General features: G+C 53.1%; 203 protein-coding genes, 3 tRNA genes, 1 other RNA gene and 1 pseudogene (1 of these 208 only partly in view). 48 read left to right on the plus strand and 160 right to left on the minus strand.

Features of this window, described 5'->3' with window-relative positions; all coding sequences use genetic code 11:
* Nucleotides 1-297 precede the first annotated feature (297 nt).
* From BN3277_RS19505 to BN3277_RS19520, 4 genes are all read right to left on the minus strand, one after another.
* The gene (locus tag BN3277_RS19505) at nt 298-1,896 is read right to left on the minus strand and encodes a response regulator (protein ID WP_059045596.1); all 1,599 of its coding nucleotides are present in this window, start codon (nt 1,894-1,896) and stop codon (nt 298-300) included.
* Nucleotides 1,841-3,664, minus strand: coding sequence for a cache domain-containing sensor histidine kinase (locus tag BN3277_RS19510; RefSeq protein WP_059045597.1), 1,824 nt, complete (start codon nt 3,662-3,664; stop codon nt 1,841-1,843). Before BN3277_RS19510 ends, BN3277_RS19505 begins: the two co-directional genes overlap by 56 nt.
* A gap of 31 nt (nt 3,665-3,695) precedes the next feature.
* Complete coding sequence (locus BN3277_RS19515) at nt 3,696-5,264, minus strand: extracellular solute-binding protein (RefSeq protein ID WP_082691530.1); 1,569 nt, start codon at nt 5,262-5,264, stop codon at nt 3,696-3,698.
* A 398-nt stretch (nt 5,265-5,662) separates the two neighbouring features.
* Nucleotides 5,663-6,154: a DinB family protein gene (locus BN3277_RS19520; protein ID WP_059045599.1), complete on the minus strand. Its 492-nt coding sequence runs from the start codon at nt 6,152-6,154 to the stop codon at nt 5,663-5,665.
* 217 nt (nt 6,155-6,371) lie between these two features.
* Between BN3277_RS19520 and BN3277_RS19525 the strand changes: the two genes are divergently transcribed.
* On the plus strand, nt 6,372-8,666 hold the full coding sequence (locus tag BN3277_RS19525) for an Ig-like domain-containing protein (RefSeq protein ID WP_089153379.1): 2,295 nt from the start codon (nt 6,372-6,374) through the stop codon (nt 8,664-8,666).
* A 20-nt stretch (nt 8,667-8,686) separates the two neighbouring features.
* Here the strand turns inward: BN3277_RS19525 and BN3277_RS19530 are convergent, their stop codons facing one another.
* From BN3277_RS19530 to BN3277_RS19620, 20 genes are all read right to left on the minus strand, one after another.
* Nucleotides 8,687-9,670, minus strand: a complete 984-nt coding sequence (locus tag BN3277_RS19530; protein ID WP_059045601.1) for a dihydrodipicolinate synthase family protein — start codon at nt 9,668-9,670, stop codon at nt 8,687-8,689.
* A complete protein-coding gene (locus BN3277_RS19535; protein WP_059045603.1) occupies nt 9,667-10,968 on the minus strand; it encodes a hypothetical protein in 1,302 nt (433 codons plus the stop codon). Before BN3277_RS19535 ends, BN3277_RS19530 begins: the two co-directional genes overlap by 4 nt.
* Nucleotides 10,969-11,063: 95 nt before the next feature.
* Nucleotides 11,064-12,383: a helix-turn-helix domain-containing protein gene (locus tag BN3277_RS19540; protein ID WP_059045605.1), complete on the minus strand. Its 1,320-nt coding sequence runs from the start codon at nt 12,381-12,383 to the stop codon at nt 11,064-11,066.
* Nucleotides 12,349-13,212 carry a sugar phosphate isomerase/epimerase family protein gene (locus BN3277_RS19545; RefSeq protein WP_059045607.1) on the minus strand — a complete coding sequence of 288 codons (864 nt, stop codon included), beginning with the start codon at nt 13,210-13,212 and terminating at the stop codon, nt 12,349-12,351. Before BN3277_RS19545 ends, BN3277_RS19540 begins: the two co-directional genes overlap by 35 nt.
* The gene (locus BN3277_RS19550; protein ID WP_059045609.1) at nt 13,196-14,194 is read right to left on the minus strand and encodes a Gfo/Idh/MocA family protein; all 999 of its coding nucleotides are present in this window, start codon (nt 14,192-14,194) and stop codon (nt 13,196-13,198) included. Before BN3277_RS19550 ends, BN3277_RS19545 begins: the two co-directional genes overlap by 17 nt.
* 21 nt (nt 14,195-14,215) lie before the next feature.
* Entirely contained in the window at nt 14,216-15,031 is an 816-nt protein-coding gene (locus BN3277_RS19555) for a carbohydrate ABC transporter permease (RefSeq protein WP_059045610.1), read from the minus strand.
* On the minus strand, nt 15,028-15,999 hold the full coding sequence (locus tag BN3277_RS19560; RefSeq protein ID WP_059045612.1) for a carbohydrate ABC transporter permease: 972 nt from the start codon (nt 15,997-15,999) through the stop codon (nt 15,028-15,030). Before BN3277_RS19560 ends, BN3277_RS19555 begins: the two co-directional genes overlap by 4 nt.
* Before the next feature lie 41 nt (nt 16,000-16,040).
* Entirely contained in the window at nt 16,041-17,393 is a 1,353-nt protein-coding gene (locus BN3277_RS19565) for an ABC transporter substrate-binding protein (RefSeq protein WP_059045613.1), read from the minus strand.
* A 139-nt stretch (nt 17,394-17,532) separates the two neighbouring features.
* Complete coding sequence (locus BN3277_RS19570; protein WP_059045615.1) at nt 17,533-19,599, minus strand: alginate lyase family protein; 2,067 nt, start codon at nt 19,597-19,599, stop codon at nt 17,533-17,535.
* 78 nt (nt 19,600-19,677) lie between these two features.
* Complete coding sequence (locus BN3277_RS19575) at nt 19,678-20,754, minus strand: dihydrodipicolinate synthase family protein (protein WP_059045616.1); 1,077 nt, start codon at nt 20,752-20,754, stop codon at nt 19,678-19,680.
* Nucleotides 20,754-21,770 (minus strand): NAD-dependent epimerase/dehydratase family protein, encoded by a 1,017-nt coding sequence (locus BN3277_RS19580; protein ID WP_059045618.1) that lies wholly within the window; start codon nt 21,768-21,770, stop codon nt 20,754-20,756. The genes BN3277_RS19575 and BN3277_RS19580 overlap by 1 nt, the downstream gene beginning before the upstream one ends.
* 207 nt (nt 21,771-21,977) lie before the next feature.
* Nucleotides 21,978-22,304 (minus strand): hypothetical protein, encoded by a 327-nt coding sequence (locus BN3277_RS25600; RefSeq protein ID WP_148501089.1) that lies wholly within the window; start codon nt 22,302-22,304, stop codon nt 21,978-21,980.
* 83 nt (nt 22,305-22,387) lie between these two features.
* On the minus strand, nt 22,388-22,816 hold the full coding sequence (locus tag BN3277_RS19585) for a GNAT family N-acetyltransferase (protein ID WP_059045621.1): 429 nt from the start codon (nt 22,814-22,816) through the stop codon (nt 22,388-22,390).
* A gap of 194 nt (nt 22,817-23,010) precedes the next feature.
* Nucleotides 23,011-26,784, minus strand: coding sequence for a cobaltochelatase subunit CobN (locus BN3277_RS19590; RefSeq protein WP_059045623.1), 3,774 nt, complete (start codon nt 26,782-26,784; stop codon nt 23,011-23,013).
* 12 nt (nt 26,785-26,796) lie between these two features.
* On the minus strand, nt 26,797-27,795 hold the full coding sequence (locus tag BN3277_RS19595; protein WP_187380108.1) for a vWA domain-containing protein: 999 nt from the start codon (nt 27,793-27,795) through the stop codon (nt 26,797-26,799).
* Nucleotides 27,707-28,426: an AAA family ATPase gene (locus BN3277_RS19600; RefSeq protein ID WP_059045626.1), complete on the minus strand. Its 720-nt coding sequence runs from the start codon at nt 28,424-28,426 to the stop codon at nt 27,707-27,709. Before BN3277_RS19600 ends, BN3277_RS19595 begins: the two co-directional genes overlap by 89 nt.
* Entirely contained in the window at nt 28,416-29,354 is a 939-nt protein-coding gene (locus tag BN3277_RS19605; protein ID WP_059045628.1) for a magnesium chelatase ATPase subunit I, read from the minus strand. Before BN3277_RS19605 ends, BN3277_RS19600 begins: the two co-directional genes overlap by 11 nt.
* Entirely contained in the window at nt 29,351-30,181 is an 831-nt protein-coding gene (locus tag BN3277_RS19610) for an ABC transporter ATP-binding protein (protein WP_059045630.1), read from the minus strand. Before BN3277_RS19610 ends, BN3277_RS19605 begins: the two co-directional genes overlap by 4 nt.
* The gene (locus tag BN3277_RS19615) at nt 30,178-31,134 is read right to left on the minus strand and encodes a FecCD family ABC transporter permease (RefSeq protein WP_232436473.1); all 957 of its coding nucleotides are present in this window, start codon (nt 31,132-31,134) and stop codon (nt 30,178-30,180) included. The genes BN3277_RS19610 and BN3277_RS19615 overlap by 4 nt, the downstream gene beginning before the upstream one ends.
* A 34-nt stretch (nt 31,135-31,168) precedes the next feature.
* Nucleotides 31,169-32,173, minus strand: coding sequence for an ABC transporter substrate-binding protein (locus BN3277_RS19620; protein ID WP_232436515.1), 1,005 nt, complete (start codon nt 32,171-32,173; stop codon nt 31,169-31,171).
* Nucleotides 32,174-32,435: 262 nt separating this feature from the next.
* Here BN3277_RS19620 and BN3277_RS19625 point away from each other — a divergent pair, with 262 nt between their 5' ends.
* The 3 genes from BN3277_RS19625 to BN3277_RS19635 are packed head-to-tail and all read left to right on the plus strand — an operon-like array spanning nt 32,436 to nt 35,445.
* A complete protein-coding gene (locus tag BN3277_RS19625; RefSeq protein WP_059045636.1) occupies nt 32,436-33,368 on the plus strand; it encodes a permease in 933 nt (310 codons plus the stop codon).
* 12 nt (nt 33,369-33,380) lie between these two features.
* Nucleotides 33,381-34,373 (plus strand): TIGR03943 family putative permease subunit, encoded by a 993-nt coding sequence (locus BN3277_RS19630; protein WP_059045638.1) that lies wholly within the window; start codon nt 33,381-33,383, stop codon nt 34,371-34,373.
* Between the two features lie 37 nt (nt 34,374-34,410).
* Entirely contained in the window at nt 34,411-35,445 is a 1,035-nt protein-coding gene (locus tag BN3277_RS19635; RefSeq protein WP_059045640.1) for a CobW family GTP-binding protein, read from the plus strand.
* Here the strand turns inward: BN3277_RS19635 and BN3277_RS19640 are convergent.
* The 27 genes and pseudogenes from BN3277_RS19640 to BN3277_RS19755 all read right to left on the minus strand — a co-directional run bounded on the left by BN3277_RS19640 (nt 35,408) and on the right by BN3277_RS19755 (nt 63,198).
* Complete coding sequence (locus BN3277_RS19640; RefSeq protein WP_059045642.1) at nt 35,408-36,202, minus strand: aminoglycoside phosphotransferase family protein; 795 nt, start codon at nt 36,200-36,202, stop codon at nt 35,408-35,410. The two genes, BN3277_RS19635 and BN3277_RS19640, sit on opposite strands and share 38 nt — an antisense overlap.
* A 240-nt stretch (nt 36,203-36,442) precedes the next feature.
* Nucleotides 36,443-36,985, minus strand: coding sequence for a histidine phosphatase family protein (locus BN3277_RS19645; RefSeq protein WP_059045644.1), 543 nt, complete (start codon nt 36,983-36,985; stop codon nt 36,443-36,445).
* A 56-nt stretch (nt 36,986-37,041) separates the two neighbouring features.
* Nucleotides 37,042-37,797, minus strand: a complete 756-nt coding sequence (locus BN3277_RS19650) for a gluzincin family metallopeptidase (RefSeq protein WP_148501091.1) — start codon at nt 37,795-37,797, stop codon at nt 37,042-37,044.
* Nucleotides 37,798-37,905: 108 nt separating this feature from the next.
* On the minus strand, nt 37,906-38,412 hold the full coding sequence (locus tag BN3277_RS19655) for a GNAT family N-acetyltransferase (RefSeq protein ID WP_059045648.1): 507 nt from the start codon (nt 38,410-38,412) through the stop codon (nt 37,906-37,908).
* A 180-nt stretch (nt 38,413-38,592) separates the two neighbouring features.
* Nucleotides 38,593-39,138: a GNAT family N-acetyltransferase gene (locus BN3277_RS19660; protein ID WP_059045649.1), complete on the minus strand. Its 546-nt coding sequence runs from the start codon at nt 39,136-39,138 to the stop codon at nt 38,593-38,595.
* Between the two features lie 14 nt (nt 39,139-39,152).
* Complete coding sequence (locus BN3277_RS19665) at nt 39,153-39,473, minus strand: hypothetical protein (protein WP_059045651.1); 321 nt, start codon at nt 39,471-39,473, stop codon at nt 39,153-39,155.
* A gap of 157 nt (nt 39,474-39,630) precedes the next feature.
* On the minus strand, nt 39,631-39,894 hold the full coding sequence (locus tag BN3277_RS19670) for a helix-turn-helix domain-containing protein (protein WP_059045653.1): 264 nt from the start codon (nt 39,892-39,894) through the stop codon (nt 39,631-39,633).
* 15 nt (nt 39,895-39,909) lie between these two features.
* On the minus strand, nt 39,910-40,920 hold the full coding sequence (locus tag BN3277_RS19675; protein ID WP_059045654.1) for a GPP34 family phosphoprotein: 1,011 nt from the start codon (nt 40,918-40,920) through the stop codon (nt 39,910-39,912).
* 200 nt (nt 40,921-41,120) lie between these two features.
* Nucleotides 41,121-43,484 carry an RNA polymerase recycling motor HelD gene (gene helD, locus BN3277_RS19680; protein ID WP_059045657.1) on the minus strand — a complete coding sequence of 788 codons (2,364 nt, stop codon included), beginning with the start codon at nt 43,482-43,484 and terminating at the stop codon, nt 41,121-41,123.
* A 234-nt stretch (nt 43,485-43,718) separates the two neighbouring features.
* Nucleotides 43,719-44,210, minus strand: coding sequence for a nitroreductase family protein (locus tag BN3277_RS19685; RefSeq protein WP_059045659.1), 492 nt, complete (start codon nt 44,208-44,210; stop codon nt 43,719-43,721).
* Nucleotides 44,191-44,535, minus strand: a complete 345-nt coding sequence (locus tag BN3277_RS19690; RefSeq protein WP_082691533.1) for a hypothetical protein — start codon at nt 44,533-44,535, stop codon at nt 44,191-44,193. Before BN3277_RS19690 ends, BN3277_RS19685 begins: the two co-directional genes overlap by 20 nt.
* 167 nt (nt 44,536-44,702) lie before the next feature.
* Nucleotides 44,703-44,873 (minus strand): hypothetical protein, encoded by a 171-nt coding sequence (locus BN3277_RS25605; protein WP_157688739.1) that lies wholly within the window; start codon nt 44,871-44,873, stop codon nt 44,703-44,705.
* Nucleotides 44,874-44,967: 94 nt separating this feature from the next.
* A pseudogene (locus BN3277_RS26140) lies at nt 44,968-45,036 on the minus strand (hypothetical protein); the annotation flags it as partial.
* A complete protein-coding gene (locus BN3277_RS19695; protein WP_059045661.1) occupies nt 45,036-46,070 on the minus strand; it encodes a glycoside hydrolase family 88/105 protein in 1,035 nt (344 codons plus the stop codon). The pseudogene BN3277_RS26140 and the gene BN3277_RS19695, both read right to left, overlap by 1 nt.
* Before the next feature lie 25 nt (nt 46,071-46,095).
* A complete protein-coding gene (locus BN3277_RS19700) occupies nt 46,096-47,736 on the minus strand; it encodes a type 2 periplasmic-binding domain-containing protein (protein WP_059045663.1) in 1,641 nt (546 codons plus the stop codon).
* A 28-nt stretch (nt 47,737-47,764) separates the two neighbouring features.
* Nucleotides 47,765-48,664: a carbohydrate ABC transporter permease gene (locus tag BN3277_RS19705; RefSeq protein ID WP_059045664.1), complete on the minus strand. Its 900-nt coding sequence runs from the start codon at nt 48,662-48,664 to the stop codon at nt 47,765-47,767.
* Nucleotides 48,665-48,679: 15 nt separating this feature from the next.
* Entirely contained in the window at nt 48,680-49,642 is a 963-nt protein-coding gene (locus tag BN3277_RS19710; RefSeq protein WP_059045666.1) for an ABC transporter permease, read from the minus strand.
* A 251-nt stretch (nt 49,643-49,893) separates the two neighbouring features.
* A complete protein-coding gene (locus tag BN3277_RS19715; RefSeq protein ID WP_059047345.1) occupies nt 49,894-52,167 on the minus strand; it encodes a helix-turn-helix domain-containing protein in 2,274 nt (757 codons plus the stop codon).
* Between the two features lie 196 nt (nt 52,168-52,363).
* Nucleotides 52,364-53,977 carry a response regulator gene (locus tag BN3277_RS19720; protein WP_059045669.1) on the minus strand — a complete coding sequence of 538 codons (1,614 nt, stop codon included), beginning with the start codon at nt 53,975-53,977 and terminating at the stop codon, nt 52,364-52,366.
* On the minus strand, nt 53,952-55,871 hold the full coding sequence (locus BN3277_RS19725) for a cache domain-containing sensor histidine kinase (RefSeq protein WP_059045670.1): 1,920 nt from the start codon (nt 55,869-55,871) through the stop codon (nt 53,952-53,954). The genes BN3277_RS19720 and BN3277_RS19725 overlap by 26 nt, the downstream gene beginning before the upstream one ends.
* 69 nt (nt 55,872-55,940) lie before the next feature.
* Nucleotides 55,941-57,629 (minus strand): type 2 periplasmic-binding domain-containing protein, encoded by a 1,689-nt coding sequence (locus BN3277_RS19730; protein ID WP_059045672.1) that lies wholly within the window; start codon nt 57,627-57,629, stop codon nt 55,941-55,943.
* A gap of 113 nt (nt 57,630-57,742) precedes the next feature.
* Nucleotides 57,743-58,633, minus strand: coding sequence for a carbohydrate ABC transporter permease (locus BN3277_RS19735; protein ID WP_059045674.1), 891 nt, complete (start codon nt 58,631-58,633; stop codon nt 57,743-57,745).
* An 18-nt stretch (nt 58,634-58,651) separates the two neighbouring features.
* Nucleotides 58,652-59,620 (minus strand): ABC transporter permease, encoded by a 969-nt coding sequence (locus BN3277_RS19740; RefSeq protein WP_059045678.1) that lies wholly within the window; start codon nt 59,618-59,620, stop codon nt 58,652-58,654.
* 170 nt (nt 59,621-59,790) lie between these two features.
* Nucleotides 59,791-59,967: a hypothetical protein gene (locus BN3277_RS25610; RefSeq protein ID WP_157688741.1), complete on the minus strand. Its 177-nt coding sequence runs from the start codon at nt 59,965-59,967 to the stop codon at nt 59,791-59,793.
* Nucleotides 59,968-60,008: 41 nt separating this feature from the next.
* Nucleotides 60,009-60,779: an alpha/beta hydrolase gene (locus tag BN3277_RS19745; RefSeq protein ID WP_232436474.1), complete on the minus strand. Its 771-nt coding sequence runs from the start codon at nt 60,777-60,779 to the stop codon at nt 60,009-60,011.
* 170 nt (nt 60,780-60,949) lie between these two features.
* Entirely contained in the window at nt 60,950-62,215 is a 1,266-nt protein-coding gene (locus tag BN3277_RS19750) for an alkaline phosphatase (RefSeq protein WP_082691534.1), read from the minus strand.
* 89 nt (nt 62,216-62,304) lie between these two features.
* Nucleotides 62,305-63,198, minus strand: coding sequence for an RCC1 domain-containing protein (locus tag BN3277_RS19755; protein ID WP_059045681.1), 894 nt, complete (start codon nt 63,196-63,198; stop codon nt 62,305-62,307).
* Between the two features lie 172 nt (nt 63,199-63,370).
* On the opposite strand from BN3277_RS19755, the gene BN3277_RS19760 reads away from it, so the two are divergent.
* The 3 genes from BN3277_RS19760 to BN3277_RS19770 are packed head-to-tail and all read left to right on the plus strand — an operon-like array spanning nt 63,371 to nt 66,368.
* A complete protein-coding gene (locus BN3277_RS19760) occupies nt 63,371-64,168 on the plus strand; it encodes an SDR family NAD(P)-dependent oxidoreductase (RefSeq protein ID WP_059045683.1) in 798 nt (265 codons plus the stop codon).
* Complete coding sequence (locus BN3277_RS19765; RefSeq protein WP_059045685.1) at nt 64,165-64,941, plus strand: SDR family NAD(P)-dependent oxidoreductase; 777 nt, start codon at nt 64,165-64,167, stop codon at nt 64,939-64,941. Before BN3277_RS19760 ends, BN3277_RS19765 begins: the two co-directional genes overlap by 4 nt.
* 38 nt (nt 64,942-64,979) lie before the next feature.
* The gene (locus BN3277_RS19770; RefSeq protein WP_059045687.1) at nt 64,980-66,368 is read left to right on the plus strand and encodes a mandelate racemase/muconate lactonizing enzyme family protein; all 1,389 of its coding nucleotides are present in this window, start codon (nt 64,980-64,982) and stop codon (nt 66,366-66,368) included.
* Nucleotides 66,369-66,443: 75 nt separating this feature from the next.
* Here the strand turns inward: BN3277_RS19770 and BN3277_RS19775 are convergent, their stop codons facing one another.
* From BN3277_RS19775 to BN3277_RS19790, 4 genes are all read right to left on the minus strand, one after another.
* Nucleotides 66,444-67,427 (minus strand): mannonate dehydratase, encoded by a 984-nt coding sequence (locus BN3277_RS19775; protein ID WP_059045690.1) that lies wholly within the window; start codon nt 67,425-67,427, stop codon nt 66,444-66,446.
* A gap of 25 nt (nt 67,428-67,452) precedes the next feature.
* Nucleotides 67,453-68,799 (minus strand): ABC transporter substrate-binding protein, encoded by a 1,347-nt coding sequence (locus BN3277_RS19780; protein ID WP_059045692.1) that lies wholly within the window; start codon nt 68,797-68,799, stop codon nt 67,453-67,455.
* Nucleotides 68,800-68,860: 61 nt separating this feature from the next.
* Nucleotides 68,861-69,688: a carbohydrate ABC transporter permease gene (locus tag BN3277_RS19785; RefSeq protein ID WP_059045695.1), complete on the minus strand. Its 828-nt coding sequence runs from the start codon at nt 69,686-69,688 to the stop codon at nt 68,861-68,863.
* A complete protein-coding gene (locus BN3277_RS19790) occupies nt 69,685-70,641 on the minus strand; it encodes a carbohydrate ABC transporter permease (protein ID WP_059045697.1) in 957 nt (318 codons plus the stop codon). The genes BN3277_RS19785 and BN3277_RS19790 overlap by 4 nt, the downstream gene beginning before the upstream one ends.
* A gap of 285 nt (nt 70,642-70,926) precedes the next feature.
* Between BN3277_RS19790 and BN3277_RS19800 the strand changes: the two genes are divergently transcribed.
* Complete coding sequence (locus tag BN3277_RS19800) at nt 70,927-71,832, plus strand: RraA family protein (RefSeq protein WP_059045702.1); 906 nt, start codon at nt 70,927-70,929, stop codon at nt 71,830-71,832.
* A gap of 46 nt (nt 71,833-71,878) precedes the next feature.
* Here the strand turns inward: BN3277_RS19800 and BN3277_RS19805 are convergent, their stop codons facing one another.
* From BN3277_RS19805 to BN3277_RS19885, 17 genes are all read right to left on the minus strand, one after another.
* Nucleotides 71,879-73,048, minus strand: coding sequence for a helix-turn-helix domain-containing protein (locus tag BN3277_RS19805; RefSeq protein ID WP_059045704.1), 1,170 nt, complete (start codon nt 73,046-73,048; stop codon nt 71,879-71,881).
* Nucleotides 73,049-73,091: 43 nt separating this feature from the next.
* Nucleotides 73,092-73,739: a GntR family transcriptional regulator gene (locus BN3277_RS19810; RefSeq protein ID WP_059045706.1), complete on the minus strand. Its 648-nt coding sequence runs from the start codon at nt 73,737-73,739 to the stop codon at nt 73,092-73,094.
* A gap of 403 nt (nt 73,740-74,142) precedes the next feature.
* Entirely contained in the window at nt 74,143-74,868 is a 726-nt protein-coding gene (locus BN3277_RS19815; protein ID WP_059045707.1) for an ABC transporter permease, read from the minus strand.
* The gene (locus BN3277_RS19820; RefSeq protein ID WP_059045709.1) at nt 74,865-75,710 is read right to left on the minus strand and encodes an ABC transporter ATP-binding protein; all 846 of its coding nucleotides are present in this window, start codon (nt 75,708-75,710) and stop codon (nt 74,865-74,867) included. Before BN3277_RS19820 ends, BN3277_RS19815 begins: the two co-directional genes overlap by 4 nt.
* A gap of 138 nt (nt 75,711-75,848) precedes the next feature.
* Nucleotides 75,849-76,784 carry a LytTR family transcriptional regulator DNA-binding domain-containing protein gene (locus BN3277_RS19825; RefSeq protein ID WP_059045711.1) on the minus strand — a complete coding sequence of 312 codons (936 nt, stop codon included), beginning with the start codon at nt 76,782-76,784 and terminating at the stop codon, nt 75,849-75,851.
* Between the two features lie 134 nt (nt 76,785-76,918).
* Nucleotides 76,919-78,331 (minus strand): group II intron reverse transcriptase/maturase, encoded by a 1,413-nt coding sequence (ltrA, locus tag BN3277_RS19830; protein ID WP_059041086.1) that lies wholly within the window; start codon nt 78,329-78,331, stop codon nt 76,919-76,921.
* Nucleotides 78,332-78,781: 450 nt separating this feature from the next.
* Nucleotides 78,782-79,864 (minus strand): Gfo/Idh/MocA family protein, encoded by a 1,083-nt coding sequence (locus BN3277_RS19835; protein WP_059045712.1) that lies wholly within the window; start codon nt 79,862-79,864, stop codon nt 78,782-78,784.
* A gap of 17 nt (nt 79,865-79,881) precedes the next feature.
* The gene (locus BN3277_RS19840) at nt 79,882-80,865 is read right to left on the minus strand and encodes a Gfo/Idh/MocA family protein (RefSeq protein WP_059045714.1); all 984 of its coding nucleotides are present in this window, start codon (nt 80,863-80,865) and stop codon (nt 79,882-79,884) included.
* A 36-nt stretch (nt 80,866-80,901) separates the two neighbouring features.
* Complete coding sequence (locus BN3277_RS19845; RefSeq protein WP_232436475.1) at nt 80,902-82,608, minus strand: extracellular solute-binding protein; 1,707 nt, start codon at nt 82,606-82,608, stop codon at nt 80,902-80,904.
* A 66-nt stretch (nt 82,609-82,674) separates the two neighbouring features.
* Nucleotides 82,675-83,595, minus strand: a complete 921-nt coding sequence (locus BN3277_RS19850; protein WP_059045716.1) for a carbohydrate ABC transporter permease — start codon at nt 83,593-83,595, stop codon at nt 82,675-82,677.
* 31 nt (nt 83,596-83,626) lie between these two features.
* A complete protein-coding gene (locus tag BN3277_RS19855; protein WP_059045718.1) occupies nt 83,627-84,535 on the minus strand; it encodes an ABC transporter permease in 909 nt (302 codons plus the stop codon).
* Nucleotides 84,536-84,898: 363 nt separating this feature from the next.
* Entirely contained in the window at nt 84,899-86,644 is a 1,746-nt protein-coding gene (locus BN3277_RS19860) for a class I mannose-6-phosphate isomerase (protein WP_232436476.1), read from the minus strand.
* 20 nt (nt 86,645-86,664) lie between these two features.
* Nucleotides 86,665-89,127 carry a glycoside hydrolase family 38 N-terminal domain-containing protein gene (locus BN3277_RS19865; RefSeq protein WP_059045720.1) on the minus strand — a complete coding sequence of 821 codons (2,463 nt, stop codon included), beginning with the start codon at nt 89,125-89,127 and terminating at the stop codon, nt 86,665-86,667.
* Nucleotides 89,128-89,150: 23 nt separating this feature from the next.
* Nucleotides 89,151-89,969, minus strand: a complete 819-nt coding sequence (locus BN3277_RS19870) for a carbohydrate ABC transporter permease (protein ID WP_059045721.1) — start codon at nt 89,967-89,969, stop codon at nt 89,151-89,153.
* 27 nt (nt 89,970-89,996) lie between these two features.
* Complete coding sequence (locus BN3277_RS19875) at nt 89,997-90,869, minus strand: carbohydrate ABC transporter permease (RefSeq protein WP_059045722.1); 873 nt, start codon at nt 90,867-90,869, stop codon at nt 89,997-89,999.
* 25 nt (nt 90,870-90,894) lie between these two features.
* Nucleotides 90,895-92,187, minus strand: coding sequence for an ABC transporter substrate-binding protein (locus BN3277_RS19880; RefSeq protein WP_059045723.1), 1,293 nt, complete (start codon nt 92,185-92,187; stop codon nt 90,895-90,897).
* A gap of 92 nt (nt 92,188-92,279) precedes the next feature.
* Entirely contained in the window at nt 92,280-93,251 is a 972-nt protein-coding gene (locus tag BN3277_RS19885; protein WP_059045724.1) for an ROK family protein, read from the minus strand.
* Between the two features lie 381 nt (nt 93,252-93,632).
* On the opposite strand from BN3277_RS19885, the gene BN3277_RS19890 reads away from it, so the two are divergent.
* Complete coding sequence (locus BN3277_RS19890) at nt 93,633-94,808, plus strand: ROK family transcriptional regulator (protein WP_059045726.1); 1,176 nt, start codon at nt 93,633-93,635, stop codon at nt 94,806-94,808.
* A gap of 109 nt (nt 94,809-94,917) precedes the next feature.
* On the opposite strand, the gene BN3277_RS19895 is transcribed toward BN3277_RS19890, so the two are convergent.
* The 5 genes from BN3277_RS19895 to BN3277_RS19915 form a co-directional block, all read right to left on the minus strand.
* Complete coding sequence (locus tag BN3277_RS19895; RefSeq protein WP_059045728.1) at nt 94,918-95,907, minus strand: SDR family NAD(P)-dependent oxidoreductase; 990 nt, start codon at nt 95,905-95,907, stop codon at nt 94,918-94,920.
* 162 nt (nt 95,908-96,069) lie between these two features.
* Nucleotides 96,070-97,149 (minus strand): GerAB/ArcD/ProY family transporter, encoded by a 1,080-nt coding sequence (locus BN3277_RS19900; RefSeq protein WP_059045729.1) that lies wholly within the window; start codon nt 97,147-97,149, stop codon nt 96,070-96,072.
* A gap of 31 nt (nt 97,150-97,180) precedes the next feature.
* Nucleotides 97,181-98,326, minus strand: a complete 1,146-nt coding sequence (locus tag BN3277_RS19905) for a Ger(x)C family spore germination protein (RefSeq protein ID WP_059045731.1) — start codon at nt 98,324-98,326, stop codon at nt 97,181-97,183.
* 10 nt (nt 98,327-98,336) lie between these two features.
* Entirely contained in the window at nt 98,337-99,779 is a 1,443-nt protein-coding gene (locus BN3277_RS19910) for a spore germination protein (RefSeq protein WP_059045733.1), read from the minus strand.
* A 255-nt stretch (nt 99,780-100,034) separates the two neighbouring features.
* A complete protein-coding gene (locus BN3277_RS19915) occupies nt 100,035-102,635 on the minus strand; it encodes an adenosylcobalamin-dependent ribonucleoside-diphosphate reductase (protein ID WP_059045734.1) in 2,601 nt (866 codons plus the stop codon).
* 650 nt (nt 102,636-103,285) lie between these two features.
* Between BN3277_RS19915 and BN3277_RS19920 the strand changes: the two genes are divergently transcribed.
* The 3 genes from BN3277_RS19920 (at nt 103,286) to BN3277_RS19930 (ending at nt 106,728) form a co-directional block, all read left to right on the plus strand.
* Nucleotides 103,286-105,064 carry a DEAD/DEAH box helicase gene (locus BN3277_RS19920; RefSeq protein ID WP_059045736.1) on the plus strand — a complete coding sequence of 593 codons (1,779 nt, stop codon included), beginning with the start codon at nt 103,286-103,288 and terminating at the stop codon, nt 105,062-105,064.
* Nucleotides 105,065-105,073: 9 nt separating this feature from the next.
* Nucleotides 105,074-106,039: a YqhG family protein gene (locus BN3277_RS19925; RefSeq protein WP_059045738.1), complete on the plus strand. Its 966-nt coding sequence runs from the start codon at nt 105,074-105,076 to the stop codon at nt 106,037-106,039.
* A gap of 419 nt (nt 106,040-106,458) precedes the next feature.
* Complete coding sequence (locus BN3277_RS19930; RefSeq protein ID WP_148501095.1) at nt 106,459-106,728, plus strand: hypothetical protein; 270 nt, start codon at nt 106,459-106,461, stop codon at nt 106,726-106,728.
* Nucleotides 106,729-106,757: 29 nt separating this feature from the next.
* On the opposite strand, the gene BN3277_RS19935 is transcribed toward BN3277_RS19930, so the two are convergent.
* Nucleotides 106,758-107,732: a DMT family transporter gene (locus BN3277_RS19935; protein ID WP_059045740.1), complete on the minus strand. Its 975-nt coding sequence runs from the start codon at nt 107,730-107,732 to the stop codon at nt 106,758-106,760.
* Between the two features lie 127 nt (nt 107,733-107,859).
* Between BN3277_RS19935 and BN3277_RS19940 the strand changes: the two genes are divergently transcribed.
* Complete coding sequence (locus tag BN3277_RS19940) at nt 107,860-109,359, plus strand: aminotransferase-like domain-containing protein (RefSeq protein ID WP_059045742.1); 1,500 nt, start codon at nt 107,860-107,862, stop codon at nt 109,357-109,359.
* 72 nt (nt 109,360-109,431) lie between these two features.
* Here the strand turns inward: BN3277_RS19940 and BN3277_RS19945 are convergent, their stop codons facing one another.
* Nucleotides 109,432-109,659 carry a YqzE family protein gene (locus BN3277_RS19945; RefSeq protein ID WP_059045744.1) on the minus strand — a complete coding sequence of 76 codons (228 nt, stop codon included), beginning with the start codon at nt 109,657-109,659 and terminating at the stop codon, nt 109,432-109,434.
* Nucleotides 109,660-109,827: 168 nt separating this feature from the next.
* On the opposite strand from BN3277_RS19945, the gene BN3277_RS19950 reads away from it, so the two are divergent.
* Entirely contained in the window at nt 109,828-110,529 is a 702-nt protein-coding gene (locus tag BN3277_RS19950) for an N-acetylmuramoyl-L-alanine amidase family protein (protein WP_059045746.1), read from the plus strand.
* Here the strand turns inward: BN3277_RS19950 and BN3277_RS19955 are convergent.
* The 6 genes from BN3277_RS19955 to BN3277_RS19980 all read right to left on the minus strand — a co-directional run bounded on the left by BN3277_RS19955 (nt 110,516) and on the right by BN3277_RS19980 (nt 114,756).
* Nucleotides 110,516-111,433 carry a divergent polysaccharide deacetylase family protein gene (locus BN3277_RS19955; protein ID WP_059045748.1) on the minus strand — a complete coding sequence of 306 codons (918 nt, stop codon included), beginning with the start codon at nt 111,431-111,433 and terminating at the stop codon, nt 110,516-110,518. The genes BN3277_RS19950 and BN3277_RS19955 overlap by 14 nt on opposite strands.
* A 37-nt stretch (nt 111,434-111,470) precedes the next feature.
* Nucleotides 111,471-111,995 (minus strand): putative ABC transporter permease, encoded by a 525-nt coding sequence (locus BN3277_RS19960; protein WP_059045750.1) that lies wholly within the window; start codon nt 111,993-111,995, stop codon nt 111,471-111,473.
* A 428-nt stretch (nt 111,996-112,423) separates the two neighbouring features.
* Nucleotides 112,424-113,401 carry an aldo/keto reductase gene (locus tag BN3277_RS19965; RefSeq protein WP_059045753.1) on the minus strand — a complete coding sequence of 326 codons (978 nt, stop codon included), beginning with the start codon at nt 113,399-113,401 and terminating at the stop codon, nt 112,424-112,426.
* 188 nt (nt 113,402-113,589) lie between these two features.
* The gene (locus BN3277_RS19970) at nt 113,590-113,820 is read right to left on the minus strand and encodes a substrate-binding domain-containing protein (protein ID WP_059045755.1); all 231 of its coding nucleotides are present in this window, start codon (nt 113,818-113,820) and stop codon (nt 113,590-113,592) included.
* Nucleotides 113,821-113,854: 34 nt separating this feature from the next.
* Nucleotides 113,855-114,046, minus strand: a complete 192-nt coding sequence (locus BN3277_RS19975; RefSeq protein ID WP_148501099.1) for a hypothetical protein — start codon at nt 114,044-114,046, stop codon at nt 113,855-113,857.
* 203 nt (nt 114,047-114,249) lie between these two features.
* A complete protein-coding gene (locus tag BN3277_RS19980) occupies nt 114,250-114,756 on the minus strand; it encodes a phosphotransferase family protein (protein ID WP_059045758.1) in 507 nt (168 codons plus the stop codon).
* A gap of 146 nt (nt 114,757-114,902) precedes the next feature.
* On the opposite strand from BN3277_RS19980, the gene BN3277_RS19985 reads away from it, so the two are divergent.
* Entirely contained in the window at nt 114,903-115,805 is a 903-nt protein-coding gene (locus BN3277_RS19985) for a D-isomer specific 2-hydroxyacid dehydrogenase family protein (protein WP_082691538.1), read from the plus strand.
* A gap of 211 nt (nt 115,806-116,016) precedes the next feature.
* Nucleotides 116,017-118,206: a discoidin domain-containing protein gene (locus BN3277_RS19990; RefSeq protein ID WP_059045759.1), complete on the plus strand. Its 2,190-nt coding sequence runs from the start codon at nt 116,017-116,019 to the stop codon at nt 118,204-118,206.
* Between the two features lie 82 nt (nt 118,207-118,288).
* Here BN3277_RS19990 and BN3277_RS19995 read toward each other — a convergent pair.
* The 9 genes from BN3277_RS19995 to BN3277_RS20035 form a co-directional block, all read right to left on the minus strand.
* Nucleotides 118,289-118,373: transfer RNA gene (locus BN3277_RS19995), tRNA-Leu, on the minus strand.
* Between the two features lie 182 nt (nt 118,374-118,555).
* Nucleotides 118,556-120,325, minus strand: a complete 1,770-nt coding sequence (locus BN3277_RS20000) for a glycoside hydrolase family 2 protein (protein ID WP_059045761.1) — start codon at nt 120,323-120,325, stop codon at nt 118,556-118,558.
* A 14-nt stretch (nt 120,326-120,339) separates the two neighbouring features.
* Nucleotides 120,340-122,355, minus strand: coding sequence for an alpha-L-arabinofuranosidase C-terminal domain-containing protein (locus BN3277_RS20005; protein ID WP_089153380.1), 2,016 nt, complete (start codon nt 122,353-122,355; stop codon nt 120,340-120,342).
* Nucleotides 122,356-122,376: 21 nt separating this feature from the next.
* Nucleotides 122,377-123,273: a carbohydrate ABC transporter permease gene (locus tag BN3277_RS20010; protein ID WP_059045765.1), complete on the minus strand. Its 897-nt coding sequence runs from the start codon at nt 123,271-123,273 to the stop codon at nt 122,377-122,379.
* A gap of 15 nt (nt 123,274-123,288) precedes the next feature.
* The gene (locus tag BN3277_RS20015; RefSeq protein ID WP_059045766.1) at nt 123,289-124,248 is read right to left on the minus strand and encodes an ABC transporter permease; all 960 of its coding nucleotides are present in this window, start codon (nt 124,246-124,248) and stop codon (nt 123,289-123,291) included.
* Between the two features lie 32 nt (nt 124,249-124,280).
* Nucleotides 124,281-125,849 carry an extracellular solute-binding protein gene (locus BN3277_RS20020; protein ID WP_059045768.1) on the minus strand — a complete coding sequence of 523 codons (1,569 nt, stop codon included), beginning with the start codon at nt 125,847-125,849 and terminating at the stop codon, nt 124,281-124,283.
* Between the two features lie 124 nt (nt 125,850-125,973).
* A complete protein-coding gene (locus BN3277_RS20025) occupies nt 125,974-127,566 on the minus strand; it encodes a response regulator transcription factor (RefSeq protein ID WP_059045770.1) in 1,593 nt (530 codons plus the stop codon).
* A 3-nt stretch (nt 127,567-127,569) separates the two neighbouring features.
* Nucleotides 127,570-129,351: a sensor histidine kinase gene (locus BN3277_RS20030; protein ID WP_059045771.1), complete on the minus strand. Its 1,782-nt coding sequence runs from the start codon at nt 129,349-129,351 to the stop codon at nt 127,570-127,572.
* A 63-nt stretch (nt 129,352-129,414) separates the two neighbouring features.
* Entirely contained in the window at nt 129,415-130,296 is an 882-nt protein-coding gene (locus tag BN3277_RS20035) for an AraC family transcriptional regulator (protein ID WP_316244815.1), read from the minus strand.
* Between the two features lie 123 nt (nt 130,297-130,419).
* Here BN3277_RS20035 and BN3277_RS20040 point away from each other — a divergent pair, with 123 nt between their 5' ends.
* Nucleotides 130,420-131,958, plus strand: coding sequence for a sulfatase family protein (locus BN3277_RS20040; protein ID WP_059045774.1), 1,539 nt, complete (start codon nt 130,420-130,422; stop codon nt 131,956-131,958).
* 111 nt (nt 131,959-132,069) lie between these two features.
* On the opposite strand, the gene BN3277_RS20045 is transcribed toward BN3277_RS20040, so the two are convergent.
* Nucleotides 132,070-132,603, minus strand: a complete 534-nt coding sequence (locus BN3277_RS20045) for a chromate transporter (RefSeq protein WP_059045776.1) — start codon at nt 132,601-132,603, stop codon at nt 132,070-132,072.
* Between the two features lie 15 nt (nt 132,604-132,618).
* Entirely contained in the window at nt 132,619-133,254 is a 636-nt protein-coding gene (locus tag BN3277_RS20050; protein WP_059045778.1) for a chromate transporter, read from the minus strand.
* A gap of 278 nt (nt 133,255-133,532) precedes the next feature.
* On the opposite strand from BN3277_RS20050, the gene BN3277_RS20055 reads away from it, so the two are divergent.
* Entirely contained in the window at nt 133,533-134,723 is a 1,191-nt protein-coding gene (locus BN3277_RS20055) for an ROK family protein (RefSeq protein ID WP_059045780.1), read from the plus strand.
* A gap of 196 nt (nt 134,724-134,919) precedes the next feature.
* Nucleotides 134,920-136,170: an anaerobic sulfatase maturase gene (locus tag BN3277_RS20060; RefSeq protein ID WP_059045782.1), complete on the plus strand. Its 1,251-nt coding sequence runs from the start codon at nt 134,920-134,922 to the stop codon at nt 136,168-136,170.
* 27 nt (nt 136,171-136,197) lie between these two features.
* Here BN3277_RS20060 and BN3277_RS20065 read toward each other — a convergent pair whose 3' ends face one another.
* Nucleotides 136,198-137,058, minus strand: coding sequence for a helix-turn-helix domain-containing protein (locus tag BN3277_RS20065; RefSeq protein ID WP_059045784.1), 861 nt, complete (start codon nt 137,056-137,058; stop codon nt 136,198-136,200).
* 159 nt (nt 137,059-137,217) lie between these two features.
* Between BN3277_RS20065 and melA the strand changes: the two genes are divergently transcribed.
* Nucleotides 137,218-138,516 carry an alpha-glucosidase/alpha-galactosidase gene (gene melA, locus BN3277_RS20070; protein WP_059045786.1) on the plus strand — a complete coding sequence of 433 codons (1,299 nt, stop codon included), beginning with the start codon at nt 137,218-137,220 and terminating at the stop codon, nt 138,514-138,516.
* Nucleotides 138,517-138,530: 14 nt separating this feature from the next.
* Here the strand turns inward: melA and BN3277_RS20075 are convergent, their stop codons facing one another.
* The 6 genes from BN3277_RS20075 to BN3277_RS20100 form a co-directional block, all read right to left on the minus strand.
* The gene (locus BN3277_RS20075; protein ID WP_059045787.1) at nt 138,531-139,355 is read right to left on the minus strand and encodes a carbohydrate ABC transporter permease; all 825 of its coding nucleotides are present in this window, start codon (nt 139,353-139,355) and stop codon (nt 138,531-138,533) included.
* Entirely contained in the window at nt 139,348-140,244 is an 897-nt protein-coding gene (locus BN3277_RS20080; protein ID WP_059045789.1) for a carbohydrate ABC transporter permease, read from the minus strand. The genes BN3277_RS20075 and BN3277_RS20080 overlap by 8 nt, the downstream gene beginning before the upstream one ends.
* Nucleotides 140,245-140,343: 99 nt before the next feature.
* On the minus strand, nt 140,344-141,696 hold the full coding sequence (locus BN3277_RS20085; protein WP_059045791.1) for an ABC transporter substrate-binding protein: 1,353 nt from the start codon (nt 141,694-141,696) through the stop codon (nt 140,344-140,346).
* 191 nt (nt 141,697-141,887) lie between these two features.
* Nucleotides 141,888-143,675, minus strand: coding sequence for a sensor histidine kinase (locus tag BN3277_RS20090; RefSeq protein ID WP_059045794.1), 1,788 nt, complete (start codon nt 143,673-143,675; stop codon nt 141,888-141,890).
* A gap of 3 nt (nt 143,676-143,678) precedes the next feature.
* Nucleotides 143,679-145,238, minus strand: coding sequence for a response regulator transcription factor (locus BN3277_RS20095; RefSeq protein ID WP_059045795.1), 1,560 nt, complete (start codon nt 145,236-145,238; stop codon nt 143,679-143,681).
* Nucleotides 145,239-145,326: 88 nt separating this feature from the next.
* Entirely contained in the window at nt 145,327-146,229 is a 903-nt protein-coding gene (locus tag BN3277_RS20100; protein ID WP_059045797.1) for a GNAT family N-acetyltransferase, read from the minus strand.
* 156 nt (nt 146,230-146,385) lie between these two features.
* Between BN3277_RS20100 and BN3277_RS20105 the strand changes: the two genes are divergently transcribed.
* A complete protein-coding gene (locus tag BN3277_RS20105; RefSeq protein WP_082691611.1) occupies nt 146,386-146,847 on the plus strand; it encodes an amidohydrolase family protein in 462 nt (153 codons plus the stop codon).
* 1 nt (nt 146,848) lies between these two features.
* On the opposite strand, the gene BN3277_RS20110 is transcribed toward BN3277_RS20105, so the two are convergent.
* Nucleotides 146,849-147,046 carry a hypothetical protein gene (locus BN3277_RS20110; protein ID WP_059045803.1) on the minus strand — a complete coding sequence of 66 codons (198 nt, stop codon included), beginning with the start codon at nt 147,044-147,046 and terminating at the stop codon, nt 146,849-146,851.
* Between the two features lie 128 nt (nt 147,047-147,174).
* Between BN3277_RS20110 and BN3277_RS20115 the strand changes: the two genes are divergently transcribed.
* Nucleotides 147,175-147,957: a lipase family protein gene (locus BN3277_RS20115; RefSeq protein ID WP_059045804.1), complete on the plus strand. Its 783-nt coding sequence runs from the start codon at nt 147,175-147,177 to the stop codon at nt 147,955-147,957.
* A gap of 17 nt (nt 147,958-147,974) precedes the next feature.
* On the opposite strand, the gene BN3277_RS20120 is transcribed toward BN3277_RS20115, so the two are convergent.
* The 6 genes from BN3277_RS20120 to BN3277_RS20145 form a co-directional block, all read right to left on the minus strand.
* Nucleotides 147,975-149,339 (minus strand): MATE family efflux transporter, encoded by a 1,365-nt coding sequence (locus tag BN3277_RS20120; protein WP_059045805.1) that lies wholly within the window; start codon nt 149,337-149,339, stop codon nt 147,975-147,977.
* 180 nt (nt 149,340-149,519) lie between these two features.
* The gene (locus BN3277_RS20125) at nt 149,520-151,574 is read right to left on the minus strand and encodes a serine hydrolase domain-containing protein (protein ID WP_059045806.1); all 2,055 of its coding nucleotides are present in this window, start codon (nt 151,572-151,574) and stop codon (nt 149,520-149,522) included.
* Nucleotides 151,575-151,673: 99 nt separating this feature from the next.
* Nucleotides 151,674-152,951: an ATP-binding protein gene (locus tag BN3277_RS20130; RefSeq protein ID WP_059045808.1), complete on the minus strand. Its 1,278-nt coding sequence runs from the start codon at nt 152,949-152,951 to the stop codon at nt 151,674-151,676.
* The gene (locus BN3277_RS20135) at nt 152,938-153,693 is read right to left on the minus strand and encodes a LytR/AlgR family response regulator transcription factor (protein WP_059045809.1); all 756 of its coding nucleotides are present in this window, start codon (nt 153,691-153,693) and stop codon (nt 152,938-152,940) included. Before BN3277_RS20135 ends, BN3277_RS20130 begins: the two co-directional genes overlap by 14 nt.
* A 229-nt stretch (nt 153,694-153,922) precedes the next feature.
* Nucleotides 153,923-154,007, minus strand: a tRNA-Leu gene (locus BN3277_RS20140).
* A 92-nt stretch (nt 154,008-154,099) separates the two neighbouring features.
* Nucleotides 154,100-155,719, minus strand: coding sequence for a glycoside hydrolase family 5 protein (locus tag BN3277_RS20145; RefSeq protein WP_059045811.1), 1,620 nt, complete (start codon nt 155,717-155,719; stop codon nt 154,100-154,102).
* 202 nt (nt 155,720-155,921) lie between these two features.
* On the opposite strand from BN3277_RS20145, the gene BN3277_RS20150 reads away from it, so the two are divergent.
* A complete protein-coding gene (locus tag BN3277_RS20150) occupies nt 155,922-156,704 on the plus strand; it encodes a glycosyltransferase (RefSeq protein WP_059045812.1) in 783 nt (260 codons plus the stop codon).
* Here the strand turns inward: BN3277_RS20150 and BN3277_RS20155 are convergent.
* From BN3277_RS20155 to BN3277_RS20180, 6 genes are all read right to left on the minus strand, one after another.
* On the minus strand, nt 156,701-158,029 hold the full coding sequence (locus tag BN3277_RS20155) for a glycoside hydrolase family 28 protein (protein WP_059045814.1): 1,329 nt from the start codon (nt 158,027-158,029) through the stop codon (nt 156,701-156,703). The genes BN3277_RS20150 and BN3277_RS20155 overlap by 4 nt on opposite strands.
* A complete protein-coding gene (locus BN3277_RS20160; protein ID WP_059045817.1) occupies nt 158,016-159,143 on the minus strand; it encodes a glycoside hydrolase family 88/105 protein in 1,128 nt (375 codons plus the stop codon). Before BN3277_RS20160 ends, BN3277_RS20155 begins: the two co-directional genes overlap by 14 nt.
* Nucleotides 159,144-159,200: 57 nt before the next feature.
* Nucleotides 159,201-160,076 carry a carbohydrate ABC transporter permease gene (locus BN3277_RS20165; RefSeq protein WP_059045819.1) on the minus strand — a complete coding sequence of 292 codons (876 nt, stop codon included), beginning with the start codon at nt 160,074-160,076 and terminating at the stop codon, nt 159,201-159,203.
* Nucleotides 160,076-161,047: an ABC transporter permease gene (locus tag BN3277_RS20170; RefSeq protein ID WP_059045821.1), complete on the minus strand. Its 972-nt coding sequence runs from the start codon at nt 161,045-161,047 to the stop codon at nt 160,076-160,078. Before BN3277_RS20170 ends, BN3277_RS20165 begins: the two co-directional genes overlap by 1 nt.
* 27 nt (nt 161,048-161,074) lie before the next feature.
* Nucleotides 161,075-162,628: an extracellular solute-binding protein gene (locus tag BN3277_RS20175; protein ID WP_059045823.1), complete on the minus strand. Its 1,554-nt coding sequence runs from the start codon at nt 162,626-162,628 to the stop codon at nt 161,075-161,077.
* 118 nt (nt 162,629-162,746) lie between these two features.
* Nucleotides 162,747-164,258 carry an extracellular solute-binding protein gene (locus BN3277_RS20180; RefSeq protein WP_059045825.1) on the minus strand — a complete coding sequence of 504 codons (1,512 nt, stop codon included), beginning with the start codon at nt 164,256-164,258 and terminating at the stop codon, nt 162,747-162,749.
* A 134-nt stretch (nt 164,259-164,392) separates the two neighbouring features.
* On the opposite strand from BN3277_RS20180, the gene BN3277_RS20185 reads away from it, so the two are divergent.
* Both BN3277_RS20185 and BN3277_RS20195 read left to right on the plus strand, forming a co-directional pair.
* Nucleotides 164,393-166,735, plus strand: coding sequence for an AraC family transcriptional regulator (locus BN3277_RS20185; protein WP_059045826.1), 2,343 nt, complete (start codon nt 164,393-164,395; stop codon nt 166,733-166,735).
* Nucleotides 166,736-166,834: 99 nt separating this feature from the next.
* Nucleotides 166,835-168,307: a helix-turn-helix transcriptional regulator gene (locus tag BN3277_RS20195; RefSeq protein WP_198342964.1), complete on the plus strand. Its 1,473-nt coding sequence runs from the start codon at nt 166,835-166,837 to the stop codon at nt 168,305-168,307.
* Nucleotides 168,308-168,594: 287 nt separating this feature from the next.
* Here BN3277_RS20195 and BN3277_RS20200 read toward each other — a convergent pair whose 3' ends face one another.
* From BN3277_RS20200 to BN3277_RS20210, 3 genes are all read right to left on the minus strand, one after another.
* Nucleotides 168,595-169,566, minus strand: coding sequence for a LacI family DNA-binding transcriptional regulator (locus BN3277_RS20200; protein WP_059045828.1), 972 nt, complete (start codon nt 169,564-169,566; stop codon nt 168,595-168,597).
* A 65-nt stretch (nt 169,567-169,631) separates the two neighbouring features.
* Nucleotides 169,632-170,984, minus strand: coding sequence for an alpha/beta hydrolase (locus tag BN3277_RS20205; protein ID WP_059045830.1), 1,353 nt, complete (start codon nt 170,982-170,984; stop codon nt 169,632-169,634).
* A 177-nt stretch (nt 170,985-171,161) separates the two neighbouring features.
* Nucleotides 171,162-171,246, minus strand: a tRNA-Leu gene (locus BN3277_RS20210).
* A gap of 162 nt (nt 171,247-171,408) precedes the next feature.
* Here BN3277_RS20210 and BN3277_RS20215 point away from each other — a divergent pair.
* Entirely contained in the window at nt 171,409-171,840 is a 432-nt protein-coding gene (locus tag BN3277_RS20215; protein WP_059045833.1) for a YhjD family protein, read from the plus strand.
* A 21-nt stretch (nt 171,841-171,861) separates the two neighbouring features.
* On the opposite strand, the gene BN3277_RS20220 is transcribed toward BN3277_RS20215, so the two are convergent.
* The 4 genes from BN3277_RS20220 to BN3277_RS20235 all read right to left on the minus strand — a co-directional run bounded on the left by BN3277_RS20220 (nt 171,862) and on the right by BN3277_RS20235 (nt 173,683).
* Nucleotides 171,862-172,206, minus strand: coding sequence for a carboxymuconolactone decarboxylase family protein (locus tag BN3277_RS20220; protein ID WP_059045835.1), 345 nt, complete (start codon nt 172,204-172,206; stop codon nt 171,862-171,864).
* Between the two features lie 66 nt (nt 172,207-172,272).
* The gene (locus BN3277_RS20225) at nt 172,273-172,488 is read right to left on the minus strand and encodes a hypothetical protein (protein ID WP_059045837.1); all 216 of its coding nucleotides are present in this window, start codon (nt 172,486-172,488) and stop codon (nt 172,273-172,275) included.
* Between the two features lie 187 nt (nt 172,489-172,675).
* The gene (locus BN3277_RS20230) at nt 172,676-173,008 is read right to left on the minus strand and encodes a hypothetical protein (RefSeq protein ID WP_009222820.1); all 333 of its coding nucleotides are present in this window, start codon (nt 173,006-173,008) and stop codon (nt 172,676-172,678) included.
* A 102-nt stretch (nt 173,009-173,110) separates the two neighbouring features.
* Nucleotides 173,111-173,683 (minus strand): xanthine phosphoribosyltransferase, encoded by a 573-nt coding sequence (locus BN3277_RS20235; protein WP_059045840.1) that lies wholly within the window; start codon nt 173,681-173,683, stop codon nt 173,111-173,113.
* 308 nt (nt 173,684-173,991) lie between these two features.
* Here BN3277_RS20235 and BN3277_RS20240 point away from each other — a divergent pair, with 308 nt between their 5' ends.
* Nucleotides 173,992-175,038, plus strand: coding sequence for a YkvI family membrane protein (locus BN3277_RS20240; protein ID WP_059045842.1), 1,047 nt, complete (start codon nt 173,992-173,994; stop codon nt 175,036-175,038).
* 47 nt (nt 175,039-175,085) lie between these two features.
* Here BN3277_RS20240 and BN3277_RS20245 read toward each other — a convergent pair whose 3' ends face one another.
* From BN3277_RS20245 to BN3277_RS20255, 3 genes are read right to left on the minus strand one after another with little or no spacing between them, the layout of a single operon-like run.
* Complete coding sequence (locus BN3277_RS20245) at nt 175,086-177,077, minus strand: ATP-binding protein (RefSeq protein WP_059045845.1); 1,992 nt, start codon at nt 177,075-177,077, stop codon at nt 175,086-175,088.
* A complete protein-coding gene (locus BN3277_RS20250; RefSeq protein WP_059045847.1) occupies nt 177,074-178,444 on the minus strand; it encodes a metallophosphoesterase family protein in 1,371 nt (456 codons plus the stop codon). The genes BN3277_RS20245 and BN3277_RS20250 overlap by 4 nt, the downstream gene beginning before the upstream one ends.
* Before the next feature lie 19 nt (nt 178,445-178,463).
* Nucleotides 178,464-179,585, minus strand: a complete 1,122-nt coding sequence (locus BN3277_RS20255) for a glycosyltransferase family 4 protein (protein WP_059045850.1) — start codon at nt 179,583-179,585, stop codon at nt 178,464-178,466.
* 194 nt (nt 179,586-179,779) lie between these two features.
* On the opposite strand from BN3277_RS20255, the gene BN3277_RS20260 reads away from it, so the two are divergent.
* The 4 genes from BN3277_RS20260 (at nt 179,780) to BN3277_RS20270 (ending at nt 183,845) form a co-directional block, all read left to right on the plus strand.
* Nucleotides 179,780-181,486 (plus strand): RsmF rRNA methyltransferase first C-terminal domain-containing protein, encoded by a 1,707-nt coding sequence (locus tag BN3277_RS20260; RefSeq protein WP_082691540.1) that lies wholly within the window; start codon nt 179,780-179,782, stop codon nt 181,484-181,486.
* A gap of 118 nt (nt 181,487-181,604) precedes the next feature.
* A complete protein-coding gene (locus tag BN3277_RS25840; RefSeq protein WP_193415011.1) occupies nt 181,605-181,700 on the plus strand; it encodes a sporulation protein YjcZ in 96 nt (31 codons plus the stop codon).
* 143 nt (nt 181,701-181,843) lie between these two features.
* Nucleotides 181,844-182,428, plus strand: coding sequence for a DUF2087 domain-containing protein (locus BN3277_RS20265; RefSeq protein ID WP_059045852.1), 585 nt, complete (start codon nt 181,844-181,846; stop codon nt 182,426-182,428).
* Nucleotides 182,429-182,564: 136 nt separating this feature from the next.
* On the plus strand, nt 182,565-183,845 hold the full coding sequence (locus BN3277_RS20270) for an MFS transporter (protein ID WP_059045854.1): 1,281 nt from the start codon (nt 182,565-182,567) through the stop codon (nt 183,843-183,845).
* 65 nt (nt 183,846-183,910) lie between these two features.
* Here the strand turns inward: BN3277_RS20270 and BN3277_RS20275 are convergent, their stop codons facing one another.
* The 6 genes from BN3277_RS20275 to BN3277_RS20300 form a co-directional block, all read right to left on the minus strand.
* Nucleotides 183,911-184,723: a Cof-type HAD-IIB family hydrolase gene (locus tag BN3277_RS20275; protein WP_059045856.1), complete on the minus strand. Its 813-nt coding sequence runs from the start codon at nt 184,721-184,723 to the stop codon at nt 183,911-183,913.
* Between the two features lie 612 nt (nt 184,724-185,335).
* A complete protein-coding gene (locus BN3277_RS20280; protein ID WP_059045858.1) occupies nt 185,336-186,115 on the minus strand; it encodes a pseudouridine synthase in 780 nt (259 codons plus the stop codon).
* A gap of 1 nt (nt 186,116) precedes the next feature.
* Nucleotides 186,117-187,667, minus strand: a complete 1,551-nt coding sequence (locus BN3277_RS20285) for an RsmB/NOP family class I SAM-dependent RNA methyltransferase (protein WP_059045860.1) — start codon at nt 187,665-187,667, stop codon at nt 186,117-186,119.
* A 105-nt stretch (nt 187,668-187,772) separates the two neighbouring features.
* Nucleotides 187,773-188,258 (minus strand): DUF309 domain-containing protein, encoded by a 486-nt coding sequence (locus BN3277_RS20290; RefSeq protein ID WP_059045862.1) that lies wholly within the window; start codon nt 188,256-188,258, stop codon nt 187,773-187,775.
* The gene (locus BN3277_RS20295) at nt 188,248-189,063 is read right to left on the minus strand and encodes a GTP diphosphokinase (protein WP_059045863.1); all 816 of its coding nucleotides are present in this window, start codon (nt 189,061-189,063) and stop codon (nt 188,248-188,250) included. Before BN3277_RS20295 ends, BN3277_RS20290 begins: the two co-directional genes overlap by 11 nt.
* A gap of 50 nt (nt 189,064-189,113) precedes the next feature.
* Nucleotides 189,114-190,208: a quinone-dependent dihydroorotate dehydrogenase gene (locus tag BN3277_RS20300; RefSeq protein ID WP_059045865.1), complete on the minus strand. Its 1,095-nt coding sequence runs from the start codon at nt 190,206-190,208 to the stop codon at nt 189,114-189,116.
* A 203-nt stretch (nt 190,209-190,411) separates the two neighbouring features.
* On the opposite strand from BN3277_RS20300, the gene BN3277_RS26265 reads away from it, so the two are divergent.
* Nucleotides 190,412-190,543 (plus strand): hypothetical protein, encoded by a 132-nt coding sequence (locus tag BN3277_RS26265; protein WP_262362897.1) that lies wholly within the window; start codon nt 190,412-190,414, stop codon nt 190,541-190,543.
* A gap of 1 nt (nt 190,544) precedes the next feature.
* Here the strand turns inward: BN3277_RS26265 and BN3277_RS26270 are convergent, their stop codons facing one another.
* Nucleotides 190,545-191,525, minus strand: a complete 981-nt coding sequence (locus BN3277_RS26270; RefSeq protein ID WP_269147773.1) for a L,D-transpeptidase — start codon at nt 191,523-191,525, stop codon at nt 190,545-190,547.
* 33 nt (nt 191,526-191,558) lie between these two features.
* The gene (locus tag BN3277_RS26150; protein ID WP_232436478.1) at nt 191,559-191,858 is read right to left on the minus strand and encodes a tetratricopeptide repeat protein; all 300 of its coding nucleotides are present in this window, start codon (nt 191,856-191,858) and stop codon (nt 191,559-191,561) included.
* 358 nt (nt 191,859-192,216) lie between these two features.
* Here BN3277_RS26150 and BN3277_RS20310 point away from each other — a divergent pair, with 358 nt between their 5' ends.
* Nucleotides 192,217-193,119: a transposase gene (locus BN3277_RS20310; RefSeq protein ID WP_082691541.1), complete on the plus strand. Its 903-nt coding sequence runs from the start codon at nt 192,217-192,219 to the stop codon at nt 193,117-193,119.
* A gap of 361 nt (nt 193,120-193,480) precedes the next feature.
* Here BN3277_RS20310 and BN3277_RS20315 read toward each other — a convergent pair whose 3' ends face one another.
* The 3 genes from BN3277_RS20315 to BN3277_RS20325 form a co-directional block, all read right to left on the minus strand.
* A complete protein-coding gene (locus BN3277_RS20315; protein ID WP_059045870.1) occupies nt 193,481-194,221 on the minus strand; it encodes a Bax inhibitor-1/YccA family protein in 741 nt (246 codons plus the stop codon).
* A gap of 149 nt (nt 194,222-194,370) precedes the next feature.
* Nucleotides 194,371-194,613: a ferredoxin gene (locus BN3277_RS20320; protein WP_059045872.1), complete on the minus strand. Its 243-nt coding sequence runs from the start codon at nt 194,611-194,613 to the stop codon at nt 194,371-194,373.
* A 122-nt stretch (nt 194,614-194,735) separates the two neighbouring features.
* Nucleotides 194,736-196,049, minus strand: a complete 1,314-nt coding sequence (locus BN3277_RS20325; protein WP_059047360.1) for a DNA polymerase IV — start codon at nt 196,047-196,049, stop codon at nt 194,736-194,738.
* A 197-nt stretch (nt 196,050-196,246) separates the two neighbouring features.
* Here BN3277_RS20325 and cimA point away from each other — a divergent pair, with 197 nt between their 5' ends.
* Nucleotides 196,247-197,866 (plus strand): citramalate synthase, encoded by a 1,620-nt coding sequence (gene cimA / locus BN3277_RS20330; protein ID WP_059045874.1) that lies wholly within the window; start codon nt 196,247-196,249, stop codon nt 197,864-197,866.
* Nucleotides 197,867-197,944: 78 nt separating this feature from the next.
* On the opposite strand, the gene BN3277_RS20335 is transcribed toward cimA, so the two are convergent.
* The gene (locus tag BN3277_RS20335; RefSeq protein ID WP_059045876.1) at nt 197,945-198,523 is read right to left on the minus strand and encodes a TlpA family protein disulfide reductase; all 579 of its coding nucleotides are present in this window, start codon (nt 198,521-198,523) and stop codon (nt 197,945-197,947) included.
* A gap of 136 nt (nt 198,524-198,659) precedes the next feature.
* On the opposite strand from BN3277_RS20335, the gene BN3277_RS20340 reads away from it, so the two are divergent.
* Nucleotides 198,660-199,115, plus strand: a complete 456-nt coding sequence (locus BN3277_RS20340) for a M67 family metallopeptidase (protein WP_059045878.1) — start codon at nt 198,660-198,662, stop codon at nt 199,113-199,115.
* 23 nt (nt 199,116-199,138) lie between these two features.
* Here the strand turns inward: BN3277_RS20340 and BN3277_RS20345 are convergent, their stop codons facing one another.
* The 3 genes from BN3277_RS20345 to BN3277_RS20355 are packed head-to-tail and all read right to left on the minus strand — an operon-like array spanning nt 199,139 to nt 202,420.
* Nucleotides 199,139-199,876 (minus strand): exonuclease domain-containing protein, encoded by a 738-nt coding sequence (locus BN3277_RS20345; protein WP_059045880.1) that lies wholly within the window; start codon nt 199,874-199,876, stop codon nt 199,139-199,141.
* The gene (locus BN3277_RS20350; protein ID WP_059045881.1) at nt 199,873-200,964 is read right to left on the minus strand and encodes a DUF294 nucleotidyltransferase-like domain-containing protein; all 1,092 of its coding nucleotides are present in this window, start codon (nt 200,962-200,964) and stop codon (nt 199,873-199,875) included. The genes BN3277_RS20345 and BN3277_RS20350 overlap by 4 nt, the downstream gene beginning before the upstream one ends.
* A gap of 55 nt (nt 200,965-201,019) precedes the next feature.
* Entirely contained in the window at nt 201,020-202,420 is a 1,401-nt protein-coding gene (locus tag BN3277_RS20355; RefSeq protein WP_059045882.1) for an ammonium transporter, read from the minus strand.
* Between the two features lie 250 nt (nt 202,421-202,670).
* On the opposite strand from BN3277_RS20355, the gene BN3277_RS20360 reads away from it, so the two are divergent.
* Together BN3277_RS20360 and BN3277_RS20365 are read left to right on the plus strand one after the other, a co-directional pair.
* Nucleotides 202,671-203,138 carry a MerR family transcriptional regulator gene (locus tag BN3277_RS20360; RefSeq protein WP_232436479.1) on the plus strand — a complete coding sequence of 156 codons (468 nt, stop codon included), beginning with the start codon at nt 202,671-202,673 and terminating at the stop codon, nt 203,136-203,138.
* A gap of 63 nt (nt 203,139-203,201) precedes the next feature.
* A complete protein-coding gene (locus tag BN3277_RS20365; protein WP_059045884.1) occupies nt 203,202-203,882 on the plus strand; it encodes a zinc metallopeptidase in 681 nt (226 codons plus the stop codon).
* 96 nt (nt 203,883-203,978) lie between these two features.
* On the opposite strand, the gene BN3277_RS20370 is transcribed toward BN3277_RS20365, so the two are convergent.
* Nucleotides 203,979-204,890, minus strand: coding sequence for a glutamate biosynthesis transcriptional regulator GltC (locus BN3277_RS20370; protein ID WP_059045886.1), 912 nt, complete (start codon nt 204,888-204,890; stop codon nt 203,979-203,981).
* A gap of 95 nt (nt 204,891-204,985) precedes the next feature.
* On the minus strand, nt 204,986-205,600 hold the full coding sequence (locus BN3277_RS20375) for a rhomboid family intramembrane serine protease (RefSeq protein WP_059045888.1): 615 nt from the start codon (nt 205,598-205,600) through the stop codon (nt 204,986-204,988).
* A gap of 105 nt (nt 205,601-205,705) precedes the next feature.
* On the opposite strand from BN3277_RS20375, the gene tpx reads away from it, so the two are divergent.
* Nucleotides 205,706-206,227 (plus strand): thiol peroxidase, encoded by a 522-nt coding sequence (gene tpx / locus BN3277_RS20380; RefSeq protein ID WP_059045890.1) that lies wholly within the window; start codon nt 205,706-205,708, stop codon nt 206,225-206,227.
* 82 nt (nt 206,228-206,309) lie between these two features.
* Here tpx and BN3277_RS20385 read toward each other — a convergent pair whose 3' ends face one another.
* From BN3277_RS20385 to BN3277_RS20390, 3 genes are all read right to left on the minus strand, one after another.
* Nucleotides 206,310-206,708: a DUF1499 domain-containing protein gene (locus BN3277_RS20385; RefSeq protein ID WP_059045891.1), complete on the minus strand. Its 399-nt coding sequence runs from the start codon at nt 206,706-206,708 to the stop codon at nt 206,310-206,312.
* A gap of 175 nt (nt 206,709-206,883) precedes the next feature.
* A non-coding RNA gene (gene ssrS, locus BN3277_RS25195) (6S RNA) lies at nt 206,884-207,073 on the minus strand.
* Nucleotides 207,074-207,147: 74 nt separating this feature from the next.
* A complete protein-coding gene (locus BN3277_RS20390) occupies nt 207,148-207,954 on the minus strand; it encodes a YesL family protein (RefSeq protein WP_059045893.1) in 807 nt (268 codons plus the stop codon).
* A 187-nt stretch (nt 207,955-208,141) separates the two neighbouring features.
* Between BN3277_RS20390 and BN3277_RS25200 the strand changes: the two genes are divergently transcribed.
* Complete coding sequence (locus BN3277_RS25200) at nt 208,142-208,243, plus strand: sporulation protein YjcZ (RefSeq protein ID WP_082691542.1); 102 nt, start codon at nt 208,142-208,144, stop codon at nt 208,241-208,243.
* A 62-nt stretch (nt 208,244-208,305) separates the two neighbouring features.
* Here the strand turns inward: BN3277_RS25200 and BN3277_RS20395 are convergent, their stop codons facing one another.
* Nucleotides 208,306-209,883 carry a degradosome RNA helicase CshA gene (locus BN3277_RS20395; protein WP_059045895.1) on the minus strand — a complete coding sequence of 526 codons (1,578 nt, stop codon included), beginning with the start codon at nt 209,881-209,883 and terminating at the stop codon, nt 208,306-208,308.
* 277 nt (nt 209,884-210,160) lie between these two features.
* Between BN3277_RS20395 and BN3277_RS20400 the strand changes: the two genes are divergently transcribed.
* The 4 genes from BN3277_RS20400 to BN3277_RS20415 all read left to right on the plus strand — a co-directional run bounded on the left by BN3277_RS20400 (nt 210,161) and on the right by BN3277_RS20415 (nt 214,202).
* Nucleotides 210,161-210,988: a YitT family protein gene (locus tag BN3277_RS20400; protein WP_059045897.1), complete on the plus strand. Its 828-nt coding sequence runs from the start codon at nt 210,161-210,163 to the stop codon at nt 210,986-210,988.
* 183 nt (nt 210,989-211,171) lie between these two features.
* Nucleotides 211,172-211,366, plus strand: coding sequence for a hypothetical protein (locus BN3277_RS20405; RefSeq protein ID WP_059047364.1), 195 nt, complete (start codon nt 211,172-211,174; stop codon nt 211,364-211,366).
* Nucleotides 211,367-211,544: 178 nt separating this feature from the next.
* Complete coding sequence (locus BN3277_RS20410) at nt 211,545-212,732, plus strand: putative glycoside hydrolase (protein ID WP_059045899.1); 1,188 nt, start codon at nt 211,545-211,547, stop codon at nt 212,730-212,732.
* A 96-nt stretch (nt 212,733-212,828) separates the two neighbouring features.
* Nucleotides 212,829-214,202 carry an MATE family efflux transporter gene (locus tag BN3277_RS20415; protein ID WP_059045901.1) on the plus strand — a complete coding sequence of 458 codons (1,374 nt, stop codon included), beginning with the start codon at nt 212,829-212,831 and terminating at the stop codon, nt 214,200-214,202.
* 45 nt (nt 214,203-214,247) lie between these two features.
* Here BN3277_RS20415 and BN3277_RS20420 read toward each other — a convergent pair whose 3' ends face one another.
* The 9 genes from BN3277_RS20420 to BN3277_RS20460 form a co-directional block, all read right to left on the minus strand.
* On the minus strand, nt 214,248-214,463 hold the full coding sequence (locus BN3277_RS20420) for a DUF3906 family protein (RefSeq protein WP_059045902.1): 216 nt from the start codon (nt 214,461-214,463) through the stop codon (nt 214,248-214,250).
* A gap of 138 nt (nt 214,464-214,601) precedes the next feature.
* Nucleotides 214,602-215,621 carry an ABC transporter substrate-binding protein gene (locus BN3277_RS20425; RefSeq protein WP_059045904.1) on the minus strand — a complete coding sequence of 340 codons (1,020 nt, stop codon included), beginning with the start codon at nt 215,619-215,621 and terminating at the stop codon, nt 214,602-214,604.
* Between the two features lie 37 nt (nt 215,622-215,658).
* Nucleotides 215,659-217,008, minus strand: a complete 1,350-nt coding sequence (locus BN3277_RS20430; protein ID WP_059045906.1) for an LLM class flavin-dependent oxidoreductase — start codon at nt 217,006-217,008, stop codon at nt 215,659-215,661.
* Nucleotides 217,009-217,100: 92 nt separating this feature from the next.
* Nucleotides 217,101-217,865: an ABC transporter permease gene (locus BN3277_RS20435; RefSeq protein WP_232436518.1), complete on the minus strand. Its 765-nt coding sequence runs from the start codon at nt 217,863-217,865 to the stop codon at nt 217,101-217,103.
* A gap of 81 nt (nt 217,866-217,946) precedes the next feature.
* Nucleotides 217,947-218,756: an ABC transporter ATP-binding protein gene (locus tag BN3277_RS20440; protein ID WP_082691543.1), complete on the minus strand. Its 810-nt coding sequence runs from the start codon at nt 218,754-218,756 to the stop codon at nt 217,947-217,949.
* 360 nt (nt 218,757-219,116) lie between these two features.
* Complete coding sequence (locus tag BN3277_RS20445) at nt 219,117-220,520, minus strand: transposase (RefSeq protein ID WP_059041470.1); 1,404 nt, start codon at nt 220,518-220,520, stop codon at nt 219,117-219,119.
* Nucleotides 220,521-220,916: 396 nt separating this feature from the next.
* Nucleotides 220,917-221,888, minus strand: a complete 972-nt coding sequence (pfkA, locus tag BN3277_RS20450) for a 6-phosphofructokinase (protein WP_059045910.1) — start codon at nt 221,886-221,888, stop codon at nt 220,917-220,919.
* A gap of 48 nt (nt 221,889-221,936) precedes the next feature.
* Nucleotides 221,937-223,016, minus strand: coding sequence for a tetraprenyl-beta-curcumene synthase family protein (locus tag BN3277_RS20455; protein ID WP_059045911.1), 1,080 nt, complete (start codon nt 223,014-223,016; stop codon nt 221,937-221,939).
* Between the two features lie 91 nt (nt 223,017-223,107).
* Nucleotides 223,108-223,425, minus strand: a complete 318-nt coding sequence (locus BN3277_RS20460; RefSeq protein WP_059045913.1) for a hypothetical protein — start codon at nt 223,423-223,425, stop codon at nt 223,108-223,110.
* Between the two features lie 160 nt (nt 223,426-223,585).
* Here BN3277_RS20460 and BN3277_RS20465 point away from each other — a divergent pair, with 160 nt between their 5' ends.
* A complete protein-coding gene (locus tag BN3277_RS20465) occupies nt 223,586-224,779 on the plus strand; it encodes an MFS transporter (RefSeq protein ID WP_059045915.1) in 1,194 nt (397 codons plus the stop codon).
* A gap of 134 nt (nt 224,780-224,913) precedes the next feature.
* Nucleotides 224,914-225,561 carry a nitroreductase family protein gene (locus tag BN3277_RS20470; RefSeq protein ID WP_059045917.1) on the plus strand — a complete coding sequence of 216 codons (648 nt, stop codon included), beginning with the start codon at nt 224,914-224,916 and terminating at the stop codon, nt 225,559-225,561.
* A gap of 66 nt (nt 225,562-225,627) precedes the next feature.
* Here BN3277_RS20470 and BN3277_RS20475 read toward each other — a convergent pair whose 3' ends face one another.
* From BN3277_RS20475 to BN3277_RS20490, 4 genes are all read right to left on the minus strand, one after another.
* Nucleotides 225,628-226,515 (minus strand): prenyltransferase/squalene oxidase repeat-containing protein, encoded by an 888-nt coding sequence (locus tag BN3277_RS20475; protein WP_059045919.1) that lies wholly within the window; start codon nt 226,513-226,515, stop codon nt 225,628-225,630.
* A 21-nt stretch (nt 226,516-226,536) separates the two neighbouring features.
* Complete coding sequence (locus BN3277_RS20480) at nt 226,537-226,959, minus strand: VOC family protein (protein WP_059045921.1); 423 nt, start codon at nt 226,957-226,959, stop codon at nt 226,537-226,539.
* 73 nt (nt 226,960-227,032) lie between these two features.
* Nucleotides 227,033-227,980: a helix-turn-helix transcriptional regulator gene (locus tag BN3277_RS20485; RefSeq protein WP_059045923.1), complete on the minus strand. Its 948-nt coding sequence runs from the start codon at nt 227,978-227,980 to the stop codon at nt 227,033-227,035.
* Between the two features lie 204 nt (nt 227,981-228,184).
* Nucleotides 228,185-228,382 carry a cold shock domain-containing protein gene (locus BN3277_RS20490; RefSeq protein ID WP_009222768.1) on the minus strand — a complete coding sequence of 66 codons (198 nt, stop codon included), beginning with the start codon at nt 228,380-228,382 and terminating at the stop codon, nt 228,185-228,187.
* Between the two features lie 236 nt (nt 228,383-228,618).
* Between BN3277_RS20490 and BN3277_RS20495 the strand changes: the two genes are divergently transcribed.
* The 3 genes from BN3277_RS20495 to pepF form a co-directional block, all read left to right on the plus strand.
* Complete coding sequence (locus BN3277_RS20495; RefSeq protein WP_059045925.1) at nt 228,619-228,852, plus strand: hypothetical protein; 234 nt, start codon at nt 228,619-228,621, stop codon at nt 228,850-228,852.
* A gap of 42 nt (nt 228,853-228,894) precedes the next feature.
* On the plus strand, nt 228,895-229,068 hold the full coding sequence (locus BN3277_RS25615; RefSeq protein WP_157688743.1) for a hypothetical protein: 174 nt from the start codon (nt 228,895-228,897) through the stop codon (nt 229,066-229,068).
* A 258-nt stretch (nt 229,069-229,326) separates the two neighbouring features.
* Nucleotides 229,327-230,686, plus strand: the 5' portion of a protein-coding gene (gene pepF, locus BN3277_RS20505) for an oligoendopeptidase F (protein WP_059045926.1). 431 nt of this gene lie beyond the right edge of the window; 1,360 of the gene's 1,791 nt are visible here — the first part of the coding sequence; its start codon is at nt 229,327-229,329; its stop codon lies beyond the right edge, outside the window.

A 230,686-nucleotide genomic window follows, 5' to 3' on the forward strand; every position in this document is an offset into this window, starting at 1 on the left:
GCCATATAGCGTTGCTCACAAGCGTTAGACTAAGTTACTCTACTTTCGATGACTCCACACACCAGCATCTCGCACCAGCTCTCAGGGGCAGCTTCAGGACACACGTCGAGCATTTCGCGCAATCTCCCAGGGCCTGCATTAGGCACCCACGTCGAGCATCCCGCACCAACTCCCAGGGGCAGCATCAGGCATCCGCACCCATCAACCTGCCCCCCACCCAAGGTAGGCAACCAACCCTAAGACTAGGCCGAGCCTATTGCCGAGCCTATTGCCAAACCTAGGCCAACCTAAGCTCCCCTACCCCTTACACTCCCCGGGATTCACTCCCCAGTACTTGCGGAAGACCTTGGTGAAGTAACTGACATCCCGGTAACCTACCGAACGGGCGGCGTCATAAACCTTGCTTCCTTCCTGAAGCAAGGTTTTGGCTCGCGCCATCTTGCGTTCAAGCACATAATCCGAGAAGGCCACCCCCATCTCCTGCTTAAATAACCGGCTCAGGTAGGAGGAGTTGATATACATGCGATCCGCCACCGTATGCAGCGTCAACTCATGATCCATCTCCTCGTTCAGCAAACGGAGGACCTCCTTGACCACTTGGTGGCTGTTCGCTTTCCTCTGTTCCCTCACGTAGGCGACGATCCGTTGCACGATTCTCGTCAGAAGCGCCTGGGTTTGCGTTTGAGTGCTGAGCAAACTCACGTTCTGGATATACTTCGCCTCGTCGCCAAGCACCTGCTTGATCGTCCATCCCCGCTTGTGAATCATTCGGGTAAACAAGCCGTGCACAAAAAGAACCGCTTCATGGAAGTCATCTGAGGACTCCACGTCCAAAACCAGCCCGCCCCATATCCCCTGCAAAGCCGCCATCGCTATGGCCTCATCCGCGGTCTCCATTCCGATCTCCAGCTCGTTCTCCAGGTTCGGTGGAATCGTAAAGGGCCGGGCGCTCTCCCCGCCCGTTTCCCGGTACGGGATGACGAGGTCATGCCCGTACACGACACGCTCCTGCAGGGCACGGCAAGCCTGCCGATATAACGAATCCAGGCGCTCCAACGGGCCTGCCCCCGCGCTAAGGCCGGCGCTGGCGGTCCGATGAAGCATTTCTTTGATTCGGGAAAGCAATTGCGACAAGTCCGCATTCATGCGCAGTAACGCCTCGCTCGCTTCCGCCTCAGGGCTGCTGATCACATAGACCATCATCAGATTCATATCCGAGTTGGCAGCAATCCACCAAGTTGGAGGGGTTAGCAGTTCCTTTGCCAATAACTGCAGCGTAAACTTCTGAATCTCCGCGTTTTCTCCATCATCCGGGAAAGGATCCAATTCCACCGCCGCCACCGCGATCCGGTCCTCCTGCCGCAGCGGAACATGCAATTCTTTGCTTTTGGCCAGGATCTCCTCCCGTCCCATCTTCCCACCAGCCCACTGAAGGAGAAACAGGTTCTGCAAATGCGGCAAATTGGACAACCACTGCTTCTCTAGGGCTGCCTGCCGCCGCCATTGCTCCAGATCCAGCTGCAGCTGGCGGCGTGCTTCCAACACAGCTTCCAAAATCTCCGCCTCACCCGCCGGCTTGAGCAAATACCGCGAAACCCCGTGTTTCAGCGCCGTCTGAGCAAATTCGAAATTGTCGTGCCCGCTTAAAATAATGATTTTCAGCAATCGGTTGAGGAATCCACGCTCTTGAAGCTCCCGCAATAACTCCAACCCGTCCATGCCCGGCATTTGCACGTCGATCAGCATGAGGTCCGGCTTTTTCCGCTCCATGAGCTTTAGGGCTTCCAAACCGTTCACTGCGGTGCCAATCATGTCGATGCCGTGCGACTCCCACATGATGTTATAGGCGAGTGCCTGGCGCAGCCGAGGCTCGTCCTCCACGATCATCAGATTCATCCCGTTCCTCCTCCTTTAATGGAATCGATAACGTCACCGCCGTTCCCTCTCCCGGAGTGCTTTGCACAGTCAGCTGTGCTTCCGATCCGTAATACAACTTCATCCGGCTTAATACATTCCGCAGGCCAAATAAATCCTTCACTTGTTCTTCATCCTGCGAATAGGCCACGATCTTGCGGAGATCCATCCGGTCAAGCTCCTGTTGAATGTAGTGCAGCCGTTCTTCCTCCATCCCCGGTCCATTATCCTCCACGCGGATCAACACCGTTTGTTCCGGTTCAATCCAACTGGAAATGACCAGACGACCGTCCGCTTCTTTTCCCTCCATACCATGGATGATCGCATTCTCAACGATCGGCTGAAGCAGCAGCTTAAGCAATGGAATCCGCTTGCTCTGCTCCGAGATTTGATATTCCACACGAAAATTATCCATAAAGCGAAGCTGCTGAATCCGTAAATAATAGTTCAAGTGAATGATGCTTTCTTCGATCGTAAACTCCTGCCGGCCCTTGTTTAGACTTAACCTGAAAAAGCTGGAGAGGTTCATCACCATCTCGCTGATTTCCTCTGCATCGTAATTTTTGGCCATCCAATAGATCGAATCCAACGTGTTATATAAAAAATGCGGGTTAATCTGGGATTGCAAAAATCGCAGCTCCGTCGTCTTCAACCGCAGTTGCTGCTCATAATGGTCCTCGATCAAATGCTTCTGCACCAAGGCCATGCGATTAAAGGATTGAATCAAGAAACCAAACTCATCTTTTCGTTTCGTGCTGACATGAGTGCTGAGTTCCCCTTTGCTTAACCGTCTCATCCCTTTGGCCAATTTCAGGACAGGGGAGGCAATCCCGCTGTACACCACCCAGGAAACGATAAGTGCCAGGAGTAAGCTCAATCCGATAATCGAAAAAGTAAACAGCCGCAATTGATCCGTCTCCAGGTACAGCTCGCTTTTGGGTTGGATTAACGTCAGCTGCCAAGTCGAATAAGAGGAATCGATCGTGACGGTCATATCCTGGTCCGGGAGATGCAGGGCCGAAGGCTTCCCGACCTCCAGCAGCACTTCCCCCCGTTCATTCGACAAAGCAATCCGGCTGTTTTCGGAGGGCAGCAGCGTTTTGATAATGTTCAATAATTTATTCTTGCTAAACGACACAACCAGTAAATTGGCTTGCCGATCGCTGTTATACAGATCCATCGCCCGCAACAGCGAGATGCTGTCGGAGTTCGTCAATTGTCCAAAGGTCACCCCGTCCGTAACCGCATAGTCGGCCTTCACGTAAGAGATGCCTGTCCCGTTATGGCGGGCGGTCTCCACGAACCATTCCTTCTGCGCATCCCCCGCCAGTTGCTTGCCCCCGTAATGGGTAGAGATCAACATGCCCGAGGCGGTATGGTAGACAGAAATTTGCGAGATATACCGGTTCACCGAGACCGAATTCGACAGCTGTTCCAAAATATAAGAGAAAGCCAGGATCGATTGCGGCGAGAAATCGCTGCCGTTCTCATTCAGCAGCGCATTCATGGAAGGATCGCCGGCGATCAGCGTCGAAATCTCCTCGACGTTCTGAAAGACTAAATCCAAATGATTCATCGCTGAAGACAACGCCGTTTCGGTTCGCTGCACCGCCTGATCATAGAGGATATCCCGCGACCTCTCCACCGCAAACAAGCTGATCAAAACCAACGGGAGCAAAATAAGAATAAAATATCCGGTCAGCCGGAATTGAATATGGTGCGAAAACCGGTTGATGATCCATCGAATCACCGTTCTCCCCCTTCCAAGCACGCAGCTTACCTTATCTTCTGCTCTCGTACCAGCGATTCACTTCCTTCGTAATTTCACTCCCTCCTTCCGCTTTCCAACGCTCGGCATACCGGTCGAACGCTTCCAGCGGTTCAATGCCTAAAATGATTTTGACAAAGACATCCTCCAATCGATTAAGATTATCGTTGTATTTCCCCATCGCCGGTGTCGGAATCCCGTAAAACGCGTTGGGCATAATATGGCGCTGGATGATTTGGATATTGTTATACAAGTTAAAATCTCCCAAAGAATCGAGCCGTTGCTTAAATAATGTCTCATCGGGAACGTCCACCAAGGACTGATAAATCCCCCGGTACAAGCTCTCATCATGCAGGGCAAAATCCGTAACGATTCGATCTCCATCCCGCCGCCAAATTTCATTCTCAAAGCCTAGCTTCAGCGTCTTATAATCGCTGGCGATAAAATCCAGCAGCTGAATCACCTCTGCGGCATGGGGGGAATCGGCGGGGATAACGTTGTAGCCTCGAATGAGGTCGATGCTGTATACGCCCTTGTCTCCATGGGGCCCTATCGGATATTCCAAGGGAATCCAGCGGGCACTTGGATCCCGCTTCATGTTGGCGGCAATCGGGCCGCGCGTATCGTACCACGTGGCCGAGAAGAGCCCCACTTTCCCGTATTCGATTTTCTCGAACAAATTCGTCTGAAGGTTTAGCGGAAACTCCCGTTCCAGCAAACCTTCCTGGTACAGCCCGGCCAAGAAGCCCAGCGCCTCCCTGGTTTCCGGCAGGATATTGCCATAGACTAATCCTCCATCCCGTTCAAACCAGGTGTCCAGCTGCGTCCCGAAGGCTCCAAAGAACGGGGAGGACCGCCCAAGGTCCGCCGTAAACGTCAACCCCACGGTATCTGGCAGGCCGTTGCCGTCCGGATCGTCCCGAGTGAAGGCTCGTATGACTTCGTAGTATTCATCCAGCGTTTCCGGTGGGTCCAGGCCCAGCCGGTCCAGCCAATCTTTTCTCGCATATATCAATTCGATACCCGTCACTTCGTTTAAGCTGGGCACGGCATAAATTTTACCGCCGTATTTCACTCTATCCCAAACTTCAGGGGGGATCTTCGCTTTCAGGTGGGGACCGTATCGGTCGATCAGATCATCTAAGGGGAGCAGCGCCCCTTGCTTGACGTAATTGTCGAACCAGACGGGTTCGTAAGCGTGCAGCAGGTCGGGGAGATTTCCCGAGGACATAATCACATCCAGCTTCTCGTCGTAAACCTCGGTGGGAGGGGTGTTGACCTGAATGTCCAGCCCGGTCTGCTCTTCAATGTAGTTCAAATAGCGGTTGTCATTCTCGTCCATCCCTTCGGGAAAGGTCATGCCTAGATTAGAGATGACGATACTGACTTGAGGACGAGTCCGTTCGCCGGCAGGTAGCGGCTGATCGGCATAGCCGGGCAGGCTGCAGCCCGTCCCCCCCGAAGCCATCCCCAGCAGCAGTACCGAAAAAGGAAGCAGCCTCATGTTCCTGCGGAACAGAACATCCCGGATTCTCGTTAATTTCGGAAGGCATCTGGATGTATCCGCCTTGGTTCTCGTCATGCGTCCCTACCACTCCCTCCAAATCTAACGGGTTGTATTAGCCGACCTGCAGAGCGGGTCTTGCTTAACCCAAATTATACCTAGCTTGATCCAGGGAGTTTGTCGAACGCTGATGGCTATGATTTTGAAAAAATTTACTGTCGCCAGAAGGTCCTGTCCATTTCGGGGAACTCGCCGGAGGGGATTACATGGTGTTCAAAATCAAGCACACCGCTCAGGCCATGCAGCAAGCATGGGCCGAGCTGGTGCCGTTGCTTCATGCCAGGGGATAGCAAATGGAGGACAAACCGATCCTGGAACGATATAGCGGTGAAATGATCGCGAACGAAGTTTGCGAAATTTGCGTGCCGATTCAAGGATTCAATTAAGACAGACCCACCTCAACCCGGTCGTGAAATTTAGGGATGGTCGGGTTGAGGAAATAACCCCCTGCCGATCAAATTGGCCGTCACCGGCTTCTTCCCGATTTCCCGCGCCCATACGGAGAATTGACCGATATGATGGATCTCGTGGGCGATCACATGCCGCATCACTTCGCCGTAAGTGTGGGCTTCCCGTTCCCCATCGTCCGTGATGTCGATCATGATACGGTCTTCCAAAAGATCTGACCACTCATACACAAACGGGGCCACTTCCGCATGACAACGGTCAGAGAAATCCCGAATCTGACGTAAGCTGGCGAACTCTGCAAATGAAGGAATATCAACGGCTTTCCCTTGAATGCCGCCGCAGATCCAGCCATACTCGACAGCCACGATGTGATGAAGCGTTGGAAGGATGGAGCCTAGTCCGCCAACGCGTTTTTTCATCAGTTCCTCCTCGCTCACCAACTCGCACCAGTCGAACCAATCCCGCCGTACCTGCCAGTTATACTCGAATAATTTTAACATCCCTTCTCCTCCTTCAACTCACGAGGGGATCACCTCTAGCTTCTCATCCTTAGAATTAGACAGCCCCTGCCATTTTTCCTTTCTAGAACCCTACTCGAAGGGGAACGGTACAAGCCCTCTTTTTCGGATGATTTACGGAAGTATTCACTTATTTGTAAAGCGTTTACAATGGTAAAAAATGTATCACCATTTCAAAGAAGGAAGTGAGGAGATCCTGATGTTTGAGTTGTTTGCAAAGCGAAAAGTCGGATTCGTTAAGCTGTTCGCTGCCCTTTGCATCGCTTCTCTACTTCCGCTTTACCCGCTCGGCACCCTCCCAACGGTCTCAGCTGCTTCCCTCGTAACGATCGATACCCCCGCCCACGGAGATGAAGTGGAGGTAGGAACGCTAACCGTGTCAGGTCAATACACCGAGGCGTACAACATCGTCCTGATCGTCAATGGCACGGAACAATTACCGACCCAGACGGTCAGCGAGCATGGCGAAGCCTCCGGCGTTTGGGTTGCCGAGGTGGATACCAGCCGGTATGACGGCGAAATCACGCTGCTGGCCAGAGGAACGCAAAGTACAACTCGCTATGGAGTGTCTAGTCCGCCGATTCGCATTCACGTGGATAATCCCCAAGTAACGAAACCCGTTGTTTCCATTCGCAGTCCACACGATGGAGCAGAGCTCAAAGGAAAATCGACCCCCATCCAAATTTCCGTCGACTCCAGAAATCGCATCCTGTCCGTCGAGGTCCGAATCAACGGCGGGGCCTGGCAGAAGGCCGCGAAGTCCGGAAAGCTCTATAAATATAACTGGAATACCAAAGGCCTCGGCAACAAGACCTCCAGTCTGGAAGCTAGGGCAACCGATGAGTACGGCAATATCGGCCGCAGCATGACCGTATACGCCTCAACAGGAACAGGAACCCACGAACCTATCACGCTTGAAAGACAGGATCGGGCCATGTGGATTTGGGAGAAAGCCGCCTATAATCTGTTTCTAAACCCCGGCTCCCGAGCCGCGCTCCAAGCTTTTGCCGACGACACGGCTACCTTTGATTCCGACCCGATCACGACCTTCTATATCGGCGTGTTCCCTTATGGCGGAGTGGATATCCTTGAAGAGGCCCCCGACAAAGTGCGCGATTTTGTGAGCTGGGCGCATGACAACGGCTACCAGGTTCACGCCTGCATCGCTGGCGGCACGACGCCGCCCTACATGGGAGCGTTAGCACCTTATCATGAGTATGCCGTTCGGGAAATCGAAAAGGTTATCAACTACAATATCGCTGCTGCGCCAAATGAGCGATTTGATGGCGTCAACGTAGATATTGAACCGTACATCCTGCCAGAGTTTAATGCGGAGAAACCTTCCGTTCAACTGCAATACCTCGATGTGCTGCAAAAAATGATCGATCGCCGGAACACCGCCGGCATTGACCTGCCCTTCGGCCCGGCCATTCCCCGCTGGTTCGACAGCAGCGACGGCGCCAAGGAGATTACGTGGAACGGGCAAACCAAATGGTTATCCGAGCATGTTCAAGATCTCAGCGATTATATCTCGATTATGGATTATCGCGACGTGGCGGACGGCGGCGTCGGCATCATCGCCCAAGCGCAAGGCGAACTGAGCTACGCTAATGCCATCGGCAAGCCAAATTCGGTGGTGGTTGGCGTGGAGACGCTGGATATCGCGAGCAGCGGCGATCCGGAAACGATCACGTTCCGCGAAGAAGGGCGCATGTATATGGAGGCCGAACTGGATAAGGTGTATGCCTCGTTCCAGGGGGATCCGGCGTTCGCCGGCATCGCCATGCATCATTACGACTCGATCCGCTGGTTGCCTTCAACCTGGGGGCCGGACGGCCACCTTTGGCGTGTGGATCCGGCGGATACGGAACCGCCTTCTGCCCTGCCCGGTCCTCCGCTGGCCAGCACAGCCGGCTTTCAGTCGGTGGAATTAAGCTACGGGCGGGCGACGGACAATTCCGACATCGAGCACTATTTGATCTATCGCGGCACGGAACCGGAATTTCCGCCGGATGAGGCCCATGTGGCTGGGAGCTCCCGAAATTTGACGTATACGGACACCGGCTTGCTCCCGAACACAACCTACTACTATAAAGTTGCGGCCATGGACATCAGCGGCAATATCGGGCCAGCCACCTCGTCGGCGGCCTCCGCCACGACGGCGACCTCTTCCACCTATGTGCGGCCGCTGATCGTCAGCGAGATGAATGTAACCTTTAACGGCACGCGTGCCGAAGTCCGTTTGGAAATCATCGATCTGGAAACCGGCCAAGGCGTTCCAGCCGCCGTATACGGTCGATTCACGCAAAGCGGGGGCCGGTACATCGAAATGGTAACCAACGCGGACGGTATTGCCAGCGGTTCGTCCGAGGCGCTGTCCTTCCCGTCCGGCGAAGTCGGGTTCCTGCCGCAACGGATCGTGGCTCCCGGTTACTACTGGGCTTCCGCCTATGATATAAGACGGCATATTACCGCCGTTTGGCCGCAGCGCTAGTCTCGCAGAAGCGGTCTCATCTAATACAACCGATACCGTTCAATGGCCCGGCGAAGAGATGCCGTCTCTTGCCGGGTCATGTTGTATCCGGCGAGATCATTCGCCGCCTCTTCGGGGATCACGCCGGACAACACGAGGCACCCAAGCATACGCAAAATATACTTATCCATTGGGCGGATAAACGTGCTTTCCGCATAGCCATCCACCCGGGCGGATAACACCATAAACTTATCGAAATCTCCGGTCGCATACGCCTGCATTAGATCATGTTGAATGTTCGGGAACGCGGCGCCGAGTCCCACCAAAGCGCTGCGAGCCCCGCGCATCAGCGAGTATCCGAACATCCGGTCTTCCCCGGTAATCAGCATCCGCTCCGGAAAACGTTCGACCAACAAGGTCGAGACGTCCTGCAGCGTCATGGCGCTATCGAGCGTCGCCATTTTGATCCCCGCCGTTAGGTCAAGGGATAACAAGACGTTCAGCACCTCTGCGGTGTAGGCTATCCCGCCGGCCTCCTCGTACAAATAAAACAGGATAAGCGGGACCCCTAACTTCGATAACTCACAATGAAAGTCTACAATGGCTTGATCCTGTTCAACTGCCGGGAGCTCCCGGAATATCGCAGGCGGAAAGACCAGCAGCGCATCCGCTCCCCCCTGGACCGCATCGGCTGCCATGGCCAGGCTATCCTGCTTCCATCGACGGATCTTGGCTGCCCCCAGCAACCGAGGGTCCGGGAGCGCTCCTACGCCGGCCACCAGCAGCTGCGATTCTCCAAGCGCTACTCTCCATTGCTCCAGCACCGTCATTCGTTCCGAACGGTCCATATGCAAGCCTCGTCCCGTGTGCGCCCAAACGGCCACCCCGGCAATCGATTGCGCCGCAAGATATTTGGCATAAGCCTCTTGCGCTTGCCTGTGAATTTGCCCCTCCCGCGTTCGCGGCACCGGCACGGCCGGTACAAGCCCCCATTCCAAGGCTTGTCTCACCCTGTGGGTCTTCATTCGCTCGAGTCCCCCCTCCTAAAAAAATCGCGTCCCCGTCCTTGGTACCAGGTAGTAACCTCGCGAAAAGAAGCGAGGCCGTCCTTCACCCCAATTTCCCCCGTCTCCTTTAAATGCAGCATCCAGGGAACCAATCCGTGCTCCGGATGAAAATACAGCTCGTGCAAAGCCCGCTCCGTTTTGCTACCTCGGGTCATGCCATACGCGCTGGAGGGCAGTTGGAACAAAGTATGCATCTGCAAGCTTTCGACGCCGCGGAGTGCGTATTCCAGCGCCATTTTTCCGGAATGGACATCCCCTGTCCCCGAGATGCCGGGAACGGGCGCGGACAGCTCGCCCTCCAGCTCCAATCTGCGTAATCGGGAGAGCAGGCGCAGATTCCGCCGGCTCAAATCGGGCCCGCCGTAGGCAGCTCCGCTTTTTCCGCAATCCAGGTGGTCACGGTCATATAGCCGATTGGCGTAAACTAGGTAATCCGGCCTTACCTCCCCGTCCTCGATCAACGTTCGGATCGTCCGCAGCTGGAAGGCATCCTCGAACACCGTATTCATCAGCTTGATGCCCAGCCGAATTTCGCCCGGCGGCAAAGCGGATCGAATCAGCTTTGGCACCTCCCGGTACCACCGCAGGATTGCCTCCTGCTGCAGGGCCCGGTCCGATCCGGCCAGGGTCGGGCTAAAATCCTTTTCCATTTGAAGCGGACCCGTTTCTCCGGCCTGCCGCCAAACCTCGGCCAAGCTCTGCGTCGTATAGCGATACTCCTCCCAGGCGAAATCGTCGTCCCCCGCCGGCAAATGGTATTTGCAGGAGGGCACGACCACGGTTCCCCCTTCCCGTCCAAGCCGCAGCGAGGCCGCAACAAATCGCAAGTATTCGGCAAAAGTCCCATGCCAGCCCCGTCCATGCCAGGTCACATTCCAGCCGGTGTCGCCCGTTTCTTTGCCCACGATCGGCTCCACCTTCATCCGCGTATCCTTGACGGCCCAGGCTTCCATCGAACGTTGGCCTTGTCCGTTCTCCGCGATCACCGTCTTAAGCACAACAAACCCCAGGCCCGCCTGCGCATCGGTACGGACTTGGGATTCGTTCAGCGACAGCTGGCCGGCCGCTTTCCCAAACGGGTTCTTGATCGGGGCCGGTCCATATTTCGAGGCGACGTCGATGCCGTATTCCTCCATCAAATAAGCCTCCACCCGCTCCGGCAGGCCGGTATGCCGAAACCGTTCGTAGTCGCGGCGGATTCGGGCCCCATCCGCCCAGCGGATACCAGGCACGGCAGGCAATATCAGGCGGTTCATCTGCTTCATCCCCTTTTGAAATCATGCTATATCCAGAATTGTATGCCGGCCAAGCTCCCGTTTTGTCCGCCGAAACACCTATTTTTTCCCGGTCATCAAAAATCGCCGAGTTGCAGCGCATAAATCTGCCTGGGACGCCCGCGACCTACCGGCTGCTCCTCCCCAACAATCGTGGCTAGCTCATATTTCTCCAACGCAGCCATAATGCGCCGGGCGCTACGCAGCGTAATCCCGAACCCTTCGGCAAGCTGCGCTGCGGTTAAGGTCGAGCTGTCCAGCCTTCGGCAGAGGGAAATCAAGCGGTTTAACGTCCCCACGCTTAACCCGGCTTTCTTGGCCATCGCGATCAGCTCGGGATCTTCGCTGCGCGCCGAATATTTTAGCGTTAACTCCGAGCCCATCGGCCCATACACCTGACCGTCCTGCATCATGAGAAAGCAGTTGCCGCCTCCGCCCGTTTTCGCTTTCAAGAGCGCTTCCCGGGCTTTCCCTTCCGCCTCGTTGGCCGTTCGGCCCAGGCCGATCCCAATGCTCGCCTTCCATTGCAGCCGCTCCATCACTTCCAGCAGCAGCGGGGCTTGCTCGAACTTCCGGGTGACCTGTTCGAGGATTCCCCGCGTTGTTATGAAGGACACCTCATTGGAATCCGTCCAATTGATCAAGGACTGCGTTTCCTCACCGAAATCGATCAGGATTTGCTGGAGGATGATTTTTTTGCGCTGAATTTCGTATTCGGAAGCCGCCTCCTTCACAACCCGATCGAAATGGTCGATGCTCAGAATGCCGATGGCCATTTGTGTGCTCGATAATCGCAGGCTCTTCCCTTCTAGAAGCGCCCGGTTTAAGACGTCCCGGATCGCGGATTGTGTGGGGACCACGCGAAAGGCGGGAACGCCAAGCTCAACAAGCTGCTGGAAGACCGAAGTGACGCAGGTGACAGTGGCCGCAACCAACCCCCGGCTCCAGAGATCGTAATGAAAAGCGACCAAATCCTCATGATGGGTGCCAGCGGTGTAGGGTTTCACGTAAATTTGCCGCCCAACCAGGCCCAGTTCCTCCAGCTGCTCTTCCAGCTCATGCCGCAGGAGCACATCCACGCTGATTCGGATTTCTTCGTTCAGCTCGAGCAGCCGACTCCGGTAGAAATCAAACAGCACCTTATACAACGCGGTCCCGGAGTATTGTACATGCACCATCGGCACACCGGGTTCGCTGTCCAACGCAAGCTGATAGGGGATCGGCCCCGTAAACAGCAAAATATCGGCCTGCTCTCGAACGCGGGCCACCACCTCTAACGTATCCTGCTCATGATCGTAGGGACTTGGGATCATCGTGAGCTCCCGAAACACGCTGCCGACTTCCACAACCTTATCCACCAGGTCACTTGGACCGATTACCGCCACATTCAGGTTCAAGGTCGATCGCACCTCCACCGAATAATTCCTTCTTCACTTCGAGGCATGACAATCGCGTTAACTCCAAGGCCAGGTCGCCAAAATATTCAAACGAGATAAATCCGTCATACCCTAGCTCCGCCAGCTTTTGCAGAATCGCGCGATGGTCGCTGTCTCCCTGCAACACGGGAACGGGAACACTTTGAGCCCAGTCCTGGTGGTTCCATTTGTAGTTTTTGACATGAACATGCGTGATCCGGGGATAAAATTGATCGAATACAGGTAACGGATCGAGGCGATCCACGAAAAAATTAAACCCGTCGAAAATCAACTCCAACTCCGGTCCGCCGTGATTCAGGAGCATGGCGATACTCTCCACGGTGTCGGCCAACGTGTTGTTGTGCATTTCGACGGCCAGTTTAACCCCCTGCTTCGCGCAGGCTTCCGATGCAGCCGACAAACCGTACAACACGCGGTTCCACAACGCCGGGTCCGCCTCGCGGGACGGCAGATGTCCGGCAAAGACACGAACTCTTGGGCAGTTCAGCTCCGCCGCCCAGCGAGCCGCCTCTTCGATGTCCTGGAGATCTTGTTCCCAGGCTTCAGCGCTTTTGGAAAAGGTGGCGTAGGTGCTGATTACCGGAACGTGGAGCCGGCGACCCGCTAAGTTTCGCCTGAGTTCGGAGGGCGAGCCAGCTGCCTCAAGATGACCGTCCCACAGCTCAACCCCGTCAAGTTGTAAACGGGTAGCTGCCTCCAGCACCTGTTCAAGGAGGATCCCTTTGAGTCCGGTCGAGCAAATGCTGAATTTCGGCGTGGACTCCCTGGCAGGCTTATTCGAATTCGACAATCTGCTCCACCCCCATGGCGTGGGAACGGTAAACCGCCTCCAGCACGGTGATAACGGACTTGGCATATTCTCCGGAGCACTCCGGCTCCGTATGATGTTCAATCGCCTCCAGCAAGTCATGAAGCTGTGCGGCGAAGGGGGATCGTACCTCTAGGGTGATGACTTCCTCCATCGGCTCATATTGCCCGTCGCGGCTGATCCATACCCCCTTCGGTGAGACCAGCCTGGCCATTCCTTCGGTAAAAATCAGCTCCGTCTCGTCTTTCGCCACCCCCGCATAGCCGGATTGAACGATCACCGCACCGATGCCGTCCTCCGTTTCCGCCAGAACCACGCCGCTGCCTTCCACGTTGCCAACAGGCGCTTCATAACTCAGCACCGCCTTCACCTTCGCCACCCGGCGGCCGGTTAGCCATTGGATTTTGTCGATCGAATGAGCGCCTAAATTCATCAGGATGCCACCGCCGGCCTTCTCCTTCTCCAGGAACCAGCGCGGCCGGTTCTCCTCGAAGTAGTCCTTGTGCCGGGTGTCGTGAATCGCCACCAGCTTGCCGAGCCTGCCGCTTGCAATCAGAGCTTTCGCTTGCCGGTTCGCCGGCAAATAATGCTGCGTGTGCCCAACCAGCAACGTCACGCCGGCTTCCTTCACCGCGTTCAGAATGGCATCGCAGGACGCCGAGCTCAAACCCATCGGCTTCTCCAGCAGCAAGTGGCAGCCGTTCGCCGCGCAGAAGACGGCGCACTCCTCGTGCAGATGGTGCGGCAGCGCAAGGATCGCGATGTCCGGCTTTTCCTGAACAATCATCTCCCGATAGTTGTCGTACCAACTCAAGCCGTATTCCATCGCCACCGCCCGGCCCTTCGCCTCATTCGGATCCGCCACCGCCACCGCAGTCAACCGCTCCGGCCCCAGTTGCCGGATTGCGTCGAGATGATTGTGCGAAATGCCGCCGGCTCCGATCAATGCAACGCGATAACTCATCAAACTCCTCCTTTATCGCCTCTACTTAATGCCGGCAGAATTGCTGCCTTGCACAAAATACTTCTCTGCAAACAAGAACACGAACAGGATCGGGATCAGGCTCATCAACGCGGCGGCGACCATATATTGTTCATTCCCCGACCACTGGCCGGCCATCGACAAAATGCCGATCGGCAGCGTAAAGTTCTCCTTCGAAGTCAAGAAGATCGCCGGGGACAAGATCTCGTTCCACTTCGTCATAAACGTAAATACCGCCAGTGTCGCGAAGGTCGGCTTGCACATCGGCATGAAGATCCGCCAATAGATCTGCATCGGATTGCAGCCGTCCAGCCGGGCTGACTCCTCATAATCGCGGGGGATACCCAGGAACGCCTGCCGCATTAGAAAGATGCCAAACGGCTGAGCCAACCATTCGATGATCCAGAGGGGCGTCAGCGTGTCGAGCAAATGCAGCGACTTAAAGATCACAAATTGCGGAATGATCAAGACAACCGGCGGAATCATCATCGTGCCGAGGACAACGAGGAACAGGGTGTTTTTGAAAGGAAACTTAAGCCGAGCAAACGCGAACGCCACCATCGAGCAGGATATCAACGCACCAATCACCGACAACACCGTGATGATGACGCTGTTCATCGTATACTGGCCAAACGAGCCCAGCTTCCACACTTCGGCGTAATTGCTCCATTGTACGGGCGAAGGCAACCATTCCGGCGGAAACTGAGTGTACTGGGCATAGCTTTTTAAGGAGTTAAACACCGTGGTTAGAAAAGGCAAAAACATAATTAGCGAGCTGCCAATGATAACGGAATAACCGGCGATTTTTTTCTTCTTCATTCGTAATGCACCCACTTTTTCTGCAGCGTCATTTGGACAACCGTCAGCAAAAATAGAATCACGAACAGCACCCAGGCGATGGCGGAAGCATATCCCATGCGCAGGAACGAAAAGCCCTCCTGATACAAGTAAATCATCAGCACCAGGCTCGCTTTGTTGGGCCCGCCTGCGGACGAGGCATCCATCGCCCCGCCGGTCATGACGTAGATTTGCTCAAACGCCTGGAACGTCGAGATCGTACTCATGATCAGCACGAGGAACGTGGTGCTCGAAATCAGCGGCACCGTAATGCGGCCAAACTTCTGGAGCGTCCCCGCACCGTCGATTTCGGCCGCTTCATATACCTCGGAGGGGACGTTTTGCAGTCCGGCCAAATAGATCACCATAATATACCCGATGCCCTTCCACACCGCGATCAACACGAGCAGCGGGATCACGAGATGTTCATCCTGGAGCCATTTTTGCGGGCTCAGGCCGATCGCCTGCAGCAGCGAATTAGCGAAGCCAAACCGCGGGTTAAACACCGCATCCGAGACGTACATAATGACCGTCCAGGAGGAGATCACCGGCAAGAAATGCGCGAGCCGGAACAGCTTCAACGCCCGCAGCTTCTGGTTTAACGCCACCGCCAGCACAAGGGCAAAGAAGGTCTGTAACGGTACGAATAAGACCGTAAAATACACGGTGTTCCCCAGCGCTTTCCAGAAGACCGGCTCGTTCAGCAGCTTGGTATAGTTGTCCAGCCCGGTCCACTGAGGCGGGTTCAGGATATCATACTTGGAGAAGCTGAAATACAAGGAGGCCAGCAGCGACCCCAGCACAAACACGAGAAAATGAACGATATAGGGGGTCACCATCAGGAGCCCCCATTTGCCGTCGTTGTGCAAGCGACTTCGTTTTTTGCGGAGGGGAGGAGACCCGATCTGAGTCAGGTCTCCCGGTCGAAGCTCCGCTGTTTTTTCCGCCATGTTCATCACGCTTTCTTATCGAATTGTACAACCCGGTCCGATTACTTATAAAATTCGTCCAGCACCTGCTGTACATCCTGATCCGCCTGGGTTAAAGCCTCGTCGACGCTAATCTCGCCTTCAAACGCCCGGTTGATGCTGTCTCCGAACTTGCCAACCCATTCGCTCCAGACCGCGTTCACGTCCAGCGTTCCGGCGGATTCAAAGCTGTCGAGAAACGCCTGCTTGTGATCCGGCTTCCCGCTTAAGAATTGCTCGGAGTTCGCCACCGATTTTTTGACCGGCACCGCTTCTCCCAGTGCGGCCCATTCCTTTTGCGCTTCGTCTTCGGTCGCCCAGTATTTCACCCATTCCCAGGCCGCTTCCCCTTTGGCCCCCTCCGCCTTCTTGTTGATTACCCAGGAGTTGGCGATCACCGGGGAGAACCGCTTGCCGTCCGGCCCCTTGGGCAGCAGGGTGACGTCGTAATTCAGGTCGGCCGCATTGGCATCGATCGTGCGGGCGTAGATCCCGATCCGCATCGCTGCTGCTTTGCTTGGGAAGGGAGCCATGTTGCTCTGGAAGCTTTTTAAATCGGAAGGGGTTGTTAACAGCTCACGCTGCATGCCGTCTACGATCCATTCCATCGCCTGCTTGTTCTCCGGGGTGTTGATGATCGACTTCGTCAGCGTTTCGTCCAACACGCCGCCGCCGTACGATTTCAGCACCGTCATCCAGCCTTCCGTAATGCTGAAGAACGTGAGGCCGTATTGCGTGACTTTGTTTTTGTCAAAAGCGGCATCGGACGCATACACGCCGTTTGAATCCTTGGTCAGCTTTTCGGCCGCCGCCTTGAGATCGTCCCAGGTCCAGTCTTCCGTTGGATACTCCACTTTGGCCTCATCGAACATGTCCTTGTTATAGTAGAGGACCGCGATCTGAATGCCTTGCGGGACGCCCCAATACTTCCCGTTCGCGTCTTTGTTGAAGTCAAGGCCGTAATAGTCGTCCTTCTGCAAATCCCGTTCAATCCATTCGGTCAAGTCCTTTAACACGCCGCGTTCTGCGTATTTCGGGACAAGCACGCCGTCGGACAACCAAAGATCGGGCGCACTTTCGGCGGCAATCTGCGTGTCGAGCTTCTGGAAGAACTGATTATACGGCGAGGACTCCGTTTTGATCGTAATGTTCGGATGCTTCTCCTGAAACTTGGCGATCAGCTCCTGCATCTTGGCATCGGTTTGCGCCGAGGAATAATAGCCTAGTCTCAACTCCACCGGTTTGCCGGTCGTGTCCTTCGGCTGATTTTGCGTTTGACCCTCCGTTTGTCCGCCGGAGCAGGCCGTGACGACCAACATGAACGTCAAAATGACGATAGCCCCTATGCTTTTCCGCTTTCTACCCAGACGTCCCATTTCCATCCCCCTTGCTTATTTCCACCCCGTGTAAGCTTTTTCAAGAAGGTCGATGGGAGTGGTGGTGTTGTTATCTTCAAAGTAATGGACGCTGAATTAGAGTTCAACGTCCTTAAGTCACCCCAAATTCGTCCGTATCTTAGACGTTCACGATAAACGTTTGTACGGGGGAAGCTTCCGTATTCGATCGGCGAACCAGCAGCACATCGCCGCTGAGGTGAACGCCGGCAAATTGATAACTGCGAGGACCCTGGTGCGAAAATAAAACCGCATCCTCCCTGCCGCCATGCGTGATCGACAGGGCCGTCGCCAGATCCCTTGAAACTGGATTGCCATAGCTGTCCAGCACATCCAGCGGGCGGATCACCGGCGTTCCCTCACTCTGCCGCCAGGCGGGGTACAACACGGTGACAAACTGCGTAACCCCTTGGCCGGATTGGCGAAGGACCACTCGGCAGGAGGGTGTTTTTTCGTTATAGTTGCGGGAGATCCAGCTGGGTTCCACCTCGATTCTCACCGGGTGAAGCGGAAGGATTCGCAGGACGGGTCCCTCCCCGCCGCCAGCGGCTCCGATCGCGAGATGGCCCTCCGCTTGAAACCGCACTTCAAGCCCTTCCGCCAAATGAAAGGGCAACGCATACGCATGTTCCGCGTCTCCATGGGAGCGGCAGGTGTCGACGACAACCCAATAATCCGGCTTGATGAACAGGATTTGCCGCAGCACTTCAACCGGCTGGGGCAAGCGCCAATAGCCGTCATGGCCCCCTTGGGCATAATCGTACTCCGGAGCGGTCCGCCATACGCGGCCCAGCGAACGGGCGACGTTGTTCCACTTCCAGGAATCCACGTAGTCCGATATCGTCTGCCCGTCGACGGACACCGTATTATGCTGGAGCGATTCCTTAAAATACTGGCGATCCCGGTTCTCCATATAGGTGCACCGCCCCGGATCGACGAGAAACTCGCGTCCGTAAGCAAACAGGCTGATGTGCAAGGCATCATCATGTCCGTGGGCCCGAATCACATCCATATGACCGTTATCGAACCACAGGTAACGGGCCGTGCGCTGCCAATCGCTACGCATGAAGGCATACCCGCCTTGCGCCAGCTCCTTGGAGACGAACTCCGGTTCGACAGGTTCAAGCTGCTCGTAAAGCTCGAATCCTTTTTGCGCGAAATACCAGATGCCTTCGTAATCCAGCACAGCATAAGCTTGCGATTTCAAATCCCCCCGCCGGTACAGCACGGCCCCTCGCGCCAGCACATCGCGGATATCCGTGCTGTCGCTGTCGCTAAAGTTCGGCTGGCGTCCATCCGGCTGAACGATCGTCAGCGAGGCGGTGTACATGCGGTTTAAGGTATCGTGCAGGACCGAAGGTAACGTGATGCCGTTCAGCTCCGCAAGCCACACCGATTCGAACAAGCAATGCAGCACCTCATGGTGGTACATGCTGCTTTGTTCATTTTGCAGGCCGTCATCATAAACCTGGAGCGGACACATTTCGGCTAGTCGTTCGGTCGCCGTTTGCAGCCAGCTGGCCGACTCCTCCAAATCAGGGAACAAAAGCGCCAATTGAAACAGGCCGTTGGTTTCGAGAAACCCCCAGTTGCTTTGCCGGTCATGCGGCGTATAAGCGATACTCAGGTACATCCCGTGCCGCCGGACTGCTTCACGGAACAACGCCTCCTCCTCCGCCCCCCAATGCTGGGAGTCCCGCACACAATAATAGCCTTTAAGCCAATGGGAGATGCGAATGCCGCTGTCCAGCTTGCGCCAAGTGTCCTTGACGTTATAGCTTCGGCCGGCGCTCTCCCGCACTTCCGCTTCGGTCAGCGGATTTTGCGTCATCCAATCCTTCAACAGCCGGATATAACTTTTCGCATACGATTCTTGGCCGGTTAACCAATACGCTTGCCCCAGCTCGCCCATATACCTTGCCCGGTTCAGCATCACTAACCATTCCAAATCTTCGTTATGCCGGTAATCCCAATGGATCCCGTTCTCGAAGGTAACCTCCTCTTCGCAACGTTCCATATCCCAGCGATGGGTGAAAATAAACGTGTTCCGCGCCGCCAAATCAGCCCGATGCAGCACCTGCTCCACTTCCTCGGGCCAATGCTTGCGGCAGGCGTCCACGATAAACGGTCGATCCGCCTCACTCCAGTAAAACCGCCGCGTCCCCGAATTTCCTTGCTTCAGCTCCATTCGTCCCGCTTGCCTCCTTCCGGATTCCTCCTTCGGCCAAGGGTTCTTGGCCGCTCCTCGCTCCCTACCACGCACTGTTTAATGACCCAGCCACTGCGCCAATCCGGCTTGGACAAACCGATCATCATTAAGATCAGGATATGCGCGATAGACGCGATCCATCTCTGCAATTTGTCCGGGCGACAGCTCTTCCTCCGGATCAAGACACCATCGTCCGGCCAGCAGGCCTTGACGCCGCAGCACTTCATGAATGCCGGGAAGACAGCCTTTAAACCCGTTGGCCGCGTCAAAAAAAGCCGCATTCGCATCCGTAATTCGGATGCCGCGCGACAGCAGCTCTGCGGGAATGGGGGCGCCGCTCTCGCGGACGGCGATGATCTCCTCCAACAGCTCCACCGCCTTGGACGTCCAGACCGCCCAATGGCCCAACAGACCGCCAACGATCCGTTTCTCCACCGTTTGCCCCGCAGCGGTGTCGCAGCGGTAAACCGTAAGCAAATCCGCTACGATGTTATCGTCGTTACCGGTATATAACGCGATGTCGTCTCGACGGCTGGATTCGCATACCGCTCGCACCACGTCCAGCGTTTGGTACCGGTTAAAGGGGGCAATCTTCATCGCCTTCACCCCCGGCAGCTCCGCCAGTTCACGCCAAAACGCAAAGCTAAGCCTTCTGCCCCCCACCGCCGGCTGCAAATAAAACCCGCAGACAGGAAGCACCGCCGAAATCGCCTCCGTGCGGCGGATCAACTCCGCTTCGCTATAATCTGCCAGCCCATTGTTGCTGACCAGCCCCAGATCATAACCCAGGCCGGCGGCCAACTCCGCTTCACGAACGGCCTGCTCGGTTGGGCCGCAGATGCCCGCCACCTTGAGGAACGGGTGCTTGAGTCCAGCGGCTTCCACCTCTTCGGCGGCCAGCCGGAGCACCGGCTCGAACAAGCCGATCTCAGGGTCGCGGATTTGGAATTGCGTCGAGTGGACCCCAACCGCGATCCCGCCGCTGCCGGCAGCGAGGTAATAGCGCGTTAAGGCGCGTTGCCGCCGCTCATCCAGCTGTCGCGCCGCGTCCAACGCGAGCGGGTGGGCGGGGATCACGGTTCCCCGATGCAGCAGTTGATGCAGCTCGGGTTTTAACTGCGGTTGCTCGCCCATCAGAACACCCCTCCCCTTTCCTGAAAATGCGTTGGTTTGCCTAACGTCTCTCCGCCCGCTTCAATCCAATCCGCCGTCCAGCGCATCATCTGGCGGAGCGAAATCCGCGGATAACCGAGCAAAGCATGCGATGATGAGGCATTGCTTAGTAACGCGGTCGCCTGCTCCTCCCCGGTGAACACCGGCTGGATGCCAAAGGCTTCCCCAAACCGTTCGGCCAGCCAGCGGATCGAGACCGTCTCCGGCCCGGTGACATTGATCGTCTTCGGCGGCGAAGCGCAATGGAGCAAGGAACGAATCGCCATTTCATTGGCATCGCCCTGCCAAATCACGTTGACCAGCCCCATATTCAGGTCGATGGGCTCCCGTTCCTTCACCGCCTTGGCGACCTCCAGCAAGATGCCGTACCGCAAATCAATCGCGTAATTCAGCCGAAAGTTGACGAGCGGAGTACCGTTCTTGCGGGAGAAATACTCGAACACCCGCTCCCGCCCCAAGCAGGATTGCGCGTATTCGCCAATCGGTGCAGGGGCGGTTTCCTCCGACGCCCCGCCTTTGGCGATCTCCGTCAGCGGATAAATATTGCCGGACGAGAACGCCACGATCCGCGAGTCCTTAAATTTCTCCGCCACCCGCCCCGGTAAATAAGCGTTCATGGCCCAGGTATAAGACTCACGTCCATTCGTCCCAAACTTATGGCCGGCCATGTAGATAACATTCGGGACTTCCGGCAAGCGCGACAACGCCGTTTCATCCAGCAGATCCGCTGAAATGGTACGAACGCCGGCGTCCTCCAGCTCCTCCCGCAGCGTCCCCGAAGCAAACCGCGAGACGCCGGTCACCTGCGCGTTTTTTCCGGCGGCTGCCAAGCCTCGGGCTAGCAGCTTCGCCAAGCTGGGACCCATTTTCCCGCCGACGCCTAAAATCAGCACATCGCCATCCAGTTGGGCCAAATCCTGAATGAGCCGGTCCGAGGGCTCGCTCAACCGCTGCTCCAACTCCAATCTCGTTTTCATCTTTCGTCACCTCTTCTATGCAAGGGATTCGTACGACAGACTAAGAAGCCAACCGTTCCCCCTTTATGGTAGAAGTCGCAGGAATTCCAGACAACGACCTTATATCGCCCGAAATAACAGAACAGGAGGGAACCGGCTGTTGCCGATTCCCTCCTGTTCTTATAGGATTTGATTTTTGGGGTTAATATCAATTTCAAAGGGTTGAGATCAGCCGCCAGGGGCTAAATGTAAAAGTACAGTTGATTTTAGTGAAAAAGGCACTTTTTGAGCCCTCTGACTGCAAAAGTGCAGTATATTTCTACCTATTTTCCGTTTTTCCGCCGAATGGCCTAAAACTAACTGCACTTTTACATTCCATGGCCGGTAAATAAGGAAAAGTACCGAAGTTAAACTGCACTTTTGCAGTTCATTTTGAGTTCCAATAAGATGGGGCATTGGGCTCAGAAGCCCCATCCCTTCCTGCTCCGGCCATAGCTTTAACGCTAAACGAGTGATGTCATCCAAATGAGTTGAACGGGCTTGTTCAATCCTCACGTTTATCCCCCCCCCATTATAAAAACAACCCAGCCGGAATCGCTCGTTTCTTAGGCTGGGTCATTTGTGGTCTGAGCTTGCGGTTATTCTATTTTACCGTCGATCACAACTCCAAACATCCCGGTTAAGCCTTCATGATCGTTTAGTCCGTACTGGCGATAGAACGCTTCCTTCCCGTGGGAGGCAAACAAGCCGACGAAGGCTTTGTCAGGTGCATTTTCCCGGAGATAGCCCATCAAGGACTCCATCATCCGTCTGCCTACACCCTGACCTTGGTGATCGGGATCCACCGCAACATCCTGGATGTAAAAATAGATCTGTCCATCCCCCACAATCCGGCCCATCCCAACCGCTTTCCCGTTCTGTTCTACCACAACGCCAAATATCGATTGCTTTAAGGATTTGTCGGCAACGTCAAAATTCATAAACTCTTTCCAGCCTACAGCGGTGCAGAGCCGGGTATATTCCTCATAGGTAGGTACTCTATGAATGACCGTGTATTCTGTGCTCAAATGATCTTCTCCTTAAAGTAAAATCTTCCAAGATTCATTCTCTCATGAGTCGTCTCTCGGTTTCAATCCCCGGATCGTTGATGTTATCCCGCCTGAGTTCATGATCCATCAAGGGTACTCTCCCCCAAAAAAAGCATGCAACCTCAAATAGAGGCGCATGCCAATTGGATCTTGGAATCTTGTTGCTCCTGAGCTCAAGAGAGAAATACCGTGTCCTTGTCGTCGGGTTGTCCTTCCAGACCCCCCTCGAGGTCGAGATATTTCTGGCGAAGTTTTTCCAATTGGGCCTCATCAGGCTCCCAATATCCCCGCTGTTGGCTTTCCAGCAACGTTTCCACCAGCCCGTGATAGGCCCAGCGATTGTTCTCCTCCATCTGCCGGCTTCGCGCTTCATCGGCCACATACGTTTCATGGAGCTGATCGAATACCCAAGGCTCAACTTTGCCGGTGGTTGCGGCCAGCCCCAGGACGTACTCGACGCGCTTGGCGATTTGCTGTGCCCCGTGATAAGGATGCTTCAGCAGCGCGTCAATCCATTTCGGATTGATCAGCCGGGTGCGTACGCCACGAGCAATCGAATGCTCCGCCGATTCGGTGACGGGCTGCTCTAGCGTCGAATCCGTAATATGAATGTCCGCCGGACTTCCCTTCACCATCGCTACCGATTTGGAGAGGCCGCCAAAATATTCGTAATAATGGTCGGAATCGGTTACCTCCCATTCATGGCTGGAGCGAATCTGTGAGACGACATCCACCGCCATCAACCGGATACGGTACAACTCCGGTTCCGCTTGCCCGCGTTCCTTCAAGCTGTAAACATACTGCTGACTGTCCGCATAGGCCTGACCCAGCTCGGACTCCTCGCTCCACTGCTTGGTCTCGATTAATCGGGTCATATTCGTCCCGTACTGGCCTTCCGCAGGGCCAAAAATGCGGGCGTTCGCCAAATCCCGGGCACGGTCCGGCTCGTAGCCGCCAGCCAGCAGCTGCTCCTCCGTATTTCGGGAGTGAACCTTAAACCAGTTCAGCTCATCCGGCTCCTCCAGCTCGGAGACACGCCGAAAGATTCGGTTTAAGTCCTCCAGCAGATTCGGGAACATATCGCGGAACAAGCCGGTCATGTGCACGACCACGTTGAGGCGCGGGCGGCCTAGCTCGGACAGCGGGATGATTTCGTATTCGGTCCGGAATGTTCCGATCGCTCCACCAACGCGTACTCCCATATAGCGGAGAACCTGCCCAATCGTCTCCCCTTGCGTCCGCGAGGTTTCCAGCCCCCATAAGACAACGGCCGTTGTTCCCGGATACTCCCCATGCTGTTCGACGTACTGACGAATCGAGTTCTCGGCGGTACGTGCCCCCCGTTCCGCGGCGGTCACGCTAGGTACGGCGCGCGGGTCAAAGGAGTAAAGATTAAATCCGGACGGCATCACCTCAGGGGAGCGAATCGCATCGCCCGCCAGCTTGGGACGGAGATAACGGCCCTCCAGCGCCTTGAGCATGCCTTCCAGCTCTTGGTTTTTGATGGAACTCTCATAAGCGCGATACCCGAAATCCAGTGCTTGCCGCACCGCCTCCCGCCACTCCGGCGGCTCCTCCAAGCAAGAAGCCGGGAGCGACTTCGTGGACAGGTACGTCTGAATCAGCTGCGCCGCCTCCTGATCGAGCCGGTGCAATTCGTCGAAGTGACCGCCGGCGGTAAGCAGCTCGACTTTTAACCCTTTTTGCTCCGCCAACAATCCACGCAAGGAGCGGATCGCCCCCCGCTCGTGTCGCAGCACAAACCGCATATACGCGGCAGCGGCTTCAGGGTCGTAACCCTCTCCAAGCACATGCAGCCCGCTTGGGATGAGGGAGCGTTGCATCCGGTACAGCTCCTCTTCCATCTCCTCCGGCGAATCCGCAGCAAAATGAAGCGCTTCGCTCGCTTCCTGCAGCTTGCGAAGAAGATCCCCGCATCGGTCGGGGTCCAGCTGCTGCGCCTCACGATATTCATGCAGCAGCGCATCAAGATGCGCCCATTCGCCGTACAGCTCGGCCTCGGTAAACGGCGGCGCCTGATAGCCCACCAATACCGCATGGCTGCGGCGTTTGGCGATCATCGCCTCCGAAGGATTCCCGATGTAGTAATAATACAAATGCGGAAGATCCCCGATGAAATCGTCCGGCACACAATCCCCTGACATTCCGGCTTCCTTCCCGCGCTGAAACTCCAGCGTCCCATGCGTCCCGATATGGACGACCGCATCCGCGCCCCACTGTTCGCGAATCCACTCATAAAAGGCCGTATATTGATGGGTCGGAAGCAGGGAGCGATCGTGGACGGATTTTTCAGGATCCTCGTGAATGCCGCGGGATGGCTGCAGCCCAATGAAAATACGGCCGTTGACGATACCGGGAATCAAGAAGGACTCCCCTTCCGTCATGATCTCGCCTGGCGGCTGCCCCCAGCGTTCCACAGCTTCCTTGCCCCAGGCGCGGGCGGCCAGCTTATCCGCGAAGTCGGCATCCGTGTAGCGAATCATTTGACCCTCTGCCTGTTCCAACGACGTCCACTGACCGGAATTCACCAGCCCCCCATCCACGAACCGGGAACGCAGCTCCTCCGCGGTCATCTCCTCGGTCTCATACCCTTCCTCCCGTAATCGGGACAACAAGCGGGCGACCGATTCAAAGGTATCCAGAAACGATCCGCCAAACACATTCGCCTCGCCGGGAGGATAGTTATAGCAAATCAGAGCCAGCTTCTTCTCCCGATTGGTTTTGCGGCGAAGCTCCAGCCAACGCCTAACGCGCCGAACCAGCTTCTCCACCCGCTCGGGGATTAATACCAGCTTGTTCAGAGCGATCCCTAACTCAGGATCCTCCCCCTCAGAACGCAAAGCCGCAATGGGATAGGTCTCAATCGCCCCGTCCAATTCCGGAAGCACGACCTGTACCATAAGTTGGGCTGGGTTTACCCCTCGGACAGACTGTCGCCACTCCTCTTCGGTCGTGCCGGACAAGATGAACGGATGCAGCATCGGGGCTCCCAGCTCCTCAAGCCAGGTTACTGCTCCGTCCGTATGGCTCGGGTCCCCCATGCCGTTCGGTGGCTTTTTTTCCGCCGAAGCTCCACCTCCGCCCGGACCAATCCCTAGACGGAAAGGAAGCAGGTTCACGATCAAATCAATCGACCGACCTCCCTCGGTTAACAGTTCCCCAAGCCGATCCAGCGAAATATTCATCACGGAAGGAAAAGCGATCGGCAAACAATCGGCAAATGCCTCGATTTGACTTGCGATCTCCCCGACGCACTCGCTGAGATCCTGTAGATTCCCATTTCCGTTAAAAAACAGCGCCACCGTGGGTCGCTTCTCCGAATATCCTCGGCTGTTTCGATAATCGGACAGGCTGGCGAAGCGAGTTCCGCTTTCAGGTTCAAGGATGCAGATTTCTTGGAGAAAAAACGGGTCGGCTGGAGCGGGCAGCAGATCGCAACCCCCGTATTCCCGGCCCGCCAAGCAGAGCAGGCCAAGTAGATTGGCCGTCCCTCCGCCCCGCCAATATTCCGTCATTTTCGTATATCGATTGTAGTCTACGTGATGATCCTGCCCACCCAAGACTTCCTTCGGATTCGTACCCATAGGAGGCAAATCATCGGCACTCAGTTGACCTAATCGAAGTAATGAGCGGATTTCACCGGTATCCCCACCGACGGGAACGAGATGTGCTGCTCCTTGCTGGAGGTGCTCCTTGATCAACTCCAGACTTTCCTTGGGAACGCCATGCGCATCAAAAATAATCATATCGAAGGTGTCTGCTGTAAGCTTAGTTTTTAGGTCTGCCGGCGCATCGACGGCCTCGCTGCCTCCTGGATCAATTACGGCCAGCATCAATTGCTGCCGTTGAGCTTCATCCAGCCTGCGGTACGCCGCCGACAAATGGGCTTGCGAAGCTTCGTTGTTTGTGATGACGAGGATGTTCAAGCTCTCATCTCCTTACCTTTTCGTATAAGATCGGCGTTGCCCGGCCTGCGTCCCTGCCGTCAAACTGCGGACAGCTTGCGCGATCCGGCCGGCTTCCAGTTCCTCCAGCCGGATGTACTGCGCTCCAAGAGCTTCCGCCAGCTTACGGGCATAACCTAGCCGAACAACCCCCTGCTCCGTATCAATCACCATCGTCTGAATCCCCTCGGTTGCCAAACGACTGCCCGCAGCTTGGATCTCCGGCCACGGATCGAGCCCCGAAGCGGTCCCGACATTCACTTTGCCATCTGTAAGTAAGATCATCGCCGGTACTAGCCCGCTTCCTTTATACAGCAGCGTCCGCAGCGTAGCCTCGCCTTTCTCCAGTCCGGCTACCAACGGGGTTCTTCCGCCGACGGGCATCGCCTTCAACCGGCGCTCGGCCAGCTCGACGCTGCGTGTAATATCGAGCAGCAGCTCCGCCCCGCGGTCGCGAAAGGCCACCAGGCCAACGCTGTCGCGCTGCCGGTAAGCATCGCGCAGCAGCGAGAGCACCGCCCCCTTGACCGCCTTCATCCGCTTGGCGGCATTCATCGAACCGCTGGCGTCAACGACGAAAAGCAACGCCGTTCCTGTGCGGCTCTCTCGCACTTTGACGCGCAAATCGCTGTACTCGACAAGAACGGTTGGACGTGGTCTTCCCTCGCCTTCCCCTCTATCCGCCGCGAGCTGCCGGCGCGCCTTTTGATAGGGCGCTGCCGCCCGCAGCGTGGCGTCAAGGGCCAGATCAACGACCGCTCCGCGCGGTGCCTCCGCACGAATATAACGTCCGCCCCGGCTGCTTTCGCTCGCCGGGTTGCGTTTGCCCGCCTTGGCCTGGTGGGACCGGCTGCGCGGCGGAGCAAAAGCAAGGCGTTGGACCTCAAAGCCCCGGCCCACCGCCTCAACAACAGCGCGCGCGGCAGCCGCAGCTTCGCCCGGCTCGCGCTCCTCGCCGGTGGCCGAGGCGCGCCTGCGCAAGCCGCGCTTCAAGCGCCTGCGATTCCGCGGCGAAGGCGCGAACAAACCCGCCCGGATCGCGCTCGAAGGCGAGCCTGCGGCGGACGATTTCCGCCCGTTCGGCCGGATCCGATAGCGCCCGAACGGACACATAGATCCCCCAGCGATCCAGCAAAGTGGAAGGGATCGCTCCTTCTTCCGGGTTCATCGTTGCAAACAACATAAACGAGGAGGGAACCCAGCGTGGCAGTTCTCCCCCTCCCTCTCCCTCTGCAGAATCATATCCACCTTGCTCAGCAGTTGACAAAATCCCTCGCAAGGTGCTTTCGCGCATCAGATTCGCTTCGTGAATCGTGAGCCAATGGCCGTCCGCTTCGTGAAGCAGCCCCGGAGCAAGCCGCCGCTCACCGAGGCGGATGGCCGCGGCTGTATCGATTCCGCCATACAGCCGCTCCTCGTCGACATGTAGTGGAACCGCCATCCGTCGGCGATCCGGCAACAGGTCGGCTAAACCGCGAATCAGCGTCGTCTTAGCTGTCCCGGGCTCCCCGACCAACAGCACCCCCGTCAGCCCAGGATTGACGGCGTGCAGCAGCAAGGCCTGTTTGGCTTGCTCCTGACCCACCACTGCGCAAAAGGGATAAACAAAAGCTTCAGACTGCATTCGCGGCCTCCGTCATCAACTCGTCAAGCAGCTGCTTCATCGTCTCCGCCTGAAATTCTCCATCCTCAAACGGCCGCTTGCGCATCCGATGCGGCATAACCAGCAGGGCCGCCTCCACCATATCCTCTGGCCGAACCCGGGTACGCCCTTCCCAGGCAGCAAGTGCCATGGCGGTTTTCATCAGGGTGATGTCCGCGCGATGACCGTCCACCCCCAGGCGAATCCCCACTTTGGCGGTCCATTCCAGAAGTTCGTCGGTCGGTTCGATTGACGCGAGTCGCTCGCGGGCGCTTATAATCCGTTCATAAAGCTGCTGCTGTTCCCGTTCGTACCCGCGGCGAAAGGCTGCCGGGTCCGCATCAAAGGCCAGGCGACGCTTGACGACCTCCATCCGATCCGCCACCTCCCGTTCTCCGGTCACTTCCACGGAAAGAGCAAAACGGTCCAGCAGTTGGGGTCTGAGCTCCCCTTCCTCCGGATTCATCGTACCGATGAGAATAAAACGAGCGGAGTGCGAATGCGATACCCCCTCCCGCTCCACGGTGTTCACGCCCATCGCAGCCGCATCCAGCAGCGCATCCACAATTGCATCATCCAGCAAATTGATCTCGTCGACGTACAGAATTTGACCGTCCGCCGCCGCCAGCAGCCCCGGTTCAAACCGCTTCTCCCCTTCTCGGATGGCGTGTTCGATATCCAGCGTGCCAACCACGCGGTCCTCGGTAGCGCTCACCGGAAGGTTCACGACCCGAAGCCCTGGCATCAGATCGGCAAGGGCGCGGACCGCCGTCGATTTGGCGGTACCTTTTTCCCCGCGGATCAACATCCCGCCAAGCCGCGGCTCAACGAGGTTTAGGAGCAGTCCTTTTTTCATCGCCTCCTGCCCAACAATCGCCGCAAACGGATAGATCTCCGGTTTCCCGTTCATCCTAATCCTCTCCTATATCTTCGATTTTCGATGTTTCCTTCCTGATCCAGCAGTCCCGTAACCAAGCAGCTTAAGCGAGCGGTTTCCGGGTCCTGCGTGATTTGTCCTTTTACCCCAAACACTTCACCCAGCGTTTGCTCGGTTAGCGTATCCGCCGGTTTTCCGCTCACATATACCTCCCCCTGGCTCAAAACCAGGATTTCGTCGGAAAAGGCAGCCGCATGATTCATATCGTGCAGCACCATCAGGATGGTGATGCCGTGCTTTTGGTTCAGTTCGGAAACGAGCTCCATGATCTCCCATTGATGGCTGACATCCAAATACGTGGTGGGCTCGTCAAGCAGCAACAGACGCGGCTGTTGCGCCAGCGCCAGAGCGATCCACGCCCGCTGACGTTCTCCCCCCGACAAGGCGGACAGCTTGCGATCCGCCAGCGATAAGGCTCCTGTCTGGGCCAAAGCCCAGTCAATGATCTCCTCATCCTCCCGGCGAAGGCCGGCCCAGGCCGGTTTATGAGGAAAGCGTCCATAGCCGACCAAGGTGCGCACCGTCAAGTCCGGCTGCTTCTCCTGGCTTTGCTGTAGCATGGACAAATATCTGGCCAGGCCGCGTCGGGAATAGCTGGCGAGGGGCCGATCGTCCAGCAGGATCGTGCCGCGGACCGGCTTCAGCTGTCCGGCGATCGCTTTCAGTAAGGTGCTTTTTCCGCAACCGTTGGGACCGATGATGCTATAGATTTTGCCCTTCTCCGCCTTCCAGCTGATCCGCTCGATCACCGGGCGGTGGTTGTATTTGACAGCGAGGTTATCCAGCGCCAACGCGGTCATTCGCCTTCCCTCCTTAATAAATACAGAAAAAACGGCGCCCCGAAAGCGCCCAGAATGATGCCGACCGGAAGCTCAATGGGTGCAAACAGCAAGCGGGCCAGCGTATCACAGACGGTCACCACGGCCACGCCAAGCAGGGCGGAAGCGGGCAGCAGCAAACGGTGGTCACTGCCAATGAGCAACCGGGCACAATGGGGGACAATCAGTCCCACAAAGCCCAGTAATCCCACGACGCTCACCGCGCTGGCAGCCAAAAGCGTGGCTACGGCCGTTAACATGAGGCGCGTGGCCTCCACCCTCACCCCAAGGCCACGCGCATGGGCATCGCCTAGCGCCAACAGGTTGAGGTGTACCGAACCGATCATCGCCAACGCCAGACCTGCCAGCGAATAAGGAAGCATCATCTGCAGCTCCGGCCAGCTTTTGGCCGACAATCCGCCAACAAGGAAGACGAGCGCGCCGTTGACACGGTCGCTGTAGAAGGTGAGCAGCGCCGAGATCCCCGAGCCGAGAAACGCGGATACCGCGACCCCTGCCAGGATCAGGCGAACCGGCTGAACCCCCTGTTTCCAGGCCAACGTATAAATGATTGCCGCCGCCGCCGAAGCTCCAAGGAAGGCAACCGGCGTCAGCAGCGGCCAGGCCTCCGGATATAGGATCAGAATCGTGATCCCAAGCAGCCCTGCCCCGGAAGAAACGCCGATAATATGCGGGTCAGCCAGGGGATTCCGCATCACGCCCTGCAAGATCGCCCCCGACAAAGCGAGATTTACGCCAACCAAAGCTGCAACCAGTGTGCGGGGCAAACGGATGTTCCAAATGACTTCTCGCAAGGGGCCGTCGAATCCATGAAACAGATACTGCCAAATTTCCCCCGGCGAGATGAAGACGGCGCCGGTCCCGATGCTCCAGGCGATCCCGAACACCGCCGCCAGCGCAATGGCCGTAAGCACGCCCCCTCCTCTTGCTGCGGTAAATAATTTGATGTTATTTTCCATTTCCATTTCCATAAATCTCGGGATAGACCAGTTTAGCTAAATATTCCACCGATTCGTTGAGCCGAAATCCCGGGTGCGACAGCAACAGGTTGGAAGGCAATATCGCCATGCGCTGTTCCTTAACCGCGCGCAGCGAAGCCCAGGCCGGTTGATTGGCCAGGTCGGATTCGATTTTCTTCTCTCCATCCTCACGAGCTCCATGAATCAGCAGGAACACATAATCCGGGTCCAGCTCCACGATTTTCTCTAAGCTAAAAGGGGCTGTGCTGGGACTCTTCTGTGAAGCCTCCAGCGTTGCCGCCACGTTCGTCATATGCAGCATTTCCGCAACTTCCAGTCCCACGGTATGCTCTCGCTGTACGGTAATGCTGCTGGGCGTCACGTTGAGCATGATAAAGCTAGGCGATGAGCCCGCCGGTACCTTCGCGGTCAACTCGTTAATTTGTCCCTCCAACTTGGCCAGCGCCTCCGTAGCTTTCGTCTCCGTATCGGCAAATTTGCCGAACAGCAGCGCCTTTTCCCGTAAATCTTCATACGTGCTGAGATTAAAAAGAGCAAAAGGAACGCCGCTCGTCTCCAATACGCTGGTCAGATCCCGATGGAACGAGGTGGAGCCGAGGACGAGATCCGGCTTTAAGGACAGTAATTTCTCGGTATTCACCGTGGTGATGCCTCCAACTTCTTCAAGCGACTTCGCTTCCTCCGGCACCGTTCCCCCGGTTGAAGTGGCCCGGGCGATGGCGGTACCGTCGACGGCATACAATAAATCAAGCAACTGCGGCGAAAGGACGATGATCTTCTTCGGACGTGACGGAAGCGTGACCTCACGTCCAGCATCATCCGTAAACGTAAGAAACGTCCCGGTTTCCCCCGGATCCCCGGCGGACGCTGCCTCCGTGGCTTGCACCGTTGTCGCCGGCGAGTTGGCGGCGGTTGTTTGGCTTGGCTGATCTCCTGCTGGCGATCCGCACCCTGCAGCTAATGCCAAGAGCACCCCCCCTAACAAACCACCTGCCCATGTTTTGACTGGTCTCCTTTTGAAACCCGAAGCTTGCGATTGATTCATATGTAAAAGCTCCTCTCCTTTCCTTAATCGTAATTATTACGATGTAGACAGTATAATCACCCCTACTTTTGCTTGTCAATCCAAATTCCAAGAATGGAACTGCCAATTTTTCTCTTGTTATTTGTAATGATTACGATTACTATAGGGACAAATAGCACTGTTTACCGGTTGTTGAAGGGGTTAATTTCTCATGTCATGGCTTTCATCCGAGGTTTCGAATAACCTGCTCACGTTCAAAACGATGTTTATCAGCATTTTTCTGGAGGCACTTCCCTTTCTCTTGCTTGGGGTTATCGTATCCTCCTTGCTGCAGTGGTTTGTTTCGGAACGTTTAATCTCCAAAATGATTCCCCGCCACCCGTTGCTCGGGATCTTGTTTGCTTGTTTCTTTGGGGTGATTTTTCCCATTTGTGAATGCGGGATGGTCCCGGTGATTCGCCGATTGATCGCCAAAGGCATGCCGGTGTACATCGCCACGGTGTTTATTCTTAGCGGGCCAATCTTGAATCCGATCGTTTTCTTCGCGACTTACACGGCCTTTCGCACTCGTCCCGAAGTGGTATACTCCCGAATGGGCTTAGCTCTGGTCGTCGCCTTGGTTATCGGCCTGCTCGTCTACCGGTTCATTCGATATCAGCCGCTCCGCTTCAGCCTGGATACGCTCTACGAAGAGGACCTTCGCGATCGCAGCCATGAATCCTGGACGGATAAGCTCACGTCCCGGCTCATGCATCTGTGTAACGAATGGTTTGAGATGACCAAATATCTGACGGTGGGCGCCCTGATTACGGCCCTGATCCACACCTTTGTGAGCACGAGCCAGCTGGCGGCGTATGGTCAGGGGCCCGTCTCCTCTCACCTTTTGATGGCGGGCTTCGCTTACCTGCTGTCGATCTGTTCGACCTCCGACGCCTTTGTTGCTTCTTCTTTTGTGAATACCTTTTCCGTGGGATCACTCCTTACCTTTCTCGTCCTTGGCCCGATGCTCGACCTGAAAGGAACGCTGATGCTCTTCTCCGTCTTCAAGACGAAATTCGTCCTAACCCTTGGAGCGATCATCCTCGTCGTGGTGCTTGCTTTTAGCATCGGATGGGATCACATCGTGCTCCGATCATTTTCCTAGAGGTGGCCAATCATGAGAGAACAACGATCGATCACAGCGCTGCATCATCTTGTCAGAGCGATTCTGTTGCTTGGCCTGTCCATCCTAATCGCCTACCTCGTTGAGACGAACAACCTTCAACTCTACATCGGTGTACGCATCCGCCCTTTGGTCAAAATATCAGCCCTGATCGTTTATGCTTTGGCAGTCATCCAGGGCTTTATTGCCTACCGAATTTATCGCGGTTCAGCGGTTATGGATTGCGATTGCTGCGAACCTGCTCCAACGAAATCCTGGCCTAAGGCGGGTTTCCTTTACGGGATGATCGCTTTGCCACTGCTGTTGGGCTTTTTGCTGCCGGATACCGTCCTGGGTGGCTCTTTTGTAGACAAAAAAGGCATCGTGTTCACCTCGTCCATTCCCTACGGCAGTGCAGGATATTCCTCGCAACAGGCCGCGGCTGCTGAGGTTGCCGATCCGCCGGAGGAGGCCGTTTCGGGGAAGGAAACGCTGAGCGACAGCTCGGAGATCTCTCCTGAAAAAGAGGCTCCCTCCGATGAATCTTTGGACGAACGGTTTCAAGCGGACGATGATTTTACACGGGATTTAGCCGAATTGGCGAAACGCATTTATGTATTGCCGGTGATCGAGGTCAAACCTGAAATCTACATGGAGATTCTCTCGGCGATCGTGTCGTTTAAGGAGCCGTTTCTCGGCAAGGAGATGGAAATCTCCGGCTTCGTGTATCGCGAACCGGATCTTGAGGAGAATCAATGGGTGATCGGGAGGATTGCCGTCCAGTGCTGCACGGCGGATGCGACGCCTTATGGCGTATTAATGGAGTTCGACGGGACTTCGCAACTAAAAGAGGATGCATGGGTCAAGGTGAAAGGCACTCTCGGCCAGACGAAGTATCACGGAAATCCCATTATTCAACTTGAGGCCGCCGAGGTCGAGGTTATCGAAAGGCCGGATAATCCATACATTTACCCCAACTTTGATTTTTTGAATGTAGATATTCCCTAGAACGTGATTTCATGGTTTGAAGAAGGAGATGCTTCGAATGCGTACCCCCGTGATCCTGCTTAGTGGTTTTTTAGGCAGTGGCAAAACGACGCTGCTGCTTGAGCTGATGAAGGAACTGCATGCCCGTGAGCTGAAACCGGCGGTCCTGATGAATGAGCTGGGCAAGGCCGATGTGGACGGCCGGATTTTATCCGAATCCACCCCCGACTTCCCCTTGGAGAAGCTGTTCGACGGCTGCATCTGCTGCAGCAAAAAAAGCGAAATTTCCGGCGCACTCCAAAGCCTATTGGCGCTTGCCCCCGACGTCATTGTCGTCGAATTAACCGGAGTCGCCAATCCTGAGGAGGTCGTGGATGCCATGGCCGAGCCGGAGCTCCTGAACAAATTGCGTTTACATAAGATCGTGACCGTGCTGGATGCCGAGCATGCGCTGGAGTACAACAGCATCTTTTCCTCCGATCGCCAACTCGTGCGTACACTCCGTCGCCAGCTGGAAGTGGCGGATGTGATCGTCATCAATAAAACCGATCTTGTATCGCCAGTCCAATTGACGAAAGTTAACCGCATGATCCAAAAGCATAACGAGCGTGCCGTGCTCCATCCTTCGGTTCACGCCAAATTTGATCTGGAAGGGGTCATTCGGGGATTGGATCCGCTGCATCAGCAAGCGCAGAGATCCAAAATGTTGAAGGTGGTATCCACAGGGTATCCCCTCGCTCCAGCCGGCGGTGCCGGCTTGCACGAGGAGCGTGAGCAGGCTTCTTTTTCCCGTATTCAAAGTATTGTCGTGCCCCTTTCCGCACAGGTCCCTTTATCGCTGTATCAGCTGGAGAAGCTGCTTAGAAGCCAAGGGAGCCGGATACTGCGCGCCAAAGGGTATGTATCTTTGGATGACTCCCCCGAGGCAACCTTGATTCAATACGCCGGACGACGGATTCAGCGGGAACGCTCAGGTTACACGGGCCCTCATTATCTGGTGATCATCGGATACGAAATGGACGAGACCGCGTTGCTGGAGGAATGGCAGACTTCTATCAACCCCAATCCTCAAAATGCTCCTCAAGAAATCTGACTTCCTTCTCGTAGTGAGCCAGGTGCCCTTCCTCAACCAGCTTGATAAAAGCCGGGTCTCCGGCAGCGGCACGTTCGGATAAAGTGCTGCACATGGCTTGGATTCGGGAGATCACCCATTCCTTGAAGTCGCTTGGTATATCGATCCCGTAGGATTGGAAGAAGAGTTCGATCCTTCTTTTTCGCAAAGTCGCATGAAGTTCCCGGTCATAAGGAACCACCTCGCGGTCCTTATCCCCTGGGGCAAATCCAGCGAGGGGAACCGAGGTATACAGGGTGTAGGCGATATCCCACAACCGCGGACCGGGTCCGGCCATGTCGAAATCGATCATTCCCACAGGCTGTTGATCGTTAAACACGATATTGTACAAGGCCGCGTCATTATGACAGACGACTTCATTTCGCGTTTCATCTGGGTATCGGTTGACCGATTCATGGGGGGTTACAAAACCTGTTGTGGCATCATGATAACTTCTCAAAAGCTTCGCTAACTGGGTTAGCACATGGTCCGACCACATATAGGGTTCAATTTCGGGGTAGTTGTTCCCCGGCACATCACCTTCCAGATAAGTCAGGATTTCTCTCCCCTGCTCATCTCGCCCCAAAAATCTCGGAGAGTGAGCAAACCCTTGGGCTTCAAGGTGTTTCAGCAAATCATACACATAAGGGTTGGGATCTGCCTTTCTTCGCACGGTCCCCCCTACTTTTACGACCTGATTGATATTACCGCCGTTTAACATTTCTTCGTGTTCGGACATGATGTACACCTCCCGTCGATGGCCCTACTTCGGTTTCATGGTTTCTTTATGTACTATCGGAATTGTATTCGAAATTTCATATATAATTTGGGCGCTGGCGACGAAAAATCCGAAATGTATTCGGTTTTTCATATAGATTTAGGCCAAAACCCTTGAAAGTGCGCAAATCTATATGAAATTTCATATACATTGCGATAAAACCGACGAAATCGCCAAAATGTATTCGGTTTTTCGACCAAACTACTCCCAAAGACGCTTTACATCCATTACCTTATCCCCGGTAACCCCTAGCTCATACACATCTGGATTCGTAAGCCGGCTCCACGCCTCGTACCCAAATGAAGAGTCATAATGTTTCAAAATCAAGGACATGAGATTCCCGTGAGTCACCACAACGAGATTCATTTCCGGTCGTTGAACCAAGTCTTCCATAACTGAGATTCCCCGAGTCATTGCCTCCCATGAGGATTCCCCACCCGGCAGCTTCATATCGAGATCATCAAACGACTTCCTTAGTTTATCCATCCAATCTGGCATCCCCTCGGACGACAGAATTCTCTCACGAAGACGATTATCTCTATGTATTGGCAAACCTAACCGTTGTGCTAGTGGTTGAATCGTTGAGATCGCTCTTTGATAGGGGCTGCAAACTATCCAATCTATGAATTTGTCCTCTAAAAAATCCGCCAACTGCCCCGCCTGAGTTACTCCTTCTTGCGTTAACTCCGCCGAGGCTTCTTGACCACTCGCCTTACAATGTCTAATTAAGTAAATCCGCTTCAAGGATGTCCCCTCCCTAAGTTAGGATTGGTAAGGAAAATACCTTCTCCCGGTTCATGTTACCCTCTCCCTGCCTTCCATTGCTTATATAACTGCTCCATGGAAGTGTTCAGGATCGTCTCCAAGGCGTAAGGATCTCTAATGAGTTCATTTAACGAATCCAGTCCATATTCATCAACAATAAATTGGACAATTAATCCACTATAGAAATAGGCTGAACTTCCGTAATCATCAAAAAAGGTGGCACTTTGAAGCTGTTCAAATGTTGGAATCTCGCGGAATTGATGTGTTTTATCCAAATCTGCCTCAAGCTGCAAAGCAGCGTAATAAGCCGTGCCTTCATCCAGCCATTTCATCTGTCCAACCACCGGATTTATTTGTTGGATGATCGCATGAACAAATTCGTGAACTAATTGATCCATATAGTCTGAATGTAAAGAAGGGACAAATCGGATTTGTGACGGGGTAAACACCTTAATCGTTTGATCCTTGGCATCATACGTCCCTTCCGTTTGACGGCCTATGGATTCATAAAATTGCGCCTTGTCGGTATATACATGAATCTTCGTTTTCTCAGAGGGACTGAAGTGGAACATGCGGGTTAACCGTTCATAATGGGACTCATAATGTAGAGATAACTCTTCAACAACTTGTTGAACATCATCCTCTTGACTTGGAGAATAGAATTTTCCATGTTGGGTTTCTTGAATGAGTAAGAGTTCATCTTCATTTGCTCCATTGCCTTGGTTGGTGCCAGAACAAGAACCTAATAGCAGTAACGTGAATATACTCCATGCTGCAAAAGCATGCTTCAATTGCTTTCCCCACTCTCTTGTGTATGTAATAACTCCACTTGCCCAAGAACCCAGCCCTGGATCGCTTTTATCTTCGGCCGGGTCGTCTGTTGGGATTGGCTCTACTCCCTAGATTTTAGGTATGCGGTACACCTTATCGTATAGAAGCGCCTTGCACGCCAAGAACTCGTTCTCTGCGAGCGACTTCGGATAGCTCATGATTTTCAGCGGTAGATCCTCTTCTCCAACCCGTAACGGTGGCTGAACATAGTCATAATCATTAAGACGGAATCCAAGGCGCTCATAAAACCGGATTCGGCGACAAGAGAGCGTGTCTTCCGGCAGTTCCACCTCGAGTATAGTCAATTTCTTCGACTCACTTAAATACTTGTTCATCAGCCGTTTCCCAATTCCCCCACCTCGCACAGAGGGATCTACGGCCAGATGCTCAATAAAGCGAAACAGCGGAAATTCCCATGCCGCCAAAAAGGCGATCATCTGCCCCTGCTCATCGGACTCGGTCATCAGCCGATATTCGGGGTGCTGCAGCAGCTCCTTTTGTCCGGATGGGGTTCGATATTCGTTCTCCGGAAAAGAAGCTGACATCATCTCATAAACGCGCTCAAAATCATTCATTCCGCTAACTGCACTTCCTTCATCTTGTTCAATTATCAAAAAAGGCCTTCGGATATTGGAGTTCCCCTTGATAAGTCCGGATCCGCTCGACTAACTTTGACTCCTCCTCCCGCTCCCCGAAAGCATGGAAGTGAAGTGTAAAGATCGCTTGGACATCACTTGGTTCTTCCGCTCTGATCCTCATAGACCTGGATTCCACTCCTCTTTTAAAAGCCCATAAATCACTTTATCCATGTAACGATCGACGAACCTTTCCGCTTGACGCAAGATGCCTTCCTGAACAAATCCGAGCCTTTCCGGGATGTTTCGGCTTCTTGTATTGTCAGGGTGAACTCGAATCTCGATTCGATGGAGCCCCAGCTCCTCAAATACATACTTAATGATTTCACGGCAGCATCGGCTGATGATTCCTTGCCCTTCATATTCCTGCGCGAGGTAATACCCGATTTCGGTGGTTTGATCCATCCGGTTGATATGTACGAAACCAATTGCCCCAACTAATTGATCCTCTAGCCAGATACCGCACCAACCGCCATTCCCGGCAGCCTGCTTCTGAATCGTTCCGGCTATGAACGCACTGGCATCGTTCACGGTATGGGTATGATAAGGGAATTCAAGCCACTCGCCAAAATGATCCCGGTTCGCTTGAATAAGCTTAAACAAATCATCGGAATGGCTGGGGTTAAATAATTCAATCCGCAGCTTCTCATCTACGCTTCTCCGCATGCAAATCCCCCCTACTAAAAGATTCCTTCCGTGAACTTCGGATACACAAAAGAACAGATGAACGTGGCAATAATCATGATCATCAGGATTCTTGGATACCTCTCCTTCAGCCCACGGACCGTTTGGTACAAACAGAGCAATAAAAGAGGAATCGAAATCAAAGAGGTGATATGCCACCCTGTCTTCGCTTCCTTCGACCAACTCCCTATTCCAATGTCGTCTAGGAAAGAGTCAAGAAAGGAATATCCGTGACTGTGGTTGCTTGCTAAGATCAACAGTAGGAAATATCCCGCCATCCATAACCAACCTTTATACACCTGATGACCGCGTTTCATTCCGCAGCACCTCCCTTGCTGATGGTAGGGCTCCTGGGATTCCGTATGAAAGCTGGACCCTTCCATAATTATACAACCGATCCGGTGAAGGCGATAGCGACGATTCCTTTATAAAAAAGAGAACCCCGCTATCGCAGGGTCCGTTCATCTCATGCGTTTAGGATTCCTCCATCAGCTTCGCCTTGATCTCAGGGACGGACATCCCCTCGGAGCGAAGTTGCTTGATCCGCAAGATCCGCTCCACCGTCTCTACCCGCCGGTACCGGCGCGTCAAATTCTCCTCGGCTTGCTCGAACGGCAGCATCCCTTCCTCCGTGTAGAACTTCAGGGTGCTGTAGCGGGTTGCCGTCAACCGCGCCAATTCGCCAATCGTGACGAACTCCGAAGCTTCAATGGCTTCCATGGATCGTTGTCTGGACATGGGGGCAGGACTCCTTTAGATCGGGCGTTTCGGAAGCAGCCGTACCCCTTGGATCGGTACGCGCACCGTTACATAATGCGGAACCACTTCATAAACCAGATTGTCAATTTTGATCGTGGGGATCTCCCCCTCCTTCAGCACCGTAAACACGTGGCCTTGCGCTTCAAGCCGATTCTTGACGGCCTCCAGCCGTTGCTTGGAGTTAGAGAACCACGCCTCCGTCTCGATAAAAACCGCCTGCGAACGGTCCAACAACGGGAACAAGAACAACATGCCGGTGCCAACCGTCGAGCGAATAAACGATCTCTTTATCCGCAGGGCATCCTTTACCGCGATTTCCCATCCCCGGTAGATTTGAATCGGAAAGATCATATGGGCCAACGAATGGCTTGTATCCAACTCCCCTATTCTCGTCGCCACAAGGTCCAGTTCATTCCGCGAAAAGAGATCCGGCAAGCAGCCGCTTTCCCGCAGCAGCCATAATAGGCAAACCGCATCATCGCTGACCGGTCCCTCCTCCAGGATCTCCGCCCGGAACCCTTCCGTAATCCTCGTATATTCATCGATCGGACAGCGGTACTCCTTGATCGACACGCCTGCCGACTCATAAAACATATCGCACCCGAGCAAATTCGGGATCTCCTCCATCCTTCCCAGATCGGCAAGGCCCTTCGCCATGACGAGTTCGAAACGGGCCAGGGTCCGCTTAGGCAGCGAGGAAGCCTTCTTTAACCACCACGGCAGCTTAGGTTGACGGTCGCGCGCTTTCGATCCGACTGCTTTCAAAATCAACTCCCGGTAAGCCAAATCTCCAGTTGAAATCTCCTTCCCCGGCACCACCGCACCTTCGATGTGGCCTTTCGCCCCAGCGGTTAACCCATCCTCCAGGTATACCTCCAGGATGACCGCTGCCGCTATCGTACGGAGCGAGATTTTCTTAACGGTAGTCATCATATTGCTTCGCTGCGCGTTCAGCGCAATCATCGAGAAACGCTGGGCTAAGGTAAGCTCCTTCAACTCTGCCATCGCCAAACTCCCCTATCGTTCTGGAATTGTGTGATCCGCCAACTCTTACATCCGTCTCATGTTCCAACTTCACATATCGCTTATCACTTACTACTTACTACTTACTACTTACTACTTATCACTTACTATTTACAATATACTCCCATTGGAACGATTTGTCAATTGGTTTCACACCCCATACACAACTTCACTTCGCCCTCCTATTCCTCAACCTTCACTAGTCCTTGGGTGATCGCCGCCCCCATAAACGGACTCGCCGTCCCAACGCTAAACAGCTGCAAATGGTGCATCGCCCGGGTACACGCGGTATAGAACAACCGCCGCACGCCCTCCTCCCCATAAGACCGTGCCGAAGCATCGTAAAGGATCACCGCATCGAACTCGATGCCTTTGGCCAAATAAGCCGGGATGACCACCACACCTTGCTTGTATTCGATCGAATCGCGGGTGACCAGCTTCAACTCACCGAGGGGTCCTCCGTTCAAAGCAACATAAGCAGCCGTGCTTTCCGCGGCGGACCGGCATATGATGGCGATCGTAGCTGCTCCCTGTACTTTGAATTCCGCGACCTTGGCCTCAATACGCCGGTGTAATTCAGCCGGGTCAGCCACCTGCGTCAACACCGGGGTTTCTCCGTCCCGCTCGAAAGGTTCGATCTGTTCACCGCCGGGGATCAGGCTCCGCGTAAACTCGACGATCGGTCGAGTCGACCGATAGCTGCGCCGCAATTGGATCGTCTCTGTTTGCTCCGGTCCATAGAGGCGTTGCAATCCCTGGAAATCCGCCGTGCCAGCGGCGTGCGCGAAGATCGCCTGATGGAAATCGCCGAGCACCGTCAGCTTTGCGGCAGGAAACAGCCTTTTCAAAAATTCGAATTGAAGCGGAGAATAATCCTGCGCCTCATCGATTAGGACATGGCGGATCGATATGTTCGCCTGGAACCCCAAAATCAGCTCATGCAGCAGCAGAAACGGCGTCGCATCCTCATAAAACAACTTACCCACATCGAGGTTCTGAACTGTGATCCGGCAAATCTCCCCCCAGGCTTCCCTCACCTCCGGAGCCTCCGATTCCATCCAGGAACCGATATGAACCGGAGCCTCAAAAAGCTGTTTATACACCCCAGCCAGATCGATAAAACGCAGCTCACGGATCTGTTCGCGGATCGGCTTTAGCTTCTTGCGCACGACCATGCGTGCCAGCTCCCTCACCAAGCGTTCACCTTCGATCTCCTCGTCGGAATCCTCGGTTAAGCCGTATTTTTGCCGAATCCGTTCACAAGCCCGTTCGTATTGCTCGTTGCTAAGCAACTCGATGGCATCCTGCACCCAGGGCTTACGGCGCTCCTGCTTCTCGATCTCGCCGATTCGTTCATTCAGCCAGGTCGTTAATCGTTCGATCCGACCGGACATACGTGGTGAGTCCTCCCCGCTGTAAAACTGCGCTGCCATCTCTTCCGCCGAAACCAACGTGTCTCCGCGAAATTGGATGGGCCGGAACCGCATGCCGCCTTGTTCCAAAGACGACCGATAAGCCTGTATCGCTTCGAAAAATGACGCCGAAGCCTTCAACCGGATCGCGGCCATACGCGTTTGATAATCCGGATCCTCCTGCGCCGTCAGCACGTATTCCAACTGCGCGTAAGGATCCTCAACCTCAAAGAAGCCGCTAAGCCGGTGGTCGAGGTATTCCTGGAACGTCACCTGCTGCATATTTTCCTCGCCAAGCTCGGGAAGCACGCCGGACACATAAGTCTGAAACATCGCGTTTGGCGAAAATAACACGATCTGATCGGCCGTCATCCGTTCGCGGTATTTGTACAGCAAATAAGCGATCCGCTGCAAAGCCGCGGACGTTTTCCCGCTGCCGGCGGCGCCTTGCACAATCAGCAGACGACCTTGATCATGGCGGATGATCCGGTTCTGCTCCTGCTGGATCGTAGCTACGATGCTGCGCATCTGCGCATTGGCGGTATGACCTAACACCTGCTGCAGCACCTCGTCCCCAATCGTCAGCGAGGTATCAAACATCGAGTCGATCCGACCGTGCCGGATGAGATATTGCCATTTCCGCTCCAGCTCCCCGCGAATCGTCCCGCCGGGCGTCACATACTCGGCTGGCCCCGGCGCGTAATCGTAATACACGCTGGAGATGGGAGCCCGCCAATCGTAGATCAGAAACTTCTCCCCGCTGGGATCCACCAAAGACGAGACGCCGATGTAAACCCGTTCGGTCTCCGGCTCGCCTTCCTCGGCGAAATCGATTCGCCCGAAGTAGGGGTTCTCCTGCATTCGCAGCAGCGCTGCCCGGCGTTTGGAGGCTTGACGGTGGCTGCTTTGGCTTAACGACAAGACCTCGGCCTGCTGCCGCAGACTGATGACCGTTTCCAGAAAGTCGTCAAAGTTATCCAAATTCACCGTAACATCTTCCCAAAAATGCTTACGGAACTCGACCACCTCATTTCTGCGGCGCGAGGTATCCTCCTCCAGTTCGCCGATGCTCTCCGCGAGGATCTCCATCACATGATCCAACCGTTCCTGTTCCCGCTTCAGCTCTTTATCCATCATACGCACTCCTTTTTGCAAATTTGGGGGTTGACGCGAGTTGATTTTTTCGCTACAATAAAATTAGGATAGGTACGCACTGTTACTTTAAATCTCGACGCATGCTATTCCAATATAGCATGCTTTTTGGCGTTTATCAATACGAAGTGTAAAAAGCCGCGCCCTCCCCTCTAAGGGAAGAAACGCGGCTTGTTTTATCCAATCCGATTTAAGCTGACCTTGCCATCCACCGGATTAAGGCAATGTTTTGATCTTCTCTGCGATCGGCGTTCTTGGTCTCGCAGCCGGCACCTCAACTGGGTAGCCGATGCCAAAAACCCCAATCACCTCATACCCTTCCTCTACGCCAAGCAGCTCACGGTTGTGCGGCAAGCCACCGATGGACGACCAGAACGTGCCTACGCCCGCTTCATGCGCGGCCAGCAGGAAATTTTGCGCGAAGCAAGCGGCCGCCATCACGTTCTCATCCCGTTCAATGACGGTTGCTCCCGGTTTGGACAACAGCCCGAGAACGACGGGAGCCCCCCAGAAGTCGCTCTTGTGCTTTAGCTTCGCCCGCGATTCCGGGCCGATGCGGAGCAGCTCCCACGGCTCGTTGCAGCGGTGGTTCGGGGCAAAGCTTGCCGCCTCCAGCCAGCTCATCAATGCAGTTTCATCGACCGGGTCCGGCTTAAACGCCTTAATATTTCTCCGGCTTCTAATTAAATCAATCGTACTCTTGCTCATCCGTTAGTGCCTCCCTTAACTCGAACAAATGGATAAATTCTTGAATAATTTCGTCGACCGCCTTTAATTCGCCGCTAATCACCGGCTTGATCGCATCGTATTCCGGTTGATTCAGCTGTTGCCGAAGCACTTGGCGCTTAACCTCAAGCCGCTCCAAAAAAGCGATCGCCCGCCCGCGCCGAAACGTCTGTGCACTTTGGGTTCGCGGCTCGCCCCCATCCTTGGTCGAGCGTTGACCTCCCCGGCCATGACCTCGCCGGTCCTTAGACGCGAGAGCTTCTGAGTCGTAATGCCCTCGATAGGATTCATGTCTGCCTTCTCGCATTCCTGGATCCCTCCTATTTGTATACATATGTATACGATTTGCATCTTGTATACAAATGTATACAAAAAGCGGTTCGTTGTCAAGTTTATCCAATCGATACACAAAAAAAGACAGCCTCTGCCGTGAGAGGTCTGTCTTGATCTTCTTCCAACACTTCACTTCAAGCGTTAATACAACCGTTCCTCACCGGTAACCGGGTTCTGAAACGCCGATTGGATATCGCTTTTCGTCAGCTCTTCAGCAAACTCCGTATCCTGAGCCGGTTTGGATTGAGCCGGCCGCTTGGTTTTCGAGGCATCCCCCCGAGAACCCGCCGCTTGCTTTGATTCTTTCGCCATCGCCTAGTTGCACTCTCCTTTATCTACGAAATGCTTACCTAGGCGTTAGGGTGCGGTTCCAGCCGATCTTTTATACAACATATCAAGCTTTGGCTTAATAAGCCGTCCAGCCGGCATCTGCGGTAATCGTCGTACCATTCACGAAACTTGAATCATCGGATCTTATGCTTGTTGTCCGTTCTCGATCACGGCGGCCAGCAACGCCAGCGTCAGCCCTTGCCCCCAGCCCTGCGCCCATTTTCGGTCCACCTGAAGATAACCCTCGATATCCTTCATCACGGCCGTCCCGCCCGATACGTTCAAGACGCGGCCTTGCTCCGTGATGTTGCTTAGCACCCCGTCCAGCGCCTTCTGCACATATTTGGCGTGCAGCGGGTTACCTTGGGTGAGCATCGCCGCCGAGATCCCCGCCGTGGCGGACACCTCGCCGTAAGCGTCCGGGTAATCGAGCACGGTGCCCCATAAGCCGTCCTCATGCTGCAGCTTCTTCAGCGCAGCCAACTGATCGCGCAAGGAGCTCCAAATATGCATCATCGGCGGATACAGATAAGCTTCCGGCAAGATCTTAGCCGCCCGCGACATCGTGTAAGCCGCCCAAGCGTTAGCCCGCCCCCAGTAGATGCCGGACATATGATCCTGATTAAGGTGATTGTACCCGTGGTACCACAGGCCGGTGTCCTCGCTTTGCAAATAATGGATATGCCCGAAGAACTGATGGAGCGCATCGTCTATCAAAGGCTTCTCGCCCAGCATGATCCCCGTGCGGAGCATAAAGTACGCCGCCATAAACAACGTATCCGCCCAGCATTGCTCGGGAAAATCATTCCCCGCCGACACCGTATGCTGGAGCACCCGGTCCCCGAATCGCGGAGCTTGATTCAGCAGGTAATCGATTTTGCTGAGGATCAGGTCGAGATACTTTTGCTCCTTCGTTTGTTCATACAGCGTTAGCAGCATATGTCCCATCGCGCAGGCGTTTACCGTCCAGACCGGGAGTCCCGCCTCGAGGTACTCGTCGCACCATTGAATCATCCGCTCCACGTAAGCCGACTCTCCGGTCGCTTCAAACGCTCGGCTGATTCCATAATAAGCTACGCCGCACGGCCAATCCCAGGTCAGATCCATTCCGAAGGTGTACTCCACAACGCGTTGCATGACTGGCTTGAGCTCGGAAGGGGTTGTTTTCAGCTTCAACATCTCTCCGTCCTCCTCACCCTTGACTTTATTTGTAGTTTCCGGCATCGATCGCCGCCTGCTTCTCATCTAGAATTTCCTGATACCCCGCATCAAGATAAGTTTTCTTGGCCGCCTCATACGTGGCGTCAAACTCGTTTTCCGGCGCAATTGCAATCTTGACATATAGCTCCTGATACAGCGAATTCAAATCGGCCTTGTATTCATTCACCTTCTCAAGCACCACGCTGTACAAGGCATCCGGCGTACGGAATTCCGCATACTTGTCATAGAATGCCAAGGAGTCCTTCGCCAAATTTTCGTATCCCGGCGGCGACATGCTGCGCAGATAAGCTTCCCGCATTTGCTTCGGATCATCGTATTTTACGGTTTCAACCACGAGGCACCAGTAGTCTTTGTTGTTGTTTTGGGAGAGCACCGAATCGCCTTTAAAATCCGGATTTTTTACGGCGATGCCATCGGCATCCAGCGTATAGTTTTCACCTTCGACACCGTTTTGCAGGAAGAACAGGTTCTCCGGCTGACTCATCCATTCCAGGTACATCCAAACGGCAGCGCGTTCCATCTCAGTCGATTCATAGTTGATGCCCATGATCATGCCAAACGGCCAGTAAGCACGGCCCTGCGGCTTCCGCCCTTCCGGTACGCCGGCTTGGGTGTCCAGCACCGCAAATTCCGCTTCTGAATTGTTTTTCAAGGTGGAGGTTATTACGTCGGTATTGCTGGACAGATAGAAGCTGAAGGTCCCGGTTTTGCCCGCGACAAATTCCGCTTTGGCTTTGTTCTCATCATCGCGTAAGTAAAACTCTTTATCGATCAGGCCGTTATTATATTGATAGTTCAGGTTGCGCAGATAACGCTCAGTGTCGGCGGTTGTCAGGTCAGCTACGCCCAGGTCGGAATACAAGGCGCGGTATTTCTCGTCGATCGGCCAGTCGCGGAACGCGTAATTAAACGTGTAATTGTTCTTTTTCAGCGTTTCGCCGCCGGTACCCAACCCCGCTTCCTTCCACTTTGCCAAGAGCTCGTTGTATTTTTCCAGGGACGTCAGATCCTCCACTTTCATGCCAACCTTCTCCACCCAGTCCTTACGAATCAGCGTTGTGAAGCTGTCCAGGCTCGGACGCTCGCCGAAGAAGAAGACGTTTTTCTTATCAACCGTGCCATATTGCTTGATAGTATCGCCCATCGTCTTCCAGTACGTCGGTGCGTAATGGGCAATTTCGTCCAAATCCAGCTCCTGCATCACGCCCTCCCCGTAGTAGGCCAAAGCCTGGGGCATATCATAATGGTAAATAATATCCGGCGCTTTGTGCGACGCCAGCAGTTGCTCGTAGTCCGTCACTTCATTGCTGCGAGTAATCGGGATAAACTTTACGTTCACATTGTACTTATCGCCAAATTGCTGTTGAATCCAGCGCGTGTAGTAGTTGTCGGTGACGTTCCAGCCCTCGAAAGCCCTTTCATAAACCGGAAGCTCCAGTGTCACCTTCTCGGGAAATCCGCCCGAGTAATCGGCATATTTGCCGTCTACGCTGTTCGTGGCTGTAGGTGTCGACTCGTCCGAGCCGTTGTTCGAATTAGCTTTCTTGCCGCTGCCGCCCATGCAGCCCGACAATAAACCGACGATGATTACGGAAACCAGAATCCAGGTGAACTTTTTGCCCATTTCTCATTTCCCCCTAATCGATAATGAACTACTCCTTAACAGCCCCCAGCATGACCCCTTGAACAAAATACTTCTGGATAAAAGGATACACGCACAGGATCGGCAGGGTGGCGAAAACAACGCACGAGGCCTTCAGCACCTCGGGATTGCTTAACGAGACCTGCGTCGCTTCCAACTGGAAGCTTTCGCTTGCTTGAATGACCAGATAATACAATTTGAGCTGCAGCGGACGGAGATCCACCCGTTGCTTAATGTAAAACAGCGCATCTTGATAAGCGTTCCAGCGCCCTACCGCATAGAACAGCGACAACGTCGCCAGAATGGGCTTGGAGAGCGGGAGCACGATGCTCCACAGGATGCGGAAATGCCCGGCCCCGTCGATCCGCGCCGATTCTTCCAGGCTGACCGGAATGCTGCTGGAAATCGCCGTCTTCATGATCAGCAGATTAAACGCGCTGAACGCCGGCGGCAGAATTAATGCCGACCACGTATCCAGCATGCCGAGATTGCTGATCAGCATATATTCGGGAATGATCCCGCCGGTGAAATACAAGGTGAACATAAAGAGGAACGTCAGCGTGGTACGGCCCTTCAACTGCTTGCGGGACAGCGGATAAGCTGCGCAGATCGTAATGATCATGCCAAGTACTGTGAACAGAACCGTTACCACCACCGATACGTACAAGGAACGGAGAATACTCGCATCGGCAAAAATTTTGCTGTACGCCTCCAACGTAAAACCTTCCGGCCATAAAAACACCTTGTTAGCAATGACAAACGCATCATCGCTTAACGACTTCGCAACGACATGAAGAAACGGCAGCAGACACACAAGCGAGGCGAGGATTAGCGTAAGATGGATGAGGACGTCCCAGACGTCAAAGCGGCGTTTTCGGTGCAGCGCCAGCGTATTTACGGATGCTTTCATGGTTCGCCTCCTTTCTTAGAGCAGCCCGTCTTCGCCAAGCTTCTTGGCAACCCGGTCGGCCAGCAGGACGAGCATCAGGCCAATCACGGATTGGAACAACCCAAGCGCCGTAGCCCGGCTGAAGTTTCCGCTTTCGATCCCCCAGCGATAGACCAGGACCGGAATCGTAGTCGTGAATTCGGTGGTCGCTTTATTTTGCAAGGCAAAAATCCGTTCGAATGAGCCTTCCATCACCCGGCCCAAATTCATGATGAGCAACGTGACGATGGTCGGACGGATGGAAGGCAGCGTGACGTTCCACACCTTCCTCCACCTCCCGGCTCCATCCACCGTCGCCGCCTCGTACAGCTCCGGATTGATGCCGCTCATGGAAGCCAGATAGATGATGGTCCCCCAGCCCATGCTTTGCCAGATGCCGATGGCTAGATAACTGATCAACCAGTTCGTATCCTCTTGCAGGAACGGAACCCGCGTGCCGCCCAGCATGGCGATCAGGTTGTTGATGACCCCGTTGCTTTCGCTCAATAATTGGTAAGCGATCGCTCCGATGATGATCCAGGATAAAAAATGCGGCAGGTACAGCAGTGTCTGGTTGACCCGTTTGAATTTCACGTTTTTGATTTCATTTAGCAGGATGGCAAGCAGGACGGGGATTGTAAAGCTAAAGACCAGGTCAAGCGAATTCAGCAACAGGGTGTTTCGGACGGCACGGCCGAAGTCATGTTTGGCGAAGATTTCGGCAAACACCTCGAAGCCCACCCATTCGCTGCCCCAAAATCCCCGGGCGATTTTGTAATCCTTAAAGGCCAGCACGAGTCCGGACATCGGCGCGTATTTGAACACCAATACAAAGGACAGCGGAATTAACAGCAGCAAATACAACTCCCAGTCCCGGCGAAAATGGAACGTTGCCCCTCGGCCTAAAGGCGGGTCAACCCGCAGTTTCGATTTCGTTTTTGAAGCGCTTTCAACTTTCACAAACCTCACCTCCTCCAGGGTCTGGCCTAACTCGCTTCCACCGCGGCTGCTTCAGCTATGGCGAGTTTGTGTCACATCATACCTCCCCATCCGCTCCCCCGTAAATCATGAGTTTTGATTCTCCACATCACTTTTGATCGGTTCCCATGCCGATAGTGCGGTTGCCATCGTCACATGATCAAATCTGATAGGTCGGAGCAAAAATGGAGCTGCTTCCCTCGGTCCCCCGCAGGAAAGCAGCTCCTTTCAACCTACCCCGAGCTCCGCAGCTTGTAGGCTTTATAACTGCTCGGCGGCATTCCTTCATATTTCCGGAAGAACCGGTTAAAGCTCTGAACGTTAACGTAACCCACCTCTGCCGCAATCTGTTTGACTGTCATTCCGGTTTCCAGCAGCAGGCCTTTCGCTTTCTCAATGCGCCGCAGGTTAATGTAATCGATCAAGCTGGTTCCCGTCATCTCGTAAACGATCTTGCGCATATACGAGTAACTGATGCCAATCTCCTTGGCCATGTCCTCAAATACGATTTCTTCGCAATAATGTGCATCCAGATAGCGAATGATCCGTTCGCCGTGCCCCATTTCGCTCTCCGGCCTTCGCGCAAGGTATTGGAGAATATCGCGATAGAACTCGCGCATGTAAGTGTCCAGCTCATCCAGGGTGTCCATAGAAGCGATAGCGGAATAGATGTTACCCCGCCCGGCGAAAATTCGCGTTGGATTGATTTGATTCTCCCTCAGCTGCTTGATCGTAACGCCAACCAACTGGTGATAGATAAACATCAGATTATCGTAAGAAATATACGGGGCCGATTGGATTTCCCGGCGAATCCCCGTCAATTCCTCCAATAGGCTTTCCTGATCCCCGGCTTCCAGGTAATTCAGAATCCGCCTTTCGCTGTCCGCTGGGTACAAGTAAGGTTTGCCCGGCTCGTCTTCCTCCCTCCAGAAGGAGACCCCGCCTCCGCCGCCAACCCGCCGCTGCTTAATCAGCTCCATCGCCTCCGCCGCCCGATCCTGCAGCTCGGCGCAACTCTCCGCCCGGTTGCTGACGCCCACGGTGACGGTGTGATGAAGGGTTTCCTCCGCGTAACGGCTTAACGTCTCCAATGCCCCTTGGATTCCTTCATCTCCGCGATCCGCTTCCGCCTGTCCGAAATTGATCACAACGGCGAAGCCCCCCTCCCCTTGATAAACGCACTTAGCGAAAATACCGGGAGGAAATAATGTCTCGCTGTGCGTGACGATCAGATACCGATGATAACTCCGGGTTTCCGGATTGGTCGTGTCCGCATAATTCCGGTAGCGGTCGATCGAAAGGACGGCAACACGGTAAAAAGCTTCAGGAAACAGCGTCTCTGCCGACTGTACCTCATCTCCTCGCAGCAATCGATGAACCGTCAAGCTGCGGGCATCCTGCTCCCGTTTCCTCAGCAGCTTGTAGAGCTGCTCCTCTTCCTCTTGCATCCGTTTAAATACGGCGTCAAGAAAGGTCAGTTCATTTTTGTGCGACACTCCTCGGCTGCCGCTCGTCCTTAGATTCCTTACCAGCTTCCGCACCGGCTTGGAGAGCCAGGTCGCCAGAAACACCGTTAGCACAGAACCGGCAAAAATTACAGCGGCTGTCAGCCAAATGATATTATGCTGCAGCTTCTTGGTTTTGGTCATCAACGCATCCATGGAATAGACATTGACGTTCCACCAACCAAACAGCTCGGAACGGGACCACGTATACAACAATCGTTCCCCTCCAAGTTCATAGAACGAGTAGCCCTCCCCTGCAGGACTCTCCAGAATCTCCCGAATATACGGCTGCTTGCTCCCGTCCGTGAGCAGCAGCGACTTGTCGTTATGCGAAAGGATGGTCCCGTCCGCATCCAGCAGTAAGAAGCCTTGTTCGCCGGGTTCCGTCGAGCGTAAGTACGTCCCGATTTGGCTCTCCCGCAAATTGATGACGATGGTTCCGCGCGTTGTAGTTGATAAGCGGTTCAGCGGCAGCACATACGAGATGACGGTTTCTCCGGAAGCCAATCGGCGCGGGAACCATACGCCGCTAATCCCTCGGCGCCCGGCCAGCGCCTCATCGATCCAGCCGATCGACTCATAGCGGTCTAGCGTCGTAATCCCTTTGTCAGTCGAGATCACGTAATCGGCATCGTCTAGATAGAAGTAAGAGGAATGCACCCCGTTCACCCGGTGATTCAAATTGACCAGCTCCCGGAGCACGATCAGAGCCTGGCTCACATGCGAGTAATTTCCCTGCAGCTCCTTATAGGTCTCGAATTGGCGAATTCGGTCAAAAACTCGGCTGGCGGTCAACCGCACCGTATCCTGAGCCAAGTTGTTCAGGGCGTTCTCGTTTAGTCTTCGGTTCGCGTCCAGACCTGCTAAGGAAGATTCCGCAATCGCCTTCTCCGAGTAATGCAAAATTTGCGTCCCGCTATACAGCGTCAAAATAATCGCAGGAACCGCCATGACGCAGAACAGGATAATTCCCAATTGAAGCATCATCGGAATCCGTTTCATTTTCCCTTTCATCCCCTCCGAAATGGGCTTTTCCGCAGCAGACTTCTGGGTGTTAGATATAAAGCGCTTTCAAAATCAACTTGGATAAATTATACATCAGCACTAAGTCAGGGTCTATTTCTATCCATGAGAAATTTCATCCTTCCAAAGTAAAAAGCTCGCACCTCATAGGTACGAGCTTGATCAATCGGGATTGTCATTCCCCATCTGGACGAAGGCTTGTTCCTGCAGACCAGGCGCTGCCGGCCGCTAATTTGTCTCGATACTCCTGCGGAGAGACGCCCTCCAGCTCTTTGAAGACGCGGGAGAAATGACGGGTATTCTCGAATCCGACGGCGGTGCCGATTTCCGCTAGCTTTAGGGATCCTTTTCCGAGCAGCTCTTTCGCTTTGCGGATTCTCACTTTTTTCAGGTAGGTAACGAAGCTCTCGCCGGTATACGCCTTAAAGGCTTCGCTGAAATAGGAGTAATTCAACGAGACGTGGTTGCTGACGATCGCCATGTTCAACTGCCGGTGGTAATGGTTCTCGATATACACCACCGCCTCTTTCATATCTCCATGCTCGCTGTGCGCGGAACGAACTTCCTTGATATATTCGTCCAATTCAGATAACAATTGCTCGAGCGATCGAAAATAGTCGTGAAAATGGCAGAAGTTCGACATGTCCCCCACTTTGCGGTACAGCTTCAACACGTCAACTGAGGCTTCGCCGTAAACACGGAACACTTCATCCAGCACCTGTTCGTTCACATGCCGGCTGACCGACTCCAAATACGAAATATCAATTTGAGGCAGCTCCTCAATGTGGAAAATTTCCTGCAGCAGCGGCCCGATTTCCTTCCCGCGATTCGTACCCAGGATATTGCCTAGCTTGCGGATGGCCTCCTGGGGTACCGGATAAAGCAGCCGCTTCATCTGCTTATCCTCATACCAAATCAGCCGGGTCTTCGGATGAATAAAAGTATATTTCAGCGCTTCGCATGCCTGTTGGTAGCACGACGGCAGATCCGACAGCCGGTTCCCCTCCTGGCTGACGCCAATCAGCATCCCGTCAAGCTCCCGTTCCGCCGCAAGCAGCGACAGTTCCTCGAACTTGCTGCACGGGCCCCCAACCAGGATCATCCGCCCCTCAAAATCCAACAAGGAAGCGCTGAGCACGCCGTCGACGCTTTCGAACATGTGCAGCGCAAGCGACTTCAGATCCTCCTTCTTCATGCGGCTGCCATCCTGATTTTTGTAGATGATCGCTGCAATCGAAAAGGGGACAACATACTGACCGAAACCGATTTCGGAACTCCATACGTCAAGGTCCTCCCCGGTCAGCCCCTGTTGCAACAGCAGCTCCTGCAGACGTACGGATTGCACCTGTTTCCGGTAGGACTCCGTTGCAGCCAATTGTTCCGCCATATGGGAGCGTTTTGCCAAATTATCCTGGCACTTGCGCAACGCCGCGAAGAGTTCATCCCGGCGAATCGGCTTCAGCAGATAGTCGACGGCCTGATAACGAATGGCCGCTTTCGCGTACCTGAAGTCCTCGTACCCGCTGAGGATGATGATTTGCGGTCGACTGTGCTGCTCGGGCGGCGGAGGTCCTTCCGACACCTGCTCGATTAACGCGATCCCATCCATGACGGGCATGCGGATATCCGTAATCATAATGTCCGCACCTTGGGTCTGGTACAGCTCAAGGGCTTCCGCCCCTTGAGCTGCCATGCTCAACTCGTATTGGCCCGGGAATTCGCGTTCAATCATCGTCTTCAGGCCCATCCGAATATTTTTCTCGTCATCCACGATCAATAGTTTTATCATCTGTGCCAACCCTCCCTGTTAACAGCACCTTTGGCATGACCAACACTACCTGGGTGTACTGTCCTTGATCGCTGAAAACCTTCAGTCCGTATTGTTTACCATAGTAAAGCCGAATGCGCTCTTGCACATTGCGAAGGCCAATCCCGTAATGGTTCGACGATTTCGGCGCAAAATTGCCCGGGACCTTATCCATCAAGCCGACCTTATCCAATTCCAGGTTTAATTCGAGCAGCGAAGCGTCGTCTACCCCTCTTCCGTTGTCCATAACAACAATCCGGATATCGCTTTGAGGTAATTCAACAACCTGGATTGAGATGCTCCGAGCTCGATCTTCTTCCCCGGTCCAGGCATGCTTCACCGCGTTCTCCACTATCGGTTGTAGCGACATCTTGAGCATTTCCATATCGAGCAGATCGTTAGGAATGTCCAACTGCAACTCAATCGGTTCATCAAATCGAATATTCATCACTTCAATATAGTTTTCAATATGGCGAATTTCATCGCGCAGCTTGACGTATTCCCCGGACCATTTGAAGTTGTACCGCATCATTCCCCCCAGGGAAGTTAAGGCGTCGGAGATTTGCCGTTGATTTTCGATTTCGGCCAGCATTTTAATGTTCTCTAACGTATTATACAGAAAATGAGCGTCAATTTGGTTATGAAGCGTACGCAATTCCGCTTCCTTCGTGAGCGCTTCTTTGTATACGGCCTGAGCCACCAGCGTATTGATCGTGTTCATCAGCTTGGAGAAATGATGCGCCAGTTCACCAACCTCGCCTCCGCCGCGGATCGTGATGCCGCTGTACGCCTCCCCGCGCCGCACCTTCTTCATCTCTTCCGTTAGCACCCGGAGATTCTTGAGTATAAACGCATTAAGAATATAAGCAATCACCGTAACAAGCGTAATAAATCCGATGTTCGCCCCAATTAAGATATTGCGCATATGTGAAATTTCTCGAAGCACGCCGTCCATCGACACAATATTTAGCAGATCCGCATTGATCCGCTCAATGGGCTTATGCAGCAGCAGAAATGATTTTCCATTTTCCTTATAATGAATATCCCAAACTCCCGTTTCTTTATAATGCATCAAGCGCTTTTGGACGACCTCACTTAAGCCAGGATTCGCCTCTAGAAAAGAATTGGTCTCACGGGTAAAAATCTGCGCTTCACTATCCACAAGCAGAATTTGGGACTCGCTGTCTTGAGATTTTGAGTAGGTTCTTGGACTGAATTTCTCGAGCAGCATATCCACCTGAACCATTCCGACATGGTTGTTCGCCGGAATGCTCATTTCCCGCAGCAGGGAAACCTTGGGCGTTGTAGCTGGAGTCTGTCCTTTATATCTTTCCATCAAATCAGGATCATTGTACAAGAAGGACCAGGATTCCATGCCCTTTAATTCCTTCGCCTTTTGATACCATGGCTCATCTGCCACACGGTATTCCCGAAAAAAAATCGGCCAAATCTCGGTGATATTACTACTGGAGAACAGGCGAAGATGTTCCACATTCGGGTTTAGATATTGAATCCAAGTTAAGCTTTTAGAGGTATTGTTGCTGAAGTTAACCAGCTCATCGGAGCCTAACTCGGTTGTGTTGGCTAGATAATCCCTCACTTTATTATCCGCATAGGCTACTTCTACTGCCCGCGCCATTGATTCGATTTGCGTTTCGATATGCTGGACTTCCATCTCCAGCAGCGAGGTATTCTTGTCCTCGGCATCACGGACATACATGTTATTGATGGCATCATACGAATAAAAGGACACCAATGCGCAGGGGCCCAAAATGATAAAAATATAAGAAGCGAGCAGACGGCTCTGAAGTGAGCGGCGCCCAAACCAATACTTAAATGAATCCCACCAAGATGCCCAGGGCCTGCTTCTCTTCATAAGCCGATCGACTCCTTTTCATTAAACGCCCAAAAGCCCGCGGTTCGCGGGCATTTTTGGGCAGAGCAATTATTGCATGCCAAGTTTTTTCTTATTCTCTTCATACTTAGTTTGCTGGAACGCCTGAACTTTGGCAAGCCCCAGATCTTCTTGCTTCTTGATATAGTCCGCCCAGATTTTATCAAATTCGGCTTCGGACGGTGCCATCAGCAATTTCGGAAGCGTCTTGCTGCGTAAATCTTTAATTTTACCAAGAATGATACCTTCGTCAGAGTTAGCCAGCGGGTCAATCAAGTCAAATTCGGAGACACTGATCGTTTTGCCGCGAGTCCAGTCTTCCAATTGTTTGTATGGCTCAACCGATTCAGGCTGCCATTGCTGCGTGATGTTCGTGTTTTGCATCATCCAGAAGGTGAAGGAAGATCCGTATTGCTTATCGAATGCAGCACGGTCTTTATTCATAAGATCAAAGGCTTCTGGTTTAAATTGGTCTTTCCCATCAATCGTGTCATAGCTGACGCCTTTTTCACCCAGGTAAAGGTCCTTCTGTCCTTCTTCACTCATCAGGTAGCTCAAGAATTTGATTGCACGAGCTTTGTCTTTTACATCCTTGGAGATCAAGGTTACTGTCCAACCAGAAATCGAAGGACCGTTCAAAGTAGGCGGATCCATTTTGGAGTTAGCCGGACCATCCACTGCGATATAAATCTTGTTTGGATCTTGTTGATACAAGGTACCCAATTGGGCAGCAAAGTCCGTGCGTTGGTACAGCATTGCGAAGTAACGACCTTGTGCAATTTTTTCTTCCATTTGAGCGCGTTTGTCGATAAAGATATCCTTCGCCAGCAAGCCTTCTTGGTTGGCTTGGCGCAGCGTTTTTAACCATGTTACATATTCCGGATCAGTTTCACGGTTGTACAACTTACCGTCTTTTTGTCTCGGAATCGCCAGGAAGTTTTGCAGATAACCTTCCAAGGAGTCATTACCGGTAGCGGTAAACTCATGCAAGCCCAGCGGAATCAGCGGTTGGCCGTTGATTTCAGGGAATTTCTCTTGAGCCGCTTTCAGAGCAGCCACGAAGCCTTCCGGTGTCCGCATGTCCGGGCTTCCGATCGCTTCATAAATGTCTTTACGTACGACAAACGTTTGGTTGGATACATAAGTGTCGCCGTATTGCTCATAGTCTTTCGGAGACGAGGAGGAGTTCGGATATCCGTAGATGTTCCCGTCCTCTTGCGTATACCAGCCCAGCTTATCCGGGTCGGCAACTTTGAAGAAGTATGGATCATATTGTTCAGCCAATTTGTTTAACGGCTCAACAAGTCCGCCTTCGATCATTTTCTTCACACCGTCTTCATACCAGCCCAGCGTAATGAAATCAGGCAGCTTGCCGGAAGCGATCAGCGTGTTCAGCTTCTCATTTTCGTTGCCGGCCGGAACGATGAAGTTAATGTCTACACCTGTTTTCTTCGTGACATATTGGGAAGTCGGGTCAACGCCCCATTTATTCGGGAACCAGGCAAAATTCAGGTACCAGTCGAATGTGATGGGTGACGTATCAGATTTCCAACCTGGTTCGTCAGCCGATGGAGTTGCAGCCGGCTCGGTAGTTTCCTGCGTATTGGTGTTGGCAGCCTTGTTGTTAGCGCTTTCTTTGGTGGCGTTGTTATTTCCGCCGCCGCAAGCAGCCAGAGACAGGACCATGATGGCCGCCATCAGCAGCATCATCATTTTTTTGGACTTGCTTTTCATGCCCATGCTTTTTTACCCCTTTTCTCATTTGGTGTAAATCCTATTATGTGCAACTCCAAAGCCGCCGGAAAGCGGCTCGGAGGAGTTACTGCATGTAAGGCGTTGCTTATAATGCCGGTTTAGCCCTTGATCGACCCGATCATCATTCCTTTGACGAAATAACGTTGCAGGAACGGATACGCAAATACGATTGGCAGGGTCGTCACGACCATCGTAGCCAGCTTAATCGATTGAGAAGTGACCGTTTTGGTCACGGCGCTGCCCTGTACGGCCGTCGTCATGATATTTGAACTTGACTGGGCCACAACCCGATAGAGGAATGTCTGTATCGGCTGCAGGTTCTCGTTGTTGACATAAATAATTCCGGTAAAATAGTCGTTCCATTGATATACCCCGTGGAACAAAGCGATCGTCGCGAGTACGGGCATCGAAACCGGAAGCACAACGCGCAGGAAAACCGTCCAATCGTTCGCTCCGTCAATTCGAGCCGCTTCCTCCAGTCCATCGGGAATTTCCCGGAAGAAGGTCATAAAGATAATGAGATCAAAGAAGCTGAACAGCACCGGAATAATGTAAACCATAAAATTATCAAGTAAGTGTAAGTCCCGGATCAACAGGAAGGTCGGAATTAGCCCCCCGGAGAAAATCATCGTGATTGTTCCCAGCAGGATGTATACCTTTCCGCCAATCAGCTCTCTGCGGGAGAAAGCATACGCGACCATCGCTGTAAAAAATACGTGAGCTACAACCCCAATGACCGTCTTTGCAACCGTAAGTCCCATCGCGGTCATGATACCCGGATTATCAAATACCGCCTTAAAATTCTCGAGACTGAACACCCGGGGCCACCAATAAATGCCCCCAAGCATGGCGTCCTTCCCGTCGTTAAAGGCATTGATCAGCACGTACCAAATCGGATACAGGGTGACGAAGCAGATCAGTAGCATTCCCAGATTGTTTAGTGAATCAAAGATGACTTCACCTTTGGTTCTGCGGCGTAATGAAAACATGTGCAGGTCCCCCTTGGCCTAAAACAACGAAGTGTCGTTGAGTTTTTTAGATACTTGGTTGGCAATCAGCAGCAGGATAAGCGCAATGACGGACTTGAACAATCCGATCGCCGTGGAGAACGAGTACCGGCCCGAAGAAATCCCTGTGTAATAAACATAGTAATCTATAACATTACTTGCACTATCGTTCAAGGAGTTACGCAATACCAAAATCTGGTCGAAGTTAGAGTTCAGCACACCGCTAACCGCCAGGATGAACAAAATACTGATGGTCGCTTTAATCGACGGAAGCGTAACGTACCACATCTGCTGGAATCGTCCGGCACCGTCAATCGTAGCAGCTTCGTACATTTCGGGAGAAATGCTCGTAATCGCCGCCAAATAGATGATCGCGGACCATCCTAGCTCCTTCCAAATATCCGAAGTGATGATGATCGTCCAGAAATATTTCGGCTCAGCCAAGAAAGAAATCGGTTTATCGATAATATGGAGTGCCATGAATATATCATTGATGATGCCTACGTCCGACAGCCAAGTGGCCAATATACCGCCAAGCACAACCCATGACAGGAAGTGAGGTAAGTAAGAGATCGTTTGGATCGCCTTCTTGTAACGAAGAGAGCGAACTTCATTCAGGAACAAGGCAAATGCGATTGGTAACGGAAACGTAAGCAACTTCAGCAAACTGATCCCGAGCGTATTTTTCATAACGTTGACGAAGTTCTCGTCTTGCAAAAATTCCTTGAAATGCGTAAGTCCGGCCCACGGGGCTTCCGCAATCGTTCGAATAATATCGTAGTCCTTAAAAGCGATGATGACACCGTACATCGGAATATAGTTGAAAATAACCATCCAGGCGATGCCGAGCAAAGCCATAATCTGAATATGCCTTTGCGTGTACAGTTTCTTCAGCCATTTTCGCCTTGACGAGGGCGGCGTTTCTATCTCTTGCATGGCTGCGGGTTGCGTTGACGGCTGCATTTCCATCCCCTCTGACCTCCAAGCTGTTCTAGTCTAGTATTGTAAGCACTTTCACCTATCTGTATCTATTGTACTTGGGATCGGGCCATAGGGTAATGCTCCAGATTTCGTATCGATGTATCCTTTTTTCGGCTAAAAAAAAGAAAACCCGTACCGAGAAGTACGGGCGTAAAAACTTACCTAATAATCAGCTCTTCCGGCTGGACGTCGTACGGTGCTCTTCTTCCTAGAAGCACGTCCAGCAATTCCGCATGGGCGGCCTTGATTTCCTGCACAAAAGCTTCATAGGGCCGATGACAAACATCTACGATCCCGATCTGATAGTTCTCCCCGTCGAACTCGGCGAGCTCCATGTGCGACCTTATCCGAAATAGTTGGATCGTTAGAACGCGATCTATTCTCCCCGTACACTTCTAAAAATGCGCTGAGAAAACTCGCTAAGACCGTTTCTCCATACAGGCCAGTCGTGGCCGCCGCTCTCCTCCACCCAAACATGGGGGATTCCTTGTTCGCTGAAATAAGCCCGTGTTCGGTCACTGACGTATTTCAGATCATCCTCTTCCCCGCAAGAGAGCCATAGCAAGCTCAAGCGTGCCGCCGTTTCCTGCGGATTTGGAGCCAACTGCTCAGGGGACTTCGTGTTGGGGGCAGGAGAGAACGCCCCGATCCAGGCAAAATGCTCCAGATGGCTAAAGCCGATGTTCAAGGTCTGCCCGCCGCCCATGGACAATCCGGCGATGGCCCTACTCTCGCGTTCCGTTTTGACCGGGTAATTTGCTTCTACAAACGGGATCAGGTCATGGAGCAAGTCCAATTCAAATCGCTCGAACGCCTGGATTTTCTCGGGGGCAAAGAGATCGCCCTCGGCCCGATCCTCCGGCATGGCACGGCCGTTCGGCATGACGACAATCATGGGCATAAGCTTCCCATCCCCATATAGCCGATCCAAAATCAGATGGGGCTCCCCATGCTCAAACCATTCGTTCTCATCCCCGCCTATCCCATGTAAAAGATAAAGTACGGGATACTCTTGATCCCGGGTAAATCCGGGAGGCGTATAGACTCTTACTTTACGCCGGGTTCCGACGGTAGTGGAGTCATACTCCACGATCTCGACACGTCCGCAGTGCGGATGACCGGACGTATTGGATATTTGCCTATTCATGATCTTCATCCTCTCCGACATTGGATGAATGAATTATAGCGCTCCCCAAAAACGAGGGATAGGCAAAAAATAAAGATCTCATCCACTTTTCTTCAATAAAAACAGGCGAACGATCTCGTTCAATGATATGAACCGGATCGTTCGCCTGCTTGATTCCGAAGCTTCGGAGTTTATTTTGCGTTAAAACCTAAGGCTTTCATCAGCTTCGTAAAGACTTCTGTATTTTCAAAAACGCCGGTGAACAAATTGGCATTCTTGCCCATCGCCGTAACTGGAATATCGACGGCCGTATGACCGGACGTTGTCCAATCAACAACAAATTGTTCCTTGGAGCCCGCGATCGTAAACGGTCCGTCTTCCTTGGAAATCGCATCCCCGGATTCGTCCTCTGCATCCACCGGCTCGATCGAAAGACCGCCGGTCTCATGGTCGGCTAATACCAGTACAAGGGTATCCGGGTTTTTCTTGGCGAAATCCTTAGCGACCTGTACAGCTTTATCCAGCTGCTGGCCGGCTTTAATGGTTAAAGCGGCATTGTTCTCGTGCGCCATTTCGTCCGTAGCTTCCTCTTCGACCATCAGGAAGAAGCCTTTCTTGTTTTGCGACAGCGTGTCGATCGCTTTCTGGGTCATCTCCGGAAGTGAAACGACCGGGTTGTAAATATCGCCGTCCCCTTCTTCTCTCTGCTGGAACATCTCTTCATTGGCAAACAGACCGAGAAGCTTACCGCCCTTTGCTTTTTGCAGATCTTGTTTATTGTGAACATAGGTGTAACCCAGCTGTTTGGCTTTCTCAACGAGGTTGCCTTGGGTTCCTTTACTCTTCTCGGAAGGATCCTCCGCCGGTTCGTCCTGGAAAGCGCCGGGATTGCCTGGCGGGAACCAGAAATCCTCGCCTCCACCCAACAGAACATCTACCTTGCTTTTCGTCAATAATTGCAGTGCGATATCGCTTTGTGCGGAACGATCCTCCACATGAGCACCAAAGGCAGCCCCGGTCGCGTCCGTCACCTGGCTCGTCGTCACAACCCCTGTAGACAATCCTGCTTGTTTCGCGTATTCCATGATCGTTTTAACCGGCTTCTTGTTGGCGTCCATGCCAATAGCACCGTTATAGGTTTTTACTCCGCTGGCATAGGCGGTAGCAGAAGCTGCCGAATCGGTTACGGCCGACGTCGAGCTTGTATGTACCAGTCCAGCATAAGGCATGTCGTCCATCGCCAGCTTGCCTTTCTCTCCTACCGTTGCCAACCGAATGGCGTTGCGCGCTGCATTCCCCATGCCGTCACCAACGAACAAGATCACGTTCTTGGTGTGGGAGGAGGCTGCTACTGCCGGACTCGGAGACTGTGCGGTCAGAATTCCGGTTACCGCAACCGCTGCCGCCGCAGTCACCACAAATGCCGTTCTTAAACGCATGCTTTTTGCCAGTTTCATAAAGTACGAACCTCCTAAATGATTTGAGTTTCCGTACTCTATGATAAATTTCGTAAATTAACGAGATATGTAGAGAATGTAAAAGATTGTTAAATCGGAGGCTGGATCCCGTTCCAACCGCCAACCTCGCATTGACCGTATTCATTATAGCCGGCAGCAACAACCGTCCCATCCGCCTTTAAGCCAAGCGTATGAACGCACCCCGCAGCGATCGCGACAATCCCGTGCCAGCGGGTAACCTCCCCTTGCCCAAATTGTTTCGAGCCCGTCGCCATCACGGTACCGTCCGATTTTAAGCCAAGCGTATGATAGCTGCCGGCGGCAATTGCCACAATCTCGCGCCAGTCCTCTACCTCGCATTGGCCATGCTTGTTTAATCCCGCCGCTACCACGGTGCCATCCGATCGAAGACCCACGGTATGAAGATACCCTGCCGCCACTTCCGTGATTTCATGCCAAAGGCTCACATTACACTGCCCATAACGATTGTTCCCCGCCATCGTCACCGTACCATCCAATCGAAGCCCGGCGGTATGCCAATCCCCTGCCGAAATTGCCACGATATCCCGCCAGTCGCTGACTTCGCATTGGCCTTCCGCATTCCGCCCCACGGCCACTACCGTACCATCGGATTTTAGCCCGAGCGTTCTGCGCCAACCTGCCGTGATCGCCACGATCTCGCTCCAGCCGTTCACTTCACATTGGTGATGCCCGTTCCACCCTGTCGCCACCACCGTGCCGTCAGAGCGAAGTCCTACGGAATGCGAATTTCCCGTGTTCGCCGCCATATGTACATTTCCGGCCGCCACCGCTACGATATGCCGCCAATCGTCAACCTTACATTGACCTGATTTCGCATCTCCAACTGCAACCACCGTGCCGTCCGAGCGAAGTCCTACGGAATGGCGCGGGCCTGCGGCCAGAGGCGATTTAAGCCGAGGTTTTGCCTGAAACACCGGATGATTGGATGAAAATGGCTCCATATTTTGCCTCCTTGCATATAAATCCAGTTGACCTCATCATACGAAAAGCTTCCGAAAAAAATCAAACAAAATCATAAGATTAACGTGTCGAACCTAAAGCGACCGAAACTTATGATGAGATTGTGACACAGCTAGCCGCCTTTTCCGTGGCGGGCTACTTCGGGGGTGATGTATGAATCAACCGGCTCAAGTCATCTTGTTGACGGACGCCGACAATCCGGTGGGAAAAGCAATGATTCGCCGTTTCGCCGGGGAGGGCGCCCATTTTTTGCTGAACAGCGAGTCCAATGGAACCGCGGCGATCGCCGAGATCGACTTCGCCAAGGCGTCCGGCTCCAAAGTGATCGTAAGGAACGTCGATCTGAGCGCAGACGCGGGTGCCAGTGAGCTTGTCCTGCTGGCGGAGCGGGAGCTAGGTCCACTCGACGTACTGATCCATAACAACGACCGGCTCGTCTCGATGTCCATCGAAGGCGGCCCTGAACCCTCCTACCGCGAGGTAATAAATGCCAACGCTAAGTCGGCCTTTCTTTGCGCGAGGGCTGCTGGAAAGGTGATGGCCCCACGAGAGTCTGGCTGCATCCTCTTCGTCTCCTCCATCCATGCCGAGAAGCCCACCGGCTCCTCCTTCGCGTACAGCGCCTCCAAGGGCGCAATCAAGATGCTGGCCAAAGAAGCGGCCCTTGAGCTTGGGCGGCACGGCATCCGCGTAAATACGATTGAAGTCGGTCCGCTGGAAGGCGACAACGAACGGTTCCAAAGTTCGCTGACGACGCTTTATCGTAGTTACGATACCAAGGTTCCAAGCGCCCGACTAGGTACCGCGGAGGACATCGCAAATGTCGCCTGCTTCCTGGCGTCGGAGGAGGCGCGTTACGTAAACGGCGCGGATCTCCGGCTGGACGGGGGTTTCCTGCTTCATTATATGGATCACAAAATGAAACAGCCAAGGAGCGGTGATTCGCCATGAGTATCGCGGGTAAAGTTGTCCTCGTAACGGGCTCCGGAACCGGCATCGGACAGGGGATCGCCCTTGAGATGGCGAAAAGAGGCGCCATCACCGCTCTCCACTATAACCGCAGCGAAGCCGGCGTTCTTCAGACGAAGCAACAAATCGACGAGGCGGGAGGCGATAGCTTGATCGTCCAGGCGGATGTGTCGAAACAGAAAGATATTGCCGCGATGGTTCGCCAGATCGAAAGTCGCGCCGGCGAAATCGACGTTCTCGTCAACAATGCCGCCGTGCAGTTGAACTACGACCTCTTCAAGCATGACGGCGAGACCTTCGACCGGATGTTTGATACCAACGTAAAGGGTTACTGGCAGTGTATCCAGGCCGTCGTTCCCGGCATGAAGCGGAAGGGAAGCGGCCGCATCATCCTGATCTCCTCGGTGCATGCCAAGCGCCCCACCGATTTTGATCCGGTTTATGCCATGACCAAAGGCGCGATCCGCATGCTTGGGCGGGAAAGTGCGATCGAGCTGGCTCCGTACGGCATCACGGTGAACACGATCGAGCCGGGAGCCGTTGATGTGGGCAAATACAACCTCATCTTGCCGGACGATCCGGACGCGGAGAAGAAACGGGAAGCGCGGCGCAAGCACCATCAGGAGAAATTTCCGATGGGCCGCGTGGGTCTCCCGCTCGATGTCGCCCACCTCGCCTGCTTTCTTGCTTCAGACGAAAGCGAATACATGACGGGCTCCGCCATCCGGCTCGACGGCGGAAGCATGCTGCTGTAACGCAGCTGCTGCAATCATCCGATTTTAGGAGTGATCTCATGGTGAACAAAGAAACGTACGAACAGACGTTGGCCCATGTCCGGACCGCCTCCAACCCTTCGGAGCTGCGCATTACCGATATTCGCTTCACCGATATCGTTGGCGGGCCGTTCCACAGCAGCCTGATTAAGGTATATACCAACCAAGGGCTGGTTGGCTTCGGGGAAGTCCGGGACGGGGCGGACAAGGTGTACGCCCTCATGCTGAAGAGCCGGCTTCTCGGGGAGAACCCGTGTAACATCGACAAGCTGTTCCGCCGGATCAAACAGTTTGGCGGCCATGCCCGCCAAGGCGGAGGCGTCAGCGGAATCGAGCTGGCGCTTTGGGATCTGGCCGGCAAGGCGTACGGCGTGCCGATCTACCAGATGCTTGGCGGCAAGTTCCGCGACCGGATCCGTATGTATTGCGACACGGACGTGGACGGCAAGGATACCGGAAAAGCGATGGGCGAGGCGCTCAAGAAGCGGATGGAAGCCGGCTTCACCTTCCTCAAGATGGACCTGGGCATCGGCCAGATCATCGACGAACCGGGGACGCTTAGCGCGCCGCTCGGCTTCCTGGAGGAGATGCGGGAGATCTCGAAACGCCGGTACGCCCGGAACACGGGGAGTCTCACCGAACAAGAGCTTCGCGAGATCAAAAACCGCCACTACGATATCAACAACATCCCTCATCCTTTCACCGGCATCCACATTACCGAAAAAGGCCTCGACCTGCTGGAACAATACGTCGCCGAGGTTCGGTCGGTCATTGGCACCCAAGTGCCGCTCGCGATCGACCACTTCGGCCATATCGGACTAGAAGACTGCATCAAGCTGGGCCGACGCATCGACAAGTATAACCTCGCCTGGATGGAGGATATGATTCCATGGCAGTATACCGATCAGTACGCCCGGTTGTCCCGCGCCGTGACGACGCCGATCTGTACAGGCGAAGACATCTATTTAAAAGAGAACTTCAAGCCGCTGCTCGAAGCCGGCGGCGTGTCTGTGGTCCATCCGGACATCCTGACGTCCGGAGGCATCCTCGAGACGAAGAAGATTGGGGACATGGCGCAGGATTACGGTGTGGCGATGGCGATTCATATGGCGGAAAGCCCCATCGCTTGCCTAGCCGCCGCTCACGTCGCCGCAGCGACCGAGAACTTCCTTGCACTCGAATACCATTCCTGTGAAGTGGATTGGTGGGACGACATCGTGATCGGCAGCCGCCTCCCGGAAAAGCTCGTCCAGAACGGCTTCATCACCTTGACGGACGCCCCCGGACTGGGGATCGACGATTTGAATGACGAAGTATTGGCTGAGCATCTTCATCCCGAAATCGGCGGCCTCTGGGAAGCAACGGATCAATGGAATCATCATTATTCTAACGACCGGCAGTGGAGCTAACGCTCCGCTGTTTTTTTTCTTGCACGTAAAAAAGGATCGTCCTAACGGCACACGCCGATCAGGACGATCCTTTGCTTACTTAACGGAGGAAACACCACTCATCTTGGCCGCCGCCTCCATCAATCCGGTAATATATCCTACGCCAAACAAGCGGCCAAGCAGCTCATATCCCGGATTCTCATTGCTTTCGCCTTCCATCGTTGGCACATGGTCCGGTCTGGCCGGACCGTCAAAGCCGATCTCGTAATACGTCCTCATCGCTTCGAGCATATCCGTCTGACCGTCGTCATGGAACGTCTCCTCGAATTTCTCCGGCGTGCCCTTCACATCGCGGAAGTGGACGAAAAACAGCTTCTGCTGATCGGCAAAATGCCGGATCACCGCCGGAATGTCCTCGCCGGCCGTTGCCAGCGTTCCTTGGCAGAGCGTAATGCCGCTGTACGCACTGGGCACCAGATCGATCGCCCGCTGCAGCGCCGCCGCGTTCGTCAAGATCCGGGATACGCCGCGGATCGGCGTAATCGGCGGGTCGTCCGGATGAAGCGCCAGCTTCACCCGGGCGGATTCCGCGACGGGAACGATTTTTTCCAGGAAATAATGGAGATTCTCCCACAGCTGCTCCTCCGTCACGATTCCAGCTTCCGTCAGCGGAGCATCCGCCATCAGACTATGATCGTAGCTGGAGACGAGCGCGCCTCCCCGCGTCCGGGTCGTTGTAGACGTGCGGAACCAGTTGAATTGCGCCATAAAGTTATAGCAGAGCACGTGAATGCCGGCGGCCCCCATATTCACGATAAATTGCTGAAACGTCTCGATCTCTTCGTCACGGCCAGGAGCTCCCAGCTTGATCTTATTGCTTGGCGGCATCGATTCGATGACGGACAAGGTGAGCCCAAAGTCGGCGTAGCGCTGCTTCATCCGAATGAGCGGCATCAAATCCCACGGCTTCTCTGTATTCTCTTCCCAAGGCAGCCCGCTGACCGCGTAATTCACGTTCATCTGCTTCGCCAAATGCCACAGTTGACTAGGTTGGGAGGGAAGAAATTCCGCAAGCTGCATCTCGTTTATCCCCGCTTTCTATCGCTTATTTACCTGCCTTGGCGGCCAGGTCTTTGCCAAGCTTATCGATCTTATTAAAAGCTTCTTCGATGGACTGCTGACCAAACGTCACCGCGTCCATCTCCTTCTTGTAGGTATCCACCCACTCCGAAAAACCGGGAGCCGGGGAATAGAACGGCAACGCCTTATCTACGGACAGATCGTAAATTTCTTTGCCAAGCTTATCTTTCGTCTCCAGATTCGGTTCCAGCTTATTGTAGATGTCTGGATTAATCGGAATGCCGCGGGTCAAGCCAAGCGCGTCGCCTGCGGCTTCATCGGTAATAAACCATTTGACGAACTTCTTGGCTTCCTCCTTGTTCTTCGAATTGGTACTGACGCTGAGGAAAATCGTCGACTGCGCCCAGCCGCCGCCCGCAGGTCCGGTGGGCATATTTACGACGCCTACTTTGCCCGGCATGAGCAGTTCGAGAGCGCTGACCGAACCAGTGGTTGCTCCTCTCGTCATGACGACACCGCTTGCCATGGGGTCTGCCTGCGGATCGTTCTCGAGGAAGGCGGCGGACTGCTCCGCCGGAGGTACGATTTTATCCTTGCGGAACTGTTCGTAGGTTTGATAGAAGTTCATAAACAGGTCTTTATCGAGCGTAAAGGTTTTTCCCCCGTCAGACATGATCGGCGGTTTCCCCATTGCCGTTTGGTAGTAGTTGAAGAAGTCCCAGGTGGTTGTATCGCCGATCGGATACTTGCCCTCCGGCAGCTTGGCGCGGGCGTCTCTCGCCCATTGGAAGTACTCGTCGTAGGTCCAATCCTTATGCGGCAGCGGGATGCCATATTGCTCGAGCTCAACCTTGTTAAAAGCGGTGCCCTGCGCGTTCTGGCTGAGCGGAATGCCGTACAGCTTACCGTCGACCTTGAGGTTCTCGATCACACCGGGATCCACAATGCCGGTCAGGTCGATATCCGACAGATCCTCCAGTTGTCCCCGGCTGACGTATTCCTGTAAGTACGCCGCATCCATTTGAAGCACATCCGTCATTGTTTTGGACGCTGCTAACGTCGGCAGCTTCTGCCAATAAGCGTCCCAAGCCATAAATTCGGGCTTGAATTTCACGCCGGGATTTTGCTGCGTATAGAGGTCCAGGGCTTTCTGCGTCGCTTCGTGGCGCGCATCCGTCCCCCACCACATGATGCTAAGCGTCTTCTCTCCGCCGGACCCTCTGTTTCCGCCGTTCCCCCCGCCGCTTCCACCGGAGTTCCCGCCGGAATCACCTCCGGCATTGCCTCCGCCCCCGCCTCCGCCGCAAGCCGTCAGGGCTAGAAGCAGGGCTAGAAGAAGTGCAGTCGCGCTCATCCATCTCGTTTTGCTCATCCTTGATTTCCCCTTTCGAATGATATATTCAAGCGATTGATTCCAGTTCATCAAGCTAACGTTAGCCTTTAAGCCCTGTCGTTGCGATCCCTTCCACGAAGTGTTTCTGTGCGAACAGGAAGATAAGCGCGGAAGGAACGACGGACAGGAGCGACATCGCCAGCAGTTGCCCCCACTGAATCTCAAACTGGTCAATGAATCCCCGAAGTGCCAAACCAACCGTAAATTTATCCACGGAGCTGAGATACAACACCTGCGAGAAGAAATCGTCCCAGCTCCAGATGAAGGTGAAGATCGCTACCGTAACCAGCGCCGGCTTGATCAGCGGAAATACGATCCACAGGAAGATGCCGTATACCGAGGCACCGTCGATTTTTGCCGCCATATCCAAGTCTCGGGGGATGCCTCGGATAAATTGGACGAGAAGGAAGATGAAGAATGCCCCTCCGCCGAAGAAATGCGGCAGCACCAACGGAACATAGCTGTCGACGAAGCCAAAGGAGTTAAACAGAATATATTGAGGAACAACCGTCACCTGGCCCGGCAGCATCATCGTCAGCAGGAGAACCGAGAACCAGAAGCCCCGCAGCTTGAAGTTCAGCCTGCCGAAGCCGTAAGCAACGACCGCGGCTGTCAACACACCCCCCAATACGTTCCCCACCTCCATCAAGAGCGTGTTGCCAAAGAAATGGGCAAACGTGTAGTCGTTGGAGTAATGCCAGCCGTTGCTATAGTTCTCCCACATCGGTGACCGCGGCCACAGCGTGGGCAAGCTCAGCTCTTCGGTCTTTTTTAGCGAAGCGCCAACCCACCAAATCACCGGATACAACATGAGGAGCGAGAATAGGGTCAGAAGCAGATGATGAATTAGCTTAGAGCCCGCCTTCATTTCGATCCTCCCCCTTCCGATTCATAGAACACCCAGTATCGGGATGCGGCGAAGTTCATGATGGTCAGCAGCCCAACGATGGCCAGCAAGATCCAAGCCAGCGCCGAGGCATAGCCCATCTGGTAATGCTTGAACGCTTTTTCATACAGGAATAAGGCGTACACATAAGTGGAATTGACCGGTCCGCCCTTTGTAATAATGAAAGCGGAGGTGAAGGTTTGGAAGGAGCCGATCACGCCGAGAATTAAGTTAAAGAACATCACGGGGGACAACATTGGCAGCGTGATGCTGATGAATCGGCGGAACTTGTTTGCGCCGTCCACCGCCGCGGATTCGTACAGCTCCTGAGGGATCTGCTTAAGCCCGGCCAGGAAGATAACCATCGTTGAGCCAAACTGCCACGTATTCAACAAAATCAACGTTCCGAGCGAGGTGTCCGGGTTGGTAATCCAACCGGCGCCCTGGATGCCAAACCAGGCGAGCACCTGATTGATGTAGCCATCCAGCCCGAACATGTTGCGCCACAAAGCCGCAACCGCGATGCTGCCGCCAATCAGCGAAGGGAAATAGATTGCCGTCCGGTACAGGTTCATGCCCTTCAGCTTCTGATTTAGCGCCATCGCGACAAGCAGCGAAAAAAGCAGCTTCAGCGGCACGGAGAATAAAACAAACGTAAAGGTCACGCTAAGCGATTTCGTAAAGGTTGAATCATTTGTAAAAATATTGACGTAGTTACTTGTTCCCGTCCATATCGGATCTTCCAGCAGCGAATAATCCGTAAACGACAGGTACAACGATTGGGCGATCGGCCATAACGTCAGCAATAGAAAGCCGATAAGCCACGGGGAAATAAAAACATAACCGGCCAGATGGTTTGCTCCGGTCTTCACGCGCTTTCGGACGGTGCGTCCCGCTTTTCCGGCCTCGTTAGCGGCATTGGTTTGTGCAGCCATCCTATGGACTCCTCCCCTCTTGCGATCCACGATGTGATCCATGTTGTAGTACTACTTTATGCGAATGCGCTTTCACGATTAAAGGAGACGAATTTATGATATTGTTTGTTTTTTTAGAATCCGTCGAATTCTCCCTAAAGCTCCAGGGGACCGGGGGAAAAATTATGATTCAGCACGTAAAAAGCCTTAAGAAAGTCGCATCGACAAAACCGCGGTCGTCCCTAACAATAGAGTCATGTCAAAAGGTAAGGGTTTACAATTTCCCGGCTAAGAGGAGGCGCTTCAATGAAATTTGATAACCCGGAAGATATCATTCAGCTGACGCCGCTGTGGAAAGGCGAACGGTTTGAGAACGGACGGCCGAAGGTGCCGGCCGATGTGCTGCGAAGAATTCGCAAAATTACGCTGGAGGAAGCATGGGGGCCACTTTGGCACCGTGGCTATACGTTTCAATTCGAAGGCGACTTCAAAGTCGTTCATCCCGATCAGGTGATGGTCGGGCGGGCCGTAACCGCCGTCATGGTACCCAAGCGGCCCGACCTTCACGAGACGCTGCTGAATTACGGGCATGAGCAAGAGGGGCGAAAGGGCTTCTTTAACCAGTGGGTGATCGATTCCCTGGTCGAGGATGATGTTGTGGTTGTCGATATGTTTGATAAAATTCACCTCGGCACCTATGTCGGCGGGAATCTATCCACGGCCATTTCAACCCGCACCAAACGGGGTGGTGCCGTAATCTGGGGCGGCATCCGCGACAATCAGCAGGTAGCGGAAATTAAGAACATTAACGTCTACTACCGCGGCAGCGACCCAACGGCCATCGGCGATGTCACAATGGTTGGCATGAACGTACCGACCCGCATCGGCAAGGCGATCTGCCTTCCCGGGGATGTAGTGCTGGGTACACCGGCAGGGGTTATCTTCATCCCACCCCATCTTGCCGAGCTGACGGCGGAGCAGGCGGAGAAATCGCAGGTTCGCGATGTATTTGGCTTTATCCGGTTGAAGGAGGGCGTGTATACTACCGCTCAGATCGATGCCTCCTGGCCTACCGCGCTGTGGGAGGACTTCATCCAGTGGTTCCAGCGCGACGAGGCGGCCGCCGAATACCACCACTTAAGCTGGGAGAAGGAGCTTGAGGAGGCGCGGCGAAACGAGCAGGACGGACCTCGTTCCGACGTACGTTTGTAGAAGCCGAAACAAAAAACAGGAAGCGGGCGCTGTACCGCTTCCTGTTTTATTTTCCCATCGACTCCCGATACTCGCTTGGCGATACGCCCACCTTCTTCTTGAAGATTTGGCTGAAATAACGTGGATCCTGATAGCCGACCTTCTCAGCGACTTCGTAATTCTTGAAATGAGTCGTCCGCAGCATTTCCTTCGCCTTTTCGATCCGGATATCGGTTAGATGCTCGATAAACGTCTTGCCGGTATTCGTCTTGAAGAGCAGGCTTAAATAGGTTGGCGTCATATATATCTTTTGAGCTACGGTTTGCAGCGAAGCGTACCGACAGTCCTGCTCCATGTAGTGGATCGTCTTCTTGATAATGCTGCGATGGCTTTCCTTCTGGCCGGGGGAGGCCACCTTCCACAACTCGGTCAAAAACCGGCCGACATAACGCTTCAGCTCCTCAAGCGTCCCCAGCTTCACAAGCAATGTCGCTTCAAATGGCCTGTAAGCGCCTACATTTCCTTCGTCGGCAAGCACTCTTCTCTCCATTCCGACCAGCAGGCGAATCGTCAACTCATACATGCTCTTGATGTCGATCGGCCCCTGCTCCAGTACCGCAGCATAGAATAATTCCACCGCCTCCGCGAGCTCCTCTTCCGAAGCGGCCGAGCGGAAATGGTCATACAGTCGTTTTTCCTTCTCCGTTGGGTAGCTGCTGATCGGCTCCAGCCGGAGAAACTCGCCGTAATGAATCATTTGGCCGGTTCCGCTGTAGAACTTGTTCTGCAGCGCCCATGCAGCCTGCCGATAGGAAAGGTGGACGTCTCGCAAATGGCTGCACGGCTTTCCAACCCCGATACTAATAGGGTCATCGAATTGTTCCTTAAGGATCACCTGCAGCCGCTCCAGCACCTCCTTGGATACCCAAGAGAATAGCAGCCCAATCCGTCCCTCGCCATCCAGAAAAGCGATACTGTTCCCCGGCATCCGCTGCTGAAGCGATTCCCGCATGCTCTCCAGATAAGTCAGCTTGTTGTGTTCATTCGTCGCGGGAGCGGTCGGCTCCAATAACGCAATGGTGGGAAAAGTGTAAGACGGATTTAGGTGAAGCCGGGCCAGGCTCTCCTTCAAATCCGCTTTCGCATCCGCGGCCCCGGATACCAGATACTGCAGGAGGCGGTCACTCATCCATGTCGTAATCGCTTGGTGATCCATCACAAGACGTTCATTCAGCATACTCCTTCCCCCTTTTGAAAGATGACCAACGCGAGCCAAGACCCTAATCCAAATGAATAAATTTATAGGCGTGCATGTGCTCGATAAACGCTTCCTCCGCCGCCTCGCCGTCCCCCGTCCGGAGGGCGTCGATCAACAGCCTGTGCCAATCGGCCAGCATTTCTGTCGTATGATGCCGATTTGAAATGGCCATGAAGCGCATCACCTTCGTCTGTATGTGGTTCCATAGCTCCAGGATCGCTTGATTGTCGCAGCGTCTATAGAAAAAACCGTGAAAATCCATATCCAACTCAAGAATGCTTAACGTGTCTCCCTGCTCGACCGCTTCCTCCATCCTCTGGATCATCGCTTCCAGCGCAGCGTAATCCGCCTCCGTTAAGGTTGGCATGGTTGTGCGAACGGCGTAGCCTTCGATAATTTCCCGGAGAACAAATAAATCCCGGATCTCCTTCGACGTAATGTTGGATACCACGGACCCTTTGTTCCGAATGCCGGTAATTAATCCTTCCTGCTTCATCCGTTCCAGCGCTTCCCGTACGGGCGCCTGGCTCACTTGAAATTGACCTGCGATCTCCAGCACGAGGAGCCGGGTTCCCGGGGCAAGCTCACCGGTAAGTATTTTGCGTTTCAGGGTGACATAAATTTGCTCGCTTATGGAATTCACCAACGGGACAATATCGTTGCTTGGCATCCTTCTCAGTCTCCATTCGATTATCGTTTATCGATTATCGATAATTCGTTTACTTCCATTGTATGAGTGGACCTGCGCATCTGATACCGGGGCAACCAAAAAAAAGCCCGCGAAGCTATCGCTTCACGAGCTGAATGAGGTACTCCCTGAACTAACGGACCTCAGAGACGTTATTGACTACCGTTGAAGTCAAAAGCGAATTCTAACGGACCGAGGAGACCTTATTTTGGATAAAAACCACCTAATACTTGCCATGAGAGCCCAATAAGATCCTTGGAGTCCGTTACAGCGGGAAATAACAGGGGAAATAGCAAATAAGGTCACTAGGGTCCGTTAGCCTCAGACTTTCAGACTTTCAGACTTTCAGACTGTCAGACTGTCGGCTTGTCACTTCCCCACCTCCCTACTCATCCTTCAACCGACGCTGATACAGAACCACAGACACAATCGTTAGTACAACGGTCCATATGAAGGTAATGACGAGGGGTTTGAGCAAATCTCCCGTCGTATATCCGGTATCGCTTAAACCTATCAAATGCACAAGCTGACTACTCGGTACGTAATCCAGCGCTCTGAAGATCGGATAATCGTCCGCGAGAAACACGCCCCAAGGCGCCCCGGTGAATACGAAGGCCACCGGAAGGATGGACAGCGAGGCATCGAGCAGCGTCCTGGAAAATAAGCCGCAGATCGTTCCGGTCGCGATGTATAAAATCAGCGATAGCGCAACGACCACCACCAAAGCCCCTAGATTGGCGGGCTCATACCCGAAAATATACGTAGTAATAACGAGAACAACCGCAGACATCACAAAAACCAGACTGCTTTTCCCAACTAATACGTCCAACGTTGTGGCCGGCGTCATCATTAAGGACCTTAATGTGTTCCGCTCCTTCTCTTCCGCAATCAAGCATGCTTGGGCGAAACAGGTCAGCATCACAAACGAGAGGTTAAGTACCGTAGCGAAGGTCCCCGCTACAGCAGCTAGGGGCAATGACGAATCCACCCCTCGAATTAGAAGCGCCAGGACAATAGGGAGAATTAACATAATAGAGACCGCATAATTGCGTGAAAACTCTTTGTAATCCTTCACAAAAATCGCTCGCACACGCTTGAAGGAGATCCTCATAACAACTCACTTCCCGTCATTTTGATGAAAATATCACCGAGGCTAGGTTCCTTCGTTTCCACCCGGTCGATGAGCCCGCGCTTCATCCAATCGGCGATACGATCCGCGGTCTCCCCATTGATCGGCAGCTCGTAAGCTTCCCCATTCACCAAGTCAACCCCTATGACATTTTCCCGATGCTGCTTCTTTAATTCCCTAGGGGTACCGATGGCTTGGATTTCCCCTTGATGCAAAATCGCTACCCGATTGCACATCAATTCGGCCTCCGTCATATCATGCGTCGTTAAAAAAATCGTCGTCCCCTTCTCATTTAGGTAGCGTAAGCCTTTATAGATATGGGCCGAGTTCACCGGATCTAAAGCCGATGTAGGTTCATCCAAAAATAGCAGTTCCGGCTCATGGATGATCGCGCAGGCCAGCAAAACACGCTGACGCATTCCTTTTGATAAACGGGTGACCTTCTTTTTGCGCTCTCCGCTTAGGTTCACAAACTGCAAAACCTTATCGATCGAGGTTTTGGGCAATTCGTACAAAAGGCGGTACAGCTCCAGATTCTCTTCAACCGTTAATCGCTCGTAGAGACCACTGTTATCGGTCAGGATACCAAAGCGCATTTTCTGCGCCGGCTGGTACATCATCTCTGACGGCTGGTTAAATACGCTGGCCTGCCCGTTGGTCGGGCTTAATTGCGCCGTGAGAATCTTTATTAATGTCGTTTTCCCTGCTCCGCTTGGACCAAGGAAACCAAAAATTTCTCCTTTCGGAATGGAAAAGGATACGTCCGATAACGCATCCTTGTTTCCAAATCTTTTCTGAATATGTGCGACTTGAATGACAGCCATGTACACCACTTCCTTAGCTTTGATGCCTTAAGCATAGGATGGAAGCTAACCTCAAGCCATTAAAAACCGCTGAAATGTAGCTAAATCCGTCTGAACGGTACCCTGGAAGACTTGACCGGTCCGATATTCCCCTGGAAATTAAATGTGAAGCAGTGCTTTTAATTCCTGCAATTTGGAACGAGATAACGGAACCACCGCGTCCTTCCCTGTATTTAAGCGTAAGCTGTAGCTATTCTTCGTCCATGTAATGATCTCTCTTACTTTTTGCAAATTTACAAGATAAGACCGGTGACATCTGAAAAATCCGAAATGAGTTAATCTCAACTCAAGATCGGTTAACGTCGATACGCAAACATAATTTTCCCCGTCCACGTGAACGAGGATGGAACCGTCCAAGCTTTCAATGTAATCAACCTCAGGAGGATCAAATAAAATTACCTTCTCATTTCTTTTGGTGGAAATTTTCTGCAACGTTATATTCGGCGAATCGTGTTCCTTGATGCCTTGTTTGTCCTCTCCTGAGTCCCGGATATCCAGCGGATGAAAGCCAAATTCGTTTAACCGATAAATCTCATCGCAGGAGATCATGGCATCCTCTAAATTCGAAGTTAAAATGAGAATTGACTTCTCTTGCGAGAGGTCCTCCAGAATCCGCTTCAAATGACGACGATCCTCTTCTTCCAAATAAAAATAAGGCTCCTCCAACACAATCGTTGGCTGATACGCAAAAAAGGCTCGCAGCAAGGTAACGTACATTCTTTTCGACGGGGGGAGCTTCTTCACCTTGACCTTTCGGACTTCATTCAAAGCCAAATAATCCATTAAGGGATCCAAACGATCCTTTCTCTCCGTCACTTGGAGGAGGAAGGTGATTAGCTCTGTTACTGTTAAATGCAGGTATTCGTTTTGCCCCGCTCGAAGTACAAAATATCGGGATCGATCCGATAGCTGATTTATGACGAGTTGCTTTCGCTTCAAGTCCGTAATGATGCCCGTCGATTCATTTGGGTTCATCTGGAGTTCAAACTTCGGTAGAAGTAATTTTCCATTTTGATAAATGGGTTCGAATTGCATGTCATCCTCCTAGTCCGTGCCACCGTTGGATATCTATCACAATTATAATAATCGGGTAGGAGGCTACCCATTAATTGAGTAGCCGACCTCCCACACCACCGTACGTACCGTTCGGTATACGGCGGTTCCTAAGTTTACGCAGTTACTTGTCGATAATAATCCGAGAAGAAGAGAAATCCTAAGCCCTTGAGGGTGTTATTTCCGAGGGACTTCGAGAGGACGGGGCTATTGGAGATTCTCCAGTAGCCCTTTCTCGTGTTTGCGTATTCCCATGCTTTTTGTCCTTGGATTCCGAGCGATTGCAGTTTCTCGAATTTCGTCCTCACTCGTTTCCACTGCTTCCAGAAGATCATGCGAATCCGCCTTCTCATCCATTCATCCGTGGATTGGAGCATACTTTTCATATCCGCTATTTTGTAGTAGTTGATCCACCCCATGATGTAGCGTCTAAGCTTTTCGGCTCGTTCTTCATTTCCCATCCCGTTGCTTCTGGACGTGAGCTCCTTTACTTTGGCTTTCATCTTGGCAGCGGATTTCGGATGAATGCGGACTCGTGTCTCTCCTTTCCTTTTGTAGAAGGAGAACCCAAGAAATTTAACCTTCCACGCCTCGTCCACCACTGTCTTTTCCCGGTTCACTTTGAGAAACAACTTCTTTTCAATGAAGGGAAGAATGTTCTCCAGTGTCCGTTCCGCGCTCCTTTTGCTTTTGTTGAAGATCAGGAGATCGTCCGCATAGCGCACGAAGCGGTGCCCGCGGCTTTCCAGTTCCTTGTCCAGTTCGTTCAGCATAATGTTGCTGAGAATTGGACTCAGATTGCCCCCTTGCGGTACGCCGATTTCCGTATCCTCGAAGCGGTGCTTCACGACAACGCCGGCTTTCAGGTACTTGTGGATGAGCGAGATGACCCGCCCGTCTTTAATGGTTCGGGATAAGACTTCCACCAATTTGCTTTGGTTAACGGTGTCAAAGAATTTCTCCAAGTCCATATCGACCACGTATTTGTACCCTTCTTCGATGTTTGATTGGCTTCTCTGAATAGCGTTATGTGCGCTTCTCTTGGGTCGGAATCCGAAACTGTTCTCCGAAAACTGTTTTTCGTAGATCGGGGTAAGCACTTGAGCGATCGCCTGTTGGATAACTCGGTCAACAACCGTAGGAATTCCCAGGTTTCTCTTCTTTCCGTTCTCTTTCGGGATTTCTACCCTTCGAACAGGATTCGGACGGTAGGTTCCGTCCAGAATGGATTCCTTGATGGTTTCTCCGTTCTCTCGGAGATATTGTAGAAGTTCATCTACTCCCATCCCGTCGATTCCGTGAGATCCTTTGTTAGTTTTGACCCGCTTGAACGCTTCGTTCATGTTGTCTCTGCTAACGATTTTCTCAAGCAACTCGTCCTTCGACTCGGTTGCGTCGGTGCTGTCGGTTTCAGGTATCCGCTCAGGACTGTGCGCTCCCGCATATTCTCCATGTTCCGCATGTACGTTTTGCGTCGAGCCTTCTCTTCGAAGTTGGCTGCACTTGACTCCTGTTTCGGTACCATTCATTAACCCACACCTCCTTAGGTTCAGCCCTTCCCTCAAGTTGTCGACTAACCGAGGTACTATGGCGTCTGCTGACTTCTCATGATAAATCTTGTTTCAACCATGATTTGAAATTCATCTCCTCACGTCCATGAGACCTCCCACGGTAAGACGCGTAACTTTCATCCCGTATACCCGCCGCATTTACATCCGCGTGTCCGTGCAGTTTATTGGATTTCGTCTTGTTTAGCAGACTCATCCCACTTTGGATGCCTGATGCGATTCGTGTTCCTCAGGCCGGGACTTTGCCTCCAGCTTCCTTCAGATTCCACCTCACGATGGACACCCTTGCTCTTGGCTAATGGTTGGCAACTGCCAGCCCCCATAGCGGACTTTCACCGCCTAGCTACGCGCCATGCGTGGCGCACCAAAAAAAGCCCGCGAGGCTCTCGCCTCACGGACTTAATACCGCATTTATTCCTGATCAAAATATACAATCTTCCCCGATTCGGCGGATTGATAAACCGCTTCTAAGATTTGAGTCACAATCATCGCTTCTTTCGGCTTCACTAACGGTTCGGTATCATTGACGATGCTGTGAATCCATTGCTTGGCTTCATACTCGAAATCAGTCAGTTTCTCCCCGCGGAACAGCTCTCTTGCGTTGGGGTTCACATCGATTTCATTCAGGAACAAGCTTCCGTCTCTCTCTCCGTTGATCCGCAGTTTACGGTTATTAAAATCCGCGCCTCCCTTCGTTCCGCACAGCAGGTTGCCGCCGCCGTCCGCAATGTTCAGGGCCCAACTCGTTTCAATGATGACCGTGGCGCCGTTTTTGAATTTCACATATCCAAATGCGGAGTCCTCAACCTCGAATTGATTGGGATCCCAGGATCCCCATTCGTTTGCGGCATTTTCGGTATGCTTCAGTTTATGGAACACGCTGCCTACAACGCTTTCCGGCTCATAGTTATCCATCAACCAGAGGATGAGGTCCAGGGAATGGGTGCCGATATCGATCATCGGACCTCCCCCCTGCTTCTCTTTATCCAAGAAGACCCCCCAAGTAGGTACGCCTCTTCTCCGGGTAGCTACCGCTTTGGCGAAATAGATGTCTCCCAGTTCCCCGCCTACGATCATCTTCTTTAAAAGTTGGCTTTTGGCGCTGGACCGGCTCTGGTACCCGACGGTGAGCTTCTTGCCTGTTCGCAGGTGGGCTTCGTACATCGCTTTCGCCTCCGCACCGGTGACAGCCATCGGCTTCTCGCACATGACATGCTTGCCGCTCTCGAGTGCATCGATGGCAATCACGGCATGGGCGCTATTGGGGGTGAGCACATGCACGACTTCGATCTCTTCCACCGCCAGCAGATCCTTGTAATCGGTGAACACCTTGGCTTCTGGTGTGCCGTATTTTTTCGCGGCGGCTTCGGCTCTTTCCGGAATCAAGTCACAGAAGGCCACCATCTGCACGTTCTCCACCTTAGCTAGACTTGGCATATGTTTGTCATTGGCAATCAAGCCACAACCGATGATCCCAACTTTAACAGTTCTCATAGTCTCCCCTCCCTTCGTTATTTGAACTCCACCGTTCGGTTTTCCTTATGGGCGATGTAAGCCGCTTCCAAGAGCTCCGTCAACTTCGTCCCGTCCTCCAGTCCGAATGGCATCGGCTTGTCGTCAAGCAAGGCATCCGCCCATTGCGTGATCGGAGCCGGCTGCGCGGCAGGAAGTTGCTGGGGTGTGATCCATCCGGAGAAGGGTAAATCAAGCTGCTTCGAAATGACTTTCACGTTCGAATCCGAGATGATTAACGTGCCTTCGGTACCGTAAATCTCCAGCGCAGAAGGAGTTCGATACGTCACTAGGCTGGTCTCCACCAAAGCGACCGCATTGTTCGCGAACTCGATGGAGCATTGCGCATTATCTTCTACGGTGCGCTGGGTGAAGTAATGGAACATAGAGGTGATCCGTTTCGGCTTTCCTAAGTACCAGCTAGCAAGATACATCGGATGACAGCCTAAATCCATCATCGCTCCACCACCCGCTTGCTTCTCATCATACCAGTACTCCGGAAGCCAATTATTCAAGGCCCCGTCATGGCCGTTCCGAATACGCAACAGCGTCACATTCCCTAGGAGCCGGTCATCGATCAACTGCTTCGCGAACAATTCATGGGGTCTCGTACGCGCAGGGAAGGAAATGCAAAACTTAACGCCGGCTTGGCGTACCGCTTCGGAAATCCGGTCGCATTCCTCCGTGGTCAGCGCCATGGCTTTCTCGGTAAAGATATGCTTCCCGGCCTGAGCCGCAGCCACCATGACGTCCGCGTGCATGCTTGTAGGGGCATCCACTACGACTCCATCAACGTCCTCGCGCGCTAAAAGAGTGTCCAAATCCGCCTCAAAATCCGCTCCCAGCCCGGCTGCCCATTCCTTCCCCCGGTCGGGTTGTTCATCCCAGACGGCTGTGATCTTCACCTTCCCGTGGGATTGCAGCTTTCTGGCGTAATCCTCGGCATGCACATGCCATTTGCTTAACATTGCCACGTTCAACATGTCATGTTCCCTCCTTCGTCTTGAGGATGAGCCGGGTTAGAATCCGACATCATCTCGTTCCGCCGCTTTTTGAGCCACAAACTCCGCCATTTCTTCTGCACCGGCAGCTCTAAATTTCTCTTGCACCTCATGAAGCATCTTTAAGGCTTCTTCATCGGACCCTGCGAAAAGCGCCTTTTTGAACTCATCATCGAAGTTCAAGCTGCTCGTTTTATCGATATACTCCTGATACTTAGGCCACTCTCTCGCCAGGTAGCTGGCGCTGACTTTGTCGATGATTTTGATCGGCATTTTGACCGAGAAGCTTTCCTCCAACTTCTGCCATTGCGTTTTTTGATCCTCCGGTGTAGGCCAAGTGACAGAATCGGAGAAGGCACCGATGAATCGTCCCGGAAGGAAATTAAGTCCCGCGTCCCGTTTCAGATCCGGGTTTTCGTCAAATTGCTTCTTCACGTCCGGAATCCATTGCGGAATCCCGTTCTCCAACGTGTAGTGCGTGCCTTCAATCCCGAAATACGCAAGCAAACGGCCTTCCTCGCTGTTGACATAATCAATGTACCGTAATGCTGCATCGGGATCTTTGATGTTCGCGCTTAAGAAAAGAACAGGGAAACCGGAGCGGCCGGGTTTTTCCACTTGCGTCCGAATTTCTCCGCGCTTATTCTTCATCGGTCCAAGCAGCTCATATTGCATTTCCGGATTGGTTTTATACAGCGTTTTCGATAACTCAGCCAACATCGGTTGAGCTCCGAAGATGGCAAGCTTGCCTGTCGTCAGCTTTTCATTGGCGGTTGTGCTCGTATTACTGAACGCTTCGAGGTCAAACAACCCTTCCGTTAATAGCTTTCTCATGTATAACAGTCGGTCCTCATAGTCCTTGGATTGCGTCCAGTGGATGAGCTTACCGCCTTCCTCGCGGTAGTCCGAGATATTATAATCCGACCAACCGGCAAGGAATTGACCATAATCCCAACCATTCCACATCGTTCCTGCCGGGATCACCGGCTTGCCGGCGATATCCTTGAAGCCGCCGTCTCTGATCTTAACCAACAAATCATACAGTTCCTCTTGCGTATCGATATCCTCGGCTTTTACATTTAACGCCTTCAGAATATCGCCGCGGGCAAAAAGGCCATAATTCCAGTTATGAATGCTCTCGGGGTTTCCATCCGGGGTTTCCGTAGGAATGAGATAGGTCTTTCCTTCGAAATCCGGACCATTGAGATCAAACTCGTTAAAATCCTTGGCGATCCCAGTCGTCACCAGTCTTTTTACATTCGGATACTTATCGAGATAAGGGGTGAGATCCAAAATCTGTCCTTCCATCGCGGCCTTCTTGATGACTTGCCCTTCCCCTCCCGTAGTCGACCAGAAAGGGGCGTTGACGATATCCGGAACCGTACCGGAAGCAAAGATGGTATTCAGTTTTTCAACTTCGCTGGTCGTGATGGATTCCATTTTTAAGGTGACCCCGGTTTTATCCCGGATTTGTTTGGCAACGGGGTTGTTCTCCTGATCCTGCGGGAAACCGGCGCCACCCCCGTTCCAAGTATTGAGGAAAGATAAAGTGACCGGCTTGATTTCTTCCGTACCCGAATCCTTCACGGTACCTGGCTCATTTGCGCCTGTGTTGCCCGTTCCGGCTTCCTCCTTCCCACCGGATCCCATGCATGCTGTGAGTCCAAATAGCAAGAATCCGATCAGCGTGATACTTAAGACACCCCTCAACCCTTTTTTCTTCATACGACACTCCCCTCTCGTTAGGCATTTTTTATATAAAAGGCTTGGCCTCTTATATCGAAATCACAACTACTCTTTCAGGGAACCCACCAATACGCCTTTCACAAAATACTTCTGCAGGAACGGATACACGCAGATGATCGGTGTTGTAATAATAATGACAAAGGTCATCCGCAAAGCTTCCGGAGTGACGCCGCGCAACTCCATCTGCGCTTCGGTCATGTTCTGAATCGCGGAGCCGCTGTTCCCCGACGACGACGTCATCGACTGGAAGGACGCTTCACTGATCATTTTGTTCAGGAACGTCGCGGCCGGCTGCAGCTTCTCATTCTGGATAAAGAACTGACCGGTGAACCAGTCATTCCATACGCCCACCCCAACAAACAAGGCAATGGTAGCCAGCACCGGTAGGGAAAGAGGCAGGATGATTCGGGCAAATACCGACAACTCGCTGGCTCCATCGATGCGGGCCGACTCCGATAATGCTTCCGGAATCCCATCGAAGAATGTTTTCATGATAATCGCATTAAAAAAGCTATACAGAGAGGGCAATACCAGCACCCAAAACGTATTCAGAATGTGGAGTTGCCGGAACAGAATAAAGGTCGGGATCAGGCCGCCGCTGAACAACGTGGTGAAGAAAAAGAAGAACACGATATACCTTCTTCCGGGCAAGCCTTTCCGCGACAGCGCATAGGCCAATAACGCCGTCAAAAATACGGACCCGATCGTGACGACTAAGGTTCGTACAACCGAAACATAAAACGAATTTAAGATGAGCGGGTGGGTAAATGCCTTGGCATAGTTCTCCAAAGTAAACACTCTAGGAAAAAAATAGATTCCGCCCTTCATCGCATCGTAGCCGTCATTAAACGACAGGGCCAGGAAATAAACAAATGGGTACAGCGCCGTGGCGCAGAAAATAAACAACACCAAGTAGTTAAACCCCATATACAAACGGTCCGCCGACGTCAGCCTTTTCGCCCCCATGCGTAACACCTCCTCAAGCGTCGCTGGCTTCTTACCATAGCGATACTTCGCTTACACGCCTTGAAATATGATTGACAGCCACAATAAGCAGCAACGAAATCGCGGATTTAAATAACCCGATAGCTGTGGAATAGGCGAGTTGCCCTTGCTGGAGCCCTGTTTTTAGCACATAGGTATCCAATATCTCCGAAACACCTAAGGTAGACGGGGTTTGCATCAGCCATATTTGATCAAAGCCCGCGTTCAGAATGCCGCTAAGCGAAAAGATCAGCAGGATGGCGATCGTTGGCGTGAGGCAGGGCAGCGTAATTTTAAACAGTTTGCTCCACCTGCCCGCCCCGTCGATTTCGGCCGCTTCATACAAGTGCGGATCGATATTCGTTAACGCGGCTAAGTAGATGATGGAACCCCAACCGACCCCTTTCCAGATGTCAGAAATGATCACCAAAGGATAAAATAATTCCGGCTTGCCCATAAAAAAGATCGGATCCAAACCCATTTGATACCGAATGTCATTGATCAACCCTACGTTTGGGGACAGGATCTTTTGAAGTAAGGTTACGACCACAACCCATGACACAAAATGCGGCAGATAGGAAATCGTTTGAAACACTCGTTTGATTTTGGCGTGCATGACCGCATTTAGCATTAAGGCCAGGATTAATGGAGCTGGAAACCCAAAAAGAAGCTTCAGGGCGCTGATGGACAATGTGTTGCGGAGCACTTCGTAAAACCGGGAATCATGTAAAAACTGTTCAAAATATCTAAAGCCTGCCCACGGACTCCCCAAAATGCCCAGATTGTATTTGAAATCTTTAAACGCTATTAAAATGCCGTACATCGGATAGTAAGCAAAAACCAGAAACCAAATAATAGCGGGAAGCAAAAACAAATAGATATGCCTGAAATACCAGATTTTCCGTAATCTATTGGATCCCATTCTGCGATCACCTCCTAGAACTTCGTCGGATCGATTCTAGAGAATCGTCAATCCATACGCCGGTAGTTTAGCGACTTTCTCCCCCCCTTACTTGCAAGCGGTTTCATTTATATGTTTATAAATATTCGATATAAACAAATATATTCAATATGCTATGAGAAAAATTCCGTAAACCTTTGGGTTAAGGAAACCTTTAAGGTCGAAGAACTTTGAATTAACGGTAAACTTAACAAATCCCCAAAAATAACCCATAATGGGTATGTTCAATATATACATATATACCCAATACCCAAATAACAGCAAAAAGCGGGTGTCTCCAAAGAATCCTTTGGAACACCCGCTTGGCTTTCAGGTATTACGAACTTAGCGGACCGACGCTACGATCAGCATGACCGTCTCCCCTTCCGAAATTCCCGAGGGCCGGACCGAGTAGTTGCCCACGGCTGCCGGAACAATGGCCGTTTCGGCATAATGGACGTCGAAGGGAGGAAAGGCGTTGGTTTGGCTGTATATCGTAATCTGCCCTCCTTCTACTAGGTTCAATACCTGGACGCTGTCCTTGCAGTCGATCTCGACCGTCGTCGAAAAGGTATAGCGGAACGTCTCGATGAACTGCCGGTGATGCAGGCCGGTTCGTTCCACTTTGCCGCCTTCCGATTCTTCCAGCACCTTCTCTTGATGAATGAGATTTCCCTTTACCCAAGACGTATCCCAATCCCACTGGATATTCTTGAGCCCGTGCTCCAGATGAGTTGGACGAGGCAGGCCATCCAAACCCACTCGCCCCCAATCCCAAAGCTTAAACGTAAAGATATACGGGGTCGCGCTAATCTCCAGCACCATCGTGTCTTTGCCCGAACAGTGGAGGGTGCCTGCAGGAATCAGCACATGATCATGCTTTTTAACCGGGATTTGGTTGACGTACTCCTCTGCCGGGAAAGGGGCCTCTCCGCTTTTCGCGCGGTACAAGTCATTCGCCATGCGTTCGCGGTCCACCTGCTCTTTGAGTCCCAAATAAACGTAAGCCTCTCCGTCTTCAGCAGCGTCCAAGATATAGTAGCTCTCATCTTGGGTATAGTGCATGCCAAAGGTCTGCTGGATGTATTCGGTCAGGGGATGGACTTGAAGCGATAAGTTCCCGCCTCCCATAGTATCCAGCAAATCAAAGCGAATCGGGAATTCCGCCCCAAACCGGGCATGCACCCGGTCACCCAACAGTGGACGGGGGCAGAACAGCACCAAGTCCATCGCTGGAACCTCCAGAGTGACCTTGCCGAAACGAAACTGGAGGCTGTTCTCTTCCGGGACCCCGTCAAAGCTCCAGGCATAGTTTGGCGGTCCCTCGGGGAGCAAGATGTTTTCCTTCATCCACTGCCCGCCCCATACTCCGGGATCGAAATAAGGCTTGAGGCGGAACGGTCGCGAAGCCGACGCTTGAAGCGCGGTGCGAAAAGCGTCCCCGGTAACCAGGTTGGGCTGTCCCGGCTTGGTTGTTTCCATCAAATAATCCAAGCTTCCGATCAACTCGGCTTTGTGCCGGTCCGCAATGCGCCATTCAACAAAGAACCCGCGCTTGTACTTTTCCAGAATGGGCGCATCGGGATTGTCGGTTAGCCAGTTCGTCATGCCCCGGCGATAGCGCAGTTGAATTTCCCAACGGGGCAAATCGAGGTAGACCAGCAGATCCCCTTTCGTTACGAGTGACGCGCCGGTCCCATAGAGAAATACAGGGCCATCGGATCGACTAATTTCTGTCCTTAACGCATCCAGAGCGGCAGGATCAAAACAGTGGTCTAAGCGGCCGTAAAACATCACGCCAAACACCGGATCCGGCGGAAGGTTAGGTGCAAGGAGCTGTTCCAGCTGCTCGGACGGCAACAGGCAGCTTTCGCAGTCCACCATCTGCGCTGGAGATAACAGCGCCAGCTCCTTCGCCACTTCCTCCTTGTCCGTGCCTGGATAACAATCAAAAACAATCACACGGCATCGATCCATTTGCCGCCTCAGCTCTTCCCGAACGGCTTCCCATCCCGAAAAAGCATGCTCATCCCATTCCGGAATGTCCACTACCGGATCCAAATCGTAGTTGCGGTATTTCATGTTGTTCATATCAAAGTGCTCCTCAACGTTTAGATGTAGAATGCGAGCAAGCCTTCGTTATAAGCCTCGCAAAGGCGCATCGCCGCTTCGGTGGTCTGCTTATCCTGGCAGGAAAGCGTAAACGCAAATTCATAGAAACCACCCAAATCGACCTTGAAGTTCGTCTCCCAATAGTTGTTCATGACCCAAGCAAACGTTTCACCTCGGTTCAATTCCCAGTTATTGCCGTCGCATAGCTGGATTGGCTTCGCTTCCAGGGGGCCAAACGTCAGTAAAGGCGTGTCTTTGACCGCCACCAACACCTGCCGTTCGCCTGCTTCCATCACCAATCCGTTTTGGATCAGATAAAATTCCATATTGCTGCCGGGCAATTGATCAATGCCCGGGCGAAGGATGCAGCCGGTTTTGTCCACATACTTCACCTCATCATCGCCCGCGGTAAATGGCAGCGACACATAAAGGTTTTCCGGGTCCCACACGCTATCCTTGTGGACGCGCACCATCGCTTCAATTTTATTGATCTCCCGGTACAACTTCAGGAACACCATGTAGAACCGCGTACCCTCCAGGCTGTAATCGAGCTGCAACGAGACAAACAGCGGCCCGCTCTCTACGATTTGGATATCGGTCAGACGAGCCTCATACCGTCTGGTTGCCGGGGATTTGCGGTTGCGTCCCATCCGGCGACGTTCCTCCGTCGGAGAGGTGCGGATATCCGTCACCTCGTAGATTCCGCTAAAGGGGGCGTAGGCCGCGCCCTGCCGGACCAAATTCTTCCCGCTCTTCCGATCGATAATCGAGGTAATCCCCCGCTTCTGATCCAACTCCACCCGATAGAACGTCGTCTCTACGCAGGCCACATCCTCGCGCGGCGCCCCAGGCTGCAGCACATCTTCTACCCCCTCCGCGCCAATATGGGCGTGGTTTTGGGAGGTTCCATTCCGATACTGACCCGTCGCGCGCACCCCAACGTTACGTTCCTCCTTGGGTTGCAGCTTCAGCGGAATCTCAATCTCGTAGGCCCGGGCGATTCGCTTCACCTGGTGCGAGATCACTTCATTGGTGGCCAAATCTACCACTTCGATGGGAATATCCAAGCTGTAGTTCAACCCATTGATATACTCCCAAAACTCAATATAGACTTTAGCGGTTGTCTCTAGCGGAAGGTCGTGGGGATTGATAATTCGATAGTGTTGCGGCCGGTCTTGCCGAATGGCTACCTCCCCTTTTTTCGCTAAAATCCGGTCCAGGTTGTCCGCGGCCTCCGTGTTCCCATTGATGGCGTAGGCTGATTTTTTGTGTTCCAGTTCTCCAACCAGAGTCTCCCAAGGTTCCGATACGGAGGAGGAATACCCCCAGGTGTGCTCGCTGTAGAGGATCAGATTTTCCGCCGCTTTCTGCATCAACCCCGCATCCCCCAAAGCGGAATCCGGATCCAGCTTTTTGCAGAGATCGTACTTGCGTTGCCCCTCTCGATACACCTTGACAACCGCTGGTGTGGAGCCCACACCATCCGCCCACCAATCGTTCCAATCGCCCTGATATACTGGAATATCCTTCCAATTCGCTTCTAGATGATCAAAAAACTGGTCCAAGGTAGCCATGCAAACTTCCAGTGTTCCGGCATACTTCCGGTTCAGCCAGTCAACCCGTTCGGCGATCTTGACGTTAGGCGGGGCATTGTCCGTGATCGCGCCCGAAACCATGAAGGGTACAAAATCGCCGGGATACCCCTCGGCCTCCAGATTCTGTAGATAGCGCTCCAGCCGTTCCTCGAGAATGGCTAACTCGACTTGCTCCGTATCCTCGGGACTGGTAGTAAAGAGCTGATTACCTCTCATTTTCTTGCTAATTTCATCGAAAATCATATAAGTCGAAGCCGCATGCGGCGAAAAGCAAAACTCGTTCCCAAAGTGGTAATGCTCCCCGTTCCACACCAGTACCTTCTTCCCGGACGGTCCCTGCCAGTAGAAGGGGGTCTGTTTTTTATAGAGGGGGAACATGCCGTGATGGGAATGTAGGCAAGAAAACAGGCGTTCCACGCCACACTCCTGCAGAACATCGGCATAACCCCAAGCAAACCCGTTGATATCGGCGCTCATTCCGCTGCGGACCGGAAATCCAATTTGCTCACCATAAACCTTGGCTTGAATCGTGCAATCGTAGAGAATATCTCGACTGACCAGTTCGGTTAAATTCATATAGTTGCCCGAAAGCCCAATTCGTCCTGCTCTCACATATTTTTCAAAGTCCGTAATATAATCCGAAGGCGCATGGTCATAGAAGTTTTTGACCTGCCAGTGGTTTTCACACTGCCACACAAAGCCTTTGCGAGCCTGATTGCCGGTGCGATCAGCCTCTCTCAGAATATCGATGGCCTGTTTGATAAAATCGCTATGATAGTGAATAATTTTATCCTGCCGCTCGGTGTAGCCAATATCCGTGTGAGAATGATGTACGAGGAATACCTTCCATTTTTTCGACAGTTTCATAAAGCCACTCCGTTCATTTAGGTTTACTTGCTCTGATAAGCATAACCAGCCTCAAAATGTTTGTTCAGCAAGAAAAACAGCAGCAGCGTTGGAATCGAGGCAACCACGCAAGCCATAAGAATCACAGGGACATTCGCTTTGTCCATTAATGTGATCGCAGCCATCACCGGGCGAATCTCCCGGGATTTCGTGAAGGTCAGTCCAAACATCAACTCGTTCCATACCCAATTGAACTGGGTAAGGAAGATCACCGCCAGCGGGGCGGTCGACATGGGAACAAAGATATGCCCTAAAATTTGCAGACTGTTGCACCCATCGATTTTGGCCGATTCACATATTTCCTTGGATATACTTAGAAAATAATTCCGGAGTACAAACATGCAGAAGGGTACGCAGATTGCCGTATAGAACAAAATCATCCCCAATTGGGTATCGTACAGCTGGCTGACCGTCAGTCCCTTGTAAACCGGAATCAAATAGATTTGAAACGGAAAGATCGTTCCGCTGTAGATAAAGAGAAACCAAACCATCGGCCGTTTGATCTTGAGATGGGAGATGGCATAGGCGGCCAAGATCGCGATGATTACGGCTGCCCCCGCCGAGACCGAAGCGTACAGAAAGCTGTTGGCCATCCCCTTGATCATGCCAAAGGTACCGGCAATTCCTTTTAAATTTTCGGCCAGGCTTATTCCCTTGGGCAGATCCCAGAAGTTCCCCAAATTGTATTCCTGCTTCTTCTTGAACATCCCGATGATGGCGAACACCGCCGGAAATATCCAAAAAATCGATAGAAGGATCAGCACTGAATTTACGACGATTCTTCCACGGCTTGCTTTTTTCATAGGATGGGTTCTCCTTTCGCGCTTCGCTCAGGCCGTCCGGTCGGTGTCTCCGAAGGTGTTGCGGATATTAAAATAAGAGACGATCAAAATCATGATGGTGAGCACTACCGCCACTGCCGCACCGACACCAAACTTGCCATGGATAAAGGACTCCTGATACATCGTTAACGCCAAGGTCTCAGAAGTTCGGTAAGGGCCGCCTTTCGTCATCACCCAGATCGAATCAAACACCTTAAAGCTGTTCACCAGAGACATCAGCAACACCACCACCGTGGTCGGCTGAAGAAGCGGAAAAATCACCTTGGTGTAAAGCTGAGTCGTCCGCGCCCCTTCGATTTTGGCAGCCTCAATCGGAGAACTGGGAATGGTGGACAACCCCGTAATGAATAAAATGGTGTTCAAGCCAACACCTTGCCACGTTCCCATCAAAATCATGATGAAGGTGTTGACATATGGGATGGCCAGCCAATCGCGAACCCAGCTCTCAAACCCAAGCAAGCCAAACAACTGAGGAATGCCGTACTTCGAGAGAATGGCCACCATGATAATGCCCCCGATGGTGCTCGACAGGGCCGTGGGATAGTAGAAAATATTTTTAAATCCGCCAACCCAGGCGCTGTTCTTAATCAAAACGGCCAACAGCAGTGGCAGCGCCAGCGTAAACACAAGGGAAAACACAACCCAGATGACGGTGTTCATGAGAGAAATTTTGAAGTTAGCATCCTGAAACAGATGGCGATAATTCTCGATGCCCACAAACCGCATGGCGGAAAATCCGTCGTATTCATAGAAGCTAAGGCGCAAGGTATATCCAATGGATGTGACAAAGAAGACGGCAACCAGCACAACGGCCGGCAGCAGATAAAGATAGTTCGTCCAAGCAAAGTTGCTTTTCTTCAAGAGAACCCCCTCACTCCTTCGTAATTTAACCGAATACTTCGTCCGCCTTGGCTTGAATGTTATTCAGCACTTCGTCAATCGCTGCCCCGCTGTACATAAAGCGAGAGAGCTCATCCAGGGCTGTATTTCGCACATCTTCGGGAGTATTCTCATAGAAACGAAGCAGGAGCTGGTAATGTTCTGAATCCCCCGTCATCTCCAAAATGTTCTGAATCGTCTGATTCTCCACCGATACCGCACTGACGTTAGCGATACCGAGGTCGTTGACCATCACAGATTGGGTTTCGGGTTTGTAGAAGCTGCGCAACGCGGCAAGAGCCTGTTCTTTGGAGGCGCTGGCTTCGGTAACAACAATCGGCGAGGCTTCGAAGAAGATCGTCCCTTTCCCGTCATTCATACTGGGCAGGACAAAGGCGTCAATATGGGTTTCCGGCTCCATGCCGTAATCGTCCTGCAACCCGGTTACCGTTGGGCTGTCCTCCAAGATCATGGCGACGACGCCTGTAGCAAACTCCTTGTGAAGGTCGCTGTAGACAATCGGTTCCCCAAAATAACCTTTATCAAACATCTCTCTCCAGATCCCCATCACTTCCTTCACAGCCTCGTCTGTGTAGGGTTTAGTGCCGTCGCAAAGATCCAAATACAACTGAGGATCATAGGCGGCGATCAACTGCTGGAACCAGATGAAGCTAGCCCAGGAATCGTTCTTCAAGCCAATCGGGGTGACGCCGCTGGCTTTGAGCTTCTCGCAAGCCTCCAGAAACTCTTCGAATGTCGTAGGAACAGCCACGCCGGCAGCCTCAAACACCTTCACATTATAAAGAACCGATGCGTAGCGGAGACTGTATGGAGCCGCATACACTTTCCCGTCCACGGTAAAAGCATCTTTGACATCGGCAGCAACCCCATCGGCGATGTAGTTGTCCCATTCGGCAGACAAATCCGCCAGCTTACCGTTCTTGGCCAGTGTTTCCAATTGGGGGCCGCTCCACCAGGTAAACAAGCCCGGAGCGCCGGGGTCGTCGATCGTTTGTTGGATGGAGGTCTGATAAGCCGCCACATCCGGATAATTGGTGAACACGACCTCAATCCCTGAATCCTTCTGCCACACTTCGGACAAGCGAGCCGCCTTTTCGGCATCCCCCAGTTTATCCAGCCAAAACTCTACTTTTCCACCGGTCTTGGCGGGTGGATTCTCCGATGTAGCGGAATTTGGGGTGTTACCGTTACCGGAGGAATTCCCCCCACCACATGCTGCAAGGATCCCTGTCATCAGAATAACGAAAAGAATGATGGACAAATTTTTTTTGCCAGACATACCATTACCCTCCCCCTTGTTAGTCGGTACATTTGAACCCGCAGCACGATGTGCAACTTTAGCGGGTTTGTAGACAAAACGTGTCATTGACCTTACTTCACAGCCGTTGCTTGATACCCTTTCAAGTAAGCTGCGCCAAGGAGTCCGGCATCATTGTTAAGTTTAGCGATCGTCAGTTGCGGCAGCGGAACCTGCTTGCAGTACACCCCCTTATTTACATGGGCAAGGATGGGCTGCAACAGATAGTCCCCTTCGCTGCTAATTCCACCGCCGATGACAATCATCTCAGGCTGAAACACATTAATGATGTCGATGATTCCCTCTGACACATAAAAGTAATATCTGTCCAGCAGCTTTAAAGCTGCCTCATCGTGTTGTCTGGCGGTATCAAAAATGTTCCTCCCGTTGAAGTGCCCGGAGCGTCTCTTCACCTCGGCCAGAAGGGAATCCGGAAATTGCGCTGCTATCTCCTCCGCCATTCGAATCAGCGCCGTAATCGAGGCATAGGATTCCCAGCAGCCTTGCCGCCCGCAGGTGCATGGCACCCCCCTGGATACAACAACCATATGTCCGACAGCATTGGCCGCCGAGTTAAATCCGCTATGAATCCGTCCGCCAAGGATAATCCCCCCGCCAACGCCAGTGCCCAGTGTAACGGTCACCGATGAATTTGTCCCTTGGGACGCTCCGCAGAGATACTCTCCCAAGGCAGCGCAATTGGCGTCGTTGTCCACATAGATTTCCTTGGGCACATAAGTCTGCAGCGTTTTTACAAGAGGTACGTTCTCCCAGGCAATATTATTGGAGTAGATCACTTCCCCCTTTTGCTGATCCAAAATTCCCGGGCAGCCAAGGCCAATTGCCTCCACTTCCTCGAGCCCGATTCCAGCTAGGTCCAGAACAGAATAAATGGAATCCGCAACATCACGCAGTACCTCCGAATATGGACGTCCCCCCCTTGTATCAAAACTGACTTTTGAAAGAATGGTCTTATCTTCTCCTACCAGCGCGCATGAAACCTTCGTGCCGCCAATATCCACCCCTATCCGCATAGCAAAATCCATCACTCCATTCGTATCCCCGCAGGTCCTATCCGATCGCTTGATTCACGTTGTCCCGAAACCGCGAAGAGGCCGCGATTCCTTACGGGAATATCAAATAGTAAATATCTCTTACTAATTGGATTATAAAACCGCTTTCAAATAGATGTCAATACGTTTATACAAATAGGTAATGTAATATTTTTCGCAATAATACCCCGATATAAGGAATCTAACTATATTTAATAACTTATATTTACTATTTGGTTATCTAATAGCGATAAACACTGAAAGAATGTTGGGATTTTGCAAAGGTACGAACCTTGTTTGATTGTGATATAATACGAGTAATATACTTTCAAATTGTATAGGGACATTTATTCTTACATATTGGAGATGGCATCAATGCGGGGCGTAAATCATCAGAATATGATCGAAACCAATAAGTTTCTCATCCTCAAAACCATCGCAACCTCTGGCCCAATATCCAGAATCGAGCTGAGCAAACAAACCCAGCTGAGCAAAATGACCATCACTTCGCTGATTGCTGATTTTTTGGAGGAAGGCATCGTACGCGAATGCGGGACGAGCGCTTCAACCTCGGGCCGGCGTCCGACCTTGTTGGAGGTGGTCCCCGACAGTTTGCTGACCCTGGGCATCAGCGTAGGGCGGGACTATTTGCAGGTTGGAGTAATCAATCTGACCGGCGCTATTGTTCTTCACAATCAGGTGCCGATCGGGCAATTTACGACCGAGGACAGCTTTCTAAGCGGCTTGCTGGCGATGTGCGAGGTGATTCTCCAAAATGTCCCCATTGAGAAGGTCTGGGGCATCGGGATCGCGAGTATTGGCCCGATCAATATGACGGAAGGCGTTATCATCGATCCGCCGGATTTTAATATCGACATCATCCATATCGTTCCCCGGTTAAAGGAGCGTTGGAATCTCCCGGTTTATATTGAAAACGATATGGCGGTATCCGCCCTGGCGGAGATGTATTACGGAGGCGGGAAGCAGTATAACAACTTCGTGTATGTGGGGGTCACGGCCGGGATCGGCGGGGGAGTCATTCTCAATCAGCGCTTGTATACCGGCACGAATGGGCTAGCCTCGATTATCGGGCATATGATTGTGCAGACGGATGGGGAGTTATGCGCCTGCGGGCAGCACGGTTGCTTGGAGGCCATGAGCAGCGTACGCGCAACCCTCCATTGGGCGCATCAGAATGGCGCACCGCACGATATGGACTGGATGCAACTGCTGCTCAAGGCCGAAGCCGGCGATGCGATCTGCTCCGCCGCGTTGGAACGGATGAATCGTTATCTGCTGAGCGGCCTGATCAATATCGTAAATCTATATGACCCGGAGTGTATCTTTATCGGGGGCGACCTGTGGTTCGCCAAAGACCCGCTGTTTCAGCATTTTGAGCAGGAGGTTAATGCCCGCATCATCGCCGCAGGCAACCGCCGTAAAGTCCAGGTCGCCCGTTCCAAATTCCCTGGAAATGCGTTCTTCATCGGCACCGCCGCCCTCGTTATGGAAAACAACCTCGAGTACCGTAGGGTGAATGGGAACGGATGAGGCGACGGCCTTGACCATGCCGTGAGAATAAAAAATCGCCTATATCCTGGCCAAGTGGTCAAGATACAGGCTATCTTTTATTACTCCGTTTTTATTATTCCACTCCCCATTAAAGGACAAGCTTTATGCCGATGAGTTGCTCACTTAACGTCCAGAGACGATCCGCATCTGCCTCATTAACAGCCCATTCGGATACCCCTGGCGTGTGTGGCGTATCTGTAATGCCTGCAATATCCCCATTCTCGCAATAGACGCCACCCATGCCATCCAACTGAGGATGGGCGGCACACCATACGATTGTGGCTGCCCCTTCTTCCATTGTTTTGATTTCATCCGTATACGCAGCGAAAGCGCGTTCTCCCCGCTCATTTAGGGCGCCCATGGCTCTTAATTCATCCTCGCTTAAATAACGGGCCAAATCCGTCTCTGCAATCGTTCCAGGATGGACGGAAAATGCTCGTACACCATGAGCTTTCCCCCTCTTATCCAGTCCCACCGCAAACAATGCATTAGCGGTCTTGGATTGTGCATAAGCAATCCATTTATCATAATCGCGCGTATTAAAATGGGGGTCCTCAAAATCAAAAGCACTCAGTTGCAAAGCGCGCGACGATACCGAAACAACTCTTGCGCCCTCTCCCCTTTTTAGTGCCGGCCATAGCTTTAAAACAAGATGAAAATGTCCTAGATGATTTGTGGCCAACTGAGATTCATACCCCCTTGAATCGCGAACTAGCGGAGAGGCCATAACACCTGCCGAATTGATCAGAATGTGTAATGGTCGATCAGAGGCTATAAACCGATTAGCAAACTCATCGATGGACACCGGATCCATAAGATCCATCTGCTCGAGCTCCAGTTTAGGAATCTCTTTGAGAGCCTCACGTGCTTTATCAAGATTACGAGTGGGCACGATGATCGTTGCTCCTGCGGAAGCAAGGGCTTTAACGGCTTCCAAGCCTAACCCGGAATAACCTCCTGTCACGATCGCATTTTTTCCCTCCAGGTTCAATCCACTGATTACATCTAGTGCGGTTGTCCTTGGCCCGAAACCGGAAAATATAGGTTTTTGAAGCTCTAAATGCTTTGGCATTGTCATATCAGCAGCCTCCAGGATGTTATAAATTGGGTTGTAAAAAAGAAGATGCGGCGATTTCTAGTATCAGGTAAACTTAGCTCGCCTTGAGGAACACTATATCAGGTATTCGGAAATGATATAAGAAGGCTATTTTATTTCATATGCTTTAGGAAAATAAAGCTCCTATCCTTCTGTTCGCTTGAAGAGATAGACGACCCAAAGCAACAATGGAATAACAACAGCGCATATCGGGACAACAAACAAGTTCCATAATTGAAAGAACACTTTCATGTAAGTTGGCCCATGTAAGTTCAAGGCTATCACCATAATCGTAGGGATGACAAACCAAACCATCCGCTTCCAGTTTTTAAGTTTCAACCATTGAGACATTTCATAACTCGCGACAAAAGCAAAGCAAGATAATTTGATCACGGTACCGAATATGGCGATAAATATAAAGAAAACATCCAAATTCTGGATGAAATCCATAATATCAATCGCTCTTATCATTACAAAAATAGGAGTATTCAGTTTCATCGTTAGTTCAGGGCCTAAAACCATGGTACACATCATCATTGCTAATGTAACTAAAAGCGACGCCATTCCAGCAGCAGCCGCAGAATACGATGGCACTTGTTTGGGATCGGACATAAATGAGGACAATACCAACAGAATAACCGCTTGTCCCCCAAGCAATGGAGCAAAAGGAACCATCCCTTGTAATATCGTAATTCCTCCGTGATCAACATATATGGGCAATAACCTCTCTACTCGGATATTGCTCCAATTTAAAATAAAACTTAAAAAAGTAAGGAAGTAGAGGATCGGCCCCGTAATTTCGCTAAATCGGCCAATGTTCGCAATTCCCCCATAAGTTAAATAAAAGGTTATGCTAATCAATACGACCATGATCGCCCATGTTGGCGTTCCGTTTAGGAGTATACTTTGTATAAAATCAACCTGTGCACGAACCACAACGGAGGTAATTCCGATAAAGGCGCAAAAATAGGGTAAAGTGATGATTCTTCCCAACCACTTACCGAGAAGCTTTCGACATACCTGAAACAAAGATTGACCCGGATGTAGGCGTGCCAACCTGCCCAGAAGGATCGTAATAAGCACTCCTGCTACTCCTGACGCCAGCAAGGATATCCATGCATCTTGGTGCACAATCGAAATCGTTGGAGTTAACACAACACCGATTGCCATAACGGAATAAATCGTTGCAAGCATCCAAAATAGCTGTGAACCTTTTATTTTCACGGATCGTCTTCTCCTCATGATTCAATCCAGGTTAATATTTCATCGATCGATTGGCTTGCCCAGGGTCATCGCATCTAACATTAATACTCATCGAAATCTGGAGCTCGGGAAAAATACGTTCCCAATGCTCTTGATGGACCTTCCATTGCTTTGGCAGCTGGTGATGAACCTTTTCCCCAAACCCAAAGATATCGGTCCGATACTTCTCTTGAACCATGGCAACAAGATTCATGACCTCTTGCTTTATAGTTTTCTGAAGTTCCTTCTCGATGATTTGAAGGTCCGCAGCTTTAGTGGGGTCAAGGTCCGTATTATTCTCGACGATGGTTCCCTTCCCGGTCAGTTGGATATGGATTTGGATATCATCGCCGGACATTTGAGCACGAATCTGACTTTTCAAAAAATTCAAAATCACACTTAAATTGTTCTCCTTCTCTCGAATGGAAAAGATATAAACAAAACTGTCTTGCCTGTTCGTAATCCAATTCGCGTAGGCGGATTCCTGACTGTCCAGGAACCCAACCAATTTCAAATGGTTATTGTTGTTGAAAATGGCAGATCCGACGTAATGGGGCTTCGAAGAAGGCGATAAGCCGATAGCTGGCACCAACGGGTGAATACCACGGCTTAAAGAGTCAGCCAGCAAATCCCGGAAATAAGTATGTCTGATATGTAAGATTTCCTCTTGCCGCGTCAGCGATGTTTGAGTGAAGGAGTCAAAGATGGGATCCGAAGTAAAAATATCTTTGGCTCGTCCATCCTTCACAACAAATACTTTCGATCGCAGTTCTGATTTGGGATTACGGACGATCTCGTCGAGCAGGTTATCTATCCCGTGTTCAGCCATTTTCTGTCCGATCAGCAATACCTCTCGATGTCCTACAAACATCTCTCTGGAAAGTTCATTTTGTAAATGATGCAAACTGTCATATAGACTTGTGCCGCTTGCACTCATGGTTAGAAAAGCCCTGTTCCCCTTTGCTCCCCCACCTGCATCTAGCCCTCCCGAATTTGCGGGTATAGCGATTTGGGTCGTAACTAGAATATGTCCGTTTTCCTCGATATCCCATCCATCTCCCAAATTAAAGGCGAGGTGGTCGGGTTCATTTAAAGTCCAGCAACCGGTTATGGAACACATCAGGAATATGATTGAGCTAACCTTTAATGTTAATTTCATCGTGATCCACCTATTCGTCGGATTTGGACTTTGTAAGCTTGCGAGGGTAACGGACCACCCAATCTTTAATCCATCCGTTAACCAGCGGCGCCACCGGGGTGAGATAAGGGACACCAAATGGACTTAACCGGGTCAGATGCGCTAAGATGACGATCATTCCGGCCGCCAAGCCAAACAAACCGAACATTCCGGTTAGAATGATTAACGGAAACCGCAGCATTCGCAGCGGAAATCCAAATCGATAGCGTGGAACGATAAAGGATGCGATACCAGCAAAGGAGACAACAATAACAATTGGCGCAGAGATAATACCGGCGCGTACTGCGGCCTCCCCGATGACAAGCGCTCCAACGATGCTAACGAGCGGACCAATCGTTTTTGGCAAGCGGATGCCAGCCTCCCGTAACCCTTCAAAAACAACCTCCATCATAAAAACCTCAATAATGGTTGGAAACGGCGCATGTTCTCGAAGTGATGCAATACTGATCATCAATTTTGTTGGAATCATCTCCTGATGATAATTGGTTAGCGCGATATAAAGAGCTGAGGTGGTCGTCCCGAAGAGGATAAAGATAAAACGAAGCAAACGAGTCATGAAGACGTACATCGAGCGTTCATAATAATCATCCGGCGCTTGCAGTCCAGTCCAGAAAGTCATCGGAACAGACAAGGCAAATGGGGTACCATCGGTCAAAATAGCTACTTTTCCCTCTAGCAATCCGGAAGCAATAACGTCGGGTCTTTCACTATTTAACATTTGCGGAAATGGAGTTAGATGCGTATCTTCGATTGCTTCCTCGATATACCCGGACTCAAGGATTCCTTTCGTGTCAATTTGACCGACGCGAAAAAGAACTTCTTCCAGCAGCTTAGGTTCCACAATATCTTCGATATAGGCAATAACGACGTCCGTTTTCGTTAAAGTACCAAGGGTAACGGATTTCATTTTGAGCTTTGGCGTTGTAATGATTCGGCGAAGCAGTGTTGTGTTAGTACGGAGGTTTTCCGTAAAGCTTTCTCTGGGACCACGTAATGTTGGTTCAGATGAAGACTCTTCAATACTGCGGGATTCGACTTGTTTCATATTGGCCAAGCATGCGATTGCCTCGCCATCGGCTAGGAGAGCAACGCTTCCTTTTAGAATACGTTCAACCGTCGCTTCGACATCAAAAAGCTTGGAAATCTGCATGACAGAGAAAAGCTCTTGTTCGCACATATATGTAATACTGTCGATCGTACCAAGACCTTGGGGAACCCCCTCGTAGATTAAAGGTTTGAGGACATTGGATTCGAAGGTTTCGGTATTGATCATCCCATCGACATAAATCATGAGAAGTTTGGTGTGCCCGCGGATCGTTAATTCTCGAAAAACGACATCTGAACATTCCTGGAACATGGCTTTGAAGATGATTTCGTTTTCATGGATATCTGGACTCATTTTCTTTTGCGGCATGTCTGTTGTCCTCGTTTTTGATACAAGTTTTACCACGGGGCGGGCGATTCAAACACTTATGTACAAAAAGCGCATGTTTTTTTCACTTAAAAACAAAATGATCAACATAGACCACTTGCCCAATATCTTTTGGGCACTAGTGAAGCCGCATTGATCCAACGGGAAAGCTATTTTATAGTTCAATTCTGCGCAAAAAAAAGTGTGCTACGACCTATCAAGGTCCTAGCACACTTTTCCTGTTTATGATCTATTTCCTTACGAGCACTTGCTGTATCCGCAGTTGCTGCAGGTCTTGCAGCCCTCGATGTTGATCAGCGAGGCCGAGCCGCAGGACGGGCAGAGGTCGCGGGAGGTTGCCGGTGCGCTGCCGTGGTTGTGGTCGCCGTGCGAACCGCTCGCGGTGCCATGATCCTGTGCAGTTTCCTCATGATGCGCGATCGTTGCTGCCACTGGCGCCGGATCATGATCGCCGTAAGGTCCGTTTTGCACGTGCGTTTCCAGCGCTTTAGCAACGGCGTCCGCGATCGATTCAACGCGATTTGGACCAAAGCCGATGGCACCTGTGCCGCCGATGCCTTTGAGATGCTTGATCAGCAGCTCCACCTTCTCGCCATGATCCCCGTAACGCAGGAACAGCGAGCAGACGCGGCCGAGCGCTTCCGCCATCGCAAACACATCGGAACCGGCTTTCCCTACGTTCAGGAAGATTTCCCCCGGAATACCGTTCAAATCGTTGATCGTGATATATGCCATGCCAAATGGCGTGTTGATTTTATACGTTGCGCCATGCAGCACTTGCGGGCGTCTCTTGTATTGCTCGCCTGTTTTTGGGCTGCTGGCCTGAATCGAAGCGCTAGCCGGTTGTTCCGCTGGAGCCGGAGCTGCCGAAGCTTCTGGAGCTGCCGCTTCCTCTTTCTTCTCTTCCTTCTTCTCCGTTTGCAGAACCTGCACGTCGCGGCTGCCGTCGCGATAAATCGTTACGCCTTTGCAGCCCAGATCGAAGGCCAGCTCATACAGACGTTTCGTTTCTTCTACCGTGAAGTCGGATGGGCAGTTCGCTGTTTTGGAGATGGAGCTGTCAACCCAACGCTGAATCGCCGCTTGCACGCGGATATGATCCTCCGCCGACAAATTCATCGCGGTGACGAAGTAATCCGGCAGTTCTTCCCCTGGATGTGCGTCCATCCACTCTTGTGCGATCGGCACGAACTGCTCGTCGAAGCCGAGACGGCTTTGACGGTAATATTTGAAGGCAAAATACGGTTCGATCCCGGTCGAGGTTCCAACCATCGTGCCTGTGCTGCCGGTTGGCGCCTGGGTGATGATCGTGACGTTGCGGACTCCTTTCGAGCGGACCGCTTCGCCAACTTCCGGATATACCTCAGTCATCACTTTCATGAATCCACTTTGCAAATATTTGTCCGCTTCAAAAGCCGGGAACGAGCCTTTCTCTTCTGCGATGTCCGCGGACGCCAGGTACGCTTCCTTCGCGATGAAACCATACAATTTATCGAGGAATTCCAGCGATTCCGGGCTGCCGTAACGGATGTTCAGCTTGATCATCAGCTCGGCCAGACCCATCGTTCCGAGGCCGACGCGGCGCTCTTTCTTCTGGTTCTTCTCGTTTTCTTCAAAATGATATGGCGTTTTGTTGATAACGTTATCCAGGAAACGGACCGAGTAACGCGTTGTTGTCGCCAGTTCGTCCCAAGCGACGTCATGCTTCTCTTCGTCATAGAACTTGGACAAGTTCATCGCCGACAGGTTGCAGACGCCCCAGCCCGGCAAGCCCTGCTCCCCGCACGGATTTGTGCAGATGATCGGGTTAAAATACCAGCTGTTGGACATTTGGTTGTAGTATTCCATAAATACGACGCCCGGCTCGGCGGATTTCCAGGCAGATTCGATGATCGTGTGCCAGATCTCACGCGCTTTGACGGTGCGGTAATGGATGACTTTACGGCCATCCGCTTTCCATTTATCGAGGTCGCCGTCCCACACTTCGTTGTAGTCCTCATAAGTCGTATCCGGGAATACCAGCTCCCAATCGAGGTCTTTCTTAACGGCTTCCATAAAGCTGTTGCTCACGCATACCGACAGGTTGGCATTGGTCACTTGGCCCATGGTTTGCTTGACGGTGATGAAGTCCAACACGTCCGGATGCCAATCGTTGATCATCAGCATCAGCGCGCCGCGACGGCTGCCGCCTTGCTCGATCAATCCGGTGGTGTAGCTGAACAATCCGCCCCAGGATACGGCCCCGCTCGAAGAGCCGTTTACGCCTTTAACGACCGCACGGCGCGGACGCAAGGAGCTCAGGTTGATCCCTACGCCGCCGCCGCGAGCCATGATCTCGGTCATTTCCGACAGAGTTTCCATGATGCCGCCGCGGCTGTCTTTTGGCGATGGAATCACATAGCAGTTAAACAGAGTCAGCTCGTCGCTAGCCCCGGCTCCCGCTGCGATCCGGCCGCCCGGTACCAGCTTCCAATCGTCCAAAATATAGCGGAACTTCTCCTGCCATTCCTTCTGCAGCTCCGGCGTTTCCTCCACGGAAGCCATCGCTTTGGCCAGGCGGTCCCACATTTCTTCAGGGGTTTTCTCGATATTGAGGGTTAACTTCTCGACGTCAGACTCCACCAGTTCGCCCCGGCGGGTCTTGACCGTCACCTTACGCCCTTTACGAGCAACGACTTCGCCGACTTCCTTCGTCGGGAACTTCGGATCGTCCTTCGTAAGCACGAGGACAACGTCGCCAACCTTGGCATGACTAGGATCCGCGTCTTTCCAAGCGTACCGGTCCAAGAAGATTTTTTCGCTTAGCCCCTCAAGGCGCTGTTTCTGCACAGTTTTCAAAGAAAACACCCTCCTAAAAGTTTGGTTCAGAGATCTTTCAATATATCGGTCATCCGCGCCGTTTCCTAAAGGTCAAAAACGGGCGAAAAAAACGAAAAAAGCGCTGTTTCAAGCCGAAATTCGCCTGCTTGAAAACCGCTGTGCACACCCTATAAACGTATTATTATATGTATAAATCACAATATATTGTGTGCGATTACCATTATACTATACAATATCTCGTTGTCACCGATGGCCAGGTTGAAATTTTAGGCTTTATTCCGAATGCTGCTCGCCCAAACACCCGTTTGCTCCGATTCTCTCTATTTTTTGGACCCAAATCTTTGAAACCGTCATGTAACCATTTCCATTTCAAGCGGGGATTGGGGTCTTGGGTACACTCGGGGCCGCTTTGCACGATGATCCCTTTGAGTAAGGCGGTAAGGTGGACGGGTACGATTCGCTTATCTTAGTGCTGTCAGCTGATTCAACGGGATCATCCGGCAAAGCGCCCGCCAAATAGGATCGGATCTCTCCAAAGTTATGAACTCCTCCTTTTTCGTCCATACTACACCTACGTCTGCAACAAGCCCGCGGTATGGCCTGATTCGCATCCTTTCGTAGCCGCCATAGAGCTAGACAAATACGCACCTAAAGGGAGGTTTTACATCATGAATCCTCATCCCCCCGGCCCTTTTTCCGATCCGGCCGCACTGCCGGACTTGCCAACCGCTGTTCCCGTCGAATTCGACCGAAGCTGGTTTAATGACCTCGAGACCCGACATGAAAAAGGCGGCCCCTGGGACGATTGGAAGCTGTTTAACCTTGCCCTTGAGGCCGAGACCGCTTCGCTTGTCACGAGCTTTGAGGAAATGCAGTGTTTGAAGCACTTACAAAGCGTAACCCCGCTGCCCCACCAAACCGAGACCGCCCGCAAGGTTCTGTTCGAAATGCGCGGACGGGCCATTCTAGCCGATGAGGTAGGTCTTGGCAAAACGATCGAAGCGGGTTTGATTTTAAAGGAATATATCGTACGTGGATTAGTAAAAAAAGCATTGATTCTGGTGCCAGCCTCTCTAGTGCTGCAATGGGTTCGGGAGCTGAACCAGAAGTTTGGCATTCCGGCCGTCGCTCAAAAGAAAGAGCATTCCTGGCACAATGACGTGGTCGTCGCGTCGATGGATACCGCAAAGCGCGACCCGCATAAGAACATTTTACTGAGCAATGAATACGATTTGGTCATCGTGGATGAAGCCCACAAGCTGAAGAACAAGAAAACAACCAACTACCAGTTCATGCTGCAGTTGCGAAAAAAATATTGCCTCCTGCTCACGGCCACCCCGGTGCAAAACGACTTGGGCGAGCTGTTTAACCTGATCACGCTGCTGAAGCCGGGCCAATTGGGCGGGCAAAGCGAGTTTGCCGCCAATTTCGTCGTTGACAAGCGGTTGCCGAAAAACGAGGGGCAGTTGAAGGATGAGCTGGCCAAGGTGATGATCCGCAACCGGCGCGGCGACGGTGAACTGGAGTTCACGAAACGGATCGTTCGCAACATTGACGTGGAGCTCTCCCAGGAGGAGAAGAACCTGTACGACGGGGTTACTTCCTTCATTAAAGATCAGTACAACGCCGCCGGCGGCGACCTCAACAGCATGCTCTCGCTCGTTACTTTGCAGCGTGAGGTGTGCAGCAGCCGCGACGCCGTCTTCGTCACGTTGGTGAACCTGTCGAAGAAGCTGGCCCCCGACTCCCCGATCCGCGACAGGATTTGGGATCTCGTTGACCTGATCCGTCAGATCAAGGCCAACAGCAAAGCGGAGAAAGCGATGGAGCTGATCCGCGAAATGAACGATAAGGTGATCGTGTTCACCGAATATCGGGCCACGCAGGAATATTTGCTGAAATATTTTCGCGACCGTGGCATGACGGCGGTGCCATATCGGGGCGGGATGAACCGCGGCAAAAAAGATTGGATGATGGACCTGTTCCGCGGCCGGGCTCAGGTCATGATCGCAACCGAAGCCGGAGGCGAAGGGATCAACCTGCAGTTTTGCCATCAGATGATCAACTTTGACCTGCCTTGGAACCCGATGCGGGTCGAGCAGCGAATCGGCCGCGTCCACCGATTGGGACAAACCAATGACGTCAATATCTATAATCTGTCCACGAAAGGCACGATTGAAGAGCATATTCTCCACCTGCTGCATGAGAAGATTAATATGTTCGAGATGGTGATCGGGCATCTGGATGTCATTCTGGAACGGTTCGAGAAGCAGCATTCGCTGGAAAAAAGCATTTACCAAATCATCCTCGAATCCGGCAGCGACGAAGAAATCGCCAGCCGCGTCGATTCGCTGGGACACGAATTCCATACGATTAAATCCGAGCTGGATGCGGAAGCCGAAGGAAACGAGAACGAAGGCGGCCTGCAGCAGCTGTTAGGGGGTTGATCCGCGGTTATGTCCATGACCCGAGAACAGATTCGCGATTATGTCCTGACGTATCTGGAAGCGACGGAATGCCAGTTTCTTGAAAAATCGCCGCATCACGTCACAGTGAAGCTCTCCCCCCGCGCCGATCGCGATTTGACGAATCGCCCTTATTATTGGGGGTTTATCGAACGAACCGGGGCGGAGCCGGAGACGATGTCGTTTTCGTTTGTTTTTGACCCGGAGGCGCTCCAAGCCGCGGAAGCGGCAAAGGCAGCCCAGGACAATCCAAGCTTAGGTCCGCAGCAGCAAATGGAAGCCGCACAGGAGGACACGCTGCTCGGACGCTACTTTGGCGCGGTTCGACCGCTGCCGGTGCTTGGCCCCGGGCGGATTCAGCGTGAGGAGCTGGCGTTTGGCAGCCCGCGGCTCAAGCAAATCTTCGAAGCGGCGCGAAGAGGCGGCCGATATGTGTACTTATTTGAAGAGCCGGGGCAGCGCCAGCGGATGGCCTTGCTGCCCGCCGCCTATGAGCCTTGGCTGGGCGTCTGCTTCAAGGTGGAGTTCTGCTGCGATATGAAGCGCGAGGAGCTGCATTTTTACGGTGTATCCCTGCTGACAGGTGCGGTAGATGAATCGTTTCAGACCCGGATCGCTGCCAAGCCGCTGGTTCCCCGCCTGCCGGAAAACGTTCATATCGAACCCACCCAGCTGTCCCTAGATGCCGCACGTACGGCGCTTGAGCAGCGTCTCGCCGAGCGGATCGCCGCCTATGATGACACCTGGGCGCAGGAGGCCCGTGAGCGGCTTAACGACGAGCTGGCGTTAATCGACGCCTATTACAAGGATCTCGTCAAGGATCCCGAACCCGAGCGGGCGCAAGGCGCAAGCGAGCAATACGAATCAAGACGGGATGAAATCCGCTGGCAGTATGAGCCGAGAATTGTCGTATCCGCCTTGGGCTGCGGCATCTTTCATCTGCGTTCGCCGCGGTGACGAGAATACAACCTTTTCTCGCTAAAAGACCGCAAAAATAGAAGCCGTTTGCCGCTAAACCGCGCGACAGGTTGCAACATCCTTTTTGGACCGGCTTCGGTACAATGGACAAGCAATCACAAAACCAAACTTAGGATGCCAGACGAATGGTCAGGGAGGCGAATTCATGCCACAACCACGCTTAGCTCCATCTAAACTATCGATCACCTGCAAAATCTTTTTATGCGCAAGCATCTTATATAGCGCAGCCGGCGCGGGCTTGCCGACGGCGGGCGGGCCCGGCGGGCTAAGCGCGCTGGGACAAGCAGGCGGGCGGCTACGCGCCGCCGCGGCTGGCCTCCGGCAGCCGCGATCCCCTATCGCCCGCCCCTATTGTCTATACGTCATCCCGCTTCGACCCCTACGACAACCTGTTATGGATGACGGCCAAGCCTTTGACGTTGAAGCCGGATTCCTTCATCGGGAAGCTAAAAGCCAGCCGACAGCTCGTCTACGCGGCTTCCGGAGCCGAGCGCACTTATTCCTTTCCTCTTCCGGTCTACGGCTATCAAACCTGGACGAACGGCGACCCTTCGGCGTCAACGTCCACCGAAGCCGAAGCCGTTTACGTCGTCACCGGCACCGATACCACCATCCGGGTGATCGCGCTGGATGCCTTGATGGCCAGCGGTAAATTCGTCACTTTCTAGAAATAAGAGTACAGAAAAGAGCACGGCCATTAGCTGGCCGTGCTCTTTTTGGCTTTTACCGCCGAACCCGTACCTCCCTCTGCAGCGGCCCCGGCCGTCAGCCGCGCCGGTCCGCTGAGCAACTGGCGCAGGCTGTCCAGATTGGTCAGCACCGTGCCGGCGATAATTGTTCCCCCGCCCAGTACCGCAAACCATCCCGCCGTTTCTCCGTAGAACAACACACCAATCGTCATCGCGATCAAGGGCGAGACGTACAGCCAAGTCGATGGAAACACCGGGTTGGTCTTCGCCACCAGCCAATAAAACAGGCTATGCCCCACCATCGAACCCACCACAGTCAGATATAAGAGCGAGCCTAACGTGGACGGCTGCAGAAAGACCTCGGCCGACACCCGCTCGGTGAAAGCCGACAGGATCAAGAGCAGCAAGCCCCCGTATATCATTTGCGCGGCGTTAAGTGCGATCGGCGACTCCCCCGCATAACTTTGGGTGACTCGTTTGGTGTACAGGGCACCGATCGAATACAGCACTTCCCCGGTCAAAATTGCCGCGCAGCCCATTGCCCAGCGAGGACCGGCCTGCGCCGAAATCATATTGGGCAGCACAAGCAGCATCACGCCGGACAAGCCGATGAGGATCCCCAGGACGGCCCGTCGGGTCGTTTTTAGCCGGAGCACGATCATCTGCATCAACACAATCATCAGCGGCCCTGTAGCCGATAAGACCGCAGCGACGCCGGAGGTTACGTATTGCTCCGCCCAGTACAGAAATGAAAACGTCCCGAAGGTCAGCAACGCCCCCGTCACCAGCATCTCCCTGCGCAGCAGCAAGGACCACGCGGCCTTTTTTCTCCAAACCATCCACAGAAACAGAATCGCCCCCGCGGCAAAAAAACGGAACCCCGCCGAGAAAAACGGCGGCGCCGCATGATCCACGCCGATTTTTATCGCTAAAAACGTCGTGCCGAACACGAGACACACGATTAAATAGTTGACCACGATCATCGAGATCTTCCCCTTTCGCCTACTGAACTGTATCATACAGGAAAGAAGACAGAACAGATGGGTCTTCGCAGAACAGATGCTTAGGCGTTTCGCATAAAATGGATTCATGGTGCAAGGAGGGAAGGCGATGAATGCAAGTCCAAAGCCGGAAGAATCCGGCAAGATTCTCTATCCGCAAGTTTATGATTATATTTGGGATCGTATCCGTAGAGGGGACTGGAGAGCGCATGACAAGCTGCCCTCGGTGCGCGCGTTGGCCGGGGAACTGCAGCTCCACCGGTTAACCGTCTTTCGGGCATACGGCTTATTGAAAGAACACGGGATCGTTTACGTCAAGGAGAAGTCCGGTTATTACGTTTCTGGAGAACTGCCGTATGCAGATCCCGCCGAACCCCATGGTGAAACTACTACATTTTCTCTTCCAGCCACCGCTGGAGCCGGCGAGAAGCCGCTCCACGGCCCCCGGTATGGAGTTGGACGATTGCAAAACGCCTTAAACGAAATCCACCAAATCCCAGCCGTCTACTCGTTCTCCCAGGCGCTAATCGATCCGAACCTGCTGCCGAACCTGTTCCTGTCGGACCACGTGAAGCAGGTGTTCGACCGTTATCCCAAGCTGCTTGGCACCTACTCCTCCGTCCAGGGGGACGACGAGCTGCGGGAACTTCTCAGTGCGGATATGCAACGTAAGGATAAGCTTCAAGTCTCCGCCGACGAGCTGCTGATTACCACCGGCGGTCAGCAAGCGATCGATCTACTCGCCGGTGTGTTCCTTCGCCCCCTGGATTACGTCCTTGTGGAGCGCCCCACCTACAGCTCTGCACTCGACTGCTTCCGCCAGCGAGGCGCTCGTCTCCTCCCGGTGGAGATTCATCGGGACGGGTACGACCTCGACCTGGTCGAGGCTTGCCTGAAGCGCCATAAACCCCGGATGTTTTATATGAATCCAACGTTTCATAATCCAACGGGATTTACGGTTCCGGCGGCCCAACGCAAGCGGCTGGTGGAGCTGGCGGAGCGGTACGGCTGCCTGATCGTCGAAGATGATGCGGTTCATGACGTTTACTTCGATGCGCCACCTCCTCCACCTCTCTATTCCTATGATACGGAGGGTTGGGTCGTCTACCTGCGCAGCTTCAGCAAGTATTTGGCACCCGGGCTGCGCATTTGCGCCGTGGCCGCACGATCGGCCGTGATGGCCCCGCTGCTGACCGCTAAATCGCTGGCCGATAACGGCACGCCGCTCGTTAACCAGAAGCTGTTCCAGCATTGCTTCGAATCGGAGCGGCTCCAGCAGCACCTGGAGAAGCTCCGCACCGCGCTGCAAATGCGCCGGGACGTGATGGAGCAAGCACTTGGTGCCGGACCCGGCGCCTGGCAGTGGTATCGTCCGCAGGGCGGGTTGAACTTGTGGGTCCGCCTGCCCGATGGCATCACCGCGGATCAACTGCTCTCCGAGAGCGTCCGCAACGGGATCACGTTCGTTCCCGGAACGATCTGCGATTCGTTGGGTGAAATGAAAAGCTGGATTCGGCTCAGCTATTCGTTTGTGAATGAAACGCGGACGCGCGAAGGCATTCATACGCTGGTCCAGTTGGCTGAGCAACTGGCTCGTCATCGCGTATAAACCTAAAAACAGCCGCCTTCCCATTTTCAGGTCAGAAAGCAGCTGTTATCGTTGGATGGGGCCTTGGCCAGCTTATACCTCCCTAGAGTGGGGGGTATGCTCTTTCCTCCGGGCTTCCTTCTTCTTTGGCTTAGGAAGCTGTCCGGCCCATAAGGAGAGGGAGAATGGGATCATGCCAAACCAGCGCCGGGTCCACGGTTCCTTCACCTTGGACCGTTCGCGGCGCACTTCTCGCGGCATTTCTACGTAATCCACTACCCGTTCGGTGATGTATTTGACCAGCTCGTCGCCTTTGGCCATGGAGAAAAACTCCTTTCCAGCTTTGTCGTTCTTCGTTAGCTTTAGTTTGCTCCGATTCCCTCCACCTTAAACCCGCACGTCACCAGGCATCTATCCACTGCCGCAGATGCATGATTTCCCCGCCGCAGGTTCACTCTATAGGAGTAGACCCCCTGAAAGGTGAGACAAATGGGAAAGATGATACGAAGCCTGCTAGCGCTAATGATGACGGTCTCCACTGTCCTGGGACTCGGGATTCCCCCGGCTGCGGCGGATGAAGGCAAAGACCTCAGGCACGCCTTCCCCGAGCCGGTAATCCTGATCGATGCCGGTCACGGCGGAATTGACGGAGGCACGTCTTATGAACAAATTCTGGAAAAGGATATCAATCTCGAAATCGGTCGACGGCTTTACGTCGTCCTAAGAAGTCACGGCTACCGCACCATTCTCAATCGGACAGGAGATTACGCTTTAAGCGACGACAATCGCTGGCTGCGAAGCCGCTCGCGGCACCTCCGGGATTTGGCGCAACGCAAGGAGCTCAGCGAACAGCTTCCCGCTTCGATCGTTGTCAGCCTGCATGTCAACTGGGGCCGGAACGCTTCGAAACGCGGGCCGCTGGTCCTCCATCAAAATGAAGGACGCAGCGCGTTGCTGGCCGCTTCGATTCAGCGGTCACTGGAACGCTTCTACCGGCTGGACGCCCCCCGAACTCCGGAGCTCGGCAAGCCGTTTTATTTACTAAACCATATCGATTGCCCGGCCGTCATCGTAGAGACAGGTTTCCTCAGCAACGCTGAAGACCGCGCGATTCTGACGAACCGGCGCGGTCAACAGAGAATTGCCGAAGCATTGTATCACGGCATTACCGAATATTTTACGGTAATGTAAACCCCGGTCCCGGCTGAACGCCGGGGCTGATTTGTTCCCGGGCCAGTTCGCTGATCCCGATGAACTGGATGCCTTCCGCCTGTAAGATCGGGATGTTCTTTCTCAGTGCGGCCGCCGTTTGCTTGCCCTGGATACCCACATGCCCGATGGTCACGCAGCTGTCGCGGTTTTCTTTCTCCAACAAAGCAAGGACTTGCTTTAGTTGTCCGGTGACATGCTCTACGCTGCCCACATCGTCCAAGAAGACATCATTTTCAATTCGAGGCAATCCCTTTTGTACGCTTAAACGTGGGATGACAGACCGGTAGTTGGTTTTGCTGTCCACGAAAAATAACCCCCGCTCGCGGCAAACGTCCAAAATTACCGACATCACGCGTTCGTCCCCGGTCACCTTCGAGCCCATATGGTTGTTCATCCCAACGGCATAAGGGACTTGTTCAATCGCTGCTTCGACCCTTTGACGAATCTCCTCATCCGTCATGTTCGAGAGAATCGCCCCGGGGCCAAGCCACTCCGGCTTACCTTGCTTCGGCTCCATTGGCAGATGGATGATCACGTCATGCCCGCGTTCATGCGCCCGCCGTGCATCCTCCTGCGTGGTTTCCAGAAACGGCATGACGGCAACAGTTAATTTGATCGGAAGATCCAGGATCTCGTCCGTCCCGTCCATCCGATTGCCCAAATCGTCGATAATAATCGCGAGCTTATGGGCTGACCGTGTCCGTTGGCTGTCCGCTGTTGCTTCCGTCTTCTGCCCATCTGCATTATCCGGTCGTGTGGTCTCTTCCGGTACACCGGCAAACGAAGCGGCTCGTCCGCTGGCAGGAGTCGTCAGCAGCAAGGCTGCCAGGCAAGACACCGCCAGCATCGGCAACCTTCGAACCACGCCTTTGAAAATGGACATTCGAACTCCCTCCTTTCCATTCCATCGCCAGTGAAGTTTAGATGAAACTTCCGCGAAATTCCCATCGCCGCGTCAGGCACGTCCAGACCAAGTCAACCGCAAATAAGAGCAGCAGCACTGGGCCCGCCACGTTCCAAACCGAAGCGACGCTTTGATACGCCTGCTCCGCTAGGGGATGGATCCCTTTCAGCATCAATGCCGACAGGATCCCCCAATACAAAGAAAACCGCAGGCATACATGGCCGCCTAGCTGATAACGAAGCCCCGAATAATCCCACCATCTGCGTCCAAACATCGTCAGCAGCAAATAGCCGCTGATCCCTTCTACAACGGTTGGAATGATCAGGCAAAGCAGTGCAGCGACCAGCAGCCAGCCCCCTCCTCCTTCAGGCACAAGCGCCAACAGAAGCAGCGGGGCGACGCCGTACATCGGCTTATACGGGCCCTTCAGAAATCCCTCCTTCCAGAAGACCCCCTGCGTAAAAAAGCTATACACATTTTCGAGCAACCAGCCAAACAGCGAATACAGCAGAAAATAGAAACCGATCTCTTCCGCCGTCATGGACACCAACCTCCTTTCAGCTAGTATGACTGTCCCTGTCGAGAAACATGCGCAACCGTTCGCTACCTGCGCACCAGGGTCACAAATAAAGGTAAAAAATACCCTTATTACCGCGAAAAAGCCCTTTTTGAACAAAATAGCGGTATTTGATGGTCTTATTTTTCCGCAGGAGCCCCAATTGGGGCAGTTTTGCTCCTGTCGGACCGAAATAAGGCCATTTTATACCGCTATTTGCTCCAAAGGAGGAGCCAAATCACCGGATATAAGGCCATTTTGTACCGCTATCCTCCCGGGGTTGCCGCAACCGCCGCCCCCCAACAAAAAACCAGCCCCCACCACCAAGTGGTGAGGGCTGGTTTTGGTGAGGGCTGGTTTACTAGTAGCTATGCCATTGTCCGCCATCGCCATCCACGTGCAAAAACACGCCGTTACATTCCCAGCACGGGATGAGGCACGTACGGTTCTTCGAGTCGGGCGACTTCCTCCGGCGTCAACCGGAGCGACACCGCGGCAACCGCGTCCTCCAGATGATGGGGTTTCGTCGCGCCCACAATCGGCGCGGTGACCGGGGATTTTTGCAGCACCCAGGCCAAGGCGACCTGGGCGCGCGGCACGCCGCGCTGCGCAGCGACCTCGGCAACGCGCTCGACCACCTTGCGGTCGGCTTCTGCCGTCACCGCATACAGACGCTGGCCAAATAAGTCGCTTTGCGAGCGCTCGCTTTGCTCGTCCCAATCGCGGGTTAACCGGCCGCGGGCCAGCGGGCTCCACGGAATCACGCCGATATTTTCCGCTTCACATAGCGGCAGCATCTCGCGCTCTTCTTCCCGGTACAGCAGATTCAAATAGTTTTGCATGGAGACGAACCTTGTCCATCCGTGCCGCTCCGCCGTGTGGAGCGCTTTGAGAAATTGCCAGGCATACATCGAGGAAGCCCCGATGTAACGGGCTTTCCCCGCTTTGACGACGTCATGGAGCGCCTCCATCGTTTCTTCGATTGGCGTCGCGGGGTCCCAGCGGTGTATCTGATACAGATCGACGTAATCCGTCCCTAGACGCTTAAGGCTATGGTCGATTTCCGTCAGGATCGCTTTGCGCGACAAGCCTCCACCATTGGGTCCGGGACGCATCCGCCCATGTACTTTGGTGGCGATCACGATTTCGTCGCGGTTAGCGAAGTCCCGAAGCGCTCGCCCGACGATCTCTTCGCTGGTCCCATCGGAGTACACGTTTGCCGTGTCGAAAAAATTGATCCCCAGCTCAAGCGCCTTGCGAATAAACGGGCGGCTGTCTTCCTCCTTCAACGACCAGGGATGCGCCCCGCGGTCCGGTTCCCCATAACTCATGCAGCCCAAACAAATGCGCGACACCTCCAAGCCGGTTCGGCCCAGCTTCACATATTCCATACGAATATCCCTCCCGCTCACCTCGTAAATTTTACTTTTTTTGCCTCTCCATTATAACGTAATAGCACGACAGCTTACACTGATGACCGTTCGATAAAAAGCAGCGGAATCTCAAAGGTCGTGATATTCAGCATCTTGGCGATCGGCTGGTTATCGAAACCAACCAAGGCCAGCATGCCGGCGGCAACCTAATCGCTGGTCACCAGCAATGCCGTCGGCGGATCCTCCATCCGCCCGATCCGTTCCATTATCCATTCCCCGTCTTCCAGCAGGGCGCAATCATAGAAGACGTAATCCGGACGGTACACCTGGTGCTTGCTGGCAAGGAAATCCCGATAGGCCGCGGTTCGTCTCAAGCTGTTGGGACTGGATTTGCGAGCCAGACAATATCCGATCTTTTGATGTCCTTTTTTCCACAAATAATGAAGCGCCCGGGTAAAGCTGTCGTAATGGTCAAAAAAGATCCGGGCTGACGTAGGGGTGGTCGTTGATGCGAAAATGGAACAGCGCCACGCCTACTGGCTCCAGCTCTTGGACCAATCGGTCGATTGCCTGGAAGAAATCCTGCTGAAGCTGCCAGTACCGCAGAACGTTTAGCTGCGATCCTATTAAAGACTGTACCGGGACGAAATCAGCTTTAGCCATGTTTCCGCCGTATGGGGTGAGATGTTTTCTGATAATCTCGCTCCCGCAAGGATCGGTAACCAGGATAAGATTTCGTCCTTGGAGAACCGACTTTTCTCGCAATATAATTGCAGGTACAGATCGGCGATTTCTTCAGACAATTCATGATAGAGTATATAGGATCGGCAGACATCCGCTCGAACGTCCCCTCTCGTCGAATCGACTCAGTCGATAACGAACAGTTCCGTATCGGTCTGAATCAGGTTATATACGTGAAAATCGCCGTGACAGAGCCCGGTTCCCTCCGGCTGATCCTGCAATCGGCGCAGCAGCTCTTCTTGCCATCGAAGAGTTAAACCAGAGGCTGCGATCTTTATCGCAAGCCGTTCCGTCATTGCAGGCCAAGAACTAGCTTTCACCCCGTGAATCCGAATCTGCATCTCCGCGGCCTGGCTCAGGTAATAAGCCACTTTCCCAGGCTCGTGCCGGATCTGTTCCCCTAAAGTTGGTCCGGGAACATACTCCATCACGATCGCCTGCTGCCCGTCTATCCGCTCAAGGCCGTGTACCTTCGGTACCGGCAGCCCGCAGGCGTAAGCCCATTGCTGCTTTTCGGCTTCGCGGCCAGCCTCATCAGGCGGCAAATCCGGTTTAAATCGTTTTAAGATTTTCCCTTTATACCTATAAATTTCAGCCGTGTTGCCTCTGCCTATTGGCTGATCCAACTCCATACTTTCCCCTCCCAGCTAACTTCGATTTTATCACAACCCCCTGGCTTCAGATCGAGAATTCCTTATCCTCTGATACTTCATGATATAGTAGGAAACAAGCCTATGAAGTGCGAAAAATGCCGGGTCAAGGAGGTTTAATAGAAATCATGTTTAACCAAATCGTATGTGCGGACAAAGTTGGGCTCGAAGCCTGGGCCTTGGAGGAATTACAGAAGTATTCGAAGCAGGCAATTGTCATGTTCGATCAAGATCCGCAAAGCAAAGACGAGTTAATAGATCGAATCCAAGGTGCGGATTGCGTGCTGGTCTCCTGGAGAACGAGAATGGATGCTGAGGTGATCGCAAGCACCCCCTCGCTCCGATATATCGGGATGTGCTGCAGCTTATATGACGAGCGGTCGGCCAACGTGGATATCGCAGCGGCGAGAGCCCGCGGCATCGAGGTTCGGGGGGTTCGGGATTACGGCGATGAAGGGGTTGCCGAATTTGTCATGAGCGAGCTGATCCGCTTGCTAAAAGGATTGGGCCCGCACCAATGGCAGAACGAACCCGTCGAGCTGCAACAACGCAAGCTGGGCATCATCGGAATGGGGGCGACCGGAAGGATCCTGGCGCATCGGGCTTCCGCTTTTGGTATGCAAGTCCGTTATTTCAGCCGGAGTCGCAAGCCGGAATGCGAGCAGGCGGGGTTTACCTATGCCCCACTCCATGAGCTGCTGCAAACCTCGGAGATCATCTCCATGCATTTACCTAGAAACACAAAGCTGCTTGGGTCCGAGGAATTCGCCGCTTTGGGTCAAGGCAAAATTCTGGTCAATACCTCTCTTGGGACGCCTTTTGATGCCGCTGCCTTTCGGAATTGGATTCAAGCGAGCGGGAACTACGCGATCTTTGATGCGGACGCAGCCGGAGAGTTCAAAGCCGAGCTTCATCGCTACCCTAAAATCATCTATACCCCGAAAGTGTCGGGTTTCACCCGGGAAGCTAGAGGACGTTTATCCCGCAAAGTATTAGACAATTTAACCCATTATATCGGCACCGCCGAATAAACACGAGGGCTCTTGGTGTACACCTGACCCGAGCCATCTACCATTTTTTTCTATAATTAGGTATAATATCAATACATCCTAGTTTGGCAGGCTGTGTCATTCTGAACAGGAAGGAGGTTCGGCAGATCTTATTTTGCAAGCGCATTCATAGTAAGTTATAGCTATATTATCCAATTGACGATGTGAAATGAACATTTGGGAGGGTACGCACATGATCAGAAAAGTGATATCCATCATTTCCAGCATGGTGATCGCAGCTAGCCTGTTTTCCATCGGTCCCAGCTATACAGGCGCGGCGCCGATCGGAGACGCCAATGCTACGATCTTCGGTCCCAACGTCTACGTGTTTGATCCCACGATGCCCGCCTCCGACATTCAGAACGTCGTGAATGACGTATTTGCCGTTCAGGAACGAAACGAGTTCGGCAGCGAACGCACCGCGCTCCTGTTTAAGCCGGGCTCCTACAATCTGAACTTTAATGTTGGTTTTAACACGCATGTAGCCGGACTAGGACAAAATCCGGGCGACGTCAACATCAATGGCGGCCTGAACGTAAACGCGGACTGGGATAATGGCAATGCCACCCGGAACTTTTGGCGTACGATCGAGAATTTGACGATCTCGCCTTCGAGCGGCACAACTCAAATCGCAGTCTCCCAAGCAGCGCCGTTAAGACGCCTCCATATCAAAGGCCAGCTTGATCTGTTTGACTTCGATTCCAACTGGAACGCAGGCTGGGCCAGCGGCGGCTTCCTGGCTGATTCCATCGTTGATGGACTGGTCGTCCCTGCCTCCCAGCAGCAATGGCTATCCCGCAACAGCCAATGGAGCTCTTGGAATAACGGGGTTTGGAACATGGTGTTTGTGGGTTCGAACAACGCGCCGGCCGGACAATTTCCCGATCCTCCCTACACGGTTGTCCCCAAGACGCCCGTCATCCGCGAGAAACCGTATTTGTTCCTCAACAACGCCGGACAATACCAAGTATTCGTCCCCTCCCTCCAAAGGGATACGCAGGGGGTTAGCTGGGCCTCCGGCAACACGCCGGGGACGGCCATTCCGCTCGATCAGTTCTACATTGCCAAGCCGGATACAGCTACTGCAGCCAGCATAAATTCCGCACTAGGTCAGGGTAAGCATCTGCTGTTCACGCCGGGTTTCTTCCATTTAGATGACACGATTCGGATCACGAATCCTAATACGGTCGTGCTTGGAATCGGCATTCCTACGCTCGTGCCCGACAACGGCCAGCCCGCCATGACCGTCGCCGATGTTGATGGCGTCAAAATCGCCGGGCTTACGTTTGATGCCGGGCCGGTGAAGACCCCCGTCCTTCTAGAGGTTGGCCCTGCCGGAAGCAGCGTGAGACACGCGACCAACCCCACCTCTCTACATGATCTGACCTTCAGAATCGGCGGGTTTGCTAATGGCCAAACGGACGTGGGCGTTCAAATCAACAGCGACGACGTGGTCGCCGATCACTTCTGGATTTGGCGTGCCGATCACGGCGCCGGAGCCGGATGGACCAGCAATGTCTCCAAGAACGGCCTTGTCGTCAACGGAGACGCGGTCACGATCTACGGGCTGTTTAACGAGCATCATAACGAGTATCAGACCCTTTGGAACGGTAACGGGGGCAGGGTGTATTTCTATCAATCCGAAATTCCGTACGATGTCCCCAACCAATCCGCCTGGATGTCGCAGGGAGGCATTGTTAATGGTTACGCCTCCTACAAGGTAGCCGATTCCGTTACGACCCATGAAGCATGGGGGTTAGGGATCTACTCCTATTTCCGGGATGCCACCGTCAAGCTCAACAGTGCAATCGAGGTGCCGGATGTTCCCGGGGTTAAGCTCCATCACGCCACCACGGTGTGGCTGAACGGCACCCCAGGCAGCGAAATCACTCATGTTGTCAATGACGCCGGCGGACGAGTTTATGCAAACAGCCCTAGCACGGCGATGAGACAAACCCTTACGGAATATCCCGCAAATGATTCCGGAGAGACGGCATTGATCCGCAACGGCTGGACCGCGACATCCACGCCATCCAGCTCCGAAGCGGCGGCCAATCTGCTGGACGGCAGCCTGGATACCCGCTGGACCACGGGCGTGCCGATGGCTCCTGGCCAATCGCTTGTCATTGATATGAAGACGGCGAACGAGTTTACCAAAATCGTGATGGATTCAACCGGCAGTAACGACGACTACGCCCGCGGTTATGAAATCTACGTGTCCAACGACGGCTTGAACTGGGGCAGCGCGATCGCCGCTGGTTCGGGCAGCGGGCCTGCGGTGAGCGTCACTTTTGCGCCACAGCATGCCCGCTACATCCAGGTCGTGCAAACAGGCACCGCCTCGAATTGGTGGTCCATTCGCGAAGTGAATGTGTTCCGTTAAGTTCAGCTTTAACCGCCACAGGTAAAAAAACAGCCCCGCAACCGCTCCGAAGAGCGAGATGCGAGGCTGTTCTACTTAAGGATGCGGTCGAGAGGACTCGAACCTCCACGGGGGGTTAGCCCACACGGACCTGAACCGTGCGCGTCTGCCAATTCCGCCACGACCGCGTTTGTTGGTTGATGCAAGGTTTTGCAGCAACGAAATATATAATATCACTTATCTTCTGAAGAGTCAACAAGAAACTTAAGTCAGGTCTAAAAGTATGAGGATGAAGCCCTCCCCTAGATCGGACCCCCTGTCACTTGGTCCGCTCGATTTTACAGGGACGGGCTTCTCCTTCTCTACAAGACTATCTTAAATGAATCTCCCGAATTTTCTCCATTGGGAATTTCGGCTTCCGGTCCTCTGTAAGCAATCCGTTGATTTCTTGCTGGACATCGGTTAATTGCGTATAGCAGAAGCCGCAAATATAATCCACCTGTTTGATCGCCTGAATCAGGCCGTCGAAGCGCTCCAGAAACTCTTCATCCGTTTGTACCTGATGCCCGTACCCCCAACCTTTCTCCGACTCGAAAGCAATCCCGCCAAATTCGGTGATCATGATGGGTTGACCTTTGTACTCGTAGCCTTCAGCCAATGCGTACTTCCATTGGTTGCAGGTCGTTTCCTTGTGGACGATCGCGTCCTTGTTCCCTGCATACCGTTTCAGGAAGCCCTCTCCCGTCTCGACATAGTCATGCAGCGTAAGAATATCCGAGATCGTGTGCTCCCATCCGTCATTGGTAATCACCGGGCGGTGCGGGTCAATCGACTTGGTCAGATAATAGATACTTTCCGTAAATTTCTGCTGTCTTGGATCATGCAGAATATAAGGAATTCCCCATGACTCATTAAACGGCACCCAGGTGATAATGCTCGGATGATTATATTGCTGATGGACAATTTCCAGCCATTCCTTCGTAAAGTTCGCCACCGCATCATCGTGAAATTCAAACGTTGCCGCCATTTCCGACCAGACCAGAAGCCCTTTCACGTCACACCAATACAGGAAACGGGCATCTTCGATTTTCATATGCTTGCGTACGCCGTTATAACCCATCTCCAGCATGGCGTCGATGTCGGCAATCAACGCCTCCTCGCTTGGCGGCGTCAAGTGACTGTCCGGCCAATAGCCTTGATCCAGCATTAGTCTCTGGTAGACCGGCACATTGTTGAGCAGGACCTTGCCTTTTTCGATTGAAATCTTTCGCATGCCGAAATAGGAGAACACGCGATCCACCACGATCTCATCCCTATACAACACAAATTCTACATCATAGAGATTCGGCTGATTTGGCGACCAGAAGCTTCTTTTCCACGGCCCGTTCGCTTCATGCACCAGGTCGACTTCCACGCTTAAGCGAGGCCGATCAACCGCCAGGCTGACCGTCTTTATATGGTGATCCTTCAGGGTCACGATGGCTTCGAGCCTCAGGCTCCCCGCCGCCGCAGTCTCCAGACCCAGCACCCGGTAGTCCAACGACACTTTGGCGCGATCCAGATCAGGGGTGATTTTTACCGAATCCAGCCTTTGCTCCGCCACGTACTCCAGCCAGACCGTCTGCCAAATGCCCGTGCTTTGGACATAGAAGCACTCGAAGTTGTTTTTCGTCCAACGCTGCTTGCCCCGAGGTTGAGTGCAGTCATTACTGTCCTCAGCTTTGAGCGTAATAACATTATCCTCCCCAAAGGTCAGATACAGCGTGATATCGAGGGAAAATGCCGCGTAAGCCCCCTGATGTCCGCCCGCCAGCTCTCCGTTCACCCATACCTTTGCGAGATAATCCACCGCCTGAAAGTGCAGGATCACTCGCTTTCCTTCTGCTTCCTTCGGAATCGCCACCCGCCTGCTGTACCACACCCGCGTATGGAATTCCTCCACGCCGATGCCGCTTGCCTTGGTTTCGTAAGTAAACGGGACCTTAATTTTATGCGTACCCGCCAGCTGTTCCTGCCACTTTTCGGTTTCCCCAACATTCTGATCGTCAAAGCGGAAGTCCCACTCGCCGTTTAGGTTCATCCACTCGTTCCGGACGAACTGTGGTCTTGGATAATCTTTGATATAGCCCTTGGTTGTCATGTCTTACCTCCTGTTTACGGGTTCGTTCTTATTTCCAGTGCATAGATGGATGAAGGGCGAAGCGGATATCCAGCCTTCCAAGCCTCAAACGGGACAACGCTCATTCTGCTGGTGATCCGATCCGGCTCAAAGACGGTGTTCACATCCTGCTCGGAATCTCCCGTAATAACATGAAGCAAGGTTCCCTCCGAAACCTCAAGCCCGCGCAAATCAAGAGTGACTGTCACTTCATGCAAGCTCCGATTTACGATAAAGACCGTGATCACACTTCCTTCTTCATTGGTGCAGGCCACCACATCCAGATCTGGCAGGGCATTCAGGTTGATTGGAGCCAACTTGTTCGATTGTACGGCGAAGGTGCCGCATTTGGCGCGCACAGGCAGCAAGCGCGTCATGTTCCGCCCCGCATAAAGCTTCATGACTTCATAGGTTGGGGTTCCGTAAACGGTGAGCGGGTGTCCGCTCCACCCCGGCAGCTTGCCGCAATACTGATCGGCGTAATTATCGCCAACCCGAATGCATCCCCCAAGCCAACCGTTTACCAAATCGGAGAAGCTGCCGATATGCACCAGATCGCTGGAACGCAGCATTTCGTTTAGATTGGCCGCATTGGCAACCGCTGCGCCCAGCGTATGCTCATCCGGCAATCCCTTTCTGACGTTATTGGGATAATACATCGTGTTGTATTCGGTAATCGCCAGCTTCACATGGCTGTGTTTCGGATGCGACAAGATTTGCTCTCTTGTCTCCTCGATATTGTGTCTCGTCCATTCCGGGAAGCTGGCGATCGCCTTATAACGCTCTTCCGCTGGAGTGCTGCGGTCCATCGCAAATCGGTTGTACCCGTGATACAAATGCAAGGTTAAGTAATCGATCTGATCGCCGGCGATCTCAAGCACTGCCTTGTTCCAGGCTTGATCGGTATGCCCGCAGGCTAGAATCACTATCGTGGGGTCGGCCGCCTTCATGGCTTCGATAAAGGAAACCGTTCGCCGGGCGAAATCTTCGGCCGTACACGTTCCTACCTGCCAAGCTCCCCATACCTCGTTGCCGATCTCCCAATACTTCACATTATAGGGTTCAGGGTGTCCATTCGCGGCGCGTACCGCCCCCATCGGCGTATCCGCATCCCCATTGCAATATTCAATCCACAGTGCAGCTTCCGCTGGTGTCCCAGAGCCGTCATTCACACAAATCAGCGGTTCGACCTGCAGCTCCCGGCAAAAGTCGATAAATTCATCCGTGCCAAAATATTTGCTCGTCCAGCCGCCCCACGCCTCGTTATACATGACCGGACGTTCAAGGACCGGCCCGATGCCATGCTCAAAGTGATACGCGCTGATATAGTTGCCGGCCAACCTCATCATCCCGGCATTTAAATCCTTCGTCATTTCAACAACTTCCCGCTTCACAAACCCGATATGATCCTCCGGAAGCAGGGAGAGATGATCGATCCAGAGCATGCCGGTGGATACGCTGTCCTGCCATCTCGGATGTTCCGCCGGTACATACACTCGAAATTCCGCGTCGGCGCAATCCCTTTTGATCGCCAGCATCACCTCATATTCCCGCCAATTGTGACCGTTAAGTTCGATTCGCTCCAGACCTAACCGTTCTTGACTGATCCGATCTACGGCCTCAACAATCACATAGGTAAGCTCAATCGAAGCCCGGGCGACCAGTTTGACCACATAACGAATCGGCCCTTTGAGCGCAAGCTTCTGAGCGATCCCCGCAAAGGCTTCATCATCGCTGTGGATTCGGATGCGCTGGGCGCGTCCCGAATGCTTGGGCGCTGGAGCTTCCAGCGCATACTTGGTATTGCGCCCGTTCGTGTAAGGATACCATTGCCCCGACACCTCGGCTTTCCCTTCCGCTTCGCTCTCAAAATCCATATCTTTCAGCGGAAAAGCCAGCATCGCTTCCATATGATCCCGGATGTCTTCAACGAAATGTCCAAACAGGTAGGGGTTAATTTGATGCTCGCTTGCCCGGCTTCCGTCGATCGTAATCGTTGCTTTATTCATCAAGAGTTAACCTCCGTTTACGCATTATCCTTTAATCGAACCGATCATAACGCCTTTGACAAAATGCCGCTGCACAAATGGATACATAATCAGTACCGGCAGGCTCGAAACAATAATTACGGCATATTTAATGCTCTCAGATAAAAGAATCTTCTCTTCCATCCCAACGTTGCCGCCGTCAACACCCGCCGATTGGCTGATCATCAGGATTTCCCGCAACACCAGTTGGAGAGGGTACAGATCCTCGCTGCGAATATAGATCAGGGCATTAAAGAAGGCATTCCAGTGCCCCACCGCATAAAACAAAACCATGACCGCCAAAATCGGCTTGGACAACGGCAGGATGATGCTGATCAGCAACCGCCAGTTGGAGCAGCCGTCGATATGCGCCGCCTCCTGCAGCTCCCAAGGGATACTGGATTGGAAATACGTTCTCATGACGATCAAATTGTAGGTCGAGATCGCCCCTGGAATAATCAAGGCCCACATCGTATCGACCATTCCAAGATTTTTGACCAGCAGGTAGCTCGGAATCAGCCCGCCGCTGAAAAACATCGTCAGGGTAATGATCAGCATCAACCCCTTCCGTCCTGGTAAATCCGGACGCGATAACGGGTAGGCCGCCAGCAGGGTCATCCCAATATTAATCAGCGTACCCACCACCGTGTATAGAATGGAGTTGCGGTAGCCGGTCCAAATTTGTTCATTGTGCAAAATGTTGTTGTAAGCTTCAAGGGTCGTGCCCTTCGGAAGCAGCCACACTTCCCCGTTCAACACCCTTGCAGGATCGCTGAACGAGGCGCTAACTACAAATAACAAAGGATACAGCACGATAACAATGATCACCGCAGCGATCAAATATACGATAACATCGAACCAACGTTCGTCCGATGGACCTTTCGTCACTACCTCTTTAGCCATGTTTCGTCCCCTCCATTACCACAGGCTCGTCTCCGATGTTTTGCGCGCGAACCGGTTCACCAACAGCAGCAAAGTCAAGTTAATCAAGGAATTAAATAACCCGATCGCGGCCGTATAGCTGTATTCGCCCTTCAAAATCCCGGTCGTATACACAAACGTGGAAATCACGTCGCTCGCCTCGAGATTCAAGTTGTTTTGCATGAGCAAAATTTTCTCAAACCCGATGTTCATGAATTGCCCGATATCCAGAATGAGCAAGATGACGATGACGGGGACGATGCCCGGAAGAGAGACGTGCCAGATTCGCCGCATCCGCGAGGCTCCGTCCATCTTGGCTGCTTCATACAGCTGCGGATTAATTCCGCTCAGCGCTGCGATATAGATAATCGATTGCCACCCCATGTTCTGCCAAATGTTCGAGCCGATAAAGATCGTCTTAAACCATCCGGCCGATTCCATGAAGCGGATCTCCGATCCCCCCAAGGCTTGGATCAACATATTGATCGGGCCGTTGGTAGACAGTAGCACGGTTAAGATTCCGACGATGACGACAACCGAAATAAAGTGCGGGATATAGGTGATGTTTTGCAGCAGCTTGCTGTAGGATTTGCTTCGAATCTCGTTAATGAGAAGGGCGAGCAAGATTGGAATCGGAAAAGCGATAAGCAGGGAGAACAGATTGATGGAGAGCGTGTTCCAGAGTAGTCTCCAGAAATAATACGAATCAAAGAACCGCTGAAAATTTTCGAATCCAACCCAACTGCTGCCTAAAATTCCTTTGCCCGGATTGAAATTTTTGAACGCGATCTGCAGCCCGTATAATGGGCCGTAATGAAACAGCAAATACCATGCGATCGGCAGCAGCAGCATGAGATACAGGTCGTATCTCCTGGCGATCTGCCGGATGAGGCGGCTGCCCCGTTCCTTTCGGAACCGGGGCGCCGCGGCAGTCTCATGGATTTCTGCGTTCTTCATGAACATCCACTCCTATCCCATCGAGGATCTGCCTATTTAGCCATTTTGTCATAAGCGTCTTGATAAATTTGTTGAAGCTCTTCAATGTTCATCTTCTTCAACGTCGATTGGAACTCTTCCCACTTGTCGAAGCTCAAAGCCCCTGCAATAAACTTGGTGCTTTGCTCTTCATAATACTTGTCGATATCGTTGCGAAGCGTATTCACCTTTTGCGCTGTTTGCTCATCAAACATCGGTGCGGCATAACGGATTTGCGGCATGTACGGCGCCAATGCTTTTTGCGCTTCCTGCACTTGAGGAGGATTAATATAGGAAGCGACGTATTCGCTGATCAGGTGAGGTGCGCCTCCCCCGGCATACGGAGTCAGCTTCGGCTGCGTCTCGGCTGTAGCAAATTCCGGCTTATAGGTTGGGATTCCGTCGACCAGCTCGTAATGCTCGCCTTCTCGCCCGAATCTCAGCAGGGTCGAACCTTCATCGCTGTAGAAATAGTCGATCCAGCGCATGGACACTTCCGGATGTTTATTAACCGAGGTGATGGCAAACGCACCTTGGTCGCGCGGAACCGGAGCCCCCTGGCTTTGCAGGCGATCGCCGTGCGGCCCTTCAAACGGCGCAATCCCCGTGTATTGATCCGCAATCGGCAGGAAATTGTTGTTGGTCTGGTCAAAGAACACTCCCGTATTTCCCGAGCCTTGTTTGGCCAAATACTGCGCTTCTGTATGGGAGAACACTTCATGATCCAGCAGGTTCTCTTGATACAGCTTGTTCAGGAACACCAACAGCTCTTTGTTGCGCTCGCTCCCCATCCAGATCTCAACCTTGTCGTCAACGATATTCACGTTGTAGCCGAATTGCTGGTCGAGCCCAAACGAACCGCTCATCGCAACAACAATTGGAAGGCCGGTGCGGGCTGTGATCGGAATTTCATCCTGCTGTCCGTTCCCGTTCGGGTCCTGATCCCGGAACGCCACAAGCACTTCGTACAGCTCCTCCAGCGTTTCCGGCACTTTCAGATTCAACTTCTCCAGCCAGGCCGTATTGATCCATCTCTTGTCCGTACGGGCCGAGTCCAACGTCACGATGCCCGGGATTGTGTAAATATGACCCTCCGGCGTGGTGATTGATGCGCGGATTTCCGGATACTCCTCCATGAGTTTGTTCAGGTTCGGCGCGTATTCTTCGATCAGATTCTCGAGTGGAATCAATTGACCGCCGGACCCGTAACGAACCGCCTCCAGAGGAGAGATCGCGGACCGGTACATAATATCCGGCAACTCGTTGGACGCAAACAACAGATTCTTCTTCTCGGCAAAACCGTCGGTTGGAGATTCGATGAACTCCATCTGGACATTGCTCATTTTCTCGTAATCCTGGAACACCGGCATGTCCTTAAACGGCCCGTTTACCGGGGCAATTCGGGTGAACATCTTCAGCTTGACCGGCTCCTGGACGATCGGGAACCCCTCTTTGCTGACCTCGGTTCCTCCGCCTCCCTCCGAAGCATTGTTCTTGGCGCCGGAGCCGGAACCGCAACCTCCCAGCACCAACGCCGCAATCAGCATCGTGCTGATCGTGGCTTTTCCCCAATGTTTTCGCATCTTCTGCATGACCTCCTTTGTGAATGGCAAAACATCGATTCTTGTAAGCGTTTACTCGGATGTGAATTCATTATAGTTGATCCGCTTCGGCTCCAAATTCCACAATTATGACCACATACTCCACTTATTTTACGGAATCAGAAACCCCCATTTTCTGCACATAGGCTTGGGGGGTCATACCGGTCCACTCCTTGAACACTTTGAAGAAGTAATTATAGGTGCTGAACCCTACCTGCACGCTTACCTGCTTAACCGAATAGCGACCGCTCTCTAACAGCTTGCAGCTGGCGTCAATCCGCACTCGGTTTACGTATTCCGAAAACGTCATCCCCGTCTCCTCTTTGAAGATTCGGCTGAGATACGAGGGATTAAGTCCGATGGCTCCCGCCGCAAGCTCCAGCGTGATATAACTCGGATACTTCTCCAGAATCAACAGGATTACTTGGGATACATGCCGCGAATGATGGCCGGCTGCACGCTCCCGCTTCAACCGGTCCAGCAGCTCCTCATAATAGGCGTAAAGCCATTGCTCCAGTCCGTCCACGCTGCCGATTCGTCCCAAATCCTCGCGGACCGAGAAGCTGTTCCTCGCCTCGCCGTCTCCGGCGAAGGGAACCCATTTGCGGGCGGCCTTCTCCCCGATGGACAGCAACTCGCGGACAATCAGCTGGACTGCTTGGGCATGGACCGGTTGTTGACGCAGGTCCTTAAATGCGGAGGCGATCACTTCCCTTACGCCTTCACGGTCTAAATTTTCCATGGAGAGTAGGAGATGCTTCTGTTCCTCAATCGTCAAGGAAACTCTGGCGGTATGCTCGCTTCCCGGCTGTCGTTGCTGAGAAACGTCAAGCGCCTGCTCGGCAGCACGGTAGCTGGACTCTAGCTTAGACAGGTTGGAGCATAAGTGGCCGATGGTATAGGTACATTTCAAATTTAAAAACATCTCCAGCGAGTGGCGCAGATGGTTCATCAGCCTTTCGGCTTCGCTAACGGCAGCTTGTTCGCTTCTCTCTTTAAACGCAAACACGGCGGCAATCCGTCCATTTTCCACATAAGTCACGGTTCGTTCCGGCGGAGCCCCCAGCGTCTGCTGCATCAGGTCGAGGGCCTGCTGCACCAGCCGGTTGGTCTGCACATCGCTGCGGGATTCCGTCAGCAACAGGAAGGAGGAGATTTGCATTGCCGCCGCAACGTAACACACCGTATCCTGAAACCATCCGCTCTCCCGGGCAACCCCCTCCAGTTCCTGATCTGCTCCGGGCTTTCCTCGCAGGATTTGCCCTAGGCGTTCCCGAAATTCCGACAGATTGCCCAGCTTCCGTCGTTGATCCTCAAGGTCCTCCTCCATTTCACGAGCGGCCTTCCTCAATACCCCCATCAGTTGCTCCGCGTCCAAACGATGCTTCAGCAAATAATCGACGGCCCCGTTCCTCAAGCAATCGCGAACATAGTCGTAGTCGTCGTAACTGCTCAACATGATCGTCTTCACGGAAGGATAACGCTCCCGGATCGTTCGATTTAACTCGATGCCGTTCATGCCCTGCATATTGACGTCCAGGATCACGATCTGAGGACGAAGCCGATCGATCATCTGGAGCGCTTTCTCGCCTTCATACGCTTCGCCGCAAAGATCAAACCCTTGGGTTCGCCAGTCCAACACGGTTCGAAGATGGTGATGCACCAAAGGTTCATCGTCAACCAACAAGACTTGATACATAACCTACTCCCCTTTATCCTGGTCTTCCGATCGAGGAAACCGAAGCTCCACTTTTGTATATAATCCTTCTTCGCTGTACAGCTTGATGCCGTAAGGTTCGCCAAACATCCGGTGAATCCGCTCATGGACATTGCGGACCCCCATGCCGCTGAACCGGGATGGGGCCCCTGCAGGGTCTCCTATCAAAGCCTCCAGCTTCTCCTTGCTCATGCCCTTGCCATTATCCATCACTTCAATTTTCAGATCCCCGTACTCCTCAAACACGCGGATCAGTACGAAACCGCCGTGCACCGACGGAGCAAAGCCATGCAGGAGCGCGTTCTCCACGATCGGTTGCAGCGTAAGCTTCAAGACCCGGCAATCCAACAACGCTTCATCCTCAATTTGAAACTCCACCGGGATCGGTTCCATGAACCTGTACTTCGCGATGGAAACATAGCTGGATACATAATCAAGCTCCTCCCGTAAGGTTAGGAATTCTCCGGAATTTCCAAGCACACCTCGCATCAGCTCGACCAATGCCCCGGATACCTCCTCGATATTAGGCACGCCATTTAGCTTCGCCAAATACTTAATCGTGTTCAGCGAATTATAGAGGAAATGCGGGCGAATCTGTGCCTGCAGTGCGGTCAACTCCGCTTCCCGCTTGGCTTTCTCGCTCCTGCGGATCCCTTCCATGAGCCGTTTCAACTCGTCCACCATGCTGATGAAGACTCGGTACAAATCGCCAATTTCATCCTTGGTGTTAATTTCCGTCCGCGGAAAATCCAAGTTCCCATCCTTGACGCGCATCATCATCGTTTTTAGACGGCGGATATGGAGGGTGGTCTGCGAAGACATTTGCAGCGAGCCAATCAGCACTATCACAAAAACGGCAACGGATACCTCCACCATCAGGTTGCGGATTTTCACCGATTCGCTAAGCAGGGAATCCAACGGGATCAGGGCACGTGTGGTCCACCCGGTAAATTCAGACTTGCGGCTGACAACGATATACCGTTTGCCGTCGATGGTTCGCTCAACGGTCCCCTCCGCATCAGACGATTCCTCGGTATCGTAAACAACCCGGGTCATTTTTTCGGAAATCGTTGACGGGGCAGAATCGGATTGAAACACAAGCTGTCTCTGCTCATCCAGCACGTACAAGATGCTGTCCGCGGTTGGCTTCACCCCATACGTCGTGCGGATGAACTCATAGTTCATATCAACCATCACAACGCCGATCGTCTCACGGTTATAACGGAGGACACGGCCAACAGCTATCGCCTCCGAGGTGTCCGACCGTTTGAAATACGCATGGCGTTCCCCTTGCTTTAGCATATAATCCATCATTTCGGTATCCAGGAACGTCCGATCGATCCAGGGACCTCCCGAGAAGAACACTTTCCCGTTCAGCCCAATCACGGCAATGCGGGAAATGTGCGGCTTGTAATCTATCAATCCGGACAGAAACTCGGTAATCCGCTTCTGCTCCTGAAACCATTCATAGCTGATTTCCTCATTGGGACTCATAATCGTATCGATCACTGTATTTTTATTAGTCGCCACCACCGTATTTAAGCGATCGATTTCTTTGAGCATGACATTCAGGGATTCGTCAGCATGACGGATGCTGTCCGATACGGAGGTGATGGCGTTCTTTTTGATCGTATCGCGCATGTTGACATACACGATGCTGGTCACCGAGACGATGGACAACAGCGTCAGCAGCACGATCGCAATAAATACTTTCCCTTGCATGCTTAATTCCGGCGAAATCCACTTGCGCAGCGCAGCCAGCGTCATAAACCCGCTCTCCTTTAACTCCGAATCTGGTCGTTCACGGAAGTAAGCGCTTACGAAAAAGAGCTATTCCCGAGAGGACCGCAAACTTGCGGCTCCATCCTTCCGCATCGCTAACGGAGGAACCTTGTAATACATTTTAAAGGCCCGGGTAAACGTGTAGAGGTTGGGATACCCCAAAGACAAGGCGATCTCCGTGACGGAAGCCTCTGTTTCAATGACCAGCCGCTGGGCCTTCTCCATTCGAATCTTTTGCAGATATTTTTGCGGGGAGATCCCGATCTGACTGGTGAACACATTAGAAAAATACGAGCGGTGCACCCCTGCAAAGGCCGCCACCTGTTGCACGGAAATGCCTTCCGTCGCATGAAGGTCCATAAACTCCATGCACTCCCGGATCCAGCCCGAGGGCTCGGAGGTCTCGGCCGTTGCCGTCTCTGGGATCAGCTCGGCCAGCAATCGGCATAGACTCCCTTGAAGCTCCAAGGAAGCCGCCGGATTCCAGCGCTCGAGGTTCGATAATTTCTCAATCGTGCCGCCCAGCCGTTCCCGCGCCTGCGAAGTCACAATCCCTCTCCCGAACGGTCTCTCCGGTGAGAGTCCTGCGAGCTTCATCAGCGACTTGACGCGGCTGCCGTCCAAGGCGAGCCAATTCATTTGCAGCGGCTGATCTGCAGCTACCGCATGATAAAAATAAGTTCGTCCAGGAAATAGACAGAACAGGTCATTGGCGTGTAATTCCACTCGTTTGTCGTCAAATTCCAAGCATACGCTTCCTTCCAATACGAAATGGAGGCTATAACACTCAATCCGCTTTGGCCCCACTTGATAATGAGGTTTAGCTATGTTTCGCCCTGCCCGTACAGGCCACAGCTGCGCTTCCTTATCCGTATATCCAGGCGTGTAATATAGAAACTCGGCATACTCATGCTCATACTCCAACATCATTACACACATCCTCCCTTCTACCTGTTTTCTCATAAAGATAACAAAATGATAAATGTAATATAACAGAACGACATTTAAAAATTCCGATTTAATCAATATTATCATAATAGGAGGGGATTAATTTTGTCTAGTAGACCTAACATTTTACTAATTACCAGCGATCAACAGCATTGGAACACCATCGGTGCGTTTCAACCCGAAATCTCCACGCCAAATTTAGACCGCCTAACCCGGGAAGGTACAACGTTTGGCCGGGCCTACTGCCCGAACCCAACCTGTACGCCAAGCCGGTCTTCGATGATCACCGGTATGTATCCCAGTCAGCACGGAGCCTGGACGCTTGGAACAAAGCTGTTAGAGGACCGTCACACTGTAGGCGAGGATTTTAAGGAAGCCGGTTATCAAACCTCATTGATCGGCAAAGCGCATTTCCAGCCTTTGAAATCCACGCCTGAGTACGACTCAAAGGAGGCTTATCCGCTTCTGCAGGATTTAAACTATTGGCGAGAGAACCATGGGCCGTTTTATGGCTTTGATCACGTTGAACTGGCGCGCAACCATACCAACGAAGCTCACGTTGGGCAACATTATGCTCTATGGCTGGAAGAACAGGGATGCACCAATTGGAGGGACTACTTCTTGCCCCCCACCGGCACGATGGACCCTACGCAAACCTACAAGTGGCCCATTCCGGAAAAATATCATTACAATACGTGGATTGCGGAACGGACAAACGCTCGTCTGGAGGAGCATCAGAAAACGGGGGATCCGTTCTTCCTATGGGCTAGCTTCTTCGATCCCCACCCGGAATACTTGGCCCCGGAGCCTTGGGATACGATGTATGATCCGGAACAGTTGACGATCCCGTCGATGACACCAGGGGAACATGATCGGAATCCGCCGCACTTTGGCTTGACCCAAGAGGAAAATCCGGATTTCTCTTCGCTGATGGAAACGGGCTTTGGCATCCATGGCTACCGCTCCCATCATTACTACGAATACGGAGCAAAGCAGCGGCTTACGGACTACGACAGGAAGAAGTTGGTCGCGGTTTATTATGGCATGATCAGTTTGATGGACAAATATATAGGACGCATCCTGGATAAGCTGGATGCCTTAGGGATGGCGGAGAACACCCTGGTCGTATTTACGACGGATCACGGCCACTTCTTTGGCCAGCACGGGTTACAGGCGAAGGGGGGATTTCATTACGAGGATTTGATTAAGCTGCCTTTCATCGTCAGGTACCCGGGTCAGGTTCCCGCCGGACGGCGTTCGGATGCGCTGCAATCCTTGGTGGATTTGGCACCGACTTTTCTCTCCTTCTGTGGCTTGCCGATTCCGCAAACGATGACCGGGATCGACCAGAAGGACGTGTGGCTTGGCCGTCGGGATCAAGCGCGGGACCATGTCATTTGCGAGTTCCGGCATGAACCCACGACGATACATCAAAAAACCTACGTCAATGAACGCTATAAAATTACCTTGTACTACAATCAGACGTATGGAGAAATATTTGATCTGAAAGAGGACCCTGAAGAGCTTCATAACTTATGGGATGAACCGGGCTGTGAACGGTTGAAGACGGAGCTTCTGCTCAAATACGCTTGGGCTGAGCTTGGCAAGGAACCGATGCCAATGCCCCGTATTCATCACGCTTAGAAGAACTGCCTAATCGAAAAAAGGTTGCTCTTAATAATAAGAGCAGCCTTTTTTTCACGTAACGAGGTAACCCAATCCTCTGAAAGCCATGGCGTCAGCTAGAGCGGATGCTTAGAATAGAACGATCCCCGCTGCTGCGGACAGCAAGATCACTGCAAAAGGATGAACCTTATATTTGCTAATCAGGAGAAGGCAGCCGCCGGTGATCAACAGCGTTCCTGCCATTGACCAGCTTTGCAGCGGATAGGTGCGCCCGCTAAACCCGAAGTGAATAGCGGCGTAAATGATCAACCCCGTTACAATCGGACGTAGCCCATAAAAGGAGGAACGAATCCAATCGTTGCCTTGCAGCCTGAGAAAACAAGCAGTCAAAACGACAACGATGAGGAGGGAGGGGAGAATGATGCCGACCGTAGCTGCAATAGCCCCCGCGATCCCCCCTTCTGCATAACCGATCAGCGTGGCTGCATTCGTGGCGATGGAGCCCGGTGCCATGCCGGCCAATGCTACGATTTCCTGAAATTCACCGGGATCAACCCAGTTCCTGGCGGCCACTTCCCGTTGAATCAGCGTTAATACCGCATATCCGCCGCCAAAGGACATCAGCCCGATTTTGACAAATACCCAAAATAACTGCCAAACCATTGAACCTGTCCTCCTTTAAATGTAGTACTCGGGGAAGTGCAGCTCCCGTTCCGGTTCGCCCTGCCCCTTCTCCGTCTGTACGGTCCAACCGCATTTTTTCTTCATATAGACGATGACGAGCCCGGCAAGCGGCCCGCCCAGGATCAAATAAAGCGAGTGAATGTCCGTTAGTAACAGCAACGTGACAGTCAATATCGTAATCACCAGCGTTGCCGTATCCAGCACCGATGACTTCCACATTTTGACGGCCGCCACCATAATCAAAGCAACAACAGCCGCATGAATACCTTTCAAAGCCGCCGCGACCTTCATGTTATCTTTAAACATCGCACTAAGTGCGCTAAGGAGAAAAACGATCAGGAACGTAGGCAACGTAATCGCGATGACGGCGGCGATGGCTCCGAGCCACCCACCTAAACGATAGCCGATAAACGCCGCCGAATTGACGGCAACGCCGCCGGGCGCGGATCCGGAAATCGACACCATGTCGCCCATTTCCTCCTTGCTCATCCAAGCTTTGCGATGAACGATTTCTTGTTCGATTGTGGCGATCATCGCATACCCTCCCCCAAACGTGGAGGGACCGATTTTCAAAAAAACCGTAAAGATTTGCCCAATCCGTTTCATCCGTTGTATAAAAGCAGCATTCATTTCAGTCTCACCCTCACTTCTCTCCTGATGTCCCTTGATCTACCTGTACTTGGATTATAACATGTTTATTTCATTTTGGATTAAAGTTATAATGAAATGTGTGATAATTTAATTAAATGGGTTCATTTCACGGAACTAGAACTCTCGTTATCGCCTAACTTTATTTCATTGTGGAATTATGTTGATTATTCGGATGAATTTAACTGGTAATCCCCGGGGGTTAACGATATACTTTACTATATCCCGACTAAATAGCTTGGAAATGGAGAGCCGTTCTTATGATCACGCATTCCAACCCTTCGATAAAGAAACAGGTATACGATCGAATCTCTTATCTCGGGACCGTTTCGAAGGCGGATTTATTAAATCATTTTCCACTCACCAGCAGCAGTATGACGCGGTTGCTGGAAGAGATGACTACCCAAGGCTTGATTGTGGTATCCGGACTGGGGCACTCCACCGGAGGCCGAAAACCGATCTTGTTCCAAACCAATCCGACCTACCGATATCTGTTTGGCTTGGAAATTTCTCGGATTTACTCTGTCCTGGGCTTGTATGACATGCATCTGAACACGTTATCCTTGACCCGCTGGAAAATGGATGCTGAGATGACGCCCCATCAATTGGTCGATAACGTTACGGTAGCAGCCAAGCAGTTTCTGCTCGAACATGGCCTCTCGCCTGAAGACGTATTAGGCATTGGCATCGGAGCCGTAGGCCCCTTGGATCAACGGCAAGGCCTCATTCTTGAACCGGAGTTATTCCCTTCCTCGGCCTGGAGGCACGTCCCGATCTGCACCATGCTCGAGGAGCGGCTGGGTTTTCCGGCGAAGCTCGATAATGGAGCCAATACCGCGCTGATCGGTGAACATTGGGCGCTTCGCTCCGAAACCATCGAGCACGCCTTATATGTCCATTCCGGCGTAAATATCCGTTCGGCCGCCATGTCCGGAGGACGTATTCTCCGCGGCGCCGCAGATACGGAAGGTGCGATCGGCCAAATGATTATCCAGGCGAATGGCCCAAGACTGCGAAATAAAGGGAACTATGGAGCGCTGGAAGCTTTCGTCTCCGTGCCCGCGCTCGAAGAAAGGGTCCGCACCCAACTGAAAATCGGACGCAGCAGTATCCTGTCCGGCATGGCGCCGGAGCTCGTTAATTTTTCCACACTGGTCGATGCCCTGAGGAAAGACGATGCGCTGGTGAAAGAGCAATTTACAGAAACCGCCGCCTACTTGGGGATTGGACTAGCCAACCTGATTAATGCGCTCCATCCCGAATACGTGATTCTAGGCGGCCCGCTCATCAGCGCCCATCCGCTCGTCTTTGACGCAACGCTCGAGATCGCCAAGAAGAATACCTATCACTATCCCGAGTACAGTCCGGTGTTTACGCAAGGCTTGCTAACGGATGAGGCCGTGGCTACCGGTGCGGCTGTGATGATGATGCAAAGTTGGAACGGAGATTAACACGAGGAGGCGTTGGTTGTATAACGCCTCTTTTTTGTGCGAGGACACTCTACTTATATCCATTTTGGTGTAAAGTAGCGGCGAATTGACGGGAGTTAATTAAGGAATTACGTGTCCGATCCCTTACTTTTTATTATTTTGACACAAACCAAATAGGGTGCTATCTTTGTGGTAAACAAGGACAGGAGGAGAAGGAATGTCGGGAGCCTGCGCAATCCAGGGGCAAGGGAACCTCGGCGTGATGTGGAAAACCGTATCGGAAGATTGCAATCTGGCTTGCGACTACTGTTACTACAGCACCTGCGGAGGGAAGCCCGGACCCAAAATCAACCGAATCGATTCGGTCTTATTAGATAAATTTATTAAAGATTACATGCAGTACAGCCAAGGCGCCGCAACGTTTGCCTGGCAAGGTGGAGAGCCGCTGTTGGCCGGTCTTGATTTCTTCCAAGAAGTCGTTTATCGTCAGGCCCTGCATGCCCCGCCGCATACGATCATCAGCAATTCTCTGCAAACCAATGCCACGTTGATTGACGATCGCTGGGCAGCCTTTTTCAAAACCTATCACTTTCTGATCGGCGTCAGCCTGGACGGGCCGAAGGAAATTCATGATTCCCGGCGGGTTAATGCCGCTGGCAAGGGAAGCTTTGATCGGGCGATGGCGGGAATTGGGCATTTGCGGAAGCATCAAGTCGATTTCAACATTTTGACAGTGATCCACAAGGGGAACGTAGATCAAGCCAAGACGTTAATGGCGTTTTATCGTGAGAACGGTTTCAATTTCGTGCAGTTTATCCCCTGTATGGATTTCCGCTCCCAGCAGGTAGACCAACCCGGCGAGTATGAAATTACGCCGCAAGAGTATGGCGACTTCCTATGCGAAATTTTCGATGAATGGTATAACGACGGTAATCCGGAAGTGTCCATCCGCTTCTTTGATAATATGCTCGGCGTTTATATGAATCGGGAAGCGGAGCATTGCGTGCATCGGGCTGCGTGCCCGACAAGCCTGGTATTAGAGCAAAATGGAGAGGCTTTTCCCTGCGATTTCTTTATTCATAAGCAATGGTCTGTAGGGAATGTCGCCAGCAGTTCCATCTCAGAGATGCTGTCCCACCCTAATTTTACGCGTTTTCACCAGATGAAACCCGCCCTGCCGGATCCGTGCCGTACCTGCGAATGGCAGCGGCTTTGCTATGGTGGATGCCCCCGCAATCGCAAATGGAACCCGGAAGACCATCAGGTAGGCCCTGATTACTTCTGCCAAAGCTATAAGCAGATTTATGCCTATGCCCATGAGCGTGTGTTGGATATAAGCCAGCGGATGCGCCGGGAGCTGTACTCTCGTCATTTGCAGCATGAGTATGGCGGCAAACCACCGGGGCGCAACGAGCCTTGTCCGTGTGGAAGCGGCAAGAAACATAAGGCGTGCTGTGCCGCCCTATAAGCGCTCATCTGCAGCTAAGTCTGGCCTCTATCCCCTCCCGCCCCCGCTGCGATACTCACTCGGCGACATCCCTGTGGATTTCTTAAACTGCCGAGAGAAGTACAACGCATCGTTAAAGCCGACGGAGGATGCGATTTGGTCGATCGTTAACGGGCCGGCCAGCAGCTCCTTCGCTTTATCGATTCGGATCTTAGTCAGATACTGCTTCGGCGACAGCCCTGTCCGGGCCTTGAAGGCGTTAAACAAATGGGCGCGGTGATAGCCGAGATTCCGGGACAACTCCTCGATGCCGATCTGTTGCGAATATTGCAGCTGGAACCAGCGAATCGCCTGCTCCACCTGCCGGTCGATTATCGCCGGCTCCTTCGCGGCGGAACGGGGCAAATGTTCTCGGTTCGCTACTCCAAACTGGTGGAACAACAGCGTCATCCATCCCACCGCCTCCAGACTCTCCAACTGCGGGTGATCGGTCCGGCGGAACGAGGAGCGAAGGCGAGCATAAAGCTTGCGTAGTTGCTCCGGTTCCCCGGAGCCTACCACCGGTTTGTCCGGCGTAATGCCGACTTCCGCCAGCTGCCGGAGGACACCGGGCCCTCGTAACGCCACCCATGCGTAATGCCACGGATGCCGGGAATCCGCCTCATACATAAACAAGCCATTCGGAAAAATCACGAAGGTATCCCCCGCGCGGCAAGGATATCCCTGTCCTTCCCAGGTATACATCCCCTTCCCTTCAAACACCGTATGCAGCAAAAAATAGTCATGCACGGACGGACCGATCCGATGGTTCGGATGAGGCCGGCCTTGCCCGCTGAACAAGACGGTCACGTCCCGCTCCCGGTCATCGGGGCTCATATACACTTCAAACAACTCATGTTCGGGATTCATCACGAATTACGGCCCCCTGAAAAGCGTTTTGGCCTGCTCTCCCTAGCGTAAGGGATAACAGACCAAAATACAACATTCCTCCATACTTGCCTTCCATTCCTCCATACCTTTCTTTCAGGTGGAGCGCTATATTGAAGAGGAAAAAGGAGGCGATTAAACATGTCCAAAATTACATTTATCGGGGCAGGAAGTACGGTTTTCGCCAAAAATGTGCTGGGCGATTGCATGCAAACTCCCGCCTTGCAGGGTTTTGAGCTGGCCTTGTTCGACATCGACCTGCAGCGGCTTAAAGATTCGGAGAACATGCTAAATCATTTGAAGCACAGCAGCGGCAGTACTTGTGTCGTGAAAGCCTACACCGACCGGAAGGAAGCGCTGAAAGGCGCGAAATATGTCATCAACGCCATCCAGGTCGGCGGGTATGATCCATGCACCATTACGGATTTCGAGATTCCCAAGAAATACGGGCTGCGCCAAACGATCGCCGATACGGTGGGGATTGGCGGGATTTTCCGCAACCTGCGGACGATTCCCGTGATGCTGGACTTCGCGGCTGATATTCGCGAAGTGTGCCCAGACGCCTTATTCCTAAATTACACCAACCCGATGGCCGTATTGACCAATGTGATGAATACTTACGGCCAGGTCCGTACCGTAGGTCTCTGCCACAGCGTGCAGGTTTGCGTTCCCGGATTGTTCGATAGTCTAGGGCTGGACTCGACAGGCGTTCAAGCGAAAATCGCCGGCATCAACCACATGGCCTGGCTGCTTGAGGTCACCCGGGACGGCGTTGACTTGTATCCGGAAATCAAACGCCTTGCGGCCGAAAAGCAACAGCAGCCGCATCATGACATGGTCCGGTTCGAAATGATGTTGAAATTCGGCTACTACATCACCGAATCGTCCGAGCATAATGCCGAATATCATCCTTATTTCATCAAGCGGAACTATCCTGAACTGATCGACCGTTTTCAAATACCGCTGGATGAATACCCGCGCCGCTGCATTGAGCAAATCTCCAATTGGGAGCGCATGCGCGAGGAGCTTGTCGGCAACCGGGAGCTGAAGCACGAGCGCTCGCACGAATACGCTTCGTATATTTTGGAAGCGATTGAAACCAACGTCCCGTTCAAAATCGGCGGCAACGTGATGAATACGGGGCTGATTCCGAACCTTCCGGCCGAAGCCTGCGTGGAAGTTCCCTGCCTTGTGGATGCCAGCGGCGTAACTCCTACCTTTGTAGGAAATCTGCCGCCGCAATGCGCCGCCTTAAACCGGACGAACATCAACACCCAACTTCTGACGATTGAAGCGGCGATCACCCGCAAGAAGGAGCATATCTATCATGCCGCCATGCTGGATCCCCACACCTCCGCCGAACTGTCCATCGACGATATCATCGCCATGTGCGATGACTTGATTGAAGCACACGGGGATTGGCTGCCAGCCTATCACTAGACGGCAACGCCCTGTTATTTGACCGACCCGATCATCCCGGCCACAAAATGCTTCTGCATCATGAAGAAAACGATAGCCGTCGGGAGCGTCGAAATGACGATCGCCAGCATGATCAGCCCGTAGTCCGGCGAATAGCTGGAGCCCAACGTGGAGATCAGCAAAGGCACCGTTTGTTTCTGCGGCGTTTGCAGCACGATCAGCGGCCACATGTAGTTGTTCCAACTGCTCATAAACGTGATGATTGCTGCCGCCGCGTACGTCGTTTTCATCGTAGGCACGTAGACGCGAAAGAACATCCCCAGCTCGGATAAACCGTCGATCCGGCCCGCTTCCAGCAGCTCCTTCGGGAACATTTTGGTGCTCTGCCGGAAGAAGAAGATCAGAAACGCCGTCGTCATTGTCGGCAGCACGACCGCGGCCAGTGTATCGATGCCGATCAGGGGCACCAGGTTGGTGATCCGCCCGAACATACGGTAGAGCGGCACCATCAACGCCGCAAACGGCAGCATCATCGACAGCAACAGCACGTTAAATACGACGTCCTTCGCCTTGCTGCGGTAAATCTCGAAGCCGTATCCGGCCAGCGAAGCGATCAGCAAGGCGAGCAGCGTCGTGGAGACCGAGACGGTCAGCGAGTTCTTCAGTGCATTCAGCATATCGACGGAATCCAGCAGGCTGCGCAGGTTCGCCATAAAATGGGAGCCTGGCAACAGCTTGCCTCTGGTGACATCGACCGACGGGTTTGTGGAGCTCACGAGGATCCATAGAAACGGAAAAATCGAAACAAACGCCGCCACCGCAAGAAATACGTACATGGAAATCCGTTTGGCCCTAAGCATCGCGATCACCTGCCACTTTAAACTGGAGGATGGATAAGAGGATGATCATGACCACGATGGAATACGACACCGTTGCCGCATACCCGAAATTCGCCGAATATTTAAACGATAAATTATAAATGTATTGCGAGATTGTGGAGCTGGCATTCCCGGGTCCACCCTGCGTAATGTTCATGACCTCGTCAAACAGTTGCAGCGTGCCGATTGTCGAGGTAATCGAGGTGAACAGAATGATCGGCTTCAAGAGCGGAATCGTGATCCGAAAAAACTGCTTTACCGCCGAAGCCCCATCGATGCGGGCCGCTTCGTAGATCGACGGCTCGATATTTTGAATCCCCGACAGGTAAAAGATCATGTTGTACCCTGTCCACCGCCAGGTAATCGCGATAATAATCGTCACCTTTGCCCACAACGGATCCGTAATCCACGGGATCGGTTCGGAGATCAGGTGCAGATGCAGCAGGAGCAGGTTAACCAGTCCATCGCCCGCAAACAGGTATTTAAAAATAACCGAATAGGCGACCAGCGACGTGATACAGGGTAGGAAAATCGCCGTACGGAAAAAGCCCTTCCACTTCAAAGTCCGATCGTTTAGCACGACCGACAGCACCAGCGCCAGCAGCACCATGATCGGCACCTGCACGATCAGGTAAATAAACGTATTTTTGACCGCCGTCAGGAACATGGAGTCCGTAAACAACCGCCGGTAGTTCCCGAGCCCGTTAAAGGTCAGGTTCGAACCCGTTCCGGTTTGCAGCGACAGGAGCAGAGCTTGGATCATCGGGTAAAAATAAAACACCGCGATCATCAGCACGGCGACCATGACAAACGACCAGCCGACAAGGGAAGTTTTCCAGCGTAAGCGTAACGCAGGCCCGGATGCTCTCATCGATTTCATCTCCTTCTCTTTGTAGTAGCAAGCCGCCTGGAACCGAAAAACCTTGAACTGGGAACAGCCCAAGGTTATCGTCGGTTCATTCCGTTATGCTTATTGCAGCTGGGATTCGGCTTGAGCCTGGGCATCGCGGATGACGCTGTCCACGTCTTTGCCGTTTAAGTAGTTCTGGATTTCAATGGCCAGAATGTCATCGATTGCGTAGGTATGCAGGCCGTAATTAACCTTGGGCACCTCTTCGGTCCATTTCGCGAAATCGGCGTAAATCTTCTGACCGCCAAAGAACTCGTCGGCTTTATCATAAGCCGCTCCGCTGGATGCAGCCTTCAGCGAACCAATCGCACCGATTTTCTCCAACAACAGGGAATATAACTCGCTATCAGAGCCAAAAGTCTCGGCCAGGAAATTAGCAGCCGCGTCCTGACCATCCATATTCATCACATACCATGAGCTGCCGCCCAGGTTGGAGGCGTTCACCGATGAAGCGCTATTCGCCAGCTTCGGCGTTGGCACGACCGCCCATTTACCGGATTGGGTAGCCTCCGCTTTGACGGACGGCGTAATCCAGTTGCCGGTTGGGACCGACGCAACGTCCCCGTTATTAAACGCCGCCAAGAATTGGCTCCAGTCCGAATTCAATTTCACGATATTCGCGTCGAACATCGCTTTATACGTTTCCAGCGCTTCCTTAATCACCGGATTATCCGCCAGATTTGGCGTCTTCCCGTCTTCCTTCAAGTACCACGTTCCTGCCGACTGCGCCATCACGCGGATCAGCCCGATATCATTGGGATCCTGGGTCAGCATATCCTTGCCCGTGACTTCCTTAACTTTCTTACCGATCTCGATGTACTTGCTCCAGTCAATATTCGTCACATCATCTACGGTATATCCCGCTTGCTCCAGGTAATCCGTTCGCACGTAAAGCGCCGTAGCCCCGGAATCGAACGGAACGCCGTATTGCTTCCCGTTATAACTCGTTGGTCCGATCTTGTACTCTGCAAAATCCTCCGGTTTGATGAGATCGGACATATCGCGGAACGAATCGGGATAAGCCTGCAAGAAATTTTGCGCCCGATAATCTTCGATCAGTACGATGTTCGGCAATCCTTTGGTCGTCCCTGAGTTGAGCCCGGTGTTCAGCTTCTGGACGATGTCGTCCTGCGCGTATTCGACGATGTTCACTTTGACGTCGGTATGCTTCGCTTCATATCTTTCTTTGGCCAGATTTAATGCGGCGATATTAAAGTTCGGATCCCAGGCCCAAACGGTGATCTCCTGGGCGCCTTTCGAGCCGTCCCCGCCGTTACCTGCAGTCGAACCCGCCGTGTCCCCCGCACTCCCCGAATTGCCGGAATTGCCTGCGGTTCCGGAACCCCCGGAACAAGCGGACACCACCAGCATCAGTACTAAACTGAGCATCAACAGCATCAAGCTTTTTCTCATTTCGGTTCATCCCCCTATTTTCGTGATCGGCAGCGCCTTTCCAAGAAAGCGCTTCCTTTTATCGTTTTTAGGATAGCATTGCGGCGGAATCGGCCGTTAGGAATATCTTTGTACGGTTTGGTGGTTTTCTTGTCCCTATCGGGAATGCGCTTTCGCGAAACTGGTTGATTCTTTAGAAAATAGAAAAATCTTTAGACGGCATCCCCCGCAGCCTCCACATTCTCAATCAGCGGAAGCACGATGCGAATCTGCGTTCCTTCCCCTGTTACGCTGGTAATCCGCACGCCGTAGGACTCTCCGTAAAGCAGCTTGATCCGGTGATTAACGTTTTGAATGCCGATGCCGGTAAACAGCTTCCGGCTTTTCGGATGATCCGGCACCCACTCGTTGGGATCCAGCTCCATACCATCCCCGTTGTCCGCTACCTCGCAAACCAACGAATGCTCCGTTCTCGAGATTAGAATGTAGATCGTCCCTTCGGTTTTCACATTAAACGCATGAAAAAAGGCGTTTTCGATAAACGGCTGCAGCATCAGCTTCGGCACCTCGCAGCGGATGCAGTCGGGCGCTATGAAGTAGCTCACCTTAATCCGGTCGCCGTAACGGACATGATTGATAAACACGTAGTTTTTTAAATTCTCGAGCTCCTGCTCGATCGTAATCGTTTCATTGGCGTTGCTGATCGTATTTTGCAGCAGGGAAATCAAGGCATTAATCGTCTCGGCCGCGGTCTCCTTGCTGCCCTTCTGAACCAGCAGCTTGATCGAAGCCAAGGTATTATACAGAAAATGCGGATTGATCTGTCGCTGCAATGCGGCGAGTTCGGCGTCCCGCTGCTCCTTCTGCGTCTCCAGCAGCCGCTGCACGTAATCGTTCAGCTCATCCAGCATGTAGTTAAAGGCTTTGCTGAGCTCCCTCACCTCATAGCTGCCGCTGACGGATATGTAATTGCGGAAATCCTTCTTGGTGATGGTCGACATCAACCGGACCAAACGCGTTAACGACAGGGTCAGCCGGCGTGAGATCACGAACACGACCAAGAGCGCTGCTCCAATGATCGCTAGGCAGATTAACGCGACCTGGCGAATGTTCATGATTTGCCCGGCGGTGTACTGACGGTCGATCAAATTCACAAGATAGAAGCGATAGGGCGGAAGCTCATTCGCCAGGATGATCGCATCTTTGCCAAACACCGTACCGTTTAAGTAATCTAACTGATCTTGCTTAAGCGTCTCGACATCGCGCAGCAGCTCCGGCGACTTGCCGCCGATCAACTCCGTACGGTTGCTGGAGACGACGACACCCGCCGGGTCAAGCACCAGCACATCGTTGCCGCTGCTTGTGAAGTTGCCAAAGAACCGGCGGAACTCCGTTTCCCGAATTGCGATATACAACATCCCGTAACTAAGCCCGCCCGTCCGGTCGACCAGCGCCTTGGAGGCAACGATAAACCGCTCCTTGCCCGCTTTCCCGTCCCGCTCGTCATATTGATACAACACGCGTAGCGGCTCCGCTGCGGTGTGGCGGGTTAAGGGATCGTCGGCCAACTCCTGCGGCGATACGGGCCAATAGCTCGGGTCGGTGGAGTAGCTTCGCCCGTTCACCCCGATAATCGTAAGCGCCACGTCGTAGGCCCCTAGATTGGAGGCGATTTGCCCCATCTGCTCCGCCATGCGGTAATAGACCTTTGACATCGCCACCGAATTCGTGTCCCCGCCGGTGAGATACGTCTTAACCGAGCCGCTTTGCGAGGCATAAGTGACGGCATTGACGACGGAGTCGTTAAACGACTCCATTCCGGTGTTGATCTGATTCAGCACCTTGCCGTTGGTGATGCTGAATGTCTCGGCGAACAACCGCTCCGCCATGCGGATCGTAATCAGCGAGGTGAGCAGGCACACCGCGACGATGCTCACCGTCATCACGACGAACAACTTGGAGATCAGGCGGCTGCGGCGAAATTTTTCAATCAGCTTCATCCGTCATCCCCTCTTGGCGAGCTGCTGCCGGCGGAATTCCCGCGGCGACAACCCCGTTTGTTTTTTGAACACTTTGGTAAAATAACTTGGATCCGAATACCCCACGCGGCTGCCAATCTCCGAAATCGACAACCCATCCGAACACAGAAGCTCCATCGCTTTGGTAATCCGAATCCGATTCAAATATTCGCTGAACCCCTCATCGTTATGGGTGGAAAAATAGCTCGACAGATACGACGGATTAAAGTGGAAATGCCGGCTAAGCGAGCTTAACGTAAGCGGCTCGCCATAGTGCTCATCGATATAGTCGAGCAGCAGCTTCATGTTGCCGTCGCCGGGCAGCGGTACGCGCGCCGCGATCAGCGGTTCCACTTCATCCAGAAACGCGTGGAACACCTGTAAAGCCCCGGTCGCATCCCGCGCTTCATCAATCGCTTTAAAGTACGCGTATTTTAATCCGTCCAGCTCCTTCGCTTCCCGGTGGAGCTCCAAAGCGGCAAGGGTGACATGAAACACGGCATTCCCCAGGAACGATTTGAATTCGAAAGGCGTTTGTAAGTAATTGCCGGCCGCTACGGCGGCGAGCTCCTTTAACCTCGCGAATACGTTCTCCGCCTGTCCTCGCTTGATTCCGGAGAGTAGCTCCTTCATATCGAACACAGGAAGCGCGGTCACCGGAGGCAACACATTCGCCTGCAATACGATCTTCCCGGGAAAATAAAACCGGAAGCCCAACAGCTTCTGCCAGTCGTCCCGATACGCTTTCCCCAAGCCGCTCAGCTCTGCAAACTCGCCTCCGATCGCCCAGGTCGTTTCCGGCATCGCCTCCGCTTTGAGCCGAGCGTACCCGCAAACCGCGTCGATCAGCTCCGCTTGATGTGAACCGGGATAATTCAGCAGAATCAGCAGTTGCCTCCCCCCGGTATAGATGGGATGTGACCTTACCTGAAAAGGCAACTCATGCAACTGGCTCTCCAATCCGCCCGCAAGCCCTGCGAGAACCCCCTCCGGCTCTCCGGCAATCGGGCCGACATCCGTGCCGGTCAACAGGAACCGATCGTAAGGGAAAGCCGACGCCAGCTGTTCATCCCCTTCCTCCGGCTCGTATCCGTCGATCAGCCTCTCCAGCAGACGATCTAGCGGCAGGCTTCCACGCTCAGCTTCCTGGAGCGAAAGCCCGGGGATTTTGCGGGCGGTTCTTTGCAGCACCTGCAGAAGCTCCTCCGTCTCCAGCTTCGGTTTCAGGATGTAATCCGCCACACCGCTTTGGAACGTGGACCGAACATACTCGAATTCCCCAAAGCTGCTGAGCACAATCACCTCGACCTGCGGATACCGGGCTTTCAGCACACGGGTGAACTCCTCCCCGTCCATCACCGGCATGACGATATCCGTAATCACGATATGAGGCGACAGCTGCTCCACCAGCCTTAGCGCCTCTTGGCCGTTAGCCGCCTCGCCGACGATTCGAAATCCCTGCTGCTCCCAATCCAAATGGTGCTTAATCCCCTGCCGCACCAATAGCTCATCGTCAACAATCAAGATCCGGCAAACCTCTCTCATGTCCTTCCCCTCCGCATTTAACCATTCCAGCTCGTTATGACAGCGTTTACATAGCGAAGGGAAGCAGCGCCATCCCGCCGCTTCCCCATCAACGCAGGTCCAGCCGATAGTTCACCGCATACTCCGTCTCTCTGAACCCTTCCTGCAGATACAATGCCTTCGCCCGTTCATTTTCCGCATTCACGCATAGTATGGCCCGGGCATATCCGTTCTCCCGGCCAAACTCCAAGGCCCGGCGCAGCAGAAGGCGGCCCAGTCCCTTCCCCTGAAATTCAGGAAGGAGCGCCAAGGGACCGATGTTCATTATCGGCGTATCCAGGTACTCGTCATCCGAGCACCGTACGATACCGACGGGCCGTTCCTCGTGTATCAGGAACAACATGCCGCCGCTTAAATAATCCGCCTCCCCGGGATATTTCACCACCATGTCCGGCGTGATTGGCGTTTGGCTGCCTTTTAATTGGGCGAAGCCGGCGTTCCGCACAGCGCACCAGTCTTCCTCGTCCTCCCCGGGACGAAACGCGCGGAGGCTGTAGCCTTCCGGCAGTGTATAGGGCGCAGGCTGCAGCGGCTCGTTCACCAGCAGGAAGGAGTACCGCTCCACCTGAAAACCTAACTGCGCAACGCGCTCCATCAGTCCGGGGTTCACCGACGGGACAAAGATAAACAGTCTTGTCAAGCCTTCGCCATGTTTCACAATCTCCTCAAGCAAGCGGCGATACACCGCCGCATCTCCGGTCTCGGTATGAAAAATGCGAAAACGCGCCTGCTTCCCCCTGCGCTGATACGCGTCGGCAATCATCGAGGCCGCACCAACCAATTCTCCCTCTCCATTCACGGCGATATAAGTTGGATGCTCCTCATGAATTTGGAACTCCGCCAAATCCTCTTCATACAGAAAGGAATCGTCCACCTCCTGGCGATGCTTCCGGCAATACGCCTTGAAGTCCTCCAGGCGCTCCGGGCCAAGGGCCAGTATCCGCGTATCCATGGTTGTTCCTCCATTCCTAAATTCGATATAAAAATGATTTGTGGTGTTCTTTCTCACTTCCTTCATTCCCGACCCAATGCTAGGATATCGTTAATCCGAAGGAGGTGGTGGAGATAAACCGTTCTTTTATTGAAGCCTTACGCCAGAACTCCCTTGATGTGCTGCAGCAAATTCCCAAAAGCGATTGGCACAACCATGCCGGACGCGGCGGCAACATCGCCTACATCGCCGCGTGGTCGGGGGTTCAAAGCGCATGTCGGGGAATTCGGCACGGCGGACGACGTGTGGGAGGCCGTGGAAGAGCTGGAGCTGGATGAGGTCCACCACGGCATCGCGGCAGCGCGTTCTGTCTCCGTGATGAACTGGTTGGCTGACCACCACATCCGGTTAAATGTCTGTCCGACGAGCAATGTTATGCTGCGCGTGGCGGACAGCTACGCCAAACATCCCCTGCGCAAGCTTTACGACCACGGTGTACTTGTGACGATTAATACCGACGACCTTCTAATCTTTAACCAAAGCGTATCGCAAGAGTACCTGAACCTGTACCGGTCTGGCCTGATGACAGCCGAAGAACTTGAAGAGATCCGAGAAGTCGGATTAAACGCCGCCATTTAAATTAAATAAACAAGATTAAAACCAACACAACCGCCAGCACGCCGATGGCGTACATCACGCCCAGCCGGAGCCAATTCCGTCCCGTTTGTTGCGTATATCGCGGATTTTCCTCCCGGTTGCTTTGCGATTGCCCGATCCTTATCGTTGCGATCAAACCAAATGCCAAGATCAGAACAATGATTACAATTAACCACACCATACAGCCACCCTTACCTTCCTATAGGAGTCGTTGTCCCTATTATAATAACACCGGGACGATCGCGCACTATAGCATCTTCCCTCTTCGCTCCTAATATATTGAAAGCAGGAGCGAAGGGAGGATGTAAGATGGAATTAAACCAGGCCCAAATTCAACGCGCGTTGTTCCTGGCCGCCGTCTGCGGTCAAACCTATACGCAATTCACGAATCCGGACGGTACGTTTGTCCTCCCGCCGCCGTATACGCTGTTCGAACCCCTTGAAGCGAAATCCTTGCTTGGTCAATGGGAGCGTTTCGGATTTATTTGGCAATCGGCGGACGAGATCATCATCGCCTTTCGGGGAACCAGCTCGGCCTCCAACTGGATTGCCGATGCCATCGCAACGCAGCAGAAATTCAAGTGGGCCAAGGATGCCGGCCTTACGCACCGGGGATTTACCGGTATATATGGATCGGCCCGCCGTCAGATTCACTCCGCCCTGCACCAGTTGCCGGAGGACAGGACGTTATATCTTACGGGCCACAGCCTGGGGGCTGCGTTGGCAACGTTATGTGCGATGGATCTCGCCGCAAATACAAACCGGGTTCCCATCCTGTTTACGTTTGGTTCGCCTCGCGTTGGAGATCCGGATTTCGTTCAGGCTTTTGCGAAGCAGGTCCCCAACAGCTATCGGATTCATAATGAATTTGATCCGGTGACCCACATCCCGCCGACGATTTTTAAGCTACCTAGACAAGAGAAGACCTACTACTACCGTCATGTCCCCGCCTCTTACCCCTTGTATTTCGCCGACGCTTCATTGTCTTCCAATCATAGCATCGGCAGCTATTATGCCGAGCTTGCAGAACTCGATCCCGTCTATGCTCAGCATCTCTCAACCGTGAGCCCTTCCTTTCTCCAAGTTCCCTGAGGGTGAGCCGTAAACGATCAAGCGGCGAGATCCTGTACCAGATTTTTAATCCATTTTCGGGAACGGATACGGGCAAGCCCAATGCCGTAGCGGACGACTTCTTCCAACGACAAGGCAAAGTATACCAAGAAGATCGGCTGCTTTAGTCCAAAAGACAGCAGTAAACCCGACGGCACCCCGATCAACCAGGTTGTGGCCGATTCCATGGCGAACACGAATTTGCTGTCCCCGCCGCTGTTTAATATCCCGCCGGCCATCACCATATTGCCGACTTTCACCCACAGAAAAGCCGCAAAGACCCATACTAGATAGATGCCCAGACGGTTCGCTTCGCCGGAGATATGGAACGCCGACACATACCACGGGGAGATCGCTGCGATGACGAGTCCTACCGCTAAGGAGACAACCGCACCCAACCGGATGAACCGCTTCGCGTACAACATGGCGGTTTCCTCTTCCCCGGCGCCAAGCTTGTTCCCAACCATCACCCCACCGGCACTGGCAAGTCCCGTGAACAAGCCGATACATACGCCTTGCAGCGTGAACGTGATCGTCATCGCCGTCATTTCCGTGGTTCCCATCCGGCTATAAATGATCGCATAAGCCGTCTCCCCCAGCACCCAAATCAGCTCATTTAGAACGAGGGGGAACGTCGTTTGGGCGAATTTCTTAACCAATGCCGACGATCCTCCACCGTACAGCTCACGCCATCCTGCCCTGCCCGGCAATTTAAACAGGTAGACGGCACCCACAATCAGAAGGCATTCCACCACTCTGGAGACCGTCGTTGCGATCGCCGCCCCCGCAAGGCCCATTTGCGGGAATCCCAGATGCCCGAAGATCAGCAGATAGTTCAGCAGGATGTTTAACCCCACCGTAAACAAACTAACGAACAGCGGCAGCTTGACATGCTGGGTGCTCCTCAGTACGGCGGAATACAACATCGTCAACATAGCCGGAACGTAACCTACGGCCATCAGTTGCAAATAAATGGCGCCCTCCTCGTGAATCCGCGGGTCTTCCGTGAAGACGGCAAAGCAGAGCTCCGGCTCGAAATACACGAGCAGCGAAAACAGGAAGGACAGGATAACTCCCGTCGCCATGCCAATCCCCAGCAAGCGATTGATGCTCCGTCGGTCTCCCTTCCCCCAGAACTGGGCCGTATATATGGACACCCCGGCAGCCAGGCCGGCCATCATCACGGAGATGATCGCGTATATTTTCGAGGACATCCCCACCGAAGCGATCGCTACGTCGCCCAATTGGCCAACCATCAGCTGATCCGTCAACGAAAGCAAGGCCATAATTAAGCTTTGCAGCGTTACCGGGATGGCGATTTGATAGACGCTCTTATAAAAAAGCTTGGACTGTTGTTGATCCATCCTTCCAAAGACTCCTTCTCCCTCAATATCAACCCATTTGTTCAAACGTTTGCACAAATCTTATAAAGACATCTTACCACTTCCTCATGTGGATGTAAGGGAGATTTTGTCGAGAACTGAAAAAAGCCGCTATCCGGCAAAAATCTGCACGGCTAGCGGCTTTCGACTCCATCATGTAGTTTAATTACTTAAATGAATGCGGAAAACATCTCCTGCCAGTCCGCCAAACACGATCTTTCCGCCTGCTGGCAGTTTAAAGGAAGGCTGCTTACGAATCATCGACGAGTGAACGAGTAGCCCTTGTTCGTCATACACGATGAACCCGCCGTTTCCTTCCGTTTTCACGGTTATCGTGCGCCCCTCCATGGAAGGCGGAATGTTGAACCATCTTGCCTGACCGCTTGGTTGAATGGTGATCTTCGATTGCACTCCGGCGTAGAGGTTCGGAATTGCATCCTCACGGATAAAGGTTTGACCATTTACATCCAAAAACTCCGCGCCATTTAATTTCGAGAATTTGAAATCAAACGCGTCCCGGCTGTTCATATTCGGAATTTCCATCACATTTACCGCCTGATTGGCATCCACGATCTTGGCACCGTTGGCATAACCGTATTCAAGATCAACCGATAACGTTTTGTTGAGGACCGACGTGGCCAAGAAGAACAACGAATTGATTTTTTCATCCAACGCATAATACATTTTTCCGTCTCTAGTTTTCCATTGCTCTTTCACCGCTTGACTCAGCGATTGGGCTTCCAGCTTCTGATATTCGTAGGATACCATGTGCATTTGGCTCAGCCCCGGGAAGTTCAAGTAAGCATCCAGCTTCAAATAGGTTTTACCATTGGTCTCCTTCACAAAGCTGACGTTGGCGCTGCCATCGCTGCTTGTGAACCGCCCGTTGCCCGTATATACGTACGTTTGTGCCGGAATCAGGCCGCCCATTTGCGCCGCCAGTTCCATTTGCCCTTGTTGAATGTCAACCTTCATCGTTTCGCCAACCATTCCGTATAATCCGGAATAAGCTTGCAGTTCCTTAGGCATTTCCACTTTCACAGGAGCTTCGAAGGTCGGATCCGGTTGAATCTCGTCAATCAGGCCTTTTTCGTGCAAATACTCCAGCAATACCCCGGCCGCGAAGGCACTGTTATAGAACGAGCTTCCCCCCGACGAAAGGACGGAGATCGAAATGTGTTGCTCCGGCAAGACGATCAGTCCGGCGTGATACACGATCGTATCGCCGCCTTTCGATAAAGCGGTGATGCCGTAATCTCCAAACGGAGCCAGTTCCACAGAATCCCAACCAAGTCCGTAGTTAAAAACATTCGTTTCTTCTTCCACCCAGATTCCGTTGCGATATTCGTGGGCTTGCATCGATTTCGCCGCTGCCTTGGACAGCAGTTCCGGCCGGTCTCCCATCAGCACTTCTGCGTATTTTGCTAATTCTTCGGCAGTGGAGTAAACGCCCCCTGCACCAAGCACATTCGCATTCTCTACTGGTAAAACTTTATCTACGCCCGGAAAATAGGTTTTAGCCAGTTTTTCACGGTCAAAGGTATCCAGCGGCGTTTTGGTATGAACCAGTCCCAACGGTTTGTTGAAATGTTGATTCAGGTACTCGGTATAACTCATCCCGCTAACCCGTTCCACCAGAATTTCCAGCAGTGTAAAGCCGTCGTTGCAATACACAGAGTAGGCGCCCGGGTCCGATTTCAAGCGCTCGGACCGCATCTTGCGCAGCAACTCGTCATGGTTTTGCGTATCGTTATCGTCAAACAACATACTGTTTTCATAGTGCGAACCGTACAATCCCGACGAGTGGTTCAGCAGCATGCGCGGCGTAATTTGGCGATACCGATCATCCGCCATTTCAAAATCCTTGATATACGTCGTAAGCGGCTGATCCAAATCGACGAGCTTGGCGTCGACCAGCTGCATCGTTGCCGCGGCGACAACCATCTTGCTCACCGAGCCGATCCCATACATTGTCGTTGGAGTTACCGGCGTTCCCTTCTCTGGATCCGCATATCCCGCGCCATCCGACAACGCGATCTTTCCATGATCCATAATGGCGTACTGCAGGCTGGTCACGCCATAATCCGTGAGGACGGTTTGAGCCATCGCCTGCGCTTTTTCTTTGACTGAGCTTGCCTCAGCTTGAACGGTGCCTTGACCTACCGGCGTGATGAACACCAGCAAAACCGCAAGGAAACCGAAGATCCATTTCTTCATGTCTGATTCCTCCCTGTACCTTTTGTCTATGGATTGGTTACAGGTTGATCGTACAGGAAGGAAGAGTCGGATGGGGCCAATGGAGCCGAAACGCAAAAATCAATCCCTGAACGGCAGGATCACCATGTTATTAAATGTCTTGCTGCCGGTTTCGATGGCCATGTTCCCCCCGTATTTCTCGCAAATCCGCGAGATGTTGGTGAGACCGATGCCGTGAAACTCCCGGTTTGGCTTCTGGCTGTGCAGACGGGGGACTTCCTGTTCCGTATGGTTCAGGATCTGAATGGACAGGGCGGACTCGTCCGAGCGGATGCGAATCAGAATGTACCGATCTTCCGCAATCCGCACCTTCTTCGAAGCTTCCAGGGCGTTATCCAGCATGTTGCCAAGTACCACGCAGAGATCATACCGGTCGATGTTCAAGTGCTGTGAATAAAGTTGTAGCTGTGTATCGATCCGAATGCCGTTCGCCTCGCCGATATTCAGCGCATTGGTAACGAGGGCATCAATCACCAGATTCCCCGTATTCACCCGATGATAAGCGTCCTCGACCTTATTCAGCGTGACCCGAATGTGCTCTAACGCCGCTGCCGGATCCCCGCGCTTAATGCACTCTTCGATATACAGAAACTGCTTGTTGGTATCATGAATGATGCGTTTAATCGATTTGAAGCTATGTACGGTTTTTTCATAGTTGGCGTCCTGGTAGTCCATCTGCCGTTGCAATTGGAAATTCTCCTGCTGGATTTGAAATTTCTCCATCATCGTATCGAACATGTAGATCACCAATACGTTCAGGAGCAGCAACCCGATGACCCAGATGAAGAAATGCAGGTTCTTCTCGCTAGTTGCGGCCAGCAGGTTCACCTGATAAATACTGAACACCGGCACGAACAGAAACAGGAGATAATAAAGAGGCTTAAGCGGGTAAGTTCGCCGTTTGGCCACCATTCGGATCAGTTGAATCACCACAAACATCAAAATGCAGGAAAGCAGCAAGGTTTTCGCCGATGCCGAGAAGCTCGATGGTTCAAAGTTTCGAAATTCATCTGAATTGAGGGTATAAAAAATAAAAAGCGAAAGCGAATTGACGATCGACATTAACACGCCGTATAACACGGTAAACATCAGTTTGTTCTTCAACTCAACCTGGTACGTATCCGCCAGGCTGTAAATTAATAATAGAGCCACGCCGGATGCGTACCACCGCAAATCGACGGTCAGATAGCCCCCCGCTAGCAACGCAAACACGATAAAATGCACCAGTCTATGCGGTTTGCGCGTCACTCTCCCAAACACCGCATCAAAGAAAAAGATCAGTTGGAACCCTAGCACAAACACGATGCTAATCAGAATCGGAACATTAAATGGAATCATGGGAGCTATCCTTCATCACCTTATATTTCGTATAGAAATCCTTCACTTCTTTGACTTTCGATCGCCCAATCGGCAGTTCCAGCCCGCTTGTCATCTGCACGACATTGCCGGTAAACTTGTTCACATGGTTGAGGTTGATAATAATCGAACGATGGATCTGCAAAAAATGGCTGTCCTTTAGCGCTTCCGCATACTTCGAGATCAGCCCTTTGCTTTCCACCACCTTGGATACGGTGATGAACTTCAGTTTATTTTTCATCGTGAGGCTCTTGGCAGATTCAATCGCGATAATCTCCTCATGCTTCAGCACCACTTCTTCATAGCCGGACTGGACGATCAGAAACTTCTTCTCCTGTGCTTGGAAATATTGGCATAAACGGATCACCTTCTCCTCCAGCACCGCAGGCTCGACCGGTTTAATCAGATATTGAAAAATAAACACATCCAAGCTCTCCACCATATATTCGGGGTAACTCGTTAAAAAGATGATTTGCTCATCCAGGTGCTGAAGCTCCCGAATGCGGCGGGCGGCGGCAATCCCGTTTATCCCGCCCATCTCCACATCCAAAATGAGAATATGAAACGGCGGCTCCCCTTGTTCATAATGGGCCACAAGCGCTTCCCCGGAAGGAAACAGCTCGACCTCAAATTCAATATTGGCTTTGAACGATAACACAAGCAAGATTTGCTTGATCTGCTCCCGCTGCCGCTCCTCATCGTCGCATACCGCTACTCGGAACATCCCGGCCTCACCTCGCCTTGTTTGGATTCGTGATCCATTCCCTCTCTCTCGCAGACCTCTTTTGACGATTATCCCTTTCGCTCAGAAGATCTCCCCCTGATCCAACGGGATAATGATGCAAAGAGCGCACGAAAAGGTTGAATCAAACTGCTCATTCTTTAATCCTAGTATGTAAAAAAAGCTCTCAAATTCTACAGGAGAATTCAAGAGCTTTTTTCTGTTTCACGGATGCGGTCGAGAGGACTCGAACCTCCACGGGGGGTTAGCCCACACGGACCTGAACCGTGCGCGTCTGCCAATTCCGCCACGACCGCTTAGCGTTATATCTGTCGCGAAAGTATATAAACCGTTTTTCGCGGCGACAAGATATAAAATATCATGCGCCGCGAAAAGAGTCAACCCTTTTTTATTCCACTGTGACGGAATGCAGTTCGATGGGCCCCCCCTGGACGCTGACGACCAACGTGGTCTCGGCAGCTCGACCAAGCGGGGTGCTAACGCGGCGGATTCCCTCGCTCGCTGGCGACAGCTCGGCACGCGTTCTCTCGGCCCCATCCTGCCTAACGGTGACGACGGCGGTATCTCTGCAAACCAGTTCCAGCGTCACCGTATTCCCCGATTCGATGCCGTTGAACGAATAGGCCGCAAACTCGCCGTCCGCTAGCTCCAGCGCCAGGTTCTGCCACCCGCTGTCGAACCCGAACTTTTTCGGTTGAGGCTGGTCCGAGATCGGTACGATCTTCATGCCGGTTTGGGCCCGATATTTATAGATGTTTCCCTCCGTGCGACGTCCGCTGAAGGAGATGCCTTTGCCCGGTAATTCATCGAAATCCGTGCCGCGAACCCGGCAACCCGGCTTGCGGAAAACCGCCGCCGTCACTTCCGGACGCGGAGTGCAATTCTCGACCTTGATGTTCTCCAAGTACGCATCGAGAATGCGCTGCACGCTCTCATAACTCGGCCGGGCTCCGCCTTCGGTGTAGGCCAGAAATTCGTCCCAGCCCTCGGGTTTGTTGACGGTATACGGCGAGGTAGCCCGCTCCATCTTCTTCCACGGCCATAAATTGTAGCCGATCCCCAGGGACAAAGCCAGCGGATACATGGCCGCAAACCATTCCAGCTCGTTCTCCCCGGTCTCGCCGAGCCATAATGGTTGATCCAACGCCTCGGAAAGCGCTAGAAACTCCTCGTAGGCTTCTTTGCCAGGCCGGCAAGCGTAACGGTGGAAGTGAATGACCATATTGGGGTCATACCGCTTATAGAACACGGACGTATTCGTCGACCAATGATGCCCTTCCACGGACAGCAAATGCCGGTCATCAATCACCCGGATGGCTGCGATCACCTCATCATAAAATGCCGCCAATCGCCGAACAAGAAAATCCTCGTGTTTCCCTTCCATCAGACCGGGGCGGATCGGCTCATTTAACAAGTCGTACCCGCCAACAATCCAGCGGTCGCGGTACCGGCGGGCCAGCTCCTTCCATAGCTCGATCGTTTTGTCCCAGCTGTCTTGATCGGTGAAAAGCCGGGGGAAATCGTCTACCGAATCGTCGATATTGGCTCCGGTCTGCCCGCCCGGTGCGCCGTGCAAATCCAGGAAGGCATAAACGCCAAACTCTTCGCACCAATCCAGGCAGCGATCGATCAATGCAAACCCGTCCTCTTTCCAGCGAATGCCCGGCTCGTCCTCCATCAGCACCCTCCACCCAAAAGGGATGCGTACAGAATTATATCCCTGCTCCGCCATCCGCCGAATATCCTCGCGGGTCACATAGTTTTCGCGGAAACGCTTCCAGAAATCCTCGGCATACGGTTTTCCGGCCAATTCCCGAATGACCGCCTCGATCCGGCGCGGACGGTCGAACCGGGGGTTGTGGGACAACCACATATATCCTTCGCATAGGAGCCAATTTCCCAATCCCCAGCCCGTTAGCAGAATCTCCTCTCCATCTCCGTTGACGATTTTTGATCCCTCTGCGCGGAGAAAGCCTTTCACCCGCGAGCGATCCGTTTTTTCGTGCATCGTATGTCTCCTCCCGCTGTTGATCGGTTTTACGCCAATCATTATAGCACCCTCTCCCTTTAAGAACGGGGGTTCCCGATATTTGAGCCCTCTACCCGAAAAGTGCATCCCTCCTGTCCATACCAAAATCAGATTCTCGCATAAGATGCTAGAAGGATGGATACTACCCTCAGAATATAAACTTAAAGGAGGCCCAACCGCTATGACAGAGCATCTGAGCAAAACAACAAAACTGATCGTTGAGATTCATTTTAATGATTGGGGGGGAACCCCGGAACGGACCACGCGAAACTGGATTGAGAAGAGGCTGGCGCTGTTCATGACCTATACCCGAAAAAGCTTGCAGTTGCAAACCTCGCAGAATTTTTCCTGCTATGTAATCTACGATCCTGCTTCCGAGCATATCATTCGGGAAGTCCTCAAACGGTATGCGCCTCTACCCGCGAATATTCAGTTTGTAACGCCAAGGGACTATTATGCCCATGTTGCCGAAGACGTCGCCGGGTATGAACGCTACTACCGGGTTTATCTGTCAAGCGACGATATGTACCACAAGGACTTCATCCGCAAACTGCAAGCTTACACGCCGAAAAAAAATACAGCCGCACTGGTCCCCCAATACGGCTATATTTACGATTCGGTGCAACACCGGATGGGCAAGTTTTTCTTCTGGCTGCCAAGCTACGGCGCGACGATTCATGATGTTGGGACATTTCTTCGGGGACAGAAGCCTAGTTTCAGCTGGCGTGACGCGTTGAAGGTCCCCCATGAGTTTATCCATGTCAAAGAACCGATTTGGATCAATCATCTCCATGCCTTAAATACGGGGACAACTTTTGAAAGAGTTAGTGCCTGGAAGCTTCCCGGCATCACCGATGCCATGACGCTGGAGCCCTGGAACGACAGCCAGCGCTCCAAAACCTTCTTCGGCCCGGAAATCGAAAACCCCATCGAAATCAAACGGGTGTTGTCCAACTTCTTCTAGTGCCGCTCCACTAAGGGCTCCGGCTTGGCGGTCCGCTTGGAGCGGCACGCCGTCAGTTCGACATCCTCCCCATTTTCGATATCAAAAGCCGGGCCCTCGTGGTTTTCGATCGATACCTGGTTAAATCGCACGTCCCGGACATTTCCCAAGTAGAATCCGCGCCGCACCATGTCCTCGATCCCGGTCATCATGGCAGGGCGGCCAGGAACCGCGTCCTTCGCCATCGAAATCTCAATCTGATCGAAGGTAACTTCCGACACAAACTGCTCTGCCAATCCGTACAGGAAGCCGGCAGCGGCATGCACCTCACGCGCCGTGATGTTGGAGAAGTGAATTCGCCGGAACTGCGGGGTTTCCTCCGTGACGGGATAAGGATTTTTGTCCCACACGTACTTCTCCTTGCCGCGTGGACCGCAGAAATAATACAGATTCATGATAAACGGACAGATCACGTTCTCCATGACGATATTGCTGACGCGAATATCCTCCACGATCCCGCCGCGGCCGCGGCGAGACTTAAGCCGGATGCCACGGTCCGTGTGCTGAAAGATGCAATTCGAGATCGTTACGTTCCGGATCCTCCCGCTCATCTCGCTCCCAATCACCACGCCGCCGTGACCATGAATCATCGTGCAATTCGTAATCGTGATGTTCTCGCAGGGAACCCGCACGGCCGTCTCTTCCGTACCGGCCTTGATCGCGATGCAATCGTCCCCGACATCGATATGGCAGTTGCAAATTCGCACGTTCGAGCACGATTCCGGGTTAATCCCGTCCGTATTAGGGGAATCCGCCGGATTTAGAATCGACACATTGTCGATCGTCACATCGCGGCAGCAAATCGGATTGACCGTCCAGCTAGGAGAGTTGATCAGTTGGACGTCCCTGATCGTCACCCGTCGGCAGCGGTCGAAGCTGATCAGCTTGGGACGCGGGTACTGCAGCTCCTCCGGGCGGTACCGATGCTTCTCCCACCAGGGCTGCCCGTTCCCGTTCAAGCAGCCGCTTCCCGTTACGGCTACGTTTTCGAGGTCCTCCCCGTAGATACAGGAGGCATGGACCTCCCGTTGAACCCCTTCCCACCTTGATCCCACCAGCGGATAATCGTCCGGGTTGGTGCTGAAGGACAATACCGCCCCCGGGCTTAGCCGAAGCTCGATATGGCTCTTCAAGAAAATCGCCCCCGTCAAAAACGTCCCGGCCGGCACGACCACCGTGCCTCCTCCGGCTTCGCTTGCGGCGGCAATCGCGGCGGCGATCGCTGCCGTTGCCGCTACCCCGCTGTCCTTCAACGCCCCGTAATCGACGATATTATACATGCACATCGGCTTGGTTCTCCCTTCGATTAAGCAGGATCTCCATTTGTGCACAGGCCATCACGAAGGCGCCAACGCCATGCAAATCATTCTTCACTTTCGGCCGCGCCGCGTAATGATCGTAATCGCCGGCCGAGGTACCGATACAGATATCCGGCAGCACCAGCCGGCCTTTGTCGTCCTCTTCCACGACCCGGATCAGCCCTTCATATCCCCGCACCGCGGCTTGTCGGGCCTCCTCACCGGCGAGGCCTTGCTGCACCGCCTTGGCTAACGTATAGACAAATAGGCAGGAGCCCGATGTTTCCAGCCAGTTATCGGGCCGCTCGCCTTTGTCGACCACCTGATACCAGAGCCCGCTTTCCTTGTCCTGATAACGGATCAGCGTGCGAACAAAACTCGATAACACCTCCGCAAGCTCCACTCTCCCCGGCTCCTCTGCCGGCAGCAAATCAAGAAATTGAGATACCGCCAAGCCATACCAGCCCAGCGAGCGGCTCCAAAATTCCGGTGAGCAACCGGTCTGTGGATCCGCCCAGGGCATCCGCCGGCTCTCGTCCCAGGCATGATACAGCAAGCCGGTCTTCTCATCGCGCATATGTTCACGCATCAGCTTCTCCTGGTGCAGCACTTCCGCGCGAAGCCCCGTTTCCCCAAACGTATTCGCATATTTCAACGAAAACACACCCGCCATATAAAGCCCATCCAGCCACATTTGATACGGATACTTATCCTTATGCCAATAGCCGCCCTCGCTTGTGCGGTTCAGCGTCAGCAGCAGGTAGCGCAGCTTGTCGGCCGCGCTCCGGTATTTAGCCAACCCGGTCCGTTCATATAACGCGAACAGCAGCAAACCTGCCTGTACGGTGTCCAGCTCATCGCGGGCGAACATGAAATTGCCCTGCTCATCCACCAGATCATCCACATACTGTTGAATGTACTGGATGTATTTCTCGTCCTGAACCACCTCCCACAGTTGCTCCATCCCGCACAGGAAGACCCCTTGATGGTAATGCCATCGGTGGGCGGGAGGCAGGGTGCCCGCATCCACATAGATGTTCATCAGCGAATCGCACGCCTTCCTCGCCCATGTAAGCGGAGTGTCCGAACCAAGCATCGTCATTCCCAAACTCCTTCCGTCTCAGAATTGGATTACCTAGATTGAATAATGCACCCTGTTCTATCCCTTCATCGACCCCAGCAATGCCCCTTTGGCAAAATGCTTCTGCAGATACGGATACACGAGCAATATCGGCAGAGTGGCAACCACGATCACCGCCATCTTGATCGTCTGATCCGGCGGCGGCACGGTTCCGTCCAGCTCGGCGCTATGGTCCAGCCCGCTTGCCAGCACGACGATTTGCCGCAGCAGCACCTGGATCGGCCATTTAGCGCTGTCGTTCAGATACAAAATCGCCGACATGTACGTATTCCAATACGTGACCGCATAGAACAAGGAGATCGTAGCGATTGCAGGCATCGAGAGCGGCAGCACGATTTTGAACATGATCCCAAAGTCGTTGCACCCGTCAATCCGCGCGGATTCCTCCAATCCCTCCGGAATGTTCTGGAAGAAGTTCTTCAGGATAATCATATTAAACGCGCTGATCGAGGACGGAATAATCAGAGAGGCGTACGTGTCGATCATTCCCAGCTCCTTGACGACCAGAAACGTAGGAATCAGCCCGCCGTTAAACAACATCGTGAAGACGACCAAGAAATTGATCGTTCTTCGGCCATCGAGGTCTTTGCGAGCCAGCCCGTAAGCCATCAGCGCCGTCAGCAGCATACTGAACACCGTGCCGATCAGCGTCACGCCAACCGAGACCCCCATCGCCTTAAAGATCGTATTCGTCGAAAAAATAAACCGGTACGCCTCCAAGCTCCACACTTTGGGGATCAGCACGAATTTGTTGGCCGCCAGCTCCGCGTTTGTCGTAAAGGAACCAGCCACGACATGTACGAAGGGCAGTACGGTAATCAGCGCAATGATGGCCAGCAGCGTAAAATTAATCGCCGCGTAGATTCGGCCGCTAACCGATCGATCCTCTACCATCAGTAAACGCCCTCCTCCCCGAATTTCTTGGATAGTTTATTCACCAGCATAACGAGGATCAGGCCGATCACGGATTTGAAGAACCCAATCGCCGTGCTGTAGCTGTATTGCCCCTGCCGCAGCCCCGCGGTGTAGACATACGTGTCGATGATCTCCGCAACCTGCCGGTTCATCGAGTTCAGCAGTAGATAGACATGCTCGAAGCCCAAATCCAGCACATGCCCGATCTTCAAAATAAACAGCGTAATGATCACACCCCGGATCGACGGCAGCGTAATATGCCACACCTGGCGCATCCGACCGGCGCCGTCCATGCGTGCCGCCTCATACAAACCCGGATCGATCGCAGCCATGCCGGCCAGGTAAATGATCGTCCCCCAGCCGGCCTCCCTCCAGATGACCTGAAGGATATACATCGGCCGAAACCAATCGGGATTCAGCAGGAAATTGATTTTTTCGAAGCCAAAGTACACCAGCAGCTCGTTGAGGATCCCGCCGTCCATCGTCACCATCACGTAGGTGATCGACACGATGATGACCCAGGACATGAAATGCGGCAAGTACACGAACGTCTGGAATAGCCTTTTAAAGAAGTTCCCGCGCAGCTCGTTCAGCATCAGCGCCAGAATGATCGGCACCGGGAAATAAATAAACAGGTTGAGCGCAAACAATATCACCGTGTTTTTCAAAATGACCATAAAGTCCGGCTCGGTAAACAGCCGCTGAAAATGCTCCAATCCCACCCATTCGCTGCCCCGGATGCCGTCATAAGGCTTGTAATCCTGAAAGGAAATGATCAGCCCGTACATCGGCAAATATTTGAAGATGATGAAATACAGCACGCCGGGCAGCAGCATTACGTACAGCCATTTATTTCTCCACAGCCGCTTGCGGAGATGCCCGGTCTTCGTACTTCTCCCGGGCTGCGGAAGCTTCGGCGTGACTGAGGATGGAGCGGTTGCTTCATGCATACGTATCTTCCTCTCTCACATAAAATCCTATCTCGCCGCGTTATATTCCTCGATAATCTTCGAACCGCCCCGGCTCTTCCATTGCTCGATCGCTTTCTCAAAGCCCGCTTTGTCGATTTGACCGTAGATATATTGATACGTCGCATCCGTAATCAACTGCTGCAGCTCCACGCCCTTCTCCGTGTAGGTTTGCGAATCCAGCGCCGCGGTTGGATCCGGCACACCCACCTTGACGTTTTCCTTGATCAATTCTTCGGCGTGGATCCGGCCCGGCAGGGTGTTGTAGCTTTCGTACATGCCGTTGGACTCGGGCTCCCCGATCACGCTGTCCTTAAACGGCTTCACCTCGCGCTCGATCAATTCCTTGTCGTCCGAAACCTTGGCTTTGCCTTCCACGACCGTGTAGTGCGTACCTTCAATGCCCCAATACATCAAATTGGCAACTTCCGGCGTCATCATCTTGTCAAAGAACGCCAGGATCTTCTTGAGCTCCGCTTCATCCTTCACCGCCGATTTCGGGAACAGGATAATATTGTTGTAGCCCGGAATCATCCATTGGGCGAACTTCCCGTCCGGACCGGCCACCATGCTGTGCGTATCAAGGACCGCATCCGGTGCGTTTTTGATCAGATCCTTGTTCAGCGAATCGATATCCTGCATGGACCCGCCGATGTAGAGCCCGGCCTTGCCGCTCGTGAACATATTGACGGCATCGGTTTTACTGGTAGCGGCAAAATCCTGGTTCATGTAGCCGTTATCCCGCAGCTTCTTAAAGAAATCCATCGTATCGATGTATTGCGGGAACATAAATTCCGGTTGCAGCCCACCGTCCTTCTCGCCCCAGTTGTTTGGCGTGCCAAACCAGGCCGATACCGTCTTGAACGCCCCGTAGACCAGCTCGTTCCGGTCGGCGATCCCGGTCGTGTCCTTTTGCCTGTTGCCGTCCGGGTCTTGTTCCGTAAACGCCTTGGCCATTTCAAACAATTCGTCCACATTCGCTGGAGCCGACAACCCTAACTTATCCGCCCAGTCCTTGCGGTATATCATCCCTTGGCGCGCCAGCGGTCTGCCGATATAAAGGGAGTACAGCTTGCCATCCACCTTCGTGTTGCCTAAAATCTCCGGCTTTAACTTGTTGAGGTTCGGGAATTCGGTCAAGTAGGGGCCAATTTCCCAAAACTGCCCATCCTTGATCGCTTCTTTCATCTGAATAAACGTGGTTTGGTTTTTGAGGTAGGTCACTTGGGGTAAGGAGCCTGTGGCAAATGCGGTGTTCAGCTTTTCTTCATACGTGTCCGCCGGGAAAAACTGATAGTTCAGCTTCGTGTTCGTCAGCTTCTCCAGCTCGGTTTTGATCGTATCCGGCGGCGTCTCCGACGTATTTAACGGCAGCATGATCGTGATCTCCGTTGGTTTCTCCGCCTCGGCAGGTGCATTCCCGCCGTTGTCCGCAGTGGACGCAGCAGGTTCTGTTGCTGCCGGGCTGCTGCTCCCCTTATTGTCAGCGCTTCCACAACCGGCTAGCACAACGCTCAGCGATAGCAGTGCGGTCAGGATGAGGATGAATGATTGTTTCTTCATACCTTTGGACCTCCCATGGTTTGGATTGCTTACCCTTCCACGGTATCGTCACGGCGGCGTTACGGAAACAATCATTTCCTCATAACGGCAGCTTTCTGCAAGGCATCTGATCAAATGATTATGGTTGTGATAGCGCTTCCTCAAATTCACGAATCACGGCTTGACCGCCGTTTTGCTTCCAACGTTCAATTTCCTGCTGAAAGCCTTCTGCGTTGAGACGTCCCAGGATGTAATTGTACGTAGCATCGCCGATAATCGTCGACAGCTCCGCGCTCCGTTCATCATAGGTTGGCGAACTCAGCCGGACCGTTGGATCGTCAACCAAGAACGCTTCGTTATCCTTGCTGAGCTGTTCGGCGATTTGGGTTAATTGCTCTTTTTGCGCGACTTCCATCAGGTTGGGGTTGCCGATATCGGCGATCATCAGCGAGTATAACGGATTCACCTCGTTCACCCGCAGTTGCGACGTTTCCTCCGGCAGGATAACCTTCCCGTTCTCCGTCCGATAATGTCTGCCCTCAAATCCATACATCATTAAATTGGCGACATCCCGATCCATCGTCCGGTCGAAGAACCGAAGCGCGACCCGCAGATCCTGCTCCGTAGGAATCATCTTCTTCGAAAATAGATACAGCCCGTTAAAGTTCGGAATCGACCATACCTTATATCCGTAAGGCCCCTGGATTCGATTCACCAGCGTAACATCTGCGTCTGGGTTGATGGCCCGAGCTTCGATGGAAAGGCGTTGCACATCGGTCATACTTCCGATCAATACGCCGGCCTCGCCGCGGATAAACCGATCGCGCTGCACCTCTTTGCTCGTGAGAGGGAAATCCAGATTGATCAGTTGCTCGTCGTACAGCTTTTTCATAAAATTCATCGTATTCATGTATTCATCCGTCATAAATTCCGGAATCACCCGGCCGTTCTCGATCTTCCAGTTGTTTGGCGTGCCAAAATACGAGCTGAGCGTCTTAAAAATGCCGTACACAAGATCGTTCCGGTCTACGACGCCAAGCGTGTCCTGCTTCCCGTTGCCATCCGGATCACCATAGGTAAACTGCCGAAGCACTTCATATAGTTCATCCAGCGTCTTCGGCTCCTCCAAACCAAGATGGTCCAGCCAATCCTTGCGTAAAATGATCCCTTGCCGGGAGGATGGACGTTCGGTGTATACCCCGTAGACCTTTCCGTCCACGGCCGCCTGATCCAAGATTTCCGGGTCCAGCTGGCTCAGGTTCGGAAACTCCGCCAAATACGGCCCGATTTCCCAAAAGACATCCGAACGAATCGCGTTCTTGACCAGATGATAATCGGAAAATTTCACGAAGCTAACCTTGGCAAGCGAGTTCGTGGTTAACCCCGTCATCATTTTGTCGGTGTATACGCCCTCCGGTACCCATCTGAGATCAAGCCGGACATCGGTCAACTCTTCGATCTTAGCCATGATCTCCTTCGATGGCGGCTGCGGAAAGTGAAGCGGCGCCAATATCGACAGATACGGCTGATCCTCCCCGGTTGTCGCCTGCAGATGCGTGTCCCGGTTCATACACCCAACCAGCAAAGAAACGATGATCAGGAGTCCCCCTAGAGCGGATAATCCGCGGATCCCGCTTGTTCGTCTAATCATGAGTCAAAGCCTCCCAAAACGAAGAATAGAACAAAATGATTATTGCCTCACGAGATGATTATTGCTATTATTTGACAGACATCATACACTGGAACATAATGACTTTTTATCGATAAGGTCAGGTGCTGATATTGGTGAAACCCTTAAGCTTTTTAAGCAAACTGATGATTTTTACGATCGCCGTAAGTACGCTGCCCGTCCTGTTCATCGGTACGTTTTCCTATCTGACTTCGACCCGGGAAATCCAAAAAAACGTCAACCAAAGCCAAATCGAGCTGATTTCCCAAATTAACTCAAATGTAGAGCGTAAGCTGACGACTGTCAACCAGACGTTAAATCAAGTGGTTAACTCGACCGTACTCAAAAAGGCTCTTCAAAACCCGTTAACTGAAAGCGATTTCAAACTATATAACGACCTGCGGAATGAAATCCGAAACATGCAATCCTTCGATACGAAGCTGGAGGATGTCGTCCTGATCAACCTGCAGCAGGACTGGATGGTGAAGAACTCCGGGTTGTACCGGATGAGCGAGTATAAGGACCGCGAGAGGCTTGAACAGCTGATTGATACGCCCAATGATACCTCCTGGATTTTGACTCCGTCCTCCTGGTTCTATAGCGAGGAGAGCGCGGATTCTGCACCTTGCCCTTACAGCATCAGCCTGATTAAGAAGCTGCCGGTCTCCAATCTGCACAAATACGGACTGGCGCTGGCCAATATTCCCGCCTGCAGCCTGCAAGACGTTATGGCGACGGAGAGCCAGACGCCGAACAACGTGATCGTCGTGAATGAGCGCGGGCAAATCCTGATGCACCCCGATACATCGCTGATCGGCCGGCAGTTGGAGGAGACCGGATGGGAAAACACGGCTCTGCTCGCGGATGAGGCCCAGCCTTCCGGGCAGTTTCAGACGTACATCGGCAAGACGGAATATGCCGTCACCTACTTGCGCTCCCAGCTGAACGGATGGATGTATCTCTCGGTCACCTCCATTGGCAGCCTGACCCGGGAAGCGGGTAAAATCGGGCTGTTCACCTTCTATATCTGCCTGCTGATGCTGCTCTTGTCGATCGGGTTGGCCTGGTTTGGTTCGCGCCGGATGTATTCGCCGATCGAACGCCTGTTGAATTTGATCGGACGCCGTAAAACCGATGTTCGCCGGGGGCATGCCGACGAATTTGAACTGATCGGCGAAGAGTATCATCGTCTGTTCCAATCCAAATCACAGCTCGAAACAGAAGTTCGTCAGCATATTCGGCAAGTGCGTGCTTTTTCCCTGATAGAAGCGTTCCAGGGGCGTTACACCAAACGCCAATTGCTTGAGAAGCTTGAACAATACGGTTACCAGGAGCAGATTCACGCTTGGCAAACGATGGCGGTGTTCACCTTGGCCCTCGACTTCACAGATGATCTGGCCTATGCCAAAAAGGATCTCAACCTGCTGCTGTTTGCCGCGCAAAATATCATTGAAGAGTTGCTGGATCCCCAAAGCCGGTTCGCTCCGGTGATCATGGATCAGACGATCGTGACGTTGATCGGAAGCCCTGAGCAGGAGCCCGATGCGTTTCGCCAAGCCGTTTATGCTTGGACGGAGAAGCTGCAGCATGAAATTCACCAGTGTCTAAAGCTTCAATCCAGCATCGGGTTAAGCCTGCCTTTTCAAGACATTCCGAAGTTATCCATCGCTTACCGCGAAGGGATCGAAGCGCTGAAATACCGGATCAAGCTAGGAACCGGTGTGATCATTCAATACGAGAACATCAACTCCGGCAAGCATGTGCTGAACGTCAATTACCCAACGCACAAGGAAAGCGAGCTGCTTGACGCCATCAAGCTGGCGGAAACGGAGAAAGCCAAGGAAGTGAACGCGCGGTTGTTTAACTCCTTGTTTAGCCAGGAACTGACGCCGCAGGAATACCAAATTCCGCTGACCCGCCTGCTCAACAATCTGCTGGTGATGATGCAGGAAGCGGGAATCGCCTTGCATCAGATTCGGCCATCGGGCGGCTCCTTATTTGAGGAGCTGTTGGAGCTGCACACCAAAGCGGAGATCGAAGACTGGTTCTGGACGACGGTGATTCACCCGATGAGCCGTATCTTTAACAACCGACAAAACGCCCAATATCAGAATATCTCGGAGAAAATCATCGATTTGATCCAGCACGAATACGACGCCGATTTGACCTTAGAGGCCTGCGCTGCCCGCCTTCATTATAATGCCAACTATATCAGCAGCATTTTCCGGAAAGAAACGGGTTACTCCTTCAGCGAATACCTCACCATGTACCGGTTCAAAATGGCCAAAACTTGGCTGCGCGAAACAGAGATGCCTGTGAAAGAGATCGCGGCCAAACTCAGGTATAACAACTCGCAAAATTTTATCCGCTCCTTCAGGAAAGTGGAGGGAATGACACCGGGACAGTATCGGGAAACGGCCGGCCCGCCTTCAACCCGAGGGGTTCGTGAATCCATTTAGAAGCATTCATTAAAAATCCTCAAAAAAGTCGAGACGCATCTTATCTCCTGAACTAAAATGAAACTACTTCATGAAGTAATAAGTATAGAAGAGGTGCCGATGGAACCATTTTCATTTATCAATGCGATTCTTTCATATGTGGAAACACGAGTTAAAGGGAAAATCGACTATGATGAATTAACGAAAACAACCGGGTATTCTCTCCCCTATCTTCGTGAGTTATTTGCGTGTCAAATGAATAAATCTCTCTCCCGTTATGTCCTTGAACGCAAAATAGCCAACGCTGCCTTTGAATGCGCTTATACCGACAAATCCTTCCTTCACATCGGGAGCGAATATGGTTTGGACAATCCTGATTCATTTACCCGAGCGTTCCGGAGGATTGTGGGAGTAACCCCAACTGAATTCAGAAAAAGGAAAATCACGGTCAAAAGAACGAGATTGTGTGCTAGCTGCTATGGAATTGAACTGCCTATATTAAATGATCCTTTGACGAGAGGTGGAAACCACATGGAGACCCCCAGACTTGATCAAGATGAAGCTATCCTTTTAGGCGTACCCCAAGTCCAATATGGCCCCGAATCGTTGACGCCGTTTCCGTGCTGTCTGAAAGCATGTGCTAACTATATCGGCATCGACGTCAGTTATGACTATGTGATGGCGGCAAGCGGAGCGGCTTTTCGATTAACGTGGGATGAGACAGGTTGGAATTTAGGAAATGTAGACGCGATCTTCACTTATGATGACCCTGTCCGGGTGTTTCGACAAGGCATTGAAGCTCTCGGCTGTCACTTTCAAATCTTATGGAGAGAGAAAGACACCCCAAAATCAGCGTTTATCTCCTTTATTAAAAATCAGATTAACAAAGGGAACCCTGTGATTGCCCTAGGGATCATCGGTCCGCCAGAGGCTTGCATCATTACGGGATATCGGAACGATGGCGAAACTTTATTAGGATGGAACTTCTTCCAGAACAACTCCGAGTTTAGCGGCAGCATCACGTTTGACGATTCCGGTTATTTCGTTACGGAGCACTGGTGGGACAACCCCGAAACATTGGCTGTCATGTCGCTTGAACCGGGAGACGGCAACAAAGCAAATCTAAATACGATGATCGGTCATGCCGTAGAGGCGATGACAGGACGTAAACACGGCAACTATGCCAAGGGGTTGCTTGCTTATGACGCATGGATGAAGGCTGTCGCTAACGACAAAGATTTCTCTGACGGTTTGGTATTACCCCTCCTGGCCGAGAGACTGTTCACGCATGACGATGCCATCGATTGTCTTCTCGACGGAAGATATCAAGCTGCCGTGTTCCTGAACAAAGCCGCCGAGCAATACCCTGAGCACAAATCGCTTTTTGAGCAAGCCGCCAAACACTTCATGGCTGTCTATGAACTCCACGCCAAGCTATTTGAGGTTCTAGGGGGCTGGGAACGCGGAGAGGCTCAAATGCATCAGTTTGCCCAATCGGATGTGCGAAGACAAACTGTGCAGTTGATTCACCAGGCCAAGGAAAGTGACGAAAAGGCTTACGCTATCCTGAAGCAATTGGCGGAGGTAGTGTAAGGCGTCTATTTGGAGCGACCTTCCAGCTGGCAGCGGTGACAACTCTCGCTGTCCGAGGCTTTTGGTGATTATCCCGTATAATCAGGAAGGGAGATAGGAGGCACAGCTCTCCCATCTCCCTTCCTTTTTCCCTGACCAAAGGGGATAATCATGTAAAGCGGCGTGTAAAGGTACTGCTTCTCAGCGATCGTCGTGCGGACGGTTCCCCGGTCCACCAAACGTTTGTTAGTATATCTTCTAAGATACATGTCCGTCCGTAAGTTCGCACATTCGTGTTAGAACCTCGCTTACTGCAGCGGAATCGAAACATACTCTTCATACCCTGCTTCGGTATTGGGGCTCCCTTTTGAGGAGGCCTTATCCCTGGATTCGATATAAAATTGCATGATCTCAAAAGCAACCTCAACCTGTCCCCGGTTCTCCTCACATGTTAGCTTGTGGACCTCCGGAGGCAGCAGTTCAGGACAACCGCTCGTACAGAGGACGGTCAGTTCCAGCTCCAGCTCTCGAGAGGCGTTCGCCACGAACATCCCTACAAACTCGTTTATCACGATTCCGCAGCCCCCTTGAAACCGCGCCAGAAACTCGGGCAGTTGGTCCACATGATCGGCGGTCAGCACAAAAATCGAGTCCTCTTCAAGTTGTGCTTCATCAACAATCGTCTTTATCGTACCTTCGTTGGTGAGATCGTCCAGCACCAGAAAGCGCCGTCCGTTTCTACCCGCCGATTGCTCCCTCCATAAGGTGAACGCCTGTCGGTAATCCATCACAACCTTATGGAACAGCGGATCGTCGATATGGGTGTCGAGCAGCACGATCGGTACTCCGAAGCTGAAGTGGATGGAGATATCCCGAAATAGATCCTGCTTTACACCGACCAACAGCACCCCATCCACCTCCCGTTGCCGGATGATTTCCGGATTTGGCCGTTCGGCGTCCATCCCCAGCACGAGCAGGTGATAACCTGCTTGCTTGCAGAGCGCTTCCACCCGTTCGGCCAGCCTCCCATCATACAGCTGCTTCCATAACCCATCCTGCTCGCTGCGGCTGAACAGCAAAGCCACCATGCCGGACTTCCCCCGGACCAGCGAACGGGCCGCAAGACTGGGGATATAATTCAGCTTATTTGCGGCTTCCAACACGCGGCAGCGCGTTTCTTCCGAAATTTTCTGGTTATCCACGTTATTCAAAATATAGCTGACCGTCGCCACCGAAACCTTCGCTTCACGGGCGATGTCCTTCATCGTTGCTTTTTTCACATCCAACACCTCATCGATTCACTAACACTCTGATAGGATGATACCATATCCCGGATGGCAAACGCTCATCCCTTTTTCTCAAATGGGTCATCCTCCCACTCTTCTACGATGAAATGCAAGCGAACCGGCTCGGAGGTGTCGAAGCGGCGGCTCGTTTCCCTTCGCTCATGGAAGCCAAAGCCCCGCGAGACCTTCACTTCAAACCCCAGATCTCTGGGCAGCAAAAAGCTTCCCTGATAAAACCCGTCCCGGACTTTCGGGATTTCGAATCCCGCATGGATTCGGGCATCCGCCGGGGTCGACGGAGGAACAGTCACGCTGATTTCAATCTGAACGTGATCGGATAGCTCCGGGATGACCTCAATGCGCATCGAATCGGCAAGACCGCCAAAGTTCACCGCTATTTCGGCCTCTCCTTCCGCTAACGGAACGATCAAGCCGTCGGAACCAACCCCCAGCACTTCCGGAGGGGCCACCGTATACTCCGCCTGGAGTAAGCTTATTTCGAAGCCCGTGTCATAGGTCACCTTCGGATATAACCAAACCCGGTGTCCTTGCAGCCCCACTCGCCCTCTCCCGGCTAGCTTCAAGCTGCGAGGGTGTCCGATCTCGCCAAACAGATACAGCAGCGGGTTGTGCAGCCGTTTTGCCCAATCCGTCTGAGCATGGCCGGCCTCCTCATCAAGCAAAAACATCAAATCCTCGCCGGGCGTAAAGCCGCTTGCGATGAGTTCATCTACAAATATCCGGACTTGACGAGGCATGATAAGCCCTTCCGCCCCGCCGATATCAACCCAAACGCGTAATCCTGGCGGTTTTACTGGGTAGGAGTGGTATAATTTTTGTTCGTAAACTGGTTCTTGCTTACTCGTACCATCCTCTGGCTCATTTACCACCGTCTGCACCAGGAAAGGCGATAGGATCGCCACTTGGCCAAATACGTCCGGCCGGCGAAACGCTATATGATACGAGACAAGTCCCCCCGCGGACGAACCGATCATCGCCGTATGCTCCCGATCGGGCAAAGTACGAAACTTGTTGTCGATCATCGGCTTCAGCTCCTCGATGAGAAACCTTTCGTACAACTCCCCCTTGCAGGTTGTATGGAAAGCTTCTCGAACCCCTGGATGATCATGAAAATATTCCGCAGCCCGTTGATCCGAAATGGACGAAACCGCTACGATGATCACTTCATTCATCCGGCCTTCCCGGCTTAGCCGCTCCGCCGTTTGGTGCATCTCCCACGAATCCCCCTTCGCGTCGGATGCAAACATATGCTGTCCATCTTGCGCATATAACACCGGGTAACGACGGTTCTTCGCTTTCTCATAAGAAGGGGGTAAATAGACATAAACCTCCCGCGAAATGTCCAAAAGCTTAGAATACACGTTAGCAAGCGTGATGATTTTCGCTCCCATTCGTAATCATCCCCTCGACAGATTTTTTAGCTTAAACGTTTAATGATTATAACTTATACGTTTAAGTTAAATCGATACCAAGCGATTTGTCAACGCGATCCCCTGCAAAAATGAACAAAAAAAAGAGCTCCCGATTCACCATTAGGTAAATCAAGAGCTCTTCTTCGTGAACATCGATGCGGTCGAGAGGACTCGAACCTCCACGGGGGGTTAGCCCACACGGACCTGAACCGTGCGCGTCTGCCAATTCCGCCACGACCGCATATTGAGTATCGTACAAAAATTGCTTTTTGCAGCGACAAGATAAATCTTACCACGTCCAGCATAGAGAAGTCAATGCAAAACTTTCAAGGAACGCGCTTGATTAAAAACAGGAAGCTGGGGTATGATAGGAACATAAGTTCGTATAAAGAGGTGTTGACTTATGGCCGTTCCCGGCATCAAGGAAGAGGAACTGGCGCTGATTAAGAGTGCGCTGCTGCTTGGTTTTTTGCAAAAGGTATTTCAGCGGGACGCCCGAATTCTCGAACAAAGCGGACTGCTGAAGAGCCCCGAGGCCTACGTTGAGCTGATTCACGGCGGCGAGCACCGTGTGGCGCTGGTCCTTTCGGAAATTCACGGCAAGTTTCGTGAGCGGAATATCCAAATTGAACGAATCCACCAGGACGAGAACGGCATCCAAGCGGAATACCGCTGCCGGGGATATCGCGGGAAGATGCGGATCTTGTGGGCCGGCCTGCAGCGAGAGGTGTCCTCCCGGATGCGCGCTTACTTGAACGGAAGCGCCCCAGCGCCGGGTCCGTCCCGGAGGGAACGCACGGAAAAAGGGAACCTCAAGGCCCAATCCCTTCCTTAAGGTTCCCTTCTCTGGGAAAGTTTATTGAACAGGCGGGACAGTCAAAGCCTCCTGCACCCGGGTAACTCCTTGGGATAACGCGTTCCCGGCTAAGGCAGCCGAAGCGACGGCGACCGTCTCGAGTATTTCCGCATCGCTTGCCCCTTTGGACCTTGCCTCTTCAGCATGGTAGAACGTACAAATTTCGTTGTTCGTCGATAGGGCGATCCCAAGGGCGATCAACTGCTTCGTCTTGGCATCCAGCGAACCGTCCGAGAGGCTTTCCCCGGTAAACGAATGGTACGCATCCGTCACCTTTGGCAGGGCTTCCCCAAATCGGTTAATTTCGTCTTTATAAGCTCTTATCTTCTCGCTGACCAGCGGCATGCGAAACATCCTTTCGTGGCATTTATATATGCACTTATACGATGTCCCGCCCGGTCAAAAATATGCTTAATCCACCGGCGAAATCCTAGGCTCTTTCGCAGGCTGGTAAATGTAGTTACGATCCAGCTTGACCACGTTGCGGTTGGGTCTGCGGATTAACACATGCGCGTCGTCCCAAGCCACCACGATCCCCCGCACGTCGTTCTCCGGAATGCCGTCGCGAACGACGCGTACTTTTTCGCCGGACAGCCGGTATTGGTCTAATGTTTCGTCCGAGATCATCGGATCCCCACCTCCTGGGATTCATTATACAATAGTTGCGGTTCTCGTCCATCTTTCGGATCACATGTCATACAGAAAAAGCCCCGCCGGAGAACCGGCGGGACTTCGATGACAATGGAATGCTTCAAACAACCGGTGCGGTACCGGATATCCATCAGGCCGCTCGCGGGTCTTGCTCGTTAACCGATTATCGGGAAGCGTGCTCCCGGCTGTCATTCGTTTCGAACCAGAAATCAAGCACTTTCGCCGACATGACTCTTTGTTCCAAATACCCTACTTGTTGCGGACTGAACTGTTCCTTCCAGGGCACATCGAGCTCTTGGCACAGCCCGGCTATCGTCAACAATTGCGACCATGCTACATAGCGTTTGTACCAGAAAAACTGAGGATGTTCAAGCATATAGGGATAAAGGTCATCAAACTCGGTATGTTTGCAATCCAGGGCACGTTCAAAAGTTACCTTCGCTTCGGACAATTTCGAAAGAAAAAACTCCGCGTCTACTGCCAATTCTTTCCCCATTCTTTAAGCCTCCTCTCCCTAGTAATCCTCATTATAGCGAAAAAAAGGGGGCCTGCAAAGGATTAACCGAAATTTGGCTGCATTTTCTTCGCCTATTTGTCCCTAGTCGGCAAACGTAATTTGTCCGCCCTCCAGCGAGGCGATACGCGCCAGCGTCTCGAGCCGAATCCCTTGCTCGCGAATGGCCTGGGCCCCGGGCTGGAAGCACTTCTCGATCACAATCCCTGCTCCCACCAGTTCCGCGCCGGATCGGGCGATAATTTTGATTAAGCCTCGCGCTGCATCGCCGTTGGCGATAATGTCATCGATAAACAACACCCGGTCGTTCTCCCCAAGAAAATCACGCGATACCAAGATGTCCGTTACGATGCCTTTTGTAAACGAGGGAACCCGTTCACACAGCATGTCCGGCTCGGCCAACAGCGTTTTCTTCCGACGCGCAAATACGAGCGGCACGCCCAGCTCATAAGCGGTAGCAAACGCCACGGCGATTCCCGACGACTCCACCGTAATGACGCGGGTGACGCCTTGATCGCTGAACCGTTTGGCAAACTCCTTGCCCATCTGCATCGTTAGCTGCGGATCCACCTGATGGTTTAGCAATCCGTCCAGCTTCAGCACTTGCTCCGAGACGATAACCCCTTGCTCCACAATCTTTTGTTTTAACAACTCCATATCATTTTCCTCCAAAGCTCATGATCTATAAATTTGGGGACGACCGTTCAATAAAGGTCCAAAAAGGTGGGTTTCGAGTGCCGAGAAGGTTGGATGAAGCTAGGGACTGAGTAGCACAGCGTAGCTGGAAGCTACGTGAGCAACGGAAGGCCCGGCTGAATTCAAGATTCGACGTCGAATAAGCTCCATAGCATCTACTCCGTAATCGAAAGACGACTTTTTGGACGACCTTATTAGGTTTAAGTCATGTCCCGTTCTTGGACAACATACCTTGTACTATATATAGCACAAGAACCGGGGGGAAAACCATGAAAAATGCCGTAAAAGTTCTGCAGATCGCTTTCACCTATATCGGCACGGTCGTGGGCGCCGGTTTCGCGACAGGACAGGAGATTCTGCAGTTTTTCACCCGGTACGGCAAATGGGGCGTGTTGACGATCCTTTTGTCGACGCTGCTCTTCGTATGGCTCGGAACCAAAATGATGCTGCTTGCTCGCGACATCAAAGCTGCTTCTTACGAGGACTTGAACCGCCGCCTGTTCGGTGAACGGATCGGCAGGGCGCTTAGTTTGTTTACCTTAATTGTGCTGATCGGTGTGAATAGTGTGATGTTAGCGGGGGCCGGCTCCGTGTTTATGGAACACTTGGGGCTTCATTATCAGACAGGCCTATGGATCACCTTGATTTGTACCTATCTGCTGTTAGGCCGGGGAATCAACGGGGTGTTGCAGTTGAACTCCATCGTTGTGCCAATGATGCTGATCCTCTCGCTCGCTATCATTACGAATACCGCCGGTACGCCGGGTGCCACTCGCTTCTTGACGCTGGAGACGGATACTGCGCTGATCGCGGCCTGGGCATCGCCGCTGATGTATTCAGCCTTCAACCTTTCCATGGCCCAAGCGGTGCTTGTGCCGATCGGCAGCCATACCGAAAGCCGTCGCGTCATTGTCTTAGGCGGTATTCTCGGCGGGCTAGGCGTTGGTTTTATGTTAATGGCGGGGCATTTTGCCTTGTCCGCTTATATGCCGGGGATCGTGCAATACGAAATCCCGATGGGCAGCATTGCCCAGCAGCTGGGTACAACCATTCAGCTGATTTATGTCCTACTTATTTTCATGGAGATCTTCAGCACCTTCGTCGCCGATGTGTATGGCGTTACCCTCCAGTTGCAGCAGCGGATCAAAGTCCCGCCAATGTTGATTTCCGTCACGATTCTGTGCATCTGTTATATCACCAGCCAATTCGGCTTCAGTTCCTTGCTGTCCGTACTGTATCCTGTGTTTGGCCTGTTTAGTTTGTTGTGGGCGCTGATGCTGGGAATGTATCGACGAAAAGAGACCCCCGGGGGCTAAGCCCCGGGGGTTCTAGGCGTTTGCCGCCTTTGTTGACTTGTCGTCGCCTACATCCGGACGATGTTTGCAGCCGGCAATAGTTTTTGGACATGCCGGACGACATGCTCATGGCACGTCATCATCAAAATCTGCTGGCGATCTGCAACCGTCCGCAGTACCGACAAAGCGCCTTCCAGGCGGCCTTCGTCAAAATTGACGAACAGGTCATCCAGCAATAGCGGCAGCGGAGTTTGCCCCGATACCGCTTCGGATAAAGCCAACCGCATCGACAGATACAACTGCTCCGCCGTCCCTCGGCTAAGGAGCGAGCTTTCGAGCGGCCCCAGTTCCGCATGCTCGGCCATCAGCTCCTGGGTGCCCATTTTCATGACGATCCGCCGGTAGGTGCCGCCGGTCATTTCCGCGAAGTAACCGGACGCTGCTTGCAGCACCGCCGGCTGGCGCTCCTCCTCATAAACCCGGCGCGCGCGACCGATCAGCTCGTGGCACACGGCCATAACCGCATACTGGTCGAAACGATCACGCAGGGCCGCCCGCTGCTCCTCGAGCTGCTGCACCAGATCGTCCCGCTGACAACGGGCAGCTAAACTTTCCTGCTCCTGCAGCAATCGTCCTCGTTTCTCTTGCAGTTGCCCCAGCAGCGCTTCCGCTTGCCGTAAATCCTGCTCCGACTGTTCTAGTCGCTCCCGAAGCTCCGATTCCTCCGTCGTTTGCAGGATCTCCTCCAGCTCGTTCCGCTTCACTTCATCCAATCCAGCGAACAGCATCAGCTCCACTTGGCGCAGCTCACGCTCCAAAGCCTCACGCCGCTCACATGCGGCGTCCAGGCGCAACAGCTCCTCGCCGTCTGCGGCATCGGCTTCGGCAAGCAGCGCTTGTTCCGATTCAAGCATCTGCTGCAGGCGGTCGTCCAAGCGCCGCCCTTCCTCCTCCAGCGGGAACAGCTGAGCGGATAGCTGGTCCTGCCGACTTTTCATATCGAGCGCGCTATCCAGCTGAGCTAAAGCCGCTCGCAGAACCGCAGCGGCCTGGTTGGGAGAAGCATGGTCTCCATAAGCCAAGCACTCCTGTTCAAACCGCTCGTTCTCCGCACGCAGCGCAGCCATCTTGGCTGCCAAACCCTCCACGCGAGCTAGCCACTCCCGGCCTTGTTCTGCCAGGCGGAACACATCTGACGCCGCTTCCGGGGATAGATCAGGGGATAAGCTTCGCTCGCTTAGCCACGCTTCCCATTCCCCGGCCAACTCGTCAAAGGCAGCTTCGCGCCGGGACAACTCCCGCCCCGCGGCCGCAAGCTCGTCCCGGACGGCGGCGGCCTGACCGAGGGCTTCCGCCAACTGCGCCGCCAGCCGCTCCAGCTCCTCCAGCACGTCGTTGTACCGCGGCAACAGCGCCTTGGCCGTCTCGGCCTCGCGCTCCAGCCGCTCCACCGCCTGAAGGAGCTGGGCGATTTCCTGCGTCCGCCCGCGCGGCCGATACAGCTTGTCCATTTCCTGGACCAAGCGTTTCTCCCCGCGCAGCACCGCAGCCCCGCCGCCGATCCCGGCGTGGAACAAGTAGCGGCTCAGCTCCTCCGACTGCAACGCCCCTACTTCCTGCAGCTCGGTTAGCGTTACGGCGAACAACTGCTTAAACATCGCCTTGGACAACCCGCCGAGCAGCTCCCGCTGCATCTCCTCCTGCGATACTTCCTGCACTTCCCCGCGCACGTCGCTGCGCGTGATTCGCAGCCGGTCGCCGCGCGTACCGGGCAAATTGAGCCCCTCCGGCGGCTGCGCGTAGCGCTCGATCATCCAGCGCGTCCCGTCGTCGCCCAGGATCGTCAGCGCCCCACCGTGCGCGCCGCCCCGCAGCGGTTCATACCGCTCCGCCGCCTGCGCCCGGGTCGGGATGCCGAACAGCATCGCCCGGACAAAGCCAAGCAGCGTGCTTTTTCCCGCCTCATTGGGACCGTACAGCACCGTGACCTGACCGGGCAACTCCACGTCCAGCCCGTTCAGTCGGCCAAAGCCGCTGATTTGCATCCGTTCCAGCTTCATGAAGCACCTCCCCCTTCCCGCAACGATGGCGGCGATGGGGACGATAGCGGCGTATCCTCATGAAGCATGGACGCCGCCAGTTCCTCGGCTCGGCGCACCAGCTCCTGTTTGGCTTCCGGGTTCAACCCCTGCAACAAACGCCGCAGCTGACGGTTGTCCGAGAGCGATGCCAGCGCGGTATCTACCAGCTCCTCCACCTGTTCGGAGGCAGCCGACGTCCGCTTAGCCAACCGAAAAAGCTCACCTAAGAAGCTGTCCTCCGCCAACACCCCCTCGCGGTCCAGCTCCATGCGGGTTTCCAGCTTGAACCCCGCCAGCCAAACGATGCCTTCGCCCAGCCCTAGACGCTCCACATCGGAAGAACCCAGGCCCGCAGCCTCGAAGCGCGCGATTTCCTTACGCCGCAGCTCCTGCAACAGCTCGGCCACTTCCGCCCCCGACTGAAGCAGCCCGTGCAGCGGCCCGCGCCCGATAAAGGTAAACCGAGCCACCGTAATGCGGCCGGGTTCGGCTTCCCTCAGTTCGTCCAGCCGCTCTTCCAAGCTCATCTTCAACGCCTCTTCCGTAGCGATCCCGTCGATCGTCAGACGGCTCTCCAGCCACAGCACCTGATCGAGACGCCGAAACGATAACTCGGCCTCCCCGTTCTCCGCCACTTCCACTAGATAACAGCCCTTTGGGCCGGTCTCCTTCAAACTGCGGCCTTGAATGTTGCCGGGGTACACAACCCACGGCGACTCGCAAAGAATCTCTCGTTTATGGATATGACCTAGCGCCCAGTAGTCATACCCCGACGCCTGAAGATCGCGAAGCGAGCACGGCGCGTAAGCGTCATGCCCCTCCTGGCCGTCCACATTGCCATGCAGCAACCCAATATGGTAAAGCGCCGAGCCCGGCTCTCGCCGATACTGTAAAGCCAAGTTGTCATGCACCGCAGGGGTCGGATAGGACACCCCGGTCAGCACCGCCACCGGCTCTCCGTCGCTGCGCCTTACGGCCGTCACGCTTTCCGCTTGGGAGCCAAACTCGTAAACATGTCCGGGCAGCGCCAACCGGAGCCTCCGGCTGGACAAGGGGTCATGGTTGCCCCGAATCAGATACACCGGAATGCCGTGCTCCCCCAGCTTGTCCCAGCCCTCACGTAGGCGCAGCTGCGCGCGTAGTGAAGAGTCCGAAGCGTCGTAAATATCGCCGCTGATAACGACGAAATCGACGGCTTCCTCGATCGCCACCTTGATCAACTGGTCAAATGCGGCGAAGGTAGATTCCCGCAATAACCCGCGCAGCCGATCCGGCACGCCGGACATGCCCGAGAAGGGGGTATCCAGATGCAAATCGGCTGCGTGAAGAAATCGAAAAGCTTTCATCCGAGCAACAACTCTTTCCTTATTTGAATTGCAGGTACAACTTTTTCAGCTCATGCACAACCCGGTTCAGCGAGTATTGGGCTTTGGCCTTCTCCGACCCGCTGCGGGCCAGTTGGTAACGGTAATCCGGATCCACGATCACTTTCTCAAGCGCCATAGCCAAGGCTTCGGCGTCTTCCGGCGGCACCAGCAGTCCGTTTACACCGTCCTCGATCTGCTCGGCGATTCCGCCAACCTGAGTTCCCACAAGCGCAAGGCTGCAGAGCGCGGCTTCGGCAAACACGGAGCCAAATGCTTCCGCCCGAGACGGCAGTACAAAAATATCGAAGAAGGGCATAAATTCCTCCGGATGCAGCGTGTACCCGTAAAAAATCGTCTCATCGTAAATCCCCAATCGCTGAGCCAGTTGCTCCAACTCCTGGCGGATCGGGCCGTCGCCGATAATGTGGAGCACATAGTTGTGGCCGCGCTTTTTCAGCTCCGCGCAGGCATGCAGCAGCATATCCAGCCCTTTGGCCGGCACAAGGCGGCAGACGGTAACCAGCTGGGCGACTTCATTGTCATGGGGAATCGGCTTAAACCGCTTCTCGTCAAACCCGTTGGGAATTACGCCGATAGCCGCGGGATCACTTACGTACGGCGCCAAATAATCGGCAAAAGATTGCGATACGGTATACAGCCGGTCAGCACGATGCTCCAGCTCGCGGTACAACGAGGTCAGGAATCGGTGCTCGGGCCCGTTCTCCCGGATGCGGCCGTTCAAAATGAGCTCTTTTTCATAACTGGAGTGAATGCTTTGGATCACCGGGGTCTGCGGAAAAACTTCCTTCATCGCCAGCCCCGCGATCGGATGATGGGCATGAATGAGATCAAATGGCTGCTTCAACCGCAGCTTGGTCCACCATAAGTAGTCGCGATAGGTTTGCACGTATTTTTGCACAATGGGGCTGTCCCCGTATTGCTGCCAATCAAAAGTATGGAAAATAACGGGATCGCTCCCCTTTGAACGGATCCGTTTCGGCAGAGAAAACAACTCCATCTCCCAATGAGGAGGATTAAACCGTTCTTGCAGGTACGGAATCATCGACGAGACGCCACCGGGCTGTTCCGGCGGAAAAAATAAAGCCTGCAGCAGTTTCATTGAGGTTCTCCTTTGCATGTCGTTTACGATTTTGCGAAAAGTCCGCTTCTTTTTCCATTATGCCATAGGCAGGAAGGAACATCCATTCCCCTTTTGAGAATAAAAAGCGATATGTTAAACTTCTGAGGTACAGATGAGGTACAGATGAACTGGCCTCCGATGGCGTTTTTCTTATTCGGAAGGAGCAACAAAGCATGACCATTCCAACCCTGCCTGCCGCTTACCTTGAAGCGGTGACAGCCCTGCTCGGCCCGGCCGAAGCGGAGGCGTTTCTGGCGAGCTATGACGCGCCTCGTGCTTATGGATTAAGACTGAACACGTTAAAAATCAACCCAGCCTCTTCGGCAGCAGATCAGCTGGCGGAGCGGTTCGCTTTGCGTCCGGTGCCTTGGTGCGGGACGGGCTATTATTACGAGGAATCGACCCGGCCGGGCAAACATCCCTACCATGCTGCCGGACTCTATTATATTCAGGAGCCGTCGGCGATGTCCGCCGTGGAGCTGCTGGACCCCAAGCCCGGTCAAACGGTGCTGGATCTAGCGGCTGCTCCCGGCGGCAAAACAACCCAAATCGCCGCAAAAATGGCCGGACAAGGCCTGCTGATTAGCAACGAGATCCACCCGCAGCGCGCGCGCATTCTGGCGGAGAACGTAGAGCGGCTGGGCATCCGCAACGCCGTCGTGACGCAAGCGGCACCGCCCGCGCTGTCGGCCCGTTTCCCGCTCGCTTTTGACCGGATCATGCTGGATGCCCCTTGCTCGGGGGAAGGGATGTTCCGGAAGGATCCCGAGGCGATTCGCGAGTGGTCGCCGGAGGCGGTGGAGCTCTGCGCCGCCCGGCAGTGGGACATCCTGCAGGACGCGGTAACGATGCTGAAGCCCGGCGGACGGCTTGCCTACTCCACCTGCACGTTTAACCGTCGCGAGAACGAAGACACGATCGCCCGTTTGCTGGCAACGTATCCGTTCCTGCGGCTGATTGCTGAGAAGCGGATCTGGCCGCAGCGTGAACAGGGGGAAGGCCATTACGTCGCCCTGATTGAACGGGATAATGAGGAAAAGAGCGGCGCGACAGCCACCATCCCAGCCAGTCGACTCCCCCACACCGGACGCGCCGGACGCGAGCGGGAATACGGACGCGGCGGACGCGGCGGACGCTCCGGCCAAGCGGAACGCAGCGCCGCGGCGGCTTTGGACAGCTTCCGCGCCTGGGCGGCGGACGAGCTGCCCGCCATCGCGCTTCCTGCTGGCGGCACCCCGCTCCTGTTCGGCGAGGCGCTGTATCTGCTGCCGGCTAGCGGCGGCTTGGCGCTGACGCCGGACCACCTGACCGGCCTGAAAGTCCCGCGCGCCGGGCTGCACCTCGGCGACGTCCGCAAAGGCCGGTTCGAACCCGCCCATGCGCTGGCTATGGCGCTCAGCGCAGCCGAAGCCGCCCCGCGTCTGTGGACGCTGGGCGAGGATTCGCCTCTCGCCGCCGCTTACCTGCGCGGCGAGACGCTGGAGGTGCCCGCCGACTTGCGCGGCTGGCACCTGGTGACCCTCGTCTGCGGCGAGGGTCAGTACCCGCNCTTGGCGCTGACGCCGGACCACCTGACCGGCCTGAAAGTCCCGCGCGCCGGGCTGCACCTCGGCGACGTCCGCAAAGGCCGGTTCGAACCCGCCCATGCGCTGGCTATGGCGCTCAGCGCAGCCGAAGCCGCCCCGCGTCTGTGGACGCTGGGCGAGGATTCGCCTCTCGCCGCCGCTTACCTGCGCGGCGAGACGCTGGAGGTGCCCGCCGACTTGCGCGGCTGGCACCTGGTGACCCTCGTCTGCGGCGAGGGTCAGTACCCGCTTGGCTGGGGCAAAGCCAGCGGCGGACAGCTGAAAAACCACCTGCCCAAAGGCCTGCGGCATTAATATCCCGCCCAATCTGCCAAATTTGGACATTCGTCCAGTCCGCGCCCTCCCAAGCGGCATACAATACACTATCTCGTGATCAACGGGAAACCTATCCTGACGCAAGGGAGGAATAACAATGGGTGAAATCTACGGAGGAGGCTTCACTTCGACGGGAGCTATTTTGGTGCTGTTCATCTTGCTCGTTATCGTTTCCCGTACCCTTCTGGTTTAATGTCATAACAGGCCTGCAGTAAGCGGCTGGGATCCCCTGCGGATTCCGCCGCTCTTTTTTATGTCACCCTTGACAGGGAAAACCGATTCATGGAATAATACGATCAACTAATTAAACAATTATCGAATTAGTGAGGGATAAATATGCAGTTGGATCGGTTGGTCAATTTTCATAAAGCGGTAGGCGATGTGACCCGCATCCGCATCATCGCATTGCTACAGAACGGCCCTTTGCACGGCCAGGCGCTCGCCGGGAAACTTGGCGTTACGCCGCCGACAATTACGCATCATATGACCAAGCTAAGGGAAGCCGATTTGGTATATGAACGCCGCGATAAGAATACGATTTATTTTTATCTGAACGAAAAAAGCCTCACCCTCCAAGCCCAAGCGATCCTGAAAATCGGCAAAGCGCTCCCGGAGGCTGAGGACAAACACGAGGAAGCGGCACGTAAAGCTGCGATTCAAGATAACTTCTTCTACAGGGACGGCACCCTAAAGCATCTGCCTGCCCAACGCAAGAAGAAGCTGATCGTGCTTGAACGCTTGATCAAAGGCCTGGAGCCGCACCGCAAGTATACGGAGAAAGAAATCAACGAATACATTCGGAACTTCCACGAAGATTACGCTACGATCCGCCGCGAGTTTATCATGAACCATTTTATGTACCGGGAAAATGATATCTACGAGCTGAATCCGCCGGAGCTCTGGGGCAAGAGCTCCTCCTGATCGGACCTTAGCCTAATCCCGCTAAGCAACGAGGCCTCATGCTTGCCTGGTTGCTCTTTTTTCACCCATCAAATTAGATGTTTGTTTAATTAGATAGATATGTTATTTCTTTTATGATAAGGAGTTGTCTACAGAGATGAATTCCCTGCAGGTTTTGCGCCAGGAACGTTCTTACCGCCGTCTGTTTGCCGCCGGGCTGGTCAACGGCATCGGTGACCGTTTTAGCCAAGTTGCCGTTCTCGGCTTGCTTTTGTCGCTAACTGGCTCGGGCCTGGCCATCGGCATCACCTTTGCAGTCCGCCTATTTCCGTACTTCGTCTTCGGGCCGCTGGGCGGGCTGCTCGCCGACCGCTTTTCCAAAAAAACGATCATGCTCATCACCGACGCCGTTCGGCTGTTCTTTGCGTTAACGCCGCTCCTGGTTCGCGATTCCGGCGACGTCTGGATCATCTATGTGAGCGCGTTTGCCTTGTCCGCTGGGGAAGCCATCTACGCCCCGTCCCGTATGTCGCTGATTCCCCGGCTCGTCCACCGGAAAAACCTGCTCACGGTGAACAGCCTGGAACAGGCGATGGTTGGCTTCGTGCTGATCGGCGGCTCTGTTACAGGCGGTATCCTTGCCGCCGCTGTGGGCGGGCAGGTGTCCTTCGTGCTTAACGCCTTATCCTTCCTGGTGTCCGGCGTGCTGCTCCTTCGGCTAGATCTCGCCGGACGACCGGCAGATGCCGAGGGGACAGCCGTTGAGTTGACACCAACGCAAACACCGTCACCGGCGCGCGCGCTCCGCCAAACCAGCGTACTCCGCCAACTGATCACCCAATCCTTCTTTCTGCAGATCATGCTGATCGTCTTCGCCGTTTGGCCGATTGGGGATGGAATCTTTAACGTGCTGATCAGCGTCTACGCCGCCGAAGTGTTCCATATGGGTGATATCGGAATCGGGCTGCTATATGGGGCGCTGGGGGCCGGGATGCTGATCGGTTCGGGTCTCGCCGGCAAAATGGCCCGTCATATGCGGACAGCTGCCGTCCTTGCCCTGGGGCTCGAAGGGATCTTTCAAGTGCTCAGCAGCCAATCGCCTTCGTTCCTCCTGCTCGTGTTGCTGCTGGCCGTATCCGCAGTCATCACCAGCGTCGGCAACGCCTGCAACGAAACGGTCCTAATGCAACTGATTCCAGACGAATGGCGGGGCCGGTTCTTCGGCGGCCTCACCACCTTGCAAAATACCGTGATGGGCGTCGCCATGCTCGTTTCCGGGTTTCTGTTGGAAGCCGTGACGCCCAGAACCTTGGGGCTTGCCGGCGGAACATTCCTTGCCCTGCTAGGCTTTGCCCTTAGCCTTACCTGGCTGCTGCACCGCGTAAAGGCTGTCCGCTCTCAGACCCCCGCCGAGCCGTCCCGCATCACGTTGGACTGACTCTTTTTAAGACAGCAAAAAAGCCGAGCCCCTTTTTAGGGTTCGGCTTATTGGGCTTTTATCTCTTAACGGAGCTGCGATTCCAAAACGTATTTTTCTAAGGCAAGCTTTACGCCTTCCTCGTTATTCGTGGCCGTCACAGCATTAGCTGCCGCTTTCACCTCAAGCGGGGAATTGTCCATCGCGACACCTAACCCCGCATAGGTAAGCATCGTTAAGTCGTTATAATAATTCCCGATCGCCATCACGTTTTCGGCCGGGATTCCGCGCTTTTCGGCCAGCTTCTGCAAGGCCGCCCCTTTCGACGCCTCTTTATGCATCAAATCGATGAAAAAATCACCGCTGCGCAGCATATTAAACTCCTGCGTCCACTGGCTCCAATCTGCATACACGCGATCCAGCTGGTCCATTTCGCCGGCGGCGGTAAACTTAACAATCGGCTTGCTAAAATCCGCCCAGCCCGGCATATCCTCCGGCTCCATCAGGAATTGGTGGTACATGTCCAGCGCCTCCTTGGTGAGCCCTGCCGCATTTTCCACATACAGCGCAAACGTCGTATTCACGTCAAAATGGACGTTGTTCTTCCGGCAATATTCCATATACGGCTCCAATCCGTGCGGATTTAATGCGAACTCATGAACGATTTCCTCCGTTCGCACGTCCACCGTCGCCGCTCCGTTATGACAAATGACGTAGCCTTCCAGTCCAAGCTCCCGCATATAAGGAATCGAGCTCCGCGGCGCGCGGCCCGTGCACAACACGAACTCCGTGCCTTGCTCCGCGATGGCCCGGATCGTTTCGATCGTTCCCGGCGTCAGCACGTGGTCATCCGTGAGTAGCGTGCCGTCTACATCTAAAGCGATCAGTTTGTATTTCATTTGTTGGTGTTCTCCTTTCTGTCTCAACCCTCCCCATCCCTCCCTTACCGTAAGGGAGGGGGCCCGAGGGCCTGCTGCCCTCTGGTCTCCCGCAAAGGGGAGGAACGTGGGAGGCACAGAGGCGCTCCTGCACACTCTCCCCTTTGGGGAATCGCTTAGGTTGGCTCGTGGAACGCTTTTCCCCCTTCGGGTACGTCTTACTTTAAGCGCTCCCGGGTCACCTGGAAACCGTGCTGCTCAACTCTGCTTCGGTCGGCGCACCCGGGCTGACCTCCGTGCTCTGAGCCGCTTGTCGCCCTTCGGGCACGCTCTACTTGAGGCGCTCCTGCCTGCCACTGACGAAAACTGCAACGTGAGGGCTCTTTTTCCTTCAACTCCGTGCCAGTAAGCGCTCTCCCTTTGGGATTCGCTCACTCTTGTGCGAACCGCTGGTTTGTTCTGGGCTACTACGTGCTTCTTGGCCTCATGCCTGCTAACCCAACGCTCTCCCTTCGGGATTTGCTCACTCTTGCACAAACCGCTGGCTTGTTCTGGGCTACTACGTGCTTCTTGGCCTCATGTCTGCTGACCCAACGCTCTCCCTTCGGGATTTGCTTACGGTAGAACAATGCGTTAATTACTACTTTTGACGACACCTGGACTTTTGTACGTACGCAGCGACTCCAGTTCGGACTCGGTCAGCTCGCGGAAAGCGCCAAGCGGCAAGCTCTCGTCGAGGACGAGCGGGCCCATCGACAGGCGCTTCAGGTAAGTGACCCGCGAGCCAACGGATTCGAACATCCGCTTGACCTGATGGAACTTCCCCTCCGAGATGGTCAGTTTGATCCGCGAGATGCGGGTTCCATCTGCTTCGGCGCCGTGCTCCAGCACGTTCAGGCTGGCGGGTAAGGTGACGTAGCCGTCGTCCAGCTCAACGCCGTCCCGGAACCGGGCGGCTTCCTCGTCGCCGACATGGCCGAGGACAACGGCCTCGTACGTTTTGGGGACGTGCTTACGCGGGGATAGCAGATCATGCGCCAACTGGCCGTCGTTGGTCAACAGCAGCAGACCCTCCGTGTCTTTGTCCAGCCGTCCCACAGGGAACGGCGAGAACACTCGGAAATCGTCCGGGAGCAGATCCAAGACGGTTTTTTCCCGCGCATCCTCGGTGGCCGAAATGACGCCGGGTGGCTTATGCAACATCAAATATACGAACTCACGATAAAAGATCCGCTCCCCATCCAGCTCCACCACATCGGCCACGGGATCGCATTGAAGGCCGCTGTCCTTGACAACCGTACCGTTTATCGCAACCTGGCCTTGTTTGACGTATTTTTTGATCTCCGATCGGGTCCCATACCCGAGATGACCCAGGATTTTATCTAAGCGTTGCGTTTTCTTGCCGGTGCTCATGTTACGTCCACCTCCAGCCAGCGGGATATTCATTCTTCAACAACCCATCCTGCCATTTCCCCCAGCCCAGCGAATAGCCGTCCACTGTGACCAATACGTATCCTTTCGGGTTTACGTCCTCCCGGCAGCGAATTCGCTCCGCTTCGACCTGCAGGGTTTCTCCTTTTAGATACCGGACCGCCTCGCCGTCCGAAGCGGCCAAATCCAAGACCCGAGCCGCCTCCACTGGAGACAACGCTGTCGCTAAAGGTTGTCCGGGCGTCAATCGCCCGTTCTTTACGGTCCCGACGTACCAACCGGGGCGCACGACCTTTAAGCCGTCCAGCCGCTCTTTAGCCAACGGGGACAGGTAGACGTTGCCGCCAAATAGCAGCGGTTCCCCCGGCAGCTCCGCCGCCTGAAGCTGTTCCTGGGCAAAAACGCGCCAGCTCTCCAGGATCTCCTGCTCGTTTACGGCTTTCGGATCCCGTCCAGCGCCGGAGCGAGACCGCGATGTCTGATGACGGGCATCCCGTTTCCCGCGAGATCCCCCGTCCCTTTCCGTAGGGGAGTTATCCAAGACTTCGGCCAACTCCCAGGGCCGGGCCGTTCCTTCCCCCTGCCGCTCCAGCACGGCGAGAAAATGCCCCTCGCCCTCCACCTTATGCGGCCATAGACGGCCGCAGCCAGCGGTTTGCGCCCCGACTTCCGGCGGATAGCTCCGGCCTTCCCCTCGCTCGGCCAACCACGTCAGCCACTCCGGCCGTCCGGGGGAGATGCAGGAATCGGGCTCCAGCGGTACCACCCGGAACTCCGGATGCTCCAATAGGAACTCGGCAATGCTCGCTTCATTCTCTTCCGGCGCAAACGTGCAAGTGGAGTACACAATTCTCCCGCCCGGCGCCAGCAAAGCCGCCGCCGATTTCAAGATCTCCCGCTGCATGCCGGCATATTTTTGCACCCATTCCGGTTCCCAGAGCCGGGCCATATCCTCATCCTTCCGGAACATACCTTCGCCGGAGCAAGGTGCATCGATCAGGATTTTATCAAAAAAATACGGAAACGCCCGCGCGATCCGCTCCGGCGACTCCGCCAGCACGACTGCGTTGCGTACGCCGTAAAGCTCGATATTTTTGGCCAAAGCTTTGGTCCGCTCCACGTTAATATCGTTGGTTACCAGCATCCCGCTGCCCTGCAGCTTCGCCGCGATTTGCGTCGACTTCCCGCCCGGGGCCGCGCAGAGATCAAGTACCCGCTCCCCGGGGGTTACGTCCAGCAGCTCCACCGGCGCCATGGCGCTTGGCTCTTGGATGTAATACAACCCGGCATGATAATACGGGTGTTTGCCCGGTTTCACTTGGTCCTCGACGTAGTATCCCGTTGGGCACCAAGGAATCGGCCGCAATTCAAACGGCACGGCTTCCCTGAATGCAGCAGGATCGATTTTCAGCGTATTGACGCGAATTCCCGCAAACCGGGGATTGTCATAAGAAGCCACAAAAGCCGCATACTCCTCTTGTCCCAACAGCTCCTGCATACGCTCCAAAAAAACCTTTGGTGGTTGTACCGCCATGCCTGTCCCATCCATTCTTTTATTTCTGGTAGTATGATCGCTTCCGATCGCAACTTATCGCAAAACGCCCGTCTCCCTGCACCGGGGGACGGGCCGATTTCAGCCTTACTGTTGGTTTTTTCGTAGCGCGAGCTTCTGCTCCCGTTCCTCATGCTTTTCTCCCCGTTGCGGCGTCCGCCGCTGCGGGAGATTTGGAGCCATCTGCTCCGAAGCCGCCTCTACCGTACGGATTAGCTCCGGATCCCGCAAACGGATCGTTAGATCGTAGTAAGCAAAAGCCTGCTCTTTCCCCTCCGCTATCGCACTCAGGTACTCTTCGGTTTCCCGGCGCAGCTTGCCAAGGTCAATTCCCAGAGTCTGCTCCGAATACGGTGACAAACGCTCCAAGGCCGAACGCAGCATTTTCCGCCCCCCGGACAAATTACCGCGCCGCGCATGGAACAAGCCAACGGCGATCTGCAGCAGTCCTTTATACAGCGGATCATGCCCTCGCGCCAGCCACAGCTCCTCTAGAACCTCGTGGCACTCGAAGTAGTCACGATCCCGATTGAAGTATACTAGATACGCCACAAACAGCGGCTCATAGCTCATCCCCGGGCTCCTCCACTTTTTTATGCTGCTTGATGAGGTTTTTCACTTCGCCCATCAGCTGCTTTAACCCCTCGAAGTCCTTCGCCTCCCATAGCCGGTTAAACCGCTCCTGGGCTTCAATCGCTTCCGATACCAAGTGGTAAAAATAAAGCTGATGGATCGACGCAAGCACCGAGGATACGATATTGGAGTCATCCTCGAAGCTCTTCTGCGCGACCAGAATCTCCTGGCGAATGCTGGACATTTCGTTGTCGAGTACGAATGCGGCTTCAGCGGCTTTCTTGAGCCGGCCTCGCATCTCTTCCGGCAGGCTTTCCCGGTATTTGTAATTCAGGGAATGCTCGATGGTCGCCCAAAAATTCATCGCCAGCGTGCGAATTTGAATTTCGGCCAGCACTTGTTTTTGGCCAAGCGCCGTTTGTACAGGATATTCCACGATCATATGAAAGCTGCGATACCCGCTGTCTTTATAATTGGTAATATAGTCTTTCTCATAAAGGACTTTCAGATCCTTACGCATGCGGATATATTCCGCCACCCGGCGGATATCCTCCACGAATTGACACATAATCCGGATGCCGGCGATATCCTCAATCCCGGTCTCCAGATTCTCCAAAGATACGTTTAACCGTTTCGCCTTATCGAGGATGCTGGATATTTTCTTGACCCGTCCAGTCACGAATTCGATCGGTGCATACTCTTCGCGTTTCTTCAGTTCGGAGCGCATCGTCTTAAATTTGACCTTTAGCTCCTCTACGGCTTGTTCATATGGAAGCAAAAATGTTCCCCAATCTCTACTGTCCATCCTTATGCCTCCTGTCTTCAGTCCCCCGGCTTGGCTTTAAGCCGGCCCGCTTATCGGTGGTCCGCCCCAACCGCCTCGGAAATATGGCGATAGCCGTCCCGCCGCAGCAGCTCGCGCAGCCCGCGATGCAGCTTGCGGTTGATTTCCGGGCCTTCGTAGATCAGCGCGGTATAAATTTCAACCAGGCTGGCGCCAGCCTTGATTTTGGCGTAGGCATCTTCCGCCGTAAAAATCCCGCCCGAGCCGATAATCGGCAAGCGGCCGCCCGTTTGGCGATAGACGCGGGAAATGATCTCCGTTGACCGCTCGCGTAGCGGCTTGCCGCTTAGGCCACCGGCTTCCAGAGCGTTCTTGTGCGTCAGCCCCTCCCGGGACAACGTCGTATTCGTAGCGATCAAACCGGACACCCCGCTACTTTGAATCGTGTCGACCATAAACTCCAGCTCGTCAAAGCTGACGTCCGGCGCTATTTTGACCAGTACCGCCTTCGATTTGCCGTGCCGCTCCGCCTCTTCCGCCATCCGGTCCGTCACAGCGGTCAGCAGCGAAGCCAGCTCGTTGCCATGCTGCAATTTACGCAGGTCCGGGGTATTTGGTGAACTGATGTTCACAACGAAAAAATCAGCGTATTCGTATAAAGCCGAAATGCATTTTTCATAATCGCGGTAGGCTTCTTCGTTTGGTGTTGTTTTGTTCTTGCCGATGTTGACGGCGATCGGAATCGGACGGTGCTTCAGCGCTCGCAAGCGCTTCGCCATCTCCTCTGTCCCGCGGTTATTAAATCCCATCCGGTTGATCAGCGCCTCCTCAGGTGGCAGGCGAAATAACCGGGGTCGGTCGTTGCCGGGTTGCCCCAGCGGCGTTACCGTGCCCACTTCCATGAAGCCGAATCCGATCGCGGAAAAACCCGGTACCGCGTCGGCGTTTTTATCAAGACCGGCGGCTAATCCCACCGGGGAAGGAAAATGAATTCCAAATAAGTTCGTCGCCAGCTCCGGTGTTTCCGGCACGCCGTACATCCCGCGTAAGAGAGGAATCATTCCAGGAACGGCAGCGGCAGTATGTAATCCATCGATAACGAGATGATGGGCATTCTCCGGATCCATCCGGAAGAACACCGGCTTTCCCAATGCGCGATACAACACGTTTTACAGTTCACTCCGATCTTACGCTCTGCTTGAATTTGCTATTATCAGTTTAGCCGTTTCCGCTGGAAAAGAAAAGTTTAACCTCTGCGGTACGTGAAAGATACAACAAGGTGATGGAATTTTACAATGAAAGCCGTTACAATAGGAAGGAAAGCACCTCCAATATCGCTTCAGACTAGGTTAGAGAGGGGAAATGTTCCATGTCAACCAAACGCAAACCGCCTACACTCCAGCAAAAAAAGGACGAAGTCAACAAGAAAGCGCTCATCTGGTCGATTTCCATCGTCGCCGCGCTCGTCATCGTGACTGCCGTCCTTTTGATCGTGACCTAAACTAGTCCAGCCAATGGTATGTGCGGTGGGGATTGGTCTGATCCTGTCTGTCGCCCAAGGCGAAACGCTCCGCCGGGACGTTTTTCAGCTTCGGCAAAATCCCCTCCCCGATCCTCACCTTCGTTCCCTTCGGAACGAGATCGAACAGCTCCTCCACGTCCTTCTTACCCATCCGGATACAACCCAGCGACTCGTCCTTCCCGATGCTGTCCGGCTCGTTTGTCCCATGAATCGCGTAATTCGTATCCGACAGCTGCATGCCGCGGCTACCAAACTCTCCGTTATCTTTTCCGTTCGGATTGATCACCTTTTCCGAAATCGCAAAAGTGCCCTCCGGCGTACGCTCGCCGCCCAACCCAACCGGATAACTGCGAATCAACACATTCCCACTGACCACCGCCAGTACATGCGCTTTCGTATCAACGATAATTTCATACGGTTCGGCAAAAAACGGCCGCTGCCCCGGAGCCATCCCCTCCGCTAACACAGCTCCCGCACCCTTATTTCCTGATGCGGCAGAACCTTTGTTTTTGAGCTGTGCAAGCAAGGGGTCAAACGCCTGCTCCATCGTGGGATCGGTCCCGGCGATCCAGTTGCCCGGGTACGGCCCGGCCAGGTCTTGCAGGCCTTCAGGCCAAGCTCCCTTGGCCTGTTTGTAATGGATCATCGCCGAGGCGAGTACGCCCAGCGATTCCTGCTGTGGAATCCACTGCCGCGCGCGCTGCTGCAGCGCGGACGGATCCGGCGGCGTGCACTCGCACGCGCCGGGATCATAGGCTTGGAGCGTCGTCCGCCCATCGGCCGGACTTTGCTCCAAGCCGTACACGACGGGCAGGTCTTCCGACCAGACCAGCCAGTCGCCGGCCCGCTCCATGCCTAGCGCCGCGGCATGGAGCGGGGGAACGGCGGTTTGCCGCTGCAGCGCGAGCAAACCGCCCACGGCCTCCGCCTGCGTCCCGGCGGGATCGCGTTTAAAGGCCACTTGATGTTTCCACCGAAAAATACCCGGATTTGTCTAAATCCACATCAGCAGCGCGATTAACAGCGCTAGGCTGAGCTTGCGCAGGAACCGGCGTCGCTTCTCTCGCCGGTGCGTCTCCTTCATCAGCCCTTCTTTGTAGCCGGTTAACACCTCTTCCGGCAGCGGGATTTTGCTGGATTCAAACGCTTCGTACACATTACCCGCCTGAATATAGCAATAGTGGGCTTTGCCTGCTTGACCGTTTGCTTCGTACTCTTTGCCCAGCAGGTACCAAGCCATTTTATTATTCGGGTGGTTCTCCACGTATTTTTTCAGATAAGCCGAGTTCCCCATCGGTTCCTCCATCCAGAGAGTTGAGAGATCGTGATCAATTACTTATATCGGCAAAAAAGTTCGCGATGCTAACCCAAAATTCACCAATACCGCAATTTTGCGACTTAATACCTAATCAAACAGAGCCCGTGGTTCAGGTATAAATTCCCTGCGGGGGGGTGGGGGAGTGGGGGGTGTTCTCCGCGGCCCCCTTTGTAGGGATTATCCCTTTTGTTCAGGAGGTAGTGGAATGGAGTTCCAGGAAAAAAATACAAAAAATCGAGTGGATTTCCGCTTGAAACAAGAACACATGTTTGGTATAATTTGATTAGAAAAGCGAACATATGTACTGTACTTCTCTTTATGGGAGGGTTTGATAATGGAGGCCAAGGCGGGTACGGTTCTTCAACCTGACAACTATCGTTTTCGTTCTGAACAGGACTGCATGGATGCGTTAATTAAGATGAAGTGGCCATACGGCTTTAAGTGTCCGCGCTGCAGCTGTACTTATTGCAGTCGTCTGACCTCCCGACGTATCCCCTTGTTCGAATGTGAAGGATGTGGGCATCAGACGTCCCCTTTAGTGGGAACGATTTTTGAAGGAACGCATCTGCCCCTGTTGAAGTGGTTTCAGGCGCTGGAACTGTTCCTGTTACCTGATGGAATCTCAGCAATGCGCTTGAGCCAGGTTATCCGTGTCACCTACAAGACCGCTTGGTTAATGCTGCATAAAATCCGCCATGCCGTTGGGGAATTTGATGCTCGGGAGTTGTTGAGTGGGGATGTGAAGGTGAACTCCGATCAATACGGGACTCCCGTATCCCAATGCCCATCCCTGGATCGGCCTGTTACGGCAGTCGTAGCTGGCTGTGCAGTGACGGAGTCGGGCGACCTGGCACAGGTCAAAATCCACCTACTACCGCATAAAAGAGGCAGCTTGGAAAGAGCAAATCGTCGCGAGCTCGCCGCATTTATCGATAAGAATGTGGATGTCCGCACAGCCGTGGTGCAGTCATTTCCATTAGCTTACCGCCTGTACTTGCCTTTACGCAAAGTAGTCCGAGAAGCGTGGGTATCGCTGAAAAGCACCTATGTCGCCTTGGGACAAAAGCATCTCCAAGCTTATCTAAACGAATTTACCGTGCGTCTACGTCTTCGTTCGCCCGGTACAATTGCCGTAATGCGCCAAGAATTACTCCGGATCTGCGTAGCATTTCCGGCAATCTCCTATCAACAGCTAATCGGACGCCATTTTAATCGGCCTTTGGCTGCTGCCGCCTGATTTGTCATACATAATAGAGAGGAAAATCATGCAAAATCAACTTGCTCGATTGCGCTCATTTGTGTTTAAAAAGGATCACGACACTCCCCATCCTGCTACCTGAACAAAAGGGATAATCGCGCAAAGTGAGCCACGACAAACCTCCTCCCTGATTAAACGGGATGATCACATCACGAGAGGTACCCCGCCCCCTACTATCCTGATCAAAAGGGATAATCACCCAAAGAGATGAACAACACCCTTTCCCCTGATCAATCGGGATAATCCCCAAAAGGAAAAGGACAGAGACATCACCTGGCGCAAAGCCGAGCCGGCAGCTCAACTCGCCAAGATCCTATCTCTGTCCTCAAGTTAATTAAAATCAGTCACGGCTTGCCAGCTTCGCCAGCAGACGAACCAACTCCAGGTACAACCAAACCAACGTGACCATCAGGCCAAAGGCGCCGTACCATTCCATGTATTTTGGAGCTCCCCGCTCGGCGCCGCTTTCGATGAAGTCGAAGTCCAGCACCAGGTTCAACGCCGCGATGACCACGATCACCAACGAAATCCCGATGCCAATCCAGTCATTGCTGTGCAGGTACGGGATGTTGATCCCAAAGAAGCCCAGGATAAAGCTAGCCAAATAGACCAACGCAACTCCGGCGGTTGCTGCAAACACGCCCAGCTTGAAATTCTCCGTCGCTTTGATCAAGCGTGTTTTATAGGCCAAGAGCAACGCCAGGAAAACAGCCATCGTCAGCAGAGCTGCCTGCAGGATAATGCCATTGTACAGAGTTTCGTAGGTTGCCGAAATCGCCCCGAGGAACATCCCTTCCGCAATCGCGTATAGAGGGACCAGGTAAGGCGAAGTCCGCGGCGCGAAGCTGACGATCAAGGCCAGAATCATGCCGACGATTGCACCGGCAACGGCCATGCCGCCCACGCTGTACCCGTCAAAATAAAGCATCCATGTGCTGAACGCACTCCCCAGCAGGATAATCAGCGTGATAAACGCTTTGTTGACCGTGCCTTCAATCGTCATCTGCTGCATGCCGGAGAACGATTCCGGCCGATCAAAGGATGAATCGCGAAGAGTAGGGTTTCCGCTTCTACCGATCAAGAAATAACCACCTTTTTTGCTAAATTTATTTTCATATTATCATATCATATTCTATTCTGAAGGAACTAGAGTAGTCCAAAGCGCATACGAAAAAAGAGCGCTCACGCAAAATCGCGTTGGGCGCTCCCTGTTCCGGGTATTCTAAGGTATTAGCCTTCTTTATTGAACGGCTCATCCGCAATTTTGATGGAGTCCGTCGGGCAGCCGTCGCAAGCGTCCTGGAGATCGTCGAACAAATCTTCCGGAATCTCCGTCACTCCGCGATTGCCGTCTTCGCCGTAAATCACTTCGGCCAAACCCTCATCGTCATAATCGTAGATATCCGGTGCTGTCGCGCCGCAAGCGCCACAAGCGATGCAAGTGTCTTTCTCAACCCAAGTATATTTCGCCATCTCTTATCTGCCTCCTGAATAAACGGTACGAGTCCGGTGTATTTATATCACCATGACCAATATAATATAAATAGTTTACAATTTCAATGCGTTTTCCGTATTATTCCAATTCCAAAACGTGATCATTCCTTAACGGAATGAGGTCCATCCGTATCCTCCCGGTTCTCGCGAAGGAAGTCCGTTTGCAGGGAAGTCCCGCGAATCCGGTGGTTGCGAATCAATGCCGAGGGATCTTCGGTCAGCATGCCGGCAGTTAGTACGGCACTTTCACCGAACTTGTCCCTTAGCATATCCATCGTACGCGTTAACGACTCTTTTTTGGGCTGCTGTTCATAATCGAACAAATCCAGCTGCAGTGCGGATTCCTCTTTGGGAACCAGATTTTGCAGGGTAATCCCAAGCAGCCGAACCGGTTTGTCTTCGCTCCAATGTCGGCGGTATAACACGCAAGCCTCACGGTAAATTTCCTCCGCTTGCTCGGTGACCGTATCCAGACTTTGGGAGCGGGTAATCGTCTTCATGTCCGGGGTGCGGATCGTAATCTGAATCGTTTGTGCCATCAGGTTTTGCCGACGCAACCGTCGCGCTACCTGATCGGCGATGTTCAACAGCACCCGCTGCACATCCTCCATCCGGCTAATATCGCGGGGCAGCGTGGTGGTGTGACCGATCGATTTATTTTTTTCGCGTTCATCGCTCACCGGTGAATCGTCGATCCCGTTTGCTGCCCGCTTCATCCACGAGCCCGCTACTCCAAAACGCTCAATCAGCCTTCGCTCCTCGGCGGCGGCCAACTGCCCGATCGTATAAATCCGCATCGTCTTTAGCTTATCGGCCGTCTTTCGGCCGATCCCAAACAAGTCGCTGCACGGTTTATCCCAAAGCAGCTTCGGTACATCACGTATACGCAGGACGGTGATGCCGTTGGGTTTTTTCATATCCGAAGCCATCTTAGCTAGCAGTTTGTTTGGGGCGACTCCAATCGAGCAAGGCAATCCCAACTCGTGGCGAATCCGCTGCTGAATCTCATTCGCAATCTCAAGCGGTGTGCCAAACTGCTTGGAGCCGGTGATATCCAAGTAACATTCATCGATGGAAACGGCTTGAAGGAGCGGCGTATATTCGTAGGCAATGTCCATGAACGCCCGGGAGTACTTGCGGTATAGGTGGAAATCCGGCTGGATGACGATGAGCTCAGGACATTTTTTCAGGCCTTGGCTAACGGTCATCCCGGTTGACACGCCCATTTTGCGCGCAGTATATGAACAAGTGACGATCACGCCCTTGCGCAGCTCAACGCTTCCAGCTACCGCAGTGGGGCGGTTTCTATATTTCTCGGGCTCCTCCGCCTCATGAACCGAGCAATAAAAAGCGTTCATATCAACGTGCAAAACGACTCTCCCCCGAGTTGGGTAAAAATCAGCGGTATCTCTCACTTTCTTCCCCTCATTTATCATACGTTACTCCTAAGTTCAGCATACCCGTCCCTGGAAAGCCGGTCAATATCCGCGATGCCGATTCGTAAAAAAGCGTGTTACATTTAAAATGTAGGTGTTATAATTATTAATTAAAAACAAAACATGCGGTGAGAGCTAACCACCCTCATACATTACCAAAGGGGGATACTTCGATCATGTCAAAGCCAATATCCATCTTCGACACAACCTTGCGCGACGGTACTCAAGGCGAAGGCATCAGCCTGTCGGCGGACGACAAGCTGAAGATCGCCAGAAAGCTGGATCACCTTGGGGTCCATTACATTGAAGGTGGAATTCCGGGCAGCAACGGGAAGGACATTGAATTTTTCAAGCGGGTCAAGGAGCTGCAGTTGCAGGCAAAGATCACGGCTTTTGGCAGCACGCGCCGGAAGGACAGTCTGGCTGAACATGACGCCAACCTCAATCGGATGATAGAAGCCGGCGTTCAAGCGGCAACCCTCGTTGGAAAGTCGTGGGATTTCCATGTGCATACCGCTCTGCAAACCACCCTGGAAGAAAACCTTGCTATGATCTTCGATTCGATTGCCTATCTGAAGCGGCAGGGGCTTGAAGTCATTTTTGACGCCGAGCATTTTTTTGACGGGTATAAGAACAACCCCGAGTACGCCTTAGCCGTCATGCGCAAAGCGGAAGAAGCCGGCGCCGACTGGCTGGTGATGTGCGATACGAACGGCGGTACAATGCCTCATGAAGTGTATGATATCGTCAGCACGTTATCCGGAGCAATTCCCGGCTCAAAGCTAGGCATCCATACCCATAATGATTGCGAGCTAGCGGTCGCCAACTCGCTGAGTGCCGTCCGTGCCGGAGCTACGCAAATTCAAGGGACGATGAACGGATACGGCGAGCGCTGCGGCAATGCCAATCTCTGCTCGATTATCCCAAACCTGCAGCTAAAGCTTGGGTACGATGTGCTTGAACCCGACCGGTTAAAGCAGTTGACCAACACCGCCCGTTACATCAGCGAGATCGCTAACGTGCATATGCCGGTTAACCAGCCTTATGTCGGGAATGCAGCGTTTGCTCACAAAGGTGGTATTCACGTCTCCGCCATCCTCCGCGATTCGCGGACCTATGAGCATATCGCTCCGGAACTGGTGGGCAATCGTCAACGCGTGCTCGTGTCCGAGTTAGCGGGACAAAGCAATATCCTGTCCAAAGCACAGGAAATGGGGATCGATTTTGATCCGGAAAACGAAAACACCAAACAGGTCATCGCCAAAATCAAAGATCTGGAGCATCAGGGATATCAGTTCGAAGGTGCGGACGCGTCCCTCGAACTGCTGTTGCGCCAAGCGAATGGCGATTTGAAGGAACTGTTCGTTTTTGAATCGTTTAAGATGCTGGTGGAAAAAGCCGCCGACCGGCCGGTCGTTTCCGAAGCGTTCGTCAAACTGAAGATTGACGGGGCCAGCATCTACACCGCGGCGGAAGGCAACGGCCCGGTTAATGCACTTGACAATGCGCTCCGCAAAGCGTTGATCACCTATTACCCAGGCTTAAAAGACATGCATCTGTCCGACTATAAGGTGCGCGTTCTTGACGATAAGGATGCCACCGCTTCGAAAGTGCGCGTTCTGATCGAGTCTCAGGATTTCCATAACTCCTGGAATACCGTCGGCGTCTCAAGCAACGTGATCGAAGCGAGCTGGGAAGCGCTCGTCGATAGTATTAGTTACGCGCTGCTGGGGCAGACGAAACGCGAAGACTATGAAGAGATCCCCTCTGCCGGCTGGGGACTCGTCAATCACTAAAGCAACTTTGAAATTTTGAACCCCTATGCAAGAAGGCCTGAATCCCCGCTTTGGCGGAGCATTCAGGCCTTCTTTACGTTATATTAAGTTTTTGATCTTCGCTTCCAGTTCCTCAGGAGGGATGACCCCCACAATGACGTCCCGAATGACTCCCTGTTCGTCAATCAGCACGTTCGTCGGAAAAGCAATCCCGTTAAACATCCGGTAGACTTCTTCCTTCTCGTCCAACAACACGGGGAACGTATAGCCATACTCTTTGACGAAAGACTTCGCCTCATCCAGCTTATCGTATAACGTCACATTAACGGCATAAATATCCAGGGAATCTTGATATTTCTCAGCCAGCGCCTTCAGTTCGGGCGCTTCCTCCTTGCACGGATCGCACCAGGAAGCCCAAAAATTCAGTAACAGCACCTTATCGCGCTTGCCCCCGACCTCGTAGGTCTTTCCATCCAGTCCCGGCAACGAAAAAGCCGGTGCGGCCGTTCCTGGTTTTGGAGCCCCTTCCGCTGCCATAGCGCTGAGCGAAGGTTCGTTATCGCTCCCCTTGGAGTTGCCGATGAAACCCGCAAACCAACCTTCCTGCCCTCCCCGGTCCAGCAAGGCGATCACCAGCAACACCAACAGCGCAGCTAGTACCCATCGATTACGTTTCATATTGGTGTCCGTCCTTTTTATGCCTTCAAGTGGTTTTAAAATTACAGTTACCGTACATATTGTACCCTTTTTTAACGATTTGTTACAATGGATCGAGAAAAAGGTGAACTATTAATTATGGACGGGAGCTTGCCAAATGGATCAGTTCTGGATATTGCCGCCGAATGTTCGGGAAGAAATGCTGCAGGACGGACAACAGCGACACCCGTTGGAAGCCTGCGGCCTGCTGTTTGGAACGTTTGAAGGACGGATCGGACGCATCGAACGTTATCTTTCCGTGGCCAATCATTCGAAGACTCCGCTGCATGCTTTTGAGTTGGACCCTGCCGCTTGGGTCAAGAGTTGCTTCGATCCGCAATTGATCGGTCTGTATCATACCCACCCTAACTCGCCTCCGCTCCCCTCCCCGGTGGATCTAGGCCAGTTGCCGAGTTTTGCCGCCCAAATTCGCCTTTACTTGATTGGCGGCCGGACAGCTCCGGCAAACGAAAAGCCGCCCGGCATACCGGACGGCTTCAAGATACAAGCGTATCGCATCAATCAACATGAGGGGAGTTATGCTCTGTTGCCTGTAGCGCTTAAAGATAAATAAGTCCTAATCGCCTGCGATCCGCGTTAATTTTTACTCAAAAAAGTGTACAAATCGCCTAATGTAATCACGTTTTGTTCCTTCAACCGCTCGATTAACGCCGTCCACAGGCGGGCGGTCATTTTCGAGTCTTCCAAGGCGTGATGGCGCTGGGTAATCGGAATCCCATACACCGCAAGCCATTCATCCAACCCGCCCGAGATGCGGCGATCCGGTTCCAGCTTGCGAGCGATCATCATCGTATCTAATACCCGGTGCCCGAGATGGGCTTTGGTTGTTTTCCATAACGCTACATCCAGAAAGGCTTTGTCATGCGCGCTGCCGTGCGCAACGAGCACCCGATCGTCAACAAACGCCATAAATCCGCGCAGCGCCTCCAGCAATGCCGGGGCGGACTGGGCCATCTCGGGTGTTATTCCGGTTAACTCGATAATCCGTTCGGGAATTTGACAAGCCGGTTTGGCGAGGGAATAATAGATCTCTTCGCTAATCCGCTCCCCTTCCACCTTCACGGCTCCAAAGGACAAAATTTCATCACCGTAATGGTAATGAAATCCTGTCGTCTCCAAATCAAAGACTGCCGTTTTCAATTCGGTCAGCGGAACATGGAGCGTCTCCGGTCGACGCTGCCCTTTGGTTAAAGAACGAACGAATGCGATTTGTTGCGCGCTGGGCGCGCCAAGCATCGAGGCGATCCTTGGCGATACTCCGCCGCCCTTAAAAGCATCCCAAAAACCACCGTTTCCCTTCATCGGTTCTTTCATAACCATTTCCTTTCCGCATACCGGTGCTGCCTTTGAAGCGTGCGGTACATGACCTTCACCGTACTGAGCGATTCCCGCAGCTCGCGCCGGAGCTCTTTCTGTTTTAGCATCTCTTGGGGTAAATAGTGGGTCCCCGTAAGCAGACCGTTATCGACTTCCGGCGGGACGAGGGACCTCAGCTTCACCGCCGTACCAAACGCCCGGCTACAGGATTCCAGCCACCGGGTTGGAACAGCCTCCAGCTGAACCAACTGGGAGATCCTTTCCCAGGTAGACGAAGCCTCGACCCCGTACTGCAACGCCAAGTAACGAACGGCATTGACGATCGGTATGTACAATCCATACTTGACGTCAAAATCCCCGGCATGCTCGCCGCTCTGCTCCGTAATCACTTGACCCAAAATATTCAGCGCCGCTTTATGCCGCACGGTATTCCGCAGGATGGCCGTCACGACGTCGCGATCGCTGCCTTGATCCGCCTCCATGATGGCCTTCATCGTTTTGCGCAAAGCGACTGTCAGCGACGCTTCCCCGAAAATATGCCGCAAATCGGCGGCGATCATCAAATACCGAACCTGCTCCCAGGCTAAAATGTCCCGCCACTCCAGCAGTTGCCTCTCCCATGAGGCGAGGTTGCCGCGCCACAACGGATTGGATAACATGACGCTGCCGGGACACGGTGGATATCCAACCTGTTCGAGAATCTCGGACAACTTGCGGCCAAAGGGTTCAAAGTAGGCTTCCAGCTCTTCTACATCGCCTTCTCCATAGATTAAGCCGTTGTCCTGATCGCTCCACAACGTGGGTTCCGCCCGGCCAACGCTTCCAAACGCAATAAAGGCATAATGCGAAGGAGGAGGGCCGAAGCCCTCCCGGATCATTTCTTCTTCGCAGCATCGGCAAGCTTGGGTCATGACGGCATCATGCAGGTCCGAGACCTCCCGGTTCCAGGCTTGAATCGGCATCGATGTCAGCTCGCCGTACAAGCGATTCTGCGCTTCGATTCTAGCCGCCTTCAACAAAGCGGGAGTCGCGGCAGACCGGATCGCATTCAAACTTGCGTTATTCATGGCCGTGTCATGACTCATGGCCCCCAACTTCCTTTCTTCTCCCGACGCTACATGTCAGGGTCAATAGCTTCTTTTACTCCGCAGGAATGCCGGACGAAGTGTTTTTGTTCAACAGGTTCATTTGTTCTGGATAGCCGTAAGTGCCATGTTCACTGATATCCAGACCCATCGTTTCTTCTTCCTCCGTAACGCGCAGACCAATCGTCCATTTCATAATTCCGAGAACCAGGAACGACAACACCAGTACGAAGGCGAAGGTTCCGATAACGCCTAGCAGCTGTACGCCCAATTGCCCGAAGCCGCCGCCGTAAAACAAGCCCGCTTTACCAACACCCGTTGTTTCTACCAACTCAGGCGTTGCGAACAGACCCGTGGAGATCGCTCCCCATACCCCGGCGATGCCGTGTACGGAGAAGGCATAGATCGGATCGTCCACTCCAGCACGTTCAAACCATCTTGCTGTAAAGAAGGTCAAGATACCGGCAACCGCACCGATAATAACCGCTGCCCAAGCGTCAACGAAAGCACAAGAACCGGTAATCGCTACGAGAGCAGCCAACACGCCGTTCAGCATGCTTGGAATATCCGATTTCCCCATCACCGCCCAAGAGATCAACAGTGCGGCAACGGCGCCGGCAGCTGCGGCCAGGTTCGTTGTCATCAGGACATAACCGAAGAATCCATCGCCCAAAGGAGTTAATGCACTACCAGGGTTGAAACCAAACCAGCCGATCCACAAGATGATGACGCCGAGTACAGTCAACACTTGGTTATGACCCGGAATGTTGTTTGGTTTGCCATCTTTATTGTATTTACCCAGACGAGGTTTAAGTAAAATGGTTGCTGCAAGGGCCGCTGTAGCACCCGTTAAGTGAACGACGGTCGAACCGGCGTAGTCTTGCATTCCCAAATTGCCGAGCCAGCCGCCGCCCCATACCCAGTGAGCAACGATCGGATAGATCAGGACGATAAAAATCGTACCGAAGATAATGTAGACGCTAAGCTTAGCGCGTTCTGCCATCCCGCCGCAAGCGATCGCCAACGATACGGCCGCAAACGCCATTTGGAATAGGAACATCAGATTTAACGGTACGCCAATTTCAGCGAATACACTAAAGGAACCGATATCCCCTTCACCGCCAAACAGGAACCCGGTTGTACCGAGGAAGCTGTTGCCGTCGCCAAAAGCGAAACCAAAACCGATCAGCCACCAAGCAAGTACGGAGATCCCCAAGGTGAGGACGGTTTTGCCGGCAACGTGTCCGGCGTTCTTCATCCGAACGGTACCTGCTTCCAGCAGGGCGAAACCCGCTTGCATAAAGAATACCAGCATAGCTGCGACGAAAACGAAAAGCGAGTTCAGGCCCAGCTCCAGGACCGGAGCGGTTACCTCTCCCTCCGCTGCGAATGCCGAGACCGGAAAAGCAAATGATGCGAGAAAAATGAGTACACCGTAAAGCCACTTCTTCTTCATCTTTAACACTCCCCTAATGTTAAGTTTCCTTACACAAAATGAATTGTTAATGTGATTATAAGAGAAAGATCCAGGGATGACAATAGTTTTTTGAAAAAAAATCGATCAATTGTAATTATAATAACATGTAATGTTAGGTTTTAGCGTAACCTTCCCTATAGTTACTGATAAAAATAAAGCATAACGTTTGACTGTATGCTTGTTGTTAAGTATCATGAGGATAAATACAATAGTTATAGAAGCTATTTCTTTGGAGATTGGCGGGAGAGGTGATGAAATTGGAGTAACGAAACTGTACCGGATTGGTGAATTGGCGAAAGCGGCCGATGTCAGCGAGCGAACCATCGATTATTATACGAAGCTAGGGCTGATCTCTCCGGAGAAGCGCACCCAGACCAACTACCGTTTATACAGTGCTGAAACCTTGACCAGGCTGGAACGTATTAATCAAATGAAACAGGAGAAATATACGTTGGAAGAGATCCGCGCGAAGCTGGACCAGTGGAACCGCGTGACCCCAGAAGAGCAAGTGACCGTGAAGCTAAGTTCCTTGGAGCTTCATATGCAGCAGTTGGAACGCGAGGTGAAGGAGCTGGAGCCGCTCATTTCCAGCTTGCAGCCTAATCAGGCCAAACGCGCCTTCGCGAATTTGCTGCCGCAAAGCTTAGCTTGCATGGAAGCGATCCGGCTATTAATGAACCACGGGCCTTTTTCCTAACCTATATTTCTAATCAACCTCTGTTTACTTCTTTGACAACATTATCAGATGGAGGAATGATTCATGTACTCAGACGTGATGCTGATCCCGATTCTGCTGGCCTTTGGACTATCCCTTTGGGCGCAGTTCCGGGTCAAAGGCACTTTTAACAAATGGTCGAAGGTATCGAACCTTTACGGTTTAACCGGCCATGACGCCGCAAGACGCATGCTCGACGCCAACGGCCTTTACGATGTCCCGATCGAGCCGGTGCGCGGAGCTTTAACGGACCATTACGACCCGATTCACCGCGTTGTCCGTTTATCAGAGCCAGTGTATTACGAGAGCTCCATCTCCGCTGTAGCCGTAGCCTGCCACGAAGTAGGACACGCAATCCAGCATAAGCAAAAATACCCGATGCTGGTGATTCGCCATCGGATGTTCCCATTGGTGAATTTCGCATCCGGGGTTGCTCCCTTCTTGTTGCTGGCCGGTTTCCTATTCGGCGCACTGAACCTGATCGGCCTCGGAATTATCTTCTTCTCGGCCGCCGTCTTGTTCCAGATCGTCACGCTGCCTGTAGAATTTAACGCCAGCAGCCGGGCGCGCAAGGTGATGCTGGAGCAAGGCTTTATTTCGCCCAATGAATCGCGCGGCGTTGGCAAAGTGTTAAACGCTGCGGCATTAACTTATGTGGCTGCTGCTTTGATCTCCATTTTGGAGCTGCTGCGCTACATTCTGATTTTCACAAGTAACCGCGAGTAATCACGCAAACAAATAAAGGCTGCACGACACCATGCCCTACGGCTTGGGATCGTGCAGCCTTTTCCATTTCCATATCGCAAACGTTTACATAACAATTCACTGACTCGGCGGCGTATCAACCTGAAGTCCAAAGTATTCCAGCAAAAACATCCGGAACGATTGCGCTACAAGCGGCAACTTCTCATCGGCCCGATGAATCAGCCCGATAGTACGCGTGACCTTGGGTTCGGAAATCCGCACGCGGATCGGTTGGAGCGTAAAGCTCTGAAACAGCGCCATCTCCGGCAGCAGACTGACACCCATTCCAGCAGCAACCAGACCACGGATGGTATCGGTCTCCTCGCCCTCAAAAGCGATCTTCGGCGTGAATCCAGCCTCCAAGCAGGCATGCCAAACGATCGGCCGAAGGGAGTACCCTTTGCTGAACAAAATGAACTTCTCGTCCTTCAATTGGCTTAGCTTGATGCTTTGCTCTCCGGCCAGCGCGTGACCCGGTGGAAGGATCGCCACCAGATCCTCGGTCAACACCACATTGCCGGTTACCTGATCATGATTTTCCGGAAACGGAGAAATAAACGCTAAATCCACTTCCCCGGACACGACATCACGAATTAATGTAGGATAAGTACCTTGTCGGAAACGAAATTTCACATTGGGATACAGCTTGCGGAACTCCGCCACCACGCTGGGAATCATATGGATGCCCAGACTATTTGGGAACCCTAAACGAATTTCCCCCTGCTCCGGATCGAGAAACTCGTGCACCTCGCTGACGGCTCGGTCGAGATCCTTCAGGATCATCTCAACTCGGCTGCAGAACAGCTGCCCTACGGCGGTGAGATGAAGATTCCTGCCCTTCTGCATAAACAAATTAACGCCAAGCTCCTGCTCGAGTTGGTGAATTTGCCGGCTTACCGCCGATTGGGCGACGTGCAGCTCCTCGGCAGCCTGAGTCACGTGCTCTTTTCGCGCCACTTTCACAAAATACTGCAGTTGTCTTAATTCCACGAATCGAATCGCTCCATTTCGCATGTGCTACGAACATCTAACATTTACAATGGTCTAATACTCTAAATTTAATGTACCATTTACATTCTCTGGGTTCAACGCCGTTTTAACAAGCGGATGATCAGCCCGTAGATAAAGAAGCCGCCAACAAGTCCGCCAAGATGAGCGGCCAGGTTGATCTGCGGGACCAGTACCGAGTAAATGACCCCGATGATTAAAAGGCTGTACAGCGTTTTTCGCGAGCTCTCATCCATCCGTTGACGCTGCAGCAGGGCAATGTATAGAAACGCACCATACACGCCATAGACGGCGCCTGAGGCCCCTACGGAGATGTGTGGTACCGGGCTCAATTGGTAAACCCCCATACTGATGAGATTCCCCACCAATCCGCTGGCCAAATAAAGCAATCCATATCGCCACCAGCCCAGCAGACGCTCCAGCGGAGGTGCAAACACCAGGATCGCAAAAGAGTTGGAAAACAGATGGTCAAACCCGTTGTGGAGAAACATGGACGTAAACAACCGCCAGCTTTCTCCAGCAAAGGGCTCGATATCGCTCATAGCCCCGAATCTCAGCAGCGTGATCCGGTTCGTCGATCCGCCGTTGGCCGCAAGCACGATAAACATGATGATATTGGCGGCCAGAAGCAAGCAGGTGACGGGATAATACCGCAGGTAACTTTTCCAGTTTTCATATCTGATGAAAATCATCGGAATCCTCCACCCCTTTTTTCCTTATGTTGGACATTTTCTTTTCAAAACGATTATAATTAATTTTGAATCAATAAATCCATCTGTCTAGGAGGAGAAATAAACATGGCCCAAGAACGCGCAAATGTAGCTACATTTAAAGGCAATCCACTCACGCTGATCGGCCCGGAACTTAAGGTCGGCGATACGGCTCCGGATTTCCGCTTGAATAAAAACCTGCTGGAAGAAGCAACTCTGCAGGACTATGCCGGCAAAATCAAACTGATCAGCGTGGTTCCATCGCTGGATACGGGCGTCTGCGACGCACAAACGCGCCGTTTCAATCAGGAAGCCGCTGGTCTTGGCGAAGATGTGGTTGTACTGACCGTCAGCGCCGATCTTCCTTTTGCCCAAGCTCGCTGGTGCGGCGCTGCCGGCGTCGACCGGGTTGTTACTCTGTCGGACTACAAGGACAACTCTTTCGGCCAAGCCTACGGCGTACTCATCAAAGAGTTCGCGCTCGACATGCGTGCCGTGTTTGTGGTGGATAAAGACAACAAGATCCAATACGTTGAAGTCTTGAAGGAAATGACCGAGCATCCGGATTACGAAAAACCGGTGGCTGCCGTTAAAGCGCTGTTGTCTTAATCCTGGGCTTACGGGTGCAAACGAAAAGCGAGTAGGAGAGGTTTCTCCCTGCTCGCTTTTGTTGTGTGTGGCTTAACGAAAATTACATGTTTGAGGAGACCTTATGGGCCGCCAGCTTCTTGTCCAGGACAGCGAAGAGTTGCAGGATGTTGCGGTAATTCGCGCCAAGGTCCCCCATCGATCCGCGCGTGGCCGAATAAATATCAATTGCGCTCCGAACCGGGCCAGTGGACACGATCGATACGGTAATGTCCATAACCCGACCAAGGCTGGTCCGCTTCTCCAGCGTAATCTCCCCGACGGACGGTACTTCATGCAGCACCTTATAACCTGGGATTTTCTTCAAGGTCGAGGAGACCTCCTCCCAGCATTTCTCTTTGGATAATTGATAATATCTGGTTTTGAGTTCGGGCAACTTCGCACGGTCGCTGGTTCCTTCCTGACTGCGGAAAATGCCGGTTAACGTTCTTTTAAATGACAACTGTCCTTCCTCCTTCACGATCCTGACCCCAATTGGGTATGCGTTTTCTTAATTCTTAGTTTAACATTCTTGGCAGACAAACAAAAGCGAGCTTGTGCATTTTGAAGCAAACAAAAAAGCACCTTGCCCCTTTTCTGTGACGAAAAGAGAACAAGGTGCCGTTCACATGCTAAATCATAGACCCGCCTATGCCGTCCGATTACATTATCTCGAACCTGCACCCGCAGGTGGGTGACCGCAGCGACGAGTTTGAAGTCCCCACATCCAATGGATAGGGCCTTTCAGCGGCGGCGCAATGTAGGTCTCCCGAGATAACCGTCATTGGTTCAAAATAACTGAAACCGAAACGTACATCGCAGGACGTAAACCTATTATACGGCTTTGTTAAGCAAATGTAAACTCAGCGGGCAAGGAAAATGCTGGAAAATAATGTTGTTAATCAATCCTTCTCTTTCTCCTCGCTCGTTGGCAAATCAAGGGCCATATCCTCGTCGTCCTGTTCGGTGCTGCTGACACTAGTCGAATCATCGGCTTGACGCATCCGCTCGACCTTCTCCTGGATTTTGTTATAAGCGATGTAGAAGTTGTAGAACGCAACGAAAGCGGTTAAGCTCCCGAACCCGAAGAAAATCAGCCAGCCAAAGCGCAGGGTTAGAAATCCAAGTACGCCGGCGCAAATCAACGTGGATAAAGTCCGGAACGGCCGAAGAATCGTAAACAGGATCGCATTCTTAATCAGCTGCACCGCACCCAGATGGTAATGGGATACCAGCGAGAAGAAGTTAAACAAAGACAGGAACAGGATTAACAGGAAGAACAGCATAATCATGCCGATCATCTGCAGGTTGTTCATTTGATTCATGTAGACTTCATAATCGACATACATAATCGCGAACAGAAGCGTATAGAAAATGCCGCCGATCATACTCTGCTTGTAGTTTTCCTTGTATCCTTTGAAATAGACTTTAATGATACTCAAGTCACTTTCACCCATCACCCATTTCCGGGTCACAGAAAATAAAGCGGCCGTTGCTGGAAACAGTGTAAACGGTGCCAAAATGCCCATAACCCAAATCGTCAGCGTCTCCGGCTGAGGCGTCGGCGATTGCAGCACCAACAGCAGCTTCATCGCCAACACGATCATAAAGGGCGATGAGCACAACAGCCACAACAGATTGCTGCCGGCGATCCGCATAATCCATTCGGTGATTCTATAAAATCCGCCCATAAAACCTTTGTATTCCAAGTAAAGTTCCCCTCTCAAGCATTGTATAGTGCAATAGCTCTGCCTATATTAACTATACATGATTCGTCCAGCTCGTTCCAGCGCCTAATTTGCGCCGCCATGGGTAAGCGTCTAATCTTAGAGGGCCTCTGTGCCATAGTATATACCGTAACTTCAAAACATCAACATCATCAAAGGAGGTTATCACATGTCCGGTGTAGGATATGGCGGAGGTTTCTGGACCTCTACGGGTACGATTCTGGTATTGTTCATTCTGCTCGTTATCGTGAGCCGTACGATCCTTCTGTAATGAACAACAAAGAAGACGGAGATGCCTCCGTCTTCTTTTTTTTGTCCTATGAACGCCCCGTCTTAATTGTCAAACGAGGAGTTGGAGTTGTCATTGTATTTCGACGGTCTGCGCTCCCCGCCGCCCGAGCCGGTGCGCGGCTTGCGGTCGGAGGAACGGTAGGAATCGCGACCGCTGTCGCGGTTATACCCGCCGCCTTTGCTGTAACCCCCGCGGCCGCCTTGGGAGTCGCGACGGTAACCTCCACCGCCGCCGCGGTTGCCGTAACCCGATGGCTTCCGGCCGCTGGAACGGATATCCGGATTGCGGCGTTTCACGCGAATCGGCTCTTCCGGTGTGAGCTCGACGTTAGTCTTCTCATTCTTATCGCCGGTGATCAGCTTAAATGCAGCTGCCAGCAGGTTCACCGAATCGTATTGTTCCAGCAATTGGATCGCAATGCCTTTGTTTTCGTTCAGCTCCCCGTTCTCTACGAGTTCGATCAAGCGTTCCGCAATGATGCGTTGCTTGCCTTCGATCGCTTCAGCGATGCTTGGCAGCGGCTTGCGGGCGATCTTATGGCGCGTAATCCGCTCGATAAAGCGCAAATGATCGATCTCACGCGGCGTCACGAAGGACCAGGCCGCCCCTTCTTTGCCGGCACGACCGGTACGGCCGATCCGGTGTACATAGCTTTCCGGATCCTGCGGCAGGTCGAAGTTCACGACGTGGGTAACGCCGGAGACGTCCAAACCACGTGCGGCCACGTCAGTGGCAACCAGAACGTCGATGCTGCCGTCACGGAATTTGCGCATCACGTTATCGCGCTGGTTCTGCGACAAGTCGCCGTGCAGGCCATCGGCGGAATAACCTTGCTTCTGCAGAGCTTCGGACAATTCGTCAACCCGGCGTTTCGTCCGGCCGAATACGATGGCCAGCTCGGGGGACTCCATGTCCAGCAAACGAGTCAAAGCGTCGAATTTTTGACGTTCATGCACCTCGATATAAGCTTGGTCAATCAACGGCGCGCTGACTTGTTTAGGAATCACGGACACATGCTCCGGATCTTTCAGGAACTGCTGAGCCAGCTTCTGGATATTCGCCGGCATCGTTGCGGAGAACAACATCGTTTGACGTGCTTCTGGAACCAGCTTCAGGATCGACTGAATGTCGTCCATAAAGCCCATGTCGAGCATTTCATCCGCTTCATCGAGTACGACGGTTTGCACATCGTCAAGCTTGATCGTTTTCCGGTTAATGTGGTCAAGTAAACGGCCCGGCGTACCGATAATAATCTGAGGCTTCTTCTTTAATGCGCGAATTTGGCGTACGATGTCTTGTCCGCCGTAAATGGGAAGAGAACGTGTGCCTTTAAAGCGCGAGAGCTTACCGATTTCTTCGGCGACCTGAATGGCCAACTCCCGGGTTGGGGTCATAATCAACGCAACGATGCGATCTTCTTCCTTGGGGATTTTGTTGATGAGCGGCAGACCGAAGGCTGCGGTCTTCCCGGTCCCGGTCTGGGCTTGCCCGATCATATCGCGTCCTGTCATCGCGATCGGAATCGATTTAGCCTGAATCGGCGTTGCTTCTTCAAATCCAAGTTCCGTAATAGCTTGCAATACTTTAGGCTCTAGGCCGAAATCTGCAAATGTGTTCAATGTATCATACTCCTTCTATATAGTGGACATTCCACCGGCTTAACGGTATTCTTAAGTAGCGTTTAGTCCTGTTTTGATCACGCTCAAAACTGACCTTGGACTCTCGCTTCAAACGTTTATAGGCTGTCCAATCTGCCTGTAAATTTTACATAGGTCTAGCATGAAAAATGGAAAAGAGTACCTACTCAAGAATATCTCAAACATTATAGCACAAAACCTAAATGGAATACCAGCAAGCAGGTTGGGATACTTCCTTTATTTTCGTGAGGTGAAAATTTTGTTGAAGGAAATCAGAAATGCCGTAGTTATTGTACTCGGGGCAGCGATGATCGCCGCGGGTTTCAATCTGTTCCTCGTGCCGCTCCATTTGCTCAGCGGCGGAGTTTCGGGTTTGGCGATGCTAACCGCCTACTTCTCTCCACTGAGCATCAGTACGATGTACTTAGCTTATAACGTGCCGTTGTTGATCGCCGGCCTATTTTTGCTGGGGAGACGGTTTATCGGATTAAGCATCCTGTCGGTCGCCGCCACGACCTGGTTGATCGTCCTGATCCCAACCCCGGACAAGCTGCTGTCGTCGGATACCCTGCTCTCCGCGGTATTTGGCGGCGTGCTGGTCGGCATCGGCAGCGGCATCTCGTTCCGCGTCGGCGGATCGTCCGGCGGCTTCGACATCGTGGGTTCGATCGTAACCCGCTTCCGCGACTTCCCGGTCGGCAATGTGATCGTCGGAATGAACGGCATCGTCATATTGGCAATGGGGTATCTCGAAGGGAATTGGGATCTCGCTTTGGCTTCGATGGTATCGATCTACATTACCGGCAAAGTCGTTGACCTGATCCATATCAGCCACATCAAAGTGACGTTATTTATTATCACCAACCACACGGAAGCGATGCTCGAACGGCTGCTGACGCTGCCCCGCGGGGTGACGTTGATCAAAACCCAAGGCGCTTTTTCTCACAAGGAAAAAGATATGTTGATGACCGTCACGACCCGGTATGAACTAGCGGAACTGCGGGAGATCATTAAGCAAACCGACCCCAGTGCGTTCGTCAATATTGTGGAAACGGTGGGAGTTATGGGCTCATTTCGCCGTCGTTAAGCGTTTTCTTGAAAGAAGCGGCCGTTTTCAAACGGCTGCTTCTTTGTTATAATAATCACAGCGGTTCCTATATAACTTTATAGGGTTCAGCTTTACCCCGTATTTCACAGGCTTTTTGCTTTTCCGATTTAGGATTGATTCCGCAGTGAATAAATCTGAAAGGAAAGGGTGATGGATGTGGAAATGGAAATGGAAACGGTAAAACTGGAACAGATCGTGAAGAAGTGGTTCCCGGATATGCTGCCATTTCTGAACCAAAGGGAACTGAATTCGACGATCCTCCTCCGGGATGGCCTGACCATCTTGGAACCGCAGGACGCGCTGGAGATTATTCAATTCAGCATCTGCGAGCATCAAAACTCAGCGTTTCTTCATTAAATATGTAACGCTTTCAAGCAGGACGAAGTCGTTTCTTTTGCCCCGGCAAAGGAAACGACTTTTTTGTGCATTTTTCTATGAAACTCTGAAACTTTTTACCAATTGTGACATTCCTGTTCCTTCTGAGGGCCGTTCTTCCGATATAATAAGTGGCGAGTGCAAACAAGGGAGAGATATCATGAACATCATCTGGACACTACTACTTCTGGCCTTGAGTACGGGCAGCGGAGCTGCGCCGCAGGAGCAAGCCGCGGGGAACGAGCCGGCGAACTCCATGATGGCCTCGGTGGCTCACACCTTCTCGGTGAATCTAGCGGAAGGACGCCTGGAAAATCCTATCAAACCTTCAGAGTTGAAGGTAGATCCGCAGGTCGATGCCCCCAAAGTCAAAGGCATTTATGTCACAGCTTATAGCGCCGGGGGATCCCGGATGGAGCAGTTGGTCGATCTTGTCGACAAGACCGAACTGAATGCGATGGTTATCGACATCAAGGATGATCTGGGATATATCACCTACAAGACGGATAATCCCGAGCTGAAGGAATGGGGCAAACCGCAACCGTTCATTCGCGACATCAACGCGTTAATGGCCCGTTTGGAGAAGCATGATATTTATCCGATTGCCCGGATCGTGGTGTTTAAGGATACGATTCTGGCCAAGAAGCATCCGGAGCTCTCGTTCCGCCACAAGGACGGATCCGTGTGGAGCAACGGCAAGGGAGACAGCTTCGTGAATCCCTACAGCAAAGAGGTCTGGGATTATAATATCGCCATTGCCAAGGAAGCGGCCAAACTTGGCTTTAAGGAAATCCAATTCGACTACGTGCGATTCCCGGAAGGTTTCGAGAAACGGGCAGACAGTCTGAACTATACGAAAAATGAGATGAGCCGCGTCGACGCTGTCTCCTCCTTTGTCAAATATGCCAAGGATGAGCTGGAGCCGTTAGGCATCCGGGTTTCCGTAGATATTTTTGGATATGCGGCATCAGTTCCTGCTGCCGAAGGGATTGGTCAGGACTTCGTGAAGATCTCCGATAACGTCGACGTCATTTGTCCGATGATCTATCCAAGCCATTACACCACCGGTTGGTTTAACGCCAAAGATCCCGATAAAGCCCCGTACCAGACGATCAAGGGTGCGGTGAAGGATACGCAAACCAAGCTCTCGGAACTAGGCGATACGCAGCCGATCATTCGGCCGTGGATTCAAGACTTCACCGCCAGTTGGCTGGGAAGCGGTCACTATATTAAATACGGCAAGCACGAAGTGGAAGAACAAATTCGGGCGCTGAAGGAAATGAACGTGGATGAGTTTCTACTGTGGAACGCTACCAACCGTTATACTTCTGACGTCGATTATGAATAATAAAGCTACACCGCTGATCAAACCCGGGCCTTCCGCCCGGGTTTGGTTTGGCTTATACGTAAAGTTACCCTTTGATGATCGGAGTTAAGTTCGCATATGAATCAGACCTATACGTTAAAGCAAAAGTACGGACAATTTTTACGCATTTTGATCCCGATCCTGGTCACCCAGGTGACGATGTCTTTGATGACATTCTTCGATACGATGATGTCCGGTCATGCCAGCCCAGCCGACCTGGCGGGCACAGCGATCGGTTCAAGCCTGTGGATTCCGGTGCAGACCGGACTCAGCGGCATTCTGATGGGCATTACGCCGATCGTTTCGCAATTGGTTGGCGCTGGCCAGAAAAATAAAGTGGGCTATCACGTCATCCAGGCCATCTGGTTGTCGATTGCCGTGAGTCTGGTCGTGCTGCTCGCCGGCGCGTTATCGGTCTCTCCTCTGCTAAATACGATGAATCTGGAGCCCAAGGTCCATCATGTTGCGTTATATTTCCTGGTGGCGATTTCCACGGGAATTGTCCCTTTGTTTGGATATATCGTGCTGCGCTCATTTATCGATGCATTGGGGCAAACGCGAATTTCCATGATGATCACGCTGATCTCACTCCCGTTAAACGTAGGGGCCGGGTACCTGCTTATTTTTGGACGCGGCGGCTTCCCTCGTCTCGGCGGTATCGGTTCCGGGATCGCTACGGCTTTTACGTACTGGTGCATCTTTCTGATCGCCTTGTGGATCGTGCATCGGCAAGAACCGTTCGCCTCGTATGGCGTGTTCCGCAAGCTGCACCGCATCTCGCTGGTCAAATGGCGCGAGCTGATGAATCTGGGCGTGCCGATCGGCTTCGCCATCTTCTTCGAAACGGCGGTCTTCGCCGCCGTGACGCTGCTGATGAGCCGATTCGACACGCTGACGATCGCCGCTCACCAAGCGGCGAACAATTTCGCTTCAACGCTTTATATGATCCCGCTGAGCATCTGCTTGGCGCTGACGATCCTCGTCGGTTTCGAGACGGGCGCTTCCCGGCTGAAGGATGCCCGGCAATACGCAGCCCTAGGCATCGGAACCGCTGCGGTCCTGGCTTTGGTGACCGCCGTTCTGCTGATGGTGTTCCGCCAGGGCGTTGCGCAGCTTTATTCAAGCGAACCCGAGGTGGTCGCGTTGATCAAGCATTTTCTGGTGTTCGCAATCTTCTTTCAGATGTCCGATGCCATCGCGACGCCAACGCAAGGCGTGCTGCGCGGGTATAAAGACGTGAGCCCCGGCTTCTGGATCTCCCTGTTGGCCTATTGGATCATCGGGCTGCCGCTGGGGTTCGCCTTGGCCAACTACACGCCGCAAGGCCCTTACGGCTATTGGGTTGGGCTGATTACCGGCCTGGCCGTCGCCGCCGTCTTGTTGCTGTATCGCCTGGTTGTGATTCAGCGCCGCCTGGGTAGCCGCCAAGTCCTTCCGGCGAACGCGCCGTAACCATAGCGAAGCCCGTGGCCGGGAGGGGTCACGGGCTTCTTCTTTTTAGCTTAGCTCACTGCCGATAGCAACCACGTACCCCGCCCCGGGGACAATCCGCTTCTTCTCCACGATCGTCAGCTCCTTAACCGCGGGTGCGGGCAACACCTGCCGCTGCAAATGTTCCTCAGCCGCAGCAAACGCCTGCTCCTCTCCTTCGGCGGCGATAACGATCACGAACGGACCGGCGGAGGTGTCGGCCTCCAAACGATACAGGTACATGCGAGTTCCTCCTCTGATCCCGTAGTTCAACTTATTATAGCAAAATCCCGTGTCGCTGAACGCCTTTACCTTGATGCCAACAGAGAAAAGGCAACCTCCCCCTGTGATCCGGGTTTAGCTGCCTTTCATCCTTGACGGTTAACGCGCATAAGGATTAAATTCGTTCGTATACAGATCCTCCGGCTTCACTTGCCCCTCTTTTAGATCACCGCTCTGAACCAGCCAGTCGATCCACCGTTGATACTCCTCCGGCTCAATCACTCCCCCCTCTGTCGCTATCCCCGTACTCTTCCAGTACTTCAGATTAAGGGCCGCATCTTTGCCGTCTCTCTTGTCTACAATGCTTTCCATCCGTTGAATCACTTCTTCCCGCGGTGTGGTGCGTTCCCATTCGATCGCTTTGGCTACGCCTTCGACGAATTGCCTTACCGTGTTCGGGTTGTTCTTGATGTACTCCTCAGCGAAAAAATAGTCCCCCGCCGTAAATTCCGTCTGATAAATGTCGATATCCTTAAATAATTCGATGAGGCCGCCTTTTTCCAATGCTCGGTCTCTTGCCACGCCGCTTAATAGGACGGCGTCGATCTGCCCACTGCGCAAGATTTGCTCCGCGTTTCCAGATGGTACGGTAACGAGGGTAACTTGACTGATTTCCTTGTCGGTTAATCCGCCTGCACGTAAATAATCCTTGGTCATAAACTCCAAATGCGCGCCTAACGTATTCACTCCCACCTTTTTGCCGATAAAATCTTTGGCCGTCTGGATCGGGCTGCCCTCCAACACATAAGCGCCGATATACGTATGTTTATCGCTGCCGTACGAGCCGATTACGGACTTGATCTTTACGTTCTGCGCCACTGATTTAATGATGGCCCCGTTAAAGGCGGAACCAAAATCCGTTTGCTTGGTCGCCGTCAATTGAATACTCTCCGGTCCCCCAGTGGTGCTGCCGATCGACTCCAGCTTCACCTCTCCCAAATAGCCAAGATCCTCAGCCAACTCCGGGAATGATACGCTGCCCGGTGCCGAGTTATATTGAAGCACCTTATCTTCTTCTCCCGTCGCCCCAACCCTGCCATCGATGCAACCTGACAGCAAGGCTACGGCAAATAGTAGGGCTGCCAGCAGCGATGAAGATCTTCTCCATGATTTGAGCATTTTTGTACACCGACCTTTGATTTAGAGTGTTTGATCATTAGAGCTTAGCTGATTGCTCTTGCTTACGTTGGGGATAGGAAGGAATCGATAAACCTAGATTCCCCCGTAGGGTATGGCTCTCGTATTCCGTTCGGAACAACCCGCGTCGTTGTAATTCCGGAATGACCAGCTCGACGATGTCGCGAAGTCCTTCCGGGAACGTTGGCGGCATGATGTTAAAGCCGTCCGCCCCTTCATTGAAGAACCATTCCTCAAGTTGGTCCACGATCTGCCCCGGCGTCCCTACGATCTCCCGGTGTCCCCGTGCTCCTGCGATATGCTCATAGACTTCACGGATGGTGGTCAGTCCTTCCCTTTCGGCGAGCGCCCGGATCAGATTGGAGCGAATTTGCGGATTCGTCTTATCTTCCGATGTCGTGAATCCCGGCAATGGCGCATCCACATCATATCCCGTGAGGTCCGTTCCAATAAAGTTGGAGAGATATTCCAGACCTACCTCCGGCAAAATGTAACTGTTTAACTCCTTCCGCTTGGCGATGGCTTCCGCTTCCGTCTTCGCCACGGTGATAAATACCCCCGGCATAATCTTCAAATCCTCCGGCTTGCGGCCGTATTTCGCAAGGCGGCTCTTCACATCCCGATAGAACGTCTGGGTTTCCTCCAGCGTTTGCCATGCCGTAAAGATGACCTCTGCAGTTTTGGCCGCCAACTCCTTTCCCGCCTCCGACGATCCCGCTTGAACGATGACAGGATGCCCTTGCGGCGTCGAAGGCGCGTCCAGCAACCCCTGTACCTTGAACCATTCACCCTCGTGACTCAACGGATGAACCCTCTCAATGTCCAGCACTTGGCCCTGCTCCTTGTCGAGAATAACCGCCTCCCGCTCAATCGACAGCCAAAGCTGTTTCACCAGGTCCACAAACTCCTCCGCCCGTTCGTATCGACGCGCATGCTCGAGATGCTTCGGCTTACCGAACAGCAGCGATTCCTTCTCATTGGCCGATGTGACCACATTCCAAGCAGCGCGCCCTCTCGATAAATGATCGATCGCCGCAAACTTCCGCGCCACTTGATAGGGGTCGTTATAGGTTGTGGTCAGCGTGGCCGTCAGCCCGATGTGGCTCGTCACAGAGACCAGTGACGCCAGGATGATCAGCGGATCCAGCTTCAGTGCCGAGGCTGCCTGGTTACCCGAAGGGCGTAGACCAAGAACATCCGCGAAGAAGATCATATCGAATTTTCCCCGCTCGGCTAACCGCGCCAATTCCTGCAAGTACTCGAGGTCGAAGGTGCGGTGGGCATCGGTTTGAGGGTGCCGCCAGCTGGCGACGTGGTGGCCCGGCAAATTAAAGAATGCTCCTAGTTTCATCTGCTTCTTTGTTGACATTTTCATCACTCCTAGTTTTCCAATTTGTTTAGTCATGTTTATACAATTAAAAAAACGTCAATTGACGTGATTCCAACCCTAAAACTGATCCGCTATCCATTCATCGGTGAATTCCATTTCGATAACATGCGTTCCAAACTTACGAGACCGTAATTAATGAGCAGTCCTAATAAAGAGATCGCAAGAATACCCGCGTACATCTTGGGGATTTGGAAGTTGTACTGCGAATACGTAATCAAATATCCGAGGCCTTCCTTGGCCCCAACCATCTCAGCGGCGATCAATACCAGAATGGCCCCTGTCCCCGCCATGCGGATTCCCGTGAAAATCGTCGGTACGGACGCAGGTAAAATCACCTTTAGGAATAGTTTAAAGGAGGACAGCTTCATGGACTTTGCCGATTTAATAAGCAGGGGATCGACATTACCGACAGCCGCAATCGTATTCAGGAGAATGGGCCAGGCGCAGGCAAACAGAACAATCGCAATTTTGGAGGTCTCCCCAATGCCAAGCAGCAGCATAAACACCGGGAGCAGCGCCAATGCCGCGGTATTCCGGAAGAGTTCAAGCACGGGATTCAGAAGCTCCCGGGCAACGGGGTACCAGCCGATGATCAAACCCAGCGGAATCGCTACAAGAAGCGCCAATGAGAATCCGGTTAGAGATCGAAGAATGCTGGCCGAAAAATGCTGAAGCAGCTCTCCAGATCCAACTAACTGCCCTAATGACCCGATCACCTCGGTGAAGGGAGGTAAAAATGCCGGATCCACCAATCCCAACCGCGGAGCCATTTCCCAGAACACAAAGAATCCGATCAAAACAATGGATTGCCTTAGCAATTTACGCAGACTCGATATAAGAGCCAATCTTACATTTCTTCCTGTCCATCGTGCGGGTACGGACTTTACGGTATCCACTTGGATCCACTCCTTTTTCGTTTAAATATAGGCTCCCTCATACACCGGTTGGTGAAGCAGGTTCCATACTTCATGGCGAAGCTTGACAAAATCGGGATGAGAGCGAACATCCTCATCATCCAGCCTCGACTTGAGAGGAACATCCACGATATGCCGCACTGTTCCTGGCCCCGGCGTCAGGACAATGACGCGTTCTCCAAGATAGACCGCTTCATCAATTCCGTGAGTGATAAAGAGGATCGTTTTTTTCGTTTGCTGCCAAATTCGCAACAGCTCGCTCTGCAATGACTCGCGGGTCTGCGCATCGAGAGCCGCAAACGGTTCATCCATCAGCAACACATCCGGATCAAACGCCAAACTGCGGGCGATCGCCACGCGTTGCTTCATTCCTCCGGAGAGCTCATGCGGGTACCGGTCCGCGAAGGTGGCCAGCCCGACAAGCGACAGAAAATGATTGGCTTGCTCCCTTCGTTCCCGTTTCGGGATCCCTTTCGCCTCTAAGCCGAACTCAATATTGCCCCGCGCCGTTTTCCAAGGAAATAAGGCATATTGTTGAAAAACGATCCCCCGATCCAGACCGGGACCCTTGATTTCTTCCCCATCCATCAAGATCCTCCCGCGTGTTGGGGCGGACAATCCGCTGATCATATCCAGCAGCGTGGACTTTCCGCAGCCGCTTGGTCCAACCAGTGTCAGGAATTCGCCTTCCCGCACGGCGAAATTCAAATCCTTGACGGCTGTAAATAATTGAGCCGCACCGTTTTTTTTCAGGTCGCGTACCGTAAAGGTCTTCGTGACGCTTTCGAACCTGATTTTTTCCTTATCCGCCATCCCCATCTTCCTCCCATCGTCACGGGGTCATCCAACAAAAAAAGCCCAGGAGACAAGACGATTCACGTCTGTCTGCTGAGCCTCCGGTGACCCGGTCAGCGATATTTAAAATTCCAACTATTTTGATGTGAATATATTACCATTTTGAAATGTGTTGTCAACCCTCCCCATTTCCTATTCATGCTGGGGCCTGATCTTGGTCTTGAACCTGAGTCTAGATCGAAAATGTTGTATTTGCTACACTATTTTCAGTGTGAAAACCTTGAGATTGCGAAAAATGTTGTATTTAGGAGTCAATTTCATAATTCAGTTTGCTGGAGGGCATGCTTGCCCAAAATTCGAGATCGTTTTTTATAAAAATCAGGCGACTTGCCGGTGCTGACTCAACTGCTTGTTCAACTTGTCTAAGGCAAACTTACTGAGATTATAAGCCAACGTGCTTAACTGAAAGTCGACGCTCGCTCGAACACCGCGGTGACGTGTGCGTCTCATTCCGAAATACTCCTTGAGGTAGGCAAATACGCGCTCCACAGCAGTTCGTTTCTTGTACAGCTTCACAAAGCTCTCGCTTCCTCTTGCCGGATAGGTGTGCTTGCGCAGATCCGTTTCAATGCGGATCTTAAAGACCTTCTGGCAGCTGGACTCGGCAAATGGGCAATCCTTGCACTCGTTTGGCCGAGTATATCGAAGTGTCTCGTATTTGGTGTCAAAACTGTCATAGCGGTAGGCATGCCCCTCCTTGCAAACGGGACTGTAATCCCGGTTCATTCCCTCGGGAGGTTCCGTATGGTGGATTATATCAATGACCGGGTAGGCGCCTAGCGAGTGAATTAACTGGTAGACCGCCTTGCTGTCGTAGCCTTTGTCTCCTAAGACGTGCTTCACTTTAAGCATAGGGAACTTCAGCGGCAGGCCCTTAAGCAGCAAAATCGCCATTCGTTGGTCGTTTGGGTTCGCCGAGCTGAACACACCGCTGAGAATGTATTGGCTGTCGGTATCCACTAATATATTCGCCTTGAAACCATACCAGCTGGTGAGCCTGCCTTTAGAGTTCTTTTTGTCACAGCGTGCGGCCTGCCTAGGCAATGCAGCGAGCAGTTCATCGTATGTGGAGGACAGCATGTCCTCCACTTTCTTCTCAAACGGCCCTAGGCTCGCTTCGTAAGCCTCCCGTTCCTTACGCCGACGCTCTGTTTCTTCAGCAGAGGCGCGCCCGCGCGGGTAGGTCGGTTTCCTAGGCCGTTCGCTCACGGGTGGGGGTTGCGACTCGGTGACATCCAATTTGAGTTGTTCTAACTCCGGTGTCTTACTTTGTTTTTTGGAACGTCGAGCGGCCCGTCGCTTGGATGCGGACTCGCTGAATTGGCAGTCCCAAGCTTCGACGATCGAGGAGTCGACGGCGATATGCGTACCAGATACGAATCCTTCTTCTAAGGCGGACAGTACTAGACGGTCCTGTAACTTCTCAAGAAGTCCATTTTGTTGCAGCGCATGGATCAGTCTCGAATAGGAAGCTTCGCTCGGTATGCGATTGGAACCGGTAAACCGACACTGGATTCGAAATTCTTCGCTGGACTTGAGCCGCTTAACCAGGGCGGACACAAATTCTATACCTTCCATTTTTGCGATGAGCAGCGAATAGATCATGGCCGGCACGTTCAATTCCTCCGGTCGCCCACGGCCGTGTTTTTTACTTAGCGATTGCATAACCGGAGCGAGGTTCAAATGCTCGAAGATCTGGCTATATCTATCTTCAGGTTGCATTTGTAACAATTCCTCGAAGGAAAACAGTTCTATTTGGCGAATTGAATAGATAGGGGTTACCTCCTTTTTTTTCTCTCGGGTTTGGTTTGGTTACCTGTTAATTCGAGATTTGGGGAGGTACTCCCTTTTCTATGACCAAAATATCCAGCTAGATCAACGGCTTTGAATTATGAAATTGACTCTTTAGTACAACAATTTCAGCTACAATTGGCTTCCAGCCGCTAAAATGTTGCAACTTCTACAACATTTTCTGCCAACCGGCTTAGGACAAGCGGATAATGTTGTATAAAATGCAACATTTCCACCCCTTGTACGAGATGATCGGCCTAATCAAAACAAAAAGCCGAGCTGGAATACCTCCCTGCTCGGCTTGTTTGGCGATACAAATCAATATGATTACTGCGACAACCGCGAAGCCAGCTCGTAAAGTTCCATGTTAAACGGCTTCTTCGTGGCGACGACCTTCTCGATGTCGGTCAGCACCATTTCGCCGCCGATCATGCCGCAGGCTTTGTTCGATTCGCCGGCGATCAGGCTGCGCACGGCAAAGTCGCCGAGGCGGCTGGCCAGGTTACGGTCGAACGGCGTTGGCGATCCGCCGCGTTGGATATGGCCCAGCACGGTCGCACGCGGCTCTACGGAAGGTTGGCGCTGCTTGATCGCTTGCACTACGTCCTCGCCGCTGCCCACGCCTTCAGCCACGATCACGATGCTGTGGCGTTTGCCTTTTTCGAAGTTTTGCTTCATGCGATCCGCCACTTCGTTCAGGTCAAACGGCACCTCCGGAACGAGGATCGTTTCGGCACCTGCAGCCAAACCGGCATGCAGCGCGATATCGCCGCAATGACGGCCCATAACCTCAACCACAGAAGCCCGCTCATGGGAAGACATCGTATCGCGCAGTTTGTTCACCGCGTCTACAACAATGCTAACCGCCGTATCAAACCCAATTGTATAGTCCGTAAACGAAATGTCATTGTCGATCGTGCCTGGCAGCCCCATCGTTTTGATGCCCAGTTTGCTCAGCTTCTCTGCCCCTTGGTAGGAACCGTCGCCGCCGATAACTACCAGGCCGTCGATGCCGTGCTCACGCAAAATATCCGCGCCCTGCTGTTGGCCTTCCGGCGTCTTAAACTCCAGGCAACGTGCGGACTGAAGAATCGTCCCCCCGCGCTGAATGATATCGCCGACACTGCGAATGTCCATTTGGAAAATGTCATTATTGAGCAGCCCATGATAGCCGCGTTGAATGCCGTACACTTCCAGGCCGTAAAACAACCCGCTCCGTACAACGGCGCGTACGGCCGCGTTCATGCCCTGAGAGTCTCCTCCGCTGGTAAGCACTGCGATTTTTTTAACTGCTGACATGATAATTCCTCCTAAATCGGTTGTAAGTAAGTAGTACTTCCCAAATTGTTAAAGATGCTTGCGAATCCACAGGCTGTTAGCGAAGAAGAACAACCGCATCAGCGGGCTCCGGCGCATCAACCGTCTGGATACCTCGCGGATTTCGTCCTGCTGGCTGACCTTGGGGTCAGATAAATATAGGGCCAGCAAGCCTTCAATGATCATCCTATGAAACGAAGAAGCGGGCAACATACGGATATCCTGCCGCGCTCCCTCGACGATCAACGTGATACGGCCCAACATCGTTTCCTTGCTATCATAGTAACTGCAAAAGTTCAAATCCCCGCCAAGCTCATCCTCCGCTTGATCGATCAAATAGTCCAGCATGATATGTAGACCGCAGACATGCGGAAAATAAGCGTCGTGGATCGTTTTGGCGCTTTTTTCGTCCAACTCGTCGTGACTTGCCGCCAAAAACAGCATAAAGACGCCCAGGGTTGAACCCGTCGCCGCCGCGAACTCGTTCCAATGCAAATGCGGCGCACGGTATTCGTGGTTTGCCCACCAGCTAAGCAGCTTGGCTTCGCGCTCCTTCGGATCGATGTGCTTGTACACCTGCAAGTCGGTATAAAGTCCTACGAGATCAACGATGAACGGCATCGCCGCCGGATATCCGCGAAGCTCGGCGATATGCGCCCGGCAAGTGCCGACCAGCCGGTGCAGATAACCGCCGTCGTCCTGCTCCTCGCGAAGGGCATAATAGTTCTGCATCGACGCTTCCGGATTCACCGCATCCAGCATGCTCTGATGCAGAAGCCGGAAATCCGCGGGATCCTTGGACGTGCTCCGGTCACATAAATTATCCAAATAATCGCTGATAGTTTGAAACGCAACGATAAGAGGGATTAATACATGGCGCATCGGCAAGTTAGCGGCTGCATAAACCGCGCCTCCCTGGCAATGGAACTCTTTCGTGGCGATGCTGGCCAACGCCTGCCGCCTTAGCTCAGGGTCAGGGATCGCTTCGGCATCCTTCTTCCAACGGTCCAACTCCTGACGGACATCCGGCAAAATAAACTTATAAACCCGGCTCATCAGCCGGATCGGCTCCTTCGGGAATTGGTTTCGGCTTTGCTCTAGTTCAATCAATGGCCTGCCTCCACTGCGATGTTAAATACGGCCTATCTGAAAACCATTCTATATTATAATATGATCCAACTTTTAGCACAAATAAACAAAATCACAAATGCCTTTTGACCGAGGGCTCCTCCTGGGTTGTGCGGTACCAGATATGCAGGTCGTTGATCCGGCTGGCTAGCTCGGCGATCTCGCCGTTAAGCCGGCAGCTTCGCTCGAAATCGGCCTCATTGTTCATTTCCCCCAGCTTATGCTCGATCGAACGTTCCAGCACCATCACCTTACTCGGAATCCGCCCGCGAATCTCCTCCCAATAGGTGATCATCGCCAGCCGTTCCTCCAGCTCGTACTCGTCAAAAGGACGCTCCAGCACCGGCACGGGGATGCCCAGACGTTCATCGTAAACAAAACAATCATTCATGGCGATGCCTCCTTTACATTCATTATATAAGATTTAAGTAAACGAAACGTAAATTTTATTGCCGCCGAACCTCGTGATTTCTGGTATACTTGCAAGCATATCAACCAATACCGAAATACCGCACAATGATCTGATTGCAGAAACGGAGTATGTAAACCCCATGAACCGGAAAATCACGGCCAACTCGGATATCGGATGGCTGCGCGCCTTTACCTTTACAATATACGGAACAAGTGTCCTTGTTTCCTCCTATTTCCCGCTATTTTACGCTCAGCTTGGATTTTCGACCAGCCAGATCGGCTTGCTGTACGCGCTGGGACCGATGATCTCCATCGCATCCAATTTGCTCTGGAGTCTAGCCAGCGACCGCTACCAAACGATCAAGAAGATTCTGTTGATCCTGTTGGTCGGTCAAATTGCGTTGACGTTTATCCTATCCGCCTCTACGACGTTTTCCATTATCATGGCGGTGATCACGATATTTTACTTTTTCTTCTATCCGGTCTTTCCGCTATCCGACACGATCGTGATTTCGACGGCCAAACAGCACGGCATCCATTTCATCTCCATCCGCTTATTCGGATCGTTTGGGTACGCCTTCTTTGCTCTGCTGATCGGTTACGTACTGGCTCGGATCGGCTCCTCGAATACGATGTGGGTGTCGATCGCCATCGCCGGCCTCGCGCTGGGGTTCATCCTGTTTGTGAAAGACCAACCCACATCCGTGGCGAAAATGGATCTGTCGGGCATCTGGGCCATCCTGCGGCAAAAAGAGCTGCTGTGGTTCTTTGGCTGCGTCTTCTGCTTGGCGATCGGCATGCGGATGAACGAGGCGTTTATCTCGATTAGCTTGAAGGAGCTTGGTGCGGGCGAAAATATCATCGGCTGGGCGATGCTCGCCTCGTCGCTGTCGGAAATCCCCGTGTTCATCTACCTTAGCTTTCATGGGGAAAAATTTAAGGAGCTGCCGCTACTGCTGCTGGCCAGCCTACTGTTTGCCGTCCGGTTCCTGCTGATGGGCTTGACCGATTCGCCTTATGGCATCCTCGCCATTCAGGCGATGCATGGCGTAACCTTTGGCATCTTCTATGTCACAGCCATCCGCATGCTTACCCGGCTGATTCCCGACGAATTCCGGGCGACCGGCATGGCCTTGTACACCATCGTCTGGTCCAGTTTGGCCGGACTGCTCAGCGGGACCTTCGGCGGCGTAATGTTCGAACAGCTCGGTCGGCATCCGTTCTATCTGACCGCGATGGGCGCGGCGCTGGTCGCGTTCGTTGGGTTCGCGAGCCGTTATTTTCAGAAGGGGCCGGGAGAGCACACCCCCTCGAAATTCGATCATACAGCCTAAGGAAGAGGCGAAGGGCCATAACGGCGCTTCGCCTCTTCCTTTGATCCCCTGTTCAAAGGACAGGACTTCCTATATAATAGTTATTATCAGATGATAGTACCTGGTATTAAATATGATAAAGCAGGTGAACACGCATGGATTTCGCTTTGTTCCAGGACATACTTAAAACCCGTCGCAGTATCCGGGAATTTACCGAAGAACCCGTCAGCCTCTCCGATATCGAGGAGCTTATCGACTGCGCCCGTTACGCGCCCAGCGATACGAATTCGCAAACCTGGGAGTTCATCGTTGTCGTGAACGCCGACAAAATCAAACAGATCGAAAACTTCACCTGGGACCGCCTGCATGAAACGGCAGCGCGCGCCGCGGAGCAAGGGCTGGAGCGGGAAGCCAAGCTGCTCGTGAAGTCGTTTGGCCCTTACGCGACCGCCTTCTCCGGTGCGCCGGCATTAATCGTGTGTTTGTCCACCCCGTATACGTCCAAATTCCGCGAGAAGATCTTTGATCCCATCGCTTTCGTGGCTCCCGAGGTCTGGGAAGAAGAAGGACTGAAAAGCAGCTGTCTGGCCGCGCAAAACCTGATGCTCGCTGCACATGCCAAAGGACTCGCCACTTGTCCGATGACCGGACCGGTGCTGCTGGCCGAAGACAAACTGCGCGAGTATCTCGACATCCCGGAAGACCGCGGAGTGAACATGGTGATCGCGCTGGGCCATCCGGCGATTTCGCCAAAGGCAGTTCCCCGGAAGGAAGTTGCCGAGATCCTGCGGATCGTTGATTAATACCACGCAAAAAGAGAGGCTTATTTTCAGCAACATGCTGGAAATAAGCCTCTTTCTGATCTAGCCTTAGGACAAGCGGCCGTAAGCCTTGAGCGTCTTCAAATTCTCTACGGTCAGCCAACCGCGCCATTCCTGCTCGCCGGCCGGGCTGACCGCCGGAAACGTAAGCGCCCAGCCGCCATCCTCCTGTTGGGTGCTCAGCAACCAATCCAAATGCTTCTCGACATCTTGCTCCGACACGAGCTTTGCCGCATAACTTTCCGGCGTTGGTGCATAATCCAGCACTTTGTGAACGTACCCCTCCGCCAACGGGTTGGTCTCGATCCCGTTAGGTCCCGTTAACCATGCATCCAACCTGGATAAAGCCTTCCCCGCCCGATCCCGATCCGGCACATGCTGCAGGAAGGAGATCCACTGAACGGCGTCATGATAATCTCCGGGAAGGCCTTGCTCCACGTTTTCCCACAGGAAGGAGACGTTCTTTTGGAACCAATCCTCAAGTAAAAAGTCAGTGCGTTCCTGTTGCTCCAGCAGCATGCCGATGATGCTTCCGGTCGGGTTGATCGAGGGGACTCCGTCCTGCTCGGTTGTCCACCACGGCGCATGCGGATATCGGTTTACTTCCGTTGTGGCCCGCGGCAAACCGCCGCCCGGCAGCGTCAAACTTCGCAAATAACGGATTCCCCCGTCCAGCAGATCCGATCCAAATCCTCCGACGTCGCGAATCACCAGCAGTGCGGTTTCAGTAGCCACCGGCTGACTGTGCGGGCCGCGCATATCCGGCTCCAGCGCATGGCCAAAACCGCCATCCTCGTTCTGGTACGGTCGAAGCGCCCGAAGCACCTCCTCCGCGGCCCCTCCTTCAAAATGGTAAGCAAACCGCTTGCGGTCCAACAGACGGGCATGCGAATAAATAAACGAACCGGCCCGTTCCAACGCGTCCCGTTCTCTCATCTAACCCTCGTCCCTTCTTCTTTAGGCTTCGAATACCCACGCAGGATTAAATACAATCTCCCATAAATGCCCATCGGGATCTTGAAAATACCCCGAGTACCCGCCCCAAAACGTCTCGTGGGGCGGAACGACGATCGTGGCTCCCGCCGTATGGGCTTGCTCCATGACCTCGTCGACTTCCGCTTGGCTCGCCACATTATGACCTAGCGTAAACTCCGTTGGACTTGGCGCATGGAGCGTTAACCCGGTGTCATGAGCGATGTCCGCCCGCTTCCAAAGCGCCAGCTTCAGTCCCGATTGCAAATCGAAAAAGGCGACCGCTCCATGCTCAAACTCTTGGCCAACGATCCCCTCCGTCGCCCAGCCTAGTCCATCTCGATAAAACCGGACCGCTCTTTCCAAATCCGCTACACCTAACGTCAACACCGTCATTCTAGGTTTCATTCCTACACCCTCCGTTCTTTTCGTATTCACACGTCTCGGGTTTAGACCGGCGTTACGCAATAACCGGCGGCTTCTAAGTCCGATACAGTTCAGCCAGCTCCGCGGCCCGCTGATGCAGCTCCTCACGCAACGCTTGGGGCTCGAGGACTTCCGCATCCCGACCAAGACTAAAGAAGTAGGAGACCGCCCAATTCCACTCTGTGCCCGGCAAGGTACAGTCGAGCCGCCATTCCGCTTCCTCCACCTGTTGCACCTCCTGGCCGAAATGCGGATCCTGCTCGGCCAACAGCGAACCGCGATACGTGAGTTTCACGCGCAGCCGGAAATCCTCCCTCACCGCTGCCTCCGAGTGAGGGCTCCCTTGGTCGACCTCTCCCCTTTCGGCATCCACATCCGGTGGGGGAGAGGTCTCGGCCGCCTCGACAAAGCGATCGACGCGGAACGTTCGCTTCTCCCCGTGCTCCAGCGACTCGGCTTCGCAATACCAGAAGCCGTGCGCGGCGTACACGCGCAGCGGCTTCAACGTCAGCTGCCGGCGATAATTCAGCGAGCGGTACTCCGCTCGGATCCATTTCCCGCCGGCGGCATAAGCCATCAAGGCGCTGAGGAACGGCGCCTGGATTCCGCGCTCCGGCACCTCCATCTCCACGTGCCGGAGCAATGGAGCAATTTGCCCCAGCATCTGCTCGGGCAAAGCGGAACGGATCTTGTCGGTGACGGTCCATTTCGCCTTGCGGAAGGGACCGTCGGCGTATTTGCCCATGTCGTCCAAAGCCAGCAGGACGGTCAGTGCCTCGCCGGCGTCGAGCTGCAGCGGCGGCAGCCGGAAGCCGTCCATGAGGCGGTAGCCGCCGCCCGGACCTGGAAGCGCAACCAATGGAATGCCGATTTCCCCCAAAGCCTGCATGTCGCGTAGCACCGTCCGCTTGGACACCTCCAGCTTGTCCGCCAAGGATTGCGCGGTCTCTGGGCGCTGCTGCAAGGCCATGACAATCGCCATCATCCGGTCCATTCGCTTCATCGCTACGGTTCCCCTCCCGTTAAGCTCACTATAACAAAGCATTGGTGACAACTGAATGTCACCATTTGATTTCCTCATCCGCACTCGAGTTACGGTTCACTTCCCGATAGGTATACAAAAAAACACAGCCCTATAAAGAGCTGTGCCTTTCATTATCGCGCTTGGAACCAAACTTTATAAGTGATCCGTTAAACGGAAGTGATCTTATAATTTGATTACGTTAGCAGCTTGAGGACCACGGTTACCGTCAGTGATTTCGAACTCAACGGCTTGGCCTTCTTCTAGAGTTTTGAAACCTTCGCCTTGAATCGCGGAGAAGTGTACGAATACGTCTTCGCCACCTTCAACTTGGATGAAGCCATAGCCTTTTTCTGCGTTAAACCATTTAACTGTACCTTTCAAATGAACAACCTCCTAAAAATAATCGTCATCTTTGACGAATACCCATATTATACTCTATGCCCACCGACAATGCAACGTGTCAGTTCGCCCAATCCTTTTGGAGCTGAAACCCGCGTCAGAACGTACGGTTTCATTTGCTTTCCTCGGGGGCGTGAGTTATCATTTTACATAAAATATTACCATTTCTCCGCGGGTTTCATACCTGCGAGCCGAAGCCAAAGATTGGAGAACGTCAGATGATCAAAAAACACGAAATATACAAAAAAGACAAATGGAATATGATGACGGTAGAGGTTCAAGGAAAATACATCGTTCTCCGTGAAATTTCCGACCAATGGGGCGAGGAGTCGCATACGTTCCTCAGCCGCCCTGCCTTGATGGATTGGGTGAAACGCCGGTTCCCGAAAGAGGAATATGCCGGTAACGAGGCGGAATGGGATGAGATCATGAACGCCTTTAAACAGGTTTAAGCCGCTGTCTGGGCCATTCTTGTATGAAACGGAGCAATACTTATGATGGATAGTTCCAACCTTCTGATCTTCATTATTTGCGCATTTGCGCTTGGCCTTGTGGTCATCCTGAACAAGGACCGGCTGCAGCCACGCCTTAGGCGCGGCCTGGCTCTCGTCTCCGTCGTGATGATCGTGGTGGCGTTTGGGCTGATGATTTACAGCTTCCTTGCTTGATCCCCTATATTTCCCACAGCAGGCGGCCATACTAGGAAAATGCCCGAAATCCCCAGCCGGATCCTTGGCTCCCGCCGGGGATTAGGGCTCCCTAAACAATGATGGGAGGTTCTTTCCGGTATGCGACCTATACGCAAGCGTATCCCCCGTGCGATTCCCCTGCTGTTGACCGGCTGTCTGCTGGCTGCCGCATTTCCGGGCAGCGCGGCGATGGGCCGGCCTGAATTATCATCTTACCCAACCCAAAGGAGGATTCCGATGAGCACTGTATTGAAACGTTCCGAAGTACCGCAGGAGAATACATGGAAACTGCAGGATTTGTTCGCCAACCAAGCGGCTTGGGACAAATCGTACAACGAACTTAAGGCGCTGAAGGATAAAGCGGCTGAATTCGAAGGCAAGCTCACCCATGCGGAGAGCATCAAATCCGTTTTCGAGCTGGAAGACGAGTTGTCTTTACAAATCGAGCGGCTTTACGTTTACGCCCATCTTAATCATGATGAGGATACAACCAACCCTACATATCAGGCCCTGGTGCAAAAAGCGAAAAAATTAAGCGTGGAAGTCAGCGAGGCCTTGTCTTTTATTACCCCGGAAATTCTGGCTTTGCCCGAGCAGGAGCTCGACAAGCTCATTAACGATCCAACGCTTGCGGATTACAAATTCACCTTGCAGGAGATTAAACGCGAGAAAGCGCATGTGCTGAGTAAAACGGAAGAAGCGCTGCTCGCTCAGGTTGGCAATTTGTCGCAAGCGCCGCAGCAAATTTTCGGGATGATCAACAACGCCGATATGAAATTCCCGAAAATCAAGGACGAAAACGGGAACGAAGTCGATTTGACTCACGGCAGCTACATTCAATTCCTGGAGAACCCAAACCGCGAAGTACGCGAGCGGGCGTTCAAAGCCGTTTATGAAACCTATCGCAAGCAAAAGAATACGATCGCAGCTACATTAAGCTCCAATGTGAACAAAAACATGTTTTATTCGCGGGTCCGCAAATACCCATCCGTGCTGGAAATGTCTCTTTATGGCGACAACATTCCGAAGGAAGTGTATACGAACCTGATTGATGCCGTGCATGAGAGCCTGCCGCTCCTGCAACGTTATATGAAGCTGCGCAAGAAGCTGCTGGGCGTTGACGAGCTGCATATGTACGATCTGTTCGCCCCACTGGTCGAGGAGTACAAGTGGGATATCTCCTATGACGATGCGAAGAAAATGGTCGAGGAAGGGCTGCAGCCGCTCGGCGAGGATTACCTGAAGGTGCTGCGCGAAGGCTTCGACAACCGTTGGATCGACGTCTACGAGAACGAAGGCAAACGTACCGGCGCTTACAGCTGGGGCGCCTACGGCACCCATCCTTATGTGCTGCTCAACCACAAGGATAATCTGAACAGCATGTTTACGTTGGCGCATGAGATGGGCCACGCGCTGCATTCCTATTTTTCGGATGAAGCCTTGAAATATCGGGATGCGCAGTACACGATCTTCCTGGCGGAAGTCGCCTCGACGACCAACGAAGCGCTGCTGATGGATTATCTGCTCAAGAAATCCACCGATCCGAAGCAAAAGCTGTACCTGCTCACCTACTATGCCGATCAGTTCCGGACGACGT

It is taken from the genome of Paenibacillus rubinfantis (genome assembly GCF_001486505.1).
Lineage (GTDB): Bacteria > Bacillota > Bacilli > Paenibacillales > Paenibacillaceae > Fontibacillus > Fontibacillus rubinfantis.

Coding starts and splice junctions, on each gene's coding strand:
- BN3277_RS20275 (WP_059045856.1), bottom strand. CDS start 184,723: ATGAAATACAAACTGATCGCTTTAGATGTAGACGGCACGCTACTCACG.
- BN3277_RS20060 (WP_059045782.1), top strand. CDS start 134,920: ATGTCGGGAGCCTGCGCAATCCAGGGGCAAGGGAACCTCGGCGTGATG.
- BN3277_RS26150 (WP_232436478.1), bottom strand. CDS start 191,858: ATGGGGAACTCGGCTTATCTGAAAAAATACGTGGAGAACCACCCGAAT.
- BN3277_RS20320 (WP_059045872.1), bottom strand. CDS start 194,613: ATGGCGAAATATACTTGGGTTGAGAAAGACACTTGCATCGCTTGTGGC.
- BN3277_RS20110 (WP_059045803.1), bottom strand. CDS start 147,046: ATGGTGTGGTTAATTGTAATCATTGTTCTGATCTTGGCATTTGGTTTG.
- BN3277_RS25610 (WP_157688741.1), bottom strand. CDS start 59,967: ATGGAGCTCGCCGAGTTCGACGGGGAGAACTATCAGATCGGGATCGTA.
- BN3277_RS20375 (WP_059045888.1), bottom strand. CDS start 205,600: ATGATTTTCATCAGATATGAAAACTGGAAAAGTTACCTGCGGTATTAT.
- BN3277_RS20350 (WP_059045881.1), bottom strand. CDS start 200,964: ATGAGTCATGACACGGCCATGAATAACGCAAGTTTGAATGCGATCCGG.
- BN3277_RS19790 (WP_059045697.1), bottom strand. CDS start 70,641: ATGGCTGCACAAACCAATGCCGCTAACGAGGCCGGAAAAGCGGGACGC.
- BN3277_RS20205 (WP_059045830.1), bottom strand. CDS start 170,984: ATGGGAGCGAAAATCATCACGCTTGCTAACGTGTATTCTAAGCTTTTG.
- BN3277_RS20425 (WP_059045904.1), bottom strand. CDS start 215,621: ATGCTCAAATCATGGAGAAGATCTTCATCGCTGCTGGCAGCCCTACTA.
- BN3277_RS19925 (WP_059045738.1), top strand. CDS start 105,074: ATGTCCATGACCCGAGAACAGATTCGCGATTATGTCCTGACGTATCTG.
- BN3277_RS19905 (WP_059045731.1), bottom strand. CDS start 98,326: ATGAAATTAACATTAAAGGTTAGCTCAATCATATTCCTGATGTGTTCC.
- BN3277_RS20180 (WP_059045825.1), bottom strand. CDS start 164,258: ATGATTAGACGAACAAGCGGGATCCGCGGATTATCCGCTCTAGGGGGA.
- BN3277_RS20365 (WP_059045884.1), top strand. CDS start 203,202: ATGTACTCAGACGTGATGCTGATCCCGATTCTGCTGGCCTTTGGACTA.
- BN3277_RS19765 (WP_059045685.1), top strand. CDS start 64,165: ATGAGTATCGCGGGTAAAGTTGTCCTCGTAACGGGCTCCGGAACCGGC.
- BN3277_RS19690 (WP_082691533.1), bottom strand. CDS start 44,535: ATGCGAGAAGGCAGACATGAATCCTATCGAGGGCATTACGACTCAGAA.
- BN3277_RS19600 (WP_059045626.1), bottom strand. CDS start 28,426: ATGCAGTCTGAAGCTTTTGTTTATCCCTTTTGCGCAGTGGTGGGTCAG.
- BN3277_RS20340 (WP_059045878.1), top strand. CDS start 198,660: ATGGATCAGTTCTGGATATTGCCGCCGAATGTTCGGGAAGAAATGCTG.
- BN3277_RS19955 (WP_059045748.1), bottom strand. CDS start 111,433: ATGTCCATTTTCAAAGGCGTGGTTCGAAGGTTGCCGATGCTGGCGGTG.
- BN3277_RS19745 (WP_232436474.1), bottom strand. CDS start 60,779: ATGAATAGGCAAATATCCAATACGTCCGGTCATCCGCACTGCGGACGT.
- BN3277_RS19705 (WP_059045664.1), bottom strand. CDS start 48,664: ATGAAAGCATCCGTAAATACGCTGGCGCTGCACCGAAAACGCCGCTTT.
- BN3277_RS20250 (WP_059045847.1), bottom strand. CDS start 178,444: ATGAAAGCTTTTCGATTTCTTCACGCAGCCGATTTGCATCTGGATACC.
- BN3277_RS20045 (WP_059045776.1), bottom strand. CDS start 132,603: ATGGTTTGGCAGTTATTTTGGGTATTTGTCAAAATCGGGCTGATGTCC.
- BN3277_RS20355 (WP_059045882.1), bottom strand. CDS start 202,420: ATGAAGAAGAAGTGGCTTTACGGTGTACTCATTTTTCTCGCATCATTT.
- BN3277_RS19660 (WP_059045649.1), bottom strand. CDS start 39,138: ATGCGGAGAAGCGTAGATGAGAAGCTGCGGATTGAATTATTTAACCCC.
- BN3277_RS20445 (WP_059041470.1), bottom strand. CDS start 220,520: ATGCAACCTGAAGATAGATATAGCCAGATCTTCGAGCATTTGAACCTC.
- BN3277_RS20440 (WP_082691543.1), bottom strand. CDS start 218,756: ATGGCGGATAAGGAAAAAATCAGGTTCGAAAGCGTCACGAAGACCTTT.
- BN3277_RS20100 (WP_059045797.1), bottom strand. CDS start 146,229: ATGGATACGCGGATACTGGCCCTTGGCCCGGAGCGCCTGGAGGACTTC.
- BN3277_RS20065 (WP_059045784.1), bottom strand. CDS start 137,058: ATGAATCCCGAACATGAGTTGTTTGAAGTGTATATGAGCCCCGATGAC.
- cimA (WP_059045874.1), top strand. CDS start 196,247: ATGTCAAAGCCAATATCCATCTTCGACACAACCTTGCGCGACGGTACT.
- BN3277_RS19840 (WP_059045714.1), bottom strand. CDS start 80,865: ATGTTGAACGTGGCAATGTTAAGCAAATGGCATGTGCATGCCGAGGAT.
- BN3277_RS20295 (WP_059045863.1), bottom strand. CDS start 189,063: ATGGACAGTAGAGATTGGGGAACATTTTTGCTTCCATATGAACAAGCC.
- BN3277_RS19555 (WP_059045610.1), bottom strand. CDS start 15,031: ATGAAGAAGAAAAAAATCGCCGGTTATTCCGTTATCATTGGCAGCTCG.
- BN3277_RS20025 (WP_059045770.1), bottom strand. CDS start 127,566: ATGTATCAAGTCTTGTTGGTTGACGATGAACCTTTGGTGCATCACCAT.
- BN3277_RS19910 (WP_059045733.1), bottom strand. CDS start 99,779: ATGCCGCAAAAGAAAATGAGTCCAGATATCCATGAAAACGAAATCATC.
- BN3277_RS20460 (WP_059045913.1), bottom strand. CDS start 223,425: ATGAATGATTGTTTTGTTTACGATGAACGTCTGGGCATCCCCGTGCCG.
- BN3277_RS20125 (WP_059045806.1), bottom strand. CDS start 151,574: ATGAAGAAATGGATCTTCGGTTTCCTTGCGGTTTTGCTGGTGTTCATC.
- BN3277_RS20085 (WP_059045791.1), bottom strand. CDS start 141,696: ATGAGAAAAAGCTTGATGCTGTTGATGCTCAGTTTAGTACTGATGCTG.
- BN3277_RS20405 (WP_059047364.1), top strand. CDS start 211,172: ATGGAAATGGAAACGGTAAAACTGGAACAGATCGTGAAGAAGTGGTTC.
- BN3277_RS19675 (WP_059045654.1), bottom strand. CDS start 40,920: ATGGCAGAGTTGAAGGAGCTTACCTTAGCCCAGCGTTTCTCGATGATT.
- BN3277_RS19725 (WP_059045670.1), bottom strand. CDS start 55,871: ATGAAGAGAAGCAGGCCCTGGGCATCTTGGTGGGATTCATTTAAGTAT.
- BN3277_RS25615 (WP_157688743.1), top strand. CDS start 228,895: ATGATGGATAGTTCCAACCTTCTGATCTTCATTATTTGCGCATTTGCG.
- BN3277_RS26265 (WP_262362897.1), top strand. CDS start 190,412: ATGTCAACCAAACGCAAACCGCCTACACTCCAGCAAAAAAAGGACGAA.
- BN3277_RS20150 (WP_059045812.1), top strand. CDS start 155,922: ATGACAGAGCATCTGAGCAAAACAACAAAACTGATCGTTGAGATTCAT.
- BN3277_RS19715 (WP_059047345.1), bottom strand. CDS start 52,167: ATGAAACGGATTCCGATGATGCTTCAATTGGGAATTATCCTGTTCTGC.
- BN3277_RS20485 (WP_059045923.1), bottom strand. CDS start 227,980: ATGAAGCGAATGGACCGGATGATGGCGATTGTCATGGCCTTGCAGCAG.
- BN3277_RS19575 (WP_059045616.1), bottom strand. CDS start 20,754: ATGGGCGAGCAACCGCAGTTAAAACCCGAGCTGCATCAACTGCTGCAT.
- BN3277_RS19885 (WP_059045724.1), bottom strand. CDS start 93,251: ATGGATTTTGCTATGCGGATAGGGGTGGATATTGGCGGCACGAAGGTT.
- BN3277_RS20075 (WP_059045787.1), bottom strand. CDS start 139,355: ATGCTTAGGGCCAAACGGATTTCCATGTACGTATTTCTTGCGGTGGCG.
- BN3277_RS19815 (WP_059045707.1), bottom strand. CDS start 74,868: ATGAGGATCTCCTTCAAGCGTGTGCGAGCGATTTTTGTGAAGGATTAC.
- BN3277_RS19720 (WP_059045669.1), bottom strand. CDS start 53,977: ATGATAAAACTATTGATCGTGGATGACGAGAAAAATATTCGGATGGGC.
- BN3277_RS20215 (WP_059045833.1), top strand. CDS start 171,409: ATGGCCGTTCCCGGCATCAAGGAAGAGGAACTGGCGCTGATTAAGAGT.
- BN3277_RS20175 (WP_059045823.1), bottom strand. CDS start 162,628: ATGAAGAAACAATCATTCATCCTCATCCTGACCGCACTGCTATCGCTG.
- BN3277_RS20290 (WP_059045862.1), bottom strand. CDS start 188,258: ATGAGCTATGAGCCGCTGTTTGTGGCGTATCTAGTATACTTCAATCGG.
- BN3277_RS20255 (WP_059045850.1), bottom strand. CDS start 179,585: ATGAAACTGCTGCAGGCTTTATTTTTTCCGCCGGAACAGCCCGGTGGC.
- BN3277_RS19565 (WP_059045613.1), bottom strand. CDS start 17,393: ATGGGACGTCTGGGTAGAAAGCGGAAAAGCATAGGGGCTATCGTCATT.
- BN3277_RS19630 (WP_059045638.1), top strand. CDS start 33,381: ATGAGAGAACAACGATCGATCACAGCGCTGCATCATCTTGTCAGAGCG.
- BN3277_RS19895 (WP_059045728.1), bottom strand. CDS start 95,907: ATGACAATGCCAAAGCATTTAGAGCTTCAAAAACCTATATTTTCCGGT.
- BN3277_RS20030 (WP_059045771.1), bottom strand. CDS start 129,351: ATGACGCTGGCTGCGCTGCGCAAGTGGATTTCGCCGGAATTAAGCATG.
- BN3277_RS20335 (WP_059045876.1), bottom strand. CDS start 198,523: ATGAAACGTAATCGATGGGTACTAGCTGCGCTGTTGGTGTTGCTGGTG.
- BN3277_RS19560 (WP_059045612.1), bottom strand. CDS start 15,999: ATGGCGGAAAAAACAGCGGAGCTTCGACCGGGAGACCTGACTCAGATC.
- tpx (WP_059045890.1), top strand. CDS start 205,706: ATGGCCCAAGAACGCGCAAATGTAGCTACATTTAAAGGCAATCCACTC.
- BN3277_RS20095 (WP_059045795.1), bottom strand. CDS start 145,238: ATGAGAGAGGTTTGCCGGATCTTGATTGTTGACGATGAGCTATTGGTG.
- BN3277_RS20465 (WP_059045915.1), top strand. CDS start 223,586: ATGAACCGGAAAATCACGGCCAACTCGGATATCGGATGGCTGCGCGCC.
- BN3277_RS19685 (WP_059045659.1), bottom strand. CDS start 44,210: ATGAGCAAGAGTACGATTGATTTAATTAGAAGCCGGAGAAATATTAAG.
- BN3277_RS19940 (WP_059045742.1), top strand. CDS start 107,860: ATGAATGCAAGTCCAAAGCCGGAAGAATCCGGCAAGATTCTCTATCCG.
- BN3277_RS19755 (WP_059045681.1), bottom strand. CDS start 63,198: ATGGAGCCATTTTCATCCAATCATCCGGTGTTTCAGGCAAAACCTCGG.
- BN3277_RS19990 (WP_059045759.1), top strand. CDS start 116,017: ATGATCAGAAAAGTGATATCCATCATTTCCAGCATGGTGATCGCAGCT.
- BN3277_RS19550 (WP_059045609.1), bottom strand. CDS start 14,194: ATGAGTTATCGCGTTGCATTGATCGGAGCCGGCGGCATTTCGCACAAT.
- BN3277_RS20430 (WP_059045906.1), bottom strand. CDS start 217,008: ATGTCAACAAAGAAGCAGATGAAACTAGGAGCATTCTTTAATTTGCCG.
- BN3277_RS19935 (WP_059045740.1), bottom strand. CDS start 107,732: ATGATCGTGGTCAACTATTTAATCGTGTGTCTCGTGTTCGGCACGACG.
- BN3277_RS19625 (WP_059045636.1), top strand. CDS start 32,436: ATGTCATGGCTTTCATCCGAGGTTTCGAATAACCTGCTCACGTTCAAA.
- BN3277_RS19610 (WP_059045630.1), bottom strand. CDS start 30,181: ATGACCGCGTTGGCGCTGGATAACCTCGCTGTCAAATACAACCACCGC.
- BN3277_RS19860 (WP_232436476.1), bottom strand. CDS start 86,644: ATGAACAACATGAAATACCGCAACTACGATTTGGATCCGGTAGTGGAC.
- BN3277_RS19670 (WP_059045653.1), bottom strand. CDS start 39,894: ATGTCCAGACAACGATCCATGGAAGCCATTGAAGCTTCGGAGTTCGTC.
- BN3277_RS20135 (WP_059045809.1), bottom strand. CDS start 153,693: ATGTTCCGAGTAGCGGTATGCGACGATGAGGAGCGGCAGCGGGAGCAG.
- BN3277_RS19845 (WP_232436475.1), bottom strand. CDS start 82,608: ATGAAGAAAAAAGGGTTGAGGGGTGTCTTAAGTATCACGCTGATCGGA.
- BN3277_RS20310 (WP_082691541.1), top strand. CDS start 192,217: ATGGAGGCCAAGGCGGGTACGGTTCTTCAACCTGACAACTATCGTTTT.
- BN3277_RS20285 (WP_059045860.1), bottom strand. CDS start 187,667: ATGGCGGTACAACCACCAAAGGTTTTTTTGGAGCGTATGCAGGAGCTG.
- BN3277_RS20475 (WP_059045919.1), bottom strand. CDS start 226,515: ATGAGAGAACGGGACGCGTTGGAACGGGCCGGTTCGTTTATTTATTCG.
- BN3277_RS20165 (WP_059045819.1), bottom strand. CDS start 160,076: ATGGTAGAGGATCGATCGGTTAGCGGCCGAATCTACGCGGCGATTAAT.
- BN3277_RS20155 (WP_059045814.1), bottom strand. CDS start 158,029: ATGTGCATGTATAATATCGTCGATTACGGGGCGTTGAAGGACAGCGGG.
- BN3277_RS19975 (WP_148501099.1), bottom strand. CDS start 114,046: ATGGCTAAAGCTGATTTCGTCCCGGTACAGTCTTTAATAGGATCGCAG.
- BN3277_RS19640 (WP_059045642.1), bottom strand. CDS start 36,202: ATGTCCGAACACGAAGAAATGTTAAACGGCGGTAATATCAATCAGGTC.
- BN3277_RS19505 (WP_059045596.1), bottom strand. CDS start 1,896: ATGAATCTGATGATCGTGGAGGACGAGCCTCGGCTGCGCCAGGCACTC.
- BN3277_RS20020 (WP_059045768.1), bottom strand. CDS start 125,849: ATGCGAAAACATTGGGGAAAAGCCACGATCAGCACGATGCTGATTGCG.
- BN3277_RS20035 (WP_316244815.1), bottom strand. CDS start 130,296: ATGATGTTGGAGTATGAGCATGAGTATGCCGAGTTTCTATATTACACG.
- BN3277_RS19950 (WP_059045746.1), top strand. CDS start 109,828: ATGGGAAAGATGATACGAAGCCTGCTAGCGCTAATGATGACGGTCTCC.
- BN3277_RS19930 (WP_148501095.1), top strand. CDS start 106,459: ATGACGGCCAAGCCTTTGACGTTGAAGCCGGATTCCTTCATCGGGAAG.
- BN3277_RS25840 (WP_193415011.1), top strand. CDS start 181,605: ATGGGTGAAATCTACGGAGGAGGCTTCACTTCGACGGGAGCTATTTTG.
- BN3277_RS19635 (WP_059045640.1), top strand. CDS start 34,411: ATGCGTACCCCCGTGATCCTGCTTAGTGGTTTTTTAGGCAGTGGCAAA.
- BN3277_RS19945 (WP_059045744.1), bottom strand. CDS start 109,659: ATGGCCAAAGGCGACGAGCTGGTCAAATACATCACCGAACGGGTAGTG.
- BN3277_RS19870 (WP_059045721.1), bottom strand. CDS start 89,969: ATGAAAAAAGCAAGCCGTGGAAGAATCGTCGTAAATTCAGTGCTGATC.
- BN3277_RS19960 (WP_059045750.1), bottom strand. CDS start 111,995: ATGACGGCGGAAGAGATCGGTTTCTATTTTCTGCTGTATTCGCTGTTT.
- BN3277_RS20420 (WP_059045902.1), bottom strand. CDS start 214,463: ATGTACCTGTATCGTTTGGAGGCCGACACCTCCGCCGGTCCGTTCGTG.
- BN3277_RS19700 (WP_059045663.1), bottom strand. CDS start 47,736: ATGGGCAAAAAGTTCACCTGGATTCTGGTTTCCGTAATCATCGTCGGT.
- BN3277_RS19785 (WP_059045695.1), bottom strand. CDS start 69,688: ATGAAGGCGGGCTCTAAGCTAATTCATCATCTGCTTCTGACCCTATTC.
- BN3277_RS20160 (WP_059045817.1), bottom strand. CDS start 159,143: ATGACGATGCTTGGTTCGGACACTCCGCTTACATGGGCGAGGAAGGCG.
- BN3277_RS19605 (WP_059045628.1), bottom strand. CDS start 29,354: ATGAACGGGAAACCGGAGATCTATCCGTTTGCGGCGATTGTTGGGCAG.
- BN3277_RS20090 (WP_059045794.1), bottom strand. CDS start 143,675: ATGAAGCTGATTGAAAAATTTCGCCGCAGCCGCCTGATCTCCAAGTTG.
- BN3277_RS20410 (WP_059045899.1), top strand. CDS start 211,545: ATGAACATCATCTGGACACTACTACTTCTGGCCTTGAGTACGGGCAGC.
- BN3277_RS19850 (WP_059045716.1), bottom strand. CDS start 83,595: ATGGGGGCGAAAAGGCTGACGTCGGCGGACCGTTTGTATATGGGGTTT.
- BN3277_RS19525 (WP_089153379.1), top strand. CDS start 6,372: ATGTTTGAGTTGTTTGCAAAGCGAAAAGTCGGATTCGTTAAGCTGTTC.
- ltrA (WP_059041086.1), bottom strand. CDS start 78,331: ATGAATGGTACCGAAACAGGAGTCAAGTGCAGCCAACTTCGAAGAGAA.
- BN3277_RS19535 (WP_059045603.1), bottom strand. CDS start 10,968: ATGAACCGCCTGATATTGCCTGCCGTGCCTGGTATCCGCTGGGCGGAT.
- BN3277_RS19530 (WP_059045601.1), bottom strand. CDS start 9,670: ATGAAGACCCACAGGGTGAGACAAGCCTTGGAATGGGGGCTTGTACCG.
- BN3277_RS20145 (WP_059045811.1), bottom strand. CDS start 155,719: ATGCACGAAAAAACGGATCGCTCGCGGGTGAAAGGCTTTCTCCGCGCA.
- BN3277_RS19880 (WP_059045723.1), bottom strand. CDS start 92,187: ATGTCTGGCAAAAAAAATTTGTCCATCATTCTTTTCGTTATTCTGATG.
- BN3277_RS19735 (WP_059045674.1), bottom strand. CDS start 58,633: ATGTTTTCATTACGCCGCAGAACCAAAGGTGAAGTCATCTTTGATTCA.
- BN3277_RS20280 (WP_059045858.1), bottom strand. CDS start 186,115: ATGAGCACCGGCAAGAAAACGCAACGCTTAGATAAAATCCTGGGTCAT.
- BN3277_RS20055 (WP_059045780.1), top strand. CDS start 133,533: ATGATCACGCATTCCAACCCTTCGATAAAGAAACAGGTATACGATCGA.
- BN3277_RS19835 (WP_059045712.1), bottom strand. CDS start 79,864: ATGAGAACTGTTAAAGTTGGGATCATCGGTTGTGGCTTGATTGCCAAT.
- BN3277_RS20120 (WP_059045805.1), bottom strand. CDS start 149,339: ATGGATCAACAACAGTCCAAGCTTTTTTATAAGAGCGTCTATCAAATC.
- BN3277_RS20050 (WP_059045778.1), bottom strand. CDS start 133,254: ATGAATGCTGCTTTTATACAACGGATGAAACGGATTGGGCAAATCTTT.
- BN3277_RS20495 (WP_059045925.1), top strand. CDS start 228,619: ATGATCAAAAAACACGAAATATACAAAAAAGACAAATGGAATATGATG.
- BN3277_RS20000 (WP_059045761.1), bottom strand. CDS start 120,325: ATGACAACCAAGGGCTATATCAAAGATTATCCAAGACCACAGTTCGTC.
- BN3277_RS19890 (WP_059045726.1), top strand. CDS start 93,633: ATGCGGGGCGTAAATCATCAGAATATGATCGAAACCAATAAGTTTCTC.
- BN3277_RS20015 (WP_059045766.1), bottom strand. CDS start 124,248: ATGAAGAACGCAGAAATCCATGAGACTGCCGCGGCGCCCCGGTTCCGA.
- BN3277_RS19760 (WP_059045683.1), top strand. CDS start 63,371: ATGAATCAACCGGCTCAAGTCATCTTGTTGACGGACGCCGACAATCCG.
- BN3277_RS20080 (WP_059045789.1), bottom strand. CDS start 140,244: ATGAGAGCATCCGGGCCTGCGTTACGCTTACGCTGGAAAACTTCCCTT.
- BN3277_RS19855 (WP_059045718.1), bottom strand. CDS start 84,535: ATGGGATCCAATAGATTACGGAAAATCTGGTATTTCAGGCATATCTAT.
- BN3277_RS19730 (WP_059045672.1), bottom strand. CDS start 57,629: ATGGGCATGAAAAGCAAGTCCAAAAAAATGATGATGCTGCTGATGGCG.
- BN3277_RS20010 (WP_059045765.1), bottom strand. CDS start 123,273: ATGGCTAAAGAGGTAGTGACGAAAGGTCCATCGGACGAACGTTGGTTC.
- BN3277_RS20245 (WP_059045845.1), bottom strand. CDS start 177,077: ATGAAGCTGGAACGGATGCAAATCAGCGGCTTTGGCCGACTGAACGGG.
- BN3277_RS19750 (WP_082691534.1), bottom strand. CDS start 62,215: ATGAAACTGGCAAAAAGCATGCGTTTAAGAACGGCATTTGTGGTGACT.
- BN3277_RS19740 (WP_059045678.1), bottom strand. CDS start 59,620: ATGGAAATGCAGCCGTCAACGCAACCCGCAGCCATGCAAGAGATAGAA.
- BN3277_RS19655 (WP_059045648.1), bottom strand. CDS start 38,412: ATGAATGATTTTGAGCGCGTTTATGAGATGATGTCAGCTTCTTTTCCG.
- BN3277_RS19770 (WP_059045687.1), top strand. CDS start 64,980: ATGGTGAACAAAGAAACGTACGAACAGACGTTGGCCCATGTCCGGACC.
- BN3277_RS19920 (WP_059045736.1), top strand. CDS start 103,286: ATGAATCCTCATCCCCCCGGCCCTTTTTCCGATCCGGCCGCACTGCCG.
- BN3277_RS19825 (WP_059045711.1), bottom strand. CDS start 76,784: ATGCAATTCGAACCCATTTATCAAAATGGAAAATTACTTCTACCGAAG.
- BN3277_RS25200 (WP_082691542.1), top strand. CDS start 208,142: ATGTCCGGTGTAGGATATGGCGGAGGTTTCTGGACCTCTACGGGTACG.
- BN3277_RS20470 (WP_059045917.1), top strand. CDS start 224,914: ATGGATTTCGCTTTGTTCCAGGACATACTTAAAACCCGTCGCAGTATC.
- BN3277_RS20345 (WP_059045880.1), bottom strand. CDS start 199,876: ATGAAAGAACCGATGAAGGGAAACGGTGGTTTTTGGGATGCTTTTAAG.
- BN3277_RS19965 (WP_059045753.1), bottom strand. CDS start 113,401: ATGGAATATGTGAAGCTGGGCCGAACCGGCTTGGAGGTGTCGCGCATT.
- BN3277_RS20130 (WP_059045808.1), bottom strand. CDS start 152,951: ATGATTCCATTTAATGTTCCGATTCTGATTAGCATCGTGTTTGTGCTA.
- BN3277_RS19520 (WP_059045599.1), bottom strand. CDS start 6,154: ATGTTAAAATTATTCGAGTATAACTGGCAGGTACGGCGGGATTGGTTC.
- BN3277_RS20170 (WP_059045821.1), bottom strand. CDS start 161,047: ATGCATGAAGCAACCGCTCCATCCTCAGTCACGCCGAAGCTTCCGCAG.
- BN3277_RS19695 (WP_059045661.1), bottom strand. CDS start 46,070: ATGTTGAAGCTGAAAACAACCCCTTCCGAGCTCAAGCCAGTCATGCAA.
- BN3277_RS20270 (WP_059045854.1), top strand. CDS start 182,565: ATGAATTCCCTGCAGGTTTTGCGCCAGGAACGTTCTTACCGCCGTCTG.
- BN3277_RS19515 (WP_082691530.1), bottom strand. CDS start 5,264: ATGACGAGAACCAAGGCGGATACATCCAGATGCCTTCCGAAATTAACG.
- BN3277_RS19665 (WP_059045651.1), bottom strand. CDS start 39,473: ATGAAACGCGGTCATCAGGTGTATAAAGGTTGGTTATGGATGGCGGGA.
- BN3277_RS19985 (WP_082691538.1), top strand. CDS start 114,903: ATGTTTAACCAAATCGTATGTGCGGACAAAGTTGGGCTCGAAGCCTGG.
- BN3277_RS20230 (WP_009222820.1), bottom strand. CDS start 173,008: ATGGGGAAAGAATTGGCAGTAGACGCGGAGTTTTTTCTTTCGAAATTG.
- BN3277_RS20480 (WP_059045921.1), bottom strand. CDS start 226,959: ATGAAACCTAGAATGACGGTGTTGACGTTAGGTGTAGCGGATTTGGAA.
- BN3277_RS19780 (WP_059045692.1), bottom strand. CDS start 68,799: ATGAGCAAAACGAGATGGATGAGCGCGACTGCACTTCTTCTAGCCCTG.
- BN3277_RS20235 (WP_059045840.1), bottom strand. CDS start 173,683: ATGGAGTTGTTAAAACAAAAGATTGTGGAGCAAGGGGTTATCGTCTCG.
- BN3277_RS19810 (WP_059045706.1), bottom strand. CDS start 73,739: ATGCCAAGCAACGATATTGTCCCGTTGGTGAATTCCATAAGCGAGCAA.
- BN3277_RS20220 (WP_059045835.1), bottom strand. CDS start 172,206: ATGCCGCTGGTCAGCGAGAAGATAAGAGCTTATAAAGACGAAATTAAC.
- BN3277_RS20225 (WP_059045837.1), bottom strand. CDS start 172,488: ATGATCTCGGACGAAACATTAGACCAATACCGGCTGTCCGGCGAAAAA.
- BN3277_RS20265 (WP_059045852.1), top strand. CDS start 181,844: ATGCAGTTGGATCGGTTGGTCAATTTTCATAAAGCGGTAGGCGATGTG.
- BN3277_RS19570 (WP_059045615.1), bottom strand. CDS start 19,599: ATGGAGCTGAAGCAAGGAAATTCGGGGACGCGGCGGTTTTACTGGAGT.
- BN3277_RS19800 (WP_059045702.1), top strand. CDS start 70,927: ATGAAATTTGATAACCCGGAAGATATCATTCAGCTGACGCCGCTGTGG.
- BN3277_RS20115 (WP_059045804.1), top strand. CDS start 147,175: ATGGAATTAAACCAGGCCCAAATTCAACGCGCGTTGTTCCTGGCCGCC.
- BN3277_RS20195 (WP_198342964.1), top strand. CDS start 166,835: ATGGAACCATTTTCATTTATCAATGCGATTCTTTCATATGTGGAAACA.
- BN3277_RS19805 (WP_059045704.1), bottom strand. CDS start 73,048: ATGCTGAATGAACGTCTTGTGATGGATCACCAAGCGATTACGACATGG.
- BN3277_RS20240 (WP_059045842.1), top strand. CDS start 173,992: ATGAAAAATGCCGTAAAAGTTCTGCAGATCGCTTTCACCTATATCGGC.
- melA (WP_059045786.1), top strand. CDS start 137,218: ATGTCCAAAATTACATTTATCGGGGCAGGAAGTACGGTTTTCGCCAAA.
- BN3277_RS19820 (WP_059045709.1), bottom strand. CDS start 75,710: ATGGCTGTCATTCAAGTCGCACATATTCAGAAAAGATTTGGAAACAAG.
- helD (WP_059045657.1), bottom strand. CDS start 43,484: ATGGATAAAGAGCTGAAGCGGGAACAGGAACGGTTGGATCATGTGATG.
- BN3277_RS25605 (WP_157688739.1), bottom strand. CDS start 44,873: ATGGCGAAAGAATCAAAGCAAGCGGCGGGTTCTCGGGGGGATGCCTCG.
- BN3277_RS19775 (WP_059045690.1), bottom strand. CDS start 67,427: ATGCAGCTTGCGGAATTTCTTCCCTCCCAACCTAGTCAACTGTGGCAT.
- BN3277_RS19580 (WP_059045618.1), bottom strand. CDS start 21,770: ATGAAAACGAGATTGGAGTTGGAGCAGCGGTTGAGCGAGCCCTCGGAC.
- BN3277_RS19865 (WP_059045720.1), bottom strand. CDS start 89,127: ATGAAACTGTCGAAAAAATGGAAGGTATTCCTCGTACATCATTCTCAC.
- BN3277_RS20415 (WP_059045901.1), top strand. CDS start 212,829: ATGAATCAGACCTATACGTTAAAGCAAAAGTACGGACAATTTTTACGC.
- pfkA (WP_059045910.1), bottom strand. CDS start 221,888: ATGTCAGCAGTTAAAAAAATCGCAGTGCTTACCAGCGGAGGAGACTCT.
- BN3277_RS20105 (WP_082691611.1), top strand. CDS start 146,386: ATGTGCTGCAGCAAATTCCCAAAAGCGATTGGCACAACCATGCCGGAC.
- BN3277_RS19980 (WP_059045758.1), bottom strand. CDS start 114,756: ATGGAGTTGGATCAGCCAATAGGCAGAGGCAACACGGCTGAAATTTAT.